Source organism: Nocardioides sp. Leaf285 (assembly GCF_001422955.1).
In the GTDB taxonomy this organism is placed as follows: domain Bacteria; phylum Actinomycetota; class Actinomycetes; order Propionibacteriales; family Nocardioidaceae; genus Nocardioides; species Nocardioides kribbensis.
Window position 1 is genome coordinate 1 of the sequence record NZ_LMNH01000004.1, and the last position, 224,539, is coordinate 224,539.

The 224,539-nt window shown below is 73.9% G+C and carries 223 protein-coding genes and 4 tRNA genes (1 of these 227 cut by a window edge); 79 read left to right on the forward strand and 148 right to left on the reverse strand.

Features of this window, described 5'->3' with window-relative positions:
- From ASF47_RS14270 to ASF47_RS14305, 8 genes are all read right to left on the reverse strand, one after another.
- On the reverse strand, positions 1-1,323 hold a 1,323-nt coding region (locus ASF47_RS14270; RefSeq protein ID WP_156697929.1), incomplete at its 3' end, for a GAF domain-containing protein.
- Positions 1,320-1,832 carry a chemotaxis protein CheW gene (locus ASF47_RS14275; RefSeq protein ID WP_082500362.1) on the reverse strand — a complete coding sequence of 171 codons (513 nt, stop codon included), beginning with the start codon at positions 1,830-1,832 and terminating at the stop codon, positions 1,320-1,322. The genes ASF47_RS14270 and ASF47_RS14275, both read right to left, overlap by 4 nt.
- On the reverse strand, positions 1,829-4,132 hold the full coding sequence (locus tag ASF47_RS14280; RefSeq protein WP_056864718.1) for a chemotaxis protein CheA: 2,304 nt from the start codon (positions 4,130-4,132) through the stop codon (positions 1,829-1,831). Before ASF47_RS14280 ends, ASF47_RS14275 begins: the two co-directional genes overlap by 4 nt.
- 84 nt (positions 4,133-4,216) lie before the next feature.
- The gene (gene csrA / locus ASF47_RS22095; protein ID WP_056864719.1) at positions 4,217-4,486 is read right to left on the reverse strand and encodes a carbon storage regulator CsrA; all 270 of its coding nucleotides are present in this window, start codon (positions 4,484-4,486) and stop codon (positions 4,217-4,219) included.
- Between the two features lie 76 nt (positions 4,487-4,562).
- Positions 4,563-4,979: a flagellar assembly protein FliW gene (gene fliW, locus ASF47_RS14290; protein WP_056864720.1), complete on the reverse strand. Its 417-nt coding sequence runs from the start codon at positions 4,977-4,979 to the stop codon at positions 4,563-4,565.
- Between the two features lie 80 nt (positions 4,980-5,059).
- Positions 5,060-5,947 (reverse strand): flagellar hook-associated protein FlgL, encoded by an 888-nt coding sequence (gene flgL / locus ASF47_RS14295; protein WP_056864721.1) that lies wholly within the window; start codon positions 5,945-5,947, stop codon positions 5,060-5,062.
- A complete protein-coding gene (flgK, locus tag ASF47_RS14300; RefSeq protein WP_056864722.1) occupies positions 5,947-7,362 on the reverse strand; it encodes a flagellar hook-associated protein FlgK in 1,416 nt (471 codons plus the stop codon). Before flgK ends, flgL begins: the two co-directional genes overlap by 1 nt.
- 1 nt (position 7,363) lies before the next feature.
- Positions 7,364-7,852, reverse strand: a complete 489-nt coding sequence (locus ASF47_RS14305; protein ID WP_235558763.1) for a flagellar protein FlgN — start codon at positions 7,850-7,852, stop codon at positions 7,364-7,366.
- 263 nt (positions 7,853-8,115) lie between these two features.
- Here ASF47_RS14305 and ASF47_RS14310 point away from each other — a divergent pair, with 263 nt between their 5' ends.
- The 6 genes from ASF47_RS14310 to ASF47_RS14335 all read left to right on the forward strand — a co-directional run bounded on the left by ASF47_RS14310 (position 8,116) and on the right by ASF47_RS14335 (position 13,261).
- Positions 8,116-9,018, forward strand: a complete 903-nt coding sequence (locus ASF47_RS14310) for a sigma-70 family RNA polymerase sigma factor (protein WP_235557735.1) — start codon at positions 8,116-8,118, stop codon at positions 9,016-9,018.
- 201 nt (positions 9,019-9,219) lie between these two features.
- Positions 9,220-10,416: a flagellin N-terminal helical domain-containing protein gene (locus ASF47_RS22100; protein WP_056864723.1), complete on the forward strand. Its 1,197-nt coding sequence runs from the start codon at positions 9,220-9,222 to the stop codon at positions 10,414-10,416.
- A 148-nt stretch (positions 10,417-10,564) separates the two neighbouring features.
- Positions 10,565-11,899 carry a flagellar filament capping protein FliD gene (fliD, locus tag ASF47_RS14320; protein ID WP_056864724.1) on the forward strand — a complete coding sequence of 445 codons (1,335 nt, stop codon included), beginning with the start codon at positions 10,565-10,567 and terminating at the stop codon, positions 11,897-11,899.
- 99 nt (positions 11,900-11,998) lie between these two features.
- The gene (gene fliS, locus ASF47_RS14325) at positions 11,999-12,376 is read left to right on the forward strand and encodes a flagellar export chaperone FliS (RefSeq protein WP_056864725.1); all 378 of its coding nucleotides are present in this window, start codon (positions 11,999-12,001) and stop codon (positions 12,374-12,376) included.
- Positions 12,377-12,383: 7 nt separating this feature from the next.
- The gene (locus ASF47_RS14330; RefSeq protein WP_056864726.1) at positions 12,384-12,752 is read left to right on the forward strand and encodes a hypothetical protein; all 369 of its coding nucleotides are present in this window, start codon (positions 12,384-12,386) and stop codon (positions 12,750-12,752) included.
- Between the two features lie 200 nt (positions 12,753-12,952).
- The gene (locus ASF47_RS14335) at positions 12,953-13,261 is read left to right on the forward strand and encodes a hypothetical protein (RefSeq protein WP_056864727.1); all 309 of its coding nucleotides are present in this window, start codon (positions 12,953-12,955) and stop codon (positions 13,259-13,261) included.
- 63 nt (positions 13,262-13,324) lie between these two features.
- On the opposite strand, the gene ASF47_RS14340 is transcribed toward ASF47_RS14335, so the two are convergent.
- A complete protein-coding gene (locus ASF47_RS14340; RefSeq protein WP_056864728.1) occupies positions 13,325-14,374 on the reverse strand; it encodes a protein-glutamate methylesterase/protein-glutamine glutaminase in 1,050 nt (349 codons plus the stop codon).
- Positions 14,375-14,537: 163 nt separating this feature from the next.
- Here ASF47_RS14340 and ASF47_RS14345 point away from each other — a divergent pair, with 163 nt between their 5' ends.
- From ASF47_RS14345 to ASF47_RS21155, 30 genes are all read left to right on the forward strand, one after another.
- Positions 14,538-15,443 (forward strand): CheR family methyltransferase, encoded by a 906-nt coding sequence (locus tag ASF47_RS14345; protein ID WP_235558764.1) that lies wholly within the window; start codon positions 14,538-14,540, stop codon positions 15,441-15,443.
- Complete coding sequence (locus ASF47_RS14350; protein ID WP_056864729.1) at positions 15,431-15,814, forward strand: response regulator; 384 nt, start codon at positions 15,431-15,433, stop codon at positions 15,812-15,814. Before ASF47_RS14345 ends, ASF47_RS14350 begins: the two co-directional genes overlap by 13 nt.
- A complete protein-coding gene (locus tag ASF47_RS14355; RefSeq protein ID WP_056864730.1) occupies positions 15,811-16,332 on the forward strand; it encodes a chemotaxis protein CheX in 522 nt (173 codons plus the stop codon). Before ASF47_RS14350 ends, ASF47_RS14355 begins: the two co-directional genes overlap by 4 nt.
- Positions 16,329-16,700: a response regulator gene (locus tag ASF47_RS14360; protein ID WP_056864731.1), complete on the forward strand. Its 372-nt coding sequence runs from the start codon at positions 16,329-16,331 to the stop codon at positions 16,698-16,700. The genes ASF47_RS14355 and ASF47_RS14360 overlap by 4 nt, the downstream gene beginning before the upstream one ends.
- Positions 16,697-17,197, forward strand: a complete 501-nt coding sequence (locus ASF47_RS14365) for a hypothetical protein (protein ID WP_056864732.1) — start codon at positions 16,697-16,699, stop codon at positions 17,195-17,197. The genes ASF47_RS14360 and ASF47_RS14365 overlap by 4 nt, the downstream gene beginning before the upstream one ends.
- Positions 17,198-17,361: 164 nt before the next feature.
- Entirely contained in the window at positions 17,362-17,757 is a 396-nt protein-coding gene (gene flgB, locus ASF47_RS14370; RefSeq protein ID WP_056864733.1) for a flagellar basal body rod protein FlgB, read from the forward strand.
- Complete coding sequence (locus ASF47_RS14375) at positions 17,757-18,149, forward strand: flagellar basal body rod protein FlgC (protein ID WP_056864734.1); 393 nt, start codon at positions 17,757-17,759, stop codon at positions 18,147-18,149. The genes flgB and ASF47_RS14375 overlap by 1 nt, the downstream gene beginning before the upstream one ends.
- Positions 18,149-18,490: a flagellar hook-basal body complex protein FliE gene (gene fliE / locus ASF47_RS14380; protein WP_056864735.1), complete on the forward strand. Its 342-nt coding sequence runs from the start codon at positions 18,149-18,151 to the stop codon at positions 18,488-18,490. Before ASF47_RS14375 ends, fliE begins: the two co-directional genes overlap by 1 nt.
- Entirely contained in the window at positions 18,487-20,064 is a 1,578-nt protein-coding gene (fliF, locus tag ASF47_RS14385) for a flagellar basal-body MS-ring/collar protein FliF (RefSeq protein ID WP_056864736.1), read from the forward strand. Before fliE ends, fliF begins: the two co-directional genes overlap by 4 nt.
- A complete protein-coding gene (gene fliG / locus ASF47_RS14390; RefSeq protein WP_056864737.1) occupies positions 20,064-21,089 on the forward strand; it encodes a flagellar motor switch protein FliG in 1,026 nt (341 codons plus the stop codon). The genes fliF and fliG overlap by 1 nt, the downstream gene beginning before the upstream one ends.
- Entirely contained in the window at positions 21,073-21,783 is a 711-nt protein-coding gene (locus ASF47_RS14395) for a FliH/SctL family protein (protein WP_056864738.1), read from the forward strand. Before fliG ends, ASF47_RS14395 begins: the two co-directional genes overlap by 17 nt.
- Positions 21,780-23,162, forward strand: coding sequence for a FliI/YscN family ATPase (locus ASF47_RS14400; RefSeq protein ID WP_082500363.1), 1,383 nt, complete (start codon positions 21,780-21,782; stop codon positions 23,160-23,162). The genes ASF47_RS14395 and ASF47_RS14400 overlap by 4 nt, the downstream gene beginning before the upstream one ends.
- The gene (locus ASF47_RS14405) at positions 23,159-23,680 is read left to right on the forward strand and encodes a flagellar FliJ family protein (protein ID WP_056864739.1); all 522 of its coding nucleotides are present in this window, start codon (positions 23,159-23,161) and stop codon (positions 23,678-23,680) included. The genes ASF47_RS14400 and ASF47_RS14405 overlap by 4 nt, the downstream gene beginning before the upstream one ends.
- The gene (locus ASF47_RS14410; protein ID WP_235558765.1) at positions 23,677-24,657 is read left to right on the forward strand and encodes a transglycosylase SLT domain-containing protein; all 981 of its coding nucleotides are present in this window, start codon (positions 23,677-23,679) and stop codon (positions 24,655-24,657) included. Before ASF47_RS14405 ends, ASF47_RS14410 begins: the two co-directional genes overlap by 4 nt.
- Positions 24,654-25,946 (forward strand): flagellar hook-length control protein FliK, encoded by a 1,293-nt coding sequence (locus ASF47_RS14415; protein WP_082500365.1) that lies wholly within the window; start codon positions 24,654-24,656, stop codon positions 25,944-25,946. The genes ASF47_RS14410 and ASF47_RS14415 overlap by 4 nt, the downstream gene beginning before the upstream one ends.
- A 9-nt stretch (positions 25,947-25,955) precedes the next feature.
- Positions 25,956-26,441, forward strand: coding sequence for a flagellar hook capping FlgD N-terminal domain-containing protein (locus ASF47_RS14420; RefSeq protein ID WP_056864741.1), 486 nt, complete (start codon positions 25,956-25,958; stop codon positions 26,439-26,441).
- A gap of 25 nt (positions 26,442-26,466) precedes the next feature.
- Positions 26,467-27,321 carry a flagellar hook-basal body complex protein gene (locus tag ASF47_RS22105; protein WP_056864742.1) on the forward strand — a complete coding sequence of 285 codons (855 nt, stop codon included), beginning with the start codon at positions 26,467-26,469 and terminating at the stop codon, positions 27,319-27,321.
- A 217-nt stretch (positions 27,322-27,538) separates the two neighbouring features.
- Positions 27,539-27,967 carry a flagellar FlbD family protein gene (locus ASF47_RS20730; RefSeq protein WP_082500366.1) on the forward strand — a complete coding sequence of 143 codons (429 nt, stop codon included), beginning with the start codon at positions 27,539-27,541 and terminating at the stop codon, positions 27,965-27,967.
- Entirely contained in the window at positions 27,964-28,758 is a 795-nt protein-coding gene (locus ASF47_RS14435) for a motility protein A (RefSeq protein ID WP_056864743.1), read from the forward strand. Before ASF47_RS20730 ends, ASF47_RS14435 begins: the two co-directional genes overlap by 4 nt.
- A gap of 3 nt (positions 28,759-28,761) precedes the next feature.
- Positions 28,762-29,802, forward strand: coding sequence for an OmpA/MotB family protein (locus ASF47_RS14440; RefSeq protein ID WP_056864744.1), 1,041 nt, complete (start codon positions 28,762-28,764; stop codon positions 29,800-29,802).
- Positions 29,799-30,233, forward strand: a complete 435-nt coding sequence (locus ASF47_RS14445; RefSeq protein WP_056864745.1) for a flagellar basal body-associated FliL family protein — start codon at positions 29,799-29,801, stop codon at positions 30,231-30,233. The genes ASF47_RS14440 and ASF47_RS14445 overlap by 4 nt, the downstream gene beginning before the upstream one ends.
- 102 nt (positions 30,234-30,335) lie before the next feature.
- Positions 30,336-31,322, forward strand: coding sequence for a flagellar motor switch protein FliM (locus tag ASF47_RS14450; protein ID WP_056864746.1), 987 nt, complete (start codon positions 30,336-30,338; stop codon positions 31,320-31,322).
- The gene (gene fliN, locus ASF47_RS14455) at positions 31,319-32,200 is read left to right on the forward strand and encodes a flagellar motor switch protein FliN (protein ID WP_056864747.1); all 882 of its coding nucleotides are present in this window, start codon (positions 31,319-31,321) and stop codon (positions 32,198-32,200) included. Before ASF47_RS14450 ends, fliN begins: the two co-directional genes overlap by 4 nt.
- A 2-nt stretch (positions 32,201-32,202) precedes the next feature.
- Complete coding sequence (locus ASF47_RS14460) at positions 32,203-33,846, forward strand: flagellar biosynthetic protein FliO (RefSeq protein ID WP_056864748.1); 1,644 nt, start codon at positions 32,203-32,205, stop codon at positions 33,844-33,846.
- Complete coding sequence (gene fliP / locus ASF47_RS14465) at positions 33,843-34,793, forward strand: flagellar type III secretion system pore protein FliP (protein WP_235558766.1); 951 nt, start codon at positions 33,843-33,845, stop codon at positions 34,791-34,793. The genes ASF47_RS14460 and fliP overlap by 4 nt, the downstream gene beginning before the upstream one ends.
- Before the next feature lie 88 nt (positions 34,794-34,881).
- Complete coding sequence (locus tag ASF47_RS14470; protein ID WP_056864749.1) at positions 34,882-35,151, forward strand: flagellar biosynthetic protein FliQ; 270 nt, start codon at positions 34,882-34,884, stop codon at positions 35,149-35,151.
- Positions 35,152-35,231: 80 nt separating this feature from the next.
- Positions 35,232-35,999: a flagellar biosynthetic protein FliR gene (locus tag ASF47_RS14475; protein WP_056864750.1), complete on the forward strand. Its 768-nt coding sequence runs from the start codon at positions 35,232-35,234 to the stop codon at positions 35,997-35,999.
- 1 nt (position 36,000) lies between these two features.
- Entirely contained in the window at positions 36,001-37,179 is a 1,179-nt protein-coding gene (locus ASF47_RS14480) for an EscU/YscU/HrcU family type III secretion system export apparatus switch protein (RefSeq protein WP_056864751.1), read from the forward strand.
- A 99-nt stretch (positions 37,180-37,278) separates the two neighbouring features.
- Positions 37,279-39,357: a flagellar biosynthesis protein FlhA gene (gene flhA, locus ASF47_RS14485; RefSeq protein ID WP_056864752.1), complete on the forward strand. Its 2,079-nt coding sequence runs from the start codon at positions 37,279-37,281 to the stop codon at positions 39,355-39,357.
- Positions 39,354-39,596, forward strand: a complete 243-nt coding sequence (locus ASF47_RS21155) for a hypothetical protein (protein WP_056864753.1) — start codon at positions 39,354-39,356, stop codon at positions 39,594-39,596. Before flhA ends, ASF47_RS21155 begins: the two co-directional genes overlap by 4 nt.
- Positions 39,597-39,861: 265 nt before the next feature.
- On the opposite strand, the gene ASF47_RS14495 is transcribed toward ASF47_RS21155, so the two are convergent.
- The 4 genes from ASF47_RS14495 to ASF47_RS14510 form a co-directional block, all read right to left on the reverse strand.
- The gene (locus ASF47_RS14495; RefSeq protein WP_082500465.1) at positions 39,862-41,796 is read right to left on the reverse strand and encodes an ABC transporter ATP-binding protein; all 1,935 of its coding nucleotides are present in this window, start codon (positions 41,794-41,796) and stop codon (positions 39,862-39,864) included.
- Positions 41,797-41,876: 80 nt separating this feature from the next.
- Positions 41,877-43,619: an ABC transporter ATP-binding protein gene (locus ASF47_RS14500; protein ID WP_056864755.1), complete on the reverse strand. Its 1,743-nt coding sequence runs from the start codon at positions 43,617-43,619 to the stop codon at positions 41,877-41,879.
- Positions 43,613-44,305 (reverse strand): TetR/AcrR family transcriptional regulator, encoded by a 693-nt coding sequence (locus ASF47_RS14505; protein ID WP_082500368.1) that lies wholly within the window; start codon positions 44,303-44,305, stop codon positions 43,613-43,615. Before ASF47_RS14505 ends, ASF47_RS14500 begins: the two co-directional genes overlap by 7 nt.
- A gap of 1,131 nt (positions 44,306-45,436) precedes the next feature.
- The gene (locus tag ASF47_RS14510; protein WP_235558767.1) at positions 45,437-46,132 is read right to left on the reverse strand and encodes a DUF4396 domain-containing protein; all 696 of its coding nucleotides are present in this window, start codon (positions 46,130-46,132) and stop codon (positions 45,437-45,439) included.
- A gap of 72 nt (positions 46,133-46,204) precedes the next feature.
- Between ASF47_RS14510 and ASF47_RS14515 the strand changes: the two genes are divergently transcribed.
- Positions 46,205-46,657, forward strand: a complete 453-nt coding sequence (locus ASF47_RS14515) for an NUDIX domain-containing protein (protein ID WP_056864757.1) — start codon at positions 46,205-46,207, stop codon at positions 46,655-46,657.
- A 28-nt stretch (positions 46,658-46,685) separates the two neighbouring features.
- Here ASF47_RS14515 and ASF47_RS14520 read toward each other — a convergent pair whose 3' ends face one another.
- Complete coding sequence (locus tag ASF47_RS14520; protein WP_056865220.1) at positions 46,686-47,522, reverse strand: helix-turn-helix transcriptional regulator; 837 nt, start codon at positions 47,520-47,522, stop codon at positions 46,686-46,688.
- A 100-nt stretch (positions 47,523-47,622) separates the two neighbouring features.
- Between ASF47_RS14520 and ASF47_RS14525 the strand changes: the two genes are divergently transcribed.
- Positions 47,623-48,456, forward strand: coding sequence for an SDR family NAD(P)-dependent oxidoreductase (locus tag ASF47_RS14525; RefSeq protein WP_082500369.1), 834 nt, complete (start codon positions 47,623-47,625; stop codon positions 48,454-48,456).
- 47 nt (positions 48,457-48,503) lie between these two features.
- On the opposite strand, the gene pdxH is transcribed toward ASF47_RS14525, so the two are convergent.
- On the reverse strand, positions 48,504-49,172 hold the full coding sequence (pdxH, locus tag ASF47_RS14530) for a pyridoxamine 5'-phosphate oxidase (RefSeq protein ID WP_056864758.1): 669 nt from the start codon (positions 49,170-49,172) through the stop codon (positions 48,504-48,506).
- 86 nt (positions 49,173-49,258) lie between these two features.
- On the opposite strand from pdxH, the gene ASF47_RS14535 reads away from it, so the two are divergent.
- Positions 49,259-50,362 carry a citrate synthase 2 gene (locus tag ASF47_RS14535; protein WP_056864759.1) on the forward strand — a complete coding sequence of 368 codons (1,104 nt, stop codon included), beginning with the start codon at positions 49,259-49,261 and terminating at the stop codon, positions 50,360-50,362.
- Between the two features lie 48 nt (positions 50,363-50,410).
- On the opposite strand, the gene ASF47_RS14540 is transcribed toward ASF47_RS14535, so the two are convergent.
- Complete coding sequence (locus tag ASF47_RS14540; RefSeq protein ID WP_056864760.1) at positions 50,411-51,028, reverse strand: hypothetical protein; 618 nt, start codon at positions 51,026-51,028, stop codon at positions 50,411-50,413.
- 72 nt (positions 51,029-51,100) lie between these two features.
- Between ASF47_RS14540 and ASF47_RS14545 the strand changes: the two genes are divergently transcribed.
- The gene (locus tag ASF47_RS14545) at positions 51,101-51,787 is read left to right on the forward strand and encodes a class I SAM-dependent methyltransferase (protein ID WP_200919141.1); all 687 of its coding nucleotides are present in this window, start codon (positions 51,101-51,103) and stop codon (positions 51,785-51,787) included.
- Here the strand turns inward: ASF47_RS14545 and ASF47_RS14550 are convergent.
- Both ASF47_RS14550 and ASF47_RS14555 read right to left on the reverse strand, forming a co-directional pair.
- Positions 51,721-52,281, reverse strand: a complete 561-nt coding sequence (locus ASF47_RS14550) for a GNAT family N-acetyltransferase (protein WP_228942321.1) — start codon at positions 52,279-52,281, stop codon at positions 51,721-51,723. The genes ASF47_RS14545 and ASF47_RS14550 overlap by 67 nt on opposite strands.
- The gene (locus tag ASF47_RS14555; protein WP_056864761.1) at positions 52,256-52,699 is read right to left on the reverse strand and encodes a zinc ribbon domain-containing protein; all 444 of its coding nucleotides are present in this window, start codon (positions 52,697-52,699) and stop codon (positions 52,256-52,258) included. Before ASF47_RS14555 ends, ASF47_RS14550 begins: the two co-directional genes overlap by 26 nt.
- 112 nt (positions 52,700-52,811) lie before the next feature.
- Between ASF47_RS14555 and serC the strand changes: the two genes are divergently transcribed.
- On the forward strand, positions 52,812-53,933 hold the full coding sequence (serC, locus tag ASF47_RS14560; RefSeq protein WP_056864762.1) for a phosphoserine transaminase: 1,122 nt from the start codon (positions 52,812-52,814) through the stop codon (positions 53,931-53,933).
- A 10-nt stretch (positions 53,934-53,943) separates the two neighbouring features.
- On the opposite strand, the gene ASF47_RS14565 is transcribed toward serC, so the two are convergent.
- The 26 genes from ASF47_RS14565 to rplJ all read right to left on the reverse strand — a co-directional run bounded on the left by ASF47_RS14565 (position 53,944) and on the right by rplJ (position 86,675).
- Complete coding sequence (locus tag ASF47_RS14565) at positions 53,944-54,441, reverse strand: macro domain-containing protein (RefSeq protein ID WP_056864763.1); 498 nt, start codon at positions 54,439-54,441, stop codon at positions 53,944-53,946.
- Positions 54,442-54,506: 65 nt separating this feature from the next.
- Positions 54,507-55,511: a DNA topoisomerase IB gene (locus ASF47_RS14570; protein WP_056864764.1), complete on the reverse strand. Its 1,005-nt coding sequence runs from the start codon at positions 55,509-55,511 to the stop codon at positions 54,507-54,509.
- A gap of 40 nt (positions 55,512-55,551) precedes the next feature.
- Positions 55,552-56,583 carry a hypothetical protein gene (locus tag ASF47_RS14575; RefSeq protein ID WP_056864765.1) on the reverse strand — a complete coding sequence of 344 codons (1,032 nt, stop codon included), beginning with the start codon at positions 56,581-56,583 and terminating at the stop codon, positions 55,552-55,554.
- Positions 56,576-57,808, reverse strand: a complete 1,233-nt coding sequence (locus ASF47_RS14580) for a class I SAM-dependent methyltransferase (RefSeq protein ID WP_056864766.1) — start codon at positions 57,806-57,808, stop codon at positions 56,576-56,578. Before ASF47_RS14580 ends, ASF47_RS14575 begins: the two co-directional genes overlap by 8 nt.
- An 82-nt stretch (positions 57,809-57,890) precedes the next feature.
- Positions 57,891-60,782, reverse strand: coding sequence for an FAD-binding and (Fe-S)-binding domain-containing protein (locus ASF47_RS14585; protein WP_327138662.1), 2,892 nt, complete (start codon positions 60,780-60,782; stop codon positions 57,891-57,893).
- Positions 60,779-62,041, reverse strand: coding sequence for a hydroxyacid-oxoacid transhydrogenase (locus tag ASF47_RS14590; RefSeq protein WP_056864767.1), 1,263 nt, complete (start codon positions 62,039-62,041; stop codon positions 60,779-60,781). Before ASF47_RS14590 ends, ASF47_RS14585 begins: the two co-directional genes overlap by 4 nt.
- Before the next feature lie 106 nt (positions 62,042-62,147).
- Positions 62,148-63,029, reverse strand: coding sequence for an NUDIX hydrolase (locus tag ASF47_RS22195; RefSeq protein WP_056864768.1), 882 nt, complete (start codon positions 63,027-63,029; stop codon positions 62,148-62,150).
- A 4-nt stretch (positions 63,030-63,033) separates the two neighbouring features.
- The gene (locus ASF47_RS14600) at positions 63,034-63,843 is read right to left on the reverse strand and encodes a lysophospholipid acyltransferase family protein (protein ID WP_056864769.1); all 810 of its coding nucleotides are present in this window, start codon (positions 63,841-63,843) and stop codon (positions 63,034-63,036) included.
- Positions 63,844-63,860: 17 nt separating this feature from the next.
- Positions 63,861-65,111: a geranylgeranyl reductase family protein gene (locus ASF47_RS14605; RefSeq protein WP_056864770.1), complete on the reverse strand. Its 1,251-nt coding sequence runs from the start codon at positions 65,109-65,111 to the stop codon at positions 63,861-63,863.
- 78 nt (positions 65,112-65,189) lie between these two features.
- A complete protein-coding gene (locus ASF47_RS14610; RefSeq protein WP_056864771.1) occupies positions 65,190-65,405 on the reverse strand; it encodes a hypothetical protein in 216 nt (71 codons plus the stop codon).
- 38 nt (positions 65,406-65,443) lie between these two features.
- Positions 65,444-65,965: a DUF4232 domain-containing protein gene (locus ASF47_RS14615; protein ID WP_056864772.1), complete on the reverse strand. Its 522-nt coding sequence runs from the start codon at positions 65,963-65,965 to the stop codon at positions 65,444-65,446.
- A gap of 154 nt (positions 65,966-66,119) precedes the next feature.
- Entirely contained in the window at positions 66,120-70,001 is a 3,882-nt protein-coding gene (locus tag ASF47_RS14620; protein WP_056864773.1) for a DNA-directed RNA polymerase subunit beta', read from the reverse strand.
- 88 nt (positions 70,002-70,089) lie between these two features.
- The gene (rpoB, locus tag ASF47_RS14625) at positions 70,090-73,566 is read right to left on the reverse strand and encodes a DNA-directed RNA polymerase subunit beta (protein ID WP_056864774.1); all 3,477 of its coding nucleotides are present in this window, start codon (positions 73,564-73,566) and stop codon (positions 70,090-70,092) included.
- 242 nt (positions 73,567-73,808) lie between these two features.
- A complete protein-coding gene (locus ASF47_RS22110; RefSeq protein ID WP_056864775.1) occupies positions 73,809-74,615 on the reverse strand; it encodes a J domain-containing protein in 807 nt (268 codons plus the stop codon).
- Positions 74,612-75,379 (reverse strand): hypothetical protein, encoded by a 768-nt coding sequence (locus tag ASF47_RS21465; protein ID WP_162242281.1) that lies wholly within the window; start codon positions 75,377-75,379, stop codon positions 74,612-74,614. The genes ASF47_RS22110 and ASF47_RS21465 overlap by 4 nt, the downstream gene beginning before the upstream one ends.
- Positions 75,343-76,623, reverse strand: a complete 1,281-nt coding sequence (locus tag ASF47_RS14640) for an MCE family protein (protein WP_056864777.1) — start codon at positions 76,621-76,623, stop codon at positions 75,343-75,345. The genes ASF47_RS21465 and ASF47_RS14640 overlap by 37 nt, the downstream gene beginning before the upstream one ends.
- Positions 76,620-78,098 carry an MCE family protein gene (locus tag ASF47_RS14645; protein ID WP_056864778.1) on the reverse strand — a complete coding sequence of 493 codons (1,479 nt, stop codon included), beginning with the start codon at positions 78,096-78,098 and terminating at the stop codon, positions 76,620-76,622. Before ASF47_RS14645 ends, ASF47_RS14640 begins: the two co-directional genes overlap by 4 nt.
- Positions 78,098-79,249: an MCE family protein gene (locus ASF47_RS14650; protein WP_056864779.1), complete on the reverse strand. Its 1,152-nt coding sequence runs from the start codon at positions 79,247-79,249 to the stop codon at positions 78,098-78,100. Before ASF47_RS14650 ends, ASF47_RS14645 begins: the two co-directional genes overlap by 1 nt.
- A complete protein-coding gene (locus tag ASF47_RS14655; protein WP_056864780.1) occupies positions 79,246-80,229 on the reverse strand; it encodes an MCE family protein in 984 nt (327 codons plus the stop codon). The genes ASF47_RS14650 and ASF47_RS14655 overlap by 4 nt, the downstream gene beginning before the upstream one ends.
- 58 nt (positions 80,230-80,287) lie before the next feature.
- Positions 80,288-81,322, reverse strand: coding sequence for an MCE family protein (locus tag ASF47_RS14660; RefSeq protein WP_056864781.1), 1,035 nt, complete (start codon positions 81,320-81,322; stop codon positions 80,288-80,290).
- A complete protein-coding gene (locus ASF47_RS14665) occupies positions 81,319-82,605 on the reverse strand; it encodes an MCE family protein (RefSeq protein ID WP_056864782.1) in 1,287 nt (428 codons plus the stop codon). The genes ASF47_RS14660 and ASF47_RS14665 overlap by 4 nt, the downstream gene beginning before the upstream one ends.
- Entirely contained in the window at positions 82,605-83,432 is an 828-nt protein-coding gene (locus ASF47_RS14670) for an MlaE family ABC transporter permease (protein ID WP_056864783.1), read from the reverse strand. Before ASF47_RS14670 ends, ASF47_RS14665 begins: the two co-directional genes overlap by 1 nt.
- A 3-nt stretch (positions 83,433-83,435) precedes the next feature.
- A complete protein-coding gene (locus tag ASF47_RS14675; RefSeq protein WP_056864784.1) occupies positions 83,436-84,221 on the reverse strand; it encodes an MlaE family ABC transporter permease in 786 nt (261 codons plus the stop codon).
- A gap of 1 nt (position 84,222) precedes the next feature.
- Positions 84,223-85,176 carry an ABC transporter ATP-binding protein gene (locus ASF47_RS14680; protein WP_056865225.1) on the reverse strand — a complete coding sequence of 318 codons (954 nt, stop codon included), beginning with the start codon at positions 85,174-85,176 and terminating at the stop codon, positions 84,223-84,225.
- Positions 85,177-85,536: 360 nt separating this feature from the next.
- Positions 85,537-85,926, reverse strand: coding sequence for a 50S ribosomal protein L7/L12 (gene rplL / locus ASF47_RS14685; protein WP_056864785.1), 390 nt, complete (start codon positions 85,924-85,926; stop codon positions 85,537-85,539).
- A gap of 89 nt (positions 85,927-86,015) precedes the next feature.
- The gene (rplJ, locus tag ASF47_RS14690) at positions 86,016-86,675 is read right to left on the reverse strand and encodes a 50S ribosomal protein L10 (protein WP_056864786.1); all 660 of its coding nucleotides are present in this window, start codon (positions 86,673-86,675) and stop codon (positions 86,016-86,018) included.
- 333 nt (positions 86,676-87,008) lie between these two features.
- On the opposite strand from rplJ, the gene ASF47_RS14695 reads away from it, so the two are divergent.
- Positions 87,009-88,289: an aminotransferase class I/II-fold pyridoxal phosphate-dependent enzyme gene (locus ASF47_RS14695; RefSeq protein ID WP_056864787.1), complete on the forward strand. Its 1,281-nt coding sequence runs from the start codon at positions 87,009-87,011 to the stop codon at positions 88,287-88,289.
- A 105-nt stretch (positions 88,290-88,394) separates the two neighbouring features.
- Here ASF47_RS14695 and rplA read toward each other — a convergent pair whose 3' ends face one another.
- The 5 genes from rplA to ASF47_RS14720 form a co-directional block, all read right to left on the reverse strand.
- The gene (gene rplA, locus ASF47_RS14700; protein ID WP_056864788.1) at positions 88,395-89,114 is read right to left on the reverse strand and encodes a 50S ribosomal protein L1; all 720 of its coding nucleotides are present in this window, start codon (positions 89,112-89,114) and stop codon (positions 88,395-88,397) included.
- An 82-nt stretch (positions 89,115-89,196) separates the two neighbouring features.
- Positions 89,197-89,625, reverse strand: coding sequence for a 50S ribosomal protein L11 (rplK, locus tag ASF47_RS14705; protein ID WP_056864789.1), 429 nt, complete (start codon positions 89,623-89,625; stop codon positions 89,197-89,199).
- An 86-nt stretch (positions 89,626-89,711) separates the two neighbouring features.
- On the reverse strand, positions 89,712-90,575 hold the full coding sequence (nusG, locus tag ASF47_RS14710; RefSeq protein WP_162242282.1) for a transcription termination/antitermination protein NusG: 864 nt from the start codon (positions 90,573-90,575) through the stop codon (positions 89,712-89,714).
- A 92-nt stretch (positions 90,576-90,667) separates the two neighbouring features.
- Complete coding sequence (gene secE, locus ASF47_RS14715; RefSeq protein WP_056865227.1) at positions 90,668-90,916, reverse strand: preprotein translocase subunit SecE; 249 nt, start codon at positions 90,914-90,916, stop codon at positions 90,668-90,670.
- A gap of 54 nt (positions 90,917-90,970) precedes the next feature.
- A tRNA-Trp gene (locus ASF47_RS14720) sits at positions 90,971-91,043 on the reverse strand.
- A gap of 116 nt (positions 91,044-91,159) precedes the next feature.
- Between ASF47_RS14720 and ASF47_RS14725 the strand changes: the two genes are divergently transcribed.
- On the forward strand, positions 91,160-92,188 hold the full coding sequence (locus ASF47_RS14725) for an adenosine deaminase (protein WP_056864790.1): 1,029 nt from the start codon (positions 91,160-91,162) through the stop codon (positions 92,186-92,188).
- 97 nt (positions 92,189-92,285) lie between these two features.
- The gene (locus tag ASF47_RS14730) at positions 92,286-92,783 is read left to right on the forward strand and encodes a DUF4190 domain-containing protein (protein ID WP_056864791.1); all 498 of its coding nucleotides are present in this window, start codon (positions 92,286-92,288) and stop codon (positions 92,781-92,783) included.
- A gap of 15 nt (positions 92,784-92,798) precedes the next feature.
- Here ASF47_RS14730 and ASF47_RS14735 read toward each other — a convergent pair whose 3' ends face one another.
- From ASF47_RS14735 to ASF47_RS14780, 10 genes are all read right to left on the reverse strand, one after another.
- Positions 92,799-93,830, reverse strand: a complete 1,032-nt coding sequence (locus ASF47_RS14735; RefSeq protein WP_056864792.1) for a UDP-N-acetylmuramate dehydrogenase — start codon at positions 93,828-93,830, stop codon at positions 92,799-92,801.
- Positions 93,827-94,246, reverse strand: coding sequence for a MaoC/PaaZ C-terminal domain-containing protein (locus tag ASF47_RS14740; protein ID WP_414855748.1), 420 nt, complete (start codon positions 94,244-94,246; stop codon positions 93,827-93,829). The genes ASF47_RS14735 and ASF47_RS14740 overlap by 4 nt, the downstream gene beginning before the upstream one ends.
- A complete protein-coding gene (locus ASF47_RS14745; protein WP_056864793.1) occupies positions 94,243-94,641 on the reverse strand; it encodes an FAS1-like dehydratase domain-containing protein in 399 nt (132 codons plus the stop codon). Before ASF47_RS14745 ends, ASF47_RS14740 begins: the two co-directional genes overlap by 4 nt.
- 124 nt (positions 94,642-94,765) lie before the next feature.
- The gene (gene rpmG, locus ASF47_RS14750; RefSeq protein ID WP_056864794.1) at positions 94,766-94,936 is read right to left on the reverse strand and encodes a 50S ribosomal protein L33; all 171 of its coding nucleotides are present in this window, start codon (positions 94,934-94,936) and stop codon (positions 94,766-94,768) included.
- A 36-nt stretch (positions 94,937-94,972) separates the two neighbouring features.
- Positions 94,973-95,049 (reverse strand) — tRNA-Met (locus tag ASF47_RS14755).
- A gap of 56 nt (positions 95,050-95,105) precedes the next feature.
- Positions 95,106-95,178 (reverse strand) — tRNA-Thr (locus tag ASF47_RS14760).
- Between the two features lie 58 nt (positions 95,179-95,236).
- Positions 95,237-96,664 (reverse strand): amidase, encoded by a 1,428-nt coding sequence (locus ASF47_RS14765; RefSeq protein WP_056864795.1) that lies wholly within the window; start codon positions 96,662-96,664, stop codon positions 95,237-95,239.
- A gap of 9 nt (positions 96,665-96,673) precedes the next feature.
- Positions 96,674-97,270 (reverse strand): DNA-3-methyladenine glycosylase I, encoded by a 597-nt coding sequence (locus tag ASF47_RS14770; RefSeq protein WP_056864796.1) that lies wholly within the window; start codon positions 97,268-97,270, stop codon positions 96,674-96,676.
- Entirely contained in the window at positions 97,267-98,259 is a 993-nt protein-coding gene (locus tag ASF47_RS14775; RefSeq protein ID WP_056864797.1) for a pirin family protein, read from the reverse strand. The genes ASF47_RS14770 and ASF47_RS14775 overlap by 4 nt, the downstream gene beginning before the upstream one ends.
- 26 nt (positions 98,260-98,285) lie before the next feature.
- Positions 98,286-100,670 (reverse strand): FdhF/YdeP family oxidoreductase, encoded by a 2,385-nt coding sequence (locus tag ASF47_RS14780; protein ID WP_082500468.1) that lies wholly within the window; start codon positions 100,668-100,670, stop codon positions 98,286-98,288.
- 136 nt (positions 100,671-100,806) lie between these two features.
- On the opposite strand from ASF47_RS14780, the gene ASF47_RS21160 reads away from it, so the two are divergent.
- The gene (locus tag ASF47_RS21160; protein ID WP_156697932.1) at positions 100,807-100,944 is read left to right on the forward strand and encodes a hypothetical protein; all 138 of its coding nucleotides are present in this window, start codon (positions 100,807-100,809) and stop codon (positions 100,942-100,944) included.
- A 21-nt stretch (positions 100,945-100,965) separates the two neighbouring features.
- Entirely contained in the window at positions 100,966-101,445 is a 480-nt protein-coding gene (locus ASF47_RS14785) for an RDD family protein (protein WP_056864798.1), read from the forward strand.
- A gap of 75 nt (positions 101,446-101,520) precedes the next feature.
- Here the strand turns inward: ASF47_RS14785 and ASF47_RS14790 are convergent, their stop codons facing one another.
- Complete coding sequence (locus ASF47_RS14790; RefSeq protein WP_082500372.1) at positions 101,521-102,648, reverse strand: glycosyltransferase; 1,128 nt, start codon at positions 102,646-102,648, stop codon at positions 101,521-101,523.
- A 79-nt stretch (positions 102,649-102,727) separates the two neighbouring features.
- Here ASF47_RS14790 and ASF47_RS14795 point away from each other — a divergent pair, with 79 nt between their 5' ends.
- Positions 102,728-103,510 carry a hypothetical protein gene (locus ASF47_RS14795; RefSeq protein WP_056864799.1) on the forward strand — a complete coding sequence of 261 codons (783 nt, stop codon included), beginning with the start codon at positions 102,728-102,730 and terminating at the stop codon, positions 103,508-103,510.
- On the forward strand, positions 103,507-104,694 hold the full coding sequence (locus tag ASF47_RS14800; protein WP_056864800.1) for a fumarylacetoacetate hydrolase family protein: 1,188 nt from the start codon (positions 103,507-103,509) through the stop codon (positions 104,692-104,694). Before ASF47_RS14795 ends, ASF47_RS14800 begins: the two co-directional genes overlap by 4 nt.
- Here the strand turns inward: ASF47_RS14800 and mptB are convergent.
- The 3 genes from mptB to ASF47_RS14815 form a co-directional block, all read right to left on the reverse strand.
- Positions 104,616-105,923 (reverse strand): polyprenol phosphomannose-dependent alpha 1,6 mannosyltransferase MptB, encoded by a 1,308-nt coding sequence (gene mptB, locus ASF47_RS14805; protein ID WP_200919144.1) that lies wholly within the window; start codon positions 105,921-105,923, stop codon positions 104,616-104,618. The genes ASF47_RS14800 and mptB overlap by 79 nt on opposite strands.
- Before the next feature lie 25 nt (positions 105,924-105,948).
- The gene (locus ASF47_RS14810) at positions 105,949-106,173 is read right to left on the reverse strand and encodes a hypothetical protein (protein WP_156697934.1); all 225 of its coding nucleotides are present in this window, start codon (positions 106,171-106,173) and stop codon (positions 105,949-105,951) included.
- Positions 106,174-106,330: 157 nt separating this feature from the next.
- The gene (locus ASF47_RS14815; RefSeq protein ID WP_056905337.1) at positions 106,331-107,080 is read right to left on the reverse strand and encodes a hypothetical protein; all 750 of its coding nucleotides are present in this window, start codon (positions 107,078-107,080) and stop codon (positions 106,331-106,333) included.
- A 220-nt stretch (positions 107,081-107,300) separates the two neighbouring features.
- Here ASF47_RS14815 and ASF47_RS14820 point away from each other — a divergent pair, with 220 nt between their 5' ends.
- On the forward strand, positions 107,301-108,323 hold the full coding sequence (locus tag ASF47_RS14820; RefSeq protein ID WP_082500373.1) for an SDR family NAD(P)-dependent oxidoreductase: 1,023 nt from the start codon (positions 107,301-107,303) through the stop codon (positions 108,321-108,323).
- 121 nt (positions 108,324-108,444) lie between these two features.
- Positions 108,445-109,374 carry an SDR family NAD(P)-dependent oxidoreductase gene (locus tag ASF47_RS14825; protein WP_056864804.1) on the forward strand — a complete coding sequence of 310 codons (930 nt, stop codon included), beginning with the start codon at positions 108,445-108,447 and terminating at the stop codon, positions 109,372-109,374.
- 77 nt (positions 109,375-109,451) lie between these two features.
- Here ASF47_RS14825 and ASF47_RS14830 read toward each other — a convergent pair.
- Positions 109,452-109,533: transfer RNA gene (locus tag ASF47_RS14830), tRNA-Tyr, on the reverse strand.
- A 138-nt stretch (positions 109,534-109,671) separates the two neighbouring features.
- Between ASF47_RS14830 and ASF47_RS14835 the strand changes: the two genes are divergently transcribed.
- Positions 109,672-110,163, forward strand: coding sequence for a YajQ family cyclic di-GMP-binding protein (locus ASF47_RS14835; RefSeq protein WP_056864805.1), 492 nt, complete (start codon positions 109,672-109,674; stop codon positions 110,161-110,163).
- A gap of 75 nt (positions 110,164-110,238) precedes the next feature.
- Here the strand turns inward: ASF47_RS14835 and ASF47_RS14840 are convergent, their stop codons facing one another.
- The 4 genes from ASF47_RS14840 to ASF47_RS14855 are packed head-to-tail and all read right to left on the reverse strand — an operon-like array spanning position 110,239 to position 114,028.
- Positions 110,239-111,273: a sulfate/molybdate ABC transporter ATP-binding protein gene (locus ASF47_RS14840; protein ID WP_056864806.1), complete on the reverse strand. Its 1,035-nt coding sequence runs from the start codon at positions 111,271-111,273 to the stop codon at positions 110,239-110,241.
- A gap of 19 nt (positions 111,274-111,292) precedes the next feature.
- On the reverse strand, positions 111,293-112,123 hold the full coding sequence (locus tag ASF47_RS14845; protein ID WP_228943171.1) for a sulfate ABC transporter permease: 831 nt from the start codon (positions 112,121-112,123) through the stop codon (positions 111,293-111,295).
- Positions 112,116-112,982 (reverse strand): sulfate ABC transporter permease subunit CysT, encoded by an 867-nt coding sequence (gene cysT, locus ASF47_RS14850; protein WP_056864808.1) that lies wholly within the window; start codon positions 112,980-112,982, stop codon positions 112,116-112,118. The genes ASF47_RS14845 and cysT overlap by 8 nt, the downstream gene beginning before the upstream one ends.
- Entirely contained in the window at positions 112,979-114,028 is a 1,050-nt protein-coding gene (locus tag ASF47_RS14855; RefSeq protein ID WP_056864809.1) for a sulfate ABC transporter substrate-binding protein, read from the reverse strand. The genes cysT and ASF47_RS14855 overlap by 4 nt, the downstream gene beginning before the upstream one ends.
- Positions 114,029-114,282: 254 nt before the next feature.
- Between ASF47_RS14855 and ASF47_RS14860 the strand changes: the two genes are divergently transcribed.
- A complete protein-coding gene (locus ASF47_RS14860) occupies positions 114,283-116,229 on the forward strand; it encodes a 2-oxoacid:acceptor oxidoreductase subunit alpha (protein ID WP_056864810.1) in 1,947 nt (648 codons plus the stop codon).
- Between the two features lie 3 nt (positions 116,230-116,232).
- Positions 116,233-117,318, forward strand: coding sequence for a 2-oxoacid:ferredoxin oxidoreductase subunit beta (locus tag ASF47_RS14865; RefSeq protein WP_056864811.1), 1,086 nt, complete (start codon positions 116,233-116,235; stop codon positions 117,316-117,318).
- A gap of 114 nt (positions 117,319-117,432) precedes the next feature.
- Here ASF47_RS14865 and ASF47_RS14870 read toward each other — a convergent pair whose 3' ends face one another.
- Positions 117,433-117,846, reverse strand: a complete 414-nt coding sequence (locus tag ASF47_RS14870) for a hypothetical protein (RefSeq protein WP_056864812.1) — start codon at positions 117,844-117,846, stop codon at positions 117,433-117,435.
- A 93-nt stretch (positions 117,847-117,939) separates the two neighbouring features.
- Here ASF47_RS14870 and rarD point away from each other — a divergent pair, with 93 nt between their 5' ends.
- Positions 117,940-118,851: an EamA family transporter RarD gene (gene rarD, locus ASF47_RS14875; protein ID WP_056864813.1), complete on the forward strand. Its 912-nt coding sequence runs from the start codon at positions 117,940-117,942 to the stop codon at positions 118,849-118,851.
- Positions 118,852-118,885: 34 nt separating this feature from the next.
- On the opposite strand, the gene ASF47_RS14880 is transcribed toward rarD, so the two are convergent.
- From ASF47_RS14880 to ASF47_RS14955, 16 genes are all read right to left on the reverse strand, one after another.
- Positions 118,886-119,896, reverse strand: coding sequence for a polyprenyl synthetase family protein (locus tag ASF47_RS14880; protein WP_056864814.1), 1,011 nt, complete (start codon positions 119,894-119,896; stop codon positions 118,886-118,888).
- Positions 119,893-121,485 (reverse strand): NADH-quinone oxidoreductase subunit NuoN, encoded by a 1,593-nt coding sequence (nuoN, locus tag ASF47_RS14885; RefSeq protein ID WP_056864815.1) that lies wholly within the window; start codon positions 121,483-121,485, stop codon positions 119,893-119,895. The genes ASF47_RS14880 and nuoN overlap by 4 nt, the downstream gene beginning before the upstream one ends.
- A 3-nt stretch (positions 121,486-121,488) precedes the next feature.
- A complete protein-coding gene (locus ASF47_RS14890; protein WP_056864816.1) occupies positions 121,489-123,114 on the reverse strand; it encodes an NADH-quinone oxidoreductase subunit M in 1,626 nt (541 codons plus the stop codon).
- Positions 123,114-125,045 (reverse strand): NADH-quinone oxidoreductase subunit L, encoded by a 1,932-nt coding sequence (nuoL, locus tag ASF47_RS14895; RefSeq protein WP_056864817.1) that lies wholly within the window; start codon positions 125,043-125,045, stop codon positions 123,114-123,116. The genes ASF47_RS14890 and nuoL overlap by 1 nt, the downstream gene beginning before the upstream one ends.
- 22 nt (positions 125,046-125,067) lie before the next feature.
- Positions 125,068-125,367: an NADH-quinone oxidoreductase subunit NuoK gene (gene nuoK, locus ASF47_RS14900; RefSeq protein ID WP_056864818.1), complete on the reverse strand. Its 300-nt coding sequence runs from the start codon at positions 125,365-125,367 to the stop codon at positions 125,068-125,070.
- Positions 125,367-126,167, reverse strand: coding sequence for an NADH-quinone oxidoreductase subunit J (locus ASF47_RS14905; RefSeq protein ID WP_056865230.1), 801 nt, complete (start codon positions 126,165-126,167; stop codon positions 125,367-125,369). Before ASF47_RS14905 ends, nuoK begins: the two co-directional genes overlap by 1 nt.
- Positions 126,168-126,193: 26 nt before the next feature.
- Complete coding sequence (gene nuoI / locus ASF47_RS14910; protein WP_082500376.1) at positions 126,194-126,820, reverse strand: NADH-quinone oxidoreductase subunit NuoI; 627 nt, start codon at positions 126,818-126,820, stop codon at positions 126,194-126,196.
- Entirely contained in the window at positions 126,820-128,166 is a 1,347-nt protein-coding gene (gene nuoH, locus ASF47_RS14915) for an NADH-quinone oxidoreductase subunit NuoH (RefSeq protein WP_056864819.1), read from the reverse strand. The genes nuoI and nuoH overlap by 1 nt, the downstream gene beginning before the upstream one ends.
- Complete coding sequence (locus ASF47_RS14920) at positions 128,163-130,619, reverse strand: NADH-quinone oxidoreductase subunit G (protein ID WP_056864820.1); 2,457 nt, start codon at positions 130,617-130,619, stop codon at positions 128,163-128,165. The genes nuoH and ASF47_RS14920 overlap by 4 nt, the downstream gene beginning before the upstream one ends.
- Positions 130,616-131,932, reverse strand: a complete 1,317-nt coding sequence (gene nuoF / locus ASF47_RS14925) for an NADH-quinone oxidoreductase subunit NuoF (protein WP_056864821.1) — start codon at positions 131,930-131,932, stop codon at positions 130,616-130,618. The genes ASF47_RS14920 and nuoF overlap by 4 nt, the downstream gene beginning before the upstream one ends.
- On the reverse strand, positions 131,929-132,732 hold the full coding sequence (gene nuoE, locus ASF47_RS14930; protein WP_056864822.1) for an NADH-quinone oxidoreductase subunit NuoE: 804 nt from the start codon (positions 132,730-132,732) through the stop codon (positions 131,929-131,931). The genes nuoF and nuoE overlap by 4 nt, the downstream gene beginning before the upstream one ends.
- Entirely contained in the window at positions 132,732-134,072 is a 1,341-nt protein-coding gene (locus tag ASF47_RS14935; protein ID WP_056864823.1) for an NADH-quinone oxidoreductase subunit D, read from the reverse strand. Before ASF47_RS14935 ends, nuoE begins: the two co-directional genes overlap by 1 nt.
- Positions 134,073-134,139: 67 nt before the next feature.
- Entirely contained in the window at positions 134,140-134,913 is a 774-nt protein-coding gene (locus ASF47_RS14940; RefSeq protein ID WP_056864824.1) for an NADH-quinone oxidoreductase subunit C, read from the reverse strand.
- Positions 134,910-135,464 (reverse strand): NuoB/complex I 20 kDa subunit family protein, encoded by a 555-nt coding sequence (locus ASF47_RS14945; RefSeq protein ID WP_056864825.1) that lies wholly within the window; start codon positions 135,462-135,464, stop codon positions 134,910-134,912. Before ASF47_RS14945 ends, ASF47_RS14940 begins: the two co-directional genes overlap by 4 nt.
- Before the next feature lie 28 nt (positions 135,465-135,492).
- Complete coding sequence (locus ASF47_RS14950; protein WP_056864826.1) at positions 135,493-135,852, reverse strand: NADH-quinone oxidoreductase subunit A; 360 nt, start codon at positions 135,850-135,852, stop codon at positions 135,493-135,495.
- A gap of 302 nt (positions 135,853-136,154) precedes the next feature.
- On the reverse strand, positions 136,155-136,844 hold the full coding sequence (locus tag ASF47_RS14955) for a demethylmenaquinone methyltransferase (RefSeq protein ID WP_056864827.1): 690 nt from the start codon (positions 136,842-136,844) through the stop codon (positions 136,155-136,157).
- A 223-nt stretch (positions 136,845-137,067) separates the two neighbouring features.
- Here ASF47_RS14955 and ASF47_RS14960 point away from each other — a divergent pair, with 223 nt between their 5' ends.
- From ASF47_RS14960 to ASF47_RS14970, 4 genes are all read left to right on the forward strand, one after another.
- On the forward strand, positions 137,068-137,997 hold the full coding sequence (locus ASF47_RS14960; RefSeq protein WP_056864828.1) for a L,D-transpeptidase family protein: 930 nt from the start codon (positions 137,068-137,070) through the stop codon (positions 137,995-137,997).
- A 191-nt stretch (positions 137,998-138,188) separates the two neighbouring features.
- Positions 138,189-138,332, forward strand: coding sequence for a hypothetical protein (locus ASF47_RS21165; protein ID WP_156697935.1), 144 nt, complete (start codon positions 138,189-138,191; stop codon positions 138,330-138,332).
- Between the two features lie 114 nt (positions 138,333-138,446).
- Positions 138,447-140,252: an ABC transporter ATP-binding protein gene (locus tag ASF47_RS14965; protein ID WP_056864829.1), complete on the forward strand. Its 1,806-nt coding sequence runs from the start codon at positions 138,447-138,449 to the stop codon at positions 140,250-140,252.
- Between the two features lie 44 nt (positions 140,253-140,296).
- Complete coding sequence (locus ASF47_RS14970; RefSeq protein ID WP_056864830.1) at positions 140,297-141,103, forward strand: serine/threonine-protein kinase; 807 nt, start codon at positions 140,297-140,299, stop codon at positions 141,101-141,103.
- Between the two features lie 19 nt (positions 141,104-141,122).
- Here ASF47_RS14970 and ASF47_RS14975 read toward each other — a convergent pair whose 3' ends face one another.
- The gene (locus ASF47_RS14975) at positions 141,123-141,770 is read right to left on the reverse strand and encodes a hypothetical protein (RefSeq protein ID WP_156697936.1); all 648 of its coding nucleotides are present in this window, start codon (positions 141,768-141,770) and stop codon (positions 141,123-141,125) included.
- 59 nt (positions 141,771-141,829) lie between these two features.
- Between ASF47_RS14975 and ASF47_RS14980 the strand changes: the two genes are divergently transcribed.
- Complete coding sequence (locus ASF47_RS14980) at positions 141,830-143,140, forward strand: isochorismate synthase (protein ID WP_235558768.1); 1,311 nt, start codon at positions 141,830-141,832, stop codon at positions 143,138-143,140.
- Here the strand turns inward: ASF47_RS14980 and ASF47_RS14985 are convergent.
- Together ASF47_RS14985 and ASF47_RS14990 are read right to left on the reverse strand one after the other, a co-directional pair.
- Positions 143,103-143,609, reverse strand: coding sequence for a GNAT family N-acetyltransferase (locus ASF47_RS14985; RefSeq protein WP_056864832.1), 507 nt, complete (start codon positions 143,607-143,609; stop codon positions 143,103-143,105). The two genes, ASF47_RS14980 and ASF47_RS14985, sit on opposite strands and share 38 nt — an antisense overlap.
- Positions 143,610-143,620: 11 nt before the next feature.
- Positions 143,621-144,262 (reverse strand): MBL fold metallo-hydrolase, encoded by a 642-nt coding sequence (locus tag ASF47_RS14990; RefSeq protein ID WP_056865233.1) that lies wholly within the window; start codon positions 144,260-144,262, stop codon positions 143,621-143,623.
- A gap of 50 nt (positions 144,263-144,312) precedes the next feature.
- Between ASF47_RS14990 and ASF47_RS21965 the strand changes: the two genes are divergently transcribed.
- The 3 genes from ASF47_RS21965 to ASF47_RS15005 are packed head-to-tail and all read left to right on the forward strand — an operon-like array spanning position 144,313 to position 146,926.
- On the forward strand, positions 144,313-144,843 hold the full coding sequence (locus tag ASF47_RS21965; RefSeq protein ID WP_082500378.1) for a GNAT family N-acetyltransferase: 531 nt from the start codon (positions 144,313-144,315) through the stop codon (positions 144,841-144,843).
- Positions 144,840-146,069, forward strand: coding sequence for a cytochrome P450 (locus ASF47_RS15000; RefSeq protein WP_056864834.1), 1,230 nt, complete (start codon positions 144,840-144,842; stop codon positions 146,067-146,069). Before ASF47_RS21965 ends, ASF47_RS15000 begins: the two co-directional genes overlap by 4 nt.
- A complete protein-coding gene (locus ASF47_RS15005; protein ID WP_056864835.1) occupies positions 146,066-146,926 on the forward strand; it encodes an NmrA family NAD(P)-binding protein in 861 nt (286 codons plus the stop codon). Before ASF47_RS15000 ends, ASF47_RS15005 begins: the two co-directional genes overlap by 4 nt.
- A gap of 27 nt (positions 146,927-146,953) precedes the next feature.
- Here the strand turns inward: ASF47_RS15005 and ASF47_RS15010 are convergent, their stop codons facing one another.
- The 4 genes from ASF47_RS15010 to ASF47_RS15025 are packed head-to-tail and all read right to left on the reverse strand — an operon-like array spanning position 146,954 to position 152,591.
- On the reverse strand, positions 146,954-148,819 hold the full coding sequence (locus tag ASF47_RS15010) for a Na+/H+ antiporter (protein WP_056864836.1): 1,866 nt from the start codon (positions 148,817-148,819) through the stop codon (positions 146,954-146,956).
- A gap of 33 nt (positions 148,820-148,852) precedes the next feature.
- Positions 148,853-150,529, reverse strand: coding sequence for a 2-succinyl-5-enolpyruvyl-6-hydroxy-3-cyclohexene-1-carboxylic-acid synthase (gene menD, locus ASF47_RS15015; RefSeq protein WP_056864837.1), 1,677 nt, complete (start codon positions 150,527-150,529; stop codon positions 148,853-148,855).
- Positions 150,526-151,521 carry an o-succinylbenzoate synthase gene (locus ASF47_RS15020; RefSeq protein WP_268778320.1) on the reverse strand — a complete coding sequence of 332 codons (996 nt, stop codon included), beginning with the start codon at positions 151,519-151,521 and terminating at the stop codon, positions 150,526-150,528. The genes menD and ASF47_RS15020 overlap by 4 nt, the downstream gene beginning before the upstream one ends.
- The gene (locus ASF47_RS15025; protein WP_056864838.1) at positions 151,518-152,591 is read right to left on the reverse strand and encodes an AMP-binding protein; all 1,074 of its coding nucleotides are present in this window, start codon (positions 152,589-152,591) and stop codon (positions 151,518-151,520) included. Before ASF47_RS15025 ends, ASF47_RS15020 begins: the two co-directional genes overlap by 4 nt.
- A gap of 37 nt (positions 152,592-152,628) precedes the next feature.
- Between ASF47_RS15025 and ASF47_RS15030 the strand changes: the two genes are divergently transcribed.
- From ASF47_RS15030 to ASF47_RS22115, 3 genes are read left to right on the forward strand one after another with little or no spacing between them, the layout of a single operon-like run.
- Positions 152,629-153,966 carry an MFS transporter gene (locus ASF47_RS15030; protein WP_235558769.1) on the forward strand — a complete coding sequence of 446 codons (1,338 nt, stop codon included), beginning with the start codon at positions 152,629-152,631 and terminating at the stop codon, positions 153,964-153,966.
- 35 nt (positions 153,967-154,001) lie between these two features.
- Positions 154,002-154,889, forward strand: a complete 888-nt coding sequence (locus ASF47_RS15035) for a 1,4-dihydroxy-2-naphthoate polyprenyltransferase (protein ID WP_056864839.1) — start codon at positions 154,002-154,004, stop codon at positions 154,887-154,889.
- A 44-nt stretch (positions 154,890-154,933) separates the two neighbouring features.
- On the forward strand, positions 154,934-155,068 hold the full coding sequence (locus tag ASF47_RS22115; RefSeq protein ID WP_264674774.1) for a hypothetical protein: 135 nt from the start codon (positions 154,934-154,936) through the stop codon (positions 155,066-155,068).
- Between the two features lie 61 nt (positions 155,069-155,129).
- Here ASF47_RS22115 and ASF47_RS15040 read toward each other — a convergent pair whose 3' ends face one another.
- Positions 155,130-155,441 (reverse strand): DUF4229 domain-containing protein, encoded by a 312-nt coding sequence (locus tag ASF47_RS15040; RefSeq protein WP_056864840.1) that lies wholly within the window; start codon positions 155,439-155,441, stop codon positions 155,130-155,132.
- Positions 155,442-155,531: 90 nt separating this feature from the next.
- Here ASF47_RS15040 and ASF47_RS15045 point away from each other — a divergent pair, with 90 nt between their 5' ends.
- Positions 155,532-155,783, forward strand: a complete 252-nt coding sequence (locus ASF47_RS15045; protein WP_056864841.1) for a hypothetical protein — start codon at positions 155,532-155,534, stop codon at positions 155,781-155,783.
- A 69-nt stretch (positions 155,784-155,852) separates the two neighbouring features.
- On the opposite strand, the gene ccsB is transcribed toward ASF47_RS15045, so the two are convergent.
- Genes ccsB through hemL form a run of 6 tightly spaced genes read right to left on the reverse strand, consistent with a single transcriptional unit; the run spans position 155,853 to position 161,890 of the window.
- On the reverse strand, positions 155,853-156,896 hold the full coding sequence (gene ccsB / locus ASF47_RS15050; protein ID WP_056864842.1) for a c-type cytochrome biogenesis protein CcsB: 1,044 nt from the start codon (positions 156,894-156,896) through the stop codon (positions 155,853-155,855).
- A complete protein-coding gene (gene resB, locus ASF47_RS15055) occupies positions 156,893-158,536 on the reverse strand; it encodes a cytochrome c biogenesis protein ResB (protein WP_228942714.1) in 1,644 nt (547 codons plus the stop codon). The genes ccsB and resB overlap by 4 nt, the downstream gene beginning before the upstream one ends.
- Complete coding sequence (locus ASF47_RS15060) at positions 158,533-159,288, reverse strand: cytochrome c biogenesis CcdA family protein (RefSeq protein ID WP_056864843.1); 756 nt, start codon at positions 159,286-159,288, stop codon at positions 158,533-158,535. The genes resB and ASF47_RS15060 overlap by 4 nt, the downstream gene beginning before the upstream one ends.
- Before the next feature lie 3 nt (positions 159,289-159,291).
- The gene (locus ASF47_RS15065; protein ID WP_056864844.1) at positions 159,292-159,873 is read right to left on the reverse strand and encodes a TlpA disulfide reductase family protein; all 582 of its coding nucleotides are present in this window, start codon (positions 159,871-159,873) and stop codon (positions 159,292-159,294) included.
- Positions 159,870-160,550, reverse strand: coding sequence for a histidine phosphatase family protein (locus ASF47_RS15070; RefSeq protein WP_056864845.1), 681 nt, complete (start codon positions 160,548-160,550; stop codon positions 159,870-159,872). The genes ASF47_RS15065 and ASF47_RS15070 overlap by 4 nt, the downstream gene beginning before the upstream one ends.
- A complete protein-coding gene (gene hemL, locus ASF47_RS15075; protein ID WP_056864846.1) occupies positions 160,547-161,890 on the reverse strand; it encodes a glutamate-1-semialdehyde 2,1-aminomutase in 1,344 nt (447 codons plus the stop codon). Before hemL ends, ASF47_RS15070 begins: the two co-directional genes overlap by 4 nt.
- A gap of 293 nt (positions 161,891-162,183) precedes the next feature.
- Between hemL and ASF47_RS15080 the strand changes: the two genes are divergently transcribed.
- Positions 162,184-163,404, forward strand: a complete 1,221-nt coding sequence (locus tag ASF47_RS15080) for a lytic transglycosylase domain-containing protein (protein WP_056864847.1) — start codon at positions 162,184-162,186, stop codon at positions 163,402-163,404.
- Between the two features lie 69 nt (positions 163,405-163,473).
- Here ASF47_RS15080 and hemB read toward each other — a convergent pair whose 3' ends face one another.
- The 7 genes from hemB to ASF47_RS15115 form a co-directional block, all read right to left on the reverse strand.
- Positions 163,474-164,451 carry a porphobilinogen synthase gene (gene hemB, locus ASF47_RS15085; RefSeq protein ID WP_082500471.1) on the reverse strand — a complete coding sequence of 326 codons (978 nt, stop codon included), beginning with the start codon at positions 164,449-164,451 and terminating at the stop codon, positions 163,474-163,476.
- Between the two features lie 47 nt (positions 164,452-164,498).
- Positions 164,499-166,178 (reverse strand): uroporphyrinogen-III synthase, encoded by a 1,680-nt coding sequence (locus ASF47_RS15090; RefSeq protein WP_056864848.1) that lies wholly within the window; start codon positions 166,176-166,178, stop codon positions 164,499-164,501.
- 2 nt (positions 166,179-166,180) lie between these two features.
- Positions 166,181-167,143 (reverse strand): hydroxymethylbilane synthase, encoded by a 963-nt coding sequence (gene hemC, locus ASF47_RS15095; RefSeq protein WP_056864849.1) that lies wholly within the window; start codon positions 167,141-167,143, stop codon positions 166,181-166,183.
- Positions 167,140-168,453 (reverse strand): glutamyl-tRNA reductase, encoded by a 1,314-nt coding sequence (locus ASF47_RS15100; RefSeq protein ID WP_056864850.1) that lies wholly within the window; start codon positions 168,451-168,453, stop codon positions 167,140-167,142. Before ASF47_RS15100 ends, hemC begins: the two co-directional genes overlap by 4 nt.
- Positions 168,450-169,175 carry a redox-sensing transcriptional repressor Rex gene (locus tag ASF47_RS15105; RefSeq protein ID WP_056864851.1) on the reverse strand — a complete coding sequence of 242 codons (726 nt, stop codon included), beginning with the start codon at positions 169,173-169,175 and terminating at the stop codon, positions 168,450-168,452. Before ASF47_RS15105 ends, ASF47_RS15100 begins: the two co-directional genes overlap by 4 nt.
- Before the next feature lie 252 nt (positions 169,176-169,427).
- Positions 169,428-169,688, reverse strand: a complete 261-nt coding sequence (locus ASF47_RS15110) for a glutaredoxin family protein (RefSeq protein ID WP_082500379.1) — start codon at positions 169,686-169,688, stop codon at positions 169,428-169,430.
- Positions 169,685-171,370: an AMP-binding protein gene (locus ASF47_RS15115; RefSeq protein ID WP_056864852.1), complete on the reverse strand. Its 1,686-nt coding sequence runs from the start codon at positions 171,368-171,370 to the stop codon at positions 169,685-169,687. Before ASF47_RS15115 ends, ASF47_RS15110 begins: the two co-directional genes overlap by 4 nt.
- A 63-nt stretch (positions 171,371-171,433) precedes the next feature.
- Between ASF47_RS15115 and ASF47_RS15120 the strand changes: the two genes are divergently transcribed.
- From ASF47_RS15120 to ASF47_RS15130, 3 genes are all read left to right on the forward strand, one after another.
- The gene (locus ASF47_RS15120) at positions 171,434-172,318 is read left to right on the forward strand and encodes an HAD family hydrolase (protein ID WP_200919146.1); all 885 of its coding nucleotides are present in this window, start codon (positions 171,434-171,436) and stop codon (positions 172,316-172,318) included.
- A gap of 161 nt (positions 172,319-172,479) precedes the next feature.
- Positions 172,480-173,256, forward strand: a complete 777-nt coding sequence (locus tag ASF47_RS15125) for a sigma-70 family RNA polymerase sigma factor (protein ID WP_056864853.1) — start codon at positions 172,480-172,482, stop codon at positions 173,254-173,256.
- Positions 173,257-173,461: 205 nt separating this feature from the next.
- Positions 173,462-174,679 carry a DUF5667 domain-containing protein gene (locus ASF47_RS15130; protein ID WP_056864854.1) on the forward strand — a complete coding sequence of 406 codons (1,218 nt, stop codon included), beginning with the start codon at positions 173,462-173,464 and terminating at the stop codon, positions 174,677-174,679.
- A 51-nt stretch (positions 174,680-174,730) separates the two neighbouring features.
- On the opposite strand, the gene ASF47_RS15135 is transcribed toward ASF47_RS15130, so the two are convergent.
- The 12 genes from ASF47_RS15135 to ASF47_RS15185 all read right to left on the reverse strand — a co-directional run bounded on the left by ASF47_RS15135 (position 174,731) and on the right by ASF47_RS15185 (position 184,824).
- Positions 174,731-175,948: a lysophospholipid acyltransferase family protein gene (locus tag ASF47_RS15135; protein WP_056864855.1), complete on the reverse strand. Its 1,218-nt coding sequence runs from the start codon at positions 175,946-175,948 to the stop codon at positions 174,731-174,733.
- A complete protein-coding gene (locus tag ASF47_RS15140; protein ID WP_056864856.1) occupies positions 175,941-177,002 on the reverse strand; it encodes an NAD-dependent epimerase/dehydratase family protein in 1,062 nt (353 codons plus the stop codon). Before ASF47_RS15140 ends, ASF47_RS15135 begins: the two co-directional genes overlap by 8 nt.
- A gap of 24 nt (positions 177,003-177,026) precedes the next feature.
- A complete protein-coding gene (locus ASF47_RS20740) occupies positions 177,027-177,128 on the reverse strand; it encodes a 30S ribosomal protein bS22 (protein ID WP_008356322.1) in 102 nt (33 codons plus the stop codon).
- A 122-nt stretch (positions 177,129-177,250) separates the two neighbouring features.
- Positions 177,251-177,457 carry a helix-turn-helix domain-containing protein gene (locus ASF47_RS15145; protein WP_056864857.1) on the reverse strand — a complete coding sequence of 69 codons (207 nt, stop codon included), beginning with the start codon at positions 177,455-177,457 and terminating at the stop codon, positions 177,251-177,253.
- A gap of 184 nt (positions 177,458-177,641) precedes the next feature.
- Entirely contained in the window at positions 177,642-178,829 is a 1,188-nt protein-coding gene (locus ASF47_RS15150; RefSeq protein WP_056864858.1) for an acetoin utilization protein AcuC, read from the reverse strand.
- A gap of 49 nt (positions 178,830-178,878) precedes the next feature.
- Complete coding sequence (locus tag ASF47_RS15155; RefSeq protein WP_056864859.1) at positions 178,879-179,796, reverse strand: haloalkane dehalogenase; 918 nt, start codon at positions 179,794-179,796, stop codon at positions 178,879-178,881.
- 11 nt (positions 179,797-179,807) lie between these two features.
- Positions 179,808-180,521: a mycothiol-dependent nitroreductase Rv2466c family protein gene (locus ASF47_RS15160; RefSeq protein ID WP_056864860.1), complete on the reverse strand. Its 714-nt coding sequence runs from the start codon at positions 180,519-180,521 to the stop codon at positions 179,808-179,810.
- Positions 180,522-180,572: 51 nt separating this feature from the next.
- Positions 180,573-181,130 carry a hypothetical protein gene (locus ASF47_RS15165; protein ID WP_056864861.1) on the reverse strand — a complete coding sequence of 186 codons (558 nt, stop codon included), beginning with the start codon at positions 181,128-181,130 and terminating at the stop codon, positions 180,573-180,575.
- Between the two features lie 66 nt (positions 181,131-181,196).
- On the reverse strand, positions 181,197-182,018 hold the full coding sequence (gene proC, locus ASF47_RS15170) for a pyrroline-5-carboxylate reductase (RefSeq protein WP_056864862.1): 822 nt from the start codon (positions 182,016-182,018) through the stop codon (positions 181,197-181,199).
- A 20-nt stretch (positions 182,019-182,038) separates the two neighbouring features.
- A complete protein-coding gene (locus tag ASF47_RS15175) occupies positions 182,039-182,989 on the reverse strand; it encodes a proline dehydrogenase family protein (protein WP_235558770.1) in 951 nt (316 codons plus the stop codon).
- 81 nt (positions 182,990-183,070) lie between these two features.
- Positions 183,071-183,883 carry a sugar phosphate isomerase/epimerase family protein gene (locus ASF47_RS15180; RefSeq protein WP_056864863.1) on the reverse strand — a complete coding sequence of 271 codons (813 nt, stop codon included), beginning with the start codon at positions 183,881-183,883 and terminating at the stop codon, positions 183,071-183,073.
- Positions 183,884-183,888: 5 nt separating this feature from the next.
- Positions 183,889-184,824 (reverse strand): Ppx/GppA phosphatase family protein, encoded by a 936-nt coding sequence (locus ASF47_RS15185; protein WP_056864864.1) that lies wholly within the window; start codon positions 184,822-184,824, stop codon positions 183,889-183,891.
- A 31-nt stretch (positions 184,825-184,855) separates the two neighbouring features.
- Between ASF47_RS15185 and ASF47_RS15190 the strand changes: the two genes are divergently transcribed.
- The 3 genes from ASF47_RS15190 to ASF47_RS15200 all read left to right on the forward strand — a co-directional run bounded on the left by ASF47_RS15190 (position 184,856) and on the right by ASF47_RS15200 (position 187,144).
- Positions 184,856-185,638 carry a hypothetical protein gene (locus ASF47_RS15190; RefSeq protein ID WP_056864865.1) on the forward strand — a complete coding sequence of 261 codons (783 nt, stop codon included), beginning with the start codon at positions 184,856-184,858 and terminating at the stop codon, positions 185,636-185,638.
- A 146-nt stretch (positions 185,639-185,784) separates the two neighbouring features.
- Positions 185,785-186,423: a VOC family protein gene (locus tag ASF47_RS15195; RefSeq protein ID WP_056864866.1), complete on the forward strand. Its 639-nt coding sequence runs from the start codon at positions 185,785-185,787 to the stop codon at positions 186,421-186,423.
- A 19-nt stretch (positions 186,424-186,442) separates the two neighbouring features.
- Positions 186,443-187,144 carry a class I SAM-dependent methyltransferase gene (locus tag ASF47_RS15200; protein WP_056864867.1) on the forward strand — a complete coding sequence of 234 codons (702 nt, stop codon included), beginning with the start codon at positions 186,443-186,445 and terminating at the stop codon, positions 187,142-187,144.
- A gap of 9 nt (positions 187,145-187,153) precedes the next feature.
- Here ASF47_RS15200 and ASF47_RS15205 read toward each other — a convergent pair whose 3' ends face one another.
- Positions 187,154-188,134, reverse strand: coding sequence for a LacI family DNA-binding transcriptional regulator (locus ASF47_RS15205; protein ID WP_228942702.1), 981 nt, complete (start codon positions 188,132-188,134; stop codon positions 187,154-187,156).
- 271 nt (positions 188,135-188,405) lie between these two features.
- On the opposite strand from ASF47_RS15205, the gene radA reads away from it, so the two are divergent.
- Entirely contained in the window at positions 188,406-189,833 is a 1,428-nt protein-coding gene (gene radA / locus ASF47_RS15210) for a DNA repair protein RadA (protein WP_056864868.1), read from the forward strand.
- Between the two features lie 136 nt (positions 189,834-189,969).
- Positions 189,970-191,052 carry a DNA integrity scanning diadenylate cyclase DisA gene (gene disA / locus ASF47_RS15215; protein ID WP_200919148.1) on the forward strand — a complete coding sequence of 361 codons (1,083 nt, stop codon included), beginning with the start codon at positions 189,970-189,972 and terminating at the stop codon, positions 191,050-191,052.
- Here disA and ASF47_RS15220 read toward each other — a convergent pair.
- The gene (locus ASF47_RS15220) at positions 191,043-191,819 is read right to left on the reverse strand and encodes a hypothetical protein (RefSeq protein WP_056864869.1); all 777 of its coding nucleotides are present in this window, start codon (positions 191,817-191,819) and stop codon (positions 191,043-191,045) included. The two genes, disA and ASF47_RS15220, sit on opposite strands and share 10 nt — an antisense overlap.
- A gap of 80 nt (positions 191,820-191,899) precedes the next feature.
- On the opposite strand from ASF47_RS15220, the gene ASF47_RS15225 reads away from it, so the two are divergent.
- The gene (locus ASF47_RS15225) at positions 191,900-192,766 is read left to right on the forward strand and encodes an A/G-specific adenine glycosylase (protein ID WP_056864870.1); all 867 of its coding nucleotides are present in this window, start codon (positions 191,900-191,902) and stop codon (positions 192,764-192,766) included.
- Between the two features lie 142 nt (positions 192,767-192,908).
- Here the strand turns inward: ASF47_RS15225 and ASF47_RS15230 are convergent, their stop codons facing one another.
- The 10 genes from ASF47_RS15230 to ASF47_RS15275 all read right to left on the reverse strand — a co-directional run bounded on the left by ASF47_RS15230 (position 192,909) and on the right by ASF47_RS15275 (position 204,613).
- On the reverse strand, positions 192,909-195,497 hold the full coding sequence (locus ASF47_RS15230; protein WP_056864871.1) for an ATP-dependent Clp protease ATP-binding subunit: 2,589 nt from the start codon (positions 195,495-195,497) through the stop codon (positions 192,909-192,911).
- Between the two features lie 193 nt (positions 195,498-195,690).
- Positions 195,691-196,038: a histone-like nucleoid-structuring protein Lsr2 gene (locus tag ASF47_RS15235; RefSeq protein WP_056864872.1), complete on the reverse strand. Its 348-nt coding sequence runs from the start codon at positions 196,036-196,038 to the stop codon at positions 195,691-195,693.
- Between the two features lie 197 nt (positions 196,039-196,235).
- A complete protein-coding gene (locus tag ASF47_RS15240) occupies positions 196,236-197,045 on the reverse strand; it encodes a type III pantothenate kinase (protein ID WP_082500380.1) in 810 nt (269 codons plus the stop codon).
- A 3-nt stretch (positions 197,046-197,048) separates the two neighbouring features.
- Positions 197,049-197,999: a carboxylating nicotinate-nucleotide diphosphorylase gene (gene nadC, locus ASF47_RS15245; RefSeq protein ID WP_056864873.1), complete on the reverse strand. Its 951-nt coding sequence runs from the start codon at positions 197,997-197,999 to the stop codon at positions 197,049-197,051.
- Complete coding sequence (locus ASF47_RS15250; protein ID WP_327138663.1) at positions 197,996-199,741, reverse strand: L-aspartate oxidase; 1,746 nt, start codon at positions 199,739-199,741, stop codon at positions 197,996-197,998. The genes nadC and ASF47_RS15250 overlap by 4 nt, the downstream gene beginning before the upstream one ends.
- Positions 199,742-199,828: 87 nt before the next feature.
- On the reverse strand, positions 199,829-200,248 hold the full coding sequence (gene panD, locus ASF47_RS15255) for an aspartate 1-decarboxylase (protein ID WP_056864874.1): 420 nt from the start codon (positions 200,246-200,248) through the stop codon (positions 199,829-199,831).
- Positions 200,248-201,306, reverse strand: a complete 1,059-nt coding sequence (panC, locus tag ASF47_RS15260) for a pantoate--beta-alanine ligase (protein WP_056864875.1) — start codon at positions 201,304-201,306, stop codon at positions 200,248-200,250. The genes panD and panC overlap by 1 nt, the downstream gene beginning before the upstream one ends.
- Positions 201,303-202,313 carry a Rossmann-like and DUF2520 domain-containing protein gene (locus ASF47_RS15265; protein WP_082500382.1) on the reverse strand — a complete coding sequence of 337 codons (1,011 nt, stop codon included), beginning with the start codon at positions 202,311-202,313 and terminating at the stop codon, positions 201,303-201,305. Before ASF47_RS15265 ends, panC begins: the two co-directional genes overlap by 4 nt.
- A gap of 220 nt (positions 202,314-202,533) precedes the next feature.
- The gene (locus ASF47_RS15270; protein WP_056864876.1) at positions 202,534-203,448 is read right to left on the reverse strand and encodes a hypothetical protein; all 915 of its coding nucleotides are present in this window, start codon (positions 203,446-203,448) and stop codon (positions 202,534-202,536) included.
- A gap of 10 nt (positions 203,449-203,458) precedes the next feature.
- Positions 203,459-204,613 carry a sulfotransferase family protein gene (locus ASF47_RS15275; protein ID WP_056864877.1) on the reverse strand — a complete coding sequence of 385 codons (1,155 nt, stop codon included), beginning with the start codon at positions 204,611-204,613 and terminating at the stop codon, positions 203,459-203,461.
- Positions 204,614-204,755: 142 nt separating this feature from the next.
- Here ASF47_RS15275 and ASF47_RS15280 point away from each other — a divergent pair, with 142 nt between their 5' ends.
- The gene (locus tag ASF47_RS15280; RefSeq protein ID WP_056864878.1) at positions 204,756-205,880 is read left to right on the forward strand and encodes a glycosyltransferase family 2 protein; all 1,125 of its coding nucleotides are present in this window, start codon (positions 204,756-204,758) and stop codon (positions 205,878-205,880) included.
- A gap of 277 nt (positions 205,881-206,157) precedes the next feature.
- On the opposite strand, the gene ASF47_RS15285 is transcribed toward ASF47_RS15280, so the two are convergent.
- The 3 genes from ASF47_RS15285 to ASF47_RS15295 all read right to left on the reverse strand — a co-directional run bounded on the left by ASF47_RS15285 (position 206,158) and on the right by ASF47_RS15295 (position 208,733).
- Positions 206,158-207,138 (reverse strand): ABC transporter substrate-binding protein, encoded by a 981-nt coding sequence (locus tag ASF47_RS15285; protein ID WP_056864879.1) that lies wholly within the window; start codon positions 207,136-207,138, stop codon positions 206,158-206,160.
- 84 nt (positions 207,139-207,222) lie between these two features.
- Complete coding sequence (locus tag ASF47_RS15290; protein ID WP_082500385.1) at positions 207,223-208,011, reverse strand: ABC transporter permease; 789 nt, start codon at positions 208,009-208,011, stop codon at positions 207,223-207,225.
- Positions 208,008-208,733, reverse strand: a complete 726-nt coding sequence (locus tag ASF47_RS15295; RefSeq protein ID WP_082500386.1) for an ABC transporter permease — start codon at positions 208,731-208,733, stop codon at positions 208,008-208,010. Before ASF47_RS15295 ends, ASF47_RS15290 begins: the two co-directional genes overlap by 4 nt.
- A gap of 3 nt (positions 208,734-208,736) precedes the next feature.
- On the opposite strand from ASF47_RS15295, the gene ASF47_RS15300 reads away from it, so the two are divergent.
- Positions 208,737-209,729, forward strand: a complete 993-nt coding sequence (locus ASF47_RS15300; protein WP_200919156.1) for an ABC transporter ATP-binding protein — start codon at positions 208,737-208,739, stop codon at positions 209,727-209,729.
- Positions 209,730-209,777: 48 nt separating this feature from the next.
- Here the strand turns inward: ASF47_RS15300 and ASF47_RS15305 are convergent, their stop codons facing one another.
- The 13 genes from ASF47_RS15305 to dacB all read right to left on the reverse strand — a co-directional run bounded on the left by ASF47_RS15305 (position 209,778) and on the right by dacB (position 222,055).
- Complete coding sequence (locus tag ASF47_RS15305; protein ID WP_056864881.1) at positions 209,778-210,887, reverse strand: GNAT family N-acetyltransferase; 1,110 nt, start codon at positions 210,885-210,887, stop codon at positions 209,778-209,780.
- A 100-nt stretch (positions 210,888-210,987) separates the two neighbouring features.
- Positions 210,988-211,689, reverse strand: coding sequence for a hypothetical protein (locus ASF47_RS15310; protein ID WP_082500387.1), 702 nt, complete (start codon positions 211,687-211,689; stop codon positions 210,988-210,990).
- Positions 211,690-211,699: 10 nt separating this feature from the next.
- Complete coding sequence (locus ASF47_RS15315) at positions 211,700-212,227, reverse strand: DUF3180 domain-containing protein (RefSeq protein ID WP_082500388.1); 528 nt, start codon at positions 212,225-212,227, stop codon at positions 211,700-211,702.
- Positions 212,228-212,230: 3 nt separating this feature from the next.
- Entirely contained in the window at positions 212,231-212,800 is a 570-nt protein-coding gene (gene folK / locus ASF47_RS15320; RefSeq protein WP_056864882.1) for a 2-amino-4-hydroxy-6-hydroxymethyldihydropteridine diphosphokinase, read from the reverse strand.
- Entirely contained in the window at positions 212,797-213,180 is a 384-nt protein-coding gene (gene folB, locus ASF47_RS15325; RefSeq protein WP_056864883.1) for a dihydroneopterin aldolase, read from the reverse strand. Before folB ends, folK begins: the two co-directional genes overlap by 4 nt.
- On the reverse strand, positions 213,177-214,010 hold the full coding sequence (gene folP, locus ASF47_RS15330) for a dihydropteroate synthase (RefSeq protein ID WP_056865248.1): 834 nt from the start codon (positions 214,008-214,010) through the stop codon (positions 213,177-213,179). Before folP ends, folB begins: the two co-directional genes overlap by 4 nt.
- Positions 214,011-214,131: 121 nt before the next feature.
- Positions 214,132-214,746 (reverse strand): GTP cyclohydrolase I FolE, encoded by a 615-nt coding sequence (gene folE, locus ASF47_RS15335; protein WP_056864884.1) that lies wholly within the window; start codon positions 214,744-214,746, stop codon positions 214,132-214,134.
- A 4-nt stretch (positions 214,747-214,750) separates the two neighbouring features.
- Complete coding sequence (gene ftsH / locus ASF47_RS15340) at positions 214,751-216,835, reverse strand: ATP-dependent zinc metalloprotease FtsH (RefSeq protein ID WP_056864885.1); 2,085 nt, start codon at positions 216,833-216,835, stop codon at positions 214,751-214,753.
- 149 nt (positions 216,836-216,984) lie between these two features.
- Complete coding sequence (gene hpt / locus ASF47_RS15345; protein WP_056864886.1) at positions 216,985-217,536, reverse strand: hypoxanthine phosphoribosyltransferase; 552 nt, start codon at positions 217,534-217,536, stop codon at positions 216,985-216,987.
- 43 nt (positions 217,537-217,579) lie between these two features.
- Entirely contained in the window at positions 217,580-218,290 is a 711-nt protein-coding gene (locus ASF47_RS15350) for an Ig-like domain repeat protein (RefSeq protein ID WP_056864887.1), read from the reverse strand.
- A gap of 222 nt (positions 218,291-218,512) precedes the next feature.
- Positions 218,513-219,499: a tRNA lysidine(34) synthetase TilS gene (gene tilS / locus ASF47_RS15355; RefSeq protein ID WP_056864888.1), complete on the reverse strand. Its 987-nt coding sequence runs from the start codon at positions 219,497-219,499 to the stop codon at positions 218,513-218,515.
- A 20-nt stretch (positions 219,500-219,519) separates the two neighbouring features.
- Positions 219,520-220,575 (reverse strand): zinc-dependent metalloprotease, encoded by a 1,056-nt coding sequence (locus ASF47_RS15360; RefSeq protein WP_056864889.1) that lies wholly within the window; start codon positions 220,573-220,575, stop codon positions 219,520-219,522.
- Between the two features lie 52 nt (positions 220,576-220,627).
- Positions 220,628-222,055, reverse strand: a complete 1,428-nt coding sequence (gene dacB, locus ASF47_RS15365; protein WP_056864890.1) for a D-alanyl-D-alanine carboxypeptidase/D-alanyl-D-alanine endopeptidase — start codon at positions 222,053-222,055, stop codon at positions 220,628-220,630.
- Positions 222,056-222,276: 221 nt separating this feature from the next.
- On the opposite strand from dacB, the gene ASF47_RS15370 reads away from it, so the two are divergent.
- On the forward strand, positions 222,277-222,765 hold the full coding sequence (locus ASF47_RS15370; protein WP_056865249.1) for an inorganic diphosphatase: 489 nt from the start codon (positions 222,277-222,279) through the stop codon (positions 222,763-222,765).
- Between the two features lie 54 nt (positions 222,766-222,819).
- Here the strand turns inward: ASF47_RS15370 and ASF47_RS15375 are convergent, their stop codons facing one another.
- On the reverse strand, positions 222,820-223,590 hold the full coding sequence (locus ASF47_RS15375; protein ID WP_056864891.1) for a class I SAM-dependent methyltransferase: 771 nt from the start codon (positions 223,588-223,590) through the stop codon (positions 222,820-222,822).
- A protein-coding gene (locus ASF47_RS15380) for an acyl-CoA dehydrogenase family protein (RefSeq protein WP_082500390.1) crosses the window boundary here: on the reverse strand, positions 223,590-224,539 show its end. Its footprint extends 1,147 nt past the window's final position; the window shows 950 of its 2,097 coding nt (coding positions 1,148-2,097); the start codon falls outside the window, past its right edge — the gene reads right to left on this strand; the stop codon is at positions 223,590-223,592. The genes ASF47_RS15375 and ASF47_RS15380 overlap by 1 nt, the downstream gene beginning before the upstream one ends.

Genomic DNA, 224,539 nt, shown 5'->3' on the forward strand with positions numbered 1-224,539 from the left:
GATGGAGGCGGAGACCTCGCCGGCGGAGCCGGTGGCCGAGGCGGCGCGATCGGAGGTGAGGGTGGCGCCGTCGCCCATGCCTTGGGAGAGGATGGTGAGCTGTTCGGCGGCGATCGCGAGGGAGTCGGCGGTGCGGCCGATGGCGATCATGGACTCGCGTTGGGCGGTGAGCAGGGTGGAGAGGCCGGCGGCGAGCTGGCCGATGGCGTCGGTGCCGGTGAGGGTGACCTCGCGGGTCAGGTCGCCGGCCGAGGCGGCGCGCACGACCTCGAGCACCTGCTCGACCCTGGCGGCCATCTCGGCGGCCCGGTCGCGCTCGACCTGCTCGGCGGAGAGCTTCTCGAGGGTCGAGGAGACCAGGCGGCCCACGTTGCGCAGCGCGTCGAGCCGCTGCGGCGAGGGCGAGAGGGTCTCGGTGGCGAAGAAGTCCATCGTGCCGACCACCTGGCCCGACTCGGTGACGGGGAAGCACACCCCCGACTTCACGCCCACCCGCTGGGCCACGGGGGCGCGCACGCAGTCGGTCATCTCACCCAGGTCGGGGGTGAAGAACAGGTCGCGACTGCGCCAGGCCCGCCCCGAGAGCCCCACACCCTCGGCGAAGGACGCCTCGAGGGTGACGGCACGGAACTCGGGTCCGGCGTCACCGGACTCGAGGGCGAACTTCAGCGTGCGGTCGGCCTCGTCGATCCTCCAGTAGGACCCGTAGGCCCACCCGAACTCCTCGCGCACGGCGTCGAGGGCCGTGCGCACGGCGTCGTCGACGCTCTGGGCGGCGGACAGACCGGCGAGCACCTTGTTGACCGCGCCGGCGTCGGCCATCGACTCGGCCAGCTCGCGCTCGCTGCGCAGCTTGTCGGTGATGTTCTCCCACGTCGCCATGGCCCCGACGTACTGGCCGTCCTCGTCGTGGATCGCGTGCACCTGCAGGTCGAGGGTCTCCGGGCCGACGCTGATGTGGGCCCGGCGCGGCAGCAGGCTGGGGTCGGCCAGGATCATCCGCTGGTAGGCGGGGTTCTTGTGGAAGATGTCGAGGTTGGCCCCGACGATCTGGTCGGGGCGGATCGGCAGCCAGTCGGCCAGGCGGACCAGGCCCTCCCGGGTCGCCTCGTTGACGTAGGTGATGGTGAAGTCGCGGTCGGCCAGCATGACCCGGCTCGGGATCGCGGCGAGCACGCCGGGCAGGCTCGCCAGGTCGACGCCGGCGCCGGGGGCCGGCGCCGTGGCGACCTCCTGCTGCGACACCACGCCCACGTGGGCGTGCGGGCTCTGACCGTGGGGGGCCTGGCCGTTCGGGCTGGGGGCGACGTCGAGCTCGGTCATGACGGGGTTCCTCCGGTGGTGAGGTGGGACGAGACGTCGACCGCGCGGTCGGCGTCGACGACGAGCAGGATGGAGCCGGCCAGGGGCAGCACGCCGGTGACGACGTCCTGCACACCGGGCGGCAGGTTGGCGGGTGTGGGCTGGAGCAGGTGGTCGTCGGTGTCGATGACGTCGCCGATGTCGTCGACGAGCAGCGAGACCACCTCGCCGCGGCTGCGGACGATGACGTTCATCGGCAGGTCCTCCCCTGCCCGCGGCGGCAGCCCGAGCCGGCAGCGCAGGTCGAGGGCGGTGACGATCTGCCCGCGCAGGTTGATCAGGCCGAGCACGGCGGCGGGTGCGCGCGGCACGACGGTGAGCTGCTGGTAGCGCAGCACCTCCTGGACGTGCTCGACGCTGATGCCGAGGAAGAGGCCGTCGACCCAGAAGGTGCACATCTGGCGGGTGGTCACGGTGTGCGCCGTGGCCGTCGTCGCGGCGGGCGCGGCGGCCGTGGTCGTCGCGGTCATCGGGCACCCACCAGCTCGCGGGCCCCGAGCACCGGCCGCACGACGGCGTCGAGGTCGACCAGGTCGGTGACCCGGTCCTGCACGACGGCGGAGCCGAGCACCCCGGGCCGACGGCCGACCTCGGTGAGGACGACGTGCTCCTCGACCACGTCGAGCACGCGGTCGATGACGATGCCGACGCGACGCCCCTCCTCCTCGTGCACCACCACGGAGAGCTGCTCCTCGGGCGGCGGCGACTCGGGCAGCCCGATGGCCGCGGCCAGGCGCACCAGCGGCAGGATGCCGTCGCGGTACTGCACGACCTCCACCGACCCGGAGCGCTCGACACGGTCGAGGTCGAACTCCTCCAGCCGGGAGACCGCGGTGAGCGGCAGCGCCGCCCGCCGGCCGTGGGAGACCTCCAGCACCAGCAGCGCCCGGCTGTCGGCCTCGTCGACGCGGGCGACCGGCTCGACGGTCTCGACCGAGGTGAGCGCGCGCTCGCGGGCGATGCCCCCGACGTCGAGGATCAGCGCCACCCGGCCGTCGCCCATGATCGTGGCGCCGGCGTACATGGCCAGCTGCTTGAGCTGACGCCCGATCGGCTTCACCACGATCTCCTGGGTGTCGTGCACGTCCTGGACGCACAGGCCGAAGCGGACGTCGTCGGACTGCACCACCACGACGGTGAGCGGGTCGGTGGCGGAGCGGACGCCGGCGCCGTCGCGGCCGAGGGTCTCGGACAGCGACACCAGCGGCAGCAGCCGCCCGCGCAGCCGCAGCACCGGCGCGCCGGCCAGCACCTCGACGTTGTCGCGCAGGTCCTGGCCCTCCAAGCGCACCAGCTCGACCAGGTTGGCCTGCGGGATGGCGTAGCGCTCGTCGGCCTCTCCGATGACGAGCGCGGGGATGATGGCCAGGGTCAGCGGGATCCGCACCCGGCAGGTCGTGCCGGAGCCGACCACCGAGAGCATGTCGACGCTGCCGCCGATGCGCTCGATGGAGGTGCGCACCACGTCCATGCCGACGCCGCGCCCCGAGACGTTGGTGACCTGCTCGGCGGTCGAGAAGCCGGGGCGGAAGATCAGGTGGAGCACGTCGCGGGGCTCCATGCGGGCCAGTTGCTCGCGGGTGACCACACCGCGCGAGACCGCGGCCGCGCCGATGACGGCGGGGTCGATGCCGCGACCGTCGTCGGAGATTTCCACGACCACCTGGCCGCTCTCGTGGAAGGCCCGCAGGTGCAGCCGCCCTGCGGCCGGCTTGCCCAGCGCGACCCGCTGCTCGGGGGGCTCCAGGCCGTGGTCGAGGGCGTTGCGCACGAGGTGGGTGAGCGGCCCGCGCAGGGCCTCGAGCAGCGAGCGGTCGAGTTCGGTGTCGTGCCCCTCCATCTCCAGGGCCACCTCGCGCCCGAGCAGGTGGGCCAGGTCGCGCACGATCCGCGGCATCTTCGACCAGACCTGGCCGATCGGCTGCATGCGGGTGCGCATGACGCTCTCCTGGAGCTCGCTGGCGACCAGGTCGAGGCGCTGCGCGGCGCGCACGAGCTCGGCGTCGCCGGCCGCGGCCGTCGTGGCGTCGGTGCGCTGCATGATCTGGTTGCGGGTCAGCACCAGCTCCCCCACCAGCTGCACCAGGCCGTCGAGCAGCTCGATGTCGACGCGCACCGAGGAGTCCACGACGCCGCGGGGCGCCGGGTCGGCGTCGGGGTCGAGCGGCTCCGCGACCGCGGCCGGCGCGGGTGCGGCTGCGGGCGCGGCTACGGGCGGCGCTGCGGCGACGGAGGGCGTGGCGGGTGCCGGCGCGGCGGGCGCCGGCTCCGCCGCCGCCGGTGCGGTGGGCGCGGGGTCGACGTACGACGGGGTGACGGGCTCGGGCGCGACCACGGCCTGGACCGGGGCGGGGTCCGGGGCCACGACCGGGGCGCTGCCGCCGGCGAGGACCCGCTCGAGCTCGGCCACGACCACCTGCACGTCGACGGCCGGGTCGAGGTCGGTGCCGGAGCGCTCGATGACCTCGAGCAGCGCCCGCACGGTGTCGACGGTGCGCAGCAGGACCTCGGTGACCTCGGTCGTCAGGTCCATCTTGCGGTCGCGCAGCCGGGAGAGGAGGTTCTCCCCCGCGTGGGTCAGCGCCTCGAGCCGGCCCAGGGCCAGAAAGCCGCTCGTGCCCTTGATGGTGTGGATCGTGCGGAAGATGCTCGAGAGCAGCTCGCGCGACCCGGGCTCCTGCTCGAGGGCGACCAGGTCGCGGTCGAGCTGGTCGAGGTTCTCGTGGCTCTCCACGAGGAACTCGGCCACGATCTCGGCGTCGTCATCCATGCCCGCCCCATCGGCGGGGCCGGGGGCGAACTGAGCGGTCGTCCGGTGCTCGTGGGCCGGCGGGCCGGGGTGGACCGGACCAGCTCAGGTGCGCTCGCGCGCCGCCGATCCGGGCGGGTTGGCCGGCCGACCGCGCAGGGCCTGCGCGAGGGAGGCCACGGCCTCCTCGCTGGGCGAGGCGGCGGCCTGGTTCGACGACTCGAGCTCGGCCAGCAGCTCGGCGCGGTTGACCGCCACCGAGCGGGGCGCGTCGATGCCGACCCGGACGACGTCGCCACGGACCTCGAGGATCGTGACGGTCACGTCGTCGCCGATGACGACGCTCTCGCCGACGCGGCGGCTCAGGACCAGCATGGGGCCACGCTACCCGCACCGGGGCGGGCCGGGCCGCAGGACGCCTCGGCCCGGGCTGCGGCGTCGCGCACGCGGCTCACGCGACGAGCGGGGTGCTGACCGAGAGCGAGGTGTCGTCGAGGATCACCTGGCACGCACGCCGGTTGACGGTGTTGACCAGCACCGGCGCGAGCAGGTTGGCGGTCGTGCCGGCCAGGGTCTGCGCCGGCGTCACCACCGCCAGCACCAGGACGTCGCCGGGCGCGTCGATGGCGAGGTCGGCCACCACCGCGTCGTCGACCTCGGGGGCGTAGTCGGGGAAGAACGCCTGCGGCGGCACGACCAGGAAGCGCAGCTCGGGGTCGTCGAGGGAGCGCAGCGCGCACAGCAGCCCGTCGTCGTCGAGCTGCACCAGCGCGAAGCGCTGCCGGTCGGGGAACCCCGGCATCGGGTGCACGAGCTCGATCACGGGGATGTCGAGCACCGCGGCGTCGGGGGCGGGCGCCTCGGGCATGGGGGTCCTCACGGTGACGGGCTGGGTGACGGGCTGGGTATCGGGCTGGCTCGTGGATCGGGTCGGAGCAACGGTGGCGATCATCGCAGGAAGTCCACCAGGCTCGGCTGCATGACGCGCGAGGTCGAGGCCAGCGCCGCCTGGTAGGCGACCTCCTGGAGCTTGAGGTCGACCATGGCCTTCGGCAGGTCGGTGTTCTCGATCTCCGACAGCGACGCCGACAGCGACACCACCTGGCCCTTCGCCGACTCCACCGCCCCCTCGATGCGGTTGTACGCCGCACCGACGCCGGCCTGCACCGTGGCGACCGTGGTGAGGCGGGTCGCGAGTGCGTCGAGACCCGCCCGCATGCCGGCCTCGTCGCCGCTGGTGAGGGCGGTCGAGAGGGCATCGAGCTCCGCGAAGAGCGACGTCGCCCCGTCGCCGAAGACGTCCGGGCCGGGCACGTCGACACGCACCTGCACGCCGGCCCCGACGGTGCGGTTGACCGCGCCCGGGGCGCCCACCCAGGAGCCGGTGGCGTCGTAGGCCGCGCCTCCCGCGGTGACCCCGCCGAAGACGGGGCGGCCCAGGTAGCCGGTGTTGGCGTCGGCGAGGGCCTGCTCGCGCAGCTGGTCGACCTCGGCGGCCAGCGCCGCACGGGCCGTGGGGCTGCTGCTGGCCGAGACGCCCTGGAGGGCGAGCTCGCGCGCGCGGCGTACGGAGTCGCTGACGCTGGAGAGGGTGGTGTCGGCGGCGCTGAGCCACCCGAGACCGTTCTCGGCGTTGCGCACGTACTGCTGCTGGTCGGCGATCGAGCCGCGGAAGCGCATGGCGGCGCCGGCCGCGGTCGGGGAGTCGGAGGCGCGGTTGACGACCTTGCCGGTCGACAGCTGCTCCTGGATCTTGGCCAGGCGGGTCAGGCTGCCCTGCAGCGAGCCGACCGACCGGTCGGCGAGCATCGACTGGGTGACGCGCGAGATGCCCATCAGCGCAGCAGCCCGGTGCGGTTGATCAGCGTGTCGAGCACCGAGTCGACGACGGTCATCACGCGGGCCGCCGCCTCGTAGGAACGCTGGGCCGAGAGCATGGAGACCATCTCCTCGTCGAGGTTGACGCCCGAGAGCTGCTCGCGGGCGGAGTCGACCTGTGCGGTGAGCAGCTGCTGGGTGGTGGCGAGCCGCTGCACCGAGGCGACCTCGGTGCCGAAGCCGGTGACCAGGCGCGCGTAGGCGCCCTCGGCGGCGCCGGCGGTGGCGAGCCGGTCGGCCTGGGTGCCGTCGAGCCCACCGCCCGCGGCGGCCGAGGCGGCGACGCCCGAGGCGGAGGTGACCGCGACGGCCAGGCTGCCGGCCGGGTCGGCGGGGTCGAAGGAGAAGAACGGCCCGCCCGCGGCGCCGCCCTGGTCGTAGCCGGCCTGGTGCAGCGCGTTGACCTCGCCGGCCAGCGTGGCCACGACCGCGCCGAGCCCGGCGGCGTAGGCCGGCAGCGTGGTGGTCAGCAGGTCGGCCACCGCGCCGGTCTCGCCCTTGAGGCCGGCCGGCACCGCCGTGGTGGTCGGCGCGGCCCCGCCGGTGGAGATCGAGAAGGTGACCGGCTGGCCGTCGTCGCCGCCGCCGGCCGTGACGCCGCTGGCGATCTGGAGGGTGTGGGCCGTGCCGCCCTCCACCAGCGGCACGCCGCCGAGGGAGACGTCGAAGCCGCCGTCGCTGCGCGGGCTCGCGGTGCCGCCGGTGAGCGAGGCCAGGCGCAGGGCCAGGGCGTCGCGCTGGTCGGCCAGGTCGGAGGTGTCCACGCCGTCGAGGGAGGCGGCGGCGAGGGCACGGTTGGTGGCGGCGAGCTCGGTGGCGGTGGTGTTGACGTCGGCGACGACCCCCTGGAGGCGCACCCGCTGGTCGGCCTGCTCGTCGGAGACCTGGCGGGCCTGGGCGTGCACGGAGTCGACCAGCGCGGTGGCGCGGGCCAGGACGACCTCACGGGCCGCCGCGCTGCCGGGGTCGTTGGCCAGGTCGTGCCAGCTGCTGCGGAAGGAGGTCAGCGCGGCCGAGACCCCGGAGTCGCCGGGCTCGCCGATGCCGCTCTCGACGCGCTGGAGGGTGGCCGAGCGCACGTCGAGGTAGGACTGGTTGGCGTTCTCCCGGCGTGAGCGCGCGTCCAGGAGGTCGTCGGTCATGCGGTCGACCGAGCGGGTCATCACGCCCGCGCCGACGCTTCCCGAGGCGCCCTCGTAGCGCGACCACATCGCCGGCACCGAGGCGCTGCCGATGGTCTCGCCGACGACGCGGCGCCGCGTGTAGCCCTCGGTGGTGGCGTTGGCGACGTTGTTGCTGGCGACGTCGAGGGCGACGCGCTGGTAGCGCAGCGCCGTGAGGGCGGTGTTGAGGGAGGACAACGAGCCGCTCACGTCAGATGCTCCGGTCGACCAGGCGCGCCGTGCCGCTCGCCGCGACGGCGGCGCCGGCCGGGGTGTAGCTGTGGGTGGAGTCGTCGAGGGAGAGCAGCGTCTCCCGGGCGGCGCGGTAGCCGCTGGTGATGAGGTCGCGGTTGGAGTCGGCCAGCTCGGTGACCTGGCGGGTCACCGAGACGAAGGCCTCGCGGTGGTCGAGCAGGATCGTGCGCCACGGCTCGTGGGTGGCCTCGGCCAGCGCCTTGAGGGAGGGGTTGTCGGGGCAGCCGACCTGGGCCGCCGCCTCGTCGGCGGCGACCGCGCGCAGCACCTCGGTCTCGCGCAGCACCTGCAGCGTCGCCTCGACCTCGCGGGCGGCCCGCATCAGCCACGCCGTGCGACCGCTCGCCAGGACCAGCTGCTCCACCTCGAGGCGGTAGAGCAGCGTGTCGAGCAGCTCACGCTCGCGCCACAGCGTGAGGGAGAGTCTCTCCACCGCGTCGACCACGTCATCGCCTCCCGGCACCGTGCGGGCCCGACCGGGGTGGTCGTGCCTCGTCGACGGAGCAGATCGGCGCAGGCGGCGACCACCTGAGCGGAACGACGGGACCAACCGGACGGATGAGTCCCTACCTCAGTCGATCGGCGACCCGGTATAGCCCCCTCGGGTCATTCGTGCCGGATCGCCTTTCAGACCCGTCCCCGGGACGGCAGGGTTCGAGCCGTCGCACGTCAGGGAGGGCGCGCGCCGCAGGACGAGGGGGGAACACCGTGAGCACTCACGACCACACGCAGGACCGGTCCGTCGACCAGGAGCAGGCGCTCCACGGTCTCGACACGCCCACGGGCACCGCCGACTCCGAGCAGATGATCGTCGACCACATGGGGCTCGTCGGCCACATCGTCCGCGAGACCATGAGCCGGGTGCCGAGCCACGTCAACCGCGACGACCTCCACTCCGCCGGCCTCACCGCGCTCGTCAAGGCCGCCCACGCCTTCGAGGCCGACCGCGGCGTCCCCTTCACGCGCTACGCCGCGAGCCGCGTGCGCGGAGCGATCCTCGACGAGCTGCGCCAGATCGACTGGGCCTCGCGCTCGGTGCGCCGCCGCGGTCGCGACCTCGACCAGGCCCGCACCCGCCTCGCCGCCACCCTCGGCCGCGTGCCCGACAACGCCGAGGTCGCCGCCTCGCTGGGCCTGAGCCTGGCCGAGGTCGAGAGCAACGACGGCGACGTCGCCCGCGCCAACGTCCTCTCCCTCCAGGGCGGCAGCGAGACCCCCTACGAGGAGATGCTCGTCAGCACCTCCCCCTCCCCCGAGGCCGCGGTCGAGCACCAGGAGCGCCTGGACTACCTCGCGGAGGCCATCGAGGAGCTGCCCGAGCGGCTCCAGGTCGTCGTGCGCGAGTACTTCCTCGCCGAGCGGCCCATGGCCGAGATCGCCGAGACCCTCGGCGTCACCGAGTCGCGGGTCTCCCAGATCCGCGCCGAGGCCCTCGTGCTGCTGCGCGACGCCCTCAACAGCGCCCTCGACCCCGAGCTGGTCACGCCCCACCCGCGCCCCGACGGCTGCGCCGCCCAGCGCCGCGCCGCCTACTTCCAGGCCGTCGCCGCCCGCCACGCCGCCACCCGCCAGCCGGCCCGCGTCACCGCCCGGCTCAGCGGCACCGCCTGAGCCCCGCGCTCCCGGCCCGCACCGGCCCGCGCCAGCCCGTCGTACGACGGAGCCGGCGGCGCCGCGGCGCGCCCACGCAGCGCCCCCACCGACCCGCCGAAAAAGATCGGCGAACCGCTCAGGCCCGGACCGTCCGGGCCGATCAGCACCCCGTGAGCCCATGGACGGGCTCCACGACTCGACACCCAGGAGGGACCCATCATGAGTCTTCGCATCAACCAGAACATCGACGCCATGAACTCGTACCGCAACCTGTCGGTCACGCAGGGCCAGATGTCCAAGTCGCTCGAGAAGCTCTCGAGCGGTTTCCGGATCAACCGGGCCGCCGACGACGCCGCCGGCCTCGCGATCTCGGAGGGCCTGCGCTCGCAGGTCGGTGGCCTCAAGGTCGCCTCGCGCAACGCCCAGGACGGCGTCTCGGTCGTGCAGACCGCTGAGGGCGCGCTCACCGAGACGCACTCGATCCTGCAGCGCATGCGCGACCTGGCCGTGCAGGCCTCCAACGACGGCGGTCTCAACACGGATGCCAAGAAGAACATCCAGGACGAGATGAGCCAGCTCAAGACGGAGATCACCCGGATCGCCGACACCACCGAGTTCAACGGCACCAAGCTCCTCGACGGCTCGTTCAACGGCAGCTTCCAGGTCGGCGCCAACAACACCGCCCAGGACCGCATCTCCGTGGACCTGGTCCGCACCAACGGCCTCAGCGCCTCGGGTCTGGGACTCTCCGGTCTCGACGTCACCGCGGTCGCCGCCAACGCGACCACCGGCACCAACACCACGGATGCCGAGAGCGGCACCGCCGGCGTCATGACCCTGGGCGCGGCGACCGACTACAGCGACGACGCCACCGCCGTGGCGGAGTTCAGCAAGCTCAACGGCACCGTGACGATCGGCAACAAGTCCCTCGACCTGAGCTCGGTCAAGTACGACACGGCCACGGACGCCGCCACCGCCCAGGCTGCGCTGCAGAGCGCCCTGGACAGCACCTTCGGGGCCGGCGCCGCCACCGCCGACGCCTCCGGTGGCGCGGGCATCGAGATCACCACGGCCTCCGTGACCGGCACCGCCGCCGAGGTGGCTGCGGCCGAGGCGTCCTTCAAGCCCGCATCGGGTGCCCAGGAGGCGATCAGCCTGCTCGACACCGCGATCAAGGACGTCTCCTCGGTGCGCTCGCAGCTGGGTGCCGCCCAGAACCGCTTCGAGCACACCATCAACAACCTCAACGTGGCCGTCGAGAACCTGTCGGCCTCCGAGAGCCGCATCCGCGACACCGACATGGCCCAGGAGATGATGAGCTTCACCCGCTCGCAGATCCTCTCCCAGGCCGGCACGGCGATGCTCGCCCAGGCCAACTCGGCCTCGCAGGGCGTGCTCAGCCTGCTGCGCGGCTGACGCACCCGCACCACCCGCGGGCTGAGCGCCCGCACGCCCGGACGGCCGGTGCGGGGTCGGCACACCCGACCCCGCACCGGACCCCGGCCCCGCACCAGCCGACACACCCGAGTCACCTGAGGCACCCGCACCGACCCGAGGAGGTCCCATGGCCACCAGCAGCATCAGCGGCCTGGCCTCGGGCCTCGACACAGCCACACTCGTCGACCAGTTCATGCAGCTCGAGGCGGCGCCGCAGACGCGGTTGAAGTCCAAGGTCACCACCGAGACCTCCCTGGCCAACCTGCTGCAGACGCTCAACACCAAGACCTCGGTGCTGGCCAGCAAGGCCGAGGCCCTCGCGAAGCCGACCGCCTGGACGCCGCTCACCGCCACGTCCAGCAACGCCGCGGTCTCGGTGACCGCCGGCGGCGGCGCCGGCCCGGCCACGCTGTCGGTCACCGTCACCGGGGTGGCCCGCAGCCACCAGCTCGGCTTCGCCCAGGCCCACGCCCTGACCGACCAGGTCACCGGGGCCTCCACGAGCGTGCGCCTCGACCGCTTCGACGGCTCCCCCGTCGACCTGGCCACCGACGGCACGCTGTCGGGCCTGGCCCGGGCGATCAACGACCCCGCCCACGCCACCGGCCTCGCCGCGAGCCTGGTCAAGGTCGCCGACGGCTCCTACCAGCTGCTCGTGGAGTCGACCGCCACGGGCGCCGCGCAGGACTTCACGCTCACCGGCTCCGACGGCGCGGCCCTGCTCGGCGGCGCCACGGTGCGCGCCGGCAGCGACGCCTCGATCGACCTCGGCGCCGGCATCGTCGTCACCTCGACGACCAACACCTTCACCGACGTGCTGCCCGGCGTCACCCTCACCCTCGGCGCCGCGGCCGCCACCGGCACGACCTCCTCGGTCGCCCTGACCCGCGACACCTCGAAGCTGGCGACGTCGGTCAAGGACCTGGTCGACACCGTGAACTCGCTGCTGGCCGACATCGACGCCCAGACGTCCTACAACACCGCTACCAAGACCTCCGGCGCCCTCGCCGGCGACGCCACCGTGCGCAGCCTGCGCTCGGCGCTGCTCGACGCCGTCTACCCCAGCGACGGCACCTCGCTGGCCTCGCTCGGCATCCAGGTGTCGCGCACCGGCACCCTGACCTTCGACCAGAGCGCCTTCACCCAGGCCTACGCCGCCGACCCGGCCGGGGTCGCCGAGCGCTTCTCCACCGCCGGCGACGGGTTCGCCGCCCGGGTCGCGACCGTCTCCAAGGGCGCCAGCAACAGCACCACCGGCACCCTGACCGCCGCCATCACGGGGCGCCGCGCCGGCATCGAGCGGCTCCAGGACGGCATCGAGGCGTGGGACACCCGCCTCGAGCTGCGGCGTACGACGCTCCAGCGCCAGTTCACCGCCCTCGAGACCGCGCTGGGCCAGATGAGCAGCCAGTCCAGCTGGCTGGCCGGCCAGATCTCCTCGCTGCCCTCGAGCTCCTCGTGACCCGCGCGTGCGCCACCTCCTGCACCACCACCGGCACCACCCCCGGCACGACGCCGGGGTCCGACCCGACATCGACCAGCAGCCAAGGAAGGCACTGAGATGATCAACGCCCGCAGCACCTACATGGACGCCTCCATCGCCACCGCGAGCCCCGCCCGCCTGCTGGTGATGCTCTACGAGCGCCTCGTGCTCGACGTCACCCGCGGTCTCGACGCCCAGCGCGCCGGCGACGTGCAGACGGCGCACCAGCAGCTGCTGCACGCCCAGGACATCGTCCTCGAGCTGCGCTCCAGCCTGCGCACCGAGGAGTGGGACGGCGGCCCCGGCCTCGCCTCGATCTACGACTTCCTCCACACCCAGCTCGTCCGCGCCAACGTGAGCAAGGACAGCACCGTCACCGAGAGCTGCCTGGCCCTGGTCACCGACCTGTGCCAGACCTGGCGCGCGGCGGCCCTGCAGGCCGCGTCGGTGGCCTGAGCCGGCCATGCCCTACGACGCCGGACCCGTGCTCGGCGGCGCGCGCCGCACGCTGCGGCCGCGCGACCCCGACGCCGACCTGAAGTCGTGGCAGATCGAGCTCGACCGCGTCGAGCTCGACGTCATGCGCGCCGAGCGCGGCCTGGCCCACGGCACCGTCCTGCAGACCGACCCGTGGCACGTGCCCGACGACCACGGTCCGCTGCCCGAGGCCCTGCGCCAGCGGGCCGAGGAGATCCACGCCCGCCAGCAGGTCGTGCTCGCCGCGATCGCCGAGACCCTGGGTCGCACGCTGCGCCAGCAGGCCGTCGCCACCGCCCTGGACCGCTCCTCGGCGCGCCACAGCGGCCCCGTCTACGTCGACGTCTCGGCCTGAGCCGCCGGCCTCCGGCCCACCAGACCACTCTCCTCCCCCCGCCGTCGCCCGGCGTCCCCGTCCAGGGGGCGCCGGGTGTCGTGCGTCCGGGCGAAGCCGCTCGTGACGCCGCCCCAGCACCTAGTCTTCGACGTGGGCGGCCACAGGGCCGCGCCGACGCCCCCGTCGGACCGGCCGCACCCCAGGAGACGCACCCCACCATGACCCACCGCCTCGCAGCAGCACTGCTCAGCACCGCCCTGCTCACCGCCGGGACCGCCGTGGTCGCCCCTGGCGCCCACGCGGACTCCCCCGGGTGCGTGACCCGCAAGGAGTTCAGGAAGGTCGGGGAGGGCATGGGCATGAAGAAGGTCCACGCCGTCTTCGACACCGCGGGGCGACGCGTGGCCAAGGACAGCCAGGACGGTCTGACGATCGAGACGCGCCGCTACTCGACCTGCTCCGGTGACGGCGGGGTCGGCGTCCTCTTCCGCAACGGTCGGCTGAGCAGCAAGTCGGGGTCCTTCTGATGCTCGGCACCAATACGTCCGCCCGAGCCTGCTGACCCGGCACGACCAGAGGTCGCGCGGAGCTCAGGGAGCGGGGGTCAGGGCGCGGCCGGCGAGACCGGTCAGGGCGCCGGCGATCCGGTCGAGCGGGAGCACCTCGTGGGCGAGGCCCGCGCCGGCGACGGCGCCCGGCATGCCCCAGACCACCGAGGTGGCCTCGTCCTGCACCACCACGCGGCCGCCGGCGTCGACGACCGCGCGTGCGCCCTCGAGGGCGTCCTGGCCCATGCCGGTGAGCACCAGGCCGAGCACGCCGGGGCCGTGGACGCCCGCGGCGCTGCGGAAGAGCGGGTCGGCGGCGGGTCGGCAGAAGTTCTCCCGCGGGCCCTGGTCGAGCTGCGCGCGCACCGAGGCCGCGCGTCGCACCAGGGTCAGGTGGTGGTCGCCGGGGGCGATCAGCACCAGCCCGGGGCGCGGCTGGTCGCCGTCGGCGGCCTCGCGCACCTCCAGCGGCGAGACCCGGTCGAGGCGCTGCGCGAACTGGGTGGTGAACACCGGGGGCATGTGCTGGGTGACCAGCACCGGCAGCGGGAAGGCGGCCGGCAGCGCCGCGAGCACCCGGGAGAGGGCGTCGGGCCCACCGGTCGAGCAGGCCACGACGAGCACCTGCGGCGGCGCGGCGGCGCGCGGCGCGGCGCGGCGTACGACGGGGACGGCGGCGACCATGCGGCGGGCGCCGACCAGGGCCTTGAGGCGCGGCACGAGGTCCTCGCGCACGCGCGCCATCGACTCCCCCACGTTGCCGGCCCCGGTGGGCTTGGCGACGTAGTCGGACGCGCCGTTGGACAGCGCCTGCAGCGTCGCGGCGGCCCCGCGCTCGGTGAGCGTGCTGAACATGACGACCGGCAGCCGGGGGTGGTTGCGGTGGATGACCTCGACCGCGCCGATGCCGTCGAGACGGGGCATCTCCACGTCGAGGGTGACCGCGTCGGGGGCCAGCTCGTCGACCTTCTCGATCGCCTCGAGGCCGTCGACGGCAGTGCCGACCACCTCGATGTCGGGATCGGCGGCCAGCACCGTGGTGATGAGGCGGCGCAGCACGGCGGAGTCGTCGACGACCAGGACCCGGATCACGCAGGGACGATCGGCCGGAGCGCCCCCGCCCTGAGCAGTACGCCGCTCCCGCGGGGCCGATCCGACGCGCGGGACCCCCGCGGGGGTGGGTGGTCCGGTCCGGCGGGGGCAAAAGTGCGGCCGACCGCTCAGGTGCGGGGCCCGCGCGGTCGATGGGTGCGGCGTGATCTCCGAGTCCAGCTTCGCCTACGTCGCCGACCTGCTGCGGCGCGAGACGGCCATGCTCTGCGACCCGGGCAAGGAGTACCTCGTCGAGGCGAGGCTGCTGCCGCTCGCCCGGTCCGCCGGCGACGCCGACGTCGACCGCTACGTGGTCCGGCTCCGCACCGGGCCCGACGCCGTCGCCGAGCGCGCCCGCGCCGTCGACGCCCTGACCATCAACGAGACCTCGTGGTTCCGCGACCTCGCGCCCTACCAGGCCTTCACCGACGTGATGCTGCCCCACCTGCTCCAGGCGCGGGCCACGACCCGTCACCTGGAGATCTGGTCGGCCGCGTGCTCGAGCGGGCAGGAGGCCTACAGCCTCGCGATGCTGCTCGACGAGTCGCTGCCGCCGGGCTGGACCTGGCGCATCCACGCCACCGACGTCTCCCCGACCATGCTGGAGCGGGTGCGCGCGGGCCGCTACAGCCAGGTCGAGATGAACCGCGGCATGCCCGCCACCCGGCTGGTGCGCTACTTCTCCCGGGTCGGCAGCGAGTGGGAGGTCGGCGCCGAGCTGCGCTCCCACGTCACCACGGCCCCGCTCAACCTCGCCGCGGCCTTCCCGCCGATGCCGGTCTTCGACGTGGTCTTCCTGCGCAACGTGCTCATCTACTTCGACCTCGACACCAAGCGCGACATCCTGCGCCGGGTCAGCCCCCGCGTCGCCGCCGACGGCTACCTGCTGCTCGGGTCCTCCGAGACCACCCTCGACCTCGACGACGCCTGGGTGCGCGAGCCGGCGGGCCGCGTCGCGCTCCACCGCCCGCGCTCCACCGCACGCCGCGCGGCGCCCGCCGCCGCTGCGTCCAGTCCTGCCTCCGCCCTGTCCACCGCACTCCCAGGAGCCCGCGCATGCACGCCCTGATCATCGACGACTCCCGCACGATGCGGACGATCCTGCGCCGGATCGTGACCGAGCTGGGCTTCGAGACCACCGAGGCCGGCAACGGCCAGGAGGCGCTCGACGCCCTCGAGGCCGGGCTCGAGCCCGAGCTGTGCCTCATCGACTGGAACATGCCGCTCATGGACGGCTACACCTTCGTCACCCGGGTGCGCGCCGACCCGCGCTGGCGCAACGTGACGCTGATGATGGTCACCACCGAGTCCGAGCACGGCCAGATCGTGCGGGCGCTCGCCGCCGGGGCCCACGAGTACGTCATCAAGCCCTTCACCCCCGACGCCATCGTCGAGAAGCTCGAGCTGCTCGGCCTGGTCGTGCAGGAGGTGCCGGCGTGATCGCCGCCGTCGAGCCCGAGATCGGCGACGTCTACGCCGTCGTCGAGGAGGTCTGGTCGACCTTCCTCGGCACCGACGAGCCGATCCTGCCCGAGGTGGCCCCGGTCGACCGCCCGCAGGAGTGGACGGCCATGACGACCGTCGGCGGAGCCTGGGAGGGCGCGGTGCTCGTCGCCGTCACCGACCGCCTCGCCCGCGACGTCGCCGCGGCGATGCTCGCCCTCGACCCCGCCGACCTCGCCCCCGAGGACGTCAGCGACGCGCTCGGCGAGCTGGTCAACGTGATCGGCGGCAACGTCAAGAGCCTCATGCCCGGGCCGAGCACCCTCTCGCTGCCGCTGGTGGCCAGCGGCGCCGTGCCGGCCTCCCACCAGCGCCGCGAGGTCTGCCGCCTCGACCTGAGCTGGCGGCGCCAGTCGCTCTGCGTCTCCGTCTGCGTGCCCACCGGCGCGAGCCCCGACCCCGGTCCCACCCCCGACTCCAGCACCAGCACCAGCACCTCCGAGGAGACCCGATGAAGATCCTGGTCGTCGACGACAGCCGCGTGATGCGGCAGATCGTCATCCGCACCCTGCGCCAGGCCGGCCACGGGGGCCACGACGTCGTGGAGGCCGAGAACGGCCGCGACGGCCTGGAGAAGGTGCGCGCGGAGGCACCCGACCTGGTGCTCTCGGACTGGAACATGCCCGAGATGACCGGCATCGACTTCCTCGACGCGCTGCGCGCCGGCGGCAGCGCCGTGCCCTTCGGCTTCGTCACCTCCGAGGGCTCCCCCGACATGCGGGCGCGCGCGGAGGCGTCGGGGGCCGCCTTCCTCATCGCCAAGCCCTTCACCCCCGAGGCGTTCGACGCCGCGCTCGCCCCCGTCGTCGGAGCCCTGCCGTGACCGCGGCGACCACCGGCCCGCCCACGCACCTGCCGGGCCCCAAGGAGGTCCGCGACCTGCTCGGCGACCTGGTCGACAAGCAGGTCGACCTGCGCCCCGGCCCGCCCTTCGCGGTGAGCGCCTACTACCCCGCGAGCGTCGCGAGCTACGTCGACGACTCCCTGGTGGTGCGCGCGGTCGTCGCGTGCGACCTGCCCCTCTCGGCGTACGCCGGGGCCGCGCTGGCCCTCGTGCCGCCCGGGGCCGCGGCCACCGCCATCGAGGAGGGCCGGCTGTCGGCGTCGATCGCGGAGGCGCTGGGCGAGGTCTTCAACGTCATGGCCTCGCTCTTCAACGCCCCCGGCTCGGCCCACCTGCGCCTCTACGCCAGCGTGCCCGCCGGGCAGGCCCTCCCGGCCGACGCCCGCGCGCGGACGCAGGTGCTGGGCCGGCGGGGCGACTTCGTCGTCGACGTCGCCGGCTACGGCACGGGGCGTCTCGCGGTCGTCCTGACCTGAGTCGCGCCACCCGTCTGCACCACCCGTCCGGACCACCTGGGAAGCGGTCCGGACTTTTCCTCAGGTCCCCCCGGAGGGGACCGATCAGACCCCGCGAGCAGGGACTGCTCGCTCGCCCTCGCCGACGGACCGGCACTGACTCGCCTCACAGCGGGAGGTTCACCGTGTCCGTACCGTCCTACGCCTCCGTCGACTCCGTGTCGTCGGTGCTGGGCTTCGCCCTCGACGGCCTGGCCCTGCGCCAGCGCACCATCGCCGACAACCTCGCCAACGTCGACACCCCCGACTTCCGGGCCACCTCCGTCGACTTCGAGAGCACGCTGGCCGCCGCCATCTCCGGGGCCGGCGGCGGTGCCGACGCCGACGCGGCGATCACCGGACGCCTGGCGGGCGCCGTGCCGTCGATGGTCGCCACCGACACCCCGGTGGGCGCCAACGGCAACAACGTCGACCTGCGCAAGGAGACGCTGGCCGCGATGCAGTCGCAGTTCCAGTACCAGATGGTCGCCCGTGCGGTCACCGACCGCTTCGAGCTCGTGCGCACCGCGGCAGGTGCCTGATGGGCGCCTTCGACGTGCTGCGCATCGCCGGCTCCGGCCTGGGCATGCACCAGACGTGGCTCGACGCGCTGGCCTCCAACATCGCCAACGCCAACACGGTGGTCTCCACCGACCAGACCGCCTTCCAGGCGCAGCTGGTCATGGCCGGCGCCCGGCAGGACGGCGGCGTCGACGTCACCGGCATCGCCCTCAGCGACCCCGAGGGGATGCTCGTGCACGACCCCGACCACCCGCTGGCGGACGCCGAGGGCTACGTGCGCGCCCCCGCCATGGACATGAGCGCCCAGATGAGCGAGCTGATCATGGCCCAGCGCGGCTTCCAGGCCTCGGCGCAGGTCACCAAGTTCGCCCAGGACACCTACTCCACCGCCATCGGCATCGGGAGCCGTTGATGAGCGTCAGCGGGATCGAGTCCCTCGGCGCCGCCGGCTTCACGCCGTACGTCGCCCCCACGGTCGCCCCCAGCGCCGCGCCCGCCCCCACCGGCACCTCGGCCGCGGGCGGTGCCGGCAGCGACTTCGGCCGCATGGTCGTCGACGGCCTCGACCGCCTCGACGCCACCCAGCGCACCGCCGACGGCATGGCCGTGCAGGCCGCCACCGGGCAGCTGGAGAACCTCCACGACTACACGATCGCGGCCACGCAGGCCCAGGTCACCACGCAGGTCACCGTGGCCGTGCGCAACAAGGCCGTCGAGGCCTTCACCGAGATCATGCGGATGCAGGTCGGATGAAGGACACGATCACCCGGACGCTGGGCGGTTGGCGCCAGTCGTTCGCCGGCTTCACCGCGGGCCAGAAGGTCGTCGCGATCGTCGGCACCCTGGCCCTGCTGCTGGGCGGCTTCCTGGTCTTCCGCTGGGCCTCGGCCCCGACCTACTCGCCCCTCTACTCCGACCTCTCGGCCAGCGACGCCTCGGCCGTGGTGGAGCAGCTCGACTCGCAGGGTGTGCCCTACGAGCTCGCCGACGGCGGCGCGACGGTCATGGTGCCGCGCGACGCGGTCTACAAGGCCCGCATCGACCTCTCCGGCGAGGGCCTGCCCTCCGAGAGCGACGGCGGCTACTCCATCCTCGACGACAACGGCCTGTCGACCTCGGAGTTCCAGGAGCAGACCGACTACAAGCGGGCCATGGAGGGCGAGCTCTCGGCCACCATCGAGGGCATCGACGAGGTCGACACCGCCGTGGTCCACCTGGCCATGCCGGCCAAGGACGTCTTCGCCGACGAGCAGGACCCGCCCACCGCCTCCGTGCTCGTCGAGACCGGCGCCGGCACCCGCCTGGGTGCCCAGCAGGTGCAGGCCATCGTGCACCTGGTCGCCTCCAGCGTGGAGGGCCTCGACCCCGCCGACGTGACCGTGAGCGACACCGAGGGCCTGCTCTCGGGCGCCGACGGCACCGGCGTCGACGCCACGACCCGCAACCAGGAGATCGAGGCCCGCCAGGAGGAGCTGCGCCAGGACATCCAGGCCACCCTCGACCGCGTCGTGGGCCCCGGCAACTCCACCGTGCAGGTCGCCGTCGACCTCGACTTCGACAAGCGCACCACCCAGACCACCACCTTCACCCCGGAGGAGGACAACCCCGCGACGTCCTCCTCCACCAGCACCGAGACCTACGCCGGACCGGGCTCGCCCACCGGCGGCGCGGAGGGTGTGGTCGGCCCCGACGGGCAGATGGACACCGGAGCCACGGGCGGCTCGGCGGACTCGTCGTACGAGAAGGAGGTCACGACCACCGACCGTGCCGTCGGCAGCACCGTCGAGCACGTCGAGTCCACCCCGGGCTCGGTGGAGTCGATGCACGTCGGCGTCGTGCTGGACACCAACAGCACCCAGGCGATCTCCACCGCCGACGTGCGCGGCCTCGTCGAGGACGCGGTCGGTCTCGACCAGGCCGCCGGCGACTCGGTGCGCGTGGTGACCATGCCCTTCGACCGCACCGCCGAGGAGGCAGCCGCCGCCGAGCTGGAGGCCGCCGCCGCCGCCGACGCCAGCGCCGCGCGCAACGACCTGATCCGCAAGGTCGGCCTGGCCCTGCTGGTCGCCCTGGTGCTGCTGCTGGCCGTGCTCAAGGGCCGCAAGCGCGCCAAGCAGCGCGAGCAGGCCACGACCTACGTCGTGGAGCAGCTGCGCGAGCAGTCCGCCGCACGCCAGCTCACCGAGCCCGTGCCCGCCGCCCTGGCGCTGGAGGAGTCCGAGCGCAGCGAGGAGAACGACATGCGTGACGAGCTCAACGCGCTCATCGAGCGCCAGCCCGAGGACGTCGCCGCGCTGCTGCGCGGCTGGCTGACGGAGCGCGGCTGATGGGCGGCGCACTGGCCAGCACCCTGGCCGGCGTGGGGGCCCGCAAGGCCGCCGTGCTGCTCGTGCAGATGGGCAAGACCCGCGCGGCGACCGTGCTCAGCCACCTCGAGGAGCACGAGGTCGAGGCCATCACCGCCGAGATCGCCCGGCTCGACTCGATCTCCGCGGCCGAGTCGGAGGCCGTCCTGGTGGAGTTCCGCGACACCATGACCGCCCGCGAGCACATCAGCCGCGGGGGCCTGGCCTTCGCCCAGCAGGTGCTCGAGCAGTCGATGGGCTCCGAGCGCGCGGCGCAGATCATCGAGCGGCTCCACGCCGCCGCGGTGCAGATGCCCTTCCAGTTCCTGCACCAGGCCGACCCCGCGCAGCTGCGCTCCTTCATCGTCGACGAGCACCCGCAGGTCATCGCCCTGGTGCTGGCCCACATGACCGCCGACAAGGCCTCGCTGCTGCTCTCGGGGCTGCCCCCGGAGCAGCAGGCCCAGGTCGCCCACCGCATCGCGGTGATGGACCGCACCTCCCCCGACATCGTCCGGGCCGTCGAGGCCACCCTGGAGCGCAAGCTCTCCTCGATGCTGCAGCCCACCGACATGTCGCGCGTCGGCGGCCTCGACCCGCTGGTCAACATCATCAACGCCTCCGACCGCTCCACCGAGCGCCAGATCGTCGAGGGCCTCGAGGTGCTCGACGCCGCGCTGGCCGACGAGGTCAAGAGCCGGATGTTCATGTTCGAGGACGTCGTGCACCTCGACGACCGCTCCGTGCAGCAGGTGCTGCGCCAGGTCGACACCGCCCAGCTGGCGCTCGCGCTCAAGGGCGTCGCCGACGCCGTGCGCGACAAGATCACCCGCAACCTCTCCAGCCGTGCCGCCGAGGGCCTGGTCGAGGAGATCGAGCTGCTCGGCCCGGTGCGCCTGACGCAGGTCGAGGAGGCGCAGCAGGGCGTCATCCGCACGATCCGCCAGCTCGAGGAGCGCGGCGAGATCATGGTGCGGCGAGGGGGCGACGTTGAGTTCGTCGACTGAGGCCCTGCTGCGCGGGGCCCCCGCCGAGGCCGCCACGGTCGCGGCCACCCCCGAGCTGCGTGACGGCTCCTGGACCCGCCTCGGCGGGAGCAGCGTGCTCGGCGACCTGGTCACCGAGCAGGCGCTGGCCGGGCTGGCCGAGAGCACCCGCACCGCCGCCCGCGCCCAGGGCTACGCCATTGGCTGGGCCGAGGGGCGCCGCGAGGCGGCCGCCGAGGCCGCCGCCGTCGCCGCGCGGGCCGAGCAGGAGCGCGTGGCCGCCGAGACCCGCCGCGAGGCCGAGCACCGCGCCGCGCTCGCCGGGCTCGAGCGCGCCGCGAGCGCCCTGCAGCGCACGGGCGCCACGGTGGCCGCCGAGCTCGAGGAGCAGGCCCTGCGCCTGGCCCGCGAGCTGACCCGGGAGCTGGTCGGCCACGAGCTGCGCACCTCCCCCGACCCCGCCGCCGACGTCGTGCGGCGCGCGCTGGTCGTGCTGCCCTCCGGCGTGCCGGTCACCGTGCGCCTGCACCCCGAGGTCGCCGCCAGCACCGTGGCCGCCGACCTCGCCGGCCTGGCCGGCCCGGCCGGCCAGCAGCTCACCGTCGTGCCCGACGCCGGGCTCGAGCGCGACGACGCCGTCGTCGAGACCGCCGAGCAGGTCGTCGACCTGCGCGTCGGCGCCGCCCTCCAGCGCGTCGCGGAGGCCCTGCGATGAGCGCCGTCACGACCTCCCCCGTCGCGCACCCCGTCGCGCCGCCCGCCGGCGCCACGTCGCTGCGCGAGCGCCTCGACCGCGGCCGCGCCGGGGCCCTGCGCGCCGCCGCACCGCTGCGGCTGGGCCGGGTCAGCGAGACCGTGGGCCTGCACCTGCGCGTGGTCGGCCTGCGCGGCGCCGTGGGCGACCTGCTCGAGGTGCGCCCCGCCGACCGTGCGCCCGTGCTGGTCGAGGTGGCCGCCAGCTCCACCGAGGGGCTGGTCTGCCTGCCGCTGGGCCGCACCGCCGGCATCGAGGTCGGTGCGCCGGTGCACCACACCGGCGGGCCGCTGCGGGTGCGCGTCGGCGACGCCCTGCGCGGGCGGGTGCTCGACGGCCTCGGCCGCCCCGTCGACGGCGGGCCGGCGCTCGACACCCTCCCCGGGCTGGCGCTGGTCGACGTCGACCACGCGGCCCCCGACGCGCTCTCGCGACCGCGGATCGACCGGCAGCTCGGCCTCGGCGTACGCGCCCTGGACACGCTGGTGCCCTGCGGCCTGGGCCAGCGCCTGGGCATCATGGCCGGCTCCGGGGTCGGCAAGTCGAGCCTGCTGTCGATGATCGCCCGCGGCACCGACGCCGAGGTCTCGGTGATCGCGCTGATCGGCGAGCGCGGCCGCGAGGTCCGCGAGTTCATCGAGAACGACCTCGGCCCCGAGGGCCTGGCCCGCTCGGTGGTGGTCGTCGCGACCTCCGACGCCCCGCCCGTCGAGCGGCTGCGCGCCGCCTTCGTCGCCACCCGCATCGCGGAGTCCTTCCGCGAGGCCGGCCGCCACGTCGTGCTGATGATGGACAGCCTGACCCGCGTGGCCATGGCCCAGCGCGAGATCGGGCTCTCGGCCGGCGAGCCGCCCGCCACCCGCGGCTACCCGCCCAGCGTCTTCGCCCTGCTCCCGCGCCTGCTCGAGCGGGCCGGCACGGCCCCCGGCGGCTCCATCACCGGGCTCTACACCGTGCTGGTGGAGGGCGACGACCTCCAGGACCCCATCGGCGACACCGCGCGCTCGATCCTCGACGGCCACGTCGTGCTCACCCGGCGCCTGGCCACCGCCGGGCACTTCCCCAGCATCGACGTGCTCGAGTCGATCTCGCGCACCACCGGCGCCGTCACCGGCCCGGCCCAGCGTGCCGACGCCGTGGCCCTGCGCCGCATGCTGGCCGCCCACCGCGACGTGCGCGAGCTGGTGGAGATCGGCGCCTACGTCGCCGGCACCGACCCCGACGCCGACGCCGCCCTGGCGCGGATGCCCCGCATCGAGGCCTTCCTGCGCCAGGACATGGAGGACAGCACCCCGCTGCCCGAGGCCTGGTCCCGACTCCAGGAGCTGGTGGCGCCGTGAGCCGCACCGTCCACGACCCCGGGCTGCGCGCCGTCGCCCGCGTGCGCGGCGTGCGCGAGCGCGACAGCCGCCTCGGCCTCCAGACCGCCCTGCGTGAGCAGCGCGCCCACGAGCTGCGCGTGGCCGAGCTCGAGCAGGCCGTGCGCGACCACGCCGGCTTCGTCTCCGGCGACCTCGCGGAGTTCGTGGCGCTGCGCCAGTCGCTGGCCGCGCTGCGCCACGCCGCGGTCGAGGCCCGCTCCGACCTCGACACCTCCCGCCGCCTGGCCCTGGACGCCGGCGCCTGGTGGCGCGCCGACAAGGCCCGCCTCGGCGCCGTGGAGGGCCTGCTGGAGCGGCGCGCCGACGAGCGCGCCGCCGAGACCGCCCGCGGCGAGGCCGTCGAGCTCGACGAGGTCGCCGGCCGGCTGTGGCTGCGCGCCGAGCAGGCCGCGCAGGCCGGCGAGCCCGGCACCGCCAGCACCGCCAGCACCGCCAGCACCGCCAGCACCGCCACCACCGGGAGGGCCGCGTCGTGAGCGTCAGCGAGATCACCTCCCGCATCGCCCAGATCCAGTCGCAGCTCGCCCTGCTCGGCCCGTCGCAGAGCAGCGGCAGCGCCTTCGCGGCGAGCCTCAGCGCGGCCTCCTCCGCGGCGGGCGCCTCGGCCACCGGCGCCGCGGGGTCCGGCTCGTCGTCCGGCGGCGGCTCGGCCCTGGCCGCCGACGTCATCGCCGAGGCCAAGAAGTACGTCGGCATGCCCTACGTCTGGGGCGGCAGCAGCCCGGCCGCGGGCGGCATGGACTGCTCGGGGCTGGTGCAGTACGTCTACGGCAAGTTCGGCGTCGACCTGCCCCGGGTCTCGGCCGACCAGGCCCGCGCCGGGCAGCCGGTGGCCTCGATGGCCGAGGCCCGCCCCGGCGACCTCATCGCCTGGGACAACTCCAGCCGCAACAACGGCGCCGACCACATCGCCATCTACCTCGGCGGCGGCAAGATGCTCGAGGCACCGCGCACCGGCCTCGACATCCGCATCGTCGACGTGCCGAGCACGCCCGACTACATCCGCCGGGTCCTGCCCGACGCCCCCGTCGGGGCGGCCGGGGCCCCCGCGGCCGCGGGCAGCAGCCGGGTCAGCGGCGTCCCCTTCAGCGACCTCTTCAACGCCGCGGGCCAACGCTACGGCGTCGACCCCGTGCTGCTGGCCTCGGTGGCCCGCCAGGAGTCGGGCTTCGACCCGAGGGCGGTCAGCCCCGCCGGCGCACAGGGCCTCATGCAGCTCATGCCCGGCACCGCCGACGGCCTCGGCGTCACGAACTCCTTCGACCCCGCGCAGGCCGTCGACGGCGCCGCCCGGCTGCTGCGCGACCTGCTCGACCGCTTCGGGCGCACCGACCTGGCCCTCGCCGGCTACAACGCCGGCCCCGGCGCGGTGCTGCGCTACGACGGCATCCCGCCCTACCCCGAGACGCAGCACTACGTGCGCTCGGTCATGGCCATGGTGCGTGCCGCATGAGCGTGATGCCCCAGGGCGCCGCCCTGCCCGCCACGGCCCGCGCCGCCTCCCGCCCCGGTACGCCGACCAGCGCCACGACGCCCGGCCCGGCCGGCGCGGGCGCGGTCGACGGCGCCGCCTCCGGCGGGGGCTTCGCCGCCCTCGTCGCCGGCCTCGTCGACGCCATGGCCGACCACGACGGCGGCGGGCCCGGTGCGCCCGGGACCGCCACCGCGGCAGGTCCTGCCACGGGCGCCGGCCCCGACAGCGGCAGCGAGGGCGAGACCGACGGCGAGGCCGGGGCCGAGCAGGCAGGCACCCTGGCCGTGGTCGACCCCACCGCGGTGCTCCTCGCCGCCCTGCCGCTGCCGCAGCAGCCCGGGGCCACCGGGCAGCAGGCGGCGACCGCCGGGGCCGGGACGACCACCGGCTTGAGCATCGGCTCGAGCACCGACGGGTCCGCCCCCACCGAGCTCACCGCCCCCACCGCCCCCGAGGCGCCCGCCGCCGCCGGGCCGCAGCAGCACGGGGCCCAGCAGCACGGGGCGGAGACCGCGGCCGCGGACCCGGCGCAGACCGGACCGCAGGACATGGTGTCCACCCGCGCCGACCGGGCCCTGCAGCCGGGACAGGGAGGGGCGGACCTCGCGGCGCTCGACGGCGCGTCACCCGCCACCGCCCCGGACGCCGCGGGAGCCACGGGCGCCGCGGCCGCGCCGGCCGGCACGACGCCGGCCCCGCCGACCCGCCAGGTGACCAGCCAGGTGACCGGCCAGGTCTTCCCCGAGGTGGTGCGGCTCGCGCAGACCCAGGCCGGCCCGGGGCAGCGCACCACCCAGCACCTCACCCTGCGTCTCGACCCCGGCACGCTGGGCGAGGTGCGGGTGACGCTGAGCATGGGCGAGCACGGCCTGCGGGTGCGGATGGTGGCGGCCCACGAGGGCGCGCGCGACGCCCTGCAGCAGGGCGCGCCCGAGCTCCAGCGGCTGCTCGAGCACCTCGGCGAGACCCGTGTGAGCGTGCGCGACGCCGCCGGTGCGCCGGCAGCCGCGGCAGCCACCCCCGGGGGCACGAGCGCGCAGGACGCGCGCGGCGACGCCCCCGGCTCCTGGTCGGGCTCCGACCACACCGACTCCGGAGAGCGTCCCTCGGGCGACGCGAGCCGGCAGCAGGAACGGCAGGCACGGACGTCTGCCGACCACATCGCCAGGGATGGCACCACGAGACCGGCCCACCCAGGATCCCTGGGAGCCGGCTCAGCCGACCCGCAGACGTCAGGGGCCCGTCGGGCCCTCGACGTCAGCATGTGAGGAGGACCCGTGTCGATCTCGGCCACGGAGGCGGTCACCGGGGGTGGACTGCAGGCGCTCGCGCCGGCGACCACGTCCGCGTCGTCGCCCGACAAGGACATGTTCCTGCAGCTCCTCGTGGCGCAGCTGCGCTACCAGGACCCGATGAACCCCGCCGACACCGGGGAGTTCCTCTCCCAGTCGGCGCAGTTCACCGCCCTGGAGAAGATGCAGGACGTCGCCGACCAGACCGCGCTCGTGCTCGGCGCGCAGATGGCCTTCGGGGCCAGCAGCCTGGTCGGGCGCGAGGTCAGCTACACCCTCGCCGACGGCACCGAGGGCACCGGCACCGTGCAGGGCGTCACGTTCGAGGCCAGCGGCCCCGTGCTCGACGTCGACGGCACCGACGTACCCCTCGTCAACGTCCTCACCGTCGCCGGCGGAGCCTCCGCCCCGACGGCCGCCGGCAGCGGCACCAGCTCCGCCAGCACGTCCGCCACCCCCGCCCGACCCTGACCAGCACCTCCGAGAGGACCCCCTCATGCTTCGCTCGCTCTTCGCCGGCATCTCCGGCCTGCGCGTCAACCAGACGATGCTCGACGTCACCGGCAACAACATCGCCAACGCCAACACCACGGGCTTCAAGTCCAGCACCACCGTCTTCAGCGACACCCTCAGCCAGATGCTGACCGGCGCCTCGGGCGCCAACGCCAACCGCGGCGGCACCAACCCGATCCAGGTCGGCCTCGGCGTGCAGGTGGCCGGCACCGCCAGCAACCTCAGCCAGGGCTCGGCGCAGATGACCGGCCGCTCGACCGACCTGATGATCCAGGGCGACGGCATGTTCGTGGTGCGCTTCGGCAACGAGCAGCTCTACACCCGCGCCGGCGCCTTCACCTTCGACGAGTCCGGCACCCTGGTCACCCCGTCGGGCGCCCGCGTGCAGGGCTACGCCCTCGACGCCGCCGGCGACCCCACCGGCGGGCTGGTCGACATCACCCGCGACACCGCCGGCCTGACCCCGGCGGTGCCCGCCGGCGTGGAGCTCACCTCCTACTCCTTCGGCAGCGACGGCAAGCTCCGCGGCGTCTTCTCCGACGGCGTGCAGCGCGACATGGCCCAGCTGGCGCTGGCCGACTTCAACAACCCGATGGGCCTCGAGCGCGTCGGGGAGACGGCCTTCCGCGAGTCGGCCAACTCCGGCCCGGCCGACCTCGGCGTCTCCGGCCAGGGCGGCCGCGGCACCCTGATGGCCGGTGCGCTGGAGATGTCGAACGTCGACCTCGCCGCGGAGTTCACCAACCTGATCCTCGCCCAGCGCGGCTTCCAGGCCAGCAGCCGCGTCATCACCACCTCCGACTCGGTGCTCGAGGACCTCGTCAACATCAAGCGCTGACGCGACCGCGCCGTCGCACGGCGCGCTCGTCGTCGCCCCGGCCCGCGGCCGGTCGCCCACCCGGGCGGCCGGTCGCCCACCCGGGCGGCCGGCCGCGCTCGCGGGGAGGACCGGACTGATCCCGTGCCGACCCCTCAGGTCGGCCCCGCCCCGACCGATGGACATCGTGACGGCCACGGACGGCTGTCGCTCGACCGCACTAAGGATGGTGCCCCGCATGATCTCGCTGACCCGTCTCTCGGGCTCGGTGTTCGCCCTGAACTCCGACCTGATCGAGCGCATCGACTCCACCCCCGACACCGTCATCACGCTGGTCGACGGGTCCAAGTACGTCGTCGCGGAGAGCATGACCGCGGTCGTCTCGATCATCCGGCACCACCGCGCCGAGCTCATCGCCCTCAGCGGCTACGTGCGCATCGGGGAGCAGACCCCCGAGGCCCTCGGCAGCGCCCGGGCCGCCCTCGACGTCGACCTCGGCGAGCAGCTCGCCGGGCGTCGCCCGGCCCTGAGCGTGGTGGCCCACCACGCGCCGCGCGCCGCCGAGGCAGGGCCCGACTCGGGGCTCGACACGGGGCTGGACACGGGGCTGGACACGGGCACCGACCACTCGGCGCTCGCGCCGCTCGGACCGGGAGCCACCCGATGAAGGACGCCGCCACAGCCATCGGCATCGGCCTGGGCCTGGTGGTCATCGTGACCGCCAACGTGCTCGAGGGCGGCAACCCGATGAGCCTGCTGCTGCTGCCGCCGATGCTGCTGGTGTTCGGCACCACGCTGCTGGTCACGGTGGCCGGCGGCACCATGGCCGACGCCAAGGGGGCCGTGGCCTCGCTCAAGCGCGCCTTCACCGGCGGCGACGTCAAGCCCGCCGGCGACGTCGTCCCGGCGGTCGTCTCCCTGGCCGAGAAGGCCCGGCGCGAGGGCCTGCTGGCGCTGGAGGACATGGTCAAGGACGTCGACGACCCCTTCCTGGTCAAGGGCGTCACGATGGCCATCGACGGCACCGACCCCGACGAGGTCCGCGACATCCTCGAGGCCGAGGTGGCCGCGAAGCGCAAGGCCGACAAGCAGTCGGCGAAGTTCTGGGCCGACGCGGGCGCCTACGCCCCCACCATCGGCATCATCGGCACCGTCATGGGCCTCGTGCACGTGCTGGAGAACCTCGCCAGCCCCGAGGAGCTCGGCCACCTCATCGCCGCGGCCTTCGTCGCCACGCTGTGGGGCGTCATGTCGGCCAACGTGCTCTTCCTCCCCCTCGGCAACCGGCTCAAGCGCCTCGGCGAGCTCGAGGTCGCCCGCATGGAGATCGTCATCGAGGGCGTCGCCGCCATCCAGGCCGGCTCCAACCCCCGCGTGATCGCCGCCAAGCTCACCTCGCTGCTGCCCGCCGGCGAGCAGCCCGCGGCCGTCGCCCCCGGCCAGGCCCAGGCGGCCTGAGCCGTGTCGGCCCGACGCAAGCGCCACGAGGAGCACGAGGAGCACGAGAACCACGAGCGGTGGCTGGTGACCTACGCCGACATGGTCACGCTGCTCATGGTGCTCTTCATCGTCATGTTCGCCATGAGCCAGGTCGACGAGAAGAAGTTCGCCGAGCTCAAGGAGGGCCTCGCCGCCGGCTTCGGCGCCAGCGACCAGGTGCTCCAGGGCGCCTCGTCGATCCAGGAGCAGCCCGGCTCGGCCGCCGTGGCCCCGGTGCGCCCGCAGCTGGCGCTGGCCGACCTGTCGGAGAAGGACCGCGCGGTCGTCGAGGAGGCGCTCGCCGAGACCGAGCGCCTCGAGCAGGACCGCCGCCGCGCGGAGGCCCGGTCCGAGGCCGAGCGCCTCGACGAGGTGCGCGAGCGCCTCGAGCGGGCGCTGCGGGCCCAGGGCCTGCAGGACGACGTCAAGGCCACCTACGACGAGCGCGGCCTGGTGCTCAGCCTGGTCTCGCGCCACGTCGTCTTCGAGTCCGACCTCGCCACCCTCACCGCCCGCGGCGAGGAGGTCGTCGACACCCTCGCCCCGGTGCTGCTGGCCATCCCCGACCGGCTGCAGATCGACGGGCACACCAACCAGGTCGACGTGCAGCCGAAGTACTTCGCCACCGACTGGGACCTCTCGGCCGCCCGCGCCCTCACCGTGCTGCGTCGCCTCGACGAGCGCTTCGGGGTGCCGGCCGAGCGGCTCTCCCTGGCCGCCTACGGCCACGAGAAGCCGCTGGTCGACCCCGCGGAGCCCGGCTCGCAGGCGGTCAACAAGCGCGTCGACATCGTCGTGCTCACCCGCCTGCCCCGCGAGGTCGCGCAGCTGCTGCCCGACGCCGCCGGGGCCCTGCCCCGCGACGGCGCGCCCGGCGGTGACCGGCGCAGGGCGGGCGAGCCTCGCGAGGAGGACGCGCCCCCGACCCCCGGCGGGTCCACCGACGACGGCGCCGTGCGCGCCGACGGCCTGCCCGCCGATCCCACCGACCCGACCGACCCCTCCCAGGGAGCCCCCCGATGACCACCACGACACTGCCGGCGGCCGAGGCGGCCGCGGCCGAGCCGAAGAAGAGCAAGAAGAAGCTGATCGTGATCGCCCTCGTGCTGGTGCTGGCCGCGGGTGCGGCGTACTGGTTCGTCCTCAAGCCCTCGGGCGCCGAGGCCGCGCCGGAGCCCGGCGAGGTGCTCGTGCTCGAGCCGGTGCAGGTCAACCTCGAGTCGGGGCACTACCTGCGCGTCGGCATCGCGCTGCAGCTCACCGCCGACGCCCACGAGGCCGACGGCAGCAAGGCCCTCGACGCCACGATCGAGCTCTTCAGCGGCCGCACGGTCGAGGAGCTGGCGGTGGGCGAGGACCGCGAGAAGCTGAAGGAGAAGCTCAACCACACGCTGGAGGAGGAGTACCACGGTGACGTGATGGAGGTGTACTTCACCGAGTTCGTCACCCAGTAGCCCCGCCGCTCCACCCTCCTCAGACGGCCGTCGCCACGACGGCCGGGGGTCCGTCGACCCGTTTCTCCTCAGGTGCTCCCACGCGCCGCCGATGGGCGGGGCGTGAGCCTGCCGACCGCGTTGCCGTCCTCCCCGGTCGCCGACCCCCGACGGCTCGGACCGACGGGTCGCTCGCGCCGCCGCGACGGCGCCGCCACGGCCGTGCCCTACGACTTCCGTCGCCCGATCCAGCTCTCGCGCGAGCACCTGCGCATCCTCCAGGTGGGCTTCGACGGCTTCGCCCGGCAGGCCACCACGGTCTTCACCTCCGCGCTGCGCTCGGTGTGCCAGGTGAGCCTGGCCGGCATCGACCAGCGCACCTACGCCGAGTACGTCGACAGCCTCGCGCCGACCACCTACCTCACGCTCTTCGCCCTCGACCCGGTGCCGGGCCGCGGGGTGCTCGACCTCCCGCTCAACGCGGTGATGTCGTGCGTCGACCACATGCTCGGCGGGCCCGGCCAGGCCGACCAGCCGCAGCGCCCGCTCACCGAGATCGAGAGCGGCGTGATCGCCGGCCTGGTCGAGCGCCTGCTGGCCGAGATGCGCTACTCCCTGGCCGCCATCGTCACCCTCGACCCCGAGGTGACCGGCGTCGAGTACAGCCCGCAGTTCGCCCAGGTCGCGGGCGCCGCCGACGTCATGGTCTCGGTGGGCCTCGACCTGCGCATCGACGAGCGCGCGCACCGGATGTCGCTGTGCCTGCCCTTCGGCGGGCTGCTCCCGCACCTCACCGCGGCCGCCGCGCCCGCGCCCGTCTCCAGCCGTGAGCGGACCCAGCGCGCCGAGGCCGCCGCGCTGCTGCACGAGACCTTCCAGGAGGTGCCGGTCGACGTGGCCGTCCGCTTCCGCAGCACCGCGGTCGACCCCGCCACGCTGTCCGACCTGCGGCCCGGCGACGTGCTGCGCCTGGCCCACCCGGCCTCGGCCCCGCTCGACGTGACCGTCGACGAGCAGGCCTTCGCCCACGCCACCGCGGGCACCCAGGGCGCGCGTCTGGCCGCCCTCATCGTCGCGGCCGGCGCCGCTCACACCCAGGAGAACCGATGACCAGCACCCTGCCCGCCGGGGGCTCCCCCGCCGACGCCCTCGCCTTGGCCGCCGCGGAGGCCTGCGCCACCGTGCTCCCCGCCAGCGAGCCGCTCTCGGCCGGCGACCCGCAGCCCGGCACCGAGCACGTCGTGGGCGTCTTCGCGGGCGCGGCCGTCGCCGACCTCAGCGGTCCGGCCGGCGGCCGGATCTCGGTGCTCGTGGGCGAGGAGCTCGTCTCCGCGCTCCAGGCCAGCCCGCTCGGCGGCCTGGACCTCGGCGCCGCCGTGCAGCCGGCGCTCGACGCCGCTGCCGCCGCGCTGGGCGCCACCGCCCAGGCCGCCCGCTCGGTCGACCTCGAGCTGCTCGTCCCCGAGCTGACCGGGCCCAGCGGCGGCGGCTTCACCGCCGTGCCGCTGCTCGGCGCCGGCATCGTCGCCGCCCTCCTGGTGCCCGACACCACCCTGGCCGCCGTGCTCGCCGCCCAGGCGGCCCAGTCAGCCCAGGCGTCCCAGGCCGGCCAGGCGGGCCAGGGCTCACCGGCCGGCGGCCCGGCGGCCACCACGGTGGACCCCTTCGGCCAGCCCGTCGCCGGCCGTCCCCTGCCCGCCACCGGCCAGGCCGACAACGTCCGCTCCATCGCCGACGGCCGCCGCGGCATCGAGATGCTCCACGGTGTGGAGATGGAGGTCACCGTCGAGCTCGGTCGCACCCGCATGCCCGTGCGCGACCTCCTCGCGCTGGCCCCCGGCGCCGTGCTCGCCCTCGACCGGGCCGCCGGCAGCCCCGCCGACCTGCTGGTCAACGGCCGCCTCATCGCCCGCGGCGAGGTCGTCGTCGTCGACGAGGACTTCGGCCTGCGCGTCACCGAGATCCTCGACCAGGGCGCGGTGGGCTGAGCATGGCCGAGCTCGCCCTCCGGATGGTGGTGTCGCTGGCGGTGGTCGTGGGGCTGCTGCTGCTCATCGCCCGCCTCGGCGCGCGCCGCTTCTCCGGCCGCGCCGGCGCCGCCGTGCAGGTGCTCCACCGCCAGCAGCTGGGCCGCGGCTCCGCGCTCACCGTGGTCACCGTCGGCGGCCGCACCCTGGTCCTCGGCACCACCGAGCAGCAGGTGCGCGTGCTCGCCGAGCTCGACGCCGACGAGGCCGCCACCGTTGCCGGACAGGACGGCGCCGCGCTCGACACCGACGCCGACGCCGGCACCGGCACCGGCGACGGCGACCGCGAGGACGTGACCACGCGGTCGCCCCGGCTCGCCACCGTGACCGCGCTGCCCTCGCTCAGCGTCGTGCCCGCCCCCGCCGACGAGCCCGAGCCCGCCACCGAGCAGCCCGAGCAGACCTCCCCCACCGACCTCGGGGACCCGGTCGACCACAGGAGCGAGGGCCCGCAGCAGCAGGGGACGGCGGTCACCGTCGTCACCGACGACGCCGCTCCGGTCCCGTCCGCCCCGTCCGCGTCGACCGCTCCGGCCGTCGCGGCGGTCCTGCCCGCCCTCGGCGAGCAGCCGGGCCCCTACGCCGGCCACGCCGCCGCGATCCTCGGCCGTCTCGCCCCGGCCGGCACCAGCGCCGGAGCCGGCCCCCGCCCCACGGGCGAGGCCACCGTCGGGACGGCCGCCGAGACCGCCCACGACCTCACCGGCGACCTCACCGGCGGGCTCACCGCTCCGGACACCGCCGTCGACACCGGGTCGCTCGCCGCGGCCGCCGTGTCGGGCCGCCACCGCTCCGACCACCCGGCCCTCACCGGCCCGGCCCCCGCGGCCGCCTTCGAGCCCGTGCGCCCCGACCCGACCGCTCCCCGCGTCGTCGCCCGTCACCGGGTCGCCACCACCGCCCCGGCCCTCGGCGCCGGCGCCACCCCGGTCGCTCCCGCCGTCGCGGCACCCGCAGACGTGCCCGCAGACGTGCCGGCGGTCGTGCCCGCGGTCGTGCCCGCGGTCCTGCCCGCGGCGGGCACCGCCGCCGTCCCCGCTCCCCCGCTCGGAGCCACCGCGCCTGCCACGGTCTCCGGGCTCCCCGCGGCCGCGGCCGTGGCGGTCCCGGCTGTCAACCCCGCCGAGCTGCTGCTCGCCCAGGAGACCGCGACCGCCGCCACCACGGCAGCCACCGTCACCGTCGACACAGCGACCCCGGCCACCGCGGCCCCCGCGGCCGACGACTTCGCGGCCCAGCTCGCCGCGTGGCTGGCCGACCCCACGCCCCTCACCACCACCGCGGCCGACGCGACCGGCACCGCCACCACCGGCGCCACGCCCGGCACTGAGGCACCGGCGGCCGGCCCCGGGCGCGCGACCCGCGCCGAGCGCCGCACGGCCCGCGGCCTGGTGCGGCGCGCGCGCCGTACGGTCACGGAGCCCGCCGCCACCCAGGCCGCGCCGGCCGCCCCCGCGACCCCCGCGCCGGCCCCCGCCCCCGCCCGGCCCGCTGCCCGCGGCACGGCCCCGGCGACGCCCACCACGTCGGGCCCGCTGGCCGGATCGGTCCTCTCCCCCCAGACCTGGCGGCAGGCCCTCGCCGCGGTGTCGGGGCGCGCGTCGTGACCCCGGCGCGCCTCGGGCGCGCGACCCGGGCCCCCCGACGGGTGGGCGCGCTGGTCGCCGCTGCCCTCGTGACCGGTCTCGTCACCCTCGCCGCGACCGCCGTGCTGCTGCTCGGCGCGTCCGCTCCCGCCTCGGCCACCGACCTCGCCCCGGCGCCGACCGCCCCGGCCTCCCCCGCCCCGACCGCCGGAGCCACCGACCCCGCGCCGGCCGGCACGGGCGCCCAGCGGCCCGGTGCCGGGCCCACCGGCCCCGCCGGCCCGACCGCCGACCCCGGCGGCGACGTCACCATCGACCTCACCGGCCTCACCGACAAGCCCAGCTCCTCGGTGACCCTGCTGGTCACGCTGACCCTGCTGTCGCTGGCGCCGGCGATCCTGCTGACCTGCACCAGCTTCACCAAGATCCTCATCGTGCTGGGCCTGACCCGCAACGCGCTGGGCCTGCAGCAGACCCCGCCCAACCAGGTGCTCGCCGGGCTGGCGCTCTTCCTCAGCCTCTTCATCATGACCCCGACGCTGTCGGCCATGAACGACGCGGGCGTGCAGCCCTACCTCGACGGCGACAAGACCTCGGCGCAGTCCTTCGAGGACGGCATCGAGCCGCTGCGCGAGTTCATGCTCGACCAGACCGGCGACGAGGAGCTGCGGCTGCTCACCAACGTCGCGCGCCGCGACCTGCCGGACAACCGCGACGACGTCGGCATGACCACCCTCGTGCCGGCCTTCATCCTCAGCGAGCTCAAGGCCGCCTTCATCATCGGCTTCATCATCTTCATCCCCTTCCTCGTCATCGACATCGTCGTGAGCGGGGCGCTGATGGCGCTGGGCATGATGATGATGCCGCCGGTGATGGTCTCCCTGCCCTTCAAGCTGCTGCTCTTCGTGCTGGTCGACGGCTGGGCCCTGGTGATCAAGGCGCTCGTGTCGAGCTACGGCACCACCTAGCTGCCCCCACCGCCCCGCGCCCACCACGCCGCCACCACCCCGCCACCACCCCGCGCGCCACCGCCGCCTGTCCGAGGGACCCACGCCGATGACCGACACCGCCATCATCGAGATCGCGATGCAGACCATGATGGTCGCGCTCAAGCTCTCCGCGCCGATCCTGGTGACCGCCCTCGCGGTCGGCTTCGCGGTCTCGCTGTTCCAGTCGATGACCCAGATCCAGGAGTTCACGCTCGCCTTCGTGCCGAAGGTCGTGGCCGTCGGCATCGCCATCCTGGTCAGCGGCAACTGGATGCTCCACACGCTCGTGGTCTTCACCCAGGACCTCTTCGACATGATCCCGCGCCTGCTCGCCTGAGCCGGCCACCGGACCAGCCCCCGACCCGCACCAGACCCCGCCCCAGACCGAGACCCAGACCGAGACCGAGCGAGCACCAGATGACCGTCACCGTCGCGGGCGAGCCGCTGCTGGCCTTCGTGCTGGCCGCGGTGCGCATCGTCGCGTGGCTGGTGGTCGTGCCGCCCTTCGCGTCGCGGTCGATCCCGACCACGGCCAAGGTCGTCCTCAGCCTGGGGCTGGCCTTCGCCGTGGCGCCGCTCATGGCCGACTCCACCATCCCGGTCGACACCTTCGGGCTCCTCACCACCGTGCTGACCCAGGTGATGATCGGGCTGTCGATGGGCTTCCTGACCTCGCTGCTGTTCGCCGCCGTGGCGGCGGCGGGCAGCATCATCGACGTCTTCGGCGGGTTCGCGCTGGCCGCCGCCTTCGACCCGCTGGCGATGAACATGAACACCGTCTTCGGCAAGTTCCACCAGATGCTGGCCACGGTGCTGCTCTTCGTCAGCGGCGGCCACCTGCTCGTCGTGGGCGGGCTGCTGCGGACCTTCGAGATGCTGCCCATCGGCCGGACGCCCGACCTCGACGGCGGCGCCGACCTGCTGCTGCGCGCCTTCGGGGTCTTCTTCGTCACCGCCGTGCAGGTCGCCCTGCCGATGATCGCGGTGCTCTTCGTCGCCGACCTCGGCCTGGCCCTGATGACCAAGGTCGCGCCGCAGCTCAACGCCATCAACGTGATGTTCCCGGCCAAGATCGGCCTGACCCTCATGCTGCTCGGCCTGTCGTTCCCGGTGCTGCCGGGCCTGGTGCGCCGCCTGGTCGAGCTCTCCCTCGAGCTCACCGCGGCCTTCGCGGGAGGAGGCTGAGGTGAGCGGGTCCAGCGGGGAGAAGACCGAGAAGCCGACACCGAAGAAGCTCAAGGAGTCGCGCAAGGAGGGCCAGGTCGCGCGCACCCAGGAGCTCGGCCCGTGGATCGCGCTGACCCTGGCCGCGATGGTGATGCCGCTGCTGCTGACCCGCGAGCTCGACGCGATGCAGCGGCTGATGACCGCCTGCCTGCGCGCGGTGGAGGACCCCTCCCCGGAGCGGGCGATGGCGCTGCTGGGCGAGGGCGTGGGCGGGGCCTTCCTGGCCCTGGTCGTGCTCGCCTCGGCCGTCGCGGTCGTCAGCGTCGCCGGCACCCTGGCCCAGGGCGGCTTCTACCTCGCCACCAAGGCGGTCAAGCCCACCTTCTCCAAGCTCGACCCGATCAAGGGCGCCAAGCGCATCTTCGGCCCGCAGGCGCTGTGGGAGGGCGTGAAGATGCTGGCCAAGTGCTCGGTCGTCGCGATCCTGGTCTGGTCCTCGATCAAGGCGCTGATGCCGCTGCTGGGCGGCATGGTGCCGATGGGCGTCGTGCTCACCGCGGGCGGCGAGCACGCGCTCGCCCTGCTGCGCAACGTCGCCGTCGCCGGCGTGCTGCTGGCCGGCGTCGACTACGGCATGCAGCGGCGCCGGGTCGGCAAGCAGACCCGCATGACCAAGGACGAGGTCAAGCAGGAGCACAAGATGTCGGAGGGCGACCCGCTGGTGAAGAGCGCCATCCGCGCCCGCCAGCTCGCCGCCGCCCGCAACCGCATGATCGCCGACGTGCCCACCGCCGACGTCGTGCTCGTCAACCCCACCCACGTCGCCGTGGCCCTGAGGTACGACGCCCAGCGCGGCGCCCCCCTCGTGGTGGCCCGCGGGGCCGGCGCGGTCGCGGCGCGCATCCGCGAGGTCGCCACCGAGGCCGAGGTGCCGCTGGTGCAGGACGTGCCGCTGGCCCGGGCGCTGCACGCCTCCTGCGAGGTCGGCCACGAGATCCCCGCCGAGCTCTTCGGCGCGGTGGCCCACGTGCTGGCCTTCGTGATCAGCCGCAAGCGCCAGGGCCGCCGCGGCGGCAGCCACCGCAGCCCGCGCCTCGACGCCGCGCTGCCCACCGTGCCCCGGGCGGGCCGGCGCCGGCGGCGTACCGCTCCGGTCGTCCCGGCCATTTCCTCAGGCCCGGCGCCAAGCAGCCGATAGGCCGGGCGACGCCAGGACGGTGTCGGCTGCGCCACGGACGGCGGGGACCCGCGATCGACCCGATCGCCCCTGACGCAGACGACCCCGGAAGGCGGCTCCATGGACGGCTCGCTCAAGCGGCTGACCCAGCTCGGCGTGCCCGTCGGCATCGTCATGATCGTCGTGATGCTGGTCATCCCGCTGCCGGCCGCCGTGCTCGACCTCCTCATCGCCGCCAACATCACCGGCGCGCTGCTCATCCTGCTCACGGCGATGTTCGTGACCCGCCCGCTCGACTTCGCGTCGTTCCCGGCGCTGCTGCTGGTGATGACGCTCTTCCGCCTGGCACTCAACGTGAGCGCGACCCGGCTGGTGCTCATCGACGGCTACGCCGGCAAGGTGATCGAGACCTTCGGCCACTTCGTGGTGGGCGGCTCGCTCATCGTCGGGCTGATCATCTTCTCGATCCTGCTGATCATCCAGTTCGTCGTCATCACCAACGGCGCGGGCCGCGTCGCGGAGGTCGGCGCCCGCTTCACCCTCGACGCGATGCCCGGCAAGCAGATGGCCATCGACGCCGACCTCAACTCCGGTCTCATCGACGAGGACCAGGCCCGCCAGCGCCGCGCCGAGGTACACGCCGAGGCCGACTTCTACGGCGCGATGGACGGCGCCTCGAAGTTCGTCAAGGGCGACGCGATCGCGGCCATCATCATCACGCTGGTCAACCTCGTCGGCGGCTTCGCCGTCGGCATGGCCCAGATGGGCATGTCGGCCGGCGACGCGGTGACGACGTACTCGCTGCTGACGGTCGGTGACGGCCTGGTCTCGCAGATCCCCGCCCTGCTGCTGTCGGTGGCCACCGGCCTGGTCGTCACCCGCAGCGCCGGCGAGGGCGACATGGGCTCCGACATCGTCCGCCAGATCACCGCCAACCGGATGCCGCTGCGCATCGCCGGCTTCGCGGGCATGGCGCTCTGCCTGATCCCGGGCCTGCCCAAGATCCCCTTCCTGCTCACCGGCGGGGCGCTGCTGCTGCTCTCGACCCGCGTGCCCGACGACGCCCCCGCCACCCCCGGCAGCCCGGCGGCGCTGGCCGCCGCCGCGGAGGCCGCCGCGATCGAGGCGCCCTCGCGCGACCACCCCGAGACCCTCGCCGAGGAGATCCAGGTCGACCCGCTGGGCCTGGAGCTCTCGGCCGACATCATCGACCTCGTCGACGTCGGCTCCGGCGGCGACCTGCTCGAGCGGGTCAAGGCGCTGCGCCGCAAGGTCGCCGGCGAGCTCGGCGTGGTGGTGCCGCTCGTGCGCACCCGCGACAACCTCGACCTGCCCTCGCGCACCTACGTCATCAAGCTCTTCGACATCGAGGTCGCGCGCGGCGAGGCGCCCCCGGGCACCGTGCTGGCCATCGGCGACTTCCTGGGCTCGCTGCCCGGTGAGCCCACGCAGGAGCCGGTCTTCGGCCTCGACGCGAAGTGGATCCCCGCCGAGCTGCGCAGCCAGGCCGAGCTCAGCGGCGCCACCGTCGTCGACCGCAGCGCCGTCATCACCACCCACCTGGCCGAGGTGGTCTCCTCCCACGCTGCGCGCCTGCTGGGCCGCGAGGACGTGCGGATGCTCACCGACGTGGTCAAGCGCAGCCACCCCAACGTCGTCGAGGAGCTCACCCCGGGCGCCCTGTCGCTGGGCGAGGTGCAGCGGGTGCTCCAGCACCTGCTCGACGAGGGCATCTCGATCCGCGACCTGGTGCGCATCTACGAGGCGCTCTCGCTCAAGGCGCAGTCGAGCAAGGACCTCGACGGCCTCGTCGAGGCCGCCCGGGCCGCGCTCGGCCCGGCCGTGGTCGCGCCGCACCTGGTCGACGGCGTCGTGCACGTGATCAGCTTCGAGCCGCAGTTCGAGCAGCGGATGCTCGAGTGCCTGCGCATCACCGAGCAGGGCGCCATGATCGCGCTCGACCCGGTGACCCTCCAGACGGTCATCGGCGGGCTGGCCCAGCTGCTGGTCGACGCCGAGAACCGCAACGTGCGCCCCGTGCTGGTGTGCGCGCCCGGGCTGCGGCCCGCCGTACGCCGTCTCATCCGACCGGCGGTCGACCGGCTGCCCGTGCTGTCCTACCCCGAGCTCACCGGCACCGCCCAGGTCCGCTCCGCGGGCGTGGTCAGCGGCGAGCGCGTCATGGAGGTCACCTCGTGAACCTGCTCTCCGGCCCGGTGCTCGGCGCCGCGGCGCTCGTCGCCTCCCCCGCGCTCTACGGCGGGTTCGTCTCGGGCGCGGTCACCGTCGACGTGGCCGTCACTCGCTGGCTCGTGGCCGTCGTGGTCTGCTGGGTCGCGATCTCGCTGGTGGCGATGATGGTCGGCGAGCCGCCGGCCGCGCAGCCGGCCGTCGTGCCGGCCGACGAGGCCCCGACCGAGGAGCTACCCGCCCAGTGAACGGGTCCGGTGAACGGGTCCAGTGAACGGGCCCGGACGTGGGACGACCCGCAGGTGTGGCTCCGGGGAGCCGCTCCGGCGGACGTGCGACCGGATCACCTGCGGGTCGGGTGACTGCTGAGGATTCACCAGCAGCCGGAGGGACTTCCACCCCTCGTTGGCGCTGGGCTGCTAGCGGGCAGCCACCTCACGCGTCCTAGAAGAAATCATTCTTCGGACCACCTCCTTTCCCGTGTGCGACCACGGTAGGTCGACGTCGGCGGCGTCACAAGGGGTTTTCGTCGGGCCCCTGGACCGACCCCCGGACCGCCCCGTCGGCCGGGGCCTCGACCGCGGCGAACTGGCTGGCGTGCAGCCGGGCGTAGGCCCCGGCGGCGGCGAGCAGCTCCTCGTGGGTGCCCTGCTCGACGATGGCCCCGTCCTCCATCACCAGGATGAGGTCGGCGTCGCGGATGGTGGAGAGCCGGTGGGCGATGACGAACGACGTGCGGTCGGCGCGCAGCGCCGCCATCGCGTGCTGCACCAGCACCTCGGTGCGGGTGTCGACCGACGACGTCGCCTCGTCGAGGATGAGCAGCGCGGGCGCGGTGAGGAAGGCCCGGGCGATCGTGACGAGCTGGCGCTCCCCCGCGGAGAGGTTGGAGCCCGACTCGTCGACGACGGTGTCGTAGCCCTCGGGCAGCGAGCGCACGAAGCGGTCGACGAAGGTCGCCCGCGCGGCCTCGAGCACGTCGTCGGCCGACGCCCCCGGCCGGCCGTAGGCGATGTTGTCGCGGATGGTGCCCTCGAAGAGCCAGGTGTCCTGGAGCACCATGCCGATCTGCCCGCGCAGCCGCGCCCGCGACATCGACGACACGTCGACGCCGTCGAGGGTGATGCGGCCGCCGTCGAGCTCGTAGAAGCGCATGACGAGGTTGACCAGCGTGGTCTTGCCCGCCCCGGTGGGCCCGACGATGGCCACGGTCTGGCCCGGCCGGGCCACGAGGGAGAGGTCGGTGATGAGCTCGCGGTCGGGGCTGTAGGAGAACGACACGTGCTCGAAGGCCACCTCACCGCGTCGTACGCCGGAGCCCGCAGCCACCGTCGTGCCCCCGGCCCCGGTCGCCTCGTCCGGGTCGGGGCGCTCGAGGTCGGCGTCGAGCAGCTCGAAGACCCGCTCGGCCGAGGCGACGCCCGACTGCAGCAGGTTGGCCATCGAGGCGACGGTGGTGAGCGGCTGGGTGAACTGGCGGGTGTACTGCACGAAGGCCTGGACCTCGCCCAGGGTCAGCGAGCCGCTGGCCACGCGCAGGGCGCCCACGACGGCGACGACGACGTAGTTGAGGTTCCCGATGAACATCATCGCCGGCATGATCAGGCCGCTGACGAACTGCGCGCGGAAGCTGGCGTCGAAGAGCGCGTCGTTCTCCTCGGTGAAGCGCTGCTCGACCTCGCGGCGACGACCGAAGACGCTGACCAGCTCGTGACCGGAGAAGGCCTCCTCGACCTGGGCGTTGAGCTGGCCGGTGCGCTTCCACTGGGCCACGAACTGGCCCTGCGAGCGGCGCATGATGGCCCGGGTCACCAGCAGCGACAGCGGCACCGACACCAGCGCCACGAGGGCCAGCAGCGGGGAGATCCACAGCATCATCGCGAGCACGGCCACCACGGTCATCAGCGAGGTGAGCAGCTGGCTCATCGTCTGCTGGAGGGTCTGGCTGACGTTGTCGATGTCGTTGGTGACCCGGCTGAGCAGCTCGCCGCGGGGGCTGCGGTCGAAGTAGGTGAGGGGTAGCCGGTTGAGGGTCTCCTCGACCTCCTCGCGCATCCGGTAGACGGTGCGCTGCACCACCCCGTTGAGCACGTAGCCCTGCAGGAAGGCCAGCAGCGAGGCCGCGACGTAGACCCCGAGGGCCAGCAGCAGCACCTGGCCGACGGCGTCGAAGTCGACGCCGCGCCCGGGCACGACGTCGAGCCCGCGGGCGGCGTCGGGGAGGTCGGCCGCGTCGGCCCCGGCGTACTGACGGCCCAGCAGGCCCGCGAAGACGAGGTCGGTGGCGCGCCCCAGGATGCGGGGGCCGACGGCCATGAGCAGCACGCTGACCACGCCGAGGGCGACCACGAGCAGCGCCGCGGTGCGCTCCGGGCGCAGCCGCGCGACCAGGCGCTTGGCCGACGGGCCGAAGTCCATGGCCTTCTGCGCCACGCCCCCGCCGCCCATCGGGCCGCGGCCGGGGCCTCCCGCCGGCGGCGGGGGCCGGTCGGTCGCGCGCAGCTGGCCGGGGCGCTCCTCGGTCGTGCTCACGCGCCCGCCCCCGCGGTCGCGCTCTCCTGCGAGGCCACGATCTCCTGGTAGGTCGGGCACGAGGCGAGCAGCTCCTCGTGGGTGCCCTGGCCGACCACCCGCCCGTCGTCGAGCACGACGACGAGGTCGGCGTCGCGCACGGTCGAGATCCGCTGCGCCACGACCACGACGGTGGCGTCGCGGGTCACGGGCCGCAGCGCGGCGCGCAGCCGCGCGTCGGTGGCCAGGTCGAGGGCGGAGAAGGAGTCGTCGAAGAGGTAGAGCCCGGGGCGGCGCACCACGGCGCGCGCGATCGCGAGGCGCTGGCGCTGCCCCCCGGAGAAGTTGGTGCCGCCCTGGGCCACCGGCGCCTCCAGGCCCTCGGGCAGCCGCTCGACGAAGTCGCGGGCCTGGGCGATCTCGAGCGCGCGCCACAGCTCCTCGTCACCGGCGTCGGCGCGGCCGTGCCGGAGGTTGGAGCGGATGGTGCCGCTGAAGAGGTAGCCCTGCTGGGGCACGAGCCCGATCTGCTCCCACAGCACGTCGGGGTCGAGGTCGCGCACGTCGACGCCGGCCACCCGCACCTGGCCGGCCGTGGCGTCGACCAGGCGGGGCACGAGGTTGACCAGGGTGGACTTGCCCGAGCCGGTCGAGCCGACGACGGCCACCACCTGCCCCGGCCGGGCCGAGACGGTGACCCCCGAGAGCACCGGCGACTCCGCGCCGGGGTAGGAGAAGCCGACGTCGACCAGGTCGAGGTGGCCGCGGCGGGCGGGGTCGGGCGTGGTCGGCGCGGCCGAGGGCACCACCGAGCTCGACGTGCCGAGCACCTCCGCGATCCGGTCGGCGCACACCGCCGAGCGCGGCACCTGCATGAGCATGAAGGTCGCCATCATCACCGACATCAGGATCTGCATCAGGTAGGACAGGAAGGCCGTCAGCGCCCCGACCTCCATCTGGCCGCTGTCGACGCGCTGCCCGCCGAACCAGATGACCGCCACGCTGGAGACGTTGACCACGATCATCACCAGCGGGAACATCGCGGCCAGCCAGCGCCCGGCCCGGGTCGCCACGGCGGTCAGGTCGGCGTTGGCGCCCGCGAAGCGCTCGGTCTCGTGGGGCTCGCGCACGAAGGCGCGCACCACGCGCACCCCGGTGATCTGCTCGCGCAGGACGCGGTTGACCTCGTCGATGCGCGACTGCATCAGCCGGAAGCTCGGCACCATGCGGCTCACCACGAAGCCGACCGTCACGAAGAGCGCCGGCACGACCACGGCGAGCACCCAGCCCAGCCCGACGTCCTCGCGCAGCGCCATCACGACGCCGCCCACCATCATGATCGGGCTCGACACCGCGATGAGGCAGGCCATCAGCACGAGCATCTGCACCTGCTGCACGTCGTTGGTGCCGCGGGTGATCAGCGAGGGCGCACCGAAGTGGTCGACCTCGCGCTTGGAGAAGGTGCCGACCCGGGCGAAGAGCTCCCCGCGCAGGTCGCGACCGAGGCTCATCGCCGTACGCGCCCCGAACCAGGCGGCGCCCACCGAGCACACGATCTGCACCACCGAGACCGCGAGCATGACGGCGCCGACGCGCCAGATGTAGGCGGTGTCGCCGGTGGCGATCCCGCGGTCGATGATGTCGGCGTTGAGGCTGGGGAGGTAGAGCATCGCCAGCACGCCGACGAACTGGAGCCCGACCACGGCCAGCAGCCAGGGCCGGTACGCCGCGAGGCGCTCGCGCAGCAGCGGGATCAGCACGACGCCTCCTCCCGCACCGGCCGCGCGGGCCGCGCCGGTGTGGTGGCGCGCTCGGCCGGGCCGACGGGGTCGACCGGGGCGGCGGGGTCGGCGCAGGTGGGCCTCGCAGCGGGGGCGAGCAGTCCGGTCAGCACGGTATCGACGATCTCCTCGGGACTCAGCAGGCGGCCGTCGGCCACCTGCTCGTGGCTGCCGGCGAAGGTGAGCAGGCGCAGCCGGTGCACCATCTCCCCCGGCTCGACGCTCAGGTGCTCGGCGTCGGCACCGACCAGCTCGACGCACGCCCGCTCGAGCCGGGCCCGCACGGCGTCGGCCTCGGCGGAGTCGTGCAGGTGGGCGGGCGGCCCGAGCATCCCGACCTTGCGGATCAGCCCGAAGGTCGCGCGGAAGCGCTGCTGCAGGATCGACACCAGGCGCACCATCCGGTCGCGCAGGTCGAGCGCAGGGTCGATCTCGGCGATGCGGTCGAAGATCGCGCCGTGGTCGAAGGCCCGCACGAGCGCCGCGTCGACCAGCTCGTCCTTGCTGGCCACGACCCGGAAGATCGTGCCCTCCGCGATCCCCGCGGCCTCCGCGATCTGCTTCGTGGTCACCGCGCGGCCGTGCTCGCGCAGCAGGCGCAGGGTGACGTCGACCAGCTGGTCGTGGCGCTCCTGCGGGGTCATCGGCGCGGCGCGGGGAGGCATGCCCTCGAGCGTAGATGAGTGAGCGCTCACTCACAAGGCTGTCCGGACCTCCTGCGCAGAGGTGGCGGCCCAGGACGGCTCGGGGCCGCCGACCCGCTGTACGCCGCCCTTCCGCCACCCGCCGCGACCGCCCGCCCGCCGGAGCAGTGGCGCGCCGGCTCCCGCGACTGACGACCCCCGCCGGGTCCGGCGCGCCTGACAGCCACGGTGGACTCGCGGCGCCCGCGACCGATGTCCACCGCAGCCGACGCGCTCCGCCACCCCCGACAAGTGGCGGCAAACGACGAGCCGGAGGGTCACCAGCCTGTCGTTCGCCGCCACTCGGCGACCAGCGGACGACCCCCGCCAGCGCCGGCGCGGCACCCACGGTGGAGTCGCGGCGCCCACGACGGACGCCCCCGACAGCCGGCGCGCGCCGACGTCCGCGACAAGTGGCGGCAAACGACGCACGCGGGCGCCACCGAGCTGTCATTCGCCGCCATTCCACGACCAGCCCCGCCAGGTCGGGCGCGCCCCAACACCCACCGCGGTGCGGCGCGCCAGCAGTGGGGTCGCGGCGCCCACGACGGACGCCCCCCGCAGCCGGCGCGCGCCGACACCAGCGACAAGTGGCGGCAAACGACACACGCGGGCGCCACCGAGCTGTCATTCGCCGCCACTCCACGACCTGCCGAGCCCGTCGACCGGGACGGGTGCGCCCCACGCCCGCGACGAAGTGGCGGCAAACGACGCACCCGAGGGCCACCAGCCTGCCGTTCGCCGCCACTCCACGACCGGCCGAGCCCGGCGACCGGGACGGGTGCGCCCCAACGCCCGCGACGAAGTGGCGGCAGACGACGCCCCATAGGGCCGCCAGCCTGTCGTTCGCCACCACTCCACGACCAGCGGACGACCTTCCTCGGGGCGTGCGCGGCAGGGCCCGCGGTGGAGTGGCGACACCCGCGACGAAGTGGCGGCAGACGACGCACCGGAGGGCCACCAGCCTGTCGTTCGCCGCCACTTCGCGACCTGCGGAGGACCTTCCTCGGGGCGGGTACGCGACAGTGCCCACGACGGAGTCGTGACCGGTGAGCCGTCGGCGGCGCCCGTCCCCGGGAGCACGTCGGGTCGCAGCACTCACCGACCGGCCGCTCACCGGCCTTCGACTGACCGCCCGACGACCGAGGTCGGCGCGGCGCCGGCGTGGGCGCCACCGTCCCCACCTCCGAGCTCGTCGGCCAACGAGACCACGAAGCCGCCGAGCATGAACGCCGCGATGGCCGCGACCAGCGTGGAGGTGGCGGGGGCGGGCACGAATCGCCGCAGCCCCACCACCTCGACCGTCGTCGCGTGGAAGGCGTGCGTGAGGGCGTGCCCCTTGCCGCGGGCGAGGAGCCGCCGGTTGACGGGGTAGGCCGCCGCGAAGGCGGCGAGCAGGGCGATCGACATCGACAGCCAGAAGGTGGTGTTGACCAGCCCCGCGTCCATGGCGCCCGGGATGAGCGCCATGACGGCGTTGTCGACCAGCTCCATCGTGGCGATCGAGAGCGTGTCGGCGGCGAGCACCACCGACAGCGCGACGCCGAGCCCCAGCCCGGCCCGCAGGAGCGGCAGGGTCGAGAGGAGGTAGCCGAAGAAGAAGGCGAGCGAGACGGCGAGCAGCACGGTCCAGCCCGTGCTCAGGCCGATCGCGGTGCCGATCGTCAGCCCGAGGATCTCGCCGACGGCGCAGCCGGTGAGGCAGTGCAGCGTCGCACTCACGGCCATCGATCGTGACCCGAGGTCGTGCCCCGCGTCGCCCTGGTGGTCGTGCTGGTGGTCGTACTGGTGGTCCTGGGTGGTGCTCATCGTCTCCTCCTCGGGTGGTCCCACGCACCGAACATATACCCCTAGGGGGTAGGAGCGGTCTACGCTCGAGGCGTGGAGGACGCCAGCGCCGCGCAGCGGTCGAGCGACGGGACCGACCGCTTCGTCGCCCACGGCCTCGTGGAGCGCGGCGGGCGGTACCTGCTGCTCAGGCGCCGTGAGGGGCGCTACCTCGGCGGGCAGTGGGACGTGCCGGGCGGCACGGTCGAGCCCGGCGAGTCACCGACCGCGGCCGCGGTGCGGGAGTGCTGGGAGGAGGCGGGGCTGAGGGTGCGCGCCGGCGCCGAGGTCAGCCACCACCGCAACCGCGACACCGAGGGCCGCGACCTGGTCTTCCACACCCTCACCTACGCGCTGCAGGAGACCGGACCGCCCGTCGAGGTACGGCTCAGCGCGCACGAGCACGACGCCCACCGGTGGGCCACGCCGCGGGAGGCGGGGTCGCTGCCCCTGGTGTGGCACGTCGCCCTGACCCTCGCCGCCCTCAGCGCCGCACCCGAGGCCTGAGCGACAGGACGAGGCGGCACGGGTCGGCTCAGGCGGGCGCCGAGGCGCCCTGCCAGCTGGCCAGCATCGGCAGCACCCGCGCGGTGCGCGAGTCGGGCTGCGCGGTGTAGACGACCAGACGCTGGTCCTGGTCGTGGGGCGGGGAGACGATCTCGATGTCGAAGGCCAGGTCGCCCGCCACCGGGTGCGCGATCTGCTTGGCCACCGAGGCGTAGTCGCGCACGGCGTGGTCGACCCACCAGCGCTCCACGTCGGGGTCGCGGCGCAGCTCGGCCACCAGGTCGCGCAGCCGCGCGTCGTGGGGATGGCGGCCGAGGTCACGGCGCAGCGCGGCCACGGCGGTGGCGGCGAAGTGCTCCCAGTTCACGATCCGCTCCCTGGCGAGCGGATCCAGGAAGAGGAAGCGCACGAACGACGTGCCCGGCGCCAGCGGTCTCAGCACCGCCGCCAGCAGTGCGTTGGCGGCCAGCACCTCGGTGCGCTGGCCCAGCAGCACCACGGGCAGGTGGTCGAGCGCGGTCATCAGCCGCAGCAGTCCCGGGTCGGGACGCTGCGACGCGGTGGTGGACCGCGCGGTGCGGGCGGGCGGTCCCGCCAGGTCGACCAGGTGGGCCTGCTCGGTCTCGTCGAGTCGCAGCGCCCGGGCGAGCGCGTCGAGCACCTCGCGCGAGACGTTGGCCTGCCGCCCCTGCTCGAGGCGGCTGTAGTAGTCGGGGCTGACCCCGGCCAGCACGGCCAGCTCCTCCTTGCGCAGGCCCGGCACGCGCCGCGGCCCCGGGAACGGGTCCATCCCCGCCTGCGCCGGGGTCAGCCGGTCACGCCGCGAGCGCAGGAACGCCCCCAGCTCCGCCCGGTCCCGTCCCATCACCCCAGCCTAGGCGCGCCGCGCGGCCCCTGCCTGGTCCTGGCGTGCCCAGGTCGGACCCGCCCTGGCGCACGGCCCACCGAGCCCGTTGGCTGGCGCGGTGACCTCCACCGGACCCACCACCGCCCCCACGTCCCCCACCACCGACCCCGCCACCGACCCCGCCACCGACCCCGCCCGCTTCCTCGCCGGCCGCACCGCCCTCGTCACCGGCTCCAGCAGCGGCATCGGCGCGGCGATCGCGACCGACCTCGCCGCCGCCGGGGCCCACGTCGTCGTCAGCGGCCGCGACGTCGCCCGCGGCACGGCCGTGGTCGAGCGGCTCCGCGCCGCCGGCGGCCGCGCCGACTGGGTCGCGGCCGACCTCACCGCGTCGTACGCCGACCTGCGCCGCTTCGCCGGCGAGGTCACCGAGGTGCTCGGCGGGGGTGTCGACGTCCTCGTGCACAACGCCGCGGTGTGCCCGCCGGTGGACACGCTCGGCCTCACCGACGAGGACCTCGACACCGCGCTGGCGGTCAACGTCCGCGCGCCGCACGTGCTGACGGCCGCCCTGGCGCCGGGCATGCTCGGGCGCGACGGCGCCTGCATCGTGGTGATCGGCTCCTGGATGGCCGGCGTGGGGCACCCCTTCGTCGGCCTCTACTCCGCCACCAAGGCCGCCGAGGCGCAGCTGGCGCGCAGCTGGGCGGCCGAGTTCGGCCCGCGCGGCGTCCGGGTCAACACCGTCTCACCGGGCCCGACCCGCACCCCCATCAACGACTCCGACGGCGACGTCATCGCCTCGATGGTCGCGGGCACCCCCGCCGGTCGCGCGGGGCGACCGGAGGAGGTCGCCGCCGCGGTCACGTGGCTGGTCTCCCCCGCGGCCGCCTACCTCCACGGGGTCGACCTGCCGGTCGACGGCGGCATCACCGCCACCCGCCCGGTCTGAGACGACCGGGCGGCACGACCGTGGGGCCACGGCCGGGCGAGGGACGCTCAGGGCGCCAGGCGCCGCGTGGTCCAGCCGGCGCCCTCGCGCCGGTAGACCAGCCGGTCGTGCAGGCGGCTGGGCCGGCCCTGCCAGAACTCCACGACCTCGGGGCGCACGACGTAGCCGCCCCACTCCTCCGGCACGGGCACGTCGCCGCCCGCGAAACGCTGCTCGGCGGCGGCGTAGGCCCGCTCCAGCTCGGCGCGGTCGGCCACCTCCGAGGACTGGTGGGAGGCCCAGGCACCCAGCTGGGAGCCGCGCGGACGCACCGCGAAGTAGGCCTCGACCTCGGCCCGCGGGAGCCGGGCCGCCGTGCCCTCCACGCGGACCTGGCGCTCGAGGTCGTGCCAGGGGAAGAGCAGCGCGCAGCCGGGGCGGGCGTCGAGGTCGCGGCCCTTGGCGGAGGAGTGGTTGGTGTAGAACACGAAACCCTCGTCCCGGCCCCCGTCCCCGTCGTCGCCGCCGTGCAGGCCCTTGAGCAGCACGGTGCGCGAGGTCGGGGTGCCGGCGGCGGTGACGGTCGAGACGACGACGGCGTTGGGCTCGCCGATCCCGGCCGCCACGGCCTCCTCCAGCCAGGTGCGGAAGAGCTCGAGCGGGTCGTCGGTCAGCTCGGTCTCGGCGAGGCCGCGGGCGGCGTACTCGTGGCGGAGCGTTCGCAGGTCGGTGGCCATGTACCTGACAGTAGGACGGCTGACACAATGCCGAGGTTGCCCACCGCGGCGACCCCCTCTGACCATCCGACACAGGAGTCGAACGCATGCCCGAGGTACACCACGGACTGGAAGGCGTCGTCGCCTTCGAGACGGAGATCGCCGAGCCCGACAAGGAGGGGTCCGCGCTCCGCTACCGCGGCGTCGACATCGAGGACATCGTCGGCCGGGTGCCGTTCGAGAACATCTGGGGCCTGCTGATCGACGGCACCTACGCCCCGGGCCTGGCCCCCGCCGAGCCCTACAACCTGCCCGTGCACACCGGCGACGTGCGCGTCGACGTCCAGGCCGCCGTGGCCATGCTCGCCCCCGCCTTCGGCTTCGGCCAGACCTACGATATCTCCGACGAGCAGGCCCGCGAGGACCTCGGCCGCGTCGCCGTCATGGTCCTCTCCTACGCCGCCCAGTCCGCCCGCGGCCTGCACGCCCCCGTGGTGCCCCAGAAGCTCGTGGACGAGGGCGCGACCCTCGCCGAGAAGTTCCTCATCCGCTGGAAGGGCGAGGCCGACCCGCAGCACGTCAAGGCCATCGACGCCTACTGGAGCAGCGCCGCCGAGCACGGCATGAACGCCTCCACCTTCACCGCCCGCGTCATCACCTCCACCGGCGCCGACGTCGCCGCGGCCTTCTCCGGCGCCATCGGCGCGATGAGCGGCCCGCTGCACGGCGGCGCCCCGAGCCGCGTGCTCGGCATGATCAGCGACGTCGAGGAGTCCGGCGACGCCGAGGCCTACGTCAAGGGCCTGCTCGACCGCGGCGAGCGGCTCATGGGCTTCGGCCACCGCGTCTACCGCGCCGAGGACCCCCGCGCCCGCGTGCTGCGCCGCACCGCCAAGGAGCTCGACGCCCCCCGCTACGAGGTGGCCGAGGCCCTGGAGAAGGCCGCGCTGGCCGAGCTGCGCGAGCGCCGCCCCGACCGCGTGCTCGAGACCAACGTGGAGTTCTGGGCCGCGATCGTCCTCGACTTCGCCGAGGTCCCGGCGAACATGTTCACCTCGATGTTCACCTGCGCCCGCACCGGCGGCTGGTCGGCGCACATCCTCGAGCAGAAGCGCACGGGCCGCCTCATCCGCCCCTCGGCGATCTACACCGGCCCCGCCGCCCGCGGCGCCGACGAGGTCGACGGCTGGAAGGCCGAGTGGGCCGGCTGAGCCCGCTCCGCACCGACTGAGCCCCTCGCTCCCTCCGGGACGGGGGGCTCAGTCCTTCGCGGGGAGCCGGTCGTCGTACCAGCTGGTGAGGCCGCGCCCGGCCCGGCGGGTGAGGGAGACGTGCACGTGGTCGCGGTGGCGCAGCGTCTGGCTGCACTTCTTCTTCGTGGCGCACGACGAGCTGAGGTAGGGCGCGGGCTCGAAGGCGTTCCACGCGCTGTAGATCTCGTCGTCCCAGATCAGGTACATGATGCCCATCCGGCGCGCCCAGGCGTCCTCGCGCCCGGCCCCGTCGGCGCGGAAGAGCCGCTCGAAGACCTCCTTCACCTCGCGGCGGTCGGCCTTGGTCCGCGCGCTCATCATCCAGTCGAAGGCGCGGCCCTCCTGGTGCTCGGAGGTGGTGTGCTTCGAGCAGGTCGACCCGATCCGGCCGAAGCCGCCGCCGTGGTGGCGCACCAGCCAGCGCCCCAGCGCCACCGTGCCCGGCTTGGCCTGGGGCGAGCAGCGGGTCTGCGGCTGGTAGGAGGCGTAGTCCTCCAGCGGGCGGGGCTCGGCGTGCGCCGCGCCCGGCACGAGCGCGGCGCCGAGCAGGACGACGAGGGTCACGAGGGCCGCCGCGGCGGCCCTCAGGTGCTGGTGCTGGTGCTGGTGCTGGTGCTGGGTCATGGTCGGTCCAGGGAGGGGGCGGCGCGGGGGCGCCGGGTGGCGGGTGTCGGTGACCGTCTTTACGGTCGCGGCGTGGACGACCTGAGCGGACTGCCCCGATCCGAGCCGACCGACGACCCCGGGCTGGCCGGGCGCATCGCGGTGTGGGACGGCGAGGCGGCGGCCTACGACGACCCCGCCGACCACGGCCTGCGCGACCCGGCGGTGCGCGCCGCGTGGTCGGCGCTGCTGCTGCCCCTGCTACCGCCGGCCCCGGCCCGGGTGGCCGAGCTCGGCTGCGGCACCGCCACCCTCAGCGCGCTGCTCGCCCGCGCCGGTCACCACGTCGATGCCGTCGACTTCTCCCCCGCCATGCTCGAGCGGGCCCGGGCCAAGGTGGCCGGGCTGCCCGGGTCGCCCGTGCGGGTGCTCCCCGGCGACGCCGCCCACCCGCCCCTGACGGCCGACTCCTACGACGTCGTCCTGTGCCGCCACGTGCTGTGGGCCCTGCCCGACCCGGTGGCGGTGCTGCGGCGCTGGACGGCGCTGCTGCGCCCCGGCGGCGTGCTCGTGCTGGTCGAGGGCAGCTGGTCAACCGGAGCCGGCATCACCGGCGCGGAGTGCGTGGCGCTGGCCGAGGCGGCCGACCTCGAGCCGGCCCACACCCCGCTCGTCGACCCCGCGCTGTGGGGCCGCGAGATCAGCGACGACCGCTACCTCGTGGTGGCGCGCCCGCGCAGGTCGGTGGCGAAGCAGCGCGAGAGCGGCGAGTCGCGGTAGTGGCCGAAGCCGGGCACCGGCACGTAGCCCGCCGAGGTGTAGAGCGCGATCGCCTCGGGCTGCAGCGTGCCGGTCTCCAGCACCAGCACCTCCACGCCGGCCTCGGCCGCGGTGGCCTCGAGGTGGGCCAGCATCCGGCGGGCCAGGCCCCGGCGCTGGGCGCGCGGCACGACGTACATCCGCTTGACCTCGGCGGTGACCGCTGATCCCAGCGCCTCCACCGGGCTGCGGCGCCAAGCGCCGGTGGCGACCGCGTCGCCGTCGAGGTAGCCCACGAAGAAGGCGCCCGAGGGCAGCGCGAAGACCTCCTGGTCGAAGGGGCTGGCGTCGGGCGAGCCGTAGCGCGCGACGTACTCGGCCTGGACCTCCTCGACGAGCCGCACCGCGTCGGGGTGGTCGGCCGGCACGCGCACGACCTCCAGCGTCCCGGCCGCCACGCGCCGGCCGGGGTCGGGCTCGCCGACAGGCTCAGAGCCCGGTGCCGCAGCGGTCACAGAACCGCGCCTCCTCGTCGTTGAGCGCTCCGCAGCGAGCGCAGGTGCGGGTCCGCACGGTCTCGGGCGGCGCCGAGGTCCTGGGCGGTGAGCTGCCGAAGCCCTGCTCGACCACCACCCGCGACCAGCCGCCGGCCGATCGGAACGCGGCGGCCCGGGCGAACGCGACCACGCCGAGACCGACCACCATGGCCAGTCCGCCGCCCGCGAAGAGCAGCAGGTCGGAGCCCGGCCCGTCGTCGGCGCCGGGGGCGGGGAAGGGCTCCGACTGCGACCCGACGGAGCCGGTGAAACCGACCACCAGGGCGACCAGCCCGCCGAGGAGCAGGAGCACGCCGGCCACGAGCGCCGCGGCCTGCGCCGGCGTACGCCGACCGGTGGCCGGCGCGCTGCGGGCGGAGGGGTCGTGGGGGGTCATGGGCTCTCCCGAGGGTTGGCGGCGCGAGGGGCCGGGGGTGGCGCGGTGACAGAATAGGACCGCCCGATCCACCGGGCGGCCCCGGCCGTGCCGCCCTCGACGGAAGAAGCACATGACCCGCTCGCCGCGCATCCCCGACCACCTGCTGCCCGCCGACGGGCGCTTCGGGTCGGGCCCCTCCAAGGTGCAGCAGTCCCACCTCGACGCCCTGGCCGCCACCGGGTCCACGCTCATGGGCACCTCGCACCGCCAGGCGCCGGTGCGCGGCCTGGTCGGCCGGGTCATGGAGGGCGTCGCAGGTCTCTTCGACCTGCCGGAGGGCTACGAGGTCGTGCTGGGCAACGGCGGGTCCACCGCCTTCTGGGACGTCGCCACCCACGGCCTGCTCACCCGCCGCAGCCAGCACCTGGTCTGCGGGGAGTTCTCCTCCAAGTTCGCCACGGCCGCCACGGCCGCACCCTGGCTCGAGGAGCCGTCGGTGATCTCCTCCGCGCCGGGCTCGCGGCCGGCCCCGGCCGCCGAGGCCGGCGTCGACGCCTACGCCTGGGCCCACAACGAGACCTCGACGGGCGTGATGACCCCGGTGCTGCGACCCGAGGGCACCGACCCGGGGTCGCTGGTGCTCGTCGACGCCACCTCGGGTGCGGGCGGGCTGCCCGTCGACGTCGCCCAGAGCGACGTCTACTACTTCGCGCCCCAGAAGGGGTTCGCCTCCGACGGCGGGCTCTGGGTGGCCCTGATGTCGCCGGCGGCCCTGGCGCGGGCCGAGGAGGTCGCGGCGGGCGGGCGCCACGTGCCGGCGTTCCTCGACCTGCCCACCGCGATCAGCAACTCGCGCAAGCAGCAGACCTACAACACCCCCGCCGTCGCCACGCTCTTCCTCATGGCCGAGCAGCTGGACTGGATGCACGCCCAGGGCGGGCTCGACGCCATGGTCGCGCGCACCACGGAGTCCTCGGGCGCGCTCTACGCGTGGGCCGAGGCCTCGTCCTACGCCACGCCGTTCGTCGCCGACCCCGACCACCGCTCGCTGGTCGTCGGCACGATCGACCTCGACGAGGACGTCGACGCCCCCGCGGTGATCGCGACGCTGCGCGAGCACGGCGTGGTCGACGTCGACCCCTACCGCAGCCTGGGCCGCAACCAGCTGCGCGTGGCGATGTTCCCCGCGATCGACCCCGACGACGTGCGCGCCCTCACCGCCTGCGTCGACTGGGTCGTCGAGCACTCCTGAGCAGACGCGCCTAGCGGCCCAGCACCGAGCGCACGTCGACGTAGGCCGTGCGGCCGAAGGCGACGATGGTGGCCGTCTCCACCTGAGTGGGGGTCGCGCGCAGGGTCTCGATCGCCGCGGCCACGGCGTCGGCGCGGGGCCAGCCGTAGACCCCGGCGCTGACCAGCGGGAAGGCCATCGTGCGCACCCCGAGCTCGTCGGCGACCTCGAGCGCACGGCGGTAGCAGGACTCGAGAAGCCCGCGGTCGGTCTGGCCCGCCGCGTGGTCGGGACCCACGACGTGGATGACCCAGCGGGCGGGCAGGTCGCCGGCGGTGGTCCAGCCGGCGTCGCCGGTGGCCAGCCCGTCGGGGAAGCGCGCGACGCAGTCGGCGAGCACCGCGGGCCCGCCGACGCGGTGGATGGCGCCGTCGACGCCTCCCCCGCCGCGCATCGCGGTGTTGGCGGCGTTGACGACCGCGTCGACGCGCTGGGTGGTGAGGTCGCCCTCGACGACGTTGAGCTGCATGGTGCTCCGTCCTGCCGCCCCGGTAGCCGGGACGGTCGACCAGGAGCGGCCCCCCGACGGGGGGCTCAGCTCTCCTTGATCAACCTCAGGGTCGCACGCTCCAGGGCGGCCTGCCGCACGTCGGGGCTGTCGTGGTGGCGCCGGGTGGTGCCGACGATGGTGCGGCCGTCCTCGTAGGCCTCGATCACGCGGGGGTCGACGTAGGAGGAGCGCGCCAGCGTGGGGGTGTTGCCGAGGAAGGAGGAGACCTCCTTCATCGCCCCCGACACCGCCCGCTTCTGCGAGGCCCGGGTCTCCCCGTGCTCGGGGGTCTCGGCCAGGGCGGCCGCGGCCAGCACGGTCGCGTGCCAGGTGCGGAAGTCCTTGGCCGTGGCCTCGATCCCCGTTGAGGAGCGGACGTACTCGTTGACCAGCTCCGGCAGCACCGAGCGCCACGAGCGCCCGGTGCGGTAGGACAGCAGCCGCAGGTCCTCGCCGCGGCGGCGCCGCATCACCTCGATCGCCTCGATGACCACGGCGTCGTCGATGCGGATCTCGTGGGAGACCCCCGACTTGCCCACGAAGGTGAACACCAGCTGCTCCTGGCGCCGTCGCACGTGCCGACGCTCGAGGGTGGTGAGCCCGAAGCTGCCGTTGGTGTCGGCGTAGACGTCGTTGCCGATGCGGAAGTAGCCCAGGTCGATCAGCCGGACGGCGGCGGCGCACGCGCGCTCCAGCGGCATGCCCTCGCGGCCGAGGTCGGCCACCACCAGCTCGCGGGCCCGGGTCAGGGCCTTCCCGAACTCCAGCATCCGGTCGAACTTCTCCGCGTCGCGCCGGGTGCGCCACTCGGGGTGGTAGAGGTACTGCCGGCGCCCGGCCTCGTCGGTGCCGACCGCCTGCAGGTGGCCGTTGGCGTGGGGGGTGACCCAGACGTCCTGCCACGCCGGCGGGATGACGAGGTCGCGCACCCGCTGGGCGTCGTCGGCCGGCAGCCGGTCGCCGGCCGCGTCGAGGTAGCTGAAGCCGCTGCCCGCGCGGCGACGCGTCCACCCCGGCTGGTCGGGTGAGGTGCGGCGCAGGCGGACCATGGCCCGAGACTAGGAGCGCCCCCGCGCCCGCGGCTCACCCTCAGCGGCGACGGCGCAGCAGCAGCACCACGAGCCCCACCAGCAGGCCCAGCACCGCCAGCGCGCCCCCGAGCATCCAGCCGGTGAGCAGGGTCAGCTCCGCGGTGTCGGTCACGGTGACGAGGTCGGGGTCGCGCCCGGCCTCCCGTCCGGCGCGGTCGGCCTGGCCGGCCCGGTCGGCCCGGTCGGCGACGGAGCCGTCGACGACGGCCCGCACGTCCGCGGGCAGGTCGAGCTCCAGCACCTCGGCGTACTGCCCCTCGCTGGAGAGCAGCACCCGCCCGTCCTCGTCGACCGCGATCCCCTCGCCCTGCTGCTGCGCGGGCAGGTCGAGGTCGGCGACCTCCTCCATCGAGGGCCAGGCGTAGACGACCGCGCCGCCGTAGCCGCGCACCACGAGGTGGCGCCCGTCGGGGAAGAAGGCGCCGTCGGTGGCGATCGACAGCACCGAGCCGACCGGCTCGAGCCGGTTGGGGGCGTCGGGCGAGAGCCGCGCCGGGGCGCGGTAGAGCGTGCCGCCCAGGAAGGCCTTGGAGGCCACCAGCAGCCGCCCGCTGCGCGGCTCCACCAGCAGCGTCTCGGCGTCCTGCCCGCCGTCGGGGTAGACCAGCTCGTACGTCGTGCCCGCGGCCCCCAGCGCGCCCCGGCCCACGGCCACGCGGCTCACCGACACCGAGGTCCGCTCGCCGGGGTTGTCGCCGATGTCGCCGACCCAGACCTCGCCGGGTCGCGCGCCGGGCCCGTCGGCGGGGGCGAGCGCCTCGACGTCGACGGGGTCCTGGCTCCAGGTGGTGACCCCCACGGTGCGGCCCGTGGCGGGGTCGACGGCGAAGACGCGCCCGGTGTCGCCGGAGTCGTTGGTGGTGAGCACGAGCCCGTCGCGGGCGACCAGGCCGCTCGACTCCACGACGGCGGGGTCGCGGAAGGCGAAGGCGACCTCGGCGTCGGGTCCGCCCGGCCCGACCCCGAGGCCCACGGCGAAGGGCAGCGCGACCGCTGCGGCGAGCAGGCCGTCGATCACGCGCTCACGCACCGGCCCGGTCGGCCTCGAGCAGCTCGGCGAGGCGGGGCCGAACGCCCCAGGCGCCCACGAGCTCGTCGTACTCCTCGCGCGCCTCGGGGGCCTCGCCCCCGGTGCGCACGGCGCGCAGCATGGTGTTGCGCGGGGTGTGCTGGCTCTCCACGAACTGCACGACGTCGACGCGGTAGCCGCGCTGGCGCAGCAGCGAGGCGCGCAGGCCGTCGGTGAGGGTGTCGGCGAGGCGCTCGCGCAGGATGCCGTGGCGGGTGAGCATGGCCCAGGGCGCCGGGGTGGGCAGGCGTCGCAGCTGGGCGGCGACGTCGTGGTGGCAGCAGGGCGCGGCGAGCACCAGCGGTGCCTCCCAGCCCACGGCCCGCGCCAGCGCCTCGTCGGTGGCGGTGTCGCAGGCGTGCAGCGCCAGCACCACGTCGGGCGGCTGCGGGAGCTCGACGTCGGCGATCGAGCCGACCACGAACTCCGCGTCGACGCCGAGGCGGGCGGCCACGGCGCTGTTGTGCTCGCGCGACTGCTCCTTGACGTCGGCCCCCGTGACGACCACCGGCAGGCCGCGGGTGGCGGTGAGGAAGCGCTGGGCGGCGAAGGTGAGGTAGGCGTTGCCGCAGCCGAGGTCAACGATCCGCAGCGGGTCCTCGGGCGTCGGCCGGCGCAGGTGACCCTTGGCCCGGGCCTCGGTGATCGAGGCGTCGAGCAGCCGGAGGAACTCCTCGACCTGGCGGTACTTCGCCTGTCGGGTGGGCTTGAGCCGCCCCTGGGCGTCGGTCAGGCCGAGCTCGCGGAAGACGGGGTCGTCCTCGGCCAGCAGCCGGGGCTTGTCGCGGTCGTGGGCGCGGTCGACCGCGACGGCCTCGGCACGGCGCGCGGTGTGCACGACGGCGTCGAGCTTCTTGGTCACCCGCAGCTGCACCGTCTCGGTCGTGGTCTCGACGTGCCAGTTGCCGAAGGGCAGCGCCAGCAGCGCGTCGAGGGCGTCGGCGGCGTCGGCGCCGGTGAGGGCGTGGTTGGAGGTGTGGGCCTGCGTGGCGTCGTAGGCCGTGACCTGCAGGTGGGGCCCGGCCTTGAGGTCGACGTGGCGCAGCTCGAGGCGCCGCCACCGCGGCGGCTCCTGGCCCTTGCGCCGGCCCGACGCGACCGCGCGCACGAGCCGCTCGGGGTCGAGCAAGGGCGCCCGCAGGCGCGCGAGCGCCTCCTCCAGGGCCCCTCCCGTCGCGCCGCTCACCGGTCGAGGACCGAGGTCACGACCACGATGAGCAGCAGCGCGGCGAGGGCGACCGGGATGATCCAGCGGCGCTGGCGGGGGCTCACGCGCGGTCCCCGCGGGCGCCGGCCGGCAGCCGGGAGGCCCACAGCTCGGCCAGGTGCATCGTCGGCACGTCGGCGAGGTCGTCGAGCTGGACCCGGCACGACATGCCGTCGGCGAGCACGACGGCGTCGGGGTGCGAGCGCACCGCCGGCAGCAGGTGGGTCTCCGCCACGGCCACCGACACCTCGTAGTGGCCCTTCTCCATGCCGAAGTTGCCGGCCAGGCCGCAGCAGCCCGACACCTTCGTCACCGAGGCCCCGGCCCGCTCCAGCAGGGAGCGGTCGGCCTCCCAGCCGAGCACGGCGTGCTGGTGGCAGTGGGGCTGGGCCACGACCTCGACGCCCGTGAGGTCGGGCAGCGGCAGGTCGAGGCGGGTGGCGAGCTCGGCGAAGGTCAGCACCCCGCCGGCGACCTCCGCGGCCCGCGGGTCGGCGGTCAGCTCGGTCGCGTCGCTGCGCAGCGTGGCCAGGCACGACGGCTCGAGCCCGACGACCGGCACCCCGGAGGCGACGTACGGCGCGAGCGTGGCCACCGTGCGCTCCATGATCGCCCGGGCCTTGTCGAGCTGACCCGTGGTGATCCAGGTCAGCGCGCAGCAGGCGTCGTCGGAGATCACCCGCACCCGCAGCCCGGCGGCCTCCAGCACCTCGATGGCCGCGAGGCCGCTGCGCGGGAAGAAGTGGTCGGTGAAGGAGTCGGCCCACACCCACACGTCGGGCGCCCGGTCGCCGCCGCGGCCCCTGGTCGTGCGGCGCAGCGTCTTCGGGGCGAAGGCCGGGATCGAGCGGCGCTGGTCGATGCCGGCGCTCGCCCGCGCGGCGCTGGCGACGGGGCGCAGGCGCATCATCGCGTTGGCCACCGGCGCCACGGGCGCGGCGAGGGCGGCCCAGCGCGGCAGCCGACCGAGCAGGTAGTGGCTGCGCGGGCGGCGGGCGGTCGCGTCAGGGCCGTCGTACTTCTGATGCAGCGCCTCGGCCTTGTAGGTCGCCATGTCGACCCCGGTCGGGCAGTCCGACGCGCAGCCCTTGCAGGCCAGGCACAGGTCGAGGGCCTCGGAGACCGCCGGGTCGCCCAGCCCGCCGACCAAGGAGCCGTCGACGGCCTCCTGGAGCACGCGGGCGCGGCCGCGGGTGGAGTCCTTCTCGTCGCGGGTGGCCTGCCACGAGGGGCACATCACGCCGGTCGCCGAGGGCGCCACGCACTTGCCGACGCCGGTGCAGCGGTGCACGGCGTCGCCGAAGGACCCGCCGTCGTGGGCCAGCCGCAGCAGCGGGCGCACCCCCGCGCGCGGCCGGGCCGGGCGCAGGGAGGCGTCGAAGGGGTCGGGGTCGACCAGCACGCCGGGGTTGAGCAGGCCGTCGGGGTCGCAGACGGCCTTGGCCGCGCGGAAGAGCCGCAGCGACTCCTCGTCGTACATGTGGGTCAGCAGCTCCGAGCGGGCGCGGCCGTCGCCGTGCTCGCCCGAGAGCGAGCCGCCGTGCTTCGACAGCTCGCGGGCGCAGTCCTCCACGAAGGCCCGGAAGCGGCGCGGGCCGGCGGCGGCGTCGCTCTCGCGGTCGGTGAAGTCGAAGTCGATGCGCACGTGCACGCAGCCGTCGCCGAAGTGGCCGTAGGGCACGCCCTGCAGGCCGTGCTCGAGCAGCAGCGCGTCGAAGTCGCGCAGCCACGCCCCGAGCCGGTCGGGGGGCACGGCCGCGTCCTCCCAGCCCGAGAGGGCCTGGCGCTGCGTGCTCCGCGCGGCGAGGCCGGCTCCGTCCTCGCGGATCCGCCACAGCGCGGCGGCCTCGCGGGGGTCGGTGACCAGGCGGTGGTCGAGGGCCCCGGAGACCGCGACCAGCGGCGCGACCAGACCCGGGTCGGTGACCTCGACGAAGAGCCAGCCTGCCCCGCGGGGCAGGTCGGGCACGGCGCCGCGGGCACCCACCAGGTCGACGATGCGGGCGTCGATGCCCTCGCAGGCGACGAGCCCGGCGCCCGCGGTCTCCATGCCGGCGGGGCTGTCGACGGGGGTGCCGGCGGCGGCCAGCAGGGCCGGCACGGCGTCGGCGGCCTCGACCATCGAGGGGTAGCCGAGCACGACCAGCTGGCGCGAGGTCTCGTCCACGACCAGCCGCACGGTGGCGTCGAGCACCAGGCCCAGGGTGCCCTCCGAGCCGGTGAGGAACCGGTCGAGGCGGCGACCGTTCTCCGGCAGCAGCTGCTCCATGGCGTAGCCGCTGACCTGGCGGGTGAACCGGCCGAAGGAGGTGCGCACGTGCTCGAGGCTGGCGTCGGTGATCGCGGCCAGGCCGTCGGCCACCGCACCGCCGCCGCCCGACCAGACCTCGCCGGTGCCGAAGGCGACCCGCAGCGACTCGACGTTGTCGGAGGTGCGGCCGTAGCCCAGGGCGCGCGAGCCGCAGGCGTTGTTGCCGATCATGCCGCCGATGGTGCAGCGGGTGTGGGTGGAGGGGTCGGGGCCGAAGCGCAGTCCCTGGGCCTGGGCCTGCTGCTGCAGCGTCGCGTGCACCACGCCGGGCTCGACGCGCGCCGTGCGGGCCTCGGCGTCGATCTCCAGCACGCGGCCGAGGTGGCGGGAGGTGTCGACGACGATGCCGGGACCCACCGCGTTGCCGGCGATCGAGGTGCCGGCGCCGCGCATCGTCAGCGGGGTGCCGCTCGCCCGGGCGACGTCGAGCACGGCGAGCAGCTCGTCGGTGTGGCGCGGCCGGGCCACCACCTGGGGCAGCACGCGGTAGAGCGAGGCGTCGGTGGAGTAGAGCGCCCGGGTCAGCACCGAGTCGTCGACGTCGGTGACGCCCCGGCGGCGCAGCTCGCCGAGCAGGTCGCCCACCCCTGCGCCCCCGGAGGTGCTGTCGGGGCCGGCGTGGTCGGGGAGGTGCAGGGTCACCAGTGCTCCATCGAGCCGCGGAACACCGCGGCCAGGTCGTCGGGGGTCGCCTCGCGCGGCGCGGTCGCGAGCAGGCGCTGCTGCTGCAGCGCTCCGCCCACGAGGTCGTCGACGTCGCCGTCGCCGTAGCCGACCTCGGCCAGGCCGCTGGGCAGGCCGATGTCGCGCATCAGGGTCGAGATGACGTCGGGCAGGACGTCGGGGCCGGTGCCGGTGGCCGAGGGGTCGAGCAGGCGGGCGGCGGCCAGGTGGCGCTCGGGCGCGGCCTCGTAGGTGAACCGGAAGGCCTCGGGCGCGGTGAGCGAGACGGCCATGCCGTGCGGCACCATCGCCTCGTCCTGGGGGTAGCCGGCGGGGCGGTAGTCGCGCACGCGCCCGGCGATCGGGTAGGCGTTGGCGTGGGGGATGTGCACGCCGGCGTTGCCGAAGCCCAGCCCGGCGAAGGTCGCGGCCATCGCCATCTGCTCGCGCGCCAGCTGGTCGGTGCCGTCGGCCACCGCAGCGCGGAAGGAGCCCGCCAGCAGGCCCATCGCGCGCTCCGACCACAGGTCGGCGATCGGGTTGGCGCCGCAGTAGGGCACCCGCTGCTCGGGGCGCTTGGCGTCGAAGTCGGCGTACCACTTCGCGGTGTAGCTCTCCAGGGCGTGGCACAGGATGTCCATGCCCGAGGCGGCCGTGACCATCGACGGCTGGCCCAGCGTGAGCTGCGGGTCCACCACGGCCAGGGTGGGGCGCAGGGCGGGGTGGCTGATGCCGGTCTTGACGTGGAGGCTCAGCACGTCGAGCACGCAGATGGTGGTGCTCTCGCTGCCGGTGCCGGTGGTGGTCGGCACCGCGACGAGCGGCAGCAGCCGGTTGACCGGGGCGAGCGCCTTGCCGACGGGGGCGTTGATGTAGTCCATCAGCTCGCCGGGGTTGGTGGTGAGCAGGTTGACCGCCTTGGCGGTGTCGATCGACGACCCGCCGCCCACGGCCACGACGGCGTCGAAGGGCCCGGCGTCGCGCGCGAAGTCGATCGCCAACTGCAGCGACTCGTCGGTGGGCTCGACGTGGGCCTGGTCGAAGACGACGACCTCGATGCCGCTCGCCCGGACCTGCTCGGCGATGCGCTGGGGGTGGCCGGTGGCCGCGAGGCCGGGGTCGGTCACCAGGATCACGCGACGCGCGCCGAAGCCGGCGAGGTCGTGGCCGACCTCGGCCGAGGACCCGCTGCCGAACTTCAGGGCCGGTGCGGCGTAGGTGAAGATGGTCTCGCTCAAGGTGTGCCTCCTGGGTCCAGGCCACGATATCCGCCGGGTCCCACCAGGCCGGCACCGTCTCGGCCGTCCGCGCCGTGGGGCGCCCCGGCGGCGGGTCAGCGTCGGGTCAGCGGCGGGTCAGCGCGGCGCGCACGACCTCGAGCACCTCGACCGCTCCGGCCTCGACCTCGGCGACGTCGACCCAGGCCACGGCGTCGGTGGTGCCGTCGGCCTCCACGACCCGCGGCGCGACGTCGGGGTCCACCTCGGCCCGGAAGACCAGGTGCACGCCGTGGAAGTCCTCGTGGCGCCCCGAGGGCGCGGTGCCGGCGAGGTGCACGTCGTCGACGGCCACCACGTCGCCGACCACGCCCGCGAGCCCGCACTCCTCGGCCAGCTCGCGGCGCACGGCGTCGCGCGGGGCCTCGCCGTGGTCGACGCCGCCGCCCGGCAGGGTCCAGCAGCCGGCGTGGTGCCCGCGCGCGGAGATCCGGGTCAGCAGCACCTGGGCGCCGCCGGCCCGGGTGACCAGCGCGTAGGCGCCGACCCGCTGCCGTCGGGCGGGGGTGTGGTCGGCGAGGGCCTCGCGCACCAGCGCGCTGACCCGCACCCGTCCCGAGCGCACCGCCGCGAGGGGGTGCCAGGCGGCGTCGACGGTGGTGCCGTCGACCTCGACCACGCGCGGGGCCGGTGCGTCGCGCGGCACCCAGCCCTCGTAGACGATGCGCAGGGACCAGGAGTCGACCCGGCGCCCGCCCCGGCGGTCGCGGCGCTGGCGCTGGGAGTAGACCCGGGAGGTGTCACCGACCCGCACGTCGAGGCCGGTCTCCTCGTGCACCTCGCGCACGACCGCGTCACGGGGGTCCTCGCCGTGCTCGAGACCCCCGCCGGGCAGCGTCCAGAGCTCGGAGCGGCTCAGGCGCGGCGCGAGGCGGCTGAGCAGGACCTGCTCGTCGCGCACGACCACGGCGTAGGCCGCGACCCGTTGCGTGCGCGGCAGACCCCCCATGTCCTCACCGTAGCCGCGCGCGGCCCTCGGGCTCCGTGCCGGGCCCCCAGGTGGGCGCGAGCGCCGCGCGGGGCACCGAGTCCCAGGCCCGCGCCGCCTCCCGGTCGGGCGCGGCGCCGCCGAGGTGGGCCGGGTGCCACACGGCACGCTCGCCGGGCCGCGGCCGGTGCTCGGAGCGCTGCTGAAGGTCCTCCAGCAGCCCGGTCAGCACGTGGCCGAGCCGCCGGGTCGTCGTGACCAGGTCGTCCTCCGGCGCCACCCTCATCGGCTCGCCGAAGGCCACGTCCACCACCCGCCCCCGACGCAGGCTCGGCGCGGGCTTGCGCCCGTCGACCGGCAGGCCCACCGACCACATCCGCTGCGTGCCCCACACGGCCACCGGCACCAGCGGCGCCCCGGTCTCGCGGGCCAGCGCGGGCAGGCCGCGCATCAGGGAGCGCACGGTGTAGGACCACGAGATGCCGGCCTCCGGGAAGCCGCACACCACCTCCCCCGCGCGCAGCAGCCGGCGGGCCTGCAGGTACGCCGCCGCCGGCGCCTCCCGGTCGACGGGCACGTGGCCCATGGCCGTCATGGGAGCCGCGACCGGGCTGTGCCAGATGTCGTGGCGGCACAGGAAGCGCACGTGGCGCCCCTGCTCGAGCCCGGCCTTGCCGACGAAGAGGAAGTCGGGGTAGCCCACGTGCACGCTGGCCATCACGGCCGGGCCGGTGCGAGGCAGGTGCTCGGCGCCGTGGACGCGGGTGGTGACGTCGAGGGCGCGCAGGGCCACCCGGCCCAGCGCGATCGTCAGGTCGTAGGTGCGATCCCCCACCGCCGGCTCCCGACGGCTCAGGAGAAGGGCGGACGGTGGTCGACCGCCAGCGAGCGCCGCCCGGCCCAGCGCCACACGCGCGCGGCCCGGTCGCGGTCGTCGTCGGTCACCAGGTTGCCCATCCAGCGCAGCGCCAGCGTCATCAGCCAGTCCGAGCGCATGCCCGCCGGCCCGAGCGTCGGCAGCAGCCGGGGCACCGTGACCAGCCCGGCCAGGCGCCGGGCGATGGAGAAGGACTCGCCGTAGTGCTCGCGCAGCAGCGCCGGCCAGCCGGCGGCGAGGTCGCCGCCGTCGGCGATCATCTCCGCCACGAGGCGACCGGTCTCCAGGCCGTAGTCGATGCCCTCGCCGTTGAGCGGGTTGACGCAGCCCGCGGCGTCACCGATCAGCGCCCAGTTGGGGCCGGCCACGTGGCTCACCGCGCCGCCCATGGGCAGCAGCGCCGAGGTCGGGGCGCGCAGGTCGCCGTCGAGGTCGAACTCCTCGCGGCGCTGCTCGGCGTAGAAGGCCATGAGGGGCTTCACGGCGATGTCGGCCGGCCGCTTGGCCGTGGCGAGCGTGCCGACGCCGAGGTTCACCTGGCCGCCGCCGAGCGGGAAGATCCAGCCGTAGCCGGACAGGATCGCCCCGTCCTCGCCGCGCAGCTCGAGGTGGGAGCTGATCCAGGGGTCCTCCGAGCGCGAGGAGTCGACGTAGGACCGCCCGGCGACGCCGTAGACGGTCTCGCGGTGCCACTCGCGGCCCAGGACCTTGCCCAGCGGCGAGCGCACGCCGTCGGCGACCACGAGGTGGCGGCAGCGCACCTCGAAGCGCTCGCGGCTGCCGTCGCCGCGGCGCTCGAAGACGACGGCGGCGACCCGGTCACCCTCGCGCCGGACGTCGACCGCGCGGACGCCGTCGAGGGCCGAGGCGCCCCAGGAGACCGCGGTGGTGCGCAGGTGGTCGTCGAGCTCGGTGCGCGGCACCGCGCTGCCCCAGTCGGGCAGGGTGCCGCCGGGCCAGGGCAGGTGGAGGGTCTGGCCGAAGCCGTGGGCGCGCAGGCCCCGGCTGGTGACCCGCTCGCGCAGCCAGGGCTCCAGGCCCAGGCGCTGCAGCTCGCCGACCGCACGCGGGGTCAGGCCGTCGCCGCAGGTCTTGTCGCGCGGGAAGGTCGCCGCATCGGTGAGGAGGACGTCGAGGCCGGCACGCGCGGCCCAGGCCGCCGCGGCGGACCCCGCCGGCCCTGCGCCGACCACGAGGACGTCGGTCTCGACCGGAGTGGTGCTCACGCCCCGATTCTCGCAGGCGGGTGGGCACCGGGCCACGCCGCCTCGACCCGCTGCGGGGTCAGGGCGGCGTGCGCGGGCTCAGGTGTCCTGCTCCTCCACCGGCGGGAACACCGCGGGCGCCTCGTCGTAGCCCTCGGCGTCGGTGAACATCGCCTTCTCGGCGTCGAACTCCCGGTCGGTGTTGTCGACCTCGGCGTTCTGCGGGCGGTGGTCGGGGTCGAGGCGCTCGTCGCGCTCGGCGGCCACCTCCTCGGGGCTCGCCTCGGCGATCGGCTCGTCGTGGGGCTGGCTCATGGGGCCATCGCCTCACGCGCCCTGCTGCGTGTCAACCGTCACGGTCGACGGAAGGAGCGGTGCGACAGCAGGTGCACCTCGTCGTCGCGGCACCCGGTGGTGGTGTGCTCGACGAACTGCGACCGGGTCGCGTCGGGCATGTAGACCCGGAAGCCGTCGACCGCGGTGGGGCGGCACTCCTTGCGCGGGAAGTTCGCGGCGTCGAGCTCGTCGACCCGGCTCACCACCCGCTGACCGGGTCGCAGGGTCACCGCGGGAGCGGCCTCGCCCGTGCGGTCGGCGGCCGCGCCCACCTGCGTGCCGTCACCTCCGCCGACGTACGACAGACCGCCGAAGCCGCCGACGCGGCAGCTGCGGTCGGAGGTGTTGGTGAGCCGGATCCGGCCGTAGGTGTGACCGGCCGCGCCCTCCCCGCCGCGGTAGGACGCGGTGAGGTCGGCGTTGCCGCACGTGCGCACCGCCGGTGCGGGGGACGCGCCGGCGGGTCCGGCGAGGACGACCGTGCCGGCGGCGAGAGCCGCGGCGAGGACGAGCCGGAACGAGCTGCGGGGGGTTGTCATGGTGCCTCCTTCGACAGTGGGTGACCTTCACCCACTGACATGGGACGCCCCGAGGTGCGGGCTGGTTGGGCGCAGGAGCCTGAGAAGACGCGAAGAACCCCCGCCGCCCGGGTGGGCGACGGGGGTCCGTCGGTGGTGCGGGACTACGCCGGGGTCAGTTCTGGTACGACCCGAAGTCGAAGTCGTCCAGGGCGACGGCCTGGCCGGCTCCGGCGTTGCCGAACTCGTAGTCGTAGGAGTCGTAGCCGGTGACGGAGTACGCCGCGGCCCGTGCCTCCTCGGTGGGCTCGACCCGGATGTTGCGGTAGCGCTCCAGGCCGGTGCCCGCCGGGATCAGCTTGCCGATGATCACGTTCTCCTTCAGGCCGCGCAGCGAGTCGGAGCGGCCGTGGATCGCGGCGTCGGTGAGCACGCGGGTGGTCTCCTGGAAGGAGGCCGCCGAGAGCCACGACTCGGTCGCGAGCGAGGCCTTGGTGATGCCCATGAGCTCGGGACGACCCGAGGCCGGCTTGCCGCCCTCGGAGACCACGCGACGGTTCTCCTCCTCGAAGAGCACGCGGTCGACCAGGTCGGAGGGCAGCAGATTGGTGTCGCCCGACTCGATGACCGTGATCCGGCGCAGCATCTGCCGCACGATGATCTCGATGTGCTTGTCGTGGATCGACACGCCCTGGCTGCGGTAGACCTGCTGGACCTCGTCGACGAGGTGCTGCTGGGTGCGACGCACGCCGAGGATGCGCAGCACCTCCTTCGGGTCGGGCGTGCCGAGCGTCAGCATCTGGCCGACCTCGATGTGGTCGCCGTCGCCGACGAGCAGGCGCGAGCGGCGGCTCACGACGTACTCGATGACGTCGGAGCCGTCGTCAGGGGTCACCAGCACCTTGCGCGCCTTGTCGGTCTCCTCGATCTCGACGCGGCCGGCGGCCTCCGAGATCGGGGACAGACCCTTGGGCGAGCGGGCCTCGAAGAGCTCGACCACGCGGGGCAGACCCTGCGTGATGTCGTCGGCCGAGGCCACACCACCGGTGTGGAAGGTGCGCATGGTCAGCTGCGTGCCGGGCTCACCGATCGACTGGGCCGCGATGATGCCGACGGCCTCGCCGATGTCGACGAGCTTGCCGGTCGCCAGCGAGCGGCCGTAGCACTTGGCACAGGTGCCGGTGCGGGCGTCGCAGGTCAGCACGGAGCGGACCTTGACCGACTCGATGCCGGCCTCGACCAGCTCGCCGATCTTGACGTCGCCCAGGTCCTCGCCCGCGGTGGCCAGCACCTCGCCGGTCTCCGGGTGGGTGACCTCGGTGGCCGCCGAGCGGGCGTAGGCCGCGGTCTCGGCGTTCTCGTGCTTGACCACGGTGCCGTCGGGACGGCGCTCGCCGATGACCTTGGGCAGACCGCGCTCGGTGCCGCAGTCGTCCTCGCGGATGATGACGTCCTGCGAGACGTCGACCAGACGACGGGTGAGGTAGCCCGAGTCGGCGGTGCGCAGGGCGGTGTCGGCCAGACCCTTGCGGGCACCGTGGGTGGAGATGAAGTACTCCAGCACGGTCAGGCCCTCGCGGAAGTTGGCCTTGATCGGGCGCGGGATGATCTCGCCCTTCGGGTTGGCCACCAGACCACGCATGGCGCCGACCTGACGGATCTGGTTCATGTTTCCGGACGCACCCGAGTCGACCATCATGTAGATGGGGTTCGACTTCGAGAACGCCTTCTCCATGGCGTCTCCGACCTTCTTCGAGGCCTCGGTCCAGATCTCGACGAGCTCCTGACGACGCTCGTCGTCGGTGACCAGACCGCGCTCGAACTGCTTCTGCACCTTGGCGGCCTGCGCCTCGTAGCTCTCGAGGATCTGGAGCTTGTCGGCGGGGGTGGTGACGTCGTCGATCGAGACGGTGACACCCGAGAAGGTCGCCCAGCGGAAGCCGGCGTCCTTCAGCGCGTCGAGCGAGGCGGCCACCTCGACCTTGGTGTAGCGCTCGGCGAGGTCGTTGACGATCGCGCCGAGCTGCTTCTTGCCCACCTCGTAGTTCACGAAGGGGTAGTCGGCGGGCAGCGTGTCGTTGAAGAGGGCGCGACCCAGCGTCGTCTCGACGATCAGCGGCTGACCCTGCTCCCAGCCCTCGGGCAGGGCCTGGTCGGCGGCCGGGACGATGTCGTCGAGGCGGATGCGGACCTTGCTCTGGATCGAGATCTCGCCGCGGTCGAAGGCCATGATCGCCTCGGCCGGGGAGGAGAAGACCCGGCCGTCGCCGACCTGGTCCTCACGGTCGGTCGTCAGGAAGAACAGGCCGATGATCATGTCCTGGGTGGGCATGGTCACCGGACGGCCGTCCGACGGCTTGAGGATGTTGTTGGTCGACAGCATCAGGATCCGGGCCTCGGCCTGGGCCTCGGCCGACAGCGGCAGGTGCACCGCCATCTGGTCGCCGTCGAAGTCGGCGTTGAAGGCCGAGCAGACGAGCGGGTGGATCTGGATGGCCTTGCCCTCGATCAGCTGGGGCTCGAAGGCCTGGATGCCGAGGCGGTGCAGCGTGGGCGCACGGTTCAGCAGCACCGGGTGCTCGGTGATGACCTCCTCGAGCACGTCCCACACGACCGGACGGGCGCGCTCGACCATGCGCTTGGCCGACTTGATGTTCTGCGCGTGCGACAGGTCGACCAGGCGCTTCATCACGAAGGGCTTGAACAGCTCGAGCGCCATCTGCTTGGGCAGACCGCACTGGTGCAGCTTGAGCTGCGGGCCCGAGACGATGACCGAGCGGCCCGAGTAGTCGACGCGCTTGCCGAGCAGGTTCTGACGGAAGCGGCCCTGCTTGCCCTTGAGCATGTCGGACAGCGACTTCAGCGGCCGGTTGCCCGGGCCGGTGACGGGACGACCGCGGCGGCCGTTGTCGAACAGCGAGTCGACGGCCTCCTGGAGCATCCGCTTCTCGTTGTTGACGATGATCTCGGGCGCGCCGAGGTCGAGCAGCCGCTTGAGGCGGTTGTTGCGGTTGATGACGCGGCGGTACAGGTCGTTGAGGTCGGAGGTCGCGAAGCGGCCACCGTCGAGCTGCACCATCGGGCGCAGGTCCGGCGGGATCACCGGGACGGCGTCGAGGACCATGCCCTGGGGCTTGTTGCCGGTCTTGCGGAAGGCGTCGACGACCTTGAGGCGCTTGAGCGCGCGGACCTTCTTCTGGCCCTTGCCGTTGGCGATGGTGTCGCGCAGCGACTCCACCTCGGCGGGGATGTCGAAGTCCTGGAGGCGCTTCTGGATCGCCGTGGCGCCCATGTGGCCCTCGAAGTACTTGCCGAACCAGTTCTTCATCTCGCGGTAGAGCATCTCGTCGCCCATCAGGTCCTGGACCTTGAGGGACTTGAAGGTGTTCCACACCTCGTCGAGGCGGTCGATCTCGCGCTGCGCACGGTCGCGCAGTTGCTTCATCTCGCGCTCGGCGCCGTCGCGCACCTTGCGGCGGGCGTCGGCCTTGGCGCCCTCGGCCTCGAGCGCGGCGAGGTCCTCCTCGAGCTTCTTGCTGCGGTCCTCCAGCGACTGGTCGCGACGCTTCTCGAGGCGCTCACGCTCCAGGCCGACCTTGTTCTCCAGCGAGGAGAGGTCGCTGTGGCGGGCCTCCTCGTCGACGGAGGTGATCATGTAGGCCGCGAAGTAGATGACCTTCTCGAGGTCCTTCGGGGCCAGGTCGAGGAGGTAGCCCAGGCGCGAGGGCACGCCCTTGAAGTACCAGATGTGCGTCACGGGAGCGGCCAGCTCGATGTGGCCCATGCGCTCGCGACGCACCTTGGAGCGGGTCACCTCGACGCCGCAGCGCTCGCAGATGATTCCCTTGAAGCGCACGCGCTTGTACTTGCCGCAGTAGCACTCCCAGTCCCGGGTGGGACCGAAGATCTTCTCGCAGAAGAGGCCGTCACGCTCGGGCTTGAGCGTGCGGTAGTTGATGGTCTCCGGCTTCTTGACCTCGCCGTGGCTCCAGGTGCGGATGTCGTCCGCGGTGGCCAGGCCGATCTGAAGCTGGTCGAAGAAGTTCACATCGAGCACGGTGGCTGTTGTCCTTCGTTAGATCTGTGTGAAACGAGTCGTGGACTGGCGGGGGCGGGGCGCCGCTGGGGGCGCCCCGCCGTCACGCTCAGACTTCTTCGACGCTGCTGGGCTCGCGACGCGACAGGTCGATGCCCAGCTCCTCGGCGGCGCGGAAGACGTCCTCCTCCGCGTCGCGCAGCTCGATCGACGAGCCGTCCTGGCTCAGGACCTCGACGTTCAGGCAGAGCGACTGCATCTCCTTGACGAGCACCTTGAACGACTCGGGGATGCCCGAGTCGGGGATGTTCTCGCCCTTGACGATCGCCTCGTAGACCTTGACGCGTCCGGGGACGTCGTCGGACTTGATCGTGAGCAGCTCCTGCAGGGCGTAGGCGGCGCCGTAGGCCTCCATCGCCCAGACCTCCATCTCGCCGAACCGCTGGCCGCCGAACTGGGCCTTACCGCCCAGGGGCTGCTGCGTGATCATCGAGTAGGGGCCGGTGCTGCGCGCGTGGATCTTGTCGTCCACGAGGTGGTGCAGCTTGAGGATGTACATGTAGCCGACCGAGACCGGGTCGGGGAACGGCTCGCCGGAGCGGCCGTCGAACAGGTCGGCCTTGCCGGTCTCGTCGATCATCCGCACGCCGTCGCGGTTGGGGATGGTCGCACCGAGCAGGCCGGTGATCTCGTCCTCGCGCGCACCGTCGAAGACCGGGGTCGCGACCTTGGAGTTCGCGGCGGCCTTGTCGGCGTGGATCTTGATCAGGCGCTGCTTCCAGTCGGCGTCGCTCTTGTCGTCCGACAGGTCGAGGTCCCAGCCCTGCTTGGCCAGCCAGCCGAGGTGGAGCTCGAGGATCTGGCCGATGTTCATGCGTCGCGGCACACCCAGCGGGTTGAGCACGACGTCGACGGGGGTGCCGTCCTCCATGAACGGCATGTCCTCGATCGGCAGGATCTTGGCGATGACGCCCTTGTTGCCGTGACGACCGGCCAGCTTGTCGCCGACCGAGATCTTGCGCTTCTGGGCGACGTAGACACGGACCAGCTGGTTGACGCCCGGGGGCAGCTCGTCGCCGTCCTCGCGGTCGAAGACCCGGACGCCGATGACCGTGCCGGACTCACCGTGGGGCACCTTCATCGAGGTGTCGCGCACCTCGCGCGCCTTCTCGCCGAAGATCGCGCGCAGCAGGCGCTCCTCGGGGGTCAGCTCGGTCTCGCCCTTCGGGGTCACCTTGCCGACGAGGATGTCGCCGGTCTGCACCTCGGCGCCGATGCGGATGATCCCGCGCTCGTCGAGGTCGGCCAGCATCTCCTCGGAGACGTTGGGGATGTCGCGGGTGATCTCCTCGGGGCCCAGCTTGGTGTCGCGGGCGTCGACCTCGTGCTCCTCGATGTGGATCGAGGTGAGGACGTCCTCCTGCACCAGGCGCTGGCTGAGGATGATCGCGTCCTCGTAGTTGTGGCCCTGCCACGGCATGAAGGCGACGAGCAGGTTGGTGCCCAGCGCCATCTCCGCGTCGTCGGTGCAGGGGCCGTCGGCGATGGGGCTGCCGACCTCGAGGCGGTCGCCCTCGGCGACCAGCGGGCGCTGGTTGATGCAGGTGCCCTGGTTGGAGCGGCGGAACTTCGCCAGCTTGTAGCTGGAGTAGGTGCCGTCGTCGTTCATGGTCTCGATCAGGTCGGCCGAGACCGACGAGACGACACCGGCGGCGGTCGCGGTGACGACGTCACCGGCGTCGACGGCGGCGCGGAACTCGATGCCCGTGCCGACGAAGGGCGAGTCGCTCTTGATGAGCGGCACGGCCTGGCGCTGCATGTTGGCGCCCATGAGCGCGCGGTTGGCGTCGTCGTGCTCGAGGAACGGGATCAGCGCGGTCGCGACCGACACCATCTGGCGCGGCGAGACGTCCATGTAGTCGACCTCGTCGGCCAGGATCTCCGAGACCTCGCCGTCGCGCTGGCGCACCAGCACGCGCTCCTCGACGAACTTCCCGGCGTCGTCCATGGCCGCGTTGGCCTGGGCGATGACGAAGCGGTCCTCGTCGTCGGCGGTGAGGTAGTCGATCTGGTCGGTGACGGTGCCGTCGACGACCTTGCGGTAGGGCGTCTCCACGAAGCCGAACGGGTTGATCCGGCCGTAGGAGGCCAGCGAGCCGATCAGACCGATGTTGGGACCCTCAGGGGTCTCGATCGGGCACATGCGGCCGTAGTGCGACGGGTGGACGTCGCGGACCTCCATGCCGGCGCGGTCACGGGACAGACCACCGGGACCCAGCGCGGAGAGGCGACGCTTGTGCGTCAGGCCCGCGATCGGGTTGGTCTGGTCCATGAACTGGCTCAGCTGCGAGGTGCCGAAGAACTCCTTCAGCGCCGCGACGACGGGGCGGATGTTGATCAGCGACTGCGGGGTGATGGCCTCGACGTCCTGGGTCGTCATCCGCTCGCGCACGACCCGCTCCATACGCGCCAGGCCGGTGCGGAGCTGGTTCTGGATCAGCTCGCCCACGGTGCGCATGCGGCGGTTGCCGAAGTGGTCGATGTCGTCGGGGGAGATCGGGAGCTCGCCCTGGGGCGTCTCCAGCTGCTCCTGGCCGTCGTGCAGCGCGACGATGTACTTGATCGCGGCGACGATGTCCTCGACGGTCAGCGTCTGCTGGTCGAACGCCTGCGTCAGCCCCAGCTTCTTGTTGATCTTGTAGCGACCGACCTTGGCCAGGTCGTAGCGCTTGGGGTTGAAGTAGTAGTTGTTCAGCAGCGTCTGGGCGGCCTCGCGCGTCGGCGGCTCGCCCGGGCGCAGCTTGCGGTAGATGTCGAGCAGCGCGTCGTCCTGGCCCTGGGTGTTGTCCTTCTCCAGGGTCAGCATCATCGACTCGTACTGCCCGAACTCCTCGCGGATCTGCTCGTTGGTGTAGCCGAGCGCCTTGAGGAGCACCGTGACGTTCTGCTTGCGCTTGCGGTCGAGGCGCACGCCGACCATGTCGCGCTTGTCGATCTCGAACTCCAGCCACGCGCCGCGGCTCGGGATCATCTTGGAGGTGTAGATGTCCTTGTCGGACGTCTTGTCGGCCGAGCGCTCGAAGTACACGCCCGGCGAGCGGACGAGCTGGCTGACGACGACACGCTCGGTGCCGTTGATGATGAACGTGCCCTTGTCGGTCATCAGGGGGAAGTCACCCATGAAGACCGTCTGGCCCTTGATCTCACCGGTGTCGTTGTTGGTGAACTCGGCGGAGACGTAGAGCGGTGCGGAGTAGGTGAAGTCCTTCTCCTTGCACTCGTCGACGGTGTACTTGGGGTCGTAGAAGACCGGGTTCTCGAACGAGAGCGACATGGTCTCGGAGAAGTCCTCGATCGGCGAGATCTCCTCGAAGATCTCCTGCAGACCGGACTTGCTGGAGACGTCCTCGCCCTCGGAGCGGCGACGCTCGACGACGGCGTCCCACTTCTCGTTGCCGACGAGCCAGTCGAAGCTGTCGGTCTGGAGGGAGAGGAGCTGCGGCACCTCGAGCGGTTCGGTGATCTTCGCGAACGAGATGCGGGACTTGCTTGCGACGGAGGAGGCAGTGGTGCTGCGCGCGGCCAAGAGGGAGTCCTTCGAGAGAACGCTGGGCGAGAGGCGCCGACCGACCACACGTCAGCCACCGGGAAGGCTGAGGGCATCTGAGGGCAGGCGCAAAGCGCAACAGTACCCGAACAGAGGGCGCGCGACAACTGCGGCAGGCACCTCGCAGGTGAGCGTTCGCGACGATGATGACTGCCGGCACCGGCGAGGTCAAGCACCGCCGCGGCGAGGCTGTGGACGGTCCGGTCGCCGACGGCTGCGCGCTACTCCCCCGCGGCCGGGCCGGCGCCGGTGGTGACGAGCTTGTCGATGAGCCAGTCCTCGCCGTCCTTGACCATGGTGACGACCACGCGGTTCTGGTAGGTCTGCGGCTCGGTGAAGCGCACGTTGGTGGTGGGCTGGTCGACGAAGAGCAGCACCTCGACGCGGTCCTCGCCGGTGCGCACGACGCCGGAGTCGACGACCTCGGCCTCGACCACGGTCTCGGTCTCGGCGACGTTCTCCTGGAGCACCGCGAAGAGCGGGTCGTAGTCGCGGGTCTTGAACGCCGAGGTCATGTAGGTGCTCGCCGCCGCCGCGCTCTCGTCCATCGACCGGTAGTCGTAGGACAGCACCGGCACGATCGCGCGGACCGCCACCTCGCGGGCCTCCTCCGCGTCGGCCTCGCCCGAGGCGGCCGGGCTGACGAGGGCCAGCACGGTCAGCGCCGCCAGCGCCACCGCGAGCACCCCCGCCACCACGAGCGACCAGCCCGGGACGACCCGGGGGCTGCGCGGCGGGCGCGGCCCCGAGGGCCCACGGGCGGTGACCGGCGCAGCGGTGCCGCCGTCCGCTGCGTCGGTGTCGGCGTCGGCGTCGGCGTCGGTGTCGGCGTCGGCGTCGGGCTCGAGCGTGGCGTCGTAGGCGGCGCGGCGCTCGGGGTCGAGCAGCACCTCCGCGGCCTGGTTGAGCGAGCGGAAGCGCCGGTCGGCGGGGTCGAGGTCGGCGATGGCCGCGCGCCAGGCGGCGCGCACCTCGTCGGTGCTCGCGTCGGGGTCGACGCCCAGGACGTCGTACCAGCTCGGGGTCACGGGGTGGCTCCTCCGCTCGGTCGTCCGCTGCCGCCGCCCTGGCCCGGCGACGGCGCGGTGGAGGCGCCGGGAGCCGCGCCCGAGGGCAGCTCGACGCCGTCGCCGGTCGCGGGGACGAAGTCGTCGACCAGCCACTCGCCGTCGACCAGGAGCACGGTGACGACGAGGCGGAACTGCGCCGGCCGGTCCTGGAAGGGCTCGCCGTCGTCGGCCTGGGTGTAGGTGTTGGTGAACTCCCCGGCGACGAGCACCTCGGCGGAGTCCTCGTCCATCGAGGAGACCCCCGAGGCGAAGACGTCGCACGTGCGCTCGAGGTCGGCCTGGGCCACGGTCTGCTCGGCGAGGTTGACGCTCTGCTCGAACTCCGTGCGGAACTTCGGCGTGATGACCTCCGACACCGAGGCGCGGTAGCCCGGCATCTGACCGGAGTCGTCGAGGTCGTCGGGGCCGTAGCTGTTGAGGCGGAGCACGAACTGGGTCGCGGCGTCCATGACCTCCTCGCGCTGGGCCTGCTCGCCGTCGTCGGAGGACCCGACGAGGCTGCCCAGGCGCTCGCCCAGGCCACCGTCGGCGCGGGTCGCCGCCAGCGTCACCAGCGAGGCGACCGAGGCCAGCGCGACCGCGACGAGGACCACCAGCAGGGCGAACCGGAACCGGGCCGACGCGCGGGAGGGCGCCGCCGGTGCCGGCTGGGTGCGTGCGGGGTCGTCGGTGCGGCTGTCGTCCGTCAGTCCTGAGACATCAGGGGCTGGAGGAACAGCCACTTCCACGACTCCTCTCCCAAGGTCGGAGGCGCCACCGTACCCCGGCTCTCCAGACGCTGCGCACGCTCGGCGCCCCAGACCAGCTCGCCGGTCGCGGGGTCGTAGGTCGCGGCGGGAGCCGAGTAGTCGGCGGCCGGGCGGGGCGCGTTCTGCGCACCGCGGGGGTTGGTGACCGTCGGGGGCTCGTCGCAGCGCGCGTCGACGTTGAGCGGCCGGTTGCCCCGGTCGTCGGGCGGGCGGGTGTCGGTGCCCTGGTAGCCGCGCTCGCAGAGCTGCGCCGGGGTCAGCACCAGGCCGAAGTGGGCGTCGTAGAGACCCGTGTCGGGCGACTTGGAGACCACCGTGACACCGCCCTCGACGACGTAGGGGTAGATCACCAGGAGCTGCTCGATGCCGTCGAGGTGTCGCGTGACCACCTCGCCGGTGGTGATGAGGTTGTTGATGAGGTCGCCGAGCTCGACCTGGTTGTCCTCGATCAGGCGCCGCAGCTGGGTGGCCGCGGGGCTGGCGTTGTCGATGAGGCGGCGCAGGTCGGGGTCGGCGTCGGCGAGGGTGTCGCTGAAGAGGCCGAGCTGGTCGGCGAAGGTGCGGATCGAGCTCTCGGAGTCGATCTGGGTGCCGAGCACCGTGTTGGCGTCGCGGATCAGGTCGGTGGTGACCTCGAAGTTGTCGTCGGCGGCCTGGATGAAGGAGTTGCCGGTGTCGAGGATCCGCTGGAGGTCCTCGCCGGTCCCGGAGAACGCCGCACCCAGCTCGGTGATCGTCGTCTTGAGGGCCGGCCGGTCGACGGAGGAGACGGTGTCGGAGAGGTCCTCCAGCAGCTTCTCGGTGCGGATGGGCGTCTCGGTGTCGGCGACGTCGATCTGGGAGTCGTCGGAGAGGTAGGGCTTGGAGTCGGTCCGCGGCTGGAGCTCGACGTACTGCTCGCCCACGGCGGAGCGGTTGCCCACCAGGGCGAGGGTGTCGGCCGGGATCGAGTCGTAGCGGTTCTCGATGTCGAGGTAGACGTCGACGCCGCTGTCGGTGAGCTCGAGCTTCTCGACCTTGCCGATGCCGACGCCGCGGTAGGTCACCTCGCCGCCGGCGAAGATGCCGCCGGACTCCGGGAAGTGCGCCACGACGGTGTAGGAGCTGTCGTAGAACAGCCGGTCGAGACGCGCGTAGCGGGCCCCGACGTAGCTCACGCCGACGATGGTGATGATGACGAAGACCAGCAGCTGGATCTTCGTGCGACGGGTGATCACCGGACCACCGCCGCGGGCACGAGCAGCTGGACCAGGCCGGGATCGAACATCTGCGTCATCTCCTGCATGGTCGGGCCGCGCTCGCCGAAGGCCTGCGAGGCGGTGCCGTCGCCGGGCAGCGCGCCCGGGCGCAGCAGGCCGTCGAGCAGGCCGCCACCGCCGGTGCTGCCGCCGAGGCCGGGGAGGTCGGGCAGCCCGGGGAGCTCGGGCAGCCCGGGCACCTGGTTGAGCAGCGTGCACACGGCCTTGTCCTTGTTCTTCGGCTTGCGGCACAGCTCGCGCAGCTCCAGCAGCGCGGCCGGGGTGTTGAGCACGTCGCGACAGGCCTTGCTCGTGAGGTCGCCGCTCTGCAGGCACTTGAGCACGTTGTCGACGATCGCGGTCGGGTCGAGCTCGGTGGGCAGCAGGGTCGGCAGCTCGGTGGGGATGCCGGTGATGCCGAGGGAGAGGTCGAGGTCCAGCTGCACCGACAGGTTGGTGTAGTCGCCGACCTGCAGGTTGCGTGCGACCTGCGGGTCGCGGCCGACGACCTCGTCGACGAAGGGGTAGGTGAGGAAGACGTTGAAGGCCTTGACGAAGTTGTCGCCCGAGGCGGCCAGCTGCCCCAGCACGGGCTGGAGCTGGCGCACCACCTCGATGGTGTCGGCCTTCGAGGCGCGGATGACCCGCACGCCCACGTCGCCCAGCCGGTTCAGCGACTGCAGCATGCGCACGAGGTCGTCGCGTTGGCGGTCGAGCGAGGTGATCGCGCTCGGCAGCTCCTCGAGCGCGGCGTTGATCGTCGGCTGCTCCTTCTTCACCGCGAGCGCGAGCCGGTTGAGGGACTCGATCGCCTCGACGATGTCGGCCTTGTTGTCGTCGAGGTTGCTCACCAGCGTGTCGACCTGGGTCAGCACGGAGCGGGCGGAGTCCTCGCGGCCCTCGAGGGCGTTGTTGAGCTCTCCCGCGATGGTCTTGAGCTGGGCGACGCCACCACCGTTGAGCACCAGGCTCAGCGCACCCAGCACCTCCTCGACCTCGGGGTTCTGCCCTGTCCGCTCGATCGGGATCTCGTCGCCGTCCTCGAGCCGGCCGCTGCCGCCGTCGGTGGGAGCGGCCAGGGAGACGAACTTCTCGCCGAGCAGGCTGGTCTGGCGGATGGTGGCCACGGCGTCGGCCGGCAGCTCGGTGTCGTCCTGGATCTCCAGCGTCACCGTGGCGGCGTAGTCCTCCAGCTCGATGTCCTTGACCTGGCCCACCGTGACGTCGTTGACCTTGACCGTCGACTGGGGCACGAGGTCGAGCACGTCGGAGAAGACGACCTCGATCTCCATCGGGTTGTCGCCCACGTCGGGGCCGCCGGGCAGCGGGATCTGGTAGACGTCGAAGTCGCAGCCGCTCAGCAGCATCGAGCCGAGCGCCAGGCCCACCAGGGCCCGGGCGCCGCGGCGCACCGGGCGACGGCGCTCGGCGGGCCGTGTCGCGTGTCGCCTCATCAGGGCACCTCCACCAGTCCACCGAGCGAGGAGTCGAACAGCGGACCGCTGCGGGCGGCCCCGTCTCCCCCGCCGCGCAGGGCCTTGAGCGCCCCCGGGCGCGGGAGCACCCCGTCGAGGAGGTCGCACAGGCCCCCGGTGTCGTCGACCTGGTCGACGACGGTGCAGAGGAAGAGCGCCGGGTCGTTGGTCACCTGACCGAGCAGGTTCTGGATGTTGGCGCTGACGTCGAGGGTGCCGGCCTGCGGGTTGTAGGTCAGGGCGAGGTTGTTCAGCGCCAGCGGCGCGACCTCGAGGGTCTCCTCCAGCGCGGCCCGCTGGCGCACCAGGACCTTGGCCACGCGGTTGAGGCCCTCGATGTCGCGGCCGAGCACCTCGCGGTTGGTCTCGACGAAGGTCGACACCTCGCCGAGAGCGGTCGACAGGTTGGCCAGCGAGGAGGCCAGCTCCTGGCGCTCCCCGGCGAGGACCTCGGAGACACCCGCGAGGGACTGGTTGAAGTCGCGCACCGTCTGGTCGTTGCGGGCCAGCGTGCCGATGAAGCTCTCGAGCTCGTTGACCGAGGCGAAGAGCTCCTCCTTGTTGTCGTCGAGGGTGGTCGACAGCTTGCCGAAGTCGGAGATGGTCTGGTTGAGCTGCTCGCCCTCGCCGCCGAAGTTGCGGGCGGTGACCTGGAGCAGGTCGGTGAGGGCGCCCTCGGCGTTGGCGCCGTTGGGGCCCAGGGCCACGGTGAGCTCGTCGATGCTGGAGTAGATCTGGTCGAGCTCGAGCGGCACGCCGGTGCGGTCCTCGCCCAGGATCTCCTCGTCGCCGATCTCCTGGTCGCCCTCGGCGAAGGTCGGGGTCAGCTGGATGTAGCGGTCACCCACCACCGCCGGGGCGACGATGAGGGCCTTCGCGTCGGCCGGGATCTTCACCTCGGCGTCGTAGGACATCGTGACGACCACGTCGGTGCCCGACGGGGTCACGGTGTCGACCGTGCCGACCGGCACGCCGAGCACGCGCACGTCGCTGCCCTCGTAGATCGACACGGTGCGCGGGAAGTGGGCGGTGAGGGTCTTGAGCTCCTCGCGACCGGTCAGGAACACCACGGCGGTGACCACGACGAGCAGCAGGATCACGGGGGCGATGAGCCGCTGGAGGACGTTCATCCCAGACCACCTCCGTTGGCGAGGTCGGGCACGGGCGGGAGGTTCTGGATGTAGGTGTCGAACCAGGGGCCGTTGCCGAGGGTGTTGGCGAAGACGCGGTAGAAGGGCGCCGCGAGTCGGATCGCGTTGTCGATGTTGTCCTCGTTCTTGTTGAGCACGGCCAGCACGTCCTCGACCTGGTCGAGGGCCGGCTTGAGGTCGCTGCGGGTGTCGCGCACGAGCGTGGTCAGCTCGCGCGAGAGCGTCGAGGTCGAGACCAGCAGCCGGTGCACGGCGTCACGGCGGGCGATGAGGGCCCGGAAGAGGACGTCGCCGTCCTGCATGAGCGCGACGATGTCCTCGTCGCGGTCGTCGAGCACCGACGAGACCCGCTGGAGGTTCTTGAGCAGGCTGTTGATCTGGTCGTTCTTCGCGGCGATGTTGGTCGAGAGCGCCGAAACGCCGTCGAGGGCCCCCTTGAACTCCTCGGGGGTGTTGCGGGTGAGGTCGGCCAGGGTGGTGAGCGACTGGGCGAGCTGGTCGGTGTCGATGCCCTCGGAGGTCTCGGCCAGGCCCTCGAAGGCGTCGACCACGTTGAAGGGCGAGCTGGTGCGCGCGACCGGGATGGTCGAGCCCTCCTCGAGCTGGCCGGAGCCGGCCGGCTCCAGCGACACGAACATCGCCCCCAGCAGGGTCTTGACCTTGATCGCGGCCCGGGTCTCGGGGCCGAACTCCGAGGGGGTGTCGACCCGCATGCCGACCCGCACCTGGTCGCCGTCGAGCTCGATGCTCTCGACCTTGCCCACGCGGACGCCCGCGATCCGCACCTCGTCGTTGACCTTGAGACCGCCGGACTCGGAGAAGGCGGCGTAGTAGGTGTCACCCCCGCCGATGAGCGGCAGGTCCTGCGCACGGAAGGCGGCGAGCACCATGAGCACGATCACGGACATGCTGATCGCGCCGATCATCACGGGGTTGCGCTCCCGGAAGGGCTTGCTCATCGCCAGGCTCCCCTCGTGGTCGTGTCGCTGGTCGGTGTCGGTGCGTGGGCGGCGGGACTCATCCGAGGTCGCACCTCGCTCCCCCGGTGTTGTAGGTGAGCGGCACGCTCGAGCCGCCCGGCAGTCGCACCCGGCCCTGGAACTGGCACAGGTAGAAGTTGAAGTACGAGCCGTAGGTCGCCGTGCGGCCGACCTTGTTGAGCTTGATCGGCAGCACCTGGAGCGCCCGGTCGAGCTCGCCGCGGTTGGCGTTGATGTTTCCGGCGAAGCGCCGCAGCTGCTCGACGTCCTCGGTCAGCGGCTCACGGATGCCCGAGACCAGGCCCGCGGTCTGCACCGACAGCTCGGAGATCTGGTCGAGGGAGTCGAGGATGGCCACGCGGTCGTCCTTGAGCCCGCCGACGAGCTGGCGGAAGTTGATGATGAGCTGGCTCAGCTGCTGGTCGCGGTCGCCGAGGTTGTCGAGCACGTCGTCGAGGTTCTCGATGAGGGCGCTGATGACGTCGTCGCGTGCGGCCAGCGTCTTGGTCACCGAGGCGGTCGAGGCCAGCAGGCTCTCGAGCGTGCCGCCCTCGCCCTGGAAGACCTGGACGACCTCGTAGGAGAGCTTGTTGATGTCGGAGGGCGACAGCGCCTGGAAGAGGGGCTTGAAGCCGTTGAAGAGCACGGTCAGGTCGAGGGCGGGCGAGGTGTTGGCGACCTCGATGGTGTCGCCGTCCTCGAGCGGCTGGGTGTCACCGACGCCCTCGGTCAGCGAGATGTAGCGCTGCCCGACGAGGTTGCGGTAGCGGATGCTGGCCTGGGTGGCCCCGGTCAGGCGCACGTCCTCCTCGACCGAGAAGCTGACGACCGCGCGGGTGCGGTCGACGATCTGCACGTCCTTGACCGAGCCGACCTTGACGCCGGCGACACGGATGTCGTCGCCCTTGACCACGCCGGTGGCGTCGACGAAGACCGCGCGGTAGTCGGTGCTGGGCTTGAAGGAGATGTTGCCGATCGTGATGACCAGCAGGCCCGTGGCCAGGGTCGTCACCACGATGAAGATCAGCAGTCGGACGAGGTCGCCCGTGGTCTTCTTGTCCAGCAGCTTCATCGCAGCTCCACCTCCGCGCCGCGCGCCAGCGGACCGACGAGCAGGCCGCCGAGGTCGGGCACGTCGTCGGCCGCCACACCCATGCCGGGCGCCAGCAGCGAGTTGATCAGGTCGGTCTCGGCCGCGCTGCCGGCGTAGCCGTCGCCGGAGCGCAGCCAGTAGCTCGGCGCGACGCGCGAGGTGCCCTTACCGGTCGGCTCGTCGACACCGTCGTCGAAGTTCGGCACCGAGCGCAGCGGGTTGTCCTGGTCCCAGGGCGGGTTCGGCAGGTTGAGGCAGCTCGGGCCTCGCGACTCGCCGTAGCGGGGCGCGTCGGCGGCGGTGTACTTGCGGGGCTGGTTGGGGATCGTCTCGAGCACGATGTGGAGGGTGTAGTCGCGGAAGGCCTCGGCCTGCCGCGAGCCGGCGTTGACGACTCCACCCAGCAGGCAGGGGAACTCCGGGGCGTACTTCGCCAGCAGCCCGACCTGGGGCACGGAGAGGTCGGCGAGACGGATGAGGTTGTCGCCGTTGGTCTCCAGGAAGCCGCGGGTGGTGTCGGAGAAGGCGGTGACGTCGGTGAAGACCGCCTGCAGCCGCTCCTCGCGGTCCTCCAGGGTCGAGGTGGTCGTGATCGTGTTGCGCAGGATCTGACCGACCTCCGGGAGCACGTCGGAGTAGATGTCGGAGACCTCGGCCGTCAGGCGCAGGTCCTCGACGAGGGCCGGGACCTGGGGGTTGAAGCGCTTGAGGTAGGCGTCGAGGGTCTCGATCGTCTCGCCGAGGTCCTCGCCGCGACCCTCGAGCGCGGTGGCGAGCGCGTTGAGCGTCATGTTGAGCTCGGCCGGCTGCACGGTGCGCAGCAGCGGGTAGAGGTCGGAGAGCACCCGCTCGACCTCGGTGGAGACCACGGTGCGGTCGATGGTCGCGCCGGCCTCGATGTGGTCGCGGGCGGGGTCCTGGGGCACCACCAGGGAGACGTACTTCTCGCCGAAGAGGGTCTTGGGCACGATCGAGCCGGTCACGTCGGCGGGGATGGTGTCGATCTCGTCGGGGAAGATCCCGAGCGTGAGCGTGGCTCCCGAGGCGGTGGTCTCGGCGTCGAGCACCTCGCCCACGATGACGCCGCGGATCTTCACGTCGGCGCGGTTGGGCAGCTGCAGGCCGATGCTGGAGGTCTCCAGCGAGACCTCCTGGTAGTCGGTGAACTTCTTGGTGAAGACGGCGTAGGTCAGCCACACCGCCCCCACGGCGAGGGCCAGGAAGACCACGCCGAGGACCTTGACGTACTTGAGGATCGCCATCAGCCCGCCAACCTCACCGTCGTGGTCGTGCCCCAGATCGCCATGGACAGGAAGAGGTCGATGACGTTGATGGCCACGATGCTCGTGCGCACCGCGCGGCCCACGGCCACGCCCACGCCGGCGGGTCCGCCGGAGGCGTTGTAGCCGTGGTAGCAGTGCACCAGGATCACCACGACGGCGAAGATCAGCACCTTGCCGAAGGACCACAGCACGTCGCCGGGTGGCAGGAAGAGGAAGAAGTAGTGGTCGTAGGTGCCGGTGCTCTGGTCGAAGAACTGCGTGATCGTCAACCGCGTCGCGAAGTACGACATGAACAGGCCCACGACGTAGAGCGGCACGATGGCGATGAGCCCGGCGACGATGCGGGTGGTCACCAGGAAGGGCAGCGATGGGATCGCCATGACCTCGAGCGCGTCGACCTCCTCGGAGATCCGCATGGCCCCCAGCTGCGCGGTGAAGCCGCAGCCGACGGTGGCCGCCAGCGCGATCGCCGCCACCACGGGCGCGATCTCGCGGGTGTTGAAGTAGGCCGAGACGAAGCCCGACAGCGCGGCGGTGCCGATCTGGTTGAGCGCGGCGTAGCCCTGGAGGCCGACCTCGGTGCCGGTGAAGAAGCACATGGCGGTGATGACGCCGACGGTGCCGCCGATGACGGCCAGCGAGCCGGAGCCGAGGGTCACCTCCGCGAGGATGCGGAGGATCTCCTTCTTGTAGCGCCGGATCGTGCGCGGGGTCCAGGCCAGTGCCTTGATGAAGAAGGCGAGCTCGGAGCCGAGGTTGTCGAGGGTCTTGAGCGGGCGCTCGTAGACCGATTTCACGGAGGCCATGGGCTATCCCGTCTTCGGGGGGACGAGCTGGAGGTAGATCGCGCTCATCACGAAGTTGACGAGGAACAGGAGCATGAAGGTGATGACGACCGACTCGTTGACGGCGTCGCCGACGCCCTTGGGGCCGCCACCGGCGTTCATGCCCTTGTAGCAGGCCACGATGGCGGCGATCAGCCCGAAGACCAGCGCCTTGATCATGCCCTGCCACAGGTCGGGCAGCTGGGCGAGCGCGGTGAAGCTCGCTAGGTAGGCCCCTGGTGTGCCGTCTTGGAGGACGACGTTGAAGACGTAGCCGCCGGCCACCCCGACCACGCTGACCAGGCCGTTGAGGAAGACCGCGACGAGCATGCACGCCAGCACCCGGGGGACGACCAGGCGCTGGATAGGGTCGATGCCCAGCACCATCATCGCGTCGAGCTCCTCGCGGATCTTGCGGGCGCCCAGGTCGGCCGCGATGGCCGACCCGCCGGCCCCGGCGATGAGCAGCGAGGTGGCGATGGGCCCGGCCTCCCGCACCACCGCCAGGACGGCCGCGGAGCCGGTGAACGACTGCGCACCGAACTGCTTGATCAGGCCGCCCACCTGCAGCGCGATGACCGCGCCGAAGGGGATGGCCACGAGCGCCGTCGGGATGATGGTGACCGAGGCGATGAACCACGCCTGCTGCAGGAACTCGCGCAGCTGGAAGGGACGTCGGAAGAGCCCGCGCCCGACGTCGAGACCGAAGGCGAAGAGCTTGCCCGCGGTGCCGATCGGGGCGAGGACCCGGGTGGCGGTGCCAGATGCCACCTCAGACCCCGGTGACCATGGACATGTTGTCCTCGAAGGAGCCGGGGGGCGGGGTGATGCCGTTCTCCCGGCACCAGGCGCCCGGCTCGCGCTGGGAGCGCCGGGCGATGCCGTTGGAGGGCTCGAGCTGCATGGGGATCGGCGGGATCGGCGGGAGCTCCTGGTCGGCCTCGGCGGCGAGCTCGTCGGCGTCCTTCTCTTCTGACATGCCGATCGGGCCGACCCGCTGGGCGTTGAGGAACTGGCGCACGACCGGCTCGTCGGAGCTCAGCAGCATCTCGCGGGGCCCGAACATCGCCAGGTGCTTGTGGTAGAGCAGGCCGATGTTGTCGGGCACCGTGCGGGCGGTGTTGATGTCGTGGGTGACGATGAGGAAGGTCGCGTCGATCTGGGCGTTGAGGTCGACGATGAGCTGGTTGAGGAACGCGGTGCGCACGGGGTCGAGGCCGGAGTCGGGCTCGTCGAAGAGCACGATCTCGGGGTCGAGGACCAGGCCGCGCGCGATGCCCGCGCGCTTGCGCATGCCGCCGGAGATCTCACCGGGCAGCTTGTCCTCGGTGCCGATGAGGCCGACGAGGTCCATCTTCTCCATGACGATCGCGCGGATCTCCGACTCCGACTTCTTGGTGTGCTCGCGCAGCGGGAAGGCGATGTTGTCGTAAAGGTTCATCGAGCCGAACATCGCGCCGTCCTGGAACAGCACGCCGAAGAGCTTGCGGATCTCGTAGAGCTCGCGCTCGGAGCACGAGGCGATGTCGGTGCCCTCGATGATGATCGAGCCCCGGTCGGGCTTGAGCAGCCCGATCAGGGTCTTGAGGAAGACCGACTTGCCGGTGCCGGAGGGGCCCAGCATGACGCAGATCTCCCCGGCCGGGATGGTGAGCGTGACGTCGCCCCAGATGAGCTGCTTGCCGAACGACTTCGTGAGCTCGTTGACCTTGATCTCCACGCCCATGACGTGCATCTCCCCTCGACCGTCCGACCGCTGCCTCCGCGTGACGCGCGTCCCAATCCGCGCAGCACACTGATGAGTAACAACGGGGTTACCGCGGTGAGGTTACGCAATATTGTCACCTCCGTCACGGCGAACCCAGGAACCGAGACCGACCCGAGACCCGGTGCACGACCGTGCACCCGACCGGTCGGCACACCGGACCGGGCCCGCCTCGCGCGAGGGCGCCGGGCGCGACGGCGGAGACGTCGCGGAACGACGCTGGGGGCGACCCCGCGCACGTCGTGCGCGGAGCCGCCCCCAGCGGGTGCAGCGGTGCCGGCCGGGGCCGGCGGTGGCGTGACCGCAGGGGTCACGCCGAGGTCACTTCAGGGAGACGGTGGCCCCGGCGCCCTCGAGGGCCTCCTTGGCCTTGTCGGCGGTGGCCTTGTCGACCTTCTCGACGACGGCCTTCGGCGCGGCCTCGACCAGCTCCTTGGCCTCCTTCAGGCCGAGCGAGGTGAGGGCGCGCACCTCCTTGATGACGTTGATCTTCTTGTCGCCGGCAGCCTCGAGGATGACGTCGAACTCGTCCTGGGCCTCCTCGGCCGCACCGCCGGCGGCGCCGCCGGCAGCGGGGGCGGCGGCCACGGCGACCGGGGCCGCAGCGGTGACGCCGAAGGTGTCCTCGAACTGCTTCACGAACTCGGAGAGCTCGATGAGGGTCATCTCCTTGAACGCGTCGAGGAGCTCGTCGGTGGTGAGCTTCGCCATGGTGGCGGTTCCTTCCATTCGGTGGCTCGACGCTCGCGCGCCGGGCCGGGTTTCAGGTGGTGGGTAGCCGGAGCCGGATCCTGGACGGATCAGGCCTCGGTGGCGTCGCCCTCGTCAGAGGCGTCCGCGGCAGCGGGCGCCTCGTCGGCGGGGGCATCGGCGTCGGCCGGAGCCTCGGCCGGGGCCTCCTCGGCGGCGGCCGGCGTGCCGGCACCACCTGCGAGGATCGAGGGGTCCTGCTCGGCCTTCGCCTGGAGCGCACCCGCGACGCGGGCGGCCTGGGCGAGGGGGGCGTTGAGCAGGTAGACGGCCTGGCTGAGGCTGGCCAGCATGGCGCCGGCCATCTTGCCCAGGAGCACCTCGCGCGACTCGAGATCGGCCAGCTTGGCGATCTCGGCGGCGTCGAGGGGCTGTCCGTCGAGGACACCGCCCTTGATGATCAGGGCGGGGTTGGCCTTGGCGAAGTCACGCAGACCCTTGGCCGCCTCGACGACGTCGCCCTGGATGAAGGCGATCGCGGTCGGGCCGGCGAGCAGGTCGTCGAAGCCGGAGATGCCCACCTCGTTGGCGGCGATCTTGGCCAGCGTGTTCTTGACCACGGCGTAGTTGGCGTTCTCGCCGAGGGAGCGCCGCAGTTCCTGCAGCTGCTTCACGGTGAGACCGCGGTAGTCGGTCAGCACGGCGCCCGCGGCGTCGTTGAACGACTCCACGATCTCCGCGACAGCCGCCTGCCTGTCAGCTCGCGACATGGGTCTCCTTCCGATCTGGGAGACCACCGCCCGATCCCCGGAAAAGACGAACGCCCCGAGCGCAGGCTCAGGGCGGGGATCGTTGCGATCAGCTGCTCTGCATCCTGCGCGGGTCGTCCGCTCTCGCGGAGCCTTCGATCGTGCTGCTGGTGCGACACGACAACCGGCGGTCTCTGGTTACAAGGCAGGACAGTACGCCGCGCGGCGGGGCGCACCCAAATCGCGGGCGGCCCGCCGCTGCGCCGGCACCGCACCCCTCCCGACGCCGGCACCGCCACCCTCCCGCCACGGACCGCGCGTGCCCGCGGCCCGCGACGCTGGCAGGATCGGGGCATGACCCAGCGAGCCCCGCTCAGCACCCTGTCCGCCGACGACCTCGCGGCCTACCGCTCGGCACGCGCCGACGACTACGCCGCCCTCCAGGCCCGCGGCCTGAAGCTGGACCTGACCCGCGGCAAGCCGTCGAGCGAGCAGCTCGACCTCTCCGACCGGCTGCTCTCCCTGCCGACCACCACCACCGACCGGGCCGGCACCGACGTGCGCAACTACGGCGGTCTCGAGGGCCTCCTGGAGCTGCGTGAGATCTTCGCCGACCTCCTCGGCGTCGAGACCGCCCAGGTGCTGTGCCAGGGCAACTCCAGCCTGACCCTGATGCACCAGGTCGTCACCGACCTCCTGCTGTGGGGGGCGCCGGGCGTCGACCGCCCCTGGAAGGACGAGGAGGTCGTGAAGTTCGTCTGCCCGGTGCCCGGCTACGACCGCCACTTCTCCATGCTGGCCGACTTCGGCATCGAGATGGTGACGGTGCCGATGCACGAGGACGGCCCCGACGTCGACGCCGTCGCCGCCCTGGTCGCCGACGACCCGAGCGTCAAGGGGCTGTGGATCGTGCCCACCTACGCCAACCCCTCGGGCTCGGTGTGCTCCCAGGAGGTCGCGGCGCGACTCATGGCGATGCCGACCGCCGCGCCCGACTTCCGCGTCTTCTGGGACAACGCCTACGCGGTGCACCACCTCACCGACGCCGAGGTCAAGAGCGCCGACGCCTTCAGCCTCGCCGCCGCCTCCGGCCACCCCGACCGCCCGATCATGTTCGCCTCGACCTCCAAGATCACCTACGCCGGCGCCGGCGTCGCGGTCGTCGCGCTCTCGGAGGCCAACAAGGCGTGGTTCCTGCGCCACCTCGGCATGGCTTCCATCGGCCCCGACAAGGTCAACCAGCTGCGCCACGCCGAGTTCTTCGGCGACGCCGACGGGGTGCGCGCGCACATGCGCAAGCACCGCGAGATCATCGCGCCGAAGTTCGCCGCCGTCGACGCGGCCCTCACCGCCGAGCTCGAGGGCCTCGACGTCGCGGAGTGGACCCGACCCACCGGCGGCTACTTCGTCAACCTCGACGTGCTCGACGGCACCGCGTCGCGGGTGGTGGAGCTGGCGAAGGCGGCCGGCATCGCCCTGACCCCGGCAGGGGCGTCCTTCCCCCACGGCCGGGACCCCCGCGACCGCAACATCCGCCTGGCCCCCACCTTCCCCTCGCTGGGCGAGGTCGAGACCGCGATGGCCGGCGTCGCCACCTGCGTGGCGCTCGCGGCCGCCGAGTCGCTCAGCGGCTGAGCCGGCGCTCCCGGCGTACGACGAAGGCCCGGTGCCCCCTCGCGGGGGCGCCGGGCCTTCGTCGTCAGGCCGGTCGCGCGCCAGCGGCGCGCGGGACCGCAGCGCTCAGGCCGTGGCCTCGTCGTCGGAGGCGACGTTCTTCACGCGGTTCGGGTCGACCTGGACACCGGGGCCCATGGTCGTCGAGACGGTGACCTTCTTGATGTAGCGGCCCTTGGAGCTGGCGGGCTTGAGCCGCAGCACCTCCTCGAGCGCCGAGGCGTAGTTCTCGGCCAGCTGGGTCTCGGAGAACGAGGCCTTGCCGATGATGAAGTGCAGGTTGGCGTGACGGTCCACGCGGAACTCGATCTTGCCGCCCTTGATGTCGGTGACGGCCTTGGCCACGTCGGGGGTGACGGTGCCGGTCTTCGGGTTCGGCATGAGGCCGCGGGGGCCGAGCACGCGGCCGAGGCGGCCGACCTTGCCCATCATGTCGGGGGTCGCCACGACGGCGTCGAAGTCGAGCCAACCGCCGGAGACCTTCTCGATGAGGTCGTCGCCGCCGACGACGTCGGCGCCGGCCTCGCGGGCGGCCTCGGCCTTGTCGCCGTTCGCGAAGACGAGGACGCGGGCGGTCTTGCCGGTGCCGTGGGGCAGGTTGACCGTGCCGCGGACCATCTGGTCGGCCTTGCGGGGGTCGACGCCGAGGCGCATCACGACGTCGACGGTCTCGTCGAACTTCTTCTTGCTGGTGGTCTTGGCGATCTTGATCGCGGCCAGCGGGGCGTGGATCTCGTCCTTGTCGAACGACTCGGCCGCCGCGCGGTAGGTCTTGCTGCGCTGCATGTCTGGGTCTCTTTTCGTCGAATGCCAGGTGTGGTCAGGTGGGCCAGCGCGGCCCTGCCACGTGGTGCGTGGAGGTGGTGCGTCAGTCGGTGGTGATGCCCATGGAGCGGGCGGTGCCCTCGACGATCTTGATCGCGGCGTCGATGTCGTTCGCGTTCAGGTCGGGGAGCTTGGTCGTGGCGATCTCGCGCACCTGGTCCTTGGTCAGCTTGCCGACCTTCTCCTTGTGCGGGACGCCCGAGCCCTTCTTGAGGCCGGCGGCCTTCTTGATCAGTTCGGCGGCCGGAGGGGTCTTCGTGATGAAGGTGAAGGACCGGTCCTCGTAGATGGTGATCTCGACCGGGATCACGTTGCCGCGCATGGCTTCGGTCTGGGCGTTGTAGGCCTTGCAGAAGTCCATGATGTTGACACCGTGCGGACCGAGGGCGGTACCGACCGGCGGGGCCGGCGTCGCGGCGCCGGCCTGGAGCTGCACCTTGACCAGTGCGGCGATCTTCTTCTTCGGAGGCATCTCTACTTCTCTCTTCCGTGGTCATGACGGGGGCGGTCCCCCTGCCACATGTGCGTGGTGCTGGCCGCCTCGGGGGCGGCCGGGCCTCAGACCTTCTGGATCTGGCTGAAGCTCAGCTCGACCGGGGTCTCCCGGCCGAAGATCTCGACGAGGGCCTTGACCCTCTGCGACTCACCGTTGATCTCGGTGATCGTGGCGTGGAGCGTGGCGAACGGACCGTCGACCACCATGACGGAGTCGGACACGTCGAAGTCGGCGACCTCGACGGGCTTCTTCGCGGTGGTGGCGCTGCCGGGGGTCGAGGTGCCGGTCGCGACGGCCTCGGCCTCGGCGCGGGCCACGACGGCGGGGGCGAGCATGTCCTCGACCTCGCTCATGGTCAGCGGCACGGGCTGGTGGCTGTTGCCGACGAAGCCGGTGACCGACGGCGTGTGGCGCACGGCCGACCACGACTCGTCGGTGAGGTCCATGCGCACGAGGACGTAGCCCGGCAGGACGGTGCGTCGCACCATCTTGCGCTGGCCGTTCTTGATCTCCGCGACCTCCTCGGTGGGGACCACGATCTCGTGGATGTAGTCCTCCATGTTGAGGGAGATGATGCGGTTCTCGAGGTTGGACTTCACCCGGTTCTCCATGCCGGAGTAGGTGTGCACGACGAACCAGTCGCCGGGCTTGGCCCACAACTCGCGGCGGAAGCGCTCGAGCGGGTCGTCCTCGTCGGGCTCGTCACCGTCGGACCCGCCGTCGGCCTCATCGGCTGCGTCGGCCTCGGCGTCGTCACCGGGGAGGCCCTCGGAGTCGCTGGTGTCCTCGACCACGTCCACGGGCTCGGTCGCCTGGAGGGGCAGACCCAGCTCGTCGACGGCGCCGGGCGCCTCGTCGGGGTTGCCCGACGTCTCGAGGGCCGCGTCGGTCTCCTCGGTCTCGATCGAGTCGTGCTGCTCCGTCACAAGTGCTCCATCAGGTCTGTGTCTCGTCGTCGGCACGGCGTCGGCCGGTGCCGGGTGCCCGCCCCGGGGGGGCCGGCGGTGGGTGCGCGTCGCTACTGCGCGGCGTTGCCGGTGAAGACGGCGAACGCCAGGCGGCCCAGGCCGAGATCGAGGGCCGACACGAGCGCCATCATCACGAGGACGAACACCATCACCACGAAGAAGTAGGTGACCAGCTGCTCCTGGGTCGGGTAGACGACCTTGCGGAGCTCGGCGACGACCTGGCGGTAGAACGTCGGCAGGCTCGTGCGCTTCGCGGTGCTGCTGTCGCCCGGGTCGCGGACCGCCTTGCTGTCCGACACGACCGTCACCTCTCCTCGTTGAGTCCGACCGGTCGGGTCCGACCGGTTGTCCTGCAGGGCACGAGGGACTTGAACCCCCAACCTTCGGTTTTGGAGACCGATGCTCTGCCAGTTGAGCTAGTGCCCTCCGGCGGACCGCGGGCATGCCGAAGCATGTGGACAGACCGCCAGTCGAGAACTCTACGCACTGCACCCGGCAGGCGCCAAAAACCGGTCCGGGCGCCCTGGGCGACCAGCCCTACGATGGCCGGCGTGCGCGACCTCCAGGCCCTGCCCAAGGCCCACCTCCACCTGCACTTCACGGGGTCGATGCGCCACGCCACGCTCCTGGAGCTGGCCGAGCGCGACGGCATCGCACTGCCCGACTCCCTGGTGGAGGACTGGCCGCCCCGGCTGAGCGCCGCCGACGAGAAGGGGTGGTTCCGCTTCCAGCGGCTCTACGACGTCGCGCGCTCGGTGCTGCGCACCGAGGCCGACGTGCGCCGGCTCGTGCGCGAGGCCGCGGAGGACGACGTGCGCGACGGCGGCCGGTGGCTGGAGATCCAGGTCGACCCGAGCGGCTACGGCGCCCGCTTCGGCGGCATCACCGCCTTCACCGACCTGGTGCTCGACGCCGTGGCGGAGGCCTCGCGCGCCACGGGCCTGGGCATCGGCGTGGTCGTCGCCGCCAACCGCACCCGCCACCCGCTCGACGCCCGCACCCTGGCCCGGCTCGCCGCGCAGTACGCCGGGCGGGGCGTGGTCGGCTTCGGGCTCTCCAACGACGAGCGCCGCGGGGTGACCGAGGACTTCGGCCCGGCCTTCGCCATCGCCCGCCGCGCCGGCCTCCTGCTCGCCCCCCACGGTGGGGAGCTGCTGGGGCCGGCCTCGGTGCGCCGCTGCCTCGACGCCCTGGGGGCCGACCGCCTGGGCCACGGCGTGCGCTCGGCCGAGGACCCGCGCCTGCTCGACGAGCTGGTCGCGGCCGGTGTGGCGCTGGAGGTCTGCCCGGTCTCCAACGTCGCCCTGGGCGTCTACAGCGACCTCACCTCGGTGCCGCTGCCCACCCTGCTGGCCGCCGGCGCCCAGGTCGCCCTCGGCGCCGACGACCCGCTCCTCTTCGGCTCGCGCCTGGCCGGGCAGTACGCCACGATGCGCGCCGCCCACGACCTCGACGACACCCGGCTGGCCGACCTGGCCCGGATGTCGCTGCGGGCCTCCCGGGCTCCCGACGACCTGCGTGAGCGCGCGCTCGCCGAGGTCGACGACTGGCTGCGGGCCCCTGCGCCCTAGGCTCCCGCGCCCGGCACCCGGTCGGCTGCTCCCGGCCACCCGGTCCCGATCGCCGCGGCGGCCCCCGCGAACGCGCCCCGGGTGGGAGGATCGCCCCGTGAGCGACCCCGACGAGACGATGCCCCCCACGCACCAGCCCTACGGCGGCGCCGGACGGTCAGGCGACGCTCCGGCGTCCGGGCAGGGCCAGCCGCCCGAGCCGCAGGCCCCCTACGGGCAGGCCTCCTCCCAGCAGGGCCCCTACGGCCAGCAGCCCTACGGCCAGCCCTACGGACAGCAGCCCTGGGCAGGCCAGCCCTACGGGTACGCGGCCCCGACGACCACCCACCCGCAGGCCAACACCGCCCTCGTGCTCGGCATCGTGGCGATCGGCGGCATGTTCGTGTGCGGCCTGCCCGTGCTGGTGTCGCCCTTCGCGTGGTACGTCGGGGCGAGGGCCAAGCGGGAGATCGAGGCCGAGCCGGGCCGCTGGAGCGGGCGCAGCGAGGCCAACACCGGCATGGTCCTGGGCATCGTCGGCACCGCGCTGCTCGCGCTGGGCGTGCTCGCGGCGGTGCTGCTGGTCACGCTCGCGGTCGCCGGCTCCTCGGTCTGAGGACCCGGTCCGGGGTCACAGCGAGCAGCCCACCAGCACCGGCTCGTTGACCAGGCGTACGCCGAAGCGCGCCTCGACGCCGTCGCGGACCTCGCGGGCCAGCGCCAGGACGTCGGCCGCCCGCGCCGCACCGCGGTTGGTGACGGCGAGCGTGTGACGCGTCGACAGCGTCGCGGGGCCCGAGCCGTGGCCCTTGCCGAAGCCGGCCTGCTCGATCAGCCAGGCCGCCGACGTCTTGACGCGACCGTCGGGCTGCGGCCAGGCCGGGGCGCCCTCGGGGAGGTCGCCGGGGGCCACGACGGGGTTGGTGAAGAACGAGCCCGCGCTCCACGTGTCGTGGTCGGCGGCGTCGAGCACCATGGCCTTGCCGCGGCGCAGTCCGAGCACGGCCGCGCGCACGTCGGCGAGCGGGGCGCGCTGGCCGACCTCCACGCCGAGGGCGCGCGCCAGCTCGGCGTACCGGACCGGCTCGCCGAGGGTGCCGACGCGCAGCTGGAAGGTCACGCTGAGCACGACGAAGCGCCCGGGCTCGGTCTTGAAGCGGGAGTGGCGGTAGCCGAAGCCGCACTCGGCGTTGGCCAGCGTGAGGACCCGGGAGTCCACCCGGTCCCAGACGCGCACCGAGGCGATGGTGGAGGCGACCTCCTGGCCGTAGGCGCCGACGTTCTGGATCGGGGTGGCGCCGACCGCGCCGGGGATGCCGGCGAGGGCCTCGATGCCCGCCCACCCGGCCTCGACGGCACGGGCGACGAGGGCGTCCCAGCCCTCCCCCGCGGCGACCTCGACCATGACCCCGCCGCAGGCGGCGGCCTCCTCGGGGTCGACGTCGGGCCGCACCCCACGGGTGGCGACGGCGACGACCGTGCCCGCGAAGCCCTCGTCGGCGACGACCAGGTTGCTCCCGCCGCCGAGCACGAGCACCGGGGTGGCGTCCGCATCGGCCTCGCGCACGGCGGCGAGGAGCTCCTCCTCGGTGGTCGCGGTGACGAAGCGCTGCGCCGGACCCCCGACGCGCAGGGTGGTGTGGTCGGCCAGCCGCTCGCTCATGCGCGCACGACGGCACGGGGCATGCCGAGCACCTTCGTGCCCCCGCAGGTGACCTCGAGGGCGAGGGTGACCAGACCGTCGTCGACCTCCTTGACGCTCGCGCCCACCACGACCTCGACCCCGTCCTCGTCGTCGGGCACGACGACCGGCTGGGTGAACTTGCAGCCCAGCTCGACCACCTCGGCGCCGTCGGTCCAGTCGGCCACCGCCCGCGCGGCGAGGGCCATCGTGAACATGCCGTGCGCGATGACCCCCGGCAGACCCACCGACGTCGCGACGCGCTCGGACCAGTGGATCGGGTTGAAGTCGCCGCTGGCGCCGGCGTAGCGGACCAGGTCGGCACGGGTCACGGAGAAGGTGCGCGGCTCCAGCACGGCGCCCTTCACCAGGGCACCCGCCCCCGGCACCGCGCTCACGCCTCGCCCCGGTGGACGAGGGTGGCGGTGGCGGTGCAGACGAGCGCACCGTCGGCGTCGGAGATGTCGCTGCTGGTGCCGATGATGTCGTTGCCGCCGATCTGGCGCAGCGTCGCCACGGTCAGCGTCGCGGTGAGCACGTCGCCGGCGACCACCGGGCGGGCGTAGGTGAAGCGCTGCTCGCCGTGGACGATGCGGCGCAGCTCGACCTGCTCGGCCTCGAGGAAGTCGTTCATGGCGTCGAAGGCGAGCACGATCGGGAACGTCGCGGGGGCCGGGCCACCCTCCCAGGAGCCGCCCGAGGCCTCCGCGAACGCCCGGAGGCGCTCCTCCGAGACCGGGTAGGGCCGTGTGGGCGGGTAGGCACGACCGACGAGCGAGGAGTCGACTGGCATGCTCCCCAACCTAGTCGCAGCCGACGGCCGGGACGACGCGGCGTGGCCCTGGAGGGCGGCCCGTGGAAAGCAGACGACCCGCCCGGTGGAACCGGGCGGGTCGTGGAGCGTCGAGGACGCGGCGTCAGCGGGTCTCGCGGTGAGCCTGGTGCTGACGGCAGCGGGGGCAGAACTTCGCCAGCTCGAGCCGGTCGGGGTCGTTGCGGCGGTTCTTCTTGGTGATGTAGTTGCGCTCCTTGCACTCGACGCAGGCGAGCGTGATCTTGGGGCGAACGTCGGAGCTCTTGCTGGCCACGGGAAGTCCTTGCGGGTCGTCGATGGGTGCGGAGATTGGTAGCGGGAGCGGGACTCGAACCCGCGACACCACGATTATGAGTCGTGTGCTCTAACCACCTGAGCTACCCCGCCACACGGGCAGGAGTGCGCCCCCCAGAGTAGCCCGGGGGGCGTCACGCCTGTGCCAGAGCCCCTTTACGGAATCGAACCGTAGACCTTCTCCTTACCATGGAGACGCTCTGCCGACTGAGCTAAAGGGGCAACGACCGAGAACCATACACACGCCGGGCGGGATCGAAAAATCGGCCCGCAACGACGCTCAGGACACGGCCCCGGGAGCCGCTCCGGGCCCCCTCACGGAGGCGAACGGGCGGGCCTGCTCGAGCTCCAGCGACAGCTCGAGCAGCAGGGCCTCGCGCCCCGCGCCGGCGGACAGCACGACCCCCTGCGGGAGCCCCGAGGAGGTGGTCGCCAGGGGCAGCGACACCGACGGGTCGCCGGTGACGTTCTGCACCGGGGTGAAGGCCACCCAGGCCAGCAGCCGCTCCACGATCGTGGCGTGGTCGAGGGTCGGTGACAGGTGGCCCAGGAGCGGCGTCTCGTGGGCCACGGTGGGGGTCAGCAGGACGTCGTGACGGGCGAAGAAGGCCGCGGAGCGGTCGGGGGCCCGGCGCATCCGCAGCAGTGCCGCGGGCAGGTGGTGCACGTGGCGCCGCAGGTGCCGGTCGAGCCCGCGGGTGAGGTGGTCGAGCCGCTCGGGGTGCCAGTCGCGGCGGTGGACCAGGCGGCCGGTGCGGACCACGGCGGAGGCGAGGAAGGCCCAGTAGAGCAGGAAGTCGTCGGGGAGGGACGCGTCGGCGGGCACCTCGGCGACCTCCTCGACGTGGTGGCCGAGGTCCTCGAGGAGCGCGCCCACGCCCCGGGTCAGCGCCGCGACCTCGGGGCTGGCGCCGTGGCGCAGGCCGGTGGTGTTCAACGCCACACGCAGCCGGGCACGACCGGGGCGGGTGATGTCGCCCACGGGCGGGAGGTGGAGCGCGCGGTAGACCCGCTCGGCCTCGCGGAGGAAGGCGGCGGTGTCGCGCACCGAGCGCGTCAGCACCCCGTCGCTGACGATGCGCACGGGCATGTCGCGGTGCACGCGGTCCTGGGCCAGCCGGTCGCGCGTGGGCTTGAGGCCGACCAGGCCGTTGACCGAGGCGGGGATGCGGATGGAGCCGCCTCCGTCGTTGGCGTGGGCCAGCGGCACCGCCCCTGCGGCCACGAGCGCGGCGGCGCCGGCCGACGAGGCCCCGGCCGGGTGGTCGGTGGACCAGGGGCTGCGCACGGGCCCCAGACGGGGGTGCTCGGCGACCGCGTTGAAGCCGAACTCCGAGAGCCGGGTCTTGCCCAGCACGACGAGCCCCGTCGCACGGACCATCCGGGCCACGTCGCCGTCGCGCCTCGCCACCGGCGCGGTGTAGGCCTCGGTGCCGTCGCCCGTGGGCATCCCCGCCGCCGCGACGTTGTCCTTGAGGTACGTCGGCACCCCGGCGAAGAAGCCCGGCCGGGGGTCGAGCGCCTCGGTGCGGGCCCGGTCGTGGGCGGCGTGGGCGACCGCGCCGAGGACCGGGTCGACCCGCTCCACCCGGGCGATGGCCGCGTCGACGACCTCGCGCACCGAGACCTCGCCGCTGTGCAGCGCGGCGACCAGGCCGACGGCGTCGTGGTCGGCCAGGGCGTCGTCGGTGAAGGCGTGCACGCGCATGCCGGGACGCTACTGCGTGACCTCGCCCCTGCGGTGGCAACCGAGCAGGTGGGGGTCGAAGACGCCGACGGCCTCCATGAGGGCGAACATCGTGGTCGGCCCGACGAAGGCGTAGCCGTGCCGCTTCAGCGCCTTCGACAGCGCCGTGGACTCCGGCGAGGTGGTCTGCTGCTCCCCGGTGTGGTGCGGGGCCGGAGGAGCCTGCGGAGCGTGCTCGAGCACCAGCGCCTCCAGGCCGCCGGAGGAGCGCAGCGCGACCGTCGCCGCGGCGTTGGTGAGCGCGGCCTCGATCTTGCGGCGGTTGCGCACGATGCGGGCGTCGGCCATCAGTCGCTCGGTGTCGGCGGCGTCGAGGGCGGCCACCCGCTCGGCGTCGAAGCCGAGGAACGCCTCGCGGAAGGCCGGGCGCTTGGCCAGGATCGTCGACCACGAGAGGCCCGACTGGAAGGCCTCCAGCGTGAGCCGCTCGAAGTACGCCGACTCCCCGGACACCGGCCGACCCCACTCCTGGTCGTGGTAGTCGCGCATCGTGCCGGGCGCACCCGCCCACGGGCACCGTGCCACGCCGTCCTCCCCCACGACGGGCCCCACCCCGGTGCCGCTCACCGGCGCTCGCGCAGCCGCACCCGCGGCAGGTCGGGGGCCGGGATCGGCGCCAGCGACTCACCGAGCACGACGCCGAAGGGACCGTCGACGGCGTGGTCGGGGGAGCCGTCGGCGCCCGCGCCGGCCTCGACCTGGGCCTGCCAGGCCGCGCGGTGGGCGACGACCTCGTCGTGGTCGCGGCCCACGAAGTTCCACCACATCACGATGGCCTCCCCGAAGGGCGGGCCGCCGAGCACCAGCAGGCGCGCCCCCTCGGCGCCGGCGTGCAGGGCCAGGACGCCCGCTCCCGGTGGCACGTAGGCGAGCTCGTGGGCCTCGACCGCCTCCCCCGCCGCGTGGACCGAGCCGGTGTCGACGAGCACCCCGTGCTCGAAGGAGGGGTCGACGTCGAGGTCGAGCCGCGCCCCGGGCTCCAGCAGCAGCTCGGCGCCCAGCAACGGGGTGTGGGTGGACACCGGGGAGGTCTCTCCCAGCAGCGACCCGAGGAACACCCGGGCCACCCAGCCGTCCCCGGTGCGCGGTGCGGGTGCGTGGTGGTCGAAGGCGGGGTCGACGAAGCGGGCGCCGTCGGGCAGGGCCACCCACAGCTGCGCGCCGTGGAGGGTGGTCGTGCCGGGGGGCGACACCTCGGAGTGGCTGATGCCCCGGCCGGCGGTCATGAGGTTGAGCTCCCCGGGGCGCACCATCGCGGCCGTGCCGAGGCTGTCGCGGTGCTGCACCTCGCCGGTGAACAGCCAGCTCACGGTCTGCAGGCCGGTGTGGGGGTGGGGTGCGACGACCATGCCGCCGGTGGAGGCGACGTCGTCGGGCCCGTAGTGGTCGAGGAAGCACCACGCGCCGATGAGGGAGCGCCCTCGCTGGGGCAGCGTGCGTCGCACCGTCATGCCGCGCGGGCCACCGAGCGGCACCAGCCGCGGGGCGACGACCTCCACGGTCGTCGACCCCGCGGCGCAGGTGACCTCGTCGGGGCGCTCCTCGAGGTTGCTCACCGCTGCTCCGTCCTGGGCCGGGCCGGTCAGGAGAGCTGGTCGGGCTCGACCCAGTGCTTGCCCTCGTCGTCGGCGTCGACGCTGGGGTCGAAGAGCACCCCGGCGTTGCTGTTGATCTCGTCGCCGGCGACCGCGTCGGTGGGCCGCAGCGTGACGATCACGGACTTGAAGGCCGGCTGGTTGCTGCCGAGCGCCTTGGACTCCAGCGGGACCAGGGGGTTGGTCTCGGGGTAGTAGGCCGCCGCGCAGCCGCGGGGCTGCTCGTAGGAGACGACCCGGAAGGCCGGGGCCTCGCGCCGCGAGCCGTCCTCCCACTCGCTGCACAGGTCGACCATCTGGCCGTCGACCAGGCCCAGCTCGGTGATGTCCTCGGGGTTGACGAACACCACGCGGCGACCGTTCTTCACGCCGCGGTAGCGGTCGTCGAGACCGTAGATCGTGGTGTTGAACTGGTCGTGCGAGCGCATGGTCTGCAGCACCAGCCGGCCCTGCGGCACCTCGAGGATCTCGGTGGGGATCGCGGTGAAGACGGCCTTGTCGACCTTCGTGGGGAAGGTGCGGGAGTCGCGCGGCGGGTGCGGCAGGACGAACCCGCCGGGCTGGGCGACCTTCTCGTCGTAGGACTCGCACCCGGGCACGACGCGCGCGATGCGGTGGCGGATCTCGCTGTAGTCGGAGCGGAACGCGTCCCAGGGGAGGTCGTGGCGCTCGCCGATGGTGGCCTGGGCCATCGAGCAGATGATGTCGACCTCGCTGCGCAGGTGCTCCGAGGCCGGCTTGAGCGGGCCCTTGGAGGCGTGCACGGCCGACATCGAGTCCTCGACGGTGATGCGCTGCTCGCGGCCGCCGGTGTGGTCCTTCTCGCTGCGGCCCAGCACGGGGAGGATGAGGGCCTCGGTGCCGTGCACGACGTGCGAGCGGTTGAGCTTGGTCGAGACGTGCACGGTCAGGTCGGCGTTGCGCATGGCCGCCTCCGTGACCGTGGTGTCCGACATCGCCGAGACGAAGTTGCCGCCCATGCCGAAGAAGACCTTGATCTTGCGGTCGCGCAGCTCGCACACGGCGGCCACCGCGTCGACGCCGTGCTCGCGCGGCGGGTCGAAGCCGAACTCCGCCTGGAGGGCGTCGAGGAAGTGCGCCGGCGGGCGCTCCCAGATGCCCATCGTGCGGTCGCCCTGCACGTTGGAGTGCCCGCGCACCGGGCACAGACCCGCACCGGGCTTGCCGATGTTGCCCTGCAGGAAGGCGAGGTTGGAGATCTCCTTGACCGTGGCCACGCCGTTGCGGTGCTGGGTGATGCCCATGGCCCAGCAGATCGTGGTGGCGTCGGACTCGGCGAACATCCGCGCGGCCGCCTCGATCTGCTCACGGCTCAGGCCGGTGGCGCGCAGGACGAGGTCCCAGTCGAGCGCGCGGGCGGTCTCGGCCCAGGCCTCGAAGCCGGTGGTGTGGCGCTCGATGAAGTCGTGGTCGAGGGCGTCCCACTCCAGGAGCAGCGAGCCGATGGCCTGGAAGAGCGCCTGGTCGCCGTTGATCTTGACCGGCAGGTGCATGTCGGCGATCTCGGTGCCGTTGAGCGCCATGCCCTTGGGCGTCTGGGGGTTCTTGAACCGCACCAGGCCGGCCTCGCGCAGCGGGTTGATCGCGAGGATCTTCGCGCCGTTCTTCTTGGCGATCTCCAGCGCGCTGAGCATGCGCGGGTGGTTGGTGCCGGGGTTCTGGCCGGCGATCACGATGAGCTTCGCGACGTGGATGTCCTCCAGGCTGACCGAGCCCTTGCCGATGCCGATCACCTCGGCCAGGCCGACCGAGGTCGACTCGTGGCACATGTTGGAGCAGTCGGGGAGGTTGTTGGTGCCGAAGGCGCGCACGAAGAGCTGGTAGGCGAACGCCGCCTCGTTGGAGGTCTTGCCCGAGGTGTAGAACACCGCCTCGTCGGGGCTGTCGAGGCCCTTGAGGTGGCCGCCGATGAGGGCGAAGGCGTCGTCCCAGCTGATCGGCTCGTAGTGGGTGCCGCCGGCCCGCACGACCATCGGCTCGGTGAGGCGACCCTGCTGGCCCAGCCAGTAGTCGGTGCGCTCGCGCAGCTCGGCCAGGGGGTGGGCGGCGAAGAACTCCCGGCCGATGGTGCGCTTGGTGGCCTCCTCGGTGACCGCCTTGGCGCCGTTCTCGCAGAACTCGGCGGTGTGGCGGTGCGACGGGTCGGGGTCGGGCCACGCGCAGCCCTGGCAGTCGAAGCCGTCGGCCTGGTTGAGCTTGAGGAGCGTCTGCGCGGTGCGCACGACACCCATCTGCTCGATGGAGCGCTTCATGGAGACCGCGACCGCGGTCTTGCCGGCAGCGGCGTGGGCGGTGCCGCCGACCTCGAGGTCGGATTCGTCGATGTCGTGGCGGGGGGCGGTGCGGCTCATGGGCACCATCATGCTCCGGCGCACCAGCGCCACCACACCTGCCCGGGTGGCAGACCTGGCTCGCGCCCGCACCGCGCCGCTAGATTGCGGGCCCCGAGGTGTGCGAGCACCCACCGAGCCCCACCCAGGAGAGACCATGTCGTCCTACGACCCGCCGAACCCCCCGAACCCGCAGGACCCCTACGGCCAGCAGGGCGCCGGCCAGCCCGGCTACGGCGCCCCGCAGTACGGCGCACCCCAGTACGGGGCTCCCCAGTACGGCGCGCCGCAGTAAGGCGGCCAGCCGGGCGGCCCGGTGCCCGCGGGTCTGCTCGAGCGCTTCCTGGCCCGGCTCATCGACGGCGTGCTGATGGGCATCGTCAGCTTCATCATCGGCCTGGTCTTCGGCGGCGCCGTGGTCGCCACCGGCGGCACCGGCACCGACGGCCAGAGCTACGCCGCCGCCGCGGCCGCCACCGTGCTCGGCGTCATCGTCAACCTCGCCTACTTCGGCTTCCTGGAGTCCTCCCGCGGCGCCACGCTGGGCAAGCAGCTGCTCAAGCTGCGCGTGGTCGCCCCCGAGGGCGGCAACCCGACCCTCGCCACCGCGGTGAAGCGCAACATCTTCCTCGCCTTCGGCCTGGCCGGGCTGGTCCCGTTCCTCGGGATCATCGGCAGCCTCGCGACCCTCGTGGCCGTCATCGTCATCGCCGTGCAGATCAACGGCGACAAGGCCCAGCGCCAGGGCTGGCACGACAAGTTCGCCGGCGGCACCCACGTGGTCAAGGTCGGCTGACCCGACAGCACCCGGCAGTACCCGGCAGCACCCAGCAGCACCCAGCAGCACCCAGCAGCACCGCCTCGGGGCGGGTCAGGCCGACAGCCTGGCCCGCCCCGACACGCGTGCGTGCACGGTGAGCATCGCGTCGACCGCCTGCGGCCAGGTGAAGAGCTCGGCGCGGGCCCGGGCGCCCGCCCGGCGCGCACCCTCCGGCCGGGCGGCGAGCTCCAGCACCGCGTCGGCCAGGGAGGCGGCGTCGGGCGCACCCCAGGTGCCCGAGGCGGCGTCGACCAGCTCGCGGGCGCCACCGCGGTCGGCGGTGACGACCGGGGTGCCGCAGGCCAGGGCCTCGAGCACGGCCAGCCCGAAGGTCTCCCCCGGGCACACCGACAGGGCGACGTCGGCCGCAGCCAGCCGACCGGCGACCTCGGCGCGACCGGCGACGTAGCCGTGCAGGCGCACCGGCGCGGCGCCCGCCAGCGCCTCCAGCTCGTCGCGGTGCGGGCCCTCGCCGTAGACGTCGAGACGCACGGGCACCCCGCGACGGTGGAGCTCCACGGCGGTGGCGACGGCCAGGTGCGGCGACTTCTCCCGCGAGAGCCGGCCGACGTGCACCAGGCGCAGCTCACGCCCCGCCGTCGGGCGCGACGGGTCGGGGCGGAAGGTCGCGAGGTCGACCCCGAGCGGCACCTGCGCGACAGGGCAGCCGGCGGCCGCGGCGACCTGCGCGAACTCGCGGCGCGCGTAGTCGGAGGTCACCACGAGGGTGTCGACACTGCGCACGAGCAACCGGTTGAGCACGCGCACCGAGGCCTTGGCCCCGAGGTCGAGGCCCGTGCGCAGGGCGAGCATGTCGTCGAGGCGCTCGTGGGAGAAGAGCACGCTGCCGACCCCACGGCGACGGGCCCAGCGCGCCACGGGCAGCAGCGTCGTCTTGTCGCTGAGCTCCACCGAGGTGGGCGCGAAGTCCTCCAGCACGTCGGTGACGCGCCAGGGCTCGACGATCAGGCGGTAGCCGCCACCGACACGCGGCGCGCGCAGCTGCACGACGTCGCCCTCCGGGGTCTCGGTGCGGGCGTCGACCGGGCCCGGCACGACGAGCAGCCGTCGCGCGCCGGCCGCGGCGTACCCCTGTCCGAGCGCGGCGACGGCGGTCCGCATGCCGCCGGAGGAGGGGCCGATGAAGTTGGCCAGCTGGGCGATGCGCACGCGGGTCACCGTGGCGGCACGCGGTGAACGGACGGCGACGTCGCCGTGGCCCCGGTGTGGCCGGCTCCGGCCCTCTAGGCTGCCGGTCGTGCCCGCACCGTGGACCCACGCCCTCGCCGACGCGGTCGTGAGCGACCCCGCCCTCCCCCCGTCGTACGACGAGCGCCTCGGCTCCCTGCCGGGCGCAGCGCTCGTCGCCGACACCGACCTGCCGCGGCTGACGCTGCCGCAGGAGGGCCGGCTCGCCGTGGCAGTCGCGGTCACCGGCGGGGCCGGCCAGCTGGCCGGTCCGGCCGGGTGGTGCGCACGCCGGCCGCAGGTGGGCCTGACGAGGCTGGCGGTGACGCTGCGCGACCTCGACGACCTGGCCGGCAACGCCCGCCGGGTCGTCGCCGCGGTCGACGCGGCGCGCGGGGAGGGCGCCCTCGCCGACGACGTCGTCGTGCAGGTGGGCGTGCCGGCGGGCCACCTCGGCCCCACCGGCCCCACGACCGCCTGGCTGGCGGCGCTCGACGAGCTGGCCGCCGCCGAGCTCGGCCTGCTGCTGCCCGCCGCCACCGAGCCCGGGCTGCTCGCGGCGCTGGTCGACGCCGCCCTCGACCGCGAGACCCCGTGGCACGCCACCGGCGCCGGCGCCGCACCGGTGCCCGCCCCCGGCCCGCTGGCGCTGCTCGGGGCCACCCGGCTGGCCTTCGACGGCGCCTCGCGCGGCGAGGTCGTCGAGGCGCTCACGACGGCCGACGCGGCCGCGCTGGTCGGCCTGGACGGGCTCGCGGGGGCCCGACGCTGGCTGACCGGCGCCGACCTGGCCTCCCCCACCGAGGTCGAGGCCCTCGGCGCGGCGCTGCGCGAGCTGGGCGTGGCGCTGTGAGCCCTGTGAGCCCCGACGGCGCCGGGGACGGCGCGACGGACGGCTTCGGCCTCGACCACCTGCCCTACGGCGTCTTCTCCCGCGACGGCGGTCCGCGCCGCGTCGGGGCGCGGCTGGGCGACCGGGTGGTCGACCTGGCCGAGGCCACCGGGCGTCCCGAGCTCGCGACGGCGTCGCTCCACGCGCTGATGGCCCTGGGGCCGGCGGTGTGGGCCGAGACCCGGGAGCAGGTGCGCGACCTGGCCGCCACCGGGGTCGCGCCCTCCCACGACCTGGCCGACGTCGTGCTGCACCTGCCCTTCGAGGTGGCCGACCTGGTGGACTTCTACGCCTCCGAGCACCACGCCACCCGCGTGGCGGAGATCCTGCGGCCCGGTCAGGACCCGCTGCCCCCGCAGTGGCGCCACCTGCCGGTGGGATACCACGGCCGCGCGGGCACCGTGGTCGTCAGCGGCACCCCGGTCGTCCGCCCCCGCGGCCAGGGTCGTCCCTCCCGCGAGGAGCCCGACCGGCCGGCCTTCGGCCCCACGCAGCGCCTGGACCTCGAGGCCGAGCTCGGCTTCGTGGTCGGCGTCCCGAGCGCCCTGGGGAGCACGGTGGGCGTGGACGCCCTGGCCGACCACGTCTTCGGCGTCGTGGGCGTCAACGACTGGTCGGCGCGCGACCTCCAGGCGTGGGAGTACGTGCCGCTCGGTCCGATGCTCGGCAAGTCCTTCGCCACCTCGGTCTCGGCGTGGGTGACCCCGCTGGCGGCGCTCGACGCGGCCTGGTGCGACCTCCCGGGCCAGGAGCCCGCCCCGCTGCCGCACCTGCGCCACGCCGACGGCTCCACCCCGCGGGGGCTCGACGTCGAGGTCGAGGTCGAGGTGGCGGGCACGGTGGTGAGCCGGCCGTCGTACGCCACGACCTACTGGGCGCCCGCGCAGATGCTGGCCCACCTGACCTCCAACGGCGCCGCGCTGCGCACCGGCGACCTGTTCGCCTCGGGCACGATCAGCGGCCCCGGTGACGACGAGCGGGGCTGCCTGCTCGAGCTGACCCGGGGCGGGCGCGTGGAGGGCGCGGGGCGCGGCTTCCTCGAGGACGGCGACGAGGTGGTGCTGCGCTACTCCGCGCCGTCGACCACCGGCGGTCGGATCACGCTCGGCGAGGTGCGCGGCACCGTCGCTCCCGCCGCGGGCTGAGCGCCCGACGCGGGCCCCGCACCCCGGGCGGGCGCGCGCGCCGGGCTGGCGTGGGCGATGCGCCCGAGCCGGGCGCGGGCGCGGCGGGTGAGCAGGAGCACCGGCAGCAGCGCCGCCACGAGCAGGCAGCCCAGCACGATCGCCAGGTAGGCGCCGTGCAGCGAGGAGTCGAGGGGGGCGACCAGCCCGAGCACGGTGGAGGCCGCGAGCAGCGCGACCATCCCGAGCCGGTCGAGGCGCAGCACGGCGAGGAAGGGTGCGGCCCACAGGAAGTACCACAGGTGCACGACGGGGCCGAGGACCACCGTGGCCCCGACCACCAGGGCCACCGTGGCCACCGCCGAGGCGCGGTCGCCCGCGGGCCGGCGCAGCAGCGCCCACAGGCCCAGCAGCAGGGCGGCCAGCGTGCCCGCCGTGCGCAGCACGTCGACGAGGTCCAGCGGGCCCGGGCCGAGCCCGACCAGTCCGGCGACACGGTCGAGCGCGCCGCCCACCAGCGTGGTCGACGACAGCGGGGTGCTCACGGTGCCCGGCACCCCGAGCGCGGCGACCCACCCCAGACCGAGCCCCGTGACGGCGCCGAGCCCCACCAGCACGCCGACCGCGACGCCGGCCACCGCCGCGGCGCGGCGCACCCGCTCGAGCGCCCCCGCGGCCGCGGGCAGCCCGACCAGGACGACGCCCAGGCACACCAGGCCGCCCGGCACCTTGACCGCGGCGGCGAGACCGCCCAGCACCGCACCGGCCGCCCAGCCGTGCTCGGCGGCCACCACCAGCGCCGCGGCCATCAGGCCGACCATCAGCAGGTCGTTGTGCAGGCCTCCCACGCCGTTGGCCAGCATCAGCGGCGACACGAGCACCACCGCGCTGGCCAGGGCGGGGTCGACCCCGCTCCAGCGGGCCAGCCGCGGCACCGCCCAGGCCAGCAGGAGCAGCCCCACCAGCGCCACGCCCCGGTGGGCGACCACCAGCACCCACGGGTTGCCGGTGTGGGCGGCGGCGAGGTCGCCCAGGGCGAGCGGCAGCGGCCCGTAGGGCGCCGGGGTGTCGAGCCACATCGGGTCGACGGCCTCGACCACCGGGCCCGAGAGCACCGACGGGCCGTGCTCGTAGGGCGAGAGCCCGAGGTGGGCCAACGTGCCCTGGGCGGCGTAGGACCAGCCGTCGCGGGAGAACAGGGGCGGTGCGAGCACCAGCGGTGCCGACCAGACCACGCACGCGTGGCGCACCAGCGCCAGCCGGTCGGCGGTGCTCTCACCCGTGGGGCAGCGCGACGCGACGGCACAGGCGCAGCCAGGAGGCGGCGAGCAGCCCCAGACCGGTGAGCACCACGGCCAGGCCGAGCATGCGCCCGGCCGGGTGCGCGCGCAGCGCCACCAGCGCGTCGGCGTCGAGCACGGGCGAGCTGGCCGGCAGCGTCGAGACCACCAGGCCCCCCAGGAGCACGAGCAGGCTGCCGGCGAGCCCTCGAGTCAGCACCAGCGCAGGCTAGGGAGCCCGGAGGGCCGCCGCCCGCACACGGGTCGACCCCGCGAGGAGCGGTCGGTGAACGTCAGCCGAACTCGCTCCCCGCGGGGTCGCCGGGGGTCCTGCGTGGTCGAGCGGGTGGTGCGGGTCGTGCAGGTGGGACCGGGGGTCAGCGACCCGCCGGCACCGGGGCCTCGGTGAGGACGACGTAGAACGGCTTGCGGGTGCCGTCGGTGGTGACGGAGCCGTCGCTGTTGCGCGGGGAGACCACGAAGCTCTGGGCGTTCTGGGCGCCGGTGGGCGCGCAGTTGGTCGGACCCGAGGGCGGGGTGGTCGGCGCGCCGACGTTGCAGCGGCTGACCGAGATCTCGCCGGAGAACTCCGGGTTGGCGTCGGCGCCGGGCGCACGGCCGGTGGTCACGCCGTCGCCGTTCTGGTCCACCGTGTTCTGCAGGGAGATCGTGGCGACCAGGCCGCTGTCGGAGATGTCGTCGCCGGCGCTGATGTAGACGTTGCCGTTGGCGCGCAGGCTGTTGTCGGGCGAGCCGGCGGGCGCGGTGTTGGGGAGCGTGGGGTAGGCCGCCACGATCGAGAAGCCGCCCGACTGGTCCACGATGCTGCCGTCGGCGCCCACGAGCACCCAGCGGCCCGCGCCGTCGGCCCCGTCGGCGCCAGCGGGACCCGCCGGGCCCTGGACCAGGGTGCCGTCGCGGAAGTCCTTGGCCTGCAGCGTGCCGTTCTTGACGTCGATCGAGGCCACCGAGTCGTTCTTGATGTCCTGGCCGGTCAGCGAGTTGTTGACGACGTCCTCGGAGCTGATCTTGACCGCGGCGTAGGAGGTGCCGCCCATGGCGACGACGAGTGCCATCACGGAGACGGCCATGGAGGGGGTGGGGCGACGCAGGCGAGGGAGGTTCACAGGACGGCCTTTCGAGGAGGGTGTGATCCGGGCCACGGAGGCGTGACTGACCCTGCTTCGGAGCCGCCGTCGTCACGGATGGGTGCCGCCGGCGTGTCGCCGCCAAGAGGTCTGGTCCGGCTCCGCCCCGTCGCCTCCGGCCCCACCCCTCGGGGCGGGGGAGGTCGCGGCGCACGCGGGTAGCGTCGGGGACGACCCGTCCCCTCGTGCGGAGGTCCGCATGCACCCCACGCACGATCCCTCGCCCGGCCCGTCCACCGAGGCCCCCGGGCGCCCGTCACCGGCCAGCACCGGCGGCCTGAGCGGCGACCACCGCGCCGCCCGCCCCGCCGTGCTCGTCGTCGGGGCCTCCTCCGGCATCGGCCTGGCCACGGCCCGGCGGCTGTCGGCCCGTGGCGCCCGCCTCGTGCTGGCCGCCCGCGACCCCGCGGCGCTCGACCGCACCGCCGCCGCCTGCCGCGACGCCGGGGCCGCCGCCACCCTGGTGGTGCCCACCGACCTCACCGACCCCGCCCAGGTGGAGGCGTGCGTGAGGGCCGCGGTGGCGGCGTACGGTCGGCTCGACGCGGTGGTCACCACCGCGCAGGGCATGGCCTACGGCACCGTCGAGCAGGTGCCGCGCGAGGTCTTCGAGCACGTCGTCGAGACCGCGGTGCACGGCACCGCCCACCTCGTGCGGGCGACGCTGCCCGTCTTCCGCGCCCAGGGCGCGGGCACCCTCGTCGTCGTCAGCTCCCTGCTGGCCGAGGTGGCCGTGCCCTCGATGAGCACCTACGTCACCGCCAAGTGGGGCCAGCTCGGGCTGGTGCGCTCGCTGCAGCTCGAGCTGCGCGACGAGCCTGGCCTCCACGTGTGCCTGGTCTCCCCCGGCGCCATCGACACCCCGATCTACGACGAGGCGGCGACCTACGCCGGCAGCCGTGGGTCGGCCCCGCCGCCGGTGGTCGGGCCCGACCGGGTGGCCCGTGCGGTCGAGCGCTGCCTCGACCACCCGCGCCGCCGCCACGTCGAGGTGGGCCCCGCCAACCTGGCCACGATCCTCGGCTTCCGGCTCGCGCCCTTCGTCTACGACCGCGTCGTCGGTCCCGCCGTGCGGGCCGTGGTGCTGCGCGGGCCCGCCGTGGGCCCCGACGGCGGCAACGTCCTCGAGGCCGCCCCCGGCGGCCACACCGAGCGCGGCGTCTGGACCCTCCTCGGTCGCCGCCGCACCCGCGAGGGCAGCGGGGCCCGCTGGCGGCGCTGAGCCCGCCTCGCGCCCCTCGCGCCCCGCCACGACGGCTGCACCGTCCCGACACCAGCCCGGCACCAGCCCGGCACCGCCCCGGCACCATCCCCTGCTCGACCCCACCGCACCAGGAGTCCCCGTGCCGTCCCTCCCCTCCTTCCTCCCCCAGCTCCCGCGCCTGCCCCTGCCGCTGCTCCTGCCGGCACCGGCCGCCGTCGCCCGGGCCGCCGGGCTGCTGCGCCGCTCCGACGCCGGACCCCACCCGCGGGTCGTGGTGGTCACGGGCGCCTCGAGCGGCATCGGCCGCGCCACCGCCCTGGAGCTGTCGCGCCGCGGTGACCACGTCGTGCTCGTCGCTCGCCGCGAGGAGGTGCTCGACGAGGTCGCCGAGGTGTGCCGCGACGAGGGCGCCGCCTCCGCGCTGGTGCTGCCCGCCGACCTCGACGCCGACGAGGACGTCGCCGCGCTGGTCGACCTCGTGCTCGAGCGCCACGGCCGCGTCGACGCTCTCGTGCACTCGGCCGGGGTCGTGGCCTACGGGCGCGCCGAGGAGCTCGACGCCGAGACCTTCGACGCCGTCGTGCGCACCAACCTGCTGGCCTCGGCCAACGTGGCCCGCCACACCATGCGCGTGCTGCGACGCCAGGAGCGCGGCGTGCTTGTGCTGGTGGGCTCCCTGCTCGGGCACGTCGCCGTGCCCGACATGACGCCCTACGTCGTGAGCAAGTGGGGCGTGCGCGCCCTGGCCCGCCAGCTGCAGATCGAGAGCTCCGACCTCCCGCACGTGCACGTCTGCCACGTCTCGCCGGGCAGCGTCGACACCCCGATCTACGACAGCGCCCTCGACTCCGCCGGCATGGTCAACCGGCCCCCGCCGCCGAGCATCAGCCCCGAGCGGGTGGGCCGCCAGCTCGTCGCCTGCCTCGACGCCCCCGGCCCGCGGGCCCAGACCGGCCTGACCAACTACGCCCTGGTCGCGGCCTTCACCCTGGCCCCGGCGGTGTGGGACCGAGCGATCGGGCCGGCCTTCGACCTGCTCTCGCGGCGCCCCGCCGGCACCCAGGACTGACCCCGACCGGGTCGGGCCCGCCTGGGCCGGGCCGCAGACGAGGAACGCCCCCGGTCGGTGGAGACCGGGGGCGCTCGTGGCAGGTGAAGGATTCGAACCTTCGAAGGCAAAGCCGACGGATTTACAGTCCGCTCCCATTGGCCGCTCGGGCAACCTGCCGGGTGTCGCTCGCCCCCGGCTTGGCCGGAGGACGACGAGGCGAAACAATAGCGCAGCCCCCGGCACAGGAGGAAAACACCGGCCGGGGCCGACCCGATCACCCGCAGCGACCAGCTGCCACCAGCGCAGAGGACCGACATGGCCGACTCGTCGTTCGACATCGTCAGCAAGCTCGACCGCCAGGAGGTCGACAACGCCCTGGGGCAGACCGCCCGCGAGATCGCGACCCGCTTCGACTTCAAGGGCACCGGCGCCACCATCGAGTGGCAGGGCGACCAGGCCATCGAGATCAGCGCCTCGGCCGACGACCGCGCCAGCGCCGTGCTCGACGTCTTCAAGGGCAAGCTCGTCAAGCGCGACGTCAGCCTCAAGGTGCTCGACGCCTCCGAGCCGCGCCAGTCGGGCCAGCAGAGCAAGATCGCGATCGCGCTCAAGGAGGGCATCACCTCCGAGGACGCCAAGAAGATCTCCAAGCTGATCCGCGACGAGGGCCCCAAGGGCGTCAAGGCCCAGATCCAGGGCGACGAGCTGCGGGTGTCGTCGAAGAAGCGCGACGACCTCCAGGCCGTGCAGGCGCTCGTGCGGGGCCAGGACTACGACTTCGCGGTGCAGTTCACCAACTACCGCTGAGGCGCCCCACCCGGCCACCGGACGAGGGGCCCGGCCGCGGGTGGGAGGGTGCGGTCCCACCCGCGGCCGGGAGTCTCAGACCCCCGAGGTGACGGCCGCGCGGCGTCCGGCCGGCGCCATCGAGGAGACCGTCGTGGCGCCGGAGGCCGGCGTCAGCCACACCTGCGTGCCGGCGTCGAGGCCGAGCTGGCGGGCGTGGGTGCGGGTCAGCACCACGGTGGTGTCGGGGCTGGCCTGGGCCGAGACCGCGGTCGGGTCACCGTCGCCGGTGCGCACCGTCACGCGGACCTCGAAGCCGACCCGCAGCACACGGGTGACCGTGCCGCGCACCGCGCCGGCGAGGCCGGGCTGGAGCGCGACCTCGACGTCGTGCGGTCGCAGCACGACGCCGCCCAGGGTGGTGACCTCGCCCAGGAAGCCCATGACGAAGTCGTTGGCCGGCTCGTCGTAGAGCTGGTCGGGCGAGCCCACCTGCTCGACGCGGCCCTCGTTGATCACCACGATCTCGTCGGCGACCTCGAGGGCCTCCTCCTGGTCGTGGGTCACGAAGACCGTGGTCACGTGCACCTCGTCGTGCAGCCGGCGCAGCCAGTCGCGCAGCTCCTTGCGGACCTTGGCGTCGAGCGCACCGAAGGGCTCGTCGAGCAGCAGCACGCTCGGCTCGACCGCCAGGGCGCGGGCCAAGGCCATGCGCTGGCGCTGGCCGCCCGAGAGCTGGGAGGGCAGGCGGTGGGAGAACTGGGAGAGGTGGACGAGCTCGAGCAGCTCCTCGACCCGGTGGGCGATCTCCGCCTTGGGCCGCTTGCGGATCTCCAGGCCGAAGGCGACGTTCTTGGCCACCGTCATGTGCTTGAAGACGGCGTAGTGCTGGAAGACGAAGCCGACGTTGCGCTTCTGCGCCGGCAGCCCGGTGGCGTCGACGCCCTCGATCGAGACGGTGCCGGAGTCGGCGGTGTCGAGGCCCGCGATGATGCGCAGCAGGGTCGACTTGCCGCCGCCCGAGGGGCCGAGCAGTGCGGTGAGCTGGCCCGTGGGCAGCGAGACCGACACGTCGTCGAGGGCGACGAAGTCGCCGAACTTCTTGGTGAGACCTGAGACTTCGATGCTCATGGGTGGCTCCTTCGGGAGGTCACGAGTCGTGCTTGGGGCGGAGGAAGGCGACGACGAGGAGGCAGGCGATGCTGACCAGGATCAGCAGGAAGGACGTCGCGTAGGCCGTCTCCTGCTGGAAGTTCTGGTACTTCTGCTCGACGACGAGGGTCGCGGTCTGGGTGCGGCCGGTGATGTTGCCCGAGACGATCTTGACCGCGCCGAACTCCCCGACCGAGCGGGCGAGGCTGAGCACCACGCCGTAGACCACGCCCCACTTGATGCTGGGCAAGGTGATCCGCCAGAACGTCTGGGGCGCGTTGGCGCCGAGGCTGCGCGCGGCCTGCTCCTGGTCGTCGCCGACCTCGACCAGCACCGGCACGACCTCGCGGATGACCAGCGGCAGGGCTACGAAGCAGGTGGCCATGATCATGCCCGGGGAGTCGAAGATGACCTGCACGCCGCGGGCCTCCAGCTCGGGCCCGACCAGGCCGTTGCGGCCGTTGTAGGCCAGCACCAGCGCGAGGCCGACCACGACCGGCGACACCGACAGCGGCAGGTCGATGAGCGCCGAGAGCACCCGCTTGCCGGGGAACTCGTAGCGCACCAGCAGGATCGAGATGGTCACGCCGAAGACCAGGTTGATCACCACGGCCCAGAAGGCGATCATCGCCGTCAGCTGCAGCGCCCCGGTGACCTGCTCGTCGCCGAGCGCGTCGACGAGGTTGCCCAGGCCGTTGCCGAAGGTCTGGCGCACCAGCAGCGCCAGCGGCCAGGCCACGAGGAAGAACACGTAGCCGACGGCCAGGACCCGCAGGCCCCACTTCACCGGCGGCGAGACCATCGTGGTGGTCGTGCCCCGGCTAGCCACGACGCGACACCCGTCGCTGGAGCACGTCGAGCAGCACGATGACCACCAGCGCGATGGCCAGCATCACCGAGGCCAGCGCGGCCGCGGAGGCGGTGTTGCCGTTCTCGATGAAGGTCAGCACCCGCACCGAGACCACCTCGGTCTCGTAGGGCTTGTTGCCGCTGAGCAGGACCAGCGAGCCGTACTCGGAGATCGCGCGGGCGAAGGACAGCGCCGCACCGGCGGTGATGGCCGGCACGAGGCTGGGCAGGATGATGCGCCGGAAGATCGTCGACCGCTTGGCCCCCAGCGAGGCGGCCGCCTCCTCGACGTCGGTCTCGAGCTCCTCCAGCACCGGCTGCACCGTGCGCACGATGAAGGGCAGCGTCACGAAGGCCAGGGCCAGCGTCACGGCGTTGGGCGTGAAGGCCCAGTGCAGGCCAAGCGGGCTGTTGGGCCCGTAGAGCGAGAGCAGCACGAGCCCGGCGACGATGGTGGGCAGGGCGAAGGGCACGTCGATGACGACGTCGAGGGCGCGCTTGCCCCAGAAGCGGTCGCGCACCAGCACCCAGGCGATGACGGTGCCGACCACGACGTTGACCAGCGTGACCAGGACGGCCTGGGAGACGGTCAGGGTGACCGCGGCCCAGGTCTGGTCGTTCTGCAGGACCGAGAGGTAGCGGCCCCAGCCGCCCTCCGCGGCCGCGGCGACCACGGCGGAGAGCGGGAGCAGCACCAGGATGCTGAACCACAGCATCGCGATGCCCAGGCCCAGGCCCGCGCCACGCGTCAGCGTGCTGCGGGGCGTCGTACGGCGCACGCGCCGGGGCCGGCGTCCCTCGGGGGACGCCGGCCGCTCGAGCACAGGGGTGCTGGTCACTCCTCGCCGACCTTGCCGGTCTCCTGCTGCAGCTCGGTGATGATGCCCAGCGGGTTGCCGTCCTCGCCGTCGCCGAAGTAGAGGTCGGCCGCCTCGCCCCAGCCACCGAAGTCGTCGTCGATGGTGAAGAGCTCCTCGGGGGTGGGGAACGGGTCGGCCGGGTCGTTGGCGCCCTCGACCTCGCCCACGTCGACGCCGTCGACGACGGGGCGGAAGCCCGACTGCGCGTAGTCGGCCTGCGCCTCGGGGCTGGTCATGAAGTCGAGGAAGGCCTGGGCGGTCTCGTCGGCGTCGACGGTGACGGCGGCGGGGTTCTCGATGAGCAGGGTGTCCGGCGGCACGACGTAGTCGATGTCGGCGCCGCTCTGCTTGGCCAGGATGGCCTCGTTCTCGTAGGACAGCAGCACGTCGCCGCTGCCGTCGGTGAAGGCCGTGGTGGCCTCGCGGCCGCTGCCGGGCAGGGCGATGGTGTTGTCGAGCAGCGAGGTCACGAAGTCGCGCGCCTCGTCCTCGGTGCCGCCGTTGCCGGCGATGTGGGCCCAGGCCGCCAGGATGTTCCACCGCGCCGAGCCCGAGGAGCCGGGGTTGGGGGTGATGACCTCGACGCCGGGCTCGACGATGTCGTCCCAGGTCTCGATGCCCTCGGGGTTGCCCGAGCGCACGACGAAGACGACGACCGAGGAGGTCGCGATGCCGTTGGTGGCGTTGTCCTTCCAGTCCTCGGCCACGAGGCCGTCGCCGACCAGGCGGGTCACGTCGGTCTCGAGGGAGTAGTGCACGACGTCGGCGTCGGCGCCGGCCTCGACGGCACGACTCTGGTCGCCGGAGGCGCCGTAGGAGGTGGTGAAGTCGCCGACCGACATCCCCTCGCCGGCGTCGGTGCCGACGAAGTCCTCGAAGACCGGCTCGTTGGCCGCCTCCATCACCGAGAAGGCGTTGACGCTGATGGTCTCGCCCGACTCGCTGCCGCTGGAGGTGGAGCACCCGGTCAGGGCCAGCACCCCCGTCGCACCCAGCGCCAGCGCCGCCTTGAGCTGCTTGTTCATCGTGTGTCCCTTGTCCGCCCCTGCACCCAGAGGCTGCTCACCACTCCTGACGGAACAGGAGTGAACAACCAATCTCGCGTAGATTACTGCACAAAAGATGTTTAAGTGACCACTGGTCTGGACAGAGTCGTCCGGCGCGTCGCGCGGGCTCTCGTGGGCGGCGCCGGCGGGGTCGTCCAGCACCTGGAAACCCGGGGCGCCTCGCGTGACGCGGGCTACAGTCCGAAGACGTCCGAGGCGAGGAGTGTCGCGAGGTGTCGAAGCAGGTCAAGCAGCTCGATCGGGTCATCATCAGGTTCGCCGGGGACTCCGGTGACGGCATGCAGCTGACCGGCGACCGGTTCACCCAGGAGTCGGCGGCCTTCGGCAACGACCTGGTCACCCTGCCCAACTTCCCGGCCGAGATCCGCGCCCCCCAGGGCACGCTGCCGGGCGTGTCGTCCTTCCAGGTGCACTTCGCCGACCACGACATCCTCACCGCCGGCGACGCCCCCGACGTCCTGGTCGCCATGAACCCCGCGGCCCTGCGGGCCAACCTGCCCGACCTGCCCCGCGGGGCGACGATCATCGTCGACACCCACGACTTCGGCGGCCGCAACCTCACCAAGGCCGGCTACGACTCCGACCCGCTGGCCGACCTCGGGTCCCCCGGCTCGCCGCTGGCCGACTTCGCGGTCCACCCCGTGGACCTCACCGGCATGACGGTGGGGGCGGTCAAGGAGTTCGGGCTCTCGCGCAAGGACGCCGCGCGGGCCAAGAACATGTTCGCCCTGGGGCTGCTGTCGTGGATGTACGGCCGCCCGACCGACTCCACCGAGGCGTTCCTCGCCAAGCGCTTCGCCAAGGTGCCGGCCATCCGCGACGCCAACCTCGCCGCCTTCTCCGCGGGGTGGAGCTTCGGGGAGACCACCGAGACCTTCGCGGTGCGCTACGAGGTCAAGCCGGCGCCGATGGCCCCCGGCACCTACCGCAACATCACCGGCAACCTCGCGCTGTCCTACGGCCTCGTCGCCGCGGGCGTGCAGTCGGGGCTGCCGGTCTTCCTGGGGTCCTACCCCATCACCCCGGCCTCCGACATCCTCCACGAGCTGAGCAAGCACAAGGCGTTCGGCGTGACGACCTTCCAGGCCGAGGACGAGATCTCGGGAGTCGGCTCGGCCATCGGCGCCTCCTTCGCGGGCCACCTCGGGGTGACCACGACCTCCGGGCCCGGCGTGGCGCTGAAGTCGGAGGCCATCGGCCTGGCGGTCATGACCGAGCTGCCCCTCGTGGTCATCGACGTGCAGCGCGGCGGACCCTCCACCGGGCTGCCCACCAAGACCGAGCAGGCCGACCTGCTCCAGGCGATGTTCGGGCGCAACGGCGAGGCCCCGGTGCCGGTCGTCGCGCCGCAGTCGCCCGGGGACTGCTTCGACGCCGCCCTCGAGGCCACCCGGATCGCGGTCACCTACCGCACGCCGGTCATCCTGCTCTCCGACGGCTACCTCGCCAACGGCTCCGAGCCGTGGCGCATCCCCGACGTCGAGGACCTCCCGCGCATCGACCCGGGCTTCGCCACCGGGCCCAACCACGTGGTCTCCCCCGACGACCCCGACACCCGCGACTTCTGGCCCTACCTGCGCGACGAGGACACCCTGGCCCGCCCCTGGGCCGTGCCGGGCACCCCCGGCCTCGAGCACCGCATCGGCGGGCTCGAGAAGGGCGAGGGCCACGGCAACATCTCCTACGACCCCGCCAACCACGACCGCATGGTCCGCACCCGGCAGGCCAAGGTCGACCGCATCGCCGCCTCGCTGCCGCCGCTGGAGGTCGACGACCCCTCGGGCGCAGCCTCGGTCCTGGTCATCGGCTGGGGCTCGACCTACGGCCCCATCGGCGCGGGCGTTCGTCGCGTGCGCCGTGCCGGCCACCGCGTGGCGCAGGTGCACCTGCGCCACCTCAACCCCTTCCCCGACGACCTCGGGGAGATCCTGCGCGGCTACGACAAGGTCCTCGTGCCGGAGATGAACCTCGGGCAGCTCTCGCTGCTGCTGCGCGCGCGCTACCTCGTCGACGCCGTGGGCTACAACCACGTGCGCGGGCTCCCGCTCAAGGCCGCCGAGCTCGCCGAGGCCATCGGCGCCCTCGTGGCCGAGGCGGAGGGCGTCGAGGTCGACCTGTCCGCACCCGCCGGCGACCCCGCCGACCACCCGGAGGACTGAGCGATGACCACCACCGACCTGCCCGTGCCCGCGATGCGCGGCACCGAGGGCGTGCCCACCCTGGCCGAGGGCGAGAGCCAGACCGGCAAGGACTTCACCTCCGACCAGGAGGTGCGCTGGTGCCCCGGCTGCGGCGACTACGCCGTGCTCAAGGCCGTGCAGTCCTTCCTGCCCGACCTCGGCCTGCGCCGCGAGAACATCGTCTTCGTCTCCGGCATCGGCTGCTCCAGCCGCTTCCCCTACTACCTCGACACCTACGGGATGCACTCCATCCACGGCCGGGCCCCGACGATCGCCACCGGCATCGCCACGGCCCGCGAGGACCTCTCCGTGTGGGTCGTCACCGGCGACGGCGACGCGCTGTCGATCGGCGGCAACCACCTGGTCCACGCGCTGCGGCGCAACGTGAACATGACCATCCTGCTCTTCAACAACCGGATCTACGGCCTCACCAAGGGCCAGTACTCCCCCACCTCCGAGGTCGGCAAGATCACCAAGTCGACCCCGATGGGCTCGGTCGACCAGCCCTTCAACCCCGTGTCGCTGGCGCTGGGCGCGGAAGCCACCTTCGTGGCCCGCACCATCGACTCCGACCGCAAGCACCTCACCGGGGTCCTCGCCGCCGCGGCGGCCCACCGCGGCACCTCGCTGGTCGAGATCTACCAGAACTGCCCGATCTTCAACGACCACGCCTTCGACGGCCTCAAGGACCGCGACTCGGCCGAGCGGGCGGTCATCCCCCTCGTGCACGGCGAGCGGATCACCTTCGGTGGCGGGACACTGGGGCTGGCGCGCGACGCCACCTCCGGCGGTGTCAGGGTGGTCGAGGTGGGCGACGTCGACGAGACCGAGCTGCTCGTGCACGACGCCCACGCCGAGGACCCCTCGACCGCCTTCGCGATCAGCCGGCTCACCGACGCGGGCTACCTCAACCGCTCGCCCATCGGCGTCTTCCGCCAGGTGGAGCGCCCCACCTACGACGACCAGACCCGCGCACAGGTCTCGGCGGCCCGCGACGCGGCCCCGGGCGAGCCGGCCGAGCGGCTGGCCGGCCTCATCGGCGGCGGCGACACCTGGACGGTCGTCTGAAGCCGGGTGGGTGGGCGCCGCGGCTGGGCGCCGAGGCCCCCGCGACGCAGCAGGGCCCCCGACCGCTGGTGCGGCGGGGGCCCTGCGTGGTCGCGCGCCTCAGGGGCGCCCGGCTCAGAGCTTGTAGATGTAGATCGCGTTCGGCGACACCGCGGCCTTGTAGCGCTCGGTGGCGCGGACCTTGACGCGGTAGTAGACGCGCTGGGCGCCACCCTGGGGGCCGTAGACCCGCTTGGTGTAGCGACCGGCGTCGTTGGTCTTCGCCTTGGCCCAGGTCTTGTAGGAGTTCTTGCAGTTGGTGTCGCGCTGGCAGACCTTGCGCTCGACGATGTACTTGATCGGGCCCGAGCCGGGGGTGATGCGGCCCTTGATGAAGAACTTCTGGCCGTCCTGGTCGCCCTTCAGCTCGATGGTGCGAGCCTCCTTGGCCGGGGCCGGCGCAGCGGTCGAGGGGGAGGTGAAGACGAGGGAGATCGAGAGGGCGAGCAGCAGCGACGCGAGGCCGGCGACGAGGCGGGTGATCCGCATGGGGGCTCCTGGGTTCAGGTGTGGGGGACGCCTCGAACCTGCCCCGCGCGGACCGCGGTAAACACCGGTCTCGACCGGACTTATGCTCCCCCGGTGTCCGACTCTCGCCGCGGCGTGGCCCTCGGGGCCGCGGCCTACCTCATGTGGGGCGCCTTCCCCCTGTACTTCCCGCTCCTCGAGCCCGCCGGCGCGCTCGAGATCCTGGCCCACCGCATCGTCTGGTCGGTGCTCACCATGGGCGTGCTCGTGCTGGCGCTGCGACGGACCGCCGGGGTCAGGGCCCTGCTCGCCTCCCGACGCACCACCGCCCTGCTGGCCCTGGCCGCGGTGACCATCACCTGCAACTGGGCCACCTACATCTACGGCGTCACCAACGGCCGCGTGGTCGAGACCTCGCTGGGCTACTTCATGAACCCCCTCGTGACGGTGCTCATGGGCGTCCTGCTGCTCGGCGAGCGGCTGCGTCCGCTGCAGTGGGTGGCGGTGGGCATCGCGGCCTCCGCGGTCGCCGTGCTCACGCTCGACTACGGCCGACCGCCGTGGGTGGCCCTCGTGCTCGCCTTCTCCTTCGGGACCTACGGGCTGGCCAAGAAGACCGCGGGCGCCCCCGCGGTGGAGAGCCTCGCGGTCGAGACGGCCTTCATCGCGCCCTTCGCCGGGGCCTACCTGGCGTGGCTGGCCACCACCGGCACCGCGCAGTTCGGGCAGCACGGCGTCGGGCACGCGCTGCTCTTCACCACCCTCGGCGTCGTCACGGCGGTGCCGCTGCTGTGCTTCGGCGCGGCCGCCACGCGGGTGCCGATGGTGACGCTGGGGCTGCTGCAGTACCTCGCGCCGATCCTGCAGTTCGCCCTCGGCGTGCTCTGGTACGGCGAGGACATGCCGGCCGGCCGCTGGGCCGGCTTCGTCCTGGTCTGGCTCGCGCTGGTGCTCTTCACCGTGGAGGCGGTCGGCCACCACCGGCGCCAGCTGCGGCTGACCGTCGCGGCCTCGAGCGCCGCCTGAGCGGCGCAGCTCGCCCGGAGGAGCCGCCGAGGGCTCAGGCCGTGCGGAGCGCCACGAGGTCGGAGAAGGCCTCCAGGGCCTCCTTCACCGGGCTGTCGGGCAGCACGTCGAGCAGCGCCTTGGCCTCGTCGGCGCGGGCCACGACGTAGGCGCGGGCCTGCTCCATGGCGGGGTGGACGCGCAGCAGGCCCAGGGCCTCGGCGTGGCGGGCGTCGTCGGTGAGGTCACCCGCGAGGAGCTCGAGCAGGCGCGCGTCGGCGGGGTCCTCGGAGGCCCGGGCCATGAGGACGGGCAGCGTCGGCACGCCCTCGCGCAGGTCGGTGCCGGGCGTCTTGCCCGACTCCTGCGACTCCGAGGCCACGTCGAGGATGTCGTCGGAGAGCTGGAAGGCGCTGCCCACGATCTCGCCGTAGGCCGCGAGCGCCTCCTCGACCTCGCGCGGGGCGCCGGAGAAGCGGGCGCCGTAGCGCGCGGAGGTCGCGATGAGCGAGCCGGTCTTCCCGGCCACCACGTCGAGGTAGTGCTGGAGGGCGTCCTCGTCGGGGCCCGGCTCGACGGTCTCCATGATCTGGCCCTCGACGAGCCGGGTGAAGGTCTCGGCCTGGATGCGCACGGCGTCGGCGCCGAGGGTGGCGGTGAGCTCGGAGGAGCGGGCGAAGAGGAAGTCGCCGGTGAGGATGGCGACCAGGTTGTCCCAGCGGGCGTTGGCGGAGTCGGCGCCGCGGCGCAGGTCGGCCTCGTCCATCACGTCGTCGTGGTAGAGCGAGCCGAGGTGGGTGATCTCCACGACGCAGGCCGCCGTGAGCACCTCCGCGGCCTCCGGGTGGGGGCCCGTCTCGGCCGCGAGGAGCACCAGCAGCGGACGGAACCGCTTGCCGCCGGCCTCCAGCAGGTGCCGCGCGGCCTCGGAGACGTAGCGGGTCCGGCCCTCGACGTGGCCGGCCAGCAGCGCCTCGACCTCCGCCATCCGACCGTGGAGACGGGCGGCCAGGGCCTCGTCGGTGACCGGGAGGGCCAGGGCGGCCGGCGCGGGAGAGGACGTCACCTGATGAATTCTCCCGCATGGCCCGCGAGGTCGAGCACCGGGCCGGGCACGATGCCGAGCAGGACCGTGGCGAGCACGCCCACCGCGATGGTCGCCGACGTCAGCAGCGAGGGCGCGACCACCGCGGCCGAGTCGGCGGTGGGTGCGGTGAAGAACATCAGGCGGATGTGGCGGACGTAGAAGTAGATGGCCACGACGCTGGAGAAGATCGCCACCAGCACCACCGGCCAGGCCCCGGCGGAGAAGGCGACGGTGAAGACCGCCCACTTGCCCACGAACCCTCCGGTGAGCGGGATGCCCGCCATCGACAGCAGCAGGAACGCGAAGGCCCCGGCGACCCACGGCGAGCGCCGGCCCAGGCCGGCCCAGCGGTCGAAGGCGGTCGCCTCGCCGCCGGAGTCGCGCACCAGCGTGACGATGGCGAAGGCCGCGACCATCGAGAAGCCGTAGGTGGTGAGGTAGAAGAGGATCGCCTGGAGCGAGGTGACCTGGCCGTCGGCCAGCTCGGCGCTGGTCTGCACGCCGAGGACCCCGGTGAGCAGGAAGCCGGTGTGGGCGATGGAGGAGTAGGCCAGCATCCGCTTCACGTCGGACTGCGAGATGGCCAGCACGGCGCCGACGACCATGGTGAGGATCGCGACCACCCACAGCATCGGCTGCCAGGTCCAGCGGTCGGAGCCGAAGCCGACGTAGAACAGCCGCAGGATCGCGCCGAAGGCCGCGATCTTGGTGCCGGCGGCCATGAACGCCGTCACCGCCGTCGGGGCGCCCTGGTAGACGTCGGGGGTCCAGGACTGGAACGGCACGGCCCCGACCTTGAACAGCAGCCCGACCGCGAGCAGGCCCATGCCGATGGCCAGCAGGGTGTGGTTGCCGGTGTCGGCACGCACGGCCTGGTCGATCGCGGCGAGGTCCATCGAGCCCGCGAAGCCGTAGACCAGGGCGACGCCGTAGAGGAAGAAGCCGGAGGAGAAGGCGCCGAGCAGGAAGTACTTCATCGCGGCCTCCTGGCTCAGCAGGCGGCGACGGCGGGCCAGCCCGCAGAGCAGGTAGAGCGGCAGCGAGAGGACCTCGAGGGCCACGAACATCGTGAGCAGGTCGCCCGCGGTCGGGAAGATCATCATGCCGGCCACCGCGAACATCATCAGCGGGTAGACCTCGGTGTGGTCCAGGCCCTGGGCCTGGCGCTCGGCCTCGGTGCCCGGCAGCGCGGCCGCCTGGCCGGCGAAGGCCGAGACCCCACCCTCGAGGCGACGCTCGGCGAAGAGCAGCACCCCGCCGACCGCGAAGATCAGGACCAGCCCCCACAGGAAGACCGCGGGGCCGTCGATCACCAGGGTGCCGCCCGCGGTGAGCAGGCCGCGCGCGGCGCCGTCGCCGACCTCGGTGAGGTCGAGGCCGACAAGCACGGTGCCGACCAGGGCGGCGACCAGGCCGGCGAGGGCGAGCACGGTCTGGGTCACGAAGCGGCGGGTGCGGGGCACGAAGGCCTCGACGACGACGCCCAGGGCCGCGACGCCCAGCACGACCAGGATCGGCCAGAGGTGGAAGTAGTCGAGGGTGGGCTTGACGAAGGTCGTGGAGTCCATGGTCTAGCTGCCTTCCTCGGCGGACGCCGGAGTCTCGGACTCCGGGGAGGTGACGGTGGGCGCGTCGTCGGTGACCCCGACCCGCTCCAGCAGCGTCCCGACGTAGGGGTTGCTGGCCTCCAGCAACGGCCCGGGGTAGAAGCCGAAGAGGACCAGCCCGACCACCAGCGGCACCAGGACGACGCCCTCGCGCACGGTGAGGTCGGTGCGGGTCGACCCGGTCCCGGTCGCGTCGGGGTCGGCGCCGGTCCCGGTGCCGGGCAGGGCGGGCACGGTCGGGCCGGTCATCGTGCGCTGGTACATCCACAGCACGTAGATCGCGGCCAGGACGATGCCGGTGACCGCGATCGCGCCGACCCACCACTGGTACTGGAAGGCGGCGATGATGACGAGGAACTCCGAGACGAAGGTGCTCAGCCCGGGCAGGCCCAGGGTGGCCAGGCCCGCGATCAGGAACAGCCCGGCGAGCACCGGGGTGACCTTCTCGACCCCGCCCATCTGGCTGATCAGCGTGGTGCCGCGGCGGCGGATGACGAAGCCGGCGGCCAGGAAGAGCGCCGCGATGCCGAGACCGTGGTTGACCATGTAGAGCACGGCGCCGGACCCGCCCTGGGTGTTGAGCACGAAGATGCCCAGCGTGATGAAGCCGAAGTGGCTCAGCGAGGTCAGCCCGATCAGGCGCAGGATGTCGTCCTGGCCGATCGCGATGAGCGCGCCGTAGACGATCGAGACCAGGGCGAGGGCGACCACGACCGGCGTGGCCCACTGCGAGGCCTCGGGGAAGAGCCCGAGGCAGAAGCGCAGCATGCCGAAGGTGCCGATCTTGTCGAGCACGCAGACCAGCAGCACGCTCGTGGCCGGGGTCGCCCGCTCCGTGGTGTCGGCCAGCCAGGTGTGCACCGGGAAGAGCGGGGCCTTGACGGCGAAGGCGATGAAGAAGCCCAGGAAGAGCCACCGCCCGGCCTCGGTGCCGATGTCGAGCTGCTCGAGGTCGGAGAGGAGGTACGACGGGCTGCCCTGCTGGGCGGAGACGACGTAGAGCCCGATCACCGAGGCCAGCAGCACGAGGCCGCCGGCGAGCTGGAACATGAGGAACTTCAGCGCCGCGGCGCTGCGACCCTCGCGGCCGAAGCCCCCGACCAGGAAGTAGGCCGGGATCAGCGTCGCCTCGAAGACGACGTAGAAGAGGAAGACGTCGGTCGCGGCGAAGACCGCCAGCGAGAGCGCCTCCAGGGCGAGGGTCCAGGCGACGAAGGCCCGGCCGGTGCCCTGGCGGGTGCTCTCGTCCTCACCGTCGGGGCCGAGCGGCTGGTCGGTGTCGGACCAGGCGGCGAGCAGCACCAGCGGCACCAGCACGGCGGTGAGCAGGATCAGCAGCAGCCCGAGGCCGTCGACGCCGAGGGCGTAGTGGACCCCGAAGGCCGAGATCCAGTCGTGGGTCTCGGTGAGCTGCATGCCGCCGTCGACGTCGAACTGCGCGGCGACGGCCGCGGCCAGGGCGAGGGTGACCACGCTGACGGCCAGACCGGCCTGCTTGGCCTGCGCCGCGGGCAGCGGGAGCAGGGCCACGGCGACGGAGCCGACCAGCGGCACCAGCACGAGCACCGTGAGCCAGGGGAAGTCGGACATCAGGAGTTCACCACCATCAGGGCGATCACGACGATCAGGACGCCGGCGAGCACCGACAGGGCGTAGGAGCGCACGAAGCCGTTCTGCACACGGCGCAGCAGCCCGCCGACCCCGGCCACGGCCGAGCCGCCGCCGGTGAAGAGCCCGTCGGCGCCGCGGCGGTCGACGCCGAGGAGCAGCGTGACCAGCCGGCGGCCGGGCCGCACCACGACGGCGTCGTTGATCGCGTCGCCGTACAGGTCGGCGCGAGCCGCGCGGACCGCGAACGAGACGTCCTGCGGGGCCGTGCGGGCCACCTCGCGGCGACCGACGAGGAACCACGCGGCGGCGACGCCGACCGCGACGACCGCGACCGTGAGGACGGTGAGCACGATGACCGGCACCGGGGGCTCGTGGTGCGGGGCCTCGCCGACGACCGGGGCCAGCCAGCCGACGATCCAGTCGCCGAGCAGCAGGATGCCGCCGAGCACCGAGAGGGCGGCCAGCACGACGAGCGGCACGGTCATCACCGAGGGCGACTCGTGGGGGTGCACGCCCTCCTTCCACCGCTTGTCGGTGAAGAAGGTCATCAGCATGAGGCGGGTCATGTAGAAGCCGGTCACGCCGGCGCCGACGAGGGCGCACACGCCCGCGACCGGGCTCTCGACCAGCGCGGTCTCGATGATCTTGTCCTTGGACCAGAAGCCGGAGAAGAGCGGGAACCCGATGATCGCGAGGTAGCCCATCGCGAAGGTCAGGAAGGTCACCGGCATCGCCTTGCGCAGCGCGCCGTAGCGGCGCATGTCGACGTCGTCGGCCATGCCGTGCATCACCGAGCCGGCGCCGAGGAACATGTTGGCCTTGAAGAAGCCGTGGGTGATGAGGTGGAAGATCGCGAAGGCGTAGCCGTACACGCCCAGGCCGGCGGCCAGCATCATGTAGCCGATCTGGCTCATCGTCGAGCCGGCCAGGACCTTCTTGATGTCGTCGCGGGCGCACCCGATCACCGCACCCCACAGCAGCGTGACCGTGGCGACCACGACCACGACGGTCTGGGCGTGGGGAGCGAGCTCGTAGACGAAGTTGGAGCGCACCACGAGGTAGACCCCCGCGGTGACCATGGTGGCGGCGTGGATGAGGGCCGAGACCGGGGTGGGACCCTCCATGGCGTCGAGCAGCCAGGCCTGCAGCGGCACCTGCGCCGACTTGCCGCACGCCCCCAGCAGGAGCAGCAGGCCGAGCGCGGTCAGCGTGCCCTCGCCCGCGCCGGAGGTCAGCTCGCTGACCTGCGTGAAGCTGGTGGTGCCGAAGGTGACGAACATCAGGGCGATGGCCAGGCTCAGGCCGATGTCGCCGACGCGGTTGATGACGAAGGCCTTCTTGGCCGCGGCAGCCGCCGACGGCTTGTGCTGCCAGAAGCCGATGAGGAGGTAGGAGGCCAGGCCCACTCCCTCCCAGCCGAGGAAGAGCACGACGTAGTTCTCCGCCAGGACCAGCGTGAGCATCGCGGCGACGAAGAGGTTGAGGTAGGCGAAGAACCGTCGGCGGCGCGGGTCGTGCTCCATGTAGCCGACCGAGTAGACGTGGATCAGCGTGCCGACACCGGTGATGAGCAGCAGGAAGAGCGCCGAGAGCGGGTCGTAGAGGAGGTCCATGCCGACGGAGAAGCCGCCGACCTCCATCCACTCCCAGAGCCGCTGGGCGACCTGGCGCTCGGACTCCTCGCGACCCAGCAGGTCGACGAAGAGCACGACGCTGAGCACGAACGACGCGAGCGCCGTGGCCGTGCCGAGCAGGTGCCCCCAGCGGTCGGTGCGGCGGCCGCCGACGAGCAGCACCGCGGCGCCCAGCAGAGGCAGGGCCACCACCAGCCACAGCAGCGTGGAGGCGCCCTCGGCCTCGAGGGGGGCGACCACGGGGATCGTGTGGCCGCCCTCTGACATGAGGTACATCTGCGGTGTCACCGGTCCTGTCTCAGTACTTCAGCAGGCTCGCGTCGTCGACCGAGGCCGAGCGACGGGTGCGGAAGATGGTCATGATGATGGCCAGGCCCACGACGACCTCGGCGGCGGCGACGACCATCACGAAGAAGGCGGCGATCTGGCCGTCGAGGTTGCCGTGCTGGCGGGCGAAGGCGACCAGCGCGAGGTTGCAGGCGTTGAGCATCAGCTCCACGCACATGAACACGACGATGGCGTTGCGGCGGGTGAGCACGCCGACGGTGCCGATCGTGAACAGGATCGCGGACAGGACGACGTAGGGCGTGGTGTCCATCAGCGGCCCTCCTCCTCGAGCGAGTGCTGCTCGGTGTTGTGGCCGGTGGCGGTGGCCTGCTCGCCGCTGGCACCGCCGGGCACGCCGTCGATGGAGCGGCGCACCTGCTCGATGTCGTCGGCCAGGGCCGGCGCGGAGCGCACGGTGCCGCGCGAGGAGAGCACCCGCGAGACCGAGTCGGGGGCGGGCGTGCCGTCGGGCAGCAGCGCCGGGGTGTCCACGGCGTTGTGGCGCGCGTAGACGCCCGGCGAGGGCAGCGGGCCGAGGTGGGTGCCCTTCTCGCTGAAGTCGCGGACCCGCTGGGCCGCCCGCTCGGCCTGGCCGGCCTTCGGGGTCAGCCGCTCGCGGTGCGCCAGCACCATCGCGCCGACCGCCGCGGTGATGAGCAGCGCGCTGGTGGTCTCGAAGGCGAAGACGTAGCGGCTGAAGAGGATGTTGGCCAGCGCCTCGATGTTGCCGCCGGCGTTGGCCTCGTCGAGGCCCACGACGGTGCCGAGGGTCAGCTGGCTGAGCCCGAGGACGAGCAGCACCCCGAGCACCAGGCCGCCGGCCACCGCGAGCACGCGCTGGCCGCGGATGGTCTCGACGACCGAGTCGGAGGCGTCGACGCCGACCAGCATGAGCACGAAGAGGAACAGCATGAGGATGGCGCCGGTGTAGACGATGATCTGCACGGCGAAGAGGAACGGCGCGTCGAGCGCGGCGTAGAGCACGGCGAGGCTGATCATCACCACCGCCAGCAGCAGCGCTGCGTGCACGGCCTTGCGGACGAACAGGATGCCGAGCGCCGCCAGCACCATGACCGGGGCGAGGATCCAGAAGGCGGTCACGCGGGGGTCTCCTCGGTGGTGGAGGACGGCGCCGGCGCGGCGTAGGCACCGCGGTAGTAGTCGCCCTCGTCGCCGCCGAGCAGCATCGCGTGGGGCGGCTGCTCCATGCCGGGCAGCAGCGGCGCGAGGAGGTCGGACTTCTCGTAGATGAGGTCGGCGCGGTTGTCGTCGGCCAGCTCGTACTCGTTGGTCATGGTCAGCGCGCGGGTCGGGCAGGCCTCGATGCACAGCCCGCACAGGATGCAGCGCAGGTAGTTGATCTGGTAGACGCGGCCGTAGCGCTCACCGGGGCTGAAGCGGCCGGAGTCCTCGCCGTCGGGGCCGGGACCGTCGACGTTGGGGGCGCCCTCGACGTAGATCGCGTCGGCCGGGCACGCCCAGGCACAGAGCTCGCAGCCGATGCACTTCTCCAGGCCGTCGGGCCAGCGGTTGAGCTGGTGGCGACCGTGGAAGCGCGGGGCGGTGGGCTGCTTGTCCTCGGGGTACTGCTCCGTGACGACCTTGCGGAACATCGTGCGGAACGTGACGCCGAAACCGGCCACGGGGTCCCAGAACTGCTCCTTGAGCGTGGGGCCCTTCTCCGGGTCCCGCTTCGCGGGCTGGGCGGGTGTCGAGGCGGACATCAGTGCTCCTCCCCCGCACCGGCGGGGACGGTCGCGGGGGCCGGGTCGGACGACGCGGCTCCCGGTGACGGGCTGGTGGACGCGAAGCGCAGCGGCGCGGCCGCACCGCGACGGGCGCCGCCGGCGGGCATGGGCGGCACCGGGAAGCCGCCGGGGCGGGCCGCGGCGGTGTCGGGCACCTCCTCGGGCTCGCCCTCGCGGGCGGAGAAGGCGAACAGGGCACCGAGCAGGGCCACCGCGACGCCGACGGCGATCGCGAGGCTGACCGGGTCGCGCAGCTCGGCGAACCAGCCCTCGTTGCGCGCCAGGCGCATGGTGGCCACGGCCACGGTCCACACCAGCGCGACCGGGATGAGCACCTTCCACCCGAAGGCCATGAACTGGTCGTAGCGCAGTCGCGGCAGCGAGCCGCGCAGCCAGATGAAGAAGAAGATGAAGACGAGCATCTTGGCGAAGAACCAGACCACCGGGACGTAGCCCTCGTTGGCGCCCTCCCAGACCCGCTCGATGCCGAAGGGCGCGCGCCAGCCGCCCAGGAACAGCGTCGTCGCCACGGCCGAGACCGTGGCCATGTTGATGTACTCGGCGAGGAAGAACAGCGCGAACTTCAGCGAGGAGTACTCGGTGTGGAAGCCGCCGACCAGCTCGCCCTCGGCCTCGGGGAGGTCGAAGGGCGCGCGGTTGGTCTCGCCGACCATCGCGATGACGTAGATGACGAAGGAGGGCAGCAGGATCAGCCCGAACCACACGTCGCTCTGCGCCTCCACGATCTGCGAGGTCGACATCGACCCGGCGTAGAGGAACACCGCCACCAGCGCGAGGCCCATCGCGACCTCGTAGGAGATCATCTGGGCGCTCGAGCGCAGCCCGCCGAGCAGGGAGTACGTCGAGCCGCTCGACCAGCCGCCCAGCACGATGCCGTAGATGCCGATCGAGGCGATCGCCATCACGAACAGCACCGCGACCGGCATGTCGGTGAGCTGCAGCGGGGTGGTGCGGTCGCTGAACGGCACCCCCACCTCGGGGCCGAAGGGGATCACCGCGAAGGTCACGAAGGCCGGGATGACGGCCAGGACCGGCGCGATCACGAAGACCACCTTGTCGGCGGCCTTGGGGATGATGTCCTCCTTCAGCGCCAGCTTCACGCCGTCGGCCAGCGACTGCAGCAGGCCGAAGGGACCGTTGCGGTTGGGGCCGATGCGGTGCTGCATGCGCGCCACGACGCGCCGCTCCCACCAGATGTTGAACAGGGTCAGCAGGACCAGGACCACGAAGATGGCCACGGCCTTGACCAGCACCAGCCACCACGGGTCCTGCCCGAAGGCGGAGAGGTCGTCGGGGGTCACAGCTCGGCTCCCTTCACGGTGACGCGGGCACCCGGCGAGGCCAGGTCGGCCAGCACGCCCCGCCCGCTGGAGCGGGTGGGCACCCACACCACGCCGTCGGGCAGGTCGGCGGCCTCGGCGGGCAGGGTGACGGACCCGCGGTCGCCGGTGAGGGTGACCACCGGCCCGAGGGCGTCGAGCACGGTGCGCGGCACGCGGGCCACGGCGGGCCGCGCGGTGGCGGCGAGGTGCTTGTCGCCGGCCTGCATCGCGCCGTCGTCGAGCAGCTGCTTCCAGGTCGCGAGCACCGAGCCGGGGGCGCCCGCGGCGGTGGTCAGCGGGTCGTCGGTGCTCGGGGTGTCCAGGGCGCTCACCGGCGCGAAGGTCGCCCGCTCGCCGTCCCAGGGCCCGATCTCGGCCATCTCCGCACGCACCTCGGCGACCGTGCGGAAGCCGAGGGGGGCACCGCGGCCGAGCCGGGCGAGCTCCTCGGCGATGCCGGAGAGCACCCGCAGGTCGGGCAGCGCGCCGGCCTCGGCCAGCACGGCCTCGAAGGGGCGGGGCCGCCCCTCCCAGGTGACGAAGGTGCCGGCCTTGCCGACCACCGGCGCGACCGGGAACACGACGTCGGCCGCGCTGGTCACGTCGGTCTCGCGCAGCTCCAGGGCCACGACGAAGCGGGCGGCCTCCACGGCACGGCGGGTCGCGTCGGGGTCGGCGGTGTCGTCGGGGTCGACGCCACCGACGACCAGGCCGCCGACCTCCCCGGTCAGCAGCGCCGCGACGATGGCGTCGGCGTCGCGACCGGGCGTCTCGGGCACGCTCTCGACGCCCCAGGAGGTGGCGGCGTCGACACGGGCCGCCGCGTCGGCGACCGGACGGCCGCCGGGCAGCAGGCTCGGCAGGCAGCCGGCCTCGAGCGCACCGCGGTCGCCGGCGCGGCGCGGCACCCAGGCCAGGCGGGCGCCGGTGCGGGCGGCCAGCTCGGCCGCGGCGGTGTAGGCGCCGGGCACCGTGGCCAGCCGCTCGCCCAGCAGCACGACGGCGCGGGAGTCGATGCCGTGGTCGGCGTGCCCCAGCAGCTCGCGCAGCGCGCCGGGCTCGCGACCCGGCACCGTCTGCACCAGGGTGCCGGACAGCTTGCGCAGGCCGCGGGTGGCGAAGGGGGCGATCGACACGACGCGCAGCCCGCGGCGCGAGGCCTTGCGCAGGCGCAGGAAGAGCGTGCCGGCCTCCTCCTCGGGCTCGAGACCGACGAGAACCACGCTGGAGGCCCGCTCCAGGTCGGCGTACGTGACGCCGCCGTCGCCGGGGCCGGTGAGCACGACGTGGCCGGCCAGGAAGGACTCCTCCTCGGCCGAGAGCGGGCGGGCGCGGAAGTCGACGTCGTTGGTGCCGAGCGAGACGCGGGCCAGCTTGGCGTAGGCGTAGGCGTCCTCGGCGGTGACCCGGCCGCCGGGCAGGACGGCGCAGGCACCGGCCGCGGCGAGCCCACGGGCGGCGACCGCGAAGGCCTCCGGCCAGGACGCGGGGCGCAGCGAGCCGTCGCCGCCGTCCTCGACGCGGTCGCGCACCCGGGGGTAGGTGATCCGGTCGGGCTGCGTGGCGTAGGTGAAGGCGAAGCGGTCCTTGTCGGTGATCCACTCCTCGTTGACCTCGGGGTCGTTGCCGGCGAGACGGCGCATCACCTTGCCGCGGCGGTGGTCGACGCGGATCGCGGCGCCGCAGGCGTCGTGCTCGGCCACCGACGGGCTCGAGACGAGGTCGAAGGGGCGCGAGCGGAACCGGTAGGACTCCGAGGTCAGCGCGCCGACCGGGCAGATCTGGATGGTGTTGCCGGAGAAGTACGACAGGAACGGCGCGTCCTCGGCGATGCCGATCTGCTGCTGCGCGCCGCGCTCGACCAGCGCGATGAAGGGGTCGCCGGGGATCTCCTCGGCGAAGCGGGTGCAGCGCTGGCACACGATGCAGCGCTCGCGGTCGAGCAGCACCTGCGGGGAGAGGTTGATCGGCTTGGGGAAGGTGCGCTTGACCCCGCCGCTGCCGGAGCCGGCGAAGCGCGACTCGCCGCGCCCGTTGCTCATCGCCTGGTTCTGCAGGGGGCACTCGCCGCCCTTGTCGCACACCGGGCAGTCGAGCGGGTGGTTGACCAGCAGGAACTCCATGACCCCCTGCTGGGCCTTGTCGGCGACCTCGCTGGTGGCCTGGGTCTCCACGACCATGCCCTCGGCCACCGGCAGGGTGCAGGAGGCCTGCGGCTTGGGGAAGCCGCGGCCGTTGCCGGCGTCGGGCACGTCGACCAGGCACTGGCGACAGGCGCCGACGGGCGCGAGCAGCGGGTGGTCGCAGAAGCGCGGGATCTGCACGCCGACCTGCTCGGCGGCGCGGATGACCAGGGTGTCGCGCGGCACGCTGACCTGGATCCCGTCGATGGTCACCGAGACCAGGTCGGTGCGCTGCTCGACGTCGCTCATGCGAGCGCCTCCTGTCCGGCCCAGGCGGTGGAGCGGGCCGCGTCGAAGGGGCAGCCGCCGTGGGTGAGGTGGGCGAGGTACTCCTCGCGGAAGAACCTGATGGAGCTGGTGATGGGGCTGGTGGCGCCGTCGCCCAGGGCGCAGAAGGAGCGGCCCAGGATGTTGTCGCACTGGTCGAGCAGGAGGTCGAGGTCGGCCTCGCTGCCCTGGCCGCGCTCGAGCGCGGCGAGGGTCTGCACGAGCCACCACGTGCCCTCGCGGCACGGGGTGCACTTGCCGCAGGACTCGTGCTTGTAGAACTCCGTCCAGCGCAGCACGGCGCGCACCACGCACGTGGTCTCGTCGAAGAGCTGGATGGCGCGGGTGCCGAGCATCGTGCCGGCCGCGGCCATGCCCTCAAAGTCGAGCGGCAGGTCGAGGTGCTCGGCGGTGAGCAGCGGCGTCGAGGACCCGCCGGGGGTCCAGAACTTCAGCTCGTGGCCCTCGCGGATGCCGCCGGCCAGCCCGATCAGCTCGCGCAGCGTGATGCCGAGCGGTGCCTCGTACTGCCCGGGGCGGGTGACGTGGCCCGAGAGGGAGAAGATGCCGAAGCCCTTGGACTTCTCGGTGCCCATCGAGGCGAACCACGCGGCGCCGTGACGCACGATGCTGGGCACCGAGGCGATCGACTCCACGTTGTTGATCACCGTGGGGCTGGCGTAGAGGCCCGCGACGGCCGGGAAGGGCGGGCGCAGGCGCGGCTGCCCGCGACGACCCTCGAGGCCCTCGAGCAGCGCGGTCTCCTCCCCGCAGATGTAGGCGCCGGCACCGGCGTGGACCACGACGTCGAGGTCGAAGCCGGAGCCGTGGATGTCGCGTCCGAGGTGGCCGGCGGCGTAGGCCTCGGCCACCGCGGCCTGCACCCGGCGCACCACGTGCAGCACCTCGCCGCGGATGTAGATGAAGGCCGTGTGGGCCCGGATGGCGAAGCAGCTGATGATCACGCCCTCGACCAGGGTGTGGGGCGAGGCCATCATCAGCGGGACGTCCTTGCAGGTGCCCGGCTCGGACTCGTCGGCGTTGACGACGAGGTACTTCGGCTTCGGGTTGTCCTGGGGGATGAAGCCCCACTTCATGCCCGTGGGGAAGCCCGCCCCTCCCCGCCCGCGCAGGCCGGAGTCCTTGACCTCGGCGATGACGTCGTCGGGGCTCATGGTGAGCGCGCGGCGCAGGCCCTCGTAGCCGCCGCTGGCGGTGTAGGAGTCGAGGGTCCAGCTGCGCTCGTCGGCCCACGTGGCGGTGAGCACGGGGGTCAGGGTGTCTGGTGCGGTCATGTCGCCTCTCCCTTCTCGGCGGCGGTCTCGGACGAGCCGCTCTCCGCCTCCACGACGGCCTGCTCGGCCTGGTTGTCGTCGGACTCGCGCGCGGCCGCGAGCTCCTCGCCCGGCTCCTCCGGGACGGCGTCGGCCGCACCGTCACGGTCCGACGGGGGCGCGGACCAGCCGCGCTCACGGGCGATGCCGAGCCCGACCAGCGAGGCCGGTCCGGCCGACGGCCCCTCGTCGGCGCGGCCGTCGGGGAAGCCGGCCAGCACCCGCTCGGCCTCGCGCCAGGTGCAGATGCGCGGGCCCCGGGTCGAGGTGACCTCCCGCCCGGCGCGCAGGTCGTCGACCAGGTCGACCGCCGAGGTGGGCGTCATGGTGTCCATGAACTCCCAGTTGACCATCATCACCGGGGCGTAGTCGCAGGCCGCGTTGCACTCCAGGTGCTCCAGCGTCACGGTGGCCCGGTCGCCGTCGCGCAGCCGGGTGGTCTCGTCGTTGCCGACGTCGAGGTGCTCCTTGAGCCGGGCGAAGATCTCGTCGCCGCCCATCACCGCGCACAGCGTGTTGGTGCAGACCCCCACGTGGTAGTCGCCGACCGGCTTGCGCTTGTACATCGTGTAGAACGTCGCGACCCCGCTGACCTCGGCCGCGGAGATCCCGAGGATGTCGGCGCAGGTCTCGATGCCCTCGGGGGTCACCCGTCCCTCGACCGACTGCACGAGGTGGAGCATGGGCAGCAGGCCCGAGCGGGCCTCGGGGTAGCGCGCGGCGATCGCCGTGAGCTCGTCGTAGGTCTCCTGGCTGATCATCAGCGGTCCACGCCTCCCATGACGGGGTCGATGCTCGCGATCGCGACGATGACGTCGGCGACCATGCCGCCCTCGCTCATCACGCTCGTGGCCTGCAGGTTGGTGAAGGACGGGTCGCGGAAGTGGGCGCGGAAGGGGCGGGTGCCGCCGTCGGAGACGACGTGGGCACCGAGCTCCCCGCGGGGCGACTCCACCGGCACGTAGGCCTGGCCCTCCGGCACCCGGAAGCCCTCGGTGACCAGCTTGAAGTGGTGGATGAGGGCCTCCATCGACTCGCCCATGATGTGGCGGATGTGGTCGAGGCTGTTGCCCATGCCGTCGGAGCCGATGGCCAGCTGGCTGGGCCAGGCGATCTTGCGGTCGGCGACCATGACCGGCGCGCCCTCGAGGCCGGCGAGGCGGGCCGCGGCCTGCTCGACGATCTTCAGCGACTCCCACATCTCCGCCAGGCGCACCCGGAAGCGGCCGTAGGCGTCGGCGGTGTCCCAGGTCTGGACGTCGAAGTCGTAGTCCTCGTAGCCGGAGTAGGGCTGGGTCTTGCGCAGGTCCCACGGGTAGCCGCTGGCGCGCAGCGGGGGTCCGGTGAGACCCAGGGCCAGGCAGCCCTCCAGGTCGAGGTGGCCGACGCCCTCCAGGCGGGCCTTGAAGATCGGGTTGGCGTTGCACAGCGCGGCGTACTCGGGCAGGCGCTTCTTCATCAGCGCCACGAAGGAGGCGATCTCCTCCAGGGCGCCGGCGGGGAGGTCCTGCGCCACGCCGCCGGGGCGGATGAAGGCGTGGTTCATGCGCAGCCCGGTGATGAGCTCGAAGAGGTCGAGCACCAGCTCGCGCTCGCGGAAGCCGATCGTCATCACGGTCAGCGCGCCGATCTCCATGCCGCCCGTGGCGATGGCCACGAGGTGGGAGGAGATGCGGTTGAGCTCCATGAGCAGGACCCGCATGACCTGGGCCTTCTCGGGCACGTCGGCCTCGATGTCGAGCAGCCGCTCGACGCCGAGGACGTAGGTGGCCTCGTTGAAGAACGGGCTGAGGTAGTCCATGCGGGTGCAGAAGGTCACGCCCTGCACCCAGGAGCGGTACTCCATGTTCTTCTCGATGCCGGTGTGGAGGTAGCCGATGCCGCAGCGGGCCTCGGTGACCGTCTCGCCCTCGAGCTCCAGGATCAGCCGAAGCACGCCGTGGGTCGAGGGGTGCTGCGGGCCCATGTTGACGACGACGCGCTCCTCGGCGTCCTCGGCCAGACCCTCGGCGATCTGGTCCCAGTCCTGCCCGGTGACCGTGAAGACACGGCCCTCGGTGGTCTCGCTGGTGCCGGCGTACAGGTCTTCCTGGGTCGTCATGCTGACCTCCGGGGACGGTGGGCGAGGGAGTGGCTGAGGGCGCGGGCGGGCCGGTGCGGGGAGCGCATCAGCTGTAGGAGCGGCGCTGGTCGGGCGGGGGGACGGTGCCGCCCTTGTACTCGACCGGGATGCCGCCCAGCGGGTAGTCCTTGCGCTGCGGGTGGCCGGGCCAGTCGTCGGGCATGAGGATGCGGGTCAGCGAGGGGTGGCCCTCGAAGAGCACGCCGAACATGTCCCACGTCTCCCGCTCGTGCCAGTCGGCCGTGGGGTAGACCGGCACCAGCGACGGCAGCCGCGGGTCGGTGTCGGGCACGGCGACCTCGAGCCGGATGCGGCGGTTGTGGGTCATCGACAGCAGGTGGTGCACGACGTGGAGCTCGTGGCCGGCGTCGGCGGGGCAGTGCACGCCGCTCACGCTCGAGAGCAGCTCGAAGCGCAGCCGGGGCTCGTCGCGCAGCAGCCGCGCCAGCACCAGGAGGTCGTCGGGACGCACGTGGAAGGTGATCTCGCCCCGGTGCACCACGACGCTCTCGACGGCCCGCTCGACGCCGGCACCGCGCGCCGCGACCTCGAGGGCGTCGGCGACCTCGTCGAACCAGCCGCCGAAGGGGCGCGCGGTGGCTGCGGGGTGGCGGACGGCCGCGCGCAGGCCGCCGTAGCCGCTGGTGTCGCCGGAGCCCTTGACGCCGAACATGCCGCGCCGCTCGCCGACCTGGCGCACCGTCTGCGAGCCCGGCTGGCCCTCGGGCGGTGCCGGGAGGTTCTCCGGGGACTGGTCGGTGGCGGCCTGGTCGACCGTGCCGCGGGCGCCGCCCTGCGTGGGCTCGTCGGTGGGGCTCATCGCAGCAGGCCCGTGCGGTCGGAGGTCGGCAGCGCGGTGAGCGCCTCGGCCTCGAGCTCGGCGATCTGCGCGGCGCGGTTGGCGCCGAGCTTGGTGGCCTGGACCTGGTCGTGGAGCTTGAGGATGGCGTCGATGAGCATCTCGGGGCGCGGCGGGCAGCCCGGGAGGTACATGTCGACGGGCACGACGTGGTCGACGCCCTGCACGATCGCGTAGTTGTTGAACATGCCGCCGGAGCTGGCGCACACGCCCATGGCGAGCACCCACTTGGGCTCGGCCATCTGGTCGTAGATCTGGCGCAGGACGGGCGCCATCTTCTGGCTGACCCGGCCGGCCACGATCATGAGGTCGGCCTGGCGGGGGCTGGCCCGGAAGACCTCCATGCCGAAGCGGGCCAGGTCGTACTTCGGGCCGCCGCTGGTCATCATCTCGATGGCGCAGCAGGCCAGGCCGAAGGTGGCGGGCCAGAAGGAGGCCTTGCGCATGTAGCCCGCGACGCCCTCGACGGTCGTCAGCAGGACGCCGCTGGGGAGCTTCTCCTCGATACCCATCAGTGCTGTCCTCTCGGTCCCACGCGGATCAGTCCCACTCGAGGCCGCCGCGACGCCAGACGTAGGCGTAGGCGACGAAGACGGTGGCGATGAAGATGACCATCTCGACCAGACCGAAGAGGGCCATCGCGTCGAAGTGCACGGCCCACGGGTAGAGGAAGATGATCTCGATGTCGAAGACGATGAAGAGCATCGCGGTGATGTAGTACTTCACCGGGAAGCGGCCACCGCCGACGGGCTGCGGAGTGGGCTCGATGCCGCACTCGTAGGAGTCGAGCTTGGCGCGGTTGTAGCGCTTGGGCCCGGTCAGCGTGCTGACGGCCACCGAGAAGACGGCGAAGCCGGCGGCCAGGGCCGCCAGCACCAGCACCGGTGTGTAGAGCTCCATCGTCCGACCTCCCGTGGCACACGTCCGTGTCGACGCGCCCCGAGCAATGCCCGACGAAAGCCCCTTGTGGCCTTGTGAAGAGAATCACTAAGTGGCGCGGGACACATACTGCCACTCGCTCGCGGGCGTGGCGACCCGGGGGTGGTCCCGGTCACATTCCGTGTCGGCGGGGAGTCGTGCGCGGCGCTGACCTGCGGATTTAACGCACTCCGGGCTTGCGTTAATGGCCGACGACGCGGCCCGGCCGGCCCGGTCGGTCGCCGCCGGTCCCGGGTCGGTCCCGGGGTCGGGCCCGGGTGGGCTCAGGCGGTGGCGCGGTGGAGGGCGACGACGCCCCCGGTGAGGTTGCGCCACTCGACGCCGGTCCAGCCCGCCTCGGCGACGAGGTCGGAGAGGCCCTGCTGGTCGGGCCAGGCCCGGATCGACTCGGCGAGGTAGACGTAGGCGTCGGGGGCCGAGGAGACGGCCCGGGCGATCGGCGGCAGGGCCTTCATCAGGTACTCGAGGTAGACGGTGCGGAAGGGCGCCCAGGTCGGGTGGCTGAACTCGCAGACCACCAGCCGGCCACCGGGCCGGGTCACCCGGCGCATCTCGCGCAGGCCCGCCAGCGGGTCGACGATGTTGCGCAGGCCGAAGGAGATGGTCACGGCGTCGAAGGTGGCGTCGGCGAAGGGCAGCCGCGTGCCGTCACCCGCGGTGAAGGGCAGGTGGGGCCGGGCCTGCTTGCCCACCCGGAGCATCCCGAGGGAGAAGTCGCACGGCACGACGGTGGCACCGCGGTCGTGGAAGGGCTCGCTCGAGGTGCCGGTGCCGGCGGCGAGGTCGAGGACGCGCTCGCCCGCGACCGGCGCGACGGCCTCGATGACGTCGTGGCGCCAGCGGCGGTCCTGGCCCAGCGAGAGCACGTCGTTGGTGACGTCGTAGCGACGAGCCACGGTGTCGAACATGCGACGGACGTCGATGGGTTGCTTGTCGAGCTGCGCACGGGCCACGCCCCCGAGGTTAGCCCGCGTCCACGCACCGCACCCCACCGCACGCCGCCATCCGCACCACACCACCGCACCGCACCGCGCCACCGCACCGCGCCACCGGGCGAGCGCCGGGAGGGCGCCGGGCGACCGCCGCCGGGACCCGGGCAACCGGAGGTCCTCCTCGTGCGTCTCCCTGGTGACCGGCTCGACCCTGTCGGCCACCCCCACACCACGAGGACCTCCCATGCCCCTGCTGCGCCGCCTCTCCCTCGCCCTCGGCCTGGCCGTGGCCCTCGTCCTGGTCGCCGTGCTCGGCGCGACCGCGCTCGGCGGGTCCGGTGGGCACGAGCGCTCCGACCGCGCAGGGGTCGCCGACCCGCGACCCGGCGCTGCGGCCGAGCGCCGGCCCGCCCCTCCCGCGACCGAGCCCACCCCCCGGTCGACGCCGACGACCACGACCGCGCCCACGCCGCCGCCGCCGCCGCCGACAGCCACAGCCACAGCCACAGCCACGCCGTCCCCCACGCCCGAGCTGGTGCCCGGTCCGGCACTCCTCTCGCCCGGCGACGACGGCGCGGAGGTGCGCGAGCTCCAGGCCCGGCTGGCCCAGATCGACTGGTTCGACGCCGGGCTCACCGACCACTACGGCGAGATCACGGAGGCGGCGGTGCGCGGCTTCCAGGACAAGCGCGCGATCCCGGTCACCGGCGAGGTCGACCAACGCACCATGGACCGGCTGCTGGCCATGACCACCGAGCCCACCGACGCCGAGCTCGAGGGCCGCACGCAGCAGGCCGGTGCCCTCGACCCGCGCTGCCTCCAGGGCCGGGTGATCTGCGTCGACAAGGGCACCAGCACTCTGCGCTGGGTCGTCGACGGCGAGGTGCTGCGCACCCTCGACGCCCGCTTCGGCGCCGCCGGGACCCCCACCCGCGAGGGGGTCTTCGAGGTCTACCGGATGAGCCGCGACCACGTCTCGAGCCTCTACGACACCGCGATGCCCTACGCCATGTTCTTCTCCGGCGGACAGGCCGTGCACTACTCCCCCGACTTCGCCGCCACCGGCTACGCCGGCGCCTCGCACGGCTGCGTCAACACCCGGGACCTCGCCGGGGTCGCCGCCCTCTTCGACGAGGTCCGGCTGGGCGACGACGTGGTCGTGTACTGGTCCTGAGTCCGCGCCGGCCGGCGGTCGTGGCAGGCACGTGACCGGCACGTGAGGCGTCGATGAGACGGGTGAGAGCCCTCTCATCGGCGCCTCACGCGTGCCTCACCGGGCCGCCGCAGAGTTCTTCTCGTCGCCCCACCGGGGTGGCCGCCCCGGCCTCAGGGCCGGGCGGACCGCACGAGAGAGAAGAGACCGTCATGGCACGCTCCAGCATCTTCACCGCCGTCAAGCCGGCCACCATGGCCCGCCGCGCCGACACCGACAGCCGCGACGGCGGCCGTCGCCGGCGCCGCCGCCGCAACCGTCGCAACCGCAGCCGCTCGCGCTCGCGCACCAACTGAGGCCCCGGCTCACCGGTCCGCCGACACCCGTCGGCGGGCCCGGACGACGGGGGTGGCTCCCACGCAGCGAGCCACCCCCGTCGCGGCCGTTCCCACCACCGGAGGAGACCCCCGATGCGCCGAGCCTGGCGGAGGCTGATCGCCTCGTTGCGCCCCGCGGCCGACGCCGCGCCCGTCGTCGACGCGGCCCGGCAGCTGACCGTGCTCGCCGTCGTGCGCCGCTTCTGGCCACGACTGCGTCCGCTGCGCGGCTGGCTGGCCCTCGGGCTGGTGCTGCTGGCGGCCGCCCCGGCCATCGAGGTCGTCGAGATCGTGCTCTTCCAGCGCCTCGTCGACGACGTGCTGGTGCCGGCCGACTTCTCCCCGCTCCTCACCCTCGCCGCGGCCTACCTCGCGCTCAACCTCGCCAGCGGCCTGGTCTCGAGCGCCGACGACTACCTGTCCACCTGGGTCTCCCAGCGCTTCCTCGTCGACCTGCGGCGCGACGCCTTCGAGCACGTCCTGCACCAGCCCGCCACCGTGCAGGACCGGCGCCGCCTCGGCGACACCATGGCCCGCCTGACCTCCGACGTGAGCGCGGTGGAGAGCTTCATGGTCGGCCAGCTCGCCACCGGTCTGGGCGCCCTGCTGCGGCTGGTGCTCTTCGTGGGCGCGCTGCTGTGGCTGCAGTGGGAGCTCGCGCTCGCCTCGCTCGTGGTCGTGCCCGTGTTCTGGTGGGTCTCCAGCCACTTCGCCCGCTTCACCCGCGACGTCTCGCGCGAGCGCCGCCGCCGCGGCGGCTCGCTGTCGAGCATCACCGAGGAGAGCCTGGCCAACGCCACGCTCGTGCAGACCTACGGCCGCGAGCGCGAGGCCGTTGCCGACTACGACCGGCAGAACCGCGCGATCGCCGCGGCCGAGCTGGCCGGCAGCCGTGTGCGGGGCCTCTTCCTGCCGCTCGTCGACCTGGCCGAGCTGGTCGGGGTGCTGCTCGTGGTGACCCTCGGGGTCTGGGCGCTCTCCACCGACCGCCTCACCCTCGGCGGGCTGCTGGCCTTCCTCACCCTGCTCATGCAGTGCTACCGCCCGGTGCGCGACCTCAGCGACCTGGTGCCGTCGCTCTTCTCGGCCACCGCCGGCGTCGAGCGCCTCGTGGAGCTGCTCGACGAGCCCCGCGCGGGAGACCGGGCGGGGGCCACCGCGCTGCCCGGCGGCCGGGGCGCCGTGGACCTGAGCGCCGTGACCGTGCGCTACCCCGGCGCAGCACGCGACGCCGTCAGCGGGCTCGACCTGCACGTCGCGCCGGGCGAGCGGGTCGCGGTCGTGGGCGCCAGCGGCTCGGGCAAGTCGACCCTCGCGCGGCTGCTGACCCGTCAGGTCACCGCCGACGCCGGCGTGGTCGCCGTCGACGGCCACGACGTCGCCGACCACACCGCGACCTCCGTGCGCGCCGCGGTCACCCTGCTGCTGCAGGAGCAGCTGCTGCTCGACGCCAGCGTCCACGACAACATCGCCTACGCCCGGCCCGGTGCCACCCGCGCCGAGGTGCGCGCCGCCGCCCGGGCCGCCGACGCCCACGCCTTCGTGGAGCGGCTCCCCCAGGGCTACGACACCCGGATCGGGCAGCGCGGACGCACGCTCTCGGGCGGCCAGCGCCAGCGCCTCTCGCTGGCCCGCGCGCTGCTGCGCGAGAGCCGGGTGCTGGTGCTCGACGAGCCCACCACCGGGCTCGACCCCGACGCCACCCGACGGCTGCTGGAGGCCGTCACAGATCCTGCGCTGGGGCGCACGGTGCTGCTGCTCACCCACGACCCGCTCGCCCTGGAGTACGTCGACCGCGTCGTGCGGCTCGAGGACCTCGCCGACCACCCACCGGCCGACCCGGCCGACACGGCCGACCCGGCCGACACGGTGCCCGTCGCCGCGGCGGTGTCCCGGTGAGCGGGCCGCGCCCGGGGAGGCTCCTCGCGGGCGGTCGCGATGCCGTGCCGGGACCCGCGCCGGAGGTCGCCCCCGGCGAGCCGCTGCTGCCCGGCTACCGCGCGGTGCAGCGCCTGGCCCACGGACGCCGCCTCGACACCTGGGATGCCTACGACGAGGAGCGCGGCTGCCGCTGCGTGGTCAAGGTCGTGCGCGCCGACCGTCGCCACGAGCGCGAGGTCGTCGACGGGGTCCTGCGCGAGGGCCGCATCGTGACGACGCTGACCCACCCGCACCTGGTGCGCGGCTACGCCGTGCTCACCGACCCGCGTGCGGCGGTCGTGCTCGAGACCCTGCGCGGCGCCACCCTGGCCGCGGTCGTCGAGGAGGGCGCCCTGGGGGTCGAGGACACCGCCCTGCTCGGCCTGCAGCTGGTCTCGGTGCTGGGCTACCTGCACCGCCACGACTGGCTGCACCTCGACCTCAAGCCGGGCAACGTCGTGGTCGAGCACGGCAAGGCGGTGCTGCTCGACCTGAGCCTGGCCGCGCGACCCGGTGCGGGCCGCCCGGGCGCCGGCACCCCCGGCTACCTCGCCCCGGAGCAGGTCACCGGCGAGGGCCTCGCGCCCGCGACCGACGTGTGGGGGCTCGGCGTGCTGCTGCGCGAGGCGCTCAGCGGCGAGGAGCCGACACCCCCCGCGCGCTGGCGGGCGCGGCGTACGGCCCCGGTGCGGGTGGCGTCCCACGCGCCGGCGGAGCTGGCGACGCTGCTGGCGGCGTGCGGCGACCCCGACCCCGCGGGCCGCCCGCGGCTCGTCGACGTGCGCGCCGTGCTGGCGGCGTACGCCGACGACGGCACGCGCCTGCCCTGAGCGGGCCGGTCGGGCCGGGTCAGTCCTCGGAGCCGGCGAGGTCGTCGAGCACGGCCACGGCCTCCTCGGCGGTGATCCCGCCGCCCTGGATCCAGTACGTCGTGCCCTCGGCCCCCAGCTGGCAGGTCACGCCGGCGGGGTCGTCCTCGGGCACGGGCTGGCCGGCCGGCACGTTCTGCCCGTAGGTGAGCTGGCACACCGCGTCGCCGACCCGCTCGAGCTCGGTGGAGCTGCGGGCGAGGTCGAGCAGCGCCGGGTCGACCGGCAGGGCGCCGGGGATGAACAGCCCGGCGGGCACGCCGACCACGGCCACGGCCGCCTGGCGCTGCAGCGCCTCGTCGGCGTAGATGCGGACCTCGGCGGGGGCGTCGAAGACCTCACTCAGTCGCTCGCCGGCCGACTCCTGGAGCTCGGTCTGGCGCTGCGTCAGCTCCTCGGCCTGGGCCGGGTCCTGGCCCTCGGGGGCCTCGACGCCGAGGTCGAGGGCCCGCAGGCCGCCCGGCAGCTCGTCGGGCAGGGCCGCGACGCTGTCGGCGCCGGAGAGCTCCTCGGCGCCGCTGTCGATCCTCGGCAGGACGACGGCGAAGACGACCATGAGGGCCAGCAGGACGGCGCCGAGGACGACGCCGGCGACGCGGGTACGAGCGATGGTGGGAGTGGTGGTCACGGCGGTGACGTTACCCACGCCTCGGTCGGGATCGCCCATCGGCTGAGTACCCTCGAGACGTGAGCACCAGCGAGACCTCCGGCGCGACCGCGGACCGTCTGGCCGCCGGTCCCCTGGCCGCTCGCACCGTCGTGGTCGAGCCGGGCCACGTCGACTCGCTGCTGTCCCTGCTGCCCGCGGACCGTCCGGTGACGTGGCTGCGTCGTGGCGAGGGCCTGGTCGGCTGGGGTGTCGCCGCCGAGCTGCGCACCGACGGGCCGACCCGCTTCGCCGACGCCGCGAAGTGGTGGTCCGAGCTGGTCGCGCGCTCGGTGGAGCACGACGAGGTCGACGAGCCGGGCACGGGCCTGGTCTGCTTCGGGTCCTTCGCCTTCGCCCACGAGCCGGGCGACTCCGTGCTGGTCGTGCCGTCGGTGGTCGTGGGGCGCCGCGGCGACCTGACCTGGGTGACGACCATCGGCCCGGCCGACCAGGAGGGCGGATCACCCGACCTGGCCCCCGCCGACGACCCGGCGGTGCCGGTCGGGATCAGCTTCGTCGACGGCGCCCTCGACGGCGAGCGGTGGATGAGCGTGGTGGCCGACGCGGTGGCCCGCATCGAGGCCGGCGACCTGGAGAAGGTCGTGCTGGCCCGCGACCTGCTCGCCACCGCCCACGCGCCGGTCGACGTGCGCTGGCCGCTGCGCCGCCTGGCCGAGAGCTACCCCATGTGCTGGACCTTCCACGTCGACGGCATGTTCGGCGCGACCCCCGAGATGCTGGTGCGCCGCGAGCGTGGGCTGGTGACCTCGCGGGTGCTGGCCGGCACCATCCGCCGCAGCGGCGACGACCAGCGCGACCTGGCGCTGGCCGCCGCGCTGGCCCGCTCCTCCAAGGACCTCGAGGAGCACGAGTACGCCGTGCGCTCGGTCGCCGACGCCCTCGAGCCGCACTGCTCGTCGATGAACGTGCCCGAGGCGCCCTTCGTGCTGCACCTGCCCAACGTCATGCACCTGGCCAGCGACGTCGCCGGCGTGGTGCACGACGCGGCGACGGTCTCGTCGCTGCAGCTGGCCGAGGCACTGCACCCCTCGGCGGCGGTCGGCGGCACGCCCACGGCGGCGGCCACCGCGCTGATCCACGAGATCGAGGGCATGGACCGCGGTCGCTACGCCGCGCCCGTCGGCTGGATGGACGCCTCCGGCGACGGCGAGTGGGGCATCGCGCTGCGCTCGGCGTCGGTGGACGGCTCGACCGTGCGCCTCTTCGCCGGCTGCGGGATCGTCGGCGACTCCGACCCCGAGTCGGAGCTGGCCGAGGCCCAGGCGAAGTTCGTGCCCGTGCGCGACGCCATCACGGCGACGGAGCCGTCGCCCCCAGCCGCAGGTTGAGCCCGATCGCCGCGGCGTTGTCGGGGTGGTGGAAGGTGCGCAGCCGGGTGTGGCCGCGCGAGCGCGCCCAGCGCACCGCCTCCAGCTTCATCGCCACTGCGAGCCCGCGGCCCCGACGCTCGGGCACCACGCCGGTCATCTCGCCGAAGGCGTAGCCCTCGAGCGGGCGCAGCGAGGTGACGCTGAGCCCCACCCAGTGCTCGCCCTCGACCGCGACGACCGCGCCGTGGGGGTCGTAGGAGGCCGCCGCGCACCGCTCGGGCACCCCCGCGGACAGGTCGGCGCCGGGGTCGTCGGCGGCGCAGCGCGCCCAGAGCGCCTCCAGGCGACGGCGCCGCGGCGCGTCGTCGCCGAGGCGGGCCATCGTGGTGAGGGCGACGCCGGCGGCGGTCGCGGCGTCGAGGCAGGGCAGGAACGGCGTCTCGTCGAAGGCCGCGAGGTCGAGCTCGAGTCGCACCCAGGCCGTCACGGCCGCCCCGCTCAGAGGTCGGCGCCGTCGGGCAGCCGGGTGTAGGCGCTCCCGGCCGGCTCGAGGAAGCGGCGCAGGTGGCCGTCGACGATGTCGAGGCCGGCCTCGGAGTAGACGCGGTCGTGGATCGCCAGCACCCGGGGGGCGCCGACCTCGCGGGCGAAGTCGATGGCCTCGGCGGCCTTGAGCCACGGCGCGCTGACCGGGCAGAGCAGCACGTCGACGGGCTCGCCGGGCGGCGTGAGGGCGTCGCCGGGGTGGTAGACGCGCTGGTCGCCGCAGGTCACGACGTAGCCGCTGTTGTCGATGCGGGGCAGCTCGGGGTGGATGACCGCGTGGCGCTCGCCGACGGCGCGCACCGGGAGGCCCGCGGCGGTGAAGCGCTCGCCCGGGGCGACCACGACGAGCCGCTCGGCGACGTCGGGGGCGTCCTCGCGGATGCGGGCCGCCACCGCCTCGATCGTGACGACGGGCGCGTCGCTGAGGCGCAGGTGCTCGGCGAGGTAGTGGTCGGGGTGCTCGTGGGTCAGCAGCACCGCGCCGGCCCCGTCGAGGGCCTCCGCCGCGTCGGTGAACACCCCCGGGTCGACCACCAGCACCCCGCCGTCGTGCTCGACCCTCACGCAGGCGTGGCCCAGCTTGGTGATGCGCATGGCCCCCACCGTAGCCATCCCGCGACCCGGGTGGTCCCTACGATGCAGGGGTGAGCACGAGCAGCCCCCGACCCGCTCCCGCCGTGCGGCTGCGCCAGGCGACGCCCGAGGACGCCGAGGCCCTGACCCACCTGCACCTCGACGTCTGGGACGACGCCTACACCGGGCTGGTGGAGCAGCGCGTGCTCGACGAGCGCCGCACCGACGTGCCGGCCCGGGTGGAGCGCTGGCGCGGCATCCTCGCCGGCCCGCGCGAGGAGCCGCTGTGGCTGGCGGTCGAGGTGGGCCCGGGCGGCGACGAGGAGCTGGTCGGCTTCGCCAGCGCGGGCCCGGCGCGCGACGGCGACGTCGACACCGCGACCGAGCTGTGGTCGCTCTACGTGCGGGCCCGGCTGTGGGGCACCGGGGTCGGCTACGCGCTGCTGCAGGCGGCGATCGGCGACCGCGCGGCGTACCTGTGGGTGCTGGCCGGCAACGACCGCGCCATCGGCTTCTACGAGCGGCAGGGCTTCCGCCTCGACGGCACCGTCGACGAGCTCGACGACGGGCGCCACCTGCGCATGCTGCGGGCCGGCACGTGAGCGTGCTCGACCTGGGCGACCCGTCCTTCGACGTCACCTCCGCCGCGGTGCTCGAGGCCCGCGAGCGCGACTGGTACGTCGAGACCACGTGGGGCTGGGCCGTGCTGCGCCACGCCGAGGGCACCGCGGTGCTGCGCGACCGCCGCTTCGCGCAGGGCAACGCCCGCTGGCCGGCGCAGAACGGCATCCACTCCGGGCTCTTCTCCGACTGGTGGGCCGAGACGCTGCTGAGCCTCGAGGGCGACGACCACGCCCGCGTGCGCCGGCTGCTCGCCCCGGCCTTCCGCAGCCGCGCGATCGCGGCGATGCGCCCGCGCTTCGAGGCGCTGGCCCACGAGCTCGTCGACGCCTTCGCCGCCACCGGGCGCGTCGAGCTCGTCCACGACTTCGCCGAGCCCTACGCCGCCCGGATCATCTGCGTGCTGCTCGGCCTCGACGAGGCGCACTGGCCGCAGGTGGCCCGCTGGGCCGACGACCTGGGGGCGTCGTTCTCGGTCGACGTGGCCGCCCGGCTGCCGCGCATCGAGGCCGCGCTGGAGGGGCTGACCGGCTACGTCGACGAGGTGGTCGCCGACCGGCGGGCCCGGATCGCCGCCGGCTCGGCCCACGGGCCCGGCGACGGGCCGGAGGACCTCGTGACCACGCTCGTGCGCGCCGCCGACGACGGCGAGCGGCTCACCGGGCGCGAGCTCAGCGTGGCGCTGGTCTTCCTCGCCTTCGCGGGCATGGAGACCACCCGCAACCAGATCGGCCTGGCCGTGCAGACGCTGCTGGCCCACCCCGACCAGTGGCGGCTCCTGGGCGAGCGCCCCGACCTCGGCGCCGCCGCCGTCGAGGAGGTGATGCGGGTCAACCCCACGGTCACCTGGGTGACCCGCGAGGCCCTCAAGGACGTCGACCTCGGCGGCCTGCGCGTGCCGGCCGGCGGCATCGTGCAGGTGCTCTCCCACGCCGCCGGCACCGATCCGGCCGCGATGGCCGACCCCTCCTTCGACATCGAGGCCCAGGCCCGGCGCGAGCGGCCGCCCCACGCCGGCTTCGGCGCCGGGGTCCACCACTGCCTGGGCCACTTCGTGGCGCGCACCGACATGGCCGTCGCCCTGCCCCTGCTGGCCCGCCGGCTGCCCGGGGCCCGCCCCGACGGCCCCGGCACCTGGCTGCCCGTGTCGGGCAACACCGGCGCGCTCCGCTTCCCGATCCGCTTCGACGTCCAGGAGGACGCATGACCGACCTGACCCGCACCGTGGGCGTCACCGGCTCGACGGGGGCGCTCGGCGGCCTCGTCACCGCGCAGCTCGCCGGCGCCGACTTCCGCCTCGACCTGCGCCTGCTCGTGCGCGACGCCTCGCGAGCCCCCGACGTCGACTGCGACGTGCGCGAGTGCACCTACGCCGACCACGCCGCGTCGCTGGAGGCCCTGCGCGGGGTCGAGACCCTCCTCATGGTCTCCGCGGCCGAGGCCGTCGACCGGCGCGAGCAGCACCGCACCTTCGTCCGCGCCGCCGCCGACGCCGGCGTGCGCCACCTCGTCTACACCTCGTTCGCCGGCGCCGACCCACAGGCCACCTTCACCCTCGGCCGCGACCACCACGACGCCGAGACCGCGATCCGCGAGGCGGCCGCGGAGACCGGCATGGGCTTCACGTTCCTGCGCGACAACTTCTACGTCGACGTGCTCCCGCTCTTCGCCGACGAGGCCGGCGTCATCCGCGGGCCCGCGGGCGAGGGCCGGGTCGCCGCCGTGGCCCGCGCCGACGTGGCCGACGTCGCCGCCACGGTGTTGCGCGACCCGGCCGCCCACGCGGGGGCGACGTACGTGCTGACCGGGCCGGAGGCGCTCACCATGACCGAGGTGGCCGCCCGCGCCGGCGCCGTCCTGGGCCGCGAGCTGCGCTTCGAGGACGAGGGCGTGGAGCAGGCCTACGCCTCGCGGCGCGCCGCCTACGACGCCGAGGACTGGCAGCTCGACGCCTGGGTCAGCACCTACACCGCCATCGCCGACGGGTCGTGCGCCCGGGTCACCGACGACGTGCGGCGCGTCACCGGCCACGACGCCCGCACCCTCGAGCAGGCGCTCGCCTGAGCCGCCGCCGGCCCGGGCACCGCACGGTCAGCCGGTGAGGTGGTGCACGTAGCACCAGCGCCAGCTCTCGTCCTCCTCCGCCGACTGCATCACCGCGTGGGCGGTCTCGTGGAAGTGCACGGTGGCGTGCTGCTGCGGGGAGGAGTCGCAGCAGCCGACGTGGCCGCACTCCAGGCACTGGCGCAGCGCGACCCAGGTCGTGCCGTCCTCCAGGCAGCGCGCGCACACCGGGTCCTGGGCCGTGACGACCGCGGGGAAGCGCTCCAGGTCGGCGCAGACCTCGCCCAGACGCCGGCCGACGGCGGTGGCGCGCAGCTCCTCGCGCTCCTCGCTGGCCACGTCGAGCATCGACTCCTCCACGTCGAGCATGGCCAGCACGTCGGCCACGACCTCGGCGGGCACCGTGCCGCCGCTGCGGATCTCCAGCACCCGGCGGCGCTCCGCGCCGATCATGGCGCGGCGCGCGCGGGAGTAGAGGTCGCTGGGCGACTCCTGGTCCCCGACGGTGGCCAGGCGCTCCCAGGCGGCGAAGTTGCGCTGGTCGAGGCGCTGGCGGATGAGGTCGACGGCGCCGTGCTGGTCGTCGTACTCCAGCCGGTCGAGCTCCTCCAGCGCCGCCTTGGAGGCCTGCTGGAGCAGGGTCGCGCGGGCCAGCGCGTCCTCGGCGGGGTCGGGCGAGGGCACCCGCAGCCGACGGGCCACCATCGGCAGCGTCAGCCCCTGCACGAAGAGGGTGCCGGCCACCACGGTGAAGGCGATGAGCAGGAGCACCTCGCGGTAGGGCGTGCCCTCCGGGATGACGAAGGCGGCCGCGAGCGTCACGACCCCGCGCATGCCGGCCCAGCCGAGCACGAAGGTGTAGGTCCACGGCGCGTCCTGGCCGAGGTCGGGGTCGGGACCGGGGCGCACCAGCAGGTAGCGCGCCGGGAAGACCCACAGCAGCCGGAGCACGATCACCGCGGCCAGCGTCGCCCCGCAGACCGCCGCGATGCGCCCCAGCCCGATGTCGGAGTCGACCGCACCCTCGACGATCCACCACGCCTGGAGCCCGATGAGCAGGAAGACGGCGTTCTCCAGGACGAAGGCGATGGTGCGCCAGTTGAGCCGCTCCGCGATGCGCGACTGCGCGGTCTGCAGCACCGGCGCCTTGTGGCCCAGCAGCAGCCCGGCCACCACGACGGAGATCACGCCCGAGGCGTGGATCTCCTCGGCCAGCACGTACGCCGCGAAGGGCACGACCAGCGACATCGCCGAGTCGATGACCGGGTCGGTGATGCGCCGGCGCACCTTGCCGACCACGACGAAGAAGGCCAGGCCGACCAGGGCCCCGCCGCCCGCGGCGAGCACGAAGTCGAGCGCGACCCCGCCGGCGTCGAGGCCGCTGCCCGCCGCGACGGCCAGGGCCGTGCGCAGGAAGACCAGAGCGGTGGCGTCGTTGAAGAGCGACTCGCCCTCGAGGATCGTGACCACCCGTCGGGGCAGACCGATCCGGCGCCCGATGGCGGTGGCGGCGACCGCGTCGGGCGGGGCCACGACGGCTCCGATGGCCAGGGCCAGGGCCCACGGCAGGTCGGGCAGGAAGAGCCGTACGACGCAGGCCACGCCGGCGGCGGTGAAGACGACGAGCCCGACCGAGAGCAGCAGGATCGGTCGGCGGTTGGCGTTGAAGTCGACCAGCGAGGTCTGCTGGGCCGCGGCGTAGAGCAGCGGCGGGAGCAGGCCGAGGAGCACGACGTCGTGGTCGAGGTAGACCTGGGGCACCTGCGGCACGTAGGAGGCCGCCACCCCCACCGCGATCAGCAGGAAGGGCGCCGGCACCTCGAGCCGGTCGGCCAGCGCCGTGCACACCAGCACGCCGACGGCGAGTCCACACAGCAGCAGGGCGATCTCCACGGCCCCATCATCCCCCGGTGGCGGCCCGTGCCGTCAGTCCGCGGCCAGGCCGCGGATCCGGGCGTCGACCTCACGGCGGTCCTGGCGGGGCACGCGCACCTCGACCACCTCGATCCCGCCGGCGGGCGAGGCGAGTGCCTGCTCGAGCTCGGGCAGGCTCTCCACCCGCCAGTGGGGGGTGCGGGTCGCCGCGCAGAGGGCGGCGAGGTCGACGCCGTGCGGGGTGCCGAAGAGCCGCTCGAAGCGGTCGGCGTGCTCGGGGGCGCCCTGCTCGAGCGTGGCGAAGATCGACCCGCCGTCGTCGTTGACCACCACCAGGGTCAGGTCGGGCCGGGGCTCCTCGGGCCCCAGCACCAGGCCGTTGCTGTCGTGGAGGAAGGTGACGTCGCCCAGCAGGGCGATCGCCCGGGTGCTGTGCGGACGACCCAGCGCGGCGCCGATCGCGGTCGAGACCATGCCGTCGATGCCGGCCAGGCCGCGGTTGGCGACCACGAAGCGGCGGGCGCCGACCCCGAAGCCGGTCTGCATGAGGTCGAGGTCGCGCACCGGGTTGGAGGGCCCGACGACGAGCAGCCCGCCGGGCGGCGTGGCCCGCACGACGGCCCCCGCCACGGCGTGGGCCGTGAGGCCCGGCTCCGCGGCCACGAGCGCGTCGAGGCGCCGGGCGACCGCGCGGTCGGCCTCGAGCCACGCCTCGAGCCACGGCGTGCGCACCGGCTCCGCCGCGACCTCGGCGGTCGGGTCGGCGGCGGGGTCGGCGGCGGGGTCGACCAGCTCGAAGCGGCCGCCTCCCAGCGGGTGGTCGACGCGGTAGGGCCGCGCGGGCCAGGCGCCGCGGCCGGGGGCGGCCCACACCTCGACGTCGTCGCGACCGAGCAGGCGCATCACCGGGCGCGACAGCGTGGGGTGACCGACCACGACGACGCGCTCGACGCTGCGGGCGAGGTCGGTGTCGAGCAGCAGCCGGTAGCAGCGCAGCGCGTGGGTGCCGGTGCGCGAGCCGCTGGAGGGCTCGGCCAGCAGCGGCCAGCCGGCGCGCTCGGCGAGCTGGCGGGCGGGCGGGCCGGCGTCGTCGCCGGCGACGACCACGGTGCGCGGGCCGAGCGGGATGCGGTCGGCTGTCTCGGGTCGCGCCCGCGCGGGGCGCTCCCGCGGTACGACGGCCGGGCGCCACGGCGCGGCCGGCAGCAGCGGGTCGTCGAGCTGGACGTCGAGGTGGACCGGGCCCCACGGGTCGTCGAGCACCGGGACGTCGCCGGGACCGGCCAGGTCGTGGGTCGCGACCAGGGCGCCGAAGATCCCCACCTGGTCGGTGGTCTGGTTGGCGTCGGTGCCGCGCAGCCGCGCCGGGCGGTCGGCGGTCACGACGACGAGGGGCTGGCCGGAGTGGGCCGCCTCCAGCACCGCGGGGTGCAGGTTGGCCACGGCCGTGCCCGACGTGCACACCACCGCCGCCCGGGCCCCGGCCCGGGTCAGCCCCAGTGCGAGGAAGGCCGCCGACCGCTCGTCGACGCGGGTGTGGAGACGCAGCAGCCCCGCGGTCGCCGCGTCGTGGACGGCGAAGGACAGCGGCGCGTTGCGCGACCCGGGGGCGACCACCACGTCGCGCACGCCGTGCGCCAGGAGCGCGGTCACCACCGCGCGCGCCAGCAGGGCCGAGGACGGCTCGGCGGGCTCGGCGGGCTCGGCGGGGTCGGCGTGGGTGCTCACGGACGTCGATCCTGCCGCAGGGCCCTGACCTCGGCCAGGCGCGCCTCCCAGTGCGCCACCCGCTCCGGCGGCGCCGCCCACCGCGTGAGCGCGTCCTCGTCGACCACGGTGCCGGGCACCCCGGGCGTGCCCGGCACCCGCAGCACCCCGTCGACGGGCACCAGGGTGTCGGCGACCAGGTCGCCGGTGAGCAGCTGCACGGTGGACAGGCCGCAGGCGTGCGGCAGCTCCGGCAGCGCCGCGGCCAGCGCGAGACCGGCGGCGATGCCCACCGAGGTCTCCAGCGCCGAGGACACCACGACGGGCAGGCCGATGTCCTCGGCGATGCGCAGGCACGCCCGCACCCCGCCCAGGGGCTGCACCTTGAGCACCGCCACGTCGGCGGCCTCGAGGTCGCGCACCCGGTAGGGGTCGGCCGCCCGGCGGATCGACTCGTCGGCCGCGACCGGCACGTCGACCCCGCGGCGCACGCGGGCCAGGTCCTCGACCGTGGCGCAGGGCTGCTCGACGTACTCCAGGCCGCCGGCGGCGCGGTCGAGCACCGGGATGGCGGCGAGGGCCTCCTCGAGGCTCCACAGGCCGTTGACGTCGATGCGCACGTGACCGCTCGGCCCCAGGGCGTCGCGCACGGCCTCGAGCCGGGCCTGGTCCTCGGCCAGGGTCGAGCCGGGGTCGGCGACCTTGACCTTGGCGGTGCGGCAGCCCCCGCGCAGCACCAGCGCGTGGGCCCGCTCGGGGTCGACCACGGGCACCGTGACGTTGACCGGCACCTCGGTGCGCACCGGCTCAGGCCAGTCGCCGGCGGCCGCCTCCTCGGCGCAGCGCAGCCAGGGCTCGGCGACGGCCGCGTCGTACTCCAGGAACGGGCTCCACTCCCCCCAGCCCGTCCGCCCCGGGTCGCCGTCGCCGGCCGACCCGTGCAGCAGCACGCCCTCGCGCACGGTGATGCCGCGGAAGCGGGTGGTCATCGGCACCGACCAGACGTGGGTCACGGCCGCTGTCCCTGCTCCTCGGGAGCGGCCAGCGCGCGCAGCCGCAGCCGGTCGGGCTTGCCGTTGGCCAGCATCGGCACCTCGGAGAGGCCCACGAGCTGGCGCGGAGCCCACGCGCGCGGGTGGGCGCCCGCCACCCAGTCGCGGGCGGCGTCGAGGTCGAGGGCTCCGACGACGAAGGCGACCAGCCGGTGGCCCCACTCCTCGTCGGGCACGCCGAGCACCTCGGCCGCCACGACGTCGGGGTGCTCGCGCAGCCGGGCCGCCACCGCGGGCGCCGGCACGTTGACCCCGCCGCTCACGACCACGTCGTCGAGGCGCCCGAGCACCTCGAGCCGGCCGTCGTCGTCGAGCCGGCCGGCGTCGGAGGTGAGGAACCACCCGTCGACCAGCACCTCGCGGGTCAGGTCGGGGTCGCCGTCGTAGCCCTCGAAGAGCGTCGGCCCGCCGAGGCGGACCCGCCCGTCGCGCCCCAGCGCCAGCGCGACACCGTCGAGGGGCACCCCGTCGTAGACGCAGCCGCCCGCGGTCTCCGCCGAGCCGTACGTCGCCACCACGCGCACCCCGGCGGTCTCGGCGCGGGCGCGCAGGGCCGGGTCGAGCGGGCCGCCCCCGAGCAGCACGGTGTGGTAGCTGCGCAGGGCCCAGACGTCGTCGGGGTCGTCGAGCAGGCGGTGCAGCTGGGTGGGCACCAGGGAGACGAAGCGGTCGCCGCGCTCGGCGGCGCCGAGGGCGAAGGGTCCGCGGCGCACGAGCTCGGCGGTGGCCGCGGCGAACCCGTCGTGCTCCTCGAGCAGCACGGGGTCGTGGCCCGCGACCAGCGAGCGGCACACGACCTGCACGCCCGCGACGTAGGAGGCCGGCAGCGCCAGCAGCCAGGCGCCCGAGGAGCCGAGTCGTCGCTCGGTGGCGTGCACGGAGGCGAGCACCGCGCGGCGCGAGAGGGCCACGCGCTTGGGCCGCCCCGTCGACCCCGACGTCGAGACGACCAGCGGCTCGGGCTCGGCCGCGCCGGCCAGCCAGCCGCGCAGGGAGTCGACCACCTCGCGGGTCGTGCCGCCGATATCCACGCGACCGACCCTAGCCAGGCGTGATCCACTGCGGGGCGTGAGCACCCTGGTCGACGTCGCCCGGGCGGGAGCCCGGAAGGCGGCCCCGCCCACCCCGCTGGCCGGACGACTCTCGGTGCAGTCGGTGCTCTACGCCATCGGCGACGGCACCTTCCTCACCGCGAGCGCCGTCTTCTTCACCCAGGTCGTGGGGCTCTCCGCCGCCCAGGTGGGCCTGGGCATCACCGTGGCCGGCGTGGTATCGATGCTCGTCGCCGTGCCGGCCGGGCGCCTGGCCGACCGGCTGGGCCCCCAGCGCACCTGGGCGCTGGGCGCCCTCGGCACCGCCCTCATGTACGCCGTGTGGCCCTTCATCGACGGCTTCGCCGCCTTCCTGGCGATGAGCATCGTGCTGGAGATCGTCAACGGGGCCGGCAACGCCGGGCGCGGCGCCTACGTGCTCGACCTGCTGCCGCGCGCGGAGCGGGTGCGCTCGCAGGCCTACATGTACTCCGCGCTCAACCTGGGCTTCACCCTCGGCGCCGCGCTGGGCGGGATCGCCCTGGCCTTCGAGGACGACTCGGTCATCCGCGCCCTGCCCTGGCTGACCGCGGTGCTGGTGGCGGCCAACGCCTGGTGGATCACCCGGCTGCCGGCCACCGCGCACCAGCACCGCCCCGACCCGCTCGTGGCGGCGGTCGAGGCCGCCCTCGACGACCCGGAGCCATCGGCTCCCGCCACCTCCGACGCGCGGGCGGCCGGGCCCGGCGGGACGGTGCCCGGCGCGCTGCGCAACCGCGGCTTCCTGGCCACGTCGTTCTTCGGCGGGGTGCTCGACACCAACCAGGTGCTGCTGCACCTGGTGATCCCCCTCTGGCTGGTGGAGGAGACCGACGCGCCGCGCGTGCTGCTGGCGCTGCTCTTCGCCACCAACACGGTGATGTGCATCTTCCTGCCCATGCGGGCCGCGCGGGGCGTGCGCGACGTGACCACCGCCCTGCGGGCCGCGCGCCTCAGCAGCGTGTTCTTCGTCGTGTCGTGCGTGATCACCCTGGCCACCCACGAGACCGTCGGCTGGGTCACCATCGCCCTGATCTGGCTGGGCCACGTCACCGTGACCGGCGCCGAGCTCTACCTCTCGGCCGCGAGCTGGTCCTTCGACTCCGAGCTCTCCGACCCCGACCGGCGCGGGGAGTACCAGGGCGCCCGCAACCTGGGCCGCCAGCTGGGCTACATCGGCGCCCCCGCCCTCTACACCTTCCTCGCCCTGGAGGTCGGCACCCTGGGCTGGCTGGCCATCGCCGCCATCGCCGTGGTCGCCGCGACCGCCCTGCACCCCTCGGCCCGGGCCGCGCAGCGCTTCCTGGTGCGCCACGACCTCGATCCCGCCCGCTGAGCGGTCGCGCGAGCCGCGGCTGGTTGAATCCTCCGGTGGCCACCCCCTCCGACTGGATCGCCGGCGCGCGCCCGCGCACCCTGCCCGCCGCCGTCTCCCCGGTGCTCGCCGGCACGGGCGTCGCCGCCTTCGTCGACGAGGCGATGTGGTGGAAGGCCGTGCTCGCCCTCGTGGTGAGCCTGGCGCTGCAGGTCGCGGTCAACTACGCCAACGACTACTCCGACGGCATCCGCGGCACCGACGACGACCGGGTCGGGCCGATGCGGCTGGTCGGGTCGGGCGCGGCGCCCGCCGCCGCGGTCAAGCGGGCCGCCTTCCTCGCCTTCGGCGTGGCCGGGGTCGCCGGACTGGTGCTCGCGGCCACCACCGCCTGGTGGCTCGTCGCGGTCGGCCTGGTCAGCATCGTGGCCGCCTGGTACTACACCGGCGGCTCGAACCCCTACGGCTACCTCGGCCTGGGCGAGGTCATGGTCTTCGTCTTCTTCGGCCTCGTCGCCGTCGTCGGCACGACCTACGTGCAGACCGCGTCGCTGGCGGCCGGCGACCTCGCCGCGGCGCTCGCCGCCGCCGTCGGCATCGGTGCCCTGGCCTGCGCCATCCTCGTGGTCAACAACCTGCGCGACATCCCCTCCGACACCCTCGCCGGCAAGCGCACCCTCGCGGTCAAGCTCGGCGAGCGCCGCACCCGCCGGCTCTACGTCGGGCTCGTGGGGCTCGCGGCCCTGGCCGTCGTGGCCCTCGCCGCGCTCACCACCTGGTGGGCGATGCTCGGTCTCGGCTTCCTGGTCGTGGCCGCCCGCGGGGTGCGCACCGTGCTCGGCGGGGCCGTCGGCCCGGGCCTGATCCCCGTGCTGGCCTCGACCGGGGCCGGCGAGCTGGCCTGGGCCGTGCTCACCGCCGTGCCGCTGCTCGTCCTCGCCTGACCCGGCGCGACCGGGCACGACCTGGCCCGACCTACGCTGGCGGCATGGGTTTCCTGATCTTCGTCCTCGTCGTGGTCGCCGCCGTCGCCGCCTGGAAGTTCCGGGTGCCGCTGATGGCGAAGGTGCTCGGGCAGTCCGAGAGCCGCGTGCAGCGCTCGATCGACCGCCGCAAGCGCTGACCCACGGCCTCGCGGGCGCCGGCCGGGTCGGCCGCGCGAGGGGTGGGACGCGGGCGCCGGGTCAGGCGCGGGGCGCCTCGCCGGCGTCGCTGCGCCGCTGCTCGTCCTCGGCGTCCTCGGCGTCCTCGCGCGCCTTGATCTCCTCGAAGCGGCTGGCCGCGCGGCGGGCCCGCTCGTCGACGCGCCGGGCGAAGGCCTCGCGCGGGCCGTTGAGCAGGAAGTAGGAGCCGATGCCGCTGATGACGAAGGCGAGCACGAAGGACCACAGCAGGTTGGCCTGACCGGCGACGCTGAGCCACACGCCCATGACGACGGCCAGCGAGGCCGCGAAGAGGACCAGGCGCAGGGCGGTGTAGACGACGAACTCCTTCACGCCCCCAGGGTAGCCCGCACCCGGCACCGGCCCCGAGGCGACCGGTCGCGGTCGCGGGCCCGGTGACCACCGGGCACCTACGCTGGAGGGGTGCTCAAGTTCCTGCTGGTGATCGCCGTCTTCGCCCTCGCGACGTACCTCACGATCCGCGTCATCCAGCGCCGCGGCCTGCTCGAGCAGGGCCCGCAGCGCCCGGCGGCGCGGCCGTCGCGGCCCGCACCCAAGGGCCCCAAGCCCAAGCCCCGGATCGTCGCTCCCGACGACGACGAGGACTTCCTGCGCGACCTCGACCGCAAGCGGCTGCACCCCGACGACCCGGACAGCCCGCCCGCGACCACCTGAGCCGCGACCACCTCAGCCGCGCGACCCGCGCTCGCGCGGGCCCCGCCCCTCAGGGCGGACCGCAGGGGGTCAGGCCCCGCCGGCCAGCACCGGCGCCTCGGCGACCACGGGGGCCGGCTCCGGGGCGGCGTAGCTGTGCTGCGAGGTCGTGGAGAAGAAGTTGATCCCGATGAAGTTGAACCACAGCGTGGCGGTGCCGAGCAGCGCGAGGTAGGCGGCGTTGCGACCCTTCCAGCCGGCCGTGGAGCGGGCGTGGAGGTAGGCGGCGTAGACGACCCAGGTGATGAACGCCCACACCTCCTTGGGGTCCCAGTTCCAGTAGTTCGACCAGGCCTGGTGGGCCCAGATCGGGCCGGTGATGAGCACCGCGAAGGTCCACACCGGGAACGCGAAGGCGTGCAGGCGGTAGGACACCCGGTCGAGCACGGCCAGCGACGGCACCCGCGAGAGGTAGCCGGTGGACGACTCACGGCCCTTGGTGATCGAGCGCTCCTTGAGCAGGTAGAGCACCGAGCAGATGCCGCCGAGGCTGAAGGCGCCGGTCGCGATCACGGCCGAGACCACGTGGATGACCAGCCAGGGCGAGTTGAGGGCCTCCGTGAGCGGGGAGACCGGGGCGTAGAGCCAGATGACGTCGACCATGAGCAGCACGAGCACGAAGCCGACGACGAGCGGGGCCATCCAGCTCAGCCCGAGGCGCCGACGCATCACGACGTAGAGCAGGGTCACCACGAAGGTGCCCGAGAGCGTGAACTCGTACATGTTGCCCCACGGCACCCGGTTGGGGTCGGCGGCCATCCCGCGCGCGAGCAGCGAGACGGCGTGCACCAGGCCCGCGACCACGGTCAGCGAGAAGCCGATGCGCCCGAAGAGGTCGATGCGGTGCTCGTGGTCGGGGCCCTCGGACCCCGCGGCCGGCTCGGCGCTCGCGCCGTACGCCGGGGCGGCCGGGCCGCCCGCGCCGACCGTCGCGGTCTCCCGCGCGCCGGCCTCCACGGGCACCTTGCGCAGCGCGCTCCACTCGACCAGGTGGGCCAGCAGGGCCAGGAAGTAGACCAGCCCTGCGGCGGCCACGGCCTGGTTGCTCAGGGCCTCCCATGCACTGTCGCTCACGACGTCTTCTCCTCGGTGGTTGCGGGTCCGGCGCCGTCGGCACCGGGGGTGTGGCCGGGGGTGGCCCCGGGACGGAGGTCGGCGACCAGCTGCTGGAGCACGACGCCCACGTCGCCGCCGCCGGAGCGGTCGAGCGCGGCCACCTCGACCAGTGTGCTCCCCCCCTCGCGACGCGCCCGCAGCCAGACGCGACGCGGGCGGATGAAGAGGGAGCCGAGCAGGCCGAGCAGGGCCAGGCAGACGCCGATGAGGGCGACCTCCTTGCCGGGGGTCTGGCTGATCTGGATGCGGTTCCACCGCTCGAGGCCCTCGAAGGTCACCGTGCCCAGCCCGTCGGGCAGGGTCTCGGTCTGGCCCTCCTGCAGGTCGAGGCGGAAGGGCGAGCCGTCGGCCTTGGTGACCAGCTCGGCGTCGGCCTTGTCGAGCACGTAGACCGACTGCGACTGGCCCTGGTCGAGGCCGAGGTCGCCGGTGTAGACCTGCATCGACAGCGTGGGGTTGTTGGCCTCGCCCATGACGTTGACCGGGTCGCCCTCCACGTTGATGAAGGTGGGGTAGAACAACCCCTCCAGGCCGATCTGCCCCGGCTGGGCGTCGGCGGCCTTGACCACGCCGAAGGACAGGAAGTCGGGGCTCTGCGGCAGGAAGATCGTCGGCCCGCTGTAGACCTCGTTGCCCTCGCCGTCGCGCACCGTGATGACGGGGGCGTAGCCGTGGCCGATGAGGAAGATCTCGGTGTCGTCGATCTGCAGCGGGTGGTTGACGCGCAGGTCGTACTCGGTGGGGGCGTCGTCGAGGCCCTCGACGTAGGAGACGTGGCTGACGAAGCCGCGGGCCTGGCCCTGGGCCGGGCCGCTGTCGAGCCAGTCCACGTCGAAGGAGTCGACGTCGAAGGCGAAGTCGTCGAGCTGGTCGGCCCCGAAGAGGGTGCCGGGCACGAAGTCGTCGTACTGCGTGAGCCGGTTGGTGAAGCCGGCGTCGTCGCCGACGAGCAGGATCACGCCGCCCTTGTAGCCCAGCAGGCTGCCCACGGCGAAGCCGACCAGCACCACCACCACCGAGAGGTGGAAGACCAGGTTGCCGGCCTCGCGCAGGTAGCCGCGCTCGGCGCTCACGGCGTCCTCGCCGTCGCGGGCCGGGCGCACGCGGTAGCCCCGCTTGGCCAGCAGGCGCCGGGCGCGCTCCTCGACCTCGGCGACGTCCTCGTCGGTGGTGTAGCTGGTGCTGTCGGGCAGCCGGGTCAGGTTGCGCGGGGCCGCCGGCGGCACGGCGCGCAGGCCGCGCCAGTAGTGGAACGTGCGCGGGATGATGCAGCCGATGAGCGAGATCATCAGCAGGATGTAGATCGCCGCGAACCACGGCGAGCCGTAGACGTCGAAGAGGCTCAGACGCTCGTAGATCGGCGTGAGCGTGGGGTGGGCGTCCTTCCAGTTCGACGTCTTGAGCGCGTCGACGCCCTCCTGCGGCACGATCGAGCCCGGCACGGCGGCCAGGGCCAGCACCAGCAGGAGGATGAGCGCGGTGCGCATCGAGGTGAGCTGGCGCCAGCCGAAGCGCAGCAGCTCGCCCAGGGTCAGCTCGCCGGCACGCCGCGGCGGCGGCGTGGCGCCGGAGGCGCGCTCCTTCGTCGCGGTGCTCACACGCTCACCTGGTAGCCCGAGACGAGGTGGATCTGGAGCCAGGCGACCATCTCGCCCCAGGCACCGGTGAGCAGGAGCACGCCCACCAGCAGCAGCATGCCGCCGCCGATGCGGGTGACGACCTGCTGGTGGCGGCGCACGAAGGCCAGCGCGCCGAGCGCCCGGCGCCACACGAGCGCGGCGACGATGAAGGGCAGGCCCAGGCCGAGGGAGTAGAGCCCCATCAGCAGGCCCCCGCGGGCGGCCGTGCCCTCGTTGAAGGCGAGGGTGAAGATGACGCCCAGGGTCGGGCCCATGCAGGGCGCCCAGCCGACGCCGAAGAGGAAGCCCAGCACCGGTGCGGCGGCCAGGCCGACCGCGGGCACCTTGTGCACCCGCAGGTCGCGGGCCAGGAAGGGCACCAGCCCGAGGAAGGCCAGGCCCAGCACGATGGTGACCACCCCCAGCACGACCTCGAGCAGCCGCTGGTTGACGATCAGCCAGCCCCCGACCGAGCCGCTGGCCATGCCGATGAGCACGAAGACCACCGAGAAGCCGAGCACGAAGAGCACCGCGCCCGCGAGCATGCGCCCGCGGCGCACGTCGCCGCTGGCGATGTCGGCGCCCGAGAGCCCCGTGGCGTAGGAGAGGTAGCCGGGCAGCAGCGGCAGCACGCAGGGCGAGAAGAAGGAGACCAGCCCCGCGATCACCGCCACCGGGACGGCGAGCAGCAGCGAGCCGGAGAAGGCCGTCTGGCCGAACCAGTCACCCACGCCTCAGCCCTCCTCGACGACCGTCTCGACCACGTCGAGGAGGGTCTGCTTGCTCGGGATCTCGCCGCTGATCACCGCGGCCACCCGGCCCTCGGTGTCGAGCACCGCGGTGGAGGGCATCGTCTGGGGCGCGACCGAGCCCGAGAAGGCCAGCAGCGCCCGCCCGTCGGGGGCGTAGATCGAGGGGTAGTCGACGCCGCGCGCCCGCTCGAAGGTCGCGGCCTGGGTGGCGCTGGTGTCGCGGATGTTGATGCCCACGAAGTCGACGCTGTCGCCGAGCTCGCGGTCGGCCTCGGTGAGCAGCGGCATCTCGGTGCGGCAGGGCCCGCAGCCGCTCCACCACACGTTGACCACCGTCACGGTGCCCGGCTCGATGCTGACCGTGCCGCCCGTGGTCGTGGGCTGGTCGCGCAGCACCACGGGCTCCTCGCGCTCGTCGGGGGCGTACTCGGAGACCGCGCCCCCGCCCTGGATGTAGGTGACCCCGTCGTCGGTGCCGCGCAGCGACGAGCAGCCCGCGGTGCCGAGCACCACCGAGCAGGCCAGGGCCAGGCCGGCCGTGAGCCGGCGCGCGCGAGGGGTCATGACGGCTTCGACTCCTCCGTGGTGCCGCCGGCGGAGAAGGGCGCCGACCGGTCGCCGACCGGGATCAGGTCGCCGGCGGGCTCGGAGTAGGAGACCTGGGTCAGCCGGTCGCCGACGAAGTGCAGCGAGGTCAGCGAGCAGAGCGTGCAGGTGCGGCTCTTGGGGTGGTGGAGGAAGGAGCGCTTCTCCGCGGCCAGCCGGGTGGTCCAGATGGGCAGCTGGTGGGAGACCACGACCGCCTCGTGACCGGCCGCGGCGATCCGCGCGTCGTGGACCGCCGACATCATCCGCGCGACGATGTCGGTGTAGGGCTCGCCCCAGGAGGGCTTCCAGGGGTTCCACAGGTGGCGCCACGTCGCGGGGTTGCGCAGGGCGTTCCTGCCCGCCCCGAACTGCTCGCCCTCGAACTTGTTGGTCGACTCGATGACCCGCGGGTCGGTGACGACGTCGAGGCCACGGGCCTGCGCCAGCGGCTGCGCCGTCTCCTGGGCCCGCTCCAGCGGCGAGACCCGCAGGTGGACGATGTCGCGGTCCTTGATCGTGTCGGCGACCTTCTCGGCCATCCGCACCCCGAGCGCGGAGAGGTGGAAGCCGTCGCGGCGTCCGTAGAGCACGCCCTCGGGGTTGTGCACCTCACCGTGGCGCATCAGGTGGACGATCGTGTCGGGGCTGCTCATGCGACGCTCCTCGCGGCGGCGGCCGCACGGGCGGCGTGGGGCAGGGCGTCGAGCACGGTCTGCACGGCGCGGTCGTCGTGGGCGGCGGAGAGGAACCACGCCTCGTAGGCCGACGGCGGGAGGTAGACGCCGCGCTCGAGCATCGCGTGGAAGAAGGCGGCGTAGGCGGGGGCGTCGGTGCGCGAGGCGTCCTCGAAGTCGCGGACCGGGCCCTCGGTGAGGAACACCGAGAACATCGTGCCGGTGGCCTGCACGACGTGCGGCAGGCCGACCGTCGTGAGCGCCTCGGCGGCCGCGACCTTGATCGTCTCGGCGGCGGCGCCGATGTGGGCGTAGACCTCGTCGGTGGCCAGGCGCAGCGTGGCCAGACCGGCCGTGGTCGCGACCGGGTTACCCGACAGGGTGCCGGCCTGGTAGACCGGCCCCTCGGGCGAGAGCTGCGACATCACGTCGGCTCGACCCCCGAAGGCCGCCGCCGGGAAGCCCCCGCCCATCACCTTGCCGAAGGTGATCAGGTCGGGGCGCCAGCCCTCGACCTTGCCGTCGAGGCCCCACTGGCCCTCGCGGGTCACCCGGAAGCCGGTCATCACCTCGTCGCTCACGAAGAGCGCGCCGTGGCGGGTGCAGGTCTCGGCCAGGAAGCGGTTGAAGCCCGGCTCGGGGGGAACGACGCCCATGTTGCCCGGCGAGGCCTCGGTGACCAGGCAGGCGATGCGGTCGCCGTGCTCGGCGAAGACCCTCTCCACCGCCGCCCGGTCGTTGTAGGGCAGCACCAGCGTCAGCTCGGTCGAGGAGGCCGGCACGCCGGGGGTGCCCGGCACGGCGAAGGTGGCGAGACCCGAGCCGGCCGAGGCCAGGAGGGCGTCGACGTGGCCGTGGTAGCACCCGGCGAACTTCACGACGACGTCGCGACCGGTGAAGCCGCGGGCCAGCCGGATGGCCGACATGGTGGCCTCGGTGCCGGAGGAGACGAAGCGGACCTTGTCGACCGGCGTGCGCGCGACGATCTCCTCGGCCAGCAGGACCTCGGGCTCGGTCGGGGTGCCGTACGACGTGCCGCGCGCCACCGCGGCCTGCACCTGCGACATCACCTCGGGGTGGGCGTGGCCGAGCAGCATCGGGCCCCAGGAGCAGATGAGGTCGACGTAGTCGTTGCCGTCGACGTCGGTGAGCCAGGCCCCGCTGGCCGAGCGGATGAAGCGGGGGGTGCCTCCGACGGCGTTGAAGGCGCGCACCGGGGAGTTCACACCACCGGGGGTCACCGCGTGGGCCCGGGCGAAGAGCTCTCCGGAGGCCGTGGGCGGTGCGGGCGGGTGGGCGTCGGTGGGTGCGGGACTCACGCCCTCATCATCCCTCGCGGCGCCAACGACACGAAGTCGCGGCGGGCCCCGGAGCGACCAAGCCGTGACCGGGAGCACACCGAACCACCTGCCGGACACCTCCTCGGCGCGCCGGAGGGGGCGTTTGCGGGCCGACCGGGCCGGGGAGGATGCCCGGGCGGACGGAGAATGTGACCCACGCGACGGATCCTGGGATTCCTACCGGTCCGTAACCTGGACGTGACATCCTCCGTTAGGTCCGTCACAGGTGCTTGAGGGAGCACGACGAGCGACACCACCGGGAGACGAGAAGCATGGCAGCGAAGAAGACCGCACGCGTCAAGAGCGTGACCGCCCTGGTCCCGCTCGCGCTCGTGTCGGCGGCCTGGACCGCCTCGCTGGTCGGCCCCGCAGCCACCACCGTCCCCGTGTCGGCCGAGCTCGCCGACCCCACCTCCCTGCCCGACGGCTCGACCGTGCCGGCGCAGGCCATCGAGGCGCCGGCCTCGGTCTCCGGCGGCGGCTCCCTCGCCGGGCTCGCCGACGGCCTCGACGGCCGCCGCGCCCAGCAGGCCGTCTCCACCGCCTCCAGCTCCGGCATCCCGTCGGCCGCGCTGGCCGCCTACCAGCGCGCCGAGACCGTCATCAACGCCGCCGACAAGTCCTGCAACCTGCCGTGGCAGCTGGTCGCGGCCATCGGTCGCGTCGAGTCCAACCACGGCCAGTACGCCGGCAACACCCTCGACGCCGACGGCGTCGCCCAGCCCGGGATCTACGGCATCGCCCTCAACGGGCGCAACAACACCCAGGCCATCTCCGACACTGACGCCGGGGAGCTGGACAACGACACGCAGTGGGACCGCGCCGTCGGCCCGATGCAGTTCATCCCGTCCACCTGGCGCTCGGTCGGCGTCGACGCCGACGGCGACGGTCGGCGCGACCCGCAGGACGTCGACGACGCCGCGCTCGGCACGGCGGTCTACCTCTGCTCCGGCAGCGACGACCTGTCGACCACCGCGGGCCAGGAGGCCTCGGTCTTCCGCTACAACCGCTCCGACGACTACGTGCAGCTCGTGCTGTCGATCATGGACGCCTACACCGACGGCGACTACACCTCGGTGCCGAGCTCGACCACCGCGGCCGGCGTGATCATGCCCGACCCCGACTACACCCCGCCGAAGCCGCCGCCGGCCCGCGGCCCCAGCCAGGGCGGCGGCCAGCCGCAGGCGCAGCCGCAGCAGCCCCAGGTCGACTCGACCCCGCAGGCCGAGGACCCGGCTCCCACCACCCCGCCGAAGGGCGACGGCGGGCCCACCGGCCCGACCAACCCCACCACCCCCGGTGGGGGCGGCAACGGCCCGCAGCTGCCGGTGCCCGACCTCCCCGACCTGCCCGAGACCGGCGTCGAGCCCGTCGACGACGTGCTCACCGTGGCCCAGGCGATCGTGCAGTGCACCCTCGAGGGCCTGCTCGACAACCCGCTGAGCAGCACCGACAAGTTCGACCAGTGCGTCGAGGACTACACGACGCCCTGATCGTGACCGGGGCCCGCCCGGCCCTCGGTCCGGCCCCCGCCCCACCGGCGGGGCCGGGCGGGCACGAGGTCAGCGGCGCAGCAGCCGGGCCGCCTCGGCGGCCCAGTAGGTGAGCACCACGTCGGCGCCGGCGCGCCGGATCGAGGTCAGCGTCTCCAGGATCGCGGGCTCGCGGTCGATCCAGCCGCGCGCGGCGGCCGCCTCGACCATGGAGTACTCCCCCGAGATGTTGTAGGCCGCCACCGGCACCCGCACGGCGTCGCGCACCTGGCGCAGCACGTCGAGGTAGGCCAGCGCCGGCTTCACCATCACCATGTCGGCGCCCTCCTCGACGTCGAGGAGCGCCTCCCGCACGCCCTCGCGGGCGTTGGCGCCGTCCTGCTGGTAGGTGCGCCGGTCGCCCTGGAGGGAGGAGTCCACGGCCTCGCGGAAGGGGCCGTAGAAGGCGGAGGCGTACTTCGTGGAGTAGGCCAGGATCGACACGTCGGTGTGCTCGGCGGCGTCGAGCGCCTCACGGATGACCCGCACCTGGCCGTCCATCATGCCGCTGGGGCCGACCATGTCAACGCCGGCGTGGGCCTGGGCGCGCGCCATCTCGGCGTAGATCGCCAGGGTGCGGTCGTTGTCGACGCGCCCGTCGGGGGTGAGCACCCCGCAGTGGCCGTGGTCGGTGAACTCGTCGAGGCACAGGTCGCTCATGACGGTCAGCGCGTCGCCCACCTCGCCCACCACGTCGGTGATGGCCAGGTTGAGGATCCCCGCGGGATCGAGCGCACCCGAGCCGGTGGCGTCCTTGTGCTCGGGCACGCCGAAGAGCATCACCCCGCCCAGGCCGAGCTCGGCGGCCTCGGCGACCGCGCCGAGCAGGCTCGAGCGCGAGTGCTGCACGACGCCGGGCATCGAGGTGATCGGCACGGGCTCGGAGAGCCCCTCGCGCACGAAGAGCGGCAGCACGAGCTGGCGCGGCTCCAGGGAGGTCTCCGCGACCATGCGGCGCAGGGCCGGCGTCGTGCGCAGCCGCCGGGGCCGGATGGTCGGTCCGGCCACCGGCGGGTGGACGACGGGGTCCGTCGGGCCCCCGGGCGCGGCCGGGCTCACTCCGCGCGGACCTTGCGCGAGCGCGCCGACGGCTTGCGGTCGGAGGGCCGCGTGACGGCCTGGCCCTGCTCCACCATGGCGGCCCGGCGCGCGGCGCCGAAGTCGGCCAGCGCGTCGACCAGCTCCTCGACGTCGGGCTTGGGCGACATGACGTCGACGCGCAGCCCGTGCTCCTCGGCGGTCTTGGCCGTGGCGGGGCCGATGACGCCGATCACCGTGGAGGGGTGCGGCTTGCCGGCGATGCCGACCAGGTTGCGCACCGTGGAGGAGGAGGTGAAGACCACGGCGTCGAACTTGCCGGTCTTGATGGCGTCGCGGGTCGGCGCCGGCGGCGGGGTGGCGCGCACCGTGCGGTAGGCCGTGACGTCGTCGCACTCCCAGCCCAGGTCGATCAGGCCGGCCACGAGGTTCTCGGTGGCGATGTCGGCGCGCGGCAGGAAGACCCGGTTGATCGGGTCGAGGACGTCGTCGTACTCGGGCCAGTCGGCCAGCAGGCCGGCGGCCGACTGCTCGCCGGAGGGCACCAGGTCGGCCCTCAGGCCCCAGGCCGCGATCGCGGCCGCGGTCTTGTCGCCGACCGCGGCGATCTTCAGCCCGGAGAAGGCGCGGGCGTCGAGGCCGTACTCCTCGAACTTCTCGCGCACGGCCTTGACGGCGTTGACCGAGGTGAAGGCGATCCACTCGTAGCGGCCCTCGACCAGGCCGCGCACGGCCTTGTCCATCTGCAGCGGGTTGCGCGGCGGCTCCACCGAGATCGTCGGGACCTCCTCGGGCACCGCGCCGTAGCCGCGCAGCCGGGTGGAGAGGACGCCGGCCTGGTCCTTGGTGCGCGGCACGAGCACGCGCCAGCCGAAGAGCGGCTTGGTCTCGAACCACGACAGCGTCTCGCGCAGGTCGACGACCTTGCCGATGACCGTGACGGCCGGCGGGCTCATCCGGGCGGCGCGCGCGTCGGCGGCGATGTGCTCCAGCGTCGAGCAGACCGTCGACTGGGTCGTGGTCGTGCCGACGCGGGTCATGGCGACCGGCGTCGAGGCCGGGCGACCGGCGGCCATCAGGGCCTTGCTGATCTCGCCGATCATGCCGACGCCGGAGAGCAGCACCAGGGTGCGGTCGTCGGCGTACTGGCTCCAGTCAACGCTGGCGTCGCACGTGACCACGGCGACCTCGCGGTGGTCCTTGGTGGTCAGCGGGATGCCGGCGTAGGCGGGCACGGCGCTGACCGAGGAGACGCCCGGCACGATCTCGAAGCCGAGGCCGGCCTTGGCGCAGGCCTGCGCCTCCTCGGGGCCGGAGGCGTAGAGGAAGGGGTCGCCGGTCATGAGGCGCACCACGCGGCGTCCGCGCTTGGCCTGCTTGACGACGACCTTGGCGCGCGCGGCGTGGGTCAGCGGCTGGCCGTCCTCGCCGAAGCCGCCGTCGACCATCTCGGGCCCGACCGGCTCGGGGGCGGGCTCGCCGTCGGCCGGCTCCACGGGCTCGGGCAGGCCGAGCAGCGTGCGCACGAGCGCGACGTGCTCGGGGGACTCGGTGACGACCACGTCGGCCTGGCGCACGAGGTCGACGGCGCGCACGGTCAGCAGGTCGGGGTCACCCGGGCCGCTGCCGACGAACGACACCCAGCCCCGGCTCGGGCTGGTCGTGGCGCTGGTCTGGCTGGACTTGGCTCGCGTCATGCTCATGAGTCCCTGTCTGGATCGGTATCGATGGCTGGGCCTGGCTGGTCCAGCTGTCCTGCCCCGTCGGCGAGCATCTCCTGCGCCAACCGGGTGCCGACGCCGACGGCGTCGGAGGTGCTCCCGGATGCGGACTTCCGCACCGAGAGGGTTCCGTCGAGCGAGAGCGCCACGGCCCTCACCCACAGCTCGTCGCCGTCCTCGCCCTCGACGACGTCCGCGAGGGCGCCGATGGGGGCCGAGCAGCCGCCCTCGAGGGTGGCCAGGACGGCGCGCTCCGCCTCGACCGCGGCCCGGGTGGGGGCGTGGTCGAGCGCGGCCAGGTCGGTGGCGAGGGGGTCCTCGGCGCGGCACTCCACGGCCAGCGCGCCCTGCCCGGGGGCGGGCAGCACCTGCAGCGGGTCGAGCACCTCGCTGACCTCCTCGAGCCGGTGGATCCGGGCCAGCCCGGCCCGCGCCAGGACGACGGCGTCGACGTCGCCCGCGCGCACCTTGGCGATGCGCGAGTCGACGTTGCCACGGACGCCGACGACGTCCAAACCGAGGCCGAGCGCGTGCAGCTGGGCGGCGCGGCGCGGCGAGCCCGTGCCGACCCGGCTGCCGACCGGCAGCTCGCCGAGGGTCAGCCCGTCGCGGCCCACGACGACGTCGCGCGGGTCCTCGCGCTCGGGTACGGCGACCAGCGCGATGCCGGCGGCGGGGTAGGTGGGGAGGTCCTTGAGCGAGTGGACGGCCACGTCGACGTCGCCGCGCAGCAGGGCGTCGCGCAGGGCGCCGACGAAGACCCCGGTGGAGCTCGACTGCACCAGCGGGGTGCCGGCGGCCTGGCTGCGGTCGCCCTCGGTGGTGACCTCGACGAGCACCACCTCGCGGCCCAGCAGGTCGCGCACCAGGTCGGCCACGGTGCCAGCCTGGGTGGTGGCCAGCAGCGAGCGGCGCGTGCCCACGCGCACGGGGGCGCTCACGCGGAGCCCCGGCGGGCGTCGTCGGGCACGGCGGGGCGGGTCACGGCCGAGACCGCCTCGGGGTCGAGGGCGAAGAGCTCGGCGAGCGCCGCGGCGTAGGAGACCGCGCCGGCCTCGTTGGCCAGCTCGCGCACGCGCACGGTCGGCTCGTGGAGCAGCTTGTCGGCCACCCGGCGCACCGTGTGGAGGATCTCGGCGCGCGCCGCCTCGTCGAGGTCGGGCAGGCGGTTGCCGAGCCGGGTCATCTCGGCGTCGACCACCGAGGTGGCCATCGAGCGCAGCGCGACGACCGTCGGGGTGACGCTGGCCTGGCGGCGGGCGGTGAGGAAGGCCGCGACCTCCTGGGTGACGATGCTGCGCACGGCGGCGACCTCGAGACCCGCGTCGGAGTCCTGCACCTCGGAGGCCAGCTCGGCGAGGTTGACCAGGGTGACGCCCGGCAGGTCGGCCACCGCGGGGTCGACGTCGTGGGGCAGCGCGAGGTCGAGCAGCACCAGCGGGCGGCCGTCGGGCCGCGCGGCCGCGACCATGTCGCGGGTGACGAGCACCCCGGTGGCGCCGGTGCACGTGACGACCACGTCGGCGTGGGCGAGCTCGGCGCCGAGCTCCGAGAGCGAGGCGGGGCGCGCGTCGTACTCGCGGGCCAGGCGGCGGGCGCGCTCCGGGGTGCGGTTGAGCACGACGACCTCGCCGGCCTCCAGCCGGCTCACCGTGGCCACCGACAGACCGGCCATGGCCCCGGCGCCCAGCACCAGCACGCGGCGGCCGGCGACCTCGCCGATCTCGTCGCGGGCGCGCGCGAGTGCGGCGGTCACCAGCGAGGGGGCGGCCTGGTCGATGTCGGTCTCGGCGCGCGAGCGCTTGCCGACGCGCAGGGCCTGCTGGAAGAGCACGTTGAGGGAGGTGCCCACCGTGCCGAGCTCCTGGCCCAGGCGCAGCGCCTCGCGGGTCTGGCCGAGGATCTGGCCCTCGCCGACGGCCATCGAGTCGAGGCCGGCCGCGACCTGGAAGAGGTGGGAGACCGCGCCGTCGTCGTAGTGCACGTAGAGGTGCGGCAGCATCGTCTCGGTCGCCTCGCCCGCGCGGTCGACCAGCAGCGTCGACAGCTCCTCGACCGAGCCGTGGAAGCGGTCGACGTCGGCGTAGACCTCGAGCCGGTTGCAGGTGGAGATGACGGTGGCCTCGGTGACGTGGTCGCACGAGGCGACGTCGTGGACGAGCTTGGCCACCCCGTCGCGGTCGAGCGCCACCTGCTCCAGCAGCGAGACCGGGGCGGAGTTGTGGGAGATCCCCACGACCAGGACGCTCATGCCGTCTCCTCTCGGACCAGCTCGTCGTGAGCCGGGTCGCCGGGGCCCGTCGTCGCGGGCGTCGCCTCGCCCTGGGCCTTGCGCTGCTCGTGGTAGGCGAGGATCTGCAGCTCGATGGACAGGTCGACCTTGCGCACGTCGACCCCCGTGGGCACCGACAGCACGGTCGGTGCGAAGTTCAGGATGCTGGTGATGCCGCAGCCGACCATGCGGTCGGCGACGTCCTGGGCGGCGACCGCCGGTGTCGCGATGACGCCGATCGCCACGCCGTGCTCGCGCACGATCGCCTCCAGGTCGACGAAGGGGCGCACGTCGATGCCGGCGACGACCTCGTCGTGGCGGCTCGGGTCGGCGTCGAGCAGGGCCACCACCCGGAAGCCGCGGCTGCGGAAGCCGGAGAAGTTCGCCAGGGCGTGGCCCAGGTTGCCGATGCCGACGATGACGACGGGCCAGTCCTGCTCCACGCCGATCTCGCGGGCGATCTGGTAGCGCAGGTAGTCGACGTCGTAGCCGACGCCGCGCGTGCCGTAGGAGCCGAGGTAGGACAGGTCCTTGCGCAGCTTGGCGCTGTTGACGCCGGCCGCGCCGGCCAGCTCCTCGCTGGAGCAGGTGCGGGTGCCGGCCTCGACGAGGCTCGTGAGCGCGCGCAGGTACACGGGGAGTCGCGCCACGGTGGCCTCGGGGATGTCCCGGGACGCCTCGGGGGAAGTCCGTGCGGTCACTGCTCTGTCTCCATGCCCAGCCGCGGACGGCGGGGGCCTGACAGCCCGGATTCGCTTCGCGGCGAATTCACTGTAGGAGTTTGTGAACGGGAGAACAAACCGGCCGTACGCCGCTCCCGCAGCCCGCCCGCCGCCTCTCCCGCGCCGTGCCGCGGGGCCTCGCGCCGCACGGGCGCGACCCGGGCTAGCACATGTGAGATGACCCACGCGCACGGGGTCGGTCCTGGGCGGGGCCCGGCGGCCCCGGGCGGGTCAGCCCCGGGTGAGCGCGGCCCGCAGCCGGGTCGGGTCGACGCGCCAGAAGTCGTGGCGGCGACCGTCGACCGTCGTGACCGGCACCTCGTCGCCGTACGCCTCGACGAGGGCGGGGTCGTCGTCGATCCACACCTCCTCGAACTGCTCGCCGAGCTCGGCGCACACCTGCGCCACGACCCCGCGCGCCTGCTCGCACAGGTGGCAGCCCGGCCGCGAGTAGATCCGCACCCGCGGCGCCGCAGGACTCACGGGGCTCACGGGGCCGACCCCTCGGCCCGGCGGCGCTCGGCGGCGCGCAGCACGCCCTTCTGCACCTTGCCGGTCACCGTCAGCGGGAGCGCGTCGACGACCTCGATGCGGGTCGGGCGCTTGAAGCGCGCCAGGCGCAGGTCGCAGCGGAAGCGGATCGCGGCCACGACCTCCTCGGGCACCTGCCCGGGCGCGCGCACGTAGGCGACGACCGTCTCGCCCGTGGCGGGGTCGGGGCTGGCCACGACGGCCACCTCCCGCACGCCGACGACCTCGCGCACGACGTCCTCGACCTCGGCGGGGTAGACGTTGAAGCCCGACACGATGACGACCTCCTTGACCCGGTCGACGAGGAAGAGGTCGCCGCTCGCGTCGAGGAAGCCGACGTCGCCCGTGGCCCACCAGCCCTCGGCGTCGGGCCCGTCGCTGCCGTCGGGCCAGTAGCCGCTGAAGAGGTTGGCGCCGCGCAGGTGGATCTCGCCGGGGTCCTCGCCCTCCGGCGTGCCACCGGCCTCGTCGACCAGGCGCAGCTCGATGCCGGGCAGGGCGGCGCCGACCGAGCCTGCCTGGAGGCGCCGGCTGCACAGCGTGCTGGTGACGATCGGCGCGGCCTCGGTCAGCCCGTAGCCCTGGTGCACGACCACCCGGGTGCGGCCGAAGACCTCCTCCACCAGCTCCGGCGCGAGGGGGGCCGCCCCGGAGAGCAGCAGGCGGACGGGTCCGAGCCGCTCCTCGAGGTGCTCGTCGTGGCGCCAGGCCGCGAAGACCGGCGGTGCCACGGGCACGACGCTGCACGCCTGGTCCTCGATCAGGTCGAGCGCGTCGAGCGGGTCGAAGCGGTCGACCAGCACCAGCTTGGCGCGGTGGCGCAGCACCCCGCCGAGCACGGCGTTGAGGCCGTAGACGTGGAAGAGCGGGAGGGCGCCGAGCACGACGTCGTCGCCGTGGATCATCGGCGGGTCCACCGCCGCGACCTGCTCGAGGTTGGCCCGCAGCGCGCGGTGGCTGAGCATCGCGGCGCGGGGGCGGCCGGAGGTGCCGCTGGTGTAGAGCAGCACGGCGAGGGCCTCGGGGTCGCGCAGGGGTGGGTGGGGCCTCGAGGGCGCGGAGGCCCGCAGGTGGTCGTAGGACCGCTCGCCCGGTCGCAGCGTGGCCCCCACGACGACCAGCCGCGGACGCCGGGCCCGCGCCAGCACCTCGGGGGGCACGGGCGGCGAGGTGTCGCCGGCGGGGTCGGCGGGGTCGGCGGGGTCGGCGGGGTCGGCGGGGTCCTGCGCGTCGAGCAGCGCGGTCAGCCGGGCCACGGCCTCGCGGACCCGGGTGACCGAGCCGGCGTCGGCGAGCACCAGTCGCGAGCCGCTGTCGGCGAGCGTGCGCACCAGCTCGTCGCGACTGCCCCGGGGGTTGACCGGCACGACCACGGCCTGCACCCGCAGGGCCGCGAGGTAGGCGACCACGAACTCGATGCGGTTGCCGAGGGCCAGCATGATCCGGTGTCCGGCCACGACACCGGCGGCCCCGAGGCCGGTGGCGACCCGCCCGACCTCGTCGTCGAGCTCGGCCCAGGTGACGCCGCGGGCCTGCGGGCCCTCGGCCTCGACGACGGCCAGCTTGTCGGGGCTGCGGCTGGCGGCCAGGCCGAGCAGGCCGCTGAGACCCGCCTCGGAGGCGGCGTCGGACGGCGTCGGCATGCGGGCGATCTTCCCACACGGCGCAGGGTGGGAGACCGACGCCACATCTCCTAGTCTGGTCTCGTGACACCCCCGGCCGAGCGGCGCACGCTCCCCAACCTGCAGCAGCGCTCGACGCTGGCCGGCGAGGCCGCGGCCGCGGCCGCCGAGGTGGAGACCGCCCTGCACATGCCGGCCGACCCGCTGCGTGCGGCCTTCTTCGACGTCGACAACACCGTGATGCAGGGCGCGAGCATCTTCCACCTGGCCCGCGGGCTGCACCGGCGCAAGTTCTTCACCACCCGCGAGATCGTCGGGGCCGCCTGGAAGCAGGCCTACTTCCGGGTGGTGGGCGTGGAGGACCCCGACCACGTCGCCGAGGCCCGCAACTCCGCGCTCGGCTTCATCGCCGGTCACACCGTGACCGAGCTGGAGGAGCTCAGCGAGGAGATCTTCGACGAGGCCATGGCCCACCGCATCTGGCCCGGCACCCGGGCCCTCGCCCAGCTCCACCTCGACCAGGGGCAGCGGGTCTGGCTGGTCACGGCCGCACCGGTCGAGATCGCCCGCATCATCGCGCGACGGCTCGGGCTGACCGGCGCGATGGGCACGGTGGCCGAGACCGAGGACGGCGTCTACACCGGCCGCCTGGTGGGCGACATGCTGCACGGCCCGGCCAAGGCCGAGGCGGTGCGCGCCCTGGCGACCCGGGAAGGCCTCGACCTCTCCCTGTGCTCGGCCTACTCCGACTCCTTCAACGACCTGCCGATGCTCTCGATGGTCGGCGACGCCTGCGCCATCAACCCCGACTCCCGGCTGGCCCACCACGCCCGCGAGCAGGGCTGGCGCGTCCGCGACTACCGCACCGGGCGCAAGGCCGCCCGCGCCGGGCTGCTCGTCGGTGCCGCCGCCGGGGCCGTCAGCGGCACCGTCGCCGCCGGCGTCGCGGTGCGCGGCCGCCGCGGCTGACCCTCCGGAGTCGTCGGCGCCGCTTGCCGGCGTCGACACCGCCCGACCCGGAGATGTAACTCCGTGTCACATTTCATTTGCCCGATTCCATTCCCACCGGCTCCGCGGCGTCCTACCATCGAGTGGCTCTGTGGGGGAGCACGTGGGGAGGACGCAGCGACATGCCGTGGGACGCCGATGACGTCGCGCGCGGGCTCGACGCCCTGCGTGTCGCGGTCGCGACCCTGCTGGCCCCCACGCCCCTCCTGGCCCCCGACGGCCCCGCCTGGTCCGCCCTGCGCACCGAGGCCGCCGGCGCCGACGACCGTCCCGGGGTCCCCGGGGCCGGGGGCCCCGGAGGCTTCGGCGACGGCGACCTGGCCACGTCGTCGGAGGAGTCGGAGGCCGACCGCACGCGCCTCATCGCGCTGGTCGAGCTGGCCCGCGGTGGCGACAGCGAGGCCTTCGGCCTGCTCTACGACCACTACCACGTCGCGGTCTACCGCTTCCTCTACTACCGCACCCGGTCCTCCTCGCTGGCCGAGGACCTCACCTCCGAGACCTTCTTCCGGGCGCTGCGGAGCATGCAGAACTTCCGCTGGCAGGGCAAGGACTTCGGCGCCTGGCTGATGACCATCGCGCGCAACCTGGCCACCGACCACTTCAAGGCCGGTCGCACCCGCCTCGAGCTGACCACCGAGGACATGGGTCAGCACGACGACGCGACCGAGAGCCCGGAGGCCACCGTGCTCGCGGGCCTGACCAACGAGATGCTGGTGAGCGCGCTCGGCGAGCTCCCCGACGAGCAGCGCGACTGCCTGGTGATGCGCTTCCTGCAGGGCATGAGCATCGCCGAGACCGCAGCCGTGCTCGGCCGCAGCGACGGCGCGATCAAGCAGCTCCAGCTGCGCGGCGTGCGCAACCTGGCCAAGCTGATGCCCGAGGGGATCCGCGACTGATGACCGCCTCCGCCGCCTCCCTCCCCCGCTTGCGCAGCGTGCCTGCCCGAGTGCCTGCACCCTGCTGCGATCCCGTGGCGATCGCCTCGTCACGAGGCGTAACCTTCGCGCCCGGCGCGTCGTTCTCCCTGGTGTCGGCCCACCGCGCGTCCGGCGCCCCGACCCATCTGCCGAGCCCCTCGGCGACGACGACAGGACAGCAGGGATGAGCACCGGTCACCGCGACGCCTTCCGCCCGGCACGACGCCGCGCGGAGGAGTTCGCCCGTCTCGTCGAGGACTCCTCGACCGGCCGGGCCGACGCGGCGCGCCACGCCGAGCTGCTCGCCCTCGTCGAGGCCCTGCGCGCCGAGCCCGTCCCCGAGCCGCGGCCCGACTTCGTGCTCGACCTGCGCGAGCGGCTGATGACCGCGGCGGCCTCGGAGCTGGTCGCCACGCGCACGTCCCCCGCGGTCGTCGACCGCCTCACCGTCGCTCCCCGCCACGGCCGTCGCGAGCGGCGCCTCGCCGCCGCCATCGGTGGTCTCGCGGTCGTCGGCGCCACCTCCACGATGGCCGTGGCCGCCCAGAGCGCGCTGCCCGGTGACGTGCTCTACCCGCTCAAGCGCGCGATCGAGAACGCCCACACCGGCGTCAGCGTCGGCGACGACGACAAGGGCGCCACGCTCCTGGCCAACGCCTCGGGCCGTCTGGCCGAGGTCGACCAGCTGAGCCGCTCCGGCGAGGTCGAGGACACCGCGGTGATCGCCCGCACCCTCGACGACTTCGCGGTCCAGGCCGCCGAGGCCGGCGACCTGCTCATCGGCGACTACGCCGAGACCGGTCGGGAGGGCTCGATCACCGAGCTCAAGGACTTCACCGCCACCAGCCTGGCCGACCTCGACGCCCTCTCGGGCCTGCTGCCCGAGGAGACCCGGGGCTCCCTCGTGCGCGCCGGCGACGTGCTCGCCACCATCGACGCGCAGGTCGACCAGCTGTGCCCGGCCTGCGCCGGCGAGGGGATCACCCGGATCCCGTCGTGGCTGCTGCAGGCCGTCGGCCGGCTCAGCGACGACGTGCTCACCGCCGGCACCGGCGCGCGCGCCGACTCCGAGACCACCCGTCCCCGTCAGCGCCAGCAGCCGCTGGGTCCCGGCAGTGTCACGGTGCCGCCGCAGGGCGGCCAGACCGGCCCCACCGAGGTGCTCCCCAGCCCCTCCCCCGGTGGCGGTGGCGGCGACGACGGCTCCCCCTCCACCGGCGGCGGCAAGGACCCCCTCACCGACCTCCTCGACGGCGACGAGCCCGTCTCGGGTCCCGGCGGCGGCGACGTGGGTGAGGACCTCGGCGAGGTCGTCGACGACCTCGAGGACACCGTGGGCGGCGTCGTCGGTGGTGTGGGTGGCGTCGTGGGCGGTCTGACCGACCCGCTCACCGGCGGCTGATCGACTCCGACCACCCGGGCCGCGCCTGCCGGTTCCGGACGGAAACGAGGATCAGCGGAAGACGGACTCGCGCTCCATCAGCAGCGTGTAGAGCGTCTGCTGGATGGTCTCGCGCACCTGGTCGGTGACGTCGAAGACGAGCATGGGGTCGTCGGCGGCACCGGCGTCGAACTCGTCGGTGCGGATCGGCTCGCCGAACTCCAGCAGCCACTTCGAGGGCAGCGGCACGAGACCGAGCGGCCCGAGCAGCGGGAAGAGCGGCGTGATGGGGAGGTACGGCACGCCCAGCAGGCGGGCCAGCGACGGGATGTTGCCGACGAGGGGGTAGATCTCCTCGGCGCCGACCACCGACAGCGGCACGATCGGCACGCCGGTGCGCAGGGCGGCGGAGACGAACCCGCCGCGACCGAAGCGCTGCAGCTTGTAACGCTGCGAGTAGGGCTTGCCGATCCCCTTGAACCCCTCGGGCCACACCCCGACCAGCTCGCCGCCGCGCAGCATCCGCTCGGCGTCCTCGGAGCAGGCCAGGGTGGCGCCGCTCTTGCGGGCCAGGGAGCTGACCAACGGCATCCGGAAGACCAGGTCGGCGCCGAGCGGGCGCAGGAAGCGCTCGGCGCGGTCGTGGATCGACACCATCGTCATCAGACCGTCGATCGGCAGCGTGCCCGAGTGGTTGGAGACCACCAGGGCACCGCCCTCGGCCGGGATGTTCTCGATGCCGCGCACCTCGATGCGGAACCACTTCTCGGCGATCGGACGCAGGGCCGCCATGAAGAAGCGCTGCGTGACCTCCTGGTCGAAGCCGTACTCGTCGACGGCGTAGTCGCCGGTGACGCGACGGCGCAGGAAGGCCAGGAAGTGGGCCAGCTGCGCCTCCCACTGCTCGCCGAACAGCTCCCGGCTGGCGTGCTGGAAGGCCGCGAGCAGGTCGGCGGCCGGGATGCCGGCGTGCGGGTGCCGCTCGCGCGCGGTCACCGCGGGCCGCGGCGACTCCCCCTCGGTCATGGTCGCAGCGGGAGGCTCCGTGCCGGACGGCTCGACGAGGGGCTCGGTGGCGGGCTCGGTGGCGGGGTCCGGGGCGTCGGGGGCCTCGTCCACCGGCCCGGTCGCCGCGTCGGCGCGGCGGGCGGCGTCGACCTTGCGTCGCACCGGACGCGGCTCCCCGCCGGCTCCACCGGCGAGACCGCGGGCGGCCGACGACGGCGCCGTGCCCGTGCCTCGTCCGGGCCGTCCGCGGGTGCCGATGGGGATGATCTCGGCGTCACCCACGGTCGCTCCCGAGGGCCGGCACGGCGCGGGGGCCGACCGGGTCGGGGTCGGGCACGGGGAAGACCCGGCCGAGCCCGGCGAGCACGCGCTCGCTGCGCCGGGGGCCGCTGGGCATGAGGGCGGCGAAGTCGGCGAAGGCCTCCGCGGTGCTGAACTCGGGGGTGAAGCCGAGACCCTCGCGCATGCGCGTGGTGTCGACACCGCGGCCGTAGGTCAGCATGCCGAGCAGCTCGGGCGACAGGTCGGCGATCCCGGTCGAGCGCAGCGTCGAGGAGAGTCGTCCCAGGGCCAGGCCGGGCAGCGGCACGGTGGGGCGTTGGAGGCGGCGTACGGCCTGCGAGAGCATGAGGATGCCGTCGCCGGCGACGTTGTAGGTGCCGGCGACGTCCTCGGTCACGGCGTGGCTGAGCGCGGAGAACAGGTCGCGCTCGTGCAGGAACTGCAGCCGGGCGTCGTAGCCGAGCACGGTGGGCACGACGGGGCTGCGGAAGTAGGACGTCATCGGGCTGGAGACGTGGGGCCCGATCACGTTGGCGCAGCGCAGCATGGTGACGCCCACGTCGGGGCGGCGCCGCGCGAAGCCGCGGACGTAGCCCTCGATCTCGGCGACGTCCTTGGCGTAGCCCGCCCGGGCGGGACGCCGGGGCTCCATGTCCTCGGTGAACATCGCCGGGTCACGGTTGCTGGCGCCGTAGACCGTCGTCGTCGACTTCACGACGAGACGGCTCACGGTCTCGGCGCGCTGGCACGCCGCGAGGAGCTGCATCGTCCCGATGACGTTGAGCTCCTTCATCGAGTTCCTGCCCCCGGCACCGCTGGGGGTGGAGATGACACTCATGTGGACGACGGTGTCGACGTCCTCCTTGGCGATCACCTTGGCGATCACCGGGTTGCGGATGTCGGCCCGCACGAACGACACGTCGCCGAAGTCGCCCCGGGGCGGGGTGACGTCGACGCCGATGACACGGCTGACGGTCGGGTCGAGGGCCAGCGTGCGCGCGAAGCGGCGACCGAGGTCTCGGGAGACCCCGGTCACGAGCACGACGCGGCTCACGACACCTCGACCGACCGGCCGGTCTTACTTGCCGAGCTTGCGACGCTGGACGCGCGTCTTCTTGAGCAGCTTGCGGTGCTTCTTCTTGGCCATGCGCTTGCGCCGCTTCTTGATGACAGAACCCACGGGTGAACCTTTCGAGACTGGTAGGCCCTGCGTGTCGACGCAGGGCCCGGTCAGCCTATCCGCCCGGAGGTGAGCCGCAGAATCAGGGTCGCCCGAGCAGACCGTCCCCGCCGGCAGGGCGGTCAGCCGGCGTCGTAGAAGCTGCGCCGGATGTACTCGTTGGCGTCCTCCTCACGGACGCGGAAGGAACGACCCACGCGCACCGCGGCGAGGTCGCCGTTGTGCACCAGGCGGTAGACCGTCATCTTCGAGACGCGCATCATGGCCGCCACCTCGGCGACGGTCAGGAAATTGGCGTCGGAGATGTCTCCGGGCGTGTTGGCAATCATCGAGCACCGACTTTCTGTTGCGGCACGCCACCAGCTTCCCCGCCAGTGCTCCCACGGCCACGTAGCCGTGAGAATAGGGCCAGAAGTGACTCGTGGGGAAGAGGGGACGCGAGTTGGACTGATCGGCTCGGCGTGTCGGCTTGCACGGGCCGGATCGGACCGCCCCGGGAGGGCGGTGGTCCAGTTAGGGCATGGGGTCGAGACCGTGCAGCGGGAAGACCGCCATCCGGGTCTGGTGCACCGCCCGGTCGAGCCAGGTGTCGGGGTCGTAACCGTCGGCCCAGTCGCGGTACGCCGGGTCCTGCCCGTCGGTCATCCGCAGCGGCGCGTTGACGCCCAGGGTGTGCTCGACGTGCTCGCGCCAGCCGCCCGGCGTGGCCGAGAGCGCGTCGAGCGGGCGACCGCCCACCACCGCGAGCAGGTGGGTCCAGGCCCGCGGCACGACCTGGACCAGCTCGTAGCCCCCGCCGCCCAGCGCCACCCAACGCCCCTGCGACACCTCGTGGGCCAGGTCGTGCAGGGCGAGGTAGGCGGCGCGCTGGCCGTCGACGGAGAGCATCAGGTGCGCCAGCGGGTCGTCGGCGTGGGAGTCGCAGCCCTGCTGGGTGACGAGCACCTGCGGGGCGAACTCGCGCAGCAGCGGGGGCACGACGGCGTGGAAGGCGCGCAGCCAGCCGGCGTCGCCGGTGCCCGGGGGCAGCGCGACGTTGACCGCGGAGCCCTCCGCCCCCTCGCCGCCGGTGTCGGTGGCGAAGCCCGTGCCGGGGAAGAGCAGCTGCCCGGTCTCGTGCAGCGACACGGTGAGCACGCGGGGGTCGTCCCAGAAGGCGCGCTCGACGCCGTCGCCGTGGTGGACGTCGAGGTCGACGTAGGCCACCCGCTCCACGCCCTGGTCGAGCAGCCAGCGGATGCCGACGGCGACGTCGTTGTAGATGCAGAAGCCGCTGGCCCGGTCGCGCATCGCGTGGTGCAGGCCGCCGGAGATGTTCGCGGAGTGCAGCGAGTCCCCCGACCAGACCTGGCGGAAGGCCTCGACGCTGGCGCCGACCACGTGGGCGGAGGCCTCGTGCATGCCGCGGAAGACGGGGTCGTCCTCGGTGCCGAGCCCGAAGTCGGGCTCCGCGCGCCCCGAGCTGCCGGCGCGCACCACGGCCTCGATGAAGGCGGGGTCGTGCACCGTGACCAGACGCTCCTCGTCGGCCATGGGGGCCGGCACCATGCGCAGCCCGCCCTCGCCGACGACACCGAGCTCCTCGGCCAGCCGCATGGTCAGGTCGACCCGCAGCGGCGACATGGGGTGGCCGGGGCCGAAGTCGTAGGCCGTCAGGCTGGGGTCGAAGACGACCGTGGAAGGTCCGGGGCAGACGGGCACGCCCTCGACGCTACCCCGGTGCGGCGTGGGGCCGCGCCGGGCCCGCGGCTCAGAGGTCGAGCACGGTGGCGACGGCCGCGGCCAGCGCGGGCCCGTCGTCCTCCTGCAGGAAGTGGCCCGCGCCCGTGACCACCGGGTGCTCCAGGCCGGCCGCTCCCGGCACCGTGCGGCGCAGCACCGGGGCCATCGCCCCGGTGATGGGGTCGAGGTCGCTGAAGGCGGTGAGGAACGGCCGCTCCCAGCGGGCCAGCCGCTCCCAGGCCGCGCGGTTGGCCGCGGTCGCGGGGTCGTCGGGCCGGGTCGGCACGAGCAGGGGCATGGCGCGGGGCCCGGCCTTGAAGGCCTCGTCGGGGAAGGGGGCGTCGTAGGCCTCGCGCGCGCCGGGGCGCAAGGGGCGGGCGCAGCCGGAGGCGACCAGGCGGCCGACGTCGAGCACCTCGGCGCGCTCGACCGCGCGGCGGAAGTCCCACCACACCTCGGGCATGTCGCGGTCGCCGGTGGGCAGCCCGGTGTTGGCGGCGACCACGGCGGCGAAGCGCTCGGGGTGCTCGGCGACCAGCCGCAGCCCGATCAGGCCGCCCCAGTCCTGGCCCACGAGCACCACGTCGTGCAGGTCGAGCACGTCGACGACCAGCTCGCGCACCCACTCGACGTGACGGGCGTAGGAGTGGTCGGCCACGCGCACGGGCTTGTCGGAGCGACCGAAGCCCACCAGGTCGGGCACGACGCAGCGCACGCCGCGGGCGACGAGGTCGGCGACCACGTCGCGGTAGAGGAACGACCACGTCGGCTCGCCGTGCAGCAGCAGGGCGACCGGCGCCTCCACCGAGCGCGGGCCGAGGTCGACGTAGGCCATCCGCAGGGCGGCCTCGGGCGGGTCGTCGGGGTCGCTGACCTCGGCGTAGGAGGTGGGCCAGTCCTCCTCGAGCGCGGCGAAGCGGTCCTCGGGCGTGCGCAGCACCTTCACGGCCCGCTCCCCTACTTCTTCTGCCGCCGGCTGCCGGCGTGCCAGTCCTCCTGGCCGCCCACGTCACCCGGCTCGACGCCGAAGGAGCGCAGCTGCGGCTTCTCGCGCAGGCTGCGCTTGAGCTCGGCGAAGCCCGGGAAGCGGGCCAGGCCGACCACGTGGTCCCACAGCTCGCCGGCCTCCTCCTCGCTCGGCATCCGGCTGATCACCGGGCCGAAGAAGGCGGCGCCCTCGGGCGGTGCGACGTGGAGGATCGGGGTGCCGACGTCCTTGCCGGTGAGGGCGAGGGCCTCGTCGGTCTCGGCCTGGAGCTGGGCGTCGCGGTCGGTGTCGTCGAGGTGCGCGGCCAGCCCGGCGGGCAGACCCGCCTCCTCGAGGGCGGCGGCCACGAGGCCGTCGAGGTCGGTCGGGTCGTAGGCGTCGGGCGCGACGTCGAAGACGCGGGTCGACAGCGCGGGGTAGAGCCGGGCCACCGCGTCGGGCCCGTGGTCGTCGCGCGCCTGCGCGCACAGCCGCAGCATGCGCAGGCCGGCGGTGTGGCCGGCCTCGTACTCCGGCGGGAAGTGGGCGTCGTAGTCGACGTGGGCGTTGAGCAGCCGCAGCGAGATGAAGCGCCACTCCACGTGGTAGTCGCGCTGCGACTGCACGAGCCGCACCCAGCGGCTGGTCATCCACGCGAAGGGGCACACCGGGTCGAACCAGAACCGCACGTCGGGATCGCTCATGGCCCCAGCCTGCCAGGGCGCGCCACGGGCGGGGTCGCGACGCCGCGCTGCTCAGCGGCGGGCGTCGCGCTCGGCCAGGGCGGCCAGGGTGAGCAGCTGCTTGCGCATCATCACCAGGTCGCCCCAGGCCAGGGCGGCCGCGCGCAGCCGCTGCGGGCGGGTCGCCCCGCGGGCGGTCATCCGGCAGACCAGCCGGCACGGCCCGCGGCCCGCGTCGTCGTCGGGCACGACGGCGTACGTCACGCCGATCGGGCCGAGCGGGCGGCTGGCCGAGGCGGTGGTGACCGCGGTCCAGGAGCGGCCCTCGTCGACGGCGAGCAGCTCGTAGACCCCCAGCATCCGCTGGCCGACCTCGAGCCGCTCGGCCCCCGGCGTCAGCTTCCGCGGGCTGCGGCGGCCGAGGTTGTCGACGAGGTCGTAGGAGTACGGCGCCACCGCGGTCTGGCACAGCCAGCGCCACGTCAGGGGCGCCGGGGCCGCGACCGGCACGGCGCGGTCCATCGTGACCGCTGCGCCCTCCCCGCGCTCGGGCAGCACCGCGTCGACCGGGAGCGACCGCGCGAGGTCGGCAGGCGTCGTGCCCCACGCCCACGGCAGGCCCGCCCTCACCGGCCCGCCCTCACTGGTCCGACCTCACTGGTCCGACCTCACTGGCCCGACCTCACTGGCCCGACCTCACTGGCCCTGGGCCAGCTGGCGCGAGCGGTCGCGCGCGGCCTCCATCGCGGCCAGGAAGGCCGCGCGCACGCCGTGCTGCTCCAGCTCGCGCAGCGCCGAGGCCGTGGTGCCGCCGGGCGAGGTGACCTGCTCGCGCAGGACGGTGGGGTGGGTGCCGGTCTCGCGCAGCATCTTGGCCGAGCCCACCAGGGTCTGGATGACCAGGTCGGTGGAGGTGCTGCGCGGCAGCCCGAGGTGCACACCGGCCTCGATCATCGACTCCACGACGAAGAAGATGTAGGCCGGGCCCGAGCCCGAGATGGCGGTGACGGCGTCCTGCTGGCGCTCGGGGATGCGCAGCACGCGGCCCACCGAGCCCATGAGCGCCTCGGCCTCGGCGAGGTCGGCCTCGCTGCAGTGCGAGCCGGCCGAGATGCCGGCCATGCCCTCGTCGACCAGGGCCGGGGTGTTGGGCATGACCCGCACGACGGCGACGCCCTCGGGCACCCGCTCCTCGATGAAGCCGGTGGTGATGCCCGCGGCCAGCGAGACCAGCAGCTGCCCGGGGCGCAGCCCCGGGGCGATCTCGGCGAGCACGTCGCCCATGTCCTGGGGCTTGACCACGAGGGCGACGGTGTCGGCGCGGGTGGCGGCCTCGAGGTTGCCCACCACCGAGACGCCGTAGCGCTCCTCGAGCTCGCGGGCCCGCTCGGCGCGCTTCTCCCCCACCAGCAGGCGGTCGACGCGGCGACCGGCGCGCACGAGACCCGAGAGCAGCGTCTCGCCCATCACCCCCGCCCCGATGATCGCGGTCTGGGCGGCGGGTGCGGTCTGCGCCATGCGCGGCGCCTCCTTCGGAGCTACTTCTTGGAGATGAGGGACGTCAGGAAGAATGACAGGTTCTGCGGACGCTCGGCGAGGCGTCGCATCAGGTAGCCGTACCACTCCTGGCCGTAGGGCACGTAGACCCGGACGGTCTCGCCCTCGCCGGCCAGCCGCTTCTGCTCCTCGGGCCGGATGCCGTAGAGCATCTGGAACTCGTAGCTGCCCGGCTGGCGCCCGAAGCGGCTGGCCAGCGAGGAGGCGATCTCGACCATGCGGGGGTCGTGGGTGGCGATCATGGGGTAGCCCTGACCGGCCAGGAGCACCTTGAGGCAGCGCACGTAGGACCGGTCGACCTCGAGGCGGTCCTGGTAGGCCACCGACTCGGGCTCGTTGTAGGCGCCCTTGCACAGCCGCACCCGCGAGCCCTCGTAGGCCAGCTGGCGGCAATCGTCCTCGGTGCGGTGGAGGTAGGCCTGGAGCACGGCACCGGTCTCGGGGAAGTCCTTGCGCAGGTCGCGCAGGATCGCCAGCGTCGAGTCGGTGGTGGTGTGGTCCTCCATGTCGAGGGTCACCGACGTGCCGGCGTTGCGGGCGGCCCGGCAGATGGTGCGGGCGTTCTCCAGCGCGAGGCGGTGGCCGCCCTCGGGGGCGACGTCGTCGGGCAGGAACTGCCCGATCGCGCTCAGCTTGACCGAGACCTCGGCGTGGCGGGTCAGCCCGCGCGCCGCGAGCGCCTTGAGCACCTCGACGTAGGCCGCGACGGTGGCCCCGGCCTGGGCGCGGTCGGTGGTGTCCTCGCCCAGGTGGTCGAGGGTGACGGTCAGGCCGTCGTCGACCAGCGCCGCCGTGGCCGCGACCACGGCGTCGGTGCTCTCCCCCGGCACGTAGCCGCGGACGATGCCCGCGGAGACCGGCATGGTGCTGACGAGCCTCTTGACCTGGGAGCTCCGCGCGAGGAGCAGGAGCGGCTGGCGGAGCAGGGACATGACGTCAATCTACGACGGGCCCCTGCGGCTCCCGTGGCGAGGGCGGGCTGCATCGGCGCGGCTGCTGCCGCGCCGGCGGGCTCAGCCGGCGAGGTGCTCGCGGGCGAAGGCCAGCGACTCGGCCAGGTCGGCCTCGCGGGCCTCCTCGCTGCCGCTGCGGCGGGTGTTGATCTCGACCACCACGTCGCCGGCGAAGCCGCTGGCGCCGAGGTGGCGCAGGAACCGGTCGGCGCCGGTGGAGCCGCGCCCCGGCACGAGGTGCTCGTCCTTGGCCGAGCCGCTGCCGTCGGTGAGGTGCACGTGGCGCAGCCGCGGGCCGAGCCGCTCGGCCATCGCGACGACGTCGGAGCCGGCGATGGAGGCGTGGGACAGGTCGATCGTGGTGTTGGCGTAGGGCTCGGCCGAGGGGTCCCAGCCGGGCTGGTAGACCTCGACGCCGCGCTTGGAGGTGGCCTTCCAGGGGTACATGTTCTCCACCGCGAAGCGGATGCCGGTCGACTCCTCCAGCGCGGCGATGCCGTCGACGAAGCCGCGGGCGTAGTCCTTCTGCCAGCGGAACGGCGGGTGCACCACCACGACCTCCGCGCCGAGCTCGTGGGCCATGTCGGCCGAGCGCTGGAGCTTGGCCCACGGCTCGGCGCCCCACACGGCCTGGGTCAGCAGCAGGCAGGGGGCGTGCACGGAGCACACCGGCACGCCGTGGTGCGCGGAGAGCTGGCGCAGCGCGGTGGGGTCCTGGGTGATCCGGTCGAGGGCGACCATGACCTCGACGGCGTCGTAGCCGAGGGCGGCGGCGCGCTCGAAGCCGCGGGCGGCCGACTCGGGGTAGACCGACGAGGTGGACAGGCCGACGCGGGTCGGCCCGCCCGCCGGGGCGGGGACGGGATCGCTCACCCGGGTCAGCCCAGCACGCTGATCTGGTCGAGCCGCTCGAGGATGACGCCCTCGCGCAGCGCCCACGGGCAGATCTCGAGGGCCTGGAGGTCGAAGATGTCCATGCACGCCTCGGCCACCAGCGCGCCGGGCAGGATCTGGTGCGAGCGGCTCGGGGAGACGCCGGGCAGGGCCGCGAGCTCCTCGGGCGTCATGGTGACCAGCCGCGGGATCCACTCGCGCAGCTCGGCCAGCGGCAGCACCCGCGGCACCAGCGGGCCGTCGCCGGAGGGCGCGGCCCCGCAGATGCGGGCCAGGGAGCGGAAGGTCTTCGAGGTGGCCGCGGCCCGGTCGGGGGCTCCGGCGCGCAGCAGGTTGCCGGCGTCGCGCGCGATGTCGGCGCGGATCTGCTTGCGCAGCTTCTTGATGGCGTCGTCGTCGGGCGGACCACCGCCGAACCACTGCCGCGCCAGCCGGGCGGCCCCCAGCGGCATCGACCACGCCACGTCGGGCGCCTCGTCGCCACCGCCGGCGATCTCCAGCGACCCCCCGCCGATGTCGAAGACCACCAGGCGGCCCGCCGACCAGCCGAACCAGCGGCGTACGGCCAGGAAGGTGAGCCGGGCCTCGTCCTCGCCCGAGAGCACGCCGATCCGCACACCGGTGCGGGCCTCGACGTGGTCGAGCACGGCCTCGGAGTTGACCGCGTCGCGCACCGCGGAGGTGGCGAAGCCGATCATGTCCTCGCAGCCCTTGTCCTCGGCCACCACGACGGCCTGGGCGGTGAAGGCCGTGAGCGCGTCGATGCCGGCCTGCGAGACCGCGCCGTGCTCGTCGAGCACCTCGGCCAGGCGCAGCGGCTCCTTGTAGGAGTACGCCGGCAGCGGCGCCGCCCCGCCGTGGGCGTCGACGACGAGGAGGTGGCCCGTGTTGGAGCCGATGTCGAGCACGCCCAGACGCATGACCTCAACGTACTCCCCGTAGGCTCGCCGGGTGCCCGAGGTCGACCTGGTGTTCCCCCGCGCGTGGGTGGAGTTCGAGAACCCCGCCGACGCCTCCGAGGTGATGCGCTGCGACCTGACCTGGCTGACCTCGTCCTACACCTGCATCTTCGGCCAGGGCTGCGCCGGCATCTACGCCGACGCCCCCGACGTCGGCTGCTGCACCCTCGGGGCGCACTTCGCCGACGAGGGCGACGAGGAGCGCGTGGCCGGCCACGTCGCCCGCCTCGACGGCCGGCTGTGGCAGCAGCACCCGGGCGGGCCCGACGCCGCCCCCGGCGCCGTCGACGCCTCGGTGTGGGTCGAGACCGACGACGAGGGGGCGCGCAAGACGCTGGTCACCGAGGTCGACGGCCAGCGCGCCTGCATCTTCCAGAACCGGCCCGGCTCCGCCCTCGGCGCCGGCTGCGCGCTGCACGCCCTGGCGCTGGAGGAGGGCCGCGAGCCGCTGGAGACCAAGCCCGACGTGTGCTGGCAGCTGCCGATCCGGCGCACCTTCCGCGAGGTCGAGCGCCAGGACGGCACCGAGGTCACCGAGGTCTCGATCGGCGAGTACGACCGCCGCGGCTGGGGCCCCGGCGGCCACGACCTCGACTGGTACTGCTCGGGCAACACCGAGGCCCACGTCGCCCCCGAGCCGGTCTACCTCACCCACGCCCCCGAGCTCACCGCCCTCATGGGCCCCGAGGCCTACGCCGAGCTCGCGCGCCACTGCGAGGCCCACGTGCGCTCGCGCAGCGCCCTCGCGCTGCACCCGGCCGACCCCCGGCCCTGACCCGCGCCCCGCCCCCGCCCTGACCCCCGCCCTGACCCGTCGCCCCGCCCCTCGCAGCGTCGGACCCGCGAGTAAAGAACTCTCGATGTCGAGAGAACCCGACCCCGGTGTCAAGCGCTGCGGGCGTGTTGTCCACAATTCCTGACATGCGCCTGGACCACCTCTCCTACGCCGCCGGACCCGACGGACTCGCGGGCACCGCCCAGCGCATCGGGCGCCTGCTCGGTCGCGAGTTCAGCGACGGCGGTGTGCACCCCCGCTTCGGCACCCGCAACATGACCCTGGCCCTGGCGGGGGGCACCTACCTCGAGATCGTCGAGGTGCTCGACCACCCCGCCTCCGACAAGGCCCCCTTCGGCCAGGCCGTCCGCGCCCGCTCCGCCCTCGGCGGCGGCTGGCTGGGCTGGGCCGTGGCCGTCGACGACATCAGCGTCGCCGAGCAGCGCCTGGGCCGCGAGGCCGCGCAGGGCAGCCGGCACCGCCCCGACGGCACCGAGCTGCGCTGGAAGCAGATCGGCCTCAACGGCCTCATCGCCGACCCGCAGCTGCCGTTCTTCCTGCAGTGGGAGGTGCCCGCCGAGCTGCACCCCAGCCAGGGCGCCGACGAGGGCTACGCGCTGGCCTGCCTGGAGATCGCCGGTGACCCGCAGCGCGTCAGCGAGTGGCTCGGCGAGACCGTCGAGGCGCCGCTCGAGGACGTCAAGGTGGAGTGGGTCGCCCCGCACGGCACCCCCGGCATCATCGCGGTGCAGCTGCAGACCCCGTCGGGTCTCGTCCGGCTCTGACGCCGGTCGGCGACGGCTCGTGAGCCGCCCCTCGCCCGGCGCGGTGCCGAGCCCCAACATCTGGCACCACACCGCCACCTACGAGCTCGAGAACACCGCGGTCGACCCCGAGCGGCGCATCGAGGCCGCGATGGCGTCCCTGCACGACTGGGCGGGGCGGCGCTTCCTCGACCTGGGCTGCGGCACCGGCTTCCACCTGCCCCGGTGGGCCGAGCGGGCCGGCAGCGTCGTGGGCGTCGAGCCCCACCCCGACCTGGTGGCGCTGGCGCGCCGGCGTACGTCGCGCCTGGCCGGCGTCGGCGTGCTCCAGGGCACCGCGCAGGACGTGCCGCTGCCCGACGCCTCGGTCGACGTCGTGCAGGCGCGGTGGGCCTACTTCTTCGGACCCGGCTGCGAGCCGGGACTGGCCGAGCTCGACCGCGTGGTGGCCCGCGGCGGCACGGCCTTCGTGGTCGACAACGACCCCACGCGCTCCACCTTCGGCGACTGGTTCCGCCGGGGCTACCCGCACCTCGACCCGCCCGCGGTCGTCGAGCGCTTCTGGTCGACCCGCGGCTGGACGCGGGTGCCGCTCGACGTGTGCTGGCGCTTCACCTCCCGCGCCGACCTCGAGGCGGTCACCCGTGTCGAGCTGCCGGGCCCGGTGGCCGACGCCGTGCTCGGCGAGCACGAGGGCCTCGAGGTCGACTACGCCGTCAACCTGTGGTGGAAGCGCTTCTAGCCGCAGCGGTCAGCTGGAGCCGCGCACGGCGAGGGTCGGGGTGAGCAGGACGCCGTCGCCGACGCGGGGCGGGTGGCCGAGCAGGCCCTCCAGGGCGGAGACGATCTCGATCGCCACCTGCTCCAGCGGCTGGCGCACCGAGGTGAGACCGGGGGTGACGACCTGGGCGACCTGGGAGTCGTCGAAGCCGACGACGGCGACGTCGCGGCCGGGGGTCAGCCCGCGCGCGGCCAGGGTCTGGAGCACGCCCATCGCCAGGGTGTCGGAGGCGCACACGAAACCGGTGGGCGCGGCGTCGTCGAGCAGGGCCGCGCTGGCCTGCGCGCCGCTGGTCACGGTGTCGTCGACCCGGGCGGCGAGGCCGGCCGAGGACAGCCCCTGCGCGTGCAGGGCGCGACGCCAGCCCTCGCGCCGGTCCTCCCCGATCGGGGAGTCCTTGCGCCACCCGATCCACGCGACGCGCTGGTGGCCGCGCTCGAGCAGGTGGCGGGTGGCCAGCTCGCAGCCCGCGGCCCCGTCGACGTCGACCCAGGGGTGGTGGGCCTCCGGGGCGTCCCACGGCCGGCCGAAGGCCACGAAGGGCGCCCGCCGCGACCCGAGCCAGCCCGCCTGGGGGTTGCCCAGGTAGGTGTCGGTGACGACGAAGGCGTCGACCGCGGTGGAGCGCAGCAGGTCGTCGTAGCCCGACAGCGGGTCGTCGGCCTCCCCCGCGAAGAGCAGCACGTGGTAGCCCGCGTCGCGGGAGGTCTCGACCAGGGAGTGGACGAAGCGGTCCATGGTGGCGTTGGCCGTGCCCTCCTGGGCGGCGCTGATGCGCAGGCCGATCAGGTGGGAGGAGCGGGTGCGCAGGTTGCGGGCGGCCCGGTTGGGCAGGTAGCCCAGCTCGGCGATGGCCTGCTGCACGCGCAGCAGGGTGTCGGCGCGCAGCAGGTCGGGGTTGTTGACCGCGTTGGAGACCGTCTGGCGCGAGACGCCGGCCCGCTCGGCCACGTCGGCCAGCGTGGGCGGCGCGCCCGTGGGGACGGCAGGGCGACCGGGCCCGCGCGACGCGTTCCGCACCCCCACCGGCGTCTCCTGACAGCTCGCTCCGGCCGTCGGCGGCCGGTGCTCTTGATCGATCCAAGCAGAAGCATAACTTTGCCGCCGCGGCGCCGTCCCCCGTTCTCCGGGGTGAGGTCGCCGGCCCCGCCGCGCCGGGCGCGCGGGGCGGCGGGGCCCCGGGCCGCGGGCGCTGTCGGTGGGGTCGCCTAGCGTGCGCCCCATGGCCAAGACCTCCACCCGCGCAGCCCGTCCCGGCTACCGCTGCACCGAGTGCGGCTGGGAGACCGGCAAGTGGGTCGGCCGCTGCGGCGAGTGCCAGGCGTGGGGCTCGGTGGCCGAGGCCTCGGCGCCGGTCCACCGCGCCGCCGCGGCGCCCGTCACGACCCCGGCCGTGCCGATCGGCGAGGTGTCGGTGGAGGAGTCCTCCTTCCGCACCAGCGGCGTGCCCGAGCTCGACCGGGTCCTCGGCGGGGGCCTCGTGCCCGGCGCCGCCATCCTGCTGGCCGGCGAGCCCGGCGTCGGCAAGTCCACGCTGCTGCTCGAGGTCGCCGCCCAGACCGCGCGCCTGCGCCACCGCACGCTCTACGTCACCGGCGAGGAGTCGGCCTCGCAGGTGCGGCTGCGCGCCGACCGCACCGGCGGGGTGCAGCCCGAGCTCTACCTCGCCGCCGAGACCGACCTGGGCGCGGTGCTGACCCACATCGAGGAGACCCGCCCGACGCTGCTGGTCGTCGACTCCGTGCAGACGATCGGCGCCTCCGGCGTCGACGGCGTGCCCGGCGGGGTCACCCAGGTCAAGGAGGTCGCCGCCGCGCTCATCCGGGTGGCGAAGACCCGCAACATCACCACCGTGCTGGTCGGCCACGTCACCAAGGACGGCTCCATCGCCGGCCCGCGGGTGCTCGAGCACCTCGTCGACGTGGTGCTGCACTTCGAGGGCGACCGCAACTCACGCTTCCGCATGGTGCGGGCCATGAAGAACCGCTTCGGCCCGGTCGACGAGGTCGGCTGCTTCGACCTCTCCGCCGACGGCATCACCGCGGTCACCGACCCCACTGGCCTCTTCGTCGAGCAGCACCACGGCCAGGTCGCCGGCACCTGCGTGGCCGTCACCCTGGAGGGGCGGCGCCCGCTGCTGGCCGAGGTGCAGGCCCTGGTGACCCCCTCCGCGCTGGAGCGTCCCCGGCGTACGACGTCGGGGCTCGACTCCTCGCGCGTGGCGATGGTGCTGGCCGTGCTCCAGCAGCACTGCGGCGTCAGGCTCCACGCCCACGACGTCTTCGCCTCCACCGTCGGCGGCGCCCGGCTCCACGAGCCGGCCAGCGACCTGGCCCTCGCGATCGCGCTGGTCTCGGCCAGCCACGGCGTCGCGCCGCCGACCGGGGTGGTGGCGATGGGCGAGATCGGCCTGGCCGGTGAGCTGCGCCGGGTGCGCGACCTGCCGCAGCGGGTGGCCGAGGCCGCCCGGCTGGGCTTCCGGGTGGCCGTCGTGCCCTCCGAGCCGGGCCAGGCCGCGCGGCGCTCGCCGGAGTCGTGGGTCGTCGACGGCATGAAGGTCCTCGACGTGCCCGACGTCGCCTCCGCCCTGCGGCTGCTGCGGCTGGTCGGGCGCGACGAGGTCCGCCCGCCGCGGGTGCCCCAGACCTGAGCCCGGGCCCGAGGCGGCGCCCGCGCGGGTCACAACGGCGTCACGACCCCGCCATGACCGCGCGGGCGGGCGCACGGGCGCCTAGACTCCCTCGTGGCGGCCGCCGGGGCCGCCGACCCGCACCCTGGAGGACCTCGTGGTCGCCGACCGCTCGGACGAGACCCTGCGCCTGCGCGCGACCCTGGCCTCGATCGCTCCCGGCACCTCCCTGCGCGACGGTCTGGAGCGGATCCTGCGCGGGCGCACCGGCGCGCTGATCGTGCTCGGCCACGACAAGACCGTGGAGTCCATCGCCACGGGCGGCTTCACCCTCGACGTGCCCTTCACCGCCACCGGCCTGCGTGAGCTGGCCAAGATGGACGGCGCGATCATCGTCGACAAGGACAACACGCGCATCATCCGCGCGGCCGTCCACCTCATGCCCGACCACACGATCCCCTCGGAGGAGACCGGCACGCGTCACCGCACCGCCGACCGGGTGGCCAAGCAGACCGGCTACCCCGTGATCTCGGTGTCGCAGTCGATGCAGATCATCGCCGCCTACGTCGGCGAGACCCGCCACGTGCTGGAGGACTCCGGCCAGATCCTCTCCCGGGCCAACCAGGCGCTGGCCACCCTGGAGCGCTACAAGCTGCGTCTCGACGAGGTGTCGAGCACCCTGTCGGCGCTCGAGGTCGAGGACCTCGTCACGGTGCGCGACGTGGCCGTCGTGGCCCAGCGCCTGGAGATGGTCATCCGCATCGCCCGCGAGATCGAGGACTACGTGCTCGAGCTCGGCACCGACGGCCGCCTGCTCTCGCTGCAGCTGGAGGAGCTGGTCACCGGGGTCGACGCCGAGCGCGAGCTGGTCGTGCGCGACTACCTGCCCGCCGGGCGGCGCAGCAAGAGCCCCGAGGAGCTGCTCGGGCGCCTCGAGGCGCTGAGCCCCACGGAGCTGGTCGACCCGGCCGCCACCGCCCGGGTGCTCGGGCTGGGCAACGGCGAGCACCTCGACGGTGCCGTGGCGCCGCGGGGCTACCGGCTGCTGGCCAAGGTGCCGCGCCTGCCGGGATCGGTGGTGGACCGGCTCGTCGACCACTTCGGCACCCTGCAGAAGCTGCTCTCGGCCGGCATCGACGACCTCCAGGCCGTCGAGGGCGTGGGCGAGCTGCGCGCCCGCAGCGTGAGGGAGGGACTCTCGCGCCTGGCGGAGTCGACCATCCTCGAGCGCTACGTCTGAGGACGACCGCCCTCGCGGGCCTCGTCCTGCGCCTCCTGCTCGGCCTCCTGCACCGGCGAGAGCAGCCGGAACTGCACGTCGGCGGGCTCGCCGCCGATCGCGGCCGCGGCGACGTGGTACCACCCCGGCAGCGCCCAGTCGGCCGCGCGGGTGCACTCGGCGTCGGAGCGGCGCCCCGACCACACGACCTCCACCGTGGTGGCCTCGGCGCTGCGCACCACGACGTCCTGCGGCACGACGGCCCGACGGCACTCGCGCGTCGTCCAGATCTCGTCGTCGCCCGAGGTGATCTTGAGGGTCAGCTCGCGCGCGGAGGTCGTCCAGGTGCACGCCTCGGAGTCCAGGGAGCGCACGGCCACGTCGATGGCCACCTCGCCCCCGGCCACGGCCGAGGTCACGCTCGGCACCACCTCGAGCTCGCCGTCGTCGCACGGCCCGTCGGGCTGCGCCGGCACCGGCTCGGGGGTGCGGGTGGCGCGCGGTCGGTCGGGGCGCCGGGTGGGCTCGGCGGTGGGGCCTGCGCTGGCGCCCGCGGTGGGGGCGTCGGTGGCGGCGGTCGAGGGGCTGGCCTCGGGCGCCGCGGTCGGCGCCGCGGTCGGCGCCGGGTCGGCGGCCGTCTGCACGGCCTGCGGGGTCTCGTCGCCGCCGCTGAGGGCGCCGACGATCCGCACCAGGGCCACGAGGAGGAGCACGAGCAGCAGGAGCACGATGCCGCGGCGCACCCAGTACACGCGCGCCGGCAGCGGTCCGCGGGTCAGCGACGTCATGGCCGTCACCGTAGCCAGCCCGGCCCGTCCGGTCGGGGTGCCACACCGGGGTCGCGCCGGCCCGGGTGAGAATGGCGGCGATGAGCAGCCTGCACGCCCCCCTGCTGGAGTGGTACGACGAGCACGCCCGCGACCTGCCGTGGCGTCGGCCCGAGGCGTCGGCGTGGTCGGTGATGGTCTCGGAGCTGATGCTCCAGCAGACCCCGGTGGCCCGGGTGCTGCCCGTGCACGCCGCGTGGATGGAGCGCTGGCCGACGCCGGGCGACCTCGCCGCCGAGCCCACGGGCGAGGCCGTGCGCGCCTGGGGCCGCCTGGGCTACCCGCGACGCGCCCTGCGCCTGCACGCCGCGGCCACCGCCATCGTCGCCGAGCACGGCGGCGAGGTGCCCCGCGACCACGCCGTGCTGCTCACGCTGCCCGGGGTCGGCGAGTACACCGCCGCCGCCATCGCGTCCTTCGCCTTCGGCCAGCGCCACGTCGTGCTCGACACCAACGTGCGTCGCGTGCTGGCGCGGGTGCTCGGCGGCGACGAGCTGCCGCCGGCCGGTCTCACCCGCGCCGAGCGGGAGCGGGCCGCCTCGGTGGTGCCCGACGACGCGGCCACGGCGGCGACGTGGGCGGTGGCGGTGATGGAGCTCGGGGCGCTCGTGTGCACCGCGCGCCAGCCCGCCTGCGCGGACTGCCCGCTCGCGGCGCAGTGCGCCTGGCTGGCGGCCGGGCGGCCGGCGTACGACGGGCCGCCGCGGCGCGCGCAGGCCTGGGCCGGCACCGACCGGCAGTGCCGCGGGCGGCTGATGGGGGTCGTGCGCGACGCCGAGGGCCCGGTGCACGTCTCGGCGCTGGCGGCGGCCTGGCCCGAGCCGGAGCAGCGCGAGCGGTGCCTGGCCGGCCTGGTGGCCGACCGGCTGCTCGTGCGGGCCGGCGACAGCGGCTACGCCCTGCCCTGACCCGACCCTGACCCGGACCCAGACCGGACCGGTCCGGCCCGGCCCGATCGACGCGGCGCCGTCCCCCGGACGCAGCAGCGCCCCGGACCTGACGGCCCGGGGTGCTGCGTGCTGTGCGGTGTGGTGCGCGGTTAGCCGGTCGTCACTCGGTCTCGCCGGTGGCCCGCGGGACGTCGCGCGGGCCCTCCTCGTCGGAGGGACCCTCGCCGAGGGCGTCGCCGACCTCGACCCCGGCGGTCTCGAACGGCGGCAGGTCGGGCAGGGCCGCGACCTTCTGGCCCTGGAAGGTGAAGGTCGCGCCAGGGCCCTCGCCCTCGACGTCGACCAGCACGATCTGGCCCGGGCCGACCTCGCCGAAGAGCATCTTCTCGGCCAGGACGTCCTCGATCTCGCGCTGCACCGTGCGGCGCAGCGGCCGCGCACCCAGCACCGGGTCGAAGCCCCGCTCGGCCAGCAGGTTCTTGGCCGACTGGGTGAGCTCGAGCTGCATGTCGCGGTCGCGGAGGCGGACCTCCACGGCGGCGACCATGTTGTCGACCATGTGCACGATCTGCTCGCGCGACAGGGGCGGGAAGACGATGATCTCGTCGACACGGTTGAGGAACTCGGGGCGGAAGTGCTGCTTGAGCTCCTCCGAGACCTTGCTCTTCATGCGCTCGTAGGAGCCCGCCGCGTCGCCGCTCTGGTTGAAGCCCAGGTGCACCGACTTGGCGATGTCTCGCGTGCCGAGGTTGGTCGTCATGATGATGACGGTGTTCTTGAAGTCGACGACCCGACCCTGGGAGTCGGTGAGCCGGCCCTCCTCCAGGATCTGCAGCAGGCTGTTGAAGATGTCGGGGTGGGCCTTCTCCACCTCATCGAACAGCACCACCGAGAACGGCTTGCGCCGCACCTTCTCGGTCAGCTGGCCGCCCTCCTCGTAGCCGACGTAGCCGGGAGGCGAGCCGAAGAGCCGCGAGACGGTGTGCTTCTCGCTGAACTCCGACATGTCGAGCTGGATGAGCGCGTCCTCGTCACCGAAGAGGAACTCCGCCAGCGTCTTGGACAGCCACGTCTTGCCGACGCCCGAGGGCCCGGCGAAGATGAACGACCCGCCGGGACGCTTGGGGTCCTTGAGCCCGGCACGGGTGCGGCGGATGGCCCGGCTGAGCGCCTTGACGGCCTCGTCCTGGCCGATGACCCGCTTGTGGAGCTCGTCCTCCATCTTGAGCAGACGCGAGGACTCCTCCTCCGAGAGCTTCACGATCGGGATGCCGGTGGCGACGGCGAGGACCTCGGCGATCAGCTCCTCGTCGACCTCCGCGACCTCGTCCATGTCGCCGGCGCGCCAGGCCTTCTCGCGCTCGGACTTCTTGAGGATCAGCTGCTTCTCCTCGTCGCGCAGGCGCGCGGCGGCCTCGAAGTCCTGACCGTCGATCGCGGCCTCCTTGCGCTGACGGACCTCGCCGATCTTGTCGTCGAACTCGCGCAGCTCGGCGGGCGCCGTCATGCGACGGATGCGCAGGCGCGAGCCCGCCTCGTCGATGAGGTCGATCGCCTTGTCGGGCAGGAAGCGGTCGGAGATGTAGCGGTCGGCCAGCGTCGCCGCGGAGACCAGGGCCTCGTCGGTGATGGTGACGCGGTGGTGCGCCTCGTAGCGGTCGCGCAGGCCCTTGAGCATCTCGATCGTGTGGGCGATCGAGGGCTCCGCGACCTGGATCGGCTGGAAGCGGCGCTCGAGCGCGGCGTCCTTCTCCAGGTGCTTGCGGTACTCGTCGAGCGTGGTGGCACCGATGGTCTGGAGCTCACCGCGGGCCAGCATCGGCTTGAGGATGCTGGCGGCGTCGATGGCGCCCTCGGCCGCGCCGGCCCCGACGAGGGTGTGGATCTCGTCGATGAAGAGCACGATGTCGCCGCGGGTGCGGATCTCCTTGAGCACCTTCTTCAGGCGCTCCTCGAAGTCACCGCGGTAGCGCGAGCCGGCGACGAGCGCACCCAGGTCGAGGGTGTAGATCTGCTTGTCCTTGAGCGTCTCGGGCACGTCGCCCTTGACGATGTCCTGGGCCAGGCCCTCGACGACGGTGGTCTTGCCGACGCCGGGCTCGCCGATGAGGACGGGGTTATTCTTCGTGCGGCGCGAGAGGATCTGCATGACCCGCTCGATCTCCTGGGAGCGGCCGATGACGGGGTCGAGCTTGCCGTCGCGGGCGTCCTGGGTGAGGTTGCGGCCGAACTGGTCGAGGACCAGCGAGGACGACGGGGCCTCGCCGCTGGCGCCGGTGGCGGCCGCGGCGGACTGCGAGGACTCCTTGCCCTGGAAGCCCGACAGCAGCTGGATGACCTGCTGGCGCACGCGGTTGAGGTCGGCGCCGAGCTTCTGCAGCACCTGGGCGGCCACGCCCTCGCCCTCGCGGATCAGCCCGAGCAGGATGTGCTCGGTGCCGATGTAGGAGTGGCCGAGCTGCAGCGCCTCGCGCAGGGACAGCTCGAGCACCTTCTTGGCGCGCGGGGTGAAGGGGATGTGGCCGGACGGGGCCTGCTGGCCCTGGCCGATGATCTCCTCGACCTGGGCACGGACGGCCTCGAGCGAGATGTCGAGGCTCTCCAGCGCCTTGGCCGCGACGCCTTCTCCCTCGTGGATGAGACCGAGCAGGATGTGCTCGGTCCCGATGTAGTTGTGGGAGAGCATGCGGGCCTCTTCCTGGGCCAGCACGACCACCCGGCGGGCTCGGTCTGTGAACCGCTCGAACATGCGCATCGCTCCTCGTGCAGGTGGGGTGCCGTCCGCTCCTGGGTGGAGGGAGGGTACGGAGTGTCCAACCCCGCTGACAGCCTACGCGTTCCCCCTCAGCGCAGAAGGTGCGTCCGCTGAGAGCGAACACGCCCGGTCCGCCGCCCGTGCGGGCGGTGGACCGGGCGTGTCGGCCGGCGTGTCGGTCGGTGTGTCAGTTGGCGGCGTCGAAGGCCTCGCGCACCTCGGCCGAGACGCGGCCGCGGTCGGGCACCTCGTAGCCGTTGGAGCGGGCCCACTCGCGGATCTCCTTGGCGCTGGGTCCGCCGTCGGCCGAGCCGTTGGTCGCGGCGCCGGCGGAGGCCTTGCGGCCGCGGCGGGCCGAGCCCGACACCTTGCGCGCGTGCCCGACGTAGGGCGCCAGGGCCTCGCGCAGCTCCGTGGCGTGCTCGTCGGTGAGGTCGATCTCGTAGGTCGTGCCGTCGAGACCGAAGGTCACCGTCTCGCTGGCCTCGCTGCCGTCGAGGTCGTCCTCGAGGACGATGTGGATCTTCTGCGCCATTGCTCTGCGACCTCCGTGAATTCGACGCCGAAGCGTCGTCGAATTTGAATTCGTGCGAGATCGATGATGCCAGAGTGGCGACGCCGACTAAGAATTGTGGCGGGTAAAGAATTCACACCGCCTTTTGCTGAGCACTCGCGCCGACTAATCAATGCGACGTCGTCGACGAATTGGGCCCGCGACGACCACGGTGACGATCAGCAATTGCGCGCGTGCACCAGGGCCAGGCCCCGCAGGGTGAGCCACGGGTCGTGGTGGGTGAAACAGGAGCATTCGGCCAGGACGAGGTCGGAGAGATATCCGGTCGCCACGACGGTGACCGTGTCGGTCTCGGCGCCGAGCTCGGAGATCATGCGGCTCACGATTCCCTCGACGCTGGCCGCGACCCCGAAGAGCATGCCCGACTGCAGCGCCTCGACGGTGTTCTTGGCGATCACCGAGCGGGGCCTGAGCAATTCGACGGTGCGCAGCTGGGCGCCGCGACGCCCGAGTGCCTCGAGCGATATCTCGATGCCGGGCGAGATGGCGCCGCCGACGTACTGACCGCGGGCACTGACCACGTCGAAGGTCGTGGCCGTGCCGCCGAAGTCGACGACGATGGCGGGGCCGCCGTGGAGGGTGGCGGCGGCCAGGGCGTTGACGATGCGGTCGGAGCCCACCTCGCGGGGGTTGTCGGTGAGCACCGGCACGCCGGTGCGGACCCCGGGCTCCACGACGACGTGGGGCACGTCGGGGAAGTGCCGGGCGAGCATGTCGCGCCACTCGTGCAGCACCGTCGGCACGGTGGCGCAGACCGCGACGCCGGAGACGGCGTCGGCGGCAGGGCCGCCGGGAGCGCCGGCCAGGAGGCCGCGCAGCAGCACCGCCCACTCGTCGGCGGTGCGGCGGGCGTCGGTGCCGACGCGCCAGTCGGCCAGGACCTGCCCGGGGGCGCCGGGCTCGACCGCCGGGTCGAGCAGCCCCAGGACGGTGTGGCTGTTGCCGATGTCGGCGCACAGCAGGCTCACGGCTCAGACGTCCCGGAGGTCGAGCCCGAGGTCGAAGACCGTGACCGAGTGGGTCAGCGCGCCGGAGGAGATGAAGTCGACGCCGGTCTCGGCCACCGCGCGGGCGCGGGCGAGGGTCAGCCCACCGGAGGCCTCGAGGGTGGCGCGGCCGGCGGTGAGCCGGACGGCCTCGGCCATCGTGGCGTCGTCCATGTTGTCGAGCAGGATCTCGCGGCAGCCGGCCTCCAGCAGCTCGCGCAGCTGGTCGAGGTCGGTGACCTCGACCTCGACGCGCAGGTCGGGGTGCGCCTCGCGCACGGCGCGGTAGGCCGGCACGACGCCGCCGGCGGCCACCACGTGGTTGTCCTTGACCATCGCCATGTCGGTGAGCGACATGCGGTGGTTGACCCCGCCGCCGCAGCGCACGGCGTACTTCTGCAGGGCGCGGTAGGTCGGCAGCGTCTTGCGGGTGTCGAGCACGCGGGCGCGGGTGCCCTCGAGGGCGTCGACCCACGCCGCGGTGGCGGTGGCGACGCCGGAGAGGTGGCTGGCGTAGTTGAGCGCCGTGCGCTCGGCGGTGAGCAGGCCGCGGGTCGGGCCGGCCACGCTCATCACGACGTCGCCGGGGGCGACCCGGGTGCCGTCGGGCACGCGACGGGTGACCTCGACGGCGTCGCCGAGGACGAGGCGGAAGACCAGCTCGGCGATGCCGAGGCCGGCGACCACGCCGGCGTGGCGTGCCCCGAAGTCGCCCTCGCCGCGGGCCTCGGCGGGGATGGTGGCCATCGACGTGACGTCGCCCGCGGCCACGCCGCCGGGCAGGTCCTCGGCCAGCGCCGCGACGACCGCGTCGTGCACCGCACGCGGGTCGAGACCCGCCTCGGCCAGCTCGGCGAGGAGCGGCCCCGGCAGCTCGTCGTACGGCGTGAGGCCCGGGAGGGTGCCGGGTCGGGTCGCGGTCTCGTGGCTGCTCATCGCGGTCCTCCGGTGGTCACGGGTGCGGGGGTGGGACCCGCCGCGGGGTCGGTGGCGGGGGCCGGCACGTGGAGGAGGGCGAGCGCGCCCTCGCGCAGGGTGGCGTCGACGTGGCCGGCCCAGCGGGCGTCGTCCCGCTCGGGGAAGTCCTCGCGCCAGTGGGAGCCGCGGGTCTCCTCGCGCAGCAGCGCCGCCCCGGCCAGCGCCGTGCTGAGGGTGACCAGGTTGGTGGTCTCCCAGGCCGCGACGTCGACGACGGTCGCCGGCTCGGCGGCCAGGGCGGCCACCTCCTCGGCGGCGGCGGTGAGGCCGGCGGCGCTGCGCAGCACCCCGGCACGGGCGGTCATCGTCTCCTGCAGGCGGGGCCGCACGGCGGCGTCGACCAGGCCGGGGGCGCGGCCGTCGTCGGCGGGGTCGAGCGGCTCGCTCCAGCCGCGCAGCTCACCGGGCAGCACCGAGGCGATGCGGCGGGAGAAGACGAGGCCCTCGAGCAGGGAGTTGGAGGCCAGGCGGTTGGCGCCGTGCACCCCGGAGCAGGCGACCTCGCCGGTGGCGTAGAGGCCCGGCACGTCGGTGCGGCCCCACAGGTCGGTGGCGACGCCGCCCGAGGCGTAGTGGCAGGCCGGGGCGACCGGGATCAGGTCGGTGACGGGGTCGACGCCGTGGGAGCGCGCGGTGGCCAGGATGGTCGGGAAGCGGCGCTCCCAGAAGCGCGCCACCGCGGCCGGGTCGTCGGGGTCCTCGCCGAGGTGGCGGGCGTCGAGCCACATGTGGGCGCGGCCGGTCTCGTGCATGCGGCGCGTGATCGCCTTGGCCACGACGTCGCGCGGGGCGAGGTCGGCCAGCTCGTGCACGCCGCGCATGAAGGCCGTGCCGCCGTCCTCGGGAGCGCCGTCGACGAGCACGGCGCCCTCGCCGCGCACGGCCTCGGAGATGAGCGGCTGCTGGCCCAGCGAGTGCGGGCCGAGGTACATGACGGTGGGGTGGAACTGCACGAACTCCAGGTCGCGCAGCCGCGCCCCGGCGCGCAGGGCCAGGGCGGTGCCGTCGCCGGTGGAGACCGCCGGGTTGGTGGTCTGGGAGAAGACCTGGCCCAGGCCGCCGCTGGCCAGCACCACCGCGCGGCAGCGCACGGCGCCGACGCCGTCGCGCTGCCCCTCGCCCATCACGTGCAGCGTGACGCCCGCGACGCCGCCGCTGCCGACGGGCCCGTCGAGCAGCAGGTCGACGGCCAGGGCGTGCTCGACCACCTCGATCTCCGGGGCCCGCGCGACCGCGGCGATCAGCGCCCGCTGGATCTCCGCGCCGGTCGCGTCGCCGCCCGCGTGGGCGATGCGGTCGCGGTGGTGGCCGCCCTCGCGGGTCAGCGACAGCTCGCCGTCGGGGGCGTGGTCGAACTGCGCGCCCAGCGCGATCAGCTCGCGCACGGCCTCCGGTCCCTCGGTCACCAGCGCGCGCACGGCCTCGGCGTCGCAGGCGCCCGCCCCGGCGACCAGGGTGTCGATCTCGTGCTCGGCGGGGGTGTCGCCCGGGCCGAGGGCGGCGGCGATGCCGCCCTGGGCCCACTGCGTGGAGCCCGCGGCGAGCACGTCCTTGGTGACGACCAGGACCTTCTCCACCCGGTCCTTGAGCCGCAGCGCGGCCGTCAGGCCCGCGATGCCGGAGCCGATGACCACCACGTCGGCCCGCGTCGTCCACCCCGGGGCGGGCGCGGCGAGGCGGCCGGGCAGAGCACCGGGCAAACCACCGGGCAGAGCACCGGGCTGAGCACCGGGTCGGGCTCCGGGCTGAGCTGCGGGTCGGGCGGGCGCGTCGGGCATCGTCGAAGGCTAGCGCCCGGCCACGGTGTCGCCGCGGACCAGACCGGAGCCCGCGACGGCCTCGGCCGGGTCGAAGCCCGTGGCCAGGATCTTGTTGTCGGCGTCGACGAAGACCACGTGGGGCCGGTGGGTGCGGGCCTCGGCGGTCTCCATCTGGCCGTAGGCGATGAGGATGACCAGGTCGCCGGGGTGCACGAGCCGGGCCGCGGCACCGTTGATGCCGAGCACGCCCGAGCCGCGCTCACCGGCGATGGTGTAGGTCTCCAGGCGCGCGCCGTTGGTGATGTCGACGATGTGGACCAGCTCGCCGGGCAGCAGGTCGGCGGCGTCGAGGAGGTCCTCGTCGACGGTGACCGAGCCGACGTAGTGCAGGTCGGCCTGCGTCACGGTCGCGCGGTGGATCTTGCTGGTCATCATGGTGCGCAGCATCAGGAGGCTCCTGCGGTCTGGTGGCCCGGGCCGGTCGGCCCGAGGGCGAGGGGGAGGTTGTCGATGAGGCGGGTGGTGCCGACGCGGGCGGCGACCAGCACGCGGGCGGGGGCGCCCGGCTCCGGCCGCGCGGGCGGGTCGGCCAGGTCGGGGTCGGTGAGCACGAGGTAGTCCAGGTCGAGGCCGGGCTCGGCGTCGACCTCGGCGCGGGCGGCGGCCAGGGCGGCGGGGGCCGCCTGCGCCGGGTCGGTCGACTCCGCCGCGCCCTGCGCGGCCCGCAGGGCGCGGCTCAGGGCGAGGGCGGCGCGCCTGTGGTCGGGCTCGAGGAAGCGGTTGCGGCTGGAGAGGGCCAGGCCGTCGTCGTCGCGCCGGGTCGGGGCGCCGACCACGTCCACGCCGAGACACAGGTCGGCCACCATCCGGCGTACGAGCGTGAGCTGCTGGTAGTCCTTCTCGCCGAAGACGGCGACGTCGGGACGCACCAGGCCGAGCAGCTTGGCCACGACGGTGAGCACGCCGCGGAAGTGGCCCGGACGGGTCCGGCCCTCGAGCACCGAGCCCAGCGGGCCGGGCTCGACCGTCACCTGCGGCTCGCGGACCTGCGGCCAGCCGGGGTACATCTCCTCGGCCGACGGGGCGAAGACCACGTCGACGCCCTCGCGGGCGCAGACCTCGAGGTCGGCCTCGAGCGTGCGGGGGTAGCGGTCGAGGTCCTCACCCGGCGCGAACTGCAGCGGGTTGACGAAGACCGAGGCGACCACAGCCCCCCGGGCCCCGGCGTGCTCGCGCGCGAGCCGGGCCAGGCTGGCGTGGCCCTCGTGCAGCGCGCCCATGGTCGGCACGAACGCCACCGGCTCCCCCGCCGCCCGCACCCCGGCGAGCGCCGCGGCGAGCTCCGCGCGGTCGCGGGCCAGGACGGGCCTGGTCGGAGGACCGGGCCGGGCGCTGGTCGCGGCGCTGGTCGCGGCGCTGGCCGCGGTGGTGGTCGCGGTGCTGGTCGCGGTGCTGGTCGCGGTGCTGGTCGCGGTGGTGCCGGTCGTCGTGCCGGGCGCGGTCACCGGGGGTCCCCGGCGCGGTGGCGGCGCGGAGCCGGCTCGGCGTGCGGCGCCCCGGCGAGGGCCGCGTCGAGCGCGCGGGTGATCTTCACGGCCCGCAGCGGCAGCAGGCGACCGTCGGCCACCGCGCGATCCAGGGTGGCGCGCGCCATCGCGACGTACGACGGGAGCGTGGGGGCGGCGTTGGCGGCGAGGTCCTCGAGGTGGGCCTGCACCGTGCCGACGTCGCCGCGCACGATCGGGCCGGTGAGCGCGGCGTCGCCCCGGTCGAGGGCGTTGTCGAGCGCCGCGGTGAGCAGCGGGCGCAGCGTGCCGGCGGGGTCGTCGGCGCCGGCCGCGGCCAGCATCTCCATGGCCTCGCTGACCAGCGTGACCAGGTGGTTGGCGCCGTGGGCCAGGCCCGCGTGATAGAGCGTGCGCATCTCCTCGGGCACGCTCATCAGCCGCCCGCCCAGACCGGCGGCGAGGCGCTCGGCCATCGCGCGCTCGGCCGGCGCGGCGGTCACACCGAGGACGCAGCCGGAGAGCCGCTCGAGGTCGACGGCGGTGCCGGTGAAGGTCATCGCGGGGTGCAGCGCGAGGACGCGGGCGCCGACCCGCTCGGCGGGGGCGAGCACCGCGAGCCCGTGGCGGCCGGAGGTGTGCACGACGTGCTGGCCCGGGCGCAGGGCGCCGCTGGCGGCCAGCATGGAGACGACGTTGTCGAGCATGTCGTCGGGCACCGTGAGCAGCAGGACGTCGCAGGCGCGGGCGACCGCGGTGGGCTTGGCGCCGGCGACGCCGGGCAGCAGCGTGGCGATGCGCTCGAGCGAGGCGGGCGACTCCCCCGCGGCGGCGACGACCTCGTGGCCGGCGGAGCGCAGCCGCGCGGCGAGCACGGCACCGACCCGGCCGGCGCCGACGACGCCGATGCGGAGGGGGGCGGCGCCGGGCGCGGCGAGGCGCCGACCCGCCGGGGTGACCGGGGTGGGGTCGGGACCGGGGGCAGGGCTGTGCGCGGGTGTGACCATGACCGTGACCTTTCGTTTCAGTCCCTCCGACCACCTCCGTCGCCGCGCTGCCGGTCGTGCTGGCTGCGGGTCGGGAGGCCGGGGTGGGTACCGAACGGTGAGCTCGTCAGATGCACCACGAATCTACGCCGACCGCCCCCGCGGGGTAAGGCGATCGGGTGTGACCTGGCCGACAGGCCGGTCGCTGCTGAGAGGGCGCGGGAGTGGCCGGGCGCGGGTCTCAGCCGACCTGGAGCGGGCGCGGCGCGCGCGGCAGCCAGGTCTGCGTGACGTGGTCGACGATGTGGACGCCCTCGGGAGCGGTGATCTCGTGCACCCCGTCGGGCACGACGCCCTGGCGCAGCGACTGGAAGACCGCCCACTCGCGACGCTTGCGCTTGTTGCGGAAGCTGGTGGCGAAGGACTCGGGGTCGGTCCAGTGGGCGAACTCGTCGGAGTCGAGGAACTTCAGCTCCACGCACAGTCCGTGGGGCAGCCCGATCGAGCGGCACTGCTCCGGGGTCGAGCGGATCTCCCACTCGAAGGCCTTGGTGAAGACGAAGTCGGGACCCACGGGGTAGCCCCACTCCTCGGCGTTGCGCAGGCCGAGGTCGAGGTAGCCGTGGGAGTCGCTGTCGAGGTAGAGCCCGTGGCGCGGCACGCGGATGATCGACTGCACGTCGCCGACCTGCCAGGCGAGGTCGCCGAGCGAGACCTCGCCCTCGGTGGTGAGGACCATGTCGCCGTCCCACTTCCAGGAGTAGCGCGTGGCGACCTGGGCGAAGCACCAGTTGTAGAAGTACGACAGCGAGTGCACCGAGAGCTCGTGGGTGGCGAGGTGCTCGGCGCCGGCGCGCGCCACCGCGAACGGGTACGTCGCCTGGCGCAGCCGGTGGCCCAGCCCGGCCCGCTCGGCGGTCTCGGCCGCGACCTCGGGCGAGCCGTCGGTGGAGCCGTTGTCGACCACGAGCACCTCGTCGCAGGCGCGCAGCAGCGGCGGGAGCACGAAGGGCAGGGCGCGGGCCTCGTCCTTGACGCGCAGCACGGCGGTGGAGCCGGCCCGCAGGCCGCCGGGGCGGTGCCAGGGCCAGGTGATGTCGAAGTCGGCGTGGCCCTCGAGGTTGCGCAGGCCGTCGGGGTGGCGGATGGCGTTCACGGCGGGGCCCTCAGCGCTCGCGGCCGGCGGCCTTGCGCAGCCCGCGGCGCACCGGGGCCGGCACCATCGCCCGCAGGCCGTGGGGCACCCGGTCGGCGGCGCGCACCGGGGCGTCGGGGGCGGGCGCGTCGGCCGGCTTCGGGCCGCCGGGGCCGCCCTGGCCGCCGGGGCCGGTCTGGCCGCCACCGGGGCCGCGACCGCCCTGGCGCATCCGGTGCTCCGTGGCGACGACCGAGGAGCGGCTGATCGCCTCGGCCTCGGCGTACAGGTCGGTGTAGCCCTGGCGCAGCTGGTCGAGGGCCTCGTGCACGGCCGGCTGGTCGCCGCCGGGCTCGGCGAGCTTGTTGAGCTCCGACCAGGTCTCGGCGGTGAGCTCGTGCAGGCGCGGGGGCAGGGCGAGGTCGTCGAGGGTCTGGGTGACGCGGCGCAGGCCGGGGTCGACGAAGCGGTGGCCGTCGCGGATCTGCTCGCTGGTGGCGTGCAGGACGTGCTGGAGCTGCAGCTGCTCGCCCACGCGCATCGTCTCGCGGGTCCAGTCGTCGAGCAGGTCGGAGTAGCGCACGAAGACGCGACCGCCGTCGGCGACGGACTCGCGGGTGGCGCGCTCGGTGTGGAGCAGCATGTTGAGCCAGGAGCTGGCCAGGTGGGCCGAGCCGAGCCGGTTGGCGTAGTACTTCTGCTTGCTCCCGACCACCTCCGCGGGCGGGCGGAGCATGGTGGCGAAGACCGGGGTGGCGCCGCTGCGGATCGCCGCGACCCGCCACAGCGACAGGAACCAGCTCAGCCGGGGGTCCTTGACCACGAGCTCGCTGGCCACCTCGAAGTGCGACTCCAGCCACTGGGCGGTGCGGATCCGCTCGGGCTCGCGGGTGGAGATGCGGCCGGTCTCGAACCACGCGTCGGGTCGCGAGTCGCTGACCTGCACGACCGCCTCGCGCAGCAGGCGGGTGTGGTGCTCGACGGCCCAGGCCGGCTCACCGAAGCCCTTGGGGTTGGTCTCGTCGGGCACGACCTCCGGCTTGGGCACGTGCAGGCCCAGGATCTGCATCAGGCCGGCCATGGTGCTCGTGCCGCTGCGGCCCGCGCCCGCGACGAAGAGCACCTTGCGCGGGTGGTCGGCGGGGTCCGGGGTGGGCGGCACGGTGGCGTCAGGCAGGGCGGTCACGGGAGGGGAGCCTACTGCCGATCGGGCCCGCCACTACGGTGGGCGCGTGAGGCTGCGCCGACGCGATCCCCGACGCGGGCCCGCGGACGGTCCCGCAGACGGTCCGGCAGACCGTCCGGCCGAGGGTCCGGCCGACGGTCCCGTGATCAGCGTTGTCGTGCCCGTGCACGACGTCGCCGCCTACCTGCCCGCCTGCCTCGACAGCATCCTGGCCCAGAGCCACCGCGCGCTCGAGGTGGTCGTCGTCGACGACGGCTCCACCGACGGGTCGGGCGCCGTCGCCGACGCCTACGCCGAGCAGGACGCCCGCGTGCGCGTCGTGCACCAGGCCAACCAGGGCCTCGGCGCCGCCCGCAACGCCGGCCTGGCCCACGCCACCGGCCCGCTGCTGGCCTTCGCCGACTCCGACGACGTCGTGCCGCCGGACGCCTACGCCACCATGCTCGAGGCCCTGAGGCGCGACGACAGCGACCTGGTCACCGGCTCGGTGGCGCGCTGGGAGGACGGCCGGCTCACCGAGCCGCCCTGGATGCGCCGGCTGCACCGCGAGCGCCGCGCCCTGGGGATCGCGGAGCTGCCCGAGCTGATGGGCGACGTCTTCGCCTGGAACAAGCTCTGGTCACGGGCCTTCTGGGACACCGCGGGCCTCACCTGGCCCGAGGGCGTGCGCTACGAGGACCAGCCCACGCTGACCCGGGCCTACCTGGCCGCGCGGCGCATCAGCGTGCTGCCCGAGGTGGTCTACCACTGGCGCATCCGCACCGACGGCAGCTCCATCACCCAGCAGCGCTCCTCGCTGGCCGACCTCACCGACCGCTGGTCGACCAAGCGCGACTCGCTGCGCAGCGTGGAGCAGTGGGCGGCCGACGCCCCGGCCGCGACGGGGGGCGAGGTGGTCGACGTCATGCGCGACCGCGTGCTGGCCGGCGACCTGCACCGCTACTTCACCGAGATCCCCGGCTGCGACGACGCGTGGTGGGAGCTGCTGCGCTCCGGCGTGCTCTCGCTGTGGGGGGCGGGTGCCCCCGGCGGCCGCGGGCCCACGTCGCTGACCGCCTCCGGCCTGCCGCCGGTGCACCGGCTGACCGGGTGGCTCGTGGAGCAGGGCCGGCGCGAGGACGCCGCGGCGGTCATGGCGTGGATGGCCGAGCACCCCGGCCCCGCCCCCCGCACCTCCGGCCCCGACGGGGCGCGGCTCGCACTGCCCGTCCTCGACCCCGCCTCCCTCGACCCCTCCGCCGTCGCTCTGCGGGCGCACGAGGTCTGAGGCGGTCGGCGCGGCGGCGGGTTTCACCGGCCGGCTGGCGAGACCCGCACCGGTCGGCCCACGCACGGGCCGACAGGTGCAGGTCYGGGCCGACAGGTGCCGCGGGCGCGGGGCGTACGGCGTGCCGCGGGTTTCACCGGCCGGCTGGTGAAACCCGCACCKGTCGGCCCACGCACGGGCCGACAGGTGCRGGTCTGGGCCGACAGGTGCCGCGGGCGGCGGGGTCGGACGGCCCGGGCGGTGCTGGTGGGACCGGTGGTGCCTCAGGGAGCGTGCGTCAGAGCAGGCCCTCGGACTGCAGGAAGTCGAGGGCGACGTCCTCGGTCTGCTCGCGGTCGACCGAGATCCGGCCGTTGAGCTCGGTGAGCTTCTCGGTGGTCAGCGCAGCCATGAGCGGGTTCAGCACGTCGGCGACACCCGGGTTGGCGTCGAGGAACTCGTCGGAGACGGCCGGCACGAGGTTCTGGGCGGGCTGGATCTCCTGGTCGTCCTCGAGCACGACGAGTCCGAGGGACTCCAGCGTGCCGTCGGTGGTGCTGGTCTCGCCGAGCTCCGACTCGCCGTCGAGGACCGACTGGTAGGTCTGGTCGCTGGCGTAGCCCAGGGGCAGCACCTCGGTGACGTCGATGCCGTACTCGTCGACCAGGCCGCCCTCGCAGTCGAGGCGTCCCTCGCAGTCGGGGGCCGCGGCCAGCACGACCGACTCGCCCTCGAGGTCGGAGAGCTCGTCGACGTCGTTCTCCTCGGCGTAGTCCTGGGTCACGAAGAACGCGTTGGTGTCGGTGGCGGGCGACACGTCGAGCAGGGTGATGCCGGCGGCCTCGAGCAGGTCGGCGCCGTCGGCCTTCAGCTCCTCGCCGTCACCGGTCTCGAAGGGCTCGGCGTCGTCGCCGTTCTCCCGGGCGTTGAGGGCGTTGACGATGCCGCCGACGTACTCGGGGACGACGTCGACGTCACCGGGGAAGGTGCCGAGGTAGGCGTCGCGGGCGTCGACGAGGTTGACGGTGGGCTCGTAGCCCGCGTCGGCGAGCAGCTGCTCGTACATCGAGGCGACCAGGGCAGCCTCGGGGAAGTTCTGGCTCGCGATGGTGACGGGGCCGCCACCGGCGGCGGGCTCGGAGCCCGTGGACTCCGAGGGGGACGACGACGAGGAGGCGTCGTCGGAGGCCGTGTCGTCGAGCTCGTCGCCGGCACAGGCGCTCGCGGCCAGCAGGGTGCCGGCGGAGAGCACCGCGGCCAGGGAACGTCGCAGCTTCATGGGGTGCACCTTCTGTGTCCCGCGGGCGGCGCCCGCGCGTGTCCGGTCGGCGGGCGGACCCGCGTCAGGGGCCGACGGCGTCGGCTAGGACGAGACTGTAGGCGCCGCGACCGACGCCGGGGCTCCCCCGGACCGGCGAGGCCGACCCGTGGGACGCGCACCCGGCGACCCGGGAGGGGTGGTGAGGCGCTGCGCGAGGGCGGCGACCAGCTCGAGCAGCAGAGCGACCACGGCCACGACGACCGCGCCGGCGATGCCCTGGCCGTACTGGTTGCGCACGAAGCCGTCGGTGATGACCCGGCCCAGGCCGGGTCCGGCGACCAGCGCGGCGATGGTGGCGGTGGCCCACACCTGCACCAGGGCCAGGCGCAGCCCGGAGACCACCAGCGGCGTGGCCAGGGGCAGCTCGACGCGGCGGAACTTCTGCAGCCCCGTCATGCCCATGCCGTCGGCGGCCTGGCGCACGTCGGCGGGCACCTCGCGCACGGCGACGTAGGCGTTGGTGATGATCGGGGGCAGGGCGAAGAGGGTCAGCGCGACCAGCGTCGCGAGGCCGGCGCGGCCGTAGGGCCCCGCCTCGCGCACCCCGGGGAACCAGCCCTGGGTCCAGCCCCAGGCGTCGGCGGTGACGAGGAGCGCGAGGAGGGCGAAGGTCGGCACGGCCCGACCGATGTTGGAGATGTTGATCGCCAGGAAGCCGCCCCGGCCCAGGTGGCCCAGCCACAGCGCCACGGGGAGCCCGAGGGCGGCGGCCAGCCCGAGGGCGGTGACGGTGAGGAGCAGCTGCTGGAGCAGCAGCTCGAGCATGCCGCCGTCGCCGGTCCAGCTCGCGGCGGTCGTGAGGTAGGCCCACGCGTCCTGGAGCACCCTCATGCCCGCACCCCCCGGGTCCAGGGCGTCAGCACCCGCTGGGTCGCCACGAGCAGCACGTCGAGGACGATCGCGAGCACGACGCACAGCACCGCCGCGGTGAGCAGCTCGGCGCGGAAGTCGGTCAGCACGCCGTCCTTGATGAGGTTGCCCAGGCCGCCGTAGGAGACCAGGGAGCCGACCGTGGTGAGCGCGACCGTGGAGACGGTGGCCACGCGCAGCCCGGCCATGACGACCGGCAGCGCCAGCGGCAGCTCCACGCGCAGCAGCAGGCGGCCCGGGCCGTAGCCCAGGCCGGTGGCCGACTCGCGGACCTCGTCGGGCACCGAGCGCAGCCCCTCGAGGAAGGCGCGCACGAGGATGGTGAGGGCGTAGAGCGCCAGCCCGATGACCACCGTCGTGGGCGACAGGCCCGTGAAGGGCACCAGCAGCGGGAGCAGGGCCAGCGACGGCACGGTGTAGATGCCGGTCGAGACCGCGAGGATGGTCGACTCCAGCCGGGGCAGGCGGCGGGCGAGCACGGCCAGCGGGAAGGAGATCAGCAGGCCCGCCAGCACGGCGGCCACGGTGATCCACACGTGCTCCACGGTGGCGTCGACGATCTCGGACTGCCGGTCGGTGACGTACTGCCAGCAGAACCACTCGTTGGTCAGACGGCTGTAGCAGGACGGCCCGGCGTCGGCGGTCGGCACGGCCGGCGCCGCGGCCTGCACGAGTAGGGTCACCGCATGGAACCTACCGGCTCCCCCGCGAGCCAGCCGATGATCCGGCTCTCGGGCGTGGGCAAGACCTACCCCGACGGCACCGTGGCGGTCCACGAGCTCGACCTCGAGGTCGGACGCGGCGAGCTGGTCTGCCTGGTCGGCCCGTCGGGCTGCGGCAAGTCGACGACGCTGAAGATGGTCAACCGGCTCATCGAGCCGACCACCGGGCGCATCGAGATCGACGGCGCCGACGTCACGGGGGTCGACCCCGTCGAGCTGCGCCGCGGCATCGGCTACGTCATCCAGCAGGTGGGCCTCTTCCCGCACCAGCGCATCGTCACCAACGTGATGACCGTGCCGCTGCTCTACGGCGAGTCCAAGGCGACCGCCCGCCGCCGCGCCGAGGAGCTCATGGACCTCGTCGGGCTCGACCCGTCGACCTACGGCGACCGCTACCCCCACCAGCTCTCCGGCGGTCAGCGCCAGCGCGTGGGCGTGGCCCGCGCGCTGGCCGCCGACCCGCCGGTGCTGCTCATGGACGAGCCCTTCGGCGCCGTCGACCCGGTGGTGCGGGTCAGGCTCCAGGACGAGTTCCTGCGACTGCAGCGCGACCTGGGCAAGACCGTCGTGCTGGTCACCCACGACATCGACGAGGCCGTGCGCATGGGCGACCGGGTCGCGGTCTTCGCCACCGGCGGCCGCCTGGCGCAGTACGCCACCCCCGCGGAGCTGCTCGGCCGCCCCGCCGACGACTTCGTGGCCGACTTCGTGGGCTCGACCCGCGGGCTGCGCCGGCTCACCGTCACCCCGATCGACCCCGCCCACCTCGAGCCCCTCGACGGGGTCAGCGCCGGTCAGCTGGGCGCGGCGGTCGACGTCGGCGCCACCCTGGAGGAGGCGCTGGCCGTGCTGCTGCGCGACGACAAGGGCATGGTCGGGGTCAAGGACGGTGCGCGCTTCGTCGGCGTGCTCACGCCCAACGGCGTGCACCGCGCCCTGCGCGCCTCGCTGGGCTGAGGCACGCTCCGTCCCCGCGGACGGGGCCCTCGCGGGCCGGCCGGGCCCTCAGGCCTGGTCGGCGGGGGCCACCGGCACGTCGCGGTGCCACGACTCGGTGACGTACGTCGTCACCCAGCCCATCGAGGTGTAGAGCCCGTCGGCGCCGGTGGAGGAGTCGGCGTCGACCTCGAGGCCCACGCGGTCGCGGTCGCGGCCGGCGGCGTCGGCGATGATGGTGCGCAGCAGGCCCTTGGCCACCCCGCGGCCGCGCGCCGCCTCCCGCACGCCGATGTAGGAGACGTAGGAGCCGTCAGGCCCGTCGGCGCTCTCCGAGACCGTGCCGACCAGCGCACCGACCGCCTGGGGTGCGGCGCCGTCGTCGGCGCCGTCGAGCAGCTCGGCCAGCCACCAGTGGTCCCAGCGGTGGCCGGGGTCCTCGCGCAGCCGGTGCAGGAACTCGTCGAAGGTCTCCTCCCACGAGTTGAAGTGGTCGAGGAAGGCCTCCTCCAGGACGTCGTGGACGTCGCGCAGGTCCTCGTCGTCGGGCATGCCGCCGCCGGCGCGTCGCACCTGGCGGAAGCGCACGCCCTTGCGCTCCCACAGCGCGGGGTCGGGCACCAGCGAGGACTCCTCGGCGGTGACCGGGCGGCTCATCTGCCACCAGGTGCGGACCTTGGCGAAGCCGCCCTCGGTGAGCCAGCGGGCCTGGCGCTCGTCGCCCTCGAAGGCGCCGGTGTCGATCTGCTGCACCTCGAGGCCGCGGGCCTCGCCGACGGCACGGGCCTGGCCCACGGCCCACTCGACGAGCACGTCGGAGCAGGCGTCGGCCGTGCGGGCGGGCAGGTCGCGCTCGACCACGTGGACGAAGAGCATCCGGCCGCCGGCGCGGTCGTGCACGCTGCCCCAGGCGCGGATCAGGCCGTCGGCGTCGCGCACCACGACGTTCTGCCGCGTGCGCAGTCCGCGCTCGGAGACCTCGACGAGCACGTCGTCGACGCTGGCGCCGGCCCAGCCGCGGCCGTGGCGCTCGTGGGCGCGCAGCAGGGTCGTTAGCCGCTCGACGTCGGCCCGGTCGGCCGGGTCGGGGCTGTCGACGCTCCAGTCGGCGGGGAGCCCGGGAGGGTCGGGGACCAGCTCGACGGGGTCTTCTTCGAACCGGGACTCCTCGGGGATCACGAGGAGCCATCCTGCCGTACGCCGCGGCCGCGGTGGACCACCCCGTGGAGCGACGCAGCGCCCGCGGGGCCCGCGGGCCGCCCGGACCGGAGCGCTGGGCTCACGCGCGGCGGCGGCGGGTGGCCTCGGCCTCGGCGCTGCGCCAGGCGGCGGTGACGGTCTCGACCTCGGCGCGCAGCACGTCGATCTCGGCCTCGAGCTCGGCCATCCGCACGATCGCCTCGGCGGCGCGCTCCTCGGCGGCGTCGAGGCTGCGGGCGGTGAGGGCGCCCTCGCGCTCGAGCTCCTGGGCGCGCTTGGTCTCGGCGAGCAGGCGGCGGGTGGTCTCGGCGTCGTGCTTCTGGAGCTTGGCCAGCTCGGCCTCGAGCTCGGAGAGGGCGGTCTCGCGCTCGGCGAGGCGGGCCCCGAGCTCGGAGCGGACGTCACCGACCTGCGCGGCGACGTGGGCGGCGTGCTCCACCGAGCGCTCCTCGGCCATGCGGCGGTAGGCCTGGGCCTGCTCGGCGCGGTCGCGGTTGGCATCGCGACGCGACTGGAGCAGCTCGGAGTAGGTGATGCGGGTGGCGGCCGCGCCCAGCAGGACCGCGCTCACCCCGGCGACGACGCCGGCGACCCACGAGCCGGACAGGGCCGCGGCGAGCACGACCACGGCCGCGACCACGAGCAGCAGCGTGGCGACCGTCAGGCGGGTGCTGCGCTGGCGCCGCCGCGAGGCCGACGCGCTCGTCGAGGCGCTCGAGGGGGTGCGTCCCGTGCTCGGCTCCGTGGCGGGTGTGACGGACGGGGCCGATGGGGAGGTCATGGCGACCAGACTAGGGCGGCGGGTCGTCGCCACGGACGCGACACGCGCGCTCCAGGACCAGCCCTGCGACCAGGATGACCACCCCGGCCAGCGCGGCGACGGCCGAGCGGATGGCCCGGGCCTCGGCGAGCTCGGCCCGCAGCCCCAGCCAGCTGACGGCGTAGCCGGCGTAGAGCCCACCGACCAGGGCGCCGGCGTAGGCGGTCGCGCGCCCGAGCGCGAGGCGGTTGACGGCCCGGTGGGCCTCCATGCGCTCGTGGCGCACCTGGAGGGCGCGCCACGTGGCCCAGGCCGTCCAGGCGACGGCCGCGGCCACGACCAGCAGCGTGGCGGGCTGGGCCCACGACATCTGCGGGGCCGAGCCCGAGGCCGCCTCGAGGACCGGACGCAGCAGCCAGCCCACGACGAGGGCGACCACGCCCGTCGCGGTCAGCGCCGCCGGGGAGGTCGGCCGCAGCCGCCGGGGGTCCTCGGGGTCACCGGACGGACGCTCCGGTCCGGTGCCGGCGTCAGGGGTGCGGTCGGGCCCGGGGGCCACGACTCACTCGACCTCGAGGTGGAGGTCGTCGCGCAGGGCGACGCCGTCCATGCCGACCGCGGTGAGCAGCTCGGCGATGGGGCCGGCCTCGGGCAGCGTGGCGTCGGGCTCGAGGTCGAACCAGGGCTTGAGCACGAAGGCCCGCTCCTTGGCCCGCGGGTGGGGCAGGCGCAGCGACGGCTCGTCGCTGCGGCGGTCGCCGACGACGACCAGGTCGACGTCGAGGGTGCGCGGGGAGTTGGGCACCTCGGTGCGCTCGCGCTCGAAGGCGTCCTCGATGGCCAGCGCGCGGTCCATGAGGCGGTTGGCGGCCAGCGTGGTGTCGATGAGCACCACGGCGTTGAGGAACTTCTCCGACCCCTCGGGGCAGCCCACGGGCTCGGTCTCGTAGACCGGGGAGACGCCGGTGACCCAGACGTCGGGGGTGTCGGCGATGGCGTTGACCGCGCCCTGGAGGGCGGCGAGGCGCTCTCCCAGGTTGGACCCGATGGCCAGCACCGCGCGACGGATCGGGCGCATCTCACCGGTGAGGGTGTCGGCGTCGATGATGTGCGGGTTGGGGGTTTCGGTCACGTCGCGTCCTCGCGTCTTCGGGTGATCGTCAGTGCGACGTCCGCGAACGTCGCCTCGATGGGTGCATCCGGCTTGTGGATCGTCACCCGCGCCCATTCAACACGGTGATCCCTCAAACAGACGTCGGCCACGCGTCCTGCGAGCGTCTCGATCAGGTCGACCGGGTCACGCTCGACGGCGGCCTTCACGTCGGCCACGAGACTCCCGTAGTCGACGGTGTCGTGCAAGTCGTCGGAGGCGGCCGCGGGGGTGGTGTCGAGGCCCAGCACGAGGTCGATGACGAAGGTCTGGCCCTCGCGCCGCTCGAACTCGAAGACCCCGTGGTGGCCCCAGCACTCCACCCCGAGCACGGCCAGCTCGTCACTCGTGCGCGGGCTCATGCGGGGCTCCTGTCGTCGGGCTGCGCGGAGGGGGCCCGGAGCATCCGGGCCGCGGCCAGCGCGTCGCGCGCCGACCGTACGTCGTGGACCCGCACGCCCCACGCACCGGCCCCCGCGAGGTGGGCGAGCACCACGGCGTGGGCGTGCTCGCGCCCCTCGGGCTCGCGCGGCGCGCCGTCGGGGCCGGCCAGCAGGGCGCCCAGGAAGGACTTGCGGCTCGCGCCCACCAGCACCGGGTGGCCCAGCGCCAGCACCGGGTCGAGGTCGCGCAGCAGCTCCCAGTTGTGCTCGCCGCGCTTGGCGAAGCCCAGCCCGGGGTCGAGCACGATCCGGTCGTCGGCCACGCCGGCGGCGCGGATCGCCTCGACCCGCTCCTCCAGCTCCTCGCAGACCGCCGCCACCACCCCGCCGGGGCCGTCGTAGACGGCGAAGTCGCGCATGTGGTCGGCGTGGGCACGCCAGTGCATCGCGACGTACGTCGCGCCCGCGGCCGCCGCCACGGTCAGGATCTCGGGGTCGGCCAGCCCGCCGGAGACGTCGTTGACGATCACCGCGCCAGCCTCCAGCGCCGCCGCGGCGACCTCGGCGCGCATGGTGTCGACCGAGACCACGGCGCCCTCGGCGGCCAGCGCGGCGATCACCGGCACCACCCGGGCCAGCTCCTCGGCCACCAGCGGCCGGGTCGCGCCGGGGCGGGTCGACTCCCCGCCGATGTCGAGGACGTCGGCGCCGTCGGCCAGCAGCCGACGCCCGTGGGCCACGGCGGCCGCGGGCTCGACGTAGCGCCCGCCGTCGGAGAAGGAGTCGGGGGTGACGTTGACGACGCCCATGACGCGGGGCCGGTCGAGCGGCAGCCGCAGCGACGCGGCCGCCCCCGGCGGGGCCTGCGTCGTCGACGGGGCCTGCGCCGTGGGCGGGGCCGGCGGGACCCCCGGGCGGTCGCCGGTCACGTCAGTGCGTGCCGCGGATCAGCGCCATCGCCTCGGCGCGGGTGGGGCCGCTGTGCATGATGCCGCGCACGGCGGAGGTGATGGTGCGCGCGCCGTGCTTCCTGACCCCGCGCATGGTCATGCACAGGTGCTCGGCCTCGATCACGACGATGACGCCGCGGGCCTCGAGGATGTCCATGAGCGCGTCGGCGACCTGGGTGGTGAGGCGCTCCTGCACCTGCGGGCGCTTGGAGTAGACGTCGACCAGGCGCGCCAGCTTGGACAGGCCGGTGATCTTGCCGCTCGCGGCCGGGATGTAGCCGACGTGGGCCACCCCGGTGAAGGGCACGAGGTGGTGCTCGCACATCGACCACAGCTCGATGTCGCGCACGAGGACCATCTCGTCGTGGCCGAGGTCGAAGGTGGTCGAGAGCACCTCCTGCGGGGTCATCCGCAGGCCGGCGGTGAGCTCGGCGTAGGCGCGGGCGACGCGGGCCGGGGTCTCGCGCAGCCCCTCGCGGTCGGGGTCCTCGCCGATCGCGCAGAGCAGCTCGCGCACGGCGGCCTCGGCGCGCTCGTGGTCGAAGGCGGGGATGTCCTCGGGGGCGCGCTCGGGGGCGCTGATGCGGTCGGTCACGGGGTCATCCCTGCTGCGTGGGCGAGCCGGGGCTCGGAGGGGTGGGGGGCGCCGGCGGGGTGCCGTCGGGGCCGAGGCCGGGGTCGCCGTGGACGTCGCCGCCGGCCCCGGGCGGGGTCAGCACGACACCGGCGGGCTGGTCGGCGGGGGCGCCGTTGCTGCGGGCGCGGTCGCGGATGGCCTGCGGGATCTCCACGGCCGGGATGTCGGAGGGTCGACGGTCGGGCGAGCCGGTCCAGGCCGGACGCACCGGGCGGCGGCGCAGCGGCTCGAACACGCGGGCCACCTCGGCCTTGTCGAGGGTCTCCTTGTCGAGCAGCTCGAGCACGAGGGCGTCGAGCACGTCGCGGTTCTCCTCGAGGATGTCGAAGGCCTCCTGGTGGGCGACGGCGAGGAAGTTCTTCGTCTCCTCGTCGACGATCGCGGCGACGTCCTCGGAGTAGTTGCGCGAGTGGCCCATGTCGCGACCCAGGAAGGGCTCGCCCTGGGTCTCGCCGAGCTTGATGGCCCCGAGGCGGTCGGTCATGCCGTACTGGGTGACCATGGCCCGCGCGAGGTTGGTGGCCTTCTCGATGTCGTTGCCGGCGCCGGTGGTGGGGTCGTGGAAGATCATCTCCTCCGCGGCGCGCCCGCCGAGCATGTAGGCCAGCTTGTCGAGCATCTCCGAGCGGGTCTGGGAGTACTTGTCCTCGTCGGGCAGCACCATCGTGTAGCCCAGGGCGCGACCGCGCGGGAGGATCGTGATCTTGTGCACCGGGTCGGTGCCGGGCAGGGCCGCGGCGACGAGGGCGTGGCCGCCCTCGTGGTAGGCCGTGATGAGCTTCTCCTTCTCGCTCATCAGGCGGGTGCGGCGCTGCGGGCCGGCGATGACGCGGTCGATGGCCTCGTCGAGGGCGGCGTCGGTGATCAGCTTGTCGTTGGTGCGCGCGGTGAGCAGCGCGGCCTCGTTGAGCACGTTGGCCAGGTCGGCGCCGGTGAAGCCCGGGGTGCGGCGCGCCACGGAGATCAGGTCGATGTTCGGCGACATGGGCTTGCCGCGCGAGTGCACCTGGAGGATCTGGTGGCGGCCCGAGAGGTCGGGGGCGTCGACCTGGATCTGGCGGTCGAAGCGGCCCGGGCGCAGCAGCGCGGGGTCGAGCACGTCGGGGCGGTTGGTGGCGGCGATGAGGATGACCCCGCCGCGCACGTCGAAGCCGTCCATCTCGACGAGCAGCTGGTTGAGGGTCTGCTCGCGCTCGTCGTGGCCGCCGCCCATGCCGGCGCCGCGGTGACGGCCCACGGCGTCGATCTCGTCGATGAAGACGATGGCCGGGGCGTTCTCCTTGGCCTGCTCGAACAGGTCGCGCACGCGGGACGCGCCGACACCGACGAACATCTCGACGAAGTCGGAGCCGGAGATGGAGTAGAAGGGCACGCCGGCCTCGCCGGCCACGGCGCGCGCCAGCAGGGTCTTGCCGGTGCCGGGAGGGCCGTAGAGCAGCACGCCCTTGGGGATCTTGGCCCCGACGGCCTGGAACTTCGCCGGCTCCTGGAGGAACTCCTTGATCTCGCCGAGCTCCTCGATGGCCTCCTCGCAGCCGGCCACGTCGTTGAACGTCGACTTCGGCATGTCCTTGGAGATCAGCTTGGCCTTGGACTTGGCGAACTGCATGACACCGCGGCCGCCGCCGCCCTGCATGCTGTTGAGCAGCCACAGGAAGATGATCACGATGATCACGATGGGCAGCACGGAGAACAGGAACGAGCTGAGCAGGCTGGGGCGCGAGATCTCGGTCTTGACGTCGTCGATCGTGCCGGCGCGGTACTGCGCCTGCGCGGCGTTGACGAGGTCGCGCTGGGTGCCGTTGATCCAGTAGGTGGTGACCTCGGAGCCCTCGTCGCGCACGCCGTCGTCGAGGACGGCCTTGATCTGCTGGTCACCCCCGACGAAGGTGATCTCCTCGACGTCGCCGTCGGCGATGTACTTGCTCATCGTCGAGGCGTCGATCTCGTCGCCGCCGCTGTTGGGCGCGAGGAACTGCAGGGCGAGCAGGACACCCACCACGGCGACGACGATCCACAACCAGGGACCCTTGAAAATGCGCTTCACGGACTTCTCTCGTCTTGTGCACGGCTGAACCCACGACGGTACAGGTGGCAGGCGTGGTCCAGTCTCTCAGGCGCTCGGTTGAGAGGGGCCTGAGAGACGCGGTGCCGGGTCGGCCCGGGTCGGCCCGGCCGGGCCCGGTGGAGCGGCGGTCAGGAGTAGACGTGCGGCGCGAGCGTGCCGATGTCGCGCAGGTTGCGGTACTGCTCCTTGTAGTCCAGCCCGTAGCCCACGACGAACTCGTTGGGGATGTCCCAGCCGACGTACTTGACGTCGACGGGCATCTGCAGGGCCTCGGGCTTGCGCAGCAGGGTGCAGATCTCCACGCTCGCGGGGTTGCGGCTGGTGAGGTTGGAGGTCAGCCACGACAGGGTCAGGCCGGTGTCGATGATCTCGTCGACGATGATCACGTGACGCCCGGAGATGTCGGTGTCGAGGTCCTTGAGGATCCGCACGACGCCGCTGGACTTGGTGCCGGAGCCGTAGGACGACACCGCCATCCAGTCCATCTCGAGGTGGCGGCTGAAGCTGCGGGCCATGTCGGCCATCACCATCACCGCACCGCGCAGGATGCCGACGATCAGCAGGTCCTTGCCGGCGTAGTCGTCCTCGATCCGGGCGGCGAGCTCACCGAGCCGCTCCTGGATCTGGGCCTCGGTGAACAGCACGTTGACGAGGTCGTTCTCCACGTGGGCAGAGTCCATGGCGCAGAGCCTAGGGGCGCTGCGGGTCGGTGGCGACGGCGGGTCAGTGGCGACGGCGGGGCTTGTAGACCTCGACCGGCACCCGCGCGGAGCTGGAGCCCTTGAGCAGGTCGTTGCCGGCGTAGCTGGCGACGAAGGTGTAGTCGCCCCGGCCGAGACGACCCAGGTCGAGCACGACGGTGCCGTTGTCGCGCAGCTGGCCGCGCTCGACGACGCGACGACCGGCGGTGAGCACGACGGAGCCGCTGGGGGTCGCGGGGTCGCCGGCGGCGCTCACGCGCACGCTGACGCGCACCTTGTCGCCGAGCTCGACGCGGCGCGGGGCACGGGCGTCGGTGTCGGAGGCGACCGGCCGCTTGGTCAGCTCGACCTCGCCGATGCCGGCCTTCTCGCGGCGGGCGCGGTCGACGACGACGGTCTCCGTGTCGTAGCCGGGCTTGGAGAAGGTGACCTCGTAGCTGCCGCTGCGCACCCGCAGGGCGAAGTAGCCGTGCTCGATGTCGTTGTCGGGCGAGGCGTAGGACAGGTCGCTGGCCACGACGTCGCCGGTGGCCAGGTCGACGGCCTGCACCTCGACGTCGTCGACGTGGCGACCGCGCTGGTCGACGACCGCGCCCTGCACCATCGCCCCGCCCGTGCCGGCGACCCGGGGGGCGACGCCCAGGCTGGACGCGGTGGCCGTGGTGCCGGGAGCGAGCATGGCCGTGGCGGCGAGGGTGGCGGCGGCGACGAGCGAGGTCGTGAGCATCTTCATCGGGGGGTCTCCGGGGGGAGCGGCGGGCAGGGGGCGCCCGAGGGGGTCAGGTCCGGCGGGGTGGGCCGGGGGCGGCCGGGGGGCTGCCACGCAGACCATCGGCACGTCGGGTCGCCGACCTGAGGCGTTCGGCCCGCCCTGCCCGTGGGGCGTCGAGCGGTCTGGACCGCCCGTCGCGGTCCGGCCCGGGACGGCCCGGGGGGCCCGGGGGCCCGGGAGGGCTCAGGCCACCGGGGGCGCCGCGATCCGCAGCAGGCCGTCGGCCCGGGTGCCGCGCAGGGGCCCGGGGAGGTCGATCCAGCGCTGGCCGTGCCAGTCGGTGACGAGCGCGTCGAGGGCGCGCACGTGCTCGTGGAGGAGCTCGGCGGCCGGGGCCCCGGCGTCGAGGGCGGCCAGGCGCAGGACGCGGCGGCGCAGGGCGTCGGGCCGGTCGGCGAGCTCGGCCACCGGCAGGGCGCCGTCGGGCCCGACCAGCCGGGCGTGCTCGACCTCGGCGAGGTCGTCGAGCAGGTCGGCGTCGGCGCGCAGCTGCTCGGCCGTGCGGGCCAGGGCCGCGGCCACGCCGGGGCCCAGGTGCTCCTCGAGGGCGGGCAGCACGGCGCGGCGCACCCGGACCCGCGCGTAGCCCGGGTCGTGGTTGTGCGGGTCGTCCCAGACGTCGAGGCCCTCGACCTGGCAGGCGGTGACCGTGTCGTCGCGGGCGACCTCGAGCAGCGGGCGGCGGTAGCGGTCGAAGCGGCGGCGCATCCCGGCCAGGGAGCGGGCGCCGGAGCCGCGGGCGAGCCCCAGCAGCACCGTCTCGGCCTGGTCGTCGCGGGTGTGGCCGAGCAGCACCGCGGCGGCGTCGAAGTGGGCGCCGACCCGGTCGAGCACGGCGTAGCGGGCCCGTCGCGCCGCCCCCTCGGGACCCTCGCCGTCGAGCACGACCTGCACCCGCGCCCCCGCCGTCTCGTCGGCGCCCAGCGCGGCCATCTGCTCCACCACGCGGGCGGCCTGCTCGGCCGAGCCCTCCTGCAGGCCGTGGTCGACCGTGACCCCGACGACGCGCCAGCCCCCCGCCCGCGACTCGTGCACCGTGGCGGCCAGCAGGGCGAGCGAGTCGGGCCCGCCGGAGCAGGCCACCACCACCGTCGCGCCCGCGGGGAGGTCGGCCAGCTCCCGGCGTACGGCGAGGCGGACCGCGGCGACCGCGGGGTGCAGCCTGGGCATCGCGCTCGACCCGGCCGGTCTCAGAGGACCCGGGCGACCCAGGCGGAGGGGTCGTGGATCTCGGCCTTGCTCGGGAGGTTCTGAGGGCCGGCCCACACGGCGTTGAACTGCTCCATGCCGACCCGGTCGACGACGGTGCGCACGAAGGCGGCGCCGTCGCGGTACTGCGCCATCTTGGCGTCGAGGCCGAGCAGGCGGCGCAGCAGGCGGTCGAGGGCGCCGACGCCCTTGCGCCGCTCGTCGAAGCGGCCGCGGATGTGCTCGACGCTCGGGATGACGCGCGGGCCGACGCCGTCCATGACCACGTCGGCGTGGCCCTCGAGCAGGCTCATGACGCCGGTGACCTGGTCCATCAGCTCCTTCTGCTCGGGGCTGCTCACCAGGTCCATCAGCGAGCCGCCCTCGCCGTCGCGACCACGCGAGCGCAGCACCTCGCTGACCCGCTTGAGGCCGTCGTCGAGCATGCGGGAGGAGTCCATGGTGTCGGCGACCTGGCCGACCAGGGAGAAGAGGTGGTCGCGCATCCAGGGGACGGCGGTGAACTGCACGCGGTGGGTCTCCTCGTGCAGGCAGACCCAGAGCCGGAAGTCGGTGGGGTCGACGCCGAGCTCCCGCTCGACGTGCACGATGTTGGGGGCGACCAGCAGCAGCCGGCCCGACGGGGCGAAGAACGGGTCGAACTGGCCCAGCACCTTGCCGCCGAGGAAGCCGAGCAGCCCGCCGACCTCGAGACCGGTGATCCGCGACCCCAGGGCCAGCGAGAGCCCCGAGGGGGGCTTCTTCTCCACCAGCTTGGCCACGACCGGGGCCAGCACCGCCTTGAAGCCGTCGGCGTTGGCCTGCACCCACCCGGCACGGTCGACCACGAGGACCGGCGCGGTGCCGTCGGGGGCGTCGAGCCCGGTGAAGTCGCGCACCAGCCCGGTGGAGCGGTGGGCGCCGGCGCGCAGCTCCTCCACGACGGCCGTCGCCTCGGCCCGCCCGACCGTGGGGCCGTCGCCGGCCAGGCGCGAGCCCAGCGAGACCGCGAGGTCCCAGTCGATGATCTCCGGGGTCTCCGGCGTGGGGGTGCTCATGGCCCCGAACCTATCCGTGGCGCCCTGACCCGGGCGCGGGTCAGGGTCCGGGTCACGAGCAGGTGCAGGCCGCGAGGGCGGCCGCGGCGCGGTCGAGGGCGGCCCGGGCGTCGAGGGTGTCGACCTCGCGGATCCGGTCGGCCATGAGCGCGAAGACCAGCGGCGTGCCCCGGCGGTCGACCGCGACGCCGGCCAGGCTGCTCACCCCGGTGAGGGTGCCGGTCTTGGCGCGCACGTCGCCGACCGCGTCCGGAGCCACGTCGTCGAAGCGCAGCGCGAGCGAGCCGGTGAAGCCGGCCACCGGCAGGCCGCCGAGCACGGCGCGCAGCGGGGAGTCCTCGGCGGAGGTGCCGACCGCGCGCAGCACCCCGACCAGTGTCTCGGGGGCGATGAGGTTCTCCCGCGACAGCCCGCTGCCGTCGAGCTGGCGCACCGGCACCGGCACGCCGAGGTCGCGTAGCACCTCGGCGACGCCGGCCACCCCGGCCGCGCTGCTGCCCTCTCCCCCGCTGGCCAGGCCGACGTGGCGCAGCAGCACCTCGGTGGCCTCGTTGTCGCTGACCTGGAGCAGCTGGTCGACGATCTCGGGCAGCGGCGCGCTGCTCACCTCGGCCACCGGGTCGGCACCGACCGCGGCCTGGGCGCGCCGCGGGCGGCCCTGCACCGCCACGCCGGCCTGTCGCAGCGCAGCCGCGAAGACGTCGGCGGCCTCGCGCGCCGGGTCGGCCACGCTGCCGACGCCGCTGGCGGGACGGCCCTCGTCGACCCACAGCGCCGAGATCGGCGCCACGACCCCGTCGGGCACGTAGTCGGCGGGCCACGACGGGTTGACCGCGGGGCCGGTGAAGAGGCCGGCGTCGTAGGTGAGGCGCAGCGGGCCGGCGCCCGTGCCCCGCAGCGCCGCGGCCGTGCGGCGCGCCAGCGTGGTCACGTCGGCCCGCCGGGGGTACGCCGCGCCCTCGGCCGCCGCCGGGGTCCGGGCCAGGAACGGGTCTCCCCCGCCGACGAGGGTCAGCGTCGACCCGCGGCGCACGACCCGCGTCTCGAAGGTGGTCGCGGGGTCGAGCACGCTGAGCGCGCCCACGGCGGTGAGCAGCTTCGTGGTGGAGGCGGGCACGGCGGCCGGCGTCCGCCCGCGGGCCACCAGGCCCACCGGCGCCGACCCCGCGGCGCCGTCGCCGAGGCCGGCCACCGCGGCGACCACGTGGCGCCCGAGGTCGCGGTCGCCGAGCGCGGCCGCGAGCGTGCGTCGTACGGCGGCACGGTCGAGGGTGCGCAGGCCGGCCGCGGCGGCGACGGGCGCCGGCTCGTCGAGGTCGGGGAGGTCGAGGCCGTCGGGCGGCGGGACGCGGGAGGGGTCGTCGGGGCCGGGCGCGGGGTCGCCGGTGAGCGCGGCGAAGCGGTCGCCGACCTCCCGGGCGGCGTCGTCGAGCACGCCGGTGCGCCACGCCGCGGCCCCGCCGGCGCCGAGCGCGAGCATGAGGACCACCGCCAGCAGACGCCCGCCACGCCGCCGCGGAGCGTGGCCTGCGTCACGTCGACCCACCGAATCCCCTTCCCGCTGCAGCGTTTCGGGTCATTGTGCGCGACAATCGCCGCCGGGCCCACGTCGGGCCCGAGGACCTGGCCCCCGACCCGACCGGTCGAGGGCCCACCGACATCCGGCCCACGACGGGCCGACACAAGCGGAGGCTGACTGTGCTGGAGTTCGACGTGCTCGTGGAGATCCCCAAGGGTCAGCGCAACAAGTACGAGGTCGACCACGAGTCGGGGCGCATCCGCCTGGACCGCACCCTCTTCACCTCCACGCAGTACCCCGCCGACTACGGCTACATCGAGGACACGCTCGGCATGGACGGCGACCCGCTCGACGCGCTGGTCATCCTCCAGGAGCCGACCTTCCCGGGCTGCCTGATCAAGTGCCGCGCGATCGGCATGTTCCGCATGACCGACGAGGCCGGCGGCGACGACAAGGTCCTCTGCGTGCCGGCGACCGACCCGCGCCAGGAGCACCTGCGCGACATCAGCCACGTCTCGAAGTTCGACCGCCTGGAGATCCAGCACTTCTTCGAGGTCTACAAGGACCTCGAGCCCGGCAAGTCCGTCGAGGGCGCGGAGTGGGTCGGCCGCACCGAGGCCGAGGCCGAGGTCCACGCCTCCTTCGACCGCTTCAAGAAGACCGGCCACTGAGCCGACGCCCTCCCGCAGCCCCCGTCCGGTCACCCGGGCGGGGGCTGCGGTGCGTCAGGGGAGGCGGCGGACACCGCGCACGTAGGCCACGGCGCCGCTGACCTGGAGGGTGACGTCCTGGACGCCGCCGCGGGCCAGCCAGCTGCGCAGCTCGACGCTGGAGCAGCCCGGCCCGAGCAGCCCGCTGGCGCGACCGACCTGCCAGGCCGGCGACAGCGCCGGCACGGTGCCGCGCAGCAGCAGGCTGGCGCTGAGCACGCCGCCGGGCCGCAGCACCCGCGCGAGCTCGGCCACCGCGGCGGCGGGGTCGGGGAAGCAGTGCAGCCCCATGAGGCTGACGACGAGGTCGAAGGAGGCGTCGTCGAAGGGCAGGTCGGCCACGTCGGCGGCCACCGTGGTGACCAGGTGGTCGACCTTGCGGTCGGCGGCGGCGCGTCGGGTCCGCTCGAGCATCACCTCGGCGATGTCGACGGCCACCACCTCCACCTGCTGGTCGGCGCGCAGCGAGCGCAGCGCCACCCCGCCGCCGCACGGCACGTCGAGCACGCGGGCGCCGTCGGGCAGGTGGCCGACCTCCTCGGCGGCGGTGAAGAGCAGCTGCTGGTCGGTGCCCAGGCCCAGGCGCCACAGCGGCCCACCGACGCCGGGGTGCTCGACGGTCCAGTCGTAGAAGGCGCCCCACAGCGGGTCGCCCTCCCAGCCGCCGGTGACCCGCCCGGGCAGGCGCGCGACCTGCTCGCCGGCCGCACGCGCCCCGACGTACGCCGAGCCGAGCGCACCGCCGACGGCGGAGACCAGGCGGGCCGGCCCGCGCGGGCGCGCCATCAGGCCCCGGCCCGCTCCGCCGCGGCGCGCACCGAGGACTCGCGCGGGGTGCCGGCGGGGCCGACGAGGCCCGGCGAGCGCAGCATCTCCTCGGGCACGCCGAGGGCGTCGACGAGGTCGACCGCGATCGGGCGGACCTTGCGGCACAGCGAGGAGACCTCGCGGCTGATCGCCTTGGAGCGCTGCACCGAGAGCCGGCCGTGCTCCATGAACCACGCCCGGTGGGCCTCGATGACCGAGAGGGCGTGCAGGTCGCAGAGCAGGTTGAGGGCCACCTTCTGGTCGCCGTCGGGCAGGGCGCGCACCTTGGCCACGAAGGCCTCGAGCACGAGCCGCTCCATGTGGGCGTGGGCGGCGCCGATCACGTGGTCCTGCACGCGCGAGAAGACCTGGCCGGCGTTCATGCCGCCGTCGATGCCGCGCTTGAGGCGCCGCGCGACCCCGCTGACCATGTGCTCCTCGCGGAAGCGGAGCATGCCGAGCTGGTACTCGGGGTCGAGCAGCCCGGCCTCCTGGTCCCACTCGTCGCCGCCGGGCAGCACGTCGCGCAGCCGCTGCACCAGCTTGTGCACGGCCGTCTTCTCCACGACGGTCTCGACGGCCAGGCCGGCGACGAAGCGGACCATGCCGAACTGGTCCATGTCCTCGAACTCGCTGGCGTAGCCGGTGAGCAGGCCCTTGGCCACCAGCTGCATGAGCACGGTGTTGTCGCCCTCGAAGGTGGTGAAGACGTCGGTGTCGGCCTTGAGCGCGGCGAAGCGGTTCTCGGCGAGGTAGCCCGCGCCGCCGCAGGCCTCCCGGCACTCCTGGATGGTGCGGGTGGCGTGCCAGGTGCCGAGCGCCTTGGTGCCGGCGGCACGCGACTCCAGCTCGCGCTTGGCCGTCTCGGCCTCGACCTCGTCGCCGCCGGCGGCGGTGGCCACGGCGTGCAGGTCGGCGGCGACGACCT

What these genes read in the sequence shown, in the direction of transcription:
- ASF47_RS14275 (WP_082500362.1), bottom strand. Translation starts at nt 1,832, where the DNA reads ATGACCGCGACGACCACGGCCGCCGCGCCCGCCGCGACGACGGCCACG.
- ASF47_RS14280 (WP_056864718.1), bottom strand. Translation starts at nt 4,132, where the DNA reads ATGGATGACGACGCCGAGATCGTGGCCGAGTTCCTCGTGGAGAGCCAC.
- csrA (WP_056864719.1), bottom strand. Translation starts at nt 4,486, where the DNA reads ATGCTGGTCCTGAGCCGCCGCGTCGGCGAGAGCGTCGTCATCGGCGAC.
- fliW (WP_056864720.1), bottom strand. Translation starts at nt 4,979, where the DNA reads ATGCCCGAGGCGCCCGCCCCCGACGCCGCGGTGCTCGACATCCCCGTG.
- flgL (WP_056864721.1), bottom strand. Translation starts at nt 5,947, where the DNA reads ATGGGCATCTCGCGCGTCACCCAGTCGATGCTCGCCGACCGGTCGGTC.
- ASF47_RS22100 (WP_056864723.1), top strand. Translation starts at nt 9,220, where the DNA reads ATGAGTCTTCGCATCAACCAGAACATCGACGCCATGAACTCGTACCGC.
- fliD (WP_056864724.1), top strand. Translation starts at nt 10,565, where the DNA reads ATGGCCACCAGCAGCATCAGCGGCCTGGCCTCGGGCCTCGACACAGCC.
- fliS (WP_056864725.1), top strand. Translation starts at nt 11,999, where the DNA reads ATGATCAACGCCCGCAGCACCTACATGGACGCCTCCATCGCCACCGCG.
- ASF47_RS14330 (WP_056864726.1), top strand. Translation starts at nt 12,384, where the DNA reads ATGCCCTACGACGCCGGACCCGTGCTCGGCGGCGCGCGCCGCACGCTG.
- ASF47_RS14335 (WP_056864727.1), top strand. Translation starts at nt 12,953, where the DNA reads ATGACCCACCGCCTCGCAGCAGCACTGCTCAGCACCGCCCTGCTCACC.
- ASF47_RS14350 (WP_056864729.1), top strand. Translation starts at nt 15,431, where the DNA reads ATGCACGCCCTGATCATCGACGACTCCCGCACGATGCGGACGATCCTG.
- ASF47_RS14360 (WP_056864731.1), top strand. Translation starts at nt 16,329, where the DNA reads ATGAAGATCCTGGTCGTCGACGACAGCCGCGTGATGCGGCAGATCGTC.
- ASF47_RS14375 (WP_056864734.1), top strand. Translation starts at nt 17,757, where the DNA reads ATGGGCGCCTTCGACGTGCTGCGCATCGCCGGCTCCGGCCTGGGCATG.
- fliE (WP_056864735.1), top strand. Translation starts at nt 18,149, where the DNA reads ATGAGCGTCAGCGGGATCGAGTCCCTCGGCGCCGCCGGCTTCACGCCG.
- fliF (WP_056864736.1), top strand. Translation starts at nt 18,487, where the DNA reads ATGAAGGACACGATCACCCGGACGCTGGGCGGTTGGCGCCAGTCGTTC.
- fliG (WP_056864737.1), top strand. Translation starts at nt 20,064, where the DNA reads ATGGGCGGCGCACTGGCCAGCACCCTGGCCGGCGTGGGGGCCCGCAAG.
- ASF47_RS14400 (WP_082500363.1), top strand. Translation starts at nt 21,780, where the DNA reads ATGAGCGCCGTCACGACCTCCCCCGTCGCGCACCCCGTCGCGCCGCCC.
- ASF47_RS14415 (WP_082500365.1), top strand. Translation starts at nt 24,654, where the DNA reads ATGAGCGTGATGCCCCAGGGCGCCGCCCTGCCCGCCACGGCCCGCGCC.
- ASF47_RS22105 (WP_056864742.1), top strand. Translation starts at nt 26,467, where the DNA reads ATGCTTCGCTCGCTCTTCGCCGGCATCTCCGGCCTGCGCGTCAACCAG.
- ASF47_RS20730 (WP_082500366.1), top strand. Translation starts at nt 27,539, where the DNA reads ATGATCTCGCTGACCCGTCTCTCGGGCTCGGTGTTCGCCCTGAACTCC.
- ASF47_RS14435 (WP_056864743.1), top strand. Translation starts at nt 27,964, where the DNA reads ATGAAGGACGCCGCCACAGCCATCGGCATCGGCCTGGGCCTGGTGGTC.
- ASF47_RS14445 (WP_056864745.1), top strand. Translation starts at nt 29,799, where the DNA reads ATGACCACCACGACACTGCCGGCGGCCGAGGCGGCCGCGGCCGAGCCG.
- fliN (WP_056864747.1), top strand. Translation starts at nt 31,319, where the DNA reads ATGACCAGCACCCTGCCCGCCGGGGGCTCCCCCGCCGACGCCCTCGCC.
- ASF47_RS14460 (WP_056864748.1), top strand. Translation starts at nt 32,203, where the DNA reads ATGGCCGAGCTCGCCCTCCGGATGGTGGTGTCGCTGGCGGTGGTCGTG.
- ASF47_RS14470 (WP_056864749.1), top strand. Translation starts at nt 34,882, where the DNA reads ATGACCGACACCGCCATCATCGAGATCGCGATGCAGACCATGATGGTC.
- ASF47_RS14475 (WP_056864750.1), top strand. Translation starts at nt 35,232, where the DNA reads ATGACCGTCACCGTCGCGGGCGAGCCGCTGCTGGCCTTCGTGCTGGCC.
- flhA (WP_056864752.1), top strand. Translation starts at nt 37,279, where the DNA reads ATGGACGGCTCGCTCAAGCGGCTGACCCAGCTCGGCGTGCCCGTCGGC.
- ASF47_RS14495 (WP_082500465.1), bottom strand. Translation starts at nt 41,796, where the DNA reads ATGGGCGGCGGGGGCGTGGCGCAGAAGGCCATGGACTTCGGCCCGTCG.
- ASF47_RS14505 (WP_082500368.1), bottom strand. Translation starts at nt 44,305, where the DNA reads ATGCCTCCCCGCGCCGCGCCGATGACCCCGCAGGAGCGCCACGACCAG.
- ASF47_RS14510 (WP_235558767.1), bottom strand. Translation starts at nt 46,132, where the DNA reads ATGAGCACCACCCAGGACCACCAGTACGACCACCAGCACGACCACCAG.
- ASF47_RS14520 (WP_056865220.1), bottom strand. Translation starts at nt 47,522, where the DNA reads ATGGGACGGGACCGGGCGGAGCTGGGGGCGTTCCTGCGCTCGCGGCGT.
- pdxH (WP_056864758.1), bottom strand. Translation starts at nt 49,172, where the DNA reads ATGGCCACCGACCTGCGAACGCTCCGCCACGAGTACGCCGCCCGCGGC.
- ASF47_RS14535 (WP_056864759.1), top strand. Translation starts at nt 49,259, where the DNA reads ATGCCCGAGGTACACCACGGACTGGAAGGCGTCGTCGCCTTCGAGACG.
- ASF47_RS14540 (WP_056864760.1), bottom strand. Translation starts at nt 51,028, where the DNA reads ATGACCCAGCACCAGCACCAGCACCAGCACCAGCACCTGAGGGCCGCC.
- ASF47_RS14555 (WP_056864761.1), bottom strand. Translation starts at nt 52,699, where the DNA reads ATGACCCCCCACGACCCCTCCGCCCGCAGCGCGCCGGCCACCGGTCGG.
- serC (WP_056864762.1), top strand. Translation starts at nt 52,812, where the DNA reads ATGACCCGCTCGCCGCGCATCCCCGACCACCTGCTGCCCGCCGACGGG.
- ASF47_RS14565 (WP_056864763.1), bottom strand. Translation starts at nt 54,441, where the DNA reads ATGCAGCTCAACGTCGTCGAGGGCGACCTCACCACCCAGCGCGTCGAC.
- ASF47_RS14570 (WP_056864764.1), bottom strand. Translation starts at nt 55,511, where the DNA reads ATGGTCCGCCTGCGCCGCACCTCACCCGACCAGCCGGGGTGGACGCGT.
- ASF47_RS22195 (WP_056864768.1), bottom strand. Translation starts at nt 63,029, where the DNA reads ATGGGGGGTCTGCCGCGCACGCAACGGGTCGCGGCCTACGCCGTGGTC.
- ASF47_RS14610 (WP_056864771.1), bottom strand. Translation starts at nt 65,405, where the DNA reads ATGAGCCAGCCCCACGACGAGCCGATCGCCGAGGCGAGCCCCGAGGAG.
- ASF47_RS14615 (WP_056864772.1), bottom strand. Translation starts at nt 65,965, where the DNA reads ATGACAACCCCCCGCAGCTCGTTCCGGCTCGTCCTCGCCGCGGCTCTC.
- ASF47_RS14645 (WP_056864778.1), bottom strand. Translation starts at nt 78,098, where the DNA reads ATGAGGCGACACGCGACACGGCCCGCCGAGCGCCGTCGCCCGGTGCGC.
- ASF47_RS14650 (WP_056864779.1), bottom strand. Translation starts at nt 79,249, where the DNA reads ATGAACGTCCTCCAGCGGCTCATCGCCCCCGTGATCCTGCTGCTCGTC.
- ASF47_RS14655 (WP_056864780.1), bottom strand. Translation starts at nt 80,229, where the DNA reads ATGAGCAAGCCCTTCCGGGAGCGCAACCCCGTGATGATCGGCGCGATC.
- ASF47_RS14660 (WP_056864781.1), bottom strand. Translation starts at nt 81,322, where the DNA reads ATGAAGCTGCTGGACAAGAAGACCACGGGCGACCTCGTCCGACTGCTG.
- ASF47_RS14665 (WP_056864782.1), bottom strand. Translation starts at nt 82,605, where the DNA reads ATGGCGATCCTCAAGTACGTCAAGGTCCTCGGCGTGGTCTTCCTGGCC.
- ASF47_RS14670 (WP_056864783.1), bottom strand. Translation starts at nt 83,432, where the DNA reads ATGGCCTCCGTGAAATCGGTCTACGAGCGCCCGCTCAAGACCCTCGAC.
- ASF47_RS14680 (WP_056865225.1), bottom strand. Translation starts at nt 85,176, where the DNA reads ATGGGCGTGGAGATCAAGGTCAACGAGCTCACGAAGTCGTTCGGCAAG.
- rplL (WP_056864785.1), bottom strand. Translation starts at nt 85,926, where the DNA reads ATGGCGAAGCTCACCACCGACGAGCTCCTCGACGCGTTCAAGGAGATG.
- rplJ (WP_056864786.1), bottom strand. Translation starts at nt 86,675, where the DNA reads ATGTCGCGAGCTGACAGGCAGGCGGCTGTCGCGGAGATCGTGGAGTCG.
- ASF47_RS14695 (WP_056864787.1), top strand. Translation starts at nt 87,009, where the DNA reads ATGACCCAGCGAGCCCCGCTCAGCACCCTGTCCGCCGACGACCTCGCG.
- rplA (WP_056864788.1), bottom strand. Translation starts at nt 89,114, where the DNA reads ATGCAGCGCAGCAAGACCTACCGCGCGGCGGCCGAGTCGTTCGACAAG.
- rplK (WP_056864789.1), bottom strand. Translation starts at nt 89,625, where the DNA reads ATGCCTCCGAAGAAGAAGATCGCCGCACTGGTCAAGGTGCAGCTCCAG.
- ASF47_RS14725 (WP_056864790.1), top strand. Translation starts at nt 91,160, where the DNA reads ATGGCCGGCGTGCGCGACCTCCAGGCCCTGCCCAAGGCCCACCTCCAC.
- ASF47_RS14735 (WP_056864792.1), bottom strand. Translation starts at nt 93,830, where the DNA reads ATGAGCGAGCGGCTGGCCGACCACACCACCCTGCGCGTCGGGGGTCCG.
- ASF47_RS14745 (WP_056864793.1), bottom strand. Translation starts at nt 94,641, where the DNA reads ATGCCAGTCGACTCCTCGCTCGTCGGTCGTGCCTACCCGCCCACACGG.
- ASF47_RS14765 (WP_056864795.1), bottom strand. Translation starts at nt 96,664, where the DNA reads ATGCGCGTGCACGCCTTCACCGACGACGCCCTGGCCGACCACGACGCC.
- ASF47_RS14780 (WP_082500468.1), bottom strand. Translation starts at nt 100,670, where the DNA reads ATGAGCCGCACCGCCCCCCGCCACGACATCGACGAATCCGACCTCGAG.
- ASF47_RS21160 (WP_156697932.1), top strand. Translation starts at nt 100,807, where the DNA reads ATGTCGTCCTACGACCCGCCGAACCCCCCGAACCCGCAGGACCCCTAC.
- ASF47_RS14820 (WP_082500373.1), top strand. Translation starts at nt 107,301, where the DNA reads ATGCACCCCACGCACGATCCCTCGCCCGGCCCGTCCACCGAGGCCCCC.
- ASF47_RS14835 (WP_056864805.1), top strand. Translation starts at nt 109,672, where the DNA reads ATGGCCGACTCGTCGTTCGACATCGTCAGCAAGCTCGACCGCCAGGAG.
- ASF47_RS14840 (WP_056864806.1), bottom strand. Translation starts at nt 111,273, where the DNA reads ATGAGCATCGAAGTCTCAGGTCTCACCAAGAAGTTCGGCGACTTCGTC.
- ASF47_RS14855 (WP_056864809.1), bottom strand. Translation starts at nt 114,028, where the DNA reads ATGAACAAGCAGCTCAAGGCGGCGCTGGCGCTGGGTGCGACGGGGGTG.
- ASF47_RS14865 (WP_056864811.1), top strand. Translation starts at nt 116,233, where the DNA reads ATGACCACCACCGACCTGCCCGTGCCCGCGATGCGCGGCACCGAGGGC.
- ASF47_RS14870 (WP_056864812.1), bottom strand. Translation starts at nt 117,846, where the DNA reads ATGCGGATCACCCGCCTCGTCGCCGGCCTCGCGTCGCTGCTGCTCGCC.
- nuoN (WP_056864815.1), bottom strand. Translation starts at nt 121,485, where the DNA reads ATGGACTCCACGACCTTCGTCAAGCCCACCCTCGACTACTTCCACCTC.
- ASF47_RS14890 (WP_056864816.1), bottom strand. Translation starts at nt 123,114, where the DNA reads ATGTCCGACTTCCCCTGGCTCACGGTGCTCGTGCTGGTGCCGCTGGTC.
- nuoL (WP_056864817.1), bottom strand. Translation starts at nt 125,045, where the DNA reads ATGTACCTCATGTCAGAGGGCGGCCACACGATCCCCGTGGTCGCCCCC.
- nuoK (WP_056864818.1), bottom strand. Translation starts at nt 125,367, where the DNA reads ATGGACACCACGCCCTACGTCGTCCTGTCCGCGATCCTGTTCACGATC.
- ASF47_RS14905 (WP_056865230.1), bottom strand. Translation starts at nt 126,167, where the DNA reads ATGGTGCTGGCGGCGCTCGGCATCCTGTTCGTCCGCAAGGCCGTGCAC.
- nuoI (WP_082500376.1), bottom strand. Translation starts at nt 126,820, where the DNA reads ATGTCCGCCTCGACACCCGCCCAGCCCGCGAAGCGGGACCCGGAGAAG.
- ASF47_RS14920 (WP_056864820.1), bottom strand. Translation starts at nt 130,619, where the DNA reads ATGAGCGACGTCGAGCAGCGCACCGACCTGGTCTCGGTGACCATCGAC.
- nuoF (WP_056864821.1), bottom strand. Translation starts at nt 131,932, where the DNA reads ATGACCGCACCAGACACCCTGACCCCCGTGCTCACCGCCACGTGGGCC.
- nuoE (WP_056864822.1), bottom strand. Translation starts at nt 132,732, where the DNA reads ATGATCAGCCAGGAGACCTACGACGAGCTCACGGCGATCGCCGCGCGC.
- ASF47_RS14935 (WP_056864823.1), bottom strand. Translation starts at nt 134,072, where the DNA reads ATGACGACCCAGGAAGACCTGTACGCCGGCACCAGCGAGACCACCGAG.
- ASF47_RS14940 (WP_056864824.1), bottom strand. Translation starts at nt 134,913, where the DNA reads ATGAGCCCCACCGACGAGCCCACGCAGGGCGGCGCCCGCGGCACGGTC.
- ASF47_RS14945 (WP_056864825.1), bottom strand. Translation starts at nt 135,464, where the DNA reads ATGGGTATCGAGGAGAAGCTCCCCAGCGGCGTCCTGCTGACGACCGTC.
- ASF47_RS14950 (WP_056864826.1), bottom strand. Translation starts at nt 135,852, where the DNA reads ATGGAGCTCTACACACCGGTGCTGGTGCTGGCGGCCCTGGCCGCCGGC.
- ASF47_RS14960 (WP_056864828.1), top strand. Translation starts at nt 137,068, where the DNA reads ATGCCCCTGCTGCGCCGCCTCTCCCTCGCCCTCGGCCTGGCCGTGGCC.
- ASF47_RS21165 (WP_156697935.1), top strand. Translation starts at nt 138,189, where the DNA reads ATGGCACGCTCCAGCATCTTCACCGCCGTCAAGCCGGCCACCATGGCC.
- ASF47_RS14965 (WP_056864829.1), top strand. Translation starts at nt 138,447, where the DNA reads ATGCGCCGAGCCTGGCGGAGGCTGATCGCCTCGTTGCGCCCCGCGGCC.
- ASF47_RS14990 (WP_056865233.1), bottom strand. Translation starts at nt 144,262, where the DNA reads ATGCGCATCACCAAGCTGGGCCACGCCTGCGTGAGGGTCGAGCACGAC.
- ASF47_RS15005 (WP_056864835.1), top strand. Translation starts at nt 146,066, where the DNA reads ATGACCGACCTGACCCGCACCGTGGGCGTCACCGGCTCGACGGGGGCG.
- ASF47_RS22115 (WP_264674774.1), top strand. Translation starts at nt 154,934, where the DNA reads ATGGGTTTCCTGATCTTCGTCCTCGTCGTGGTCGCCGCCGTCGCCGCC.
- ASF47_RS15065 (WP_056864844.1), bottom strand. Translation starts at nt 159,873, where the DNA reads ATGACCCCTCGCGCGCGCCGGCTCACGGCCGGCCTGGCCCTGGCCTGC.
- ASF47_RS15070 (WP_056864845.1), bottom strand. Translation starts at nt 160,550, where the DNA reads ATGAGCAGCCCCGACACGATCGTCCACCTGATGCGCCACGGTGAGGTG.
- ASF47_RS15080 (WP_056864847.1), top strand. Translation starts at nt 162,184, where the DNA reads ATGGCAGCGAAGAAGACCGCACGCGTCAAGAGCGTGACCGCCCTGGTC.
- ASF47_RS15090 (WP_056864848.1), bottom strand. Translation starts at nt 166,178, where the DNA reads ATGACGCGAGCCAAGTCCAGCCAGACCAGCGCCACGACCAGCCCGAGC.
- ASF47_RS15100 (WP_056864850.1), bottom strand. Translation starts at nt 168,453, where the DNA reads ATGAGCGTCCTGGTCGTGGGGATCTCCCACAACTCCGCCCCGGTCTCG.
- ASF47_RS15115 (WP_056864852.1), bottom strand. Translation starts at nt 171,370, where the DNA reads ATGCCGACGCCGTCCGACGCCGCCTCCGAGGCGGGTCTCAGCGGCCTG.
- ASF47_RS15125 (WP_056864853.1), top strand. Translation starts at nt 172,480, where the DNA reads ATGCCGTGGGACGCCGATGACGTCGCGCGCGGGCTCGACGCCCTGCGT.
- ASF47_RS15130 (WP_056864854.1), top strand. Translation starts at nt 173,462, where the DNA reads ATGAGCACCGGTCACCGCGACGCCTTCCGCCCGGCACGACGCCGCGCG.
- ASF47_RS15145 (WP_056864857.1), bottom strand. Translation starts at nt 177,457, where the DNA reads ATGATTGCCAACACGCCCGGAGACATCTCCGACGCCAATTTCCTGACC.
- ASF47_RS15160 (WP_056864860.1), bottom strand. Translation starts at nt 180,521, where the DNA reads ATGAGCGATCCCGACGTGCGGTTCTGGTTCGACCCGGTGTGCCCCTTC.
- proC (WP_056864862.1), bottom strand. Translation starts at nt 182,018, where the DNA reads ATGGCGCAGACCGCACCCGCCGCCCAGACCGCGATCATCGGGGCGGGG.
- ASF47_RS15175 (WP_235558770.1), bottom strand. Translation starts at nt 182,989, where the DNA reads ATGTCCCTGCTCCGCCAGCCGCTCCTGCTCCTCGCGCGGAGCTCCCAG.
- ASF47_RS15185 (WP_056864864.1), bottom strand. Translation starts at nt 184,824, where the DNA reads ATGCGTCTGGGCGTGCTCGACATCGGCTCCAACACGGGCCACCTCCTC.
- ASF47_RS15195 (WP_056864866.1), top strand. Translation starts at nt 185,785, where the DNA reads ATGCGCCTGGACCACCTCTCCTACGCCGCCGGACCCGACGGACTCGCG.
- radA (WP_056864868.1), top strand. Translation starts at nt 188,406, where the DNA reads ATGGCCAAGACCTCCACCCGCGCAGCCCGTCCCGGCTACCGCTGCACC.
- ASF47_RS15220 (WP_056864869.1), bottom strand. Translation starts at nt 191,819, where the DNA reads ATGACGTCGCTGACCCGCGGACCGCTGCCGGCGCGCGTGTACTGGGTG.
- ASF47_RS15225 (WP_056864870.1), top strand. Translation starts at nt 191,900, where the DNA reads ATGAGCAGCCTGCACGCCCCCCTGCTGGAGTGGTACGACGAGCACGCC.
- ASF47_RS15230 (WP_056864871.1), bottom strand. Translation starts at nt 195,497, where the DNA reads ATGTTCGAGCGGTTCACAGACCGAGCCCGCCGGGTGGTCGTGCTGGCC.
- ASF47_RS15235 (WP_056864872.1), bottom strand. Translation starts at nt 196,038, where the DNA reads ATGGCGCAGAAGATCCACATCGTCCTCGAGGACGACCTCGACGGCAGC.
- nadC (WP_056864873.1), bottom strand. Translation starts at nt 197,999, where the DNA reads ATGAGCAGCCACGAGACCGCGACCCGACCCGGCACCCTCCCGGGCCTC.
- panD (WP_056864874.1), bottom strand. Translation starts at nt 200,248, where the DNA reads ATGCTGCGCACCATGATGACCAGCAAGATCCACCGCGCGACCGTGACG.
- ASF47_RS15265 (WP_082500382.1), bottom strand. Translation starts at nt 202,313, where the DNA reads ATGGTCACACCCGCGCACAGCCCTGCCCCCGGTCCCGACCCCACCCCG.
- ASF47_RS15285 (WP_056864879.1), bottom strand. Translation starts at nt 207,138, where the DNA reads ATGAAGCTGCGACGTTCCCTGGCCGCGGTGCTCTCCGCCGGCACCCTG.
- ASF47_RS15290 (WP_082500385.1), bottom strand. Translation starts at nt 208,011, where the DNA reads ATGAGGGTGCTCCAGGACGCGTGGGCCTACCTCACGACCGCCGCGAGC.
- ASF47_RS15300 (WP_200919156.1), top strand. Translation starts at nt 208,737, where the DNA reads ATGGAACCTACCGGCTCCCCCGCGAGCCAGCCGATGATCCGGCTCTCG.
- ASF47_RS15310 (WP_082500387.1), bottom strand. Translation starts at nt 211,689, where the DNA reads ATGACCTCCCCATCGGCCCCGTCCGTCACACCCGCCACGGAGCCGAGC.
- folB (WP_056864883.1), bottom strand. Translation starts at nt 213,180, where the DNA reads ATGAGCCCGCGCACGAGTGACGAGCTGGCCGTGCTCGGGGTGGAGTGC.
- folP (WP_056865248.1), bottom strand. Translation starts at nt 214,010, where the DNA reads ATGGGCGTCGTCAACGTCACCCCCGACTCCTTCTCCGACGGCGGGCGC.
- hpt (WP_056864886.1), bottom strand. Translation starts at nt 217,536, where the DNA reads ATGGACTCTGCCCACGTGGAGAACGACCTCGTCAACGTGCTGTTCACC.
- ASF47_RS15350 (WP_056864887.1), bottom strand. Translation starts at nt 218,290, where the DNA reads ATGAAGATGCTCACGACCTCGCTCGTCGCCGCCGCCACCCTCGCCGCC.
- tilS (WP_056864888.1), bottom strand. Translation starts at nt 219,499, where the DNA reads ATGCCCAGGCTGCACCCCGCGGTCGCCGCGGTCCGCCTCGCCGTACGC.
- ASF47_RS15360 (WP_056864889.1), bottom strand. Translation starts at nt 220,575, where the DNA reads ATGAGCACCCCCACGCCGGAGACCCCGGAGATCATCGACTGGGACCTC.
- dacB (WP_056864890.1), bottom strand. Translation starts at nt 222,055, where the DNA reads ATGCTCGCGCTCGGCGCCGGCGGGGCCGCGGCGTGGCGCACCGGCGTG.
- ASF47_RS15375 (WP_056864891.1), bottom strand. Translation starts at nt 223,590, where the DNA reads ATGGCGCGCCCGCGCGGGCCGGCCCGCCTGGTCTCCGCCGTCGGCGGT.